Below are 229,971 nucleotides of genomic sequence, written 5' to 3' on the forward strand. Positions count from 1 at the left end.
CGATTACATCGAGATGTTTTACAACCCAAAACGACGCCACAGTTTCAACAATCAGCTGTCACCGGTAGAGTTTGAAAAGCGTTACGCAGCGAGCCTGGAGAGTGTCTAGGAAACCCGGGGCGATTCATTGCTATGGTACTCTGGTGGGCACGTTAGAGTGATGATTACCCACTTCATCCCATGCTTTTGGGCTATGACATCCATAGCTTTGGCTTGAAGGTAGGATTTATTAAACGTAGCTTTCGTTGAATTTCTATATATATCAGCAAGATTTTTTCGCGGGCTAAGCTCTAAGCGCTTTTCAATCTCTTTTTCACGCGCTTTAAGGATTTCTATAGTAGCGTCCGAACAGTAGGGCATCTTCCCCTTCTCAACAGACCCTAGCAAACCTTGACGTCTGGCATCCTTCTCCCTTTCTGAGTCCAAGATGCGGTTCAGGTTGGTTAACCAAAATCGTTCACTGCTTAGTCGCTTGAGACGTCCCAGAGTAGTAGACTTTTTGATAGCCCCTACCCCCACCCCATACTCGTGCACATGCAAGGAATGGAATTCTTTGATCTCATCAGGCGCACTAGCTAAGAAAACCCAATGCCGGCGGGCAATATTAGAAGCAACCTTGCTGACGGCTTTAGATGGAAATCTCTTTAGCTCCTCTAATGCAGGAGCCGAGTAACTGAAGGAGGGCTGAATACCAGGCACGACGACGCTCTAACAAATGCGTCGTGCATGCGTGGATTGAGTTTTTGCTTCACAGCAACTTGACTATCTCAAAGCCAAAAGGATATTAACAATATATAAAATCTAACGACTTATCCCTGACAATAGATCGCAGCTATTGACAGAAAGTCAAAGATAGTTGATCTCGTGTTAAGAGCGGAGACACCTACCTGGTTGACAGGCTCGTTAGGTATCACAAAACGACCCTTAAATGATGCTCTCTACCCACTCCCTTAAAGGCATCATTTAAATAGGGTTTACTTGTTTTCGATACCTTGTTAAAGTGATCCCACGTTTAATGATCCGCTCCCGGAGTTGTCTGATGTCCCGTACCTTTTTGTATGCACGTGTCTCAACGTCAGGCCAGTTCACTGAAAACCAAGTGCAGGAAGTGAAGTCCGTTGGCTTTGATGTACAGCCAGGCAGGGTAGTCGAGGAAACCATCTCGGGTAGTGTGGCGGCTAAGGAACGTCCAGGCTTTCAAAAGCTATTGGAACGCATGGAGAGTGGCGACGTGCTAATCGTTACCAAGCTTGATCGTCTAGGACGTAACGCAATGGACGTGCGGCAGTCAGTTGAACATCTGGCTTCTACAGGCATACGCGTTCACTGTCTCGCCCTTGGCGGTGTAGACCTGACATCGGCTGCGGGCAAGATGACTATGCAAGTCCTAGGCGCTGTAGCTGAGTTTGAGCGTGACTTACTGATCGAACGTACCCAGCAAGGTTTGATTCGCGCAAAGGCTGCGGGCAAGAAGCTGGGTAGGCCGCAGGCTTCTAGCACTACAACAGCAGTACAACGACTCAAAGCTAAGGGCATGACACAGACCCAGGCATCCGAAGAGCTGGGCGTAGGCATTGCCACAATCAAACGGCATTGGAATAAGGCTTCAGTGAACCTGTGACACCCTAGGAGCCCGCTCTAGAACGAGCTCTTTGGCACCAAGCGTTGACAGGAACCTAATGTAGAGCCCTGCCAACCATTGCAATTACTCACTCAGCAATTACAACTGGATATGCTGCGCATGTATTTTATTTGAGATAAACGCGAGCGGTACGGAAAACAGAGAACTTATAATCCGTACCGTTCTGCCTAAAGGCTAATAATATCCGGTCGACTCTCAACATCTATAGGGGGTGGCGAAGGAACAACAGGCGGTATAGCCAGGATACTTGCAAGATTAGTCTTTTCAACATCCAAGACAAACTCCAACCCGAGAATAGAAGCTTTATTCTTAGCATTACCTAAACTGACACCCCATCTCTTCTCTAAAAAGTCTAGCAAGTATATACCGCGACGAAGAATTTCTTTTGCAGTCCAATTTTCGTTTGTAGCAACTTGAATCTCAGACAAGCAACCATATCTAAACCCTACTTTTTGGATTTCATCACCTTTCTTCAAGTCGAAACTTTTGTTGCTTAGCGACGCATTCTTCCCGTGTGACACGGGCAGCAAGTTTCCCAGGGAGTTCTTTAAAACATTTCTTTGTTTGACCGTATAGCTAGCAAAAGGATTTTTCCAAGAGGAACCTTCCGCCTTCTGGGGGTAAATATGCTCTATTGTTTTATGATCCTTTTCGAAATTTTCCCTACCAACATCTTCCGACCAGGTTAACAGTTGACGACTCGTTTTTGATTGTACTCGAAGCTCTTGCTCGTACTCATACATAAAGTAGCGCAGTTGCTTCCAAGCGTAGTACCCGCTACCAGAAGGTTTCCCGATTGAGGTCATAGCATCTTTGAAATCTTTAGATTTTGCGAAAGCATCACCGGATTCCGTTAAACGTTTTGTTAACGCGTCAACCTGGAGCTTCCCGGCAAATAACTTGCCAGCAGTATCCACCATATCGAATTCAAAGAAATATCTTTTTAACTTAAATAAAAACCCAAATCGCTCTATAGCTGTAAGCGCAGCTTCCCTGGACTCGGACTTAACGGTTTTATGCATGATAGCCGTACAAACCATGAAAATACCCGTATCATCGAGTCGGTTTATTTGGCTGAGTTTAAGCTTTTCGAAATCCGTCCACCCCCCGTCTTCCGGATGGGCAATTTGATAATAGGTTCTTACTAGGCTCTTTATACTCTGTGAATAATCATAAACTTCTGATATATCTAGAGTTTTTGATTTAATGTCTGAGGACTCGTCGTCACCATTAGCGACTTCAGAACTATCATCCGACGTTAATTCATCCGCGCCCACCTGGCCGGGAGCATGGGCTACAAGCCTTTTTGGAGTGAACACCTCATCCAAAAGATAGTCTTTGTATTCATGAGTGTAATTCAAATATCGCCTAATATCAGTAGGATCTCCTGACTCAGATGACATGTACGACCCGAAATAACTTATGAAGTGAGTTCTTAGAAAATCGTCATCATCCAGTTTTCGCCGATTAGTCTTTCCTAGAAAATGATATATTGATTTCCAGCTCTCATTAATTGCTTTGCGCAACTGATTACTTTCACTTTTTTCCACATCAAATTTTGTGGAAAGATAAATCAGCCTGTTTTTCATGAGTTCTAGATGGGAAAGCGGTTTCCCTCTGTTATTCATGGTTTCGAAGGTGACAAAAACATCAAGGTCTTTTTCAATATAAAATATGTTGAATTGCAGATGCTGAGTTAGAGTAGTGAAGATATACTCTAAATCTTCAACCGTTAAATCTGTCAACTTTTCATTGAAAAAGTCTTTTGCAGCTACAAGATTCTTCGTGTAAATGGTCTCTTCAGAAAGGCCATGCAGTACGGACTCATCGCCAAATATTTTTTGCTTAAGAAATTCGTGACTTGGGTTGTCTTTCTCATATCCAAACATGTAAGACTTAGATATACCTTTGCCTTTTGCTTCGCAGATATACTTTTTCCTAATGTCACTTTTTTCCGTAAAGTTCAGAAGCTGATCTTCGGGTATTTTATCGAGTATGCACTGAAGCAATATTATTGCCGTAGTTAGCCGCTGTTGTCCGTCCACAACATACATGGGACTGTAACGCTTAGACTCAATTATCCACAGATCATCTTCCCAGGTCTTATAGTTTTCTTCTGAAACAGGCTCAAGTGTTAAAACGCCTGTATAATGGCTCTTAGCGTCTGGAAGCTGCTCAATATCATTCCAAAAATCCTTGAGATGTTTCGCCTCCCAAGAGTAACCGCGCTGGTAATCAGGTATTCTGAAAATCACTTCTGCAAATATTTTTGAAAGAGACTTTAGTTCTGATTGCATTGTTGGCTCGAATTATAGTGATGTCATACCGCTAGCCTAGCTCACTGGGCGCTCTTTTTACAGACCATGCGCCACAACGGTGTCGAATTGAGCCACCTATGTGATACGGACATCTGGTCACGCTCTACGGTTTCTGACCTATGTAACCGATACCTGATGGAATGCGGGAGGGTTGATTGGATACCCTTGGGCATCGAGTTATCGACGGGGGGGGTGTCGCTTGCTGAGCCATGGGCTGACACAACTTAACAGGAGGGCTGACGGTGTAGGTTGCCTTCGATGTATTAGCGGACTTCGCGCGACCCAGTATTGATGGACGCACCAGTGGTGGCTGAGCTGCGAAAGCTGAAGGAATTCAGTCGGGTCAAACCCGATTAAGCTCCGAAAGCACACAGACCACGCGCCACGCAGATCGACTAGGGCAGTCAGTGTCTGAGGACGTACTAGCCCAGATATGAGACGAACGGCATCTGACTGGCAGCCCTACTAGCAACAAGGATGCGTTTGCCCCCTTATTGCCCCCTTCAAAAACGTATATAGCCGTTCGGACAAACCGAAATGCCGAATAATATGGTGTCCCAGGGCCGGTTCGAACGGCCAACCTTCCCCTTAGGAGGGGGATGCTCTATCCAATTGAGCTACTGAGACAAACGTTTGCGCCACACGCTGATGGCGTGACGCAGAGGACGGCGTGCATGTTAACGGGCATGCCTTTGTTTGTCATGTCGTCCGTGGGCTTTTTGCGTGTGGGTGGGTGCGCTACAGGGTGGTGGGTGGTTGGGTATCGCAGCCTCGCTGCGCGAGTCAGCGACTACGGGGTGGTTGGGGTGGCGGGATTTTTGTGGGGATCAAAAGATCGCGAGGCAAGCTCGCTCCTACAGTTTGATTGGGGATGGTGGCGGGGGTTGGCGCAAAATAAGGCTTTTCGTACGACGCTTCGCTTTCCATCTGGTGAAACTTCCGAGAAAATCCCATTCGCTTGCGCCTGTTCAGTCCGGGGAATAGTCTCGGCCCATCGCTGTCTTTCAGCGGTCGGGTTTAGTAGCCCGACTTGCAAACTTGGCGCAAGTCGCCACCTCCGCAAGGCGCTTTTTTTCGGCCTGCGTTTTATGGTGGCCGTGCGCAGGGCACTTTCGAGTGCGCCGGTTTCCAAGTTTGCCGGTCTACTAACCTGCGTACGGCTGCCTCCCCCTCGTTTAGTAGCGATTAAGGGCAGCTCCCTAAACTTGGAGAGACCTATGAAGAAGATTGTTCCCGATCCACCTACCCTCCCCTTGCACGAGGCTGCTCAGTGCAGTGATGTGTCGTTGGACCGTGCCGCCGCTGAGCGTGCACTGGACTTTTATTTGCTCGACCCTAAGCCTCCACGACACGTGGATCAGGCCACGTATGTCATCCCCGACGGTGTCAATTTAGAAGCGGCTTTGGCCCAGGCGTCAGACTTGTTGCGCTGCGCGGGCGCTTCGGCGAGTGAGGCGGGGAATGGTTTGAGCGGCCATACACGCAGTTTGGTGTTGTCGAGCATGCACTTGGTGGAGCTGGCCAAGGCGTATGTCGATAAGTCGCTGGATGGTTTGACGACGCACTAGAGCAGTACGTGCCTGGGTGCAAGCAGGCACGGTTTTCAAGATTAAGAGCTCGCGAGGCAAGCTCGCTCCTACAGTTAAAAATCGTATACAGGTTGTCACATAACGGTGCACTCATTGGGTGCGACGCGGGGGGCGTGCATCAAAAAGTAACAGCCTTTTTGGGGTGCACACTTTTGGGCGTTTGCTGATTTTTCCTGCCTTGCGCATTTCACGCTTTTTTATACTTTTTAAATTCATCTTATTTTTCAAACTATTACAGAAATATTCGAAGTTTCTGAGTACACGCACGCTGCAACGACGCTGTTGGCTGGCATGAATATCGCTATGAGCTAAACGACATTTGTATACAAAGATACACAAAACTAAGTACACGTTGTTTAGTAGCTTGCACTCTAAATGCAGGCATAACGCGGACTTCATCACCAGTGATTCCACCCTGTCATGACGCAGGTACGGGGTCAGGAGCTTGCCCAGAATGCGCACAAGACTCTCCAGCACTATCGCTCTGGATTTACCCTCTTCCGTTTCTACCCCGCAGCCGCTGGCGGACAGTTCGTCTGCCACGCTGGCGCTCAGCCCACGCTTGCATAACAACGATCTGGCACCGACCAAAGCTGAAGGTCGGCGCTGGGGGCGTTACAGCATTTTTGCGCTGTGGACCAATGATGTGCACAACATTGCCAATTACTCGTTCGCCATCGGTTTGTATGCACTGGGGCTGAATGGTTGGCAGATTCTGCTCTCTCTGGGCATCGGCGCAGGGCTGGTGTTTATGTTTATGAACCTGTCCGGCTATATGGGCCAGCGCACCGGGGTGCCGTTTCCGGTGATCAGCCGTATCAGTTTCGGTGTGCATGGGGCGCAGATTCCCGCGTTGATTCGTGCAGTTATCGCGATTGCCTGGTTCGGGATTCAGACGTATTTGGCGTCGGTGGTACTGCGCGTGCTGCTGGTGGCGGTGCACCCCGGTTTTGCGGCGTATGACCATGACTCGATCTTGGGGCTGTCGAGCCTGGGTTGGGTGTGTTTTGTGGCTATTTGGCTGGTGCAGTTGGTCATCCTGGCGTATGGCATGGAGATGGTGCGCCGTTATGAGGCCTTTGCCGGGCCGGTGATTTTGCTGACGGTGATCAGCCTGGCGGCGTGGATGTATTTTCAGGCCAACGGCACCATCGCCTGGTCTAACCGCGTGCCGCTGAGCACCGCCGAGGTGTGGCGCAATGTGTTTGCTGGCGGGGCGTTGTGGCTGGCGATTTATGGCACGTTGATTTTGAATTTCAGCGACTTTTCCCGTTCTTCGCCGTGCTGCAAAACCATCAAGGTCGGTAACTTCTGGGGCCTGCCGGTGAATATTCTGGTGTTCGCCGGGATCACCGTGCTGCTGTGCGGCGCGCAGTTTCAAATCAATGGGCAAATTATCGAAAGCCCGACGCAAATTATCGCGTCCATCCCTAATACGTTTTTCCTGGTGTTGGGCTGCCTGGCGTTTCTGATTGTGACGGTGGCGGTGAATATCATGGCCAACTTTGTCGCCCCGGCGTTTGTGCTGAGCAACCTGGCGCCCCGGCATTTGACGTTCCGCCGCGCCGGGATGATCAGCGCAACCATCGCGGTGCTGATTTTGCCGTGGAACCTCTACAACAGCCCGTTGGTGATTGTGTACTTCCTGTCGGGCCTGGGCGCCCTGCTCGGCCCGCTTTACGGGGTGATCATGGTCGATTACTGGCTGCTGCGAAAAGGCCAGATCGATGTGCCCGCGCTGTACAGCGAAGACCCACGCGGCGCTTATTTTTACTCACGCGGGGTCAATATGCGCGCCGTGGCGGCCTTTATTCCGGCAGCGCTGATCGCCATCGTGCTGGCGCTGGTGCCGGGGTTTCATGAGGTGTCGCCGTTCTCCTGGTTGATTGGTGCGGGCATCGCGGCGCTGTTGTATCTGATTTTTGCCAAGCGCCAGGCGCATTACGCCAGTGTCAGCGGCGAGTCGATTGCGGTTGATAACGTCAGCCACTGAGTGTTGTGCGGCCCGCGGATGGCGGGCCGTGTTTTTACTTTTTTGTTGCAGGAGCTTGCATGCGAATTCTCGTGGTCAACGTCAATACGACTGACAGCATCACCCAGGCCATTGCGCGACAAGCGCAGGCGGCCGCGGCGCCCGGGACTGAGATTATCGGCCTGACCCCGGATTTTGGGGCTGATTCGGTTGAAGGCAATTTTGAGAGTTATCTGGCCGCCATTGCGGTGATGGACAAGGTCATGTCCTACGACCAGCCGTTTGATGCGGTGATTCAGGCGGGTTATGGCGAGCATGGGCGCGAAGGTTTGCAGGAGTTGCTCAACGTGCCGGTGGTGGACATTACCGATGCGGCGGCCAGCACGGCGATGTATGTGGGCCGTGCGTATTCGGTGGTGACCACGCTGGATCGCACAGTGCCGTTGATTGAAGATCGCCTGCGCCTGTCGGGGTTGTGGGATCGCTGTGCGTCAGTGCGGGCCAGCGGCCTGGCGGTGCTGGAATTGGAGGAGTCACCCGAGCGCGCACTGGAGGCCATTGTGCGCCAGGCCGAGCTGGCGGTGAGTGAGGATCGCGCCGAGGTGATTTGCCTGGGCTGTGGCGGTATGGCCGGGCTGGATGAGCAGATTCGTCAGCGCACCGGGGTGCCGGTGATTGATGGCGTGAGCGCGGCGGTGACGGTTGCTGAGTCGCTGGTGCGTCTTGGGTTGTCGACGTCCAAGGTGCGCACGTATGCGCAGCCGCGCCCCAAGGTGATTTCGGGGTGGGCGGCGAAGTTTATGCGGTAGTTTCAGGTTAGATTTTTAGAGCAAAAGCCCCTCACCCTAGCCCTCTCCCGCTGGAGAGGGAACTGATTGGGGGATGCTGAACATAATTGGCCATTAACACCTTGCGTTGAACCCAACGCCGCAAGAGCGTTTGCGTCAGGCTTTTAGTCACTTCCCCGCCTGGTTTTCCAGCATCGTGCATTTTGCATTGCGCCAAAAAGCCATCATTGCAATTTGCAATCGATCGGCCCTCGAAACCACCAGCAAACCGTTGATTTATAAGGGTTTTATAAACAAAAAGAGTTGGCATGATGCCTGCTCTATTCATGGCATCACCTAATTCTAAGAGATGACTGCCATGACCATGAACAGAACCCTTTTCTTGTTGAATGTTCTTGCCCTGGCGGTTTTGACTGGCTTTCACTTTTACGCCGACCCGGTTGCCGCCGAGCCCGGCATAGATGTGGCCGGCACGTACAGCAAACCTCATACGCCGATGCCACAACGGGCCGTGATGATGGGTAGCAGCCACGTTACCCCGCATTTGGCCACCGAGCGCTCAACCACTCCTGCCGCCTTCGAGAACACCCAGGGCGATCGCTGGGTTTTCTGAAAAAAGAGATGCTTAATCCATGTCCAAAATTGCTTTCGGCTTGTTGATGCTCGCCCTGCTGAGCCTAGCTCTGGGTCTGTTCTCTCAGGACGAGTTGGGGAATACGCCGTTGATTGCGGCCATCGTGTTTTTTGCTGGCTGGCTGGTAGCCTGCGCACTGGGTCGCCGCTTCAAGTTTGACCCTCAGTTGCGCTGAGGCGTCGCGATGGCGGCATCTATGAGCGCGAGTAAGCGCTGAACGCCAATCTGCAAGGCGGCCGAGTTGTCCAGCAGGTGCACGCCGTCTGCGACTAACGCTTCTACAGACTCCAAAAAGAGTTCATTGCGCGCCAAGCGGGCGTTTATTTCTGACGGGGTTTCTCGACCACGGGTCAGCAAGCGCTGACGCAAGACGTCGGTATCAACCCGCAACATAATCGCCAGCAAGTCCGGGTAGCGTTCGCGGGCCTGTTTGAGGTGCCCTCTCGATCCGTTGACCAGCACGTGACGCCCGGCCGCTAGCCAATGATCCAGCTGCACGGGTATGCCGTATTTCAGACCATTGGCTTGCCAGTCCAGAGCAAAGGCGCCGCTGGCCTTGAGTGCCTGGAACGCTTCGCGGCTAACGCCAATCGCCTCTTCACCTGCCGACTCTGCCGAACGGGTAATCACCCGCTGGATCACTTCACACCCGCGCGCCGCCAAATCAGGGCGTGCAGCTTCGATCAGGCTGTCTTTGCCTGAGCCTGAAGGCCCCATCAAATAGATCAATTTACCTGGCACTCGGTGGATCTCCGGGACGCGGCTGCGTAAGGCTGGGTTCACCCGCACAGGGTGAGGAGGCAACAAGATGGGGGCTGCTAAGAAGCATTCAAGTCAGTCAATGATGGCCTTTACACATAATGGTTCCTTTTAGAAAAGCCGATAGCCTGTAAACTACGTAGGACAACGCACATTTTTGACAATAGGTGCTGGCTTATAGCCTTTATCCCGTTCAATATTTGTCACAGAATTGACGCCAGGGAAGTGGCAGATATGAGGCATGATGCGCGCCTCTTTGCAATTCAGGTTGAACATTTGGCCACAAGCCTGGTCTGAAACCATATCTTGCGGCCAATTTCCGAGAACCGCTCCCCTGAACTAACCGGTTAACTATAATGCGCCCATTGAAACAGGCAATTTACTCAAGCCGTACGGCTGACAAGTTCGTCGTTCGCCTGCCAGACGGAATGCGTGAACGCATTGCCGAAGTGGCTCGCAATCACCACCGCAGCATGAACTCCGAGATTATTGCTCGCCTTGAGCAAAGCCTCATTCAGGAAGGCGCACTGGGCGATGAACCCAGCCTGCGTCTGGACAGCCCCGAGCTTTCCCTGAATGAACGCGAGTTACTGCAACGCTTCCGCCAACTGTCTCACCGCCAACAAAACGCTTTGGTTTCCTTGATTGCTCACGATGTTGAAGCTACATCCGACGCGTCTTGATTTAACCCAGGCAACAAAAAAGCCAGCGCTCTGCTGGCTTTTTTATGGGCGCCTTTCAGGCACCAATAAAAAAGGCCTGACGGGCTAGTTGCCGGTCAGGCCTTTTTGGTCAGAGCAAGAACAACGTTGCCAGCCCCAGGAAGATAAAGAACCCGCCGCTGTCGGTCATGGCGGTGATCATTACACTCGCGCCCATGGCCGGGTCACGCCCGAAGCGGGCCAGTGTCATGGGGATCAACACGCCCATGAGCGCCGCCAGCAGCAAGTTGAGCGTCATGGCGGCTGTCATCACCACCCCCAGCGACCAACTGCCGTATAGCAGGTAGGCGACCACACCGATCACCCCGCCCCATACCACGCCATTGATCAAGGCCACGGCCAGCTCTTTGCGCATGAGGCGCTTGGTGCTGCCGGTGTTCACCTGGTCCAGCGCCATGGCGCGCACGATCATGGTGATGGTTTGGTTACCGGAGTTACCGCCGATACCGGCCACGATGGGCATCAGGGCCGCCAGGGCCACCAGTTTTTCAATCGAGCCTTCAAACAGGCCGATCACCCGTGAAGCAATAAAGGCGGTGATCAGGTTGATCGCCAGCCAGGCCCAACGGTTACGCAGAGATTTCCACACCGAAGCAAAGATATCTTCTTCTTCGCGCAGACCGGCCATGTTGAGGACTTCGCTTTCGCTTTCCTCACGGATCAGGTCGACCATTTCGTCGATGGTCAAACGGCCAATCAACTTGCCGTTTTTGTCGACCACCGGCGCCGAGATCAAGTCGTAACGCTCAAACGCTTGGGCGGCATCGTAGGCGTCTTCGTCCGGATGAAAACTCACCGGGTCGCTGGCCATCACATCAGCCACTTGTTTTTCAGGGTCGTTGACCAGCAGACGCTTGATCGGCAGCACGCCCTTGAGCACGCCGTCGTAATCGACCACAAACAGTTTGTCGGTGTGGCCAGGCAATTCTTTGAGGCGACGCAGGTAACGCAAGACGACTTCAAGGCTGACGTCTTCACGGATCGTCACCATCTCGAAGTCCATCAGGGCGCCGACCTGGTCCTCGTTATAGGACAACGCGGAGCGAACGCGCTCACGCTGTTGCGCATCGAGGGTTTCCATCAGCTCATGGATGACGTCTCGCGGCAGCTCGGGGGCCAGGTCAGCAAGTTCGTCGGCGTCCATCTCCTTGGCGGCAGCCAGGAGCTCGTGATCGTCCATGTCGGCGATCAGGGTTTCACGCACAGAGTCAGACACTTCAAGCAGGATGTCGCCATCACGGTCAGCCTTGACCAACTGCCAGACGGTCAGACGATCGTCCAGGGGCAAGGCTTCCAGAATGTAGGCAACGTCTGCGGAGTGCAGGTCTTCCAGCTTGCGCTGGAGCTCAACAAGGTTTTGGCGATGAACCAGGGTCTCGACGCGATCCTGGTGCTGGCCTTCCTGACGGTGTGTCAGGCCCTCAACCACGCGCTGGCGGTTGAGCAGCTCAATCACTTGAGCCAGGCGGCTTTGCAGGCTGTCTTGCGCTTTCTTTACTTCAACTTCGGTCATAGGCGAACTCCACTCCCAGCAGCAGGGCACGCCGGAAGGATCAATCAGTCAATTCATGATTGGAAAAACGGGATGCTGAGTTACTACTGGGTAAGTCCATGGAGGTATTCCACAAGCCCCGGCGGGGCTGACGGGCGCAATCATACACGGCTTAAAAATTAATGACGCTATAAATCTGTGGAGATAACAAACGTTTACGGCTGCGTCTGGGCCGCTGAATCTGCGACGCTAAAAGCGCCTGGCAGAGCACACCTTTTTTATGAATCTTCGTGCGGTCTGGCATTTTTTAGAAGATCAACAGATCGCGAGGCGAGCTCGTTCCTACAGACAGACCTCGCCCGGCCCGGTTAATTCCTGGAGGCGGGTTCACGATAAACAGAAGATAAGTCGGGGACGTGACAAAAAAGGCTGCCTGCCGGGGCGATTCGATATTTCATAAATCGCAGACAGCAAAAAGCCCGCATAAAATGCGGGCTTCTTGGTGTATGGTGCACTCGACAGGATTCGAACCTGTGACCGCTCGGTTCGTAGCCGAGTACTCTATCCAGCTGAGCTACGAGTGCAAGTTGTGTTTGTTAAACCAGACCACCCTGGTTGAAGCAAAGTTAACTACCGGAGCAACTAACTTATAAATGGTGCACTCGACAGGATTCGAACCTGTGACCGCTCGGTTCGTAGCCGAGTACTCTATCCAGCTGAGCTACGAGTGCAAGTTGTGTTTGTTAAACCAGCCCACCCTGGTTGAAGCAAAGTTAACTACCGAAGCAACTAACTCTTAAATGGTGCACTCGACAGGATTCGAACCTGTGACCGCTCGGTTCGTAGCCGAGTACTCTATCCAGCTGAGCTACGAGTGCATTTGAAGCTGCGTATTATAGACCGTTGAATCTCTCTGCCAAGTGTTTTTTTCAATAAATTCAACAACTTACTGAAGTGGCTAGATTCTAACGTGCTACATGAATAATGGCGGAGAAGGGGGGATTCGAACCCCCGACACCCTTTTGAGGTGTACTCCCTTAGCAGGGGAGCGCCTTCGGCCACTCGGCCACCTCTCCGCAACACGGGGCGTATAATAACCAGCCTTTTCCCCGTATGCAACTAAAAACTTAAATAAAATTAAAGACTTGGTTCCTCGTCCTTTTCTTTCTTGATCCGCAGGTAGATTTCCTCGCGGTGCACGGCCACTTCCTTGGGCGCATTCACACCAATTCGCACTTGGTTTCCTTTGACGCCGAGCACGGTCACAGTAATTTCACCATCGCCTATGATCAGGCTTTCTGCGCACCGGCGAGTCAGAATCAGCATACGTTTCTCCTCACACTTACATTCAGGGACAACAGTCTGCAAAAAAAAAGGGCTTGGGCTTGCGGCTATATAGCGACAAAACCCTGCGCCCTTAGTATTGACCAACATGGCAAAAGATAAAGCCCTGTGCCATATCCATCAAAAAAACAAAGGGCGCGGGTTCACCGCGCCCTCTGGGCAACGCTTACTCGCCCTGCCGGGCAGGTGCGTCCAAATCAAAAGCCGTGTGCAGGGAACGCACTGCGAGCTCCAGGTACTTCTCTTCGATCACCACCGACACTTTGATCTCGGAGGTCGAGATCATCAGGATGTTGATGTTCTCTTTGGCCAGCGATTCGAACATGCGGCTGGCAACGCCTGCGTGCGAGCGCATGCCCACGCCGACAATCGACACCTTGGCAATGTTGGTATCGCCGACCACTTCACGGGCACCGATCTCGCGAGAGGTGTTTTCCAGGACCTCAAAGGCGGCCTGGTAGTCGTTGCGGTGCACCGTAAAGGTGAAGTCGGTGGTGTTATCGTGCGCAACGTTCTGCACGATCATGTCGACTTCAATGTTGGCCGCGCTGATCGGGCCGAGGATTTTGAATGCAACACCCGGGGTATCTGGCACGCCACGGATGGTCAGCTTGGCTTCGTCGCGGTTGAAAGCGATGCCAGAAATGATCGGCTGTTCCATGGATTCCTCTTCATCGATAGTAATGAGGGTGCCCGGACCCTCTTTAAAGCTGTGCAATACGCGCAGCGGAACGTTGTACTTGCCGGCGAACTCAACGGCACGGATCTGCAACACCTTGGAGCCCAGGCTGGCCATTTCCAGCATTTCTTCGAAGGTGATCTTTTCCAGGCGCTGAGCCTTGGCCACAACCCGTGGGTCGGTGGTGTAGACGCCGTCAACATCGGTGTAGATCTGGCATTCGTCAGCCTTCAGGGCTGCCGCCAGCGCCACGCCGGTCGTGTCCGAGCCACCACGGCCCAAGGTGGTAATGTTGCCGTTTTCATCCACGCCCTGGAAACCAGCAACCACCACTACGCGCCCTTCCTTCAGGTCGGCGCGAATTTTCTGGTCGTCAATTTTCAGAATGCGGGCTTTGGTGTGCGAACTGTCTGTCAGGATGCGCACCTGGCTACCGGTGTAAGACACCGCTGGGACGCCGCGCTTGTTCAGCGCCATGGCCAGCAAGCCAATGGTGACTTGCTCGCCGGTGGAGACAATCACGTCCAGCTCACGAGGCAACGGCTGATCGCTGATCTGTTTGGCCAGATCAATCAAACGGTTGGTCTCGCCGCTCATCGCAGACAGCACAATAACCAGGTCGTTGCCGGCTTCGCGAAACTTCTTAACTTTATCGGCGACCTGCTCGATTCTCTCGACAGTGCCGACCGAGGTGCCTCCAAATTTTTGTACGATCAAAGCCATTTCAAAGCAGCCTCAGCCCATAAAGGGCGCCCATTTATCATTCAAACGACGCGCCGCCACTAGACGACGGCGCGTACTGGACCTCAGATACCCTGCTCGACAAATGGCACAGTCAGGGCCAGCGCGGCGTCCAGGGCTGCGGCATCAACACCGCCGCCTTGCGCCATGTCCGGACGACCACCGCCCTTCCCGCCCACTGCTGCAGCGGCCTGCTTCATCAAATCACCGGCTTTGAGTTGGCCAGTCAGGTCTTTGGTCACGCCTGCAACCAGTACGACCTTATCTTCATGAACACTGCCGAGCAGGATCACTGCGCGGCCGAGCTTGTTCTTCAGCTGATCTACCAGCGCCAACAGCGCCTTGCCATCTTGACCGTCCAGGCGGGCGGCCAACACGTTCACGCCTTTTACATCGACTGCCGAGGATGACAGATCATCGCCCGCAGCGCTTGCGGCCTTGGCCTGCAATTGTTCCAGTTGTTTTTCCAGCTGGCGGTTACGCTCCAGCACGGCCGACAGTTTGTCGACCAGGTTGTCACGCGAGCCTTTGACCAGGCTTGCGGCTTCTTTGAGCTGCTCTTCGGCAGCGTTCAAGTAAGCCAGCGCCGCAGCGCCGGTGACCGCTTCAATACGACGAACGCCCGAGGCCACACCGCCTTCGCTGGTGATTTTCATCAGGCCGATGTCGCCGGTACGCTGAGCGTGGATACCACCGCACAGCTCTACCGAGAAATCGCCACCCATGCTCAGCACGCGCACGCTGTCGCCGTATTTCTCGCCAAACAGCGCCATGGCGCCTTTTTGCTTGGCGGTTTCGATGTCGGTTTCTTCTGTCTCAACCGGGGTGTTCTTGCGAATCTCGGCGTTGACGATGTCTTCCAGTGCCTTGATCTGCTCAGGCTTGATGGCTTCAAAGTGGCTGAAGTCAAAACGCATGCGCTGACTGTCGACCAGCGAGCCCTTCTGCTGAACGTGCTCGCCCAGCACTTGGCGCAAGGCGGCGTGCAGCAAGTGAGTGGCCGAGTGGTTCAGCGACGTGGCGTGACGCACATCGGCATCTACGTGCGCTTCAACGGTTTCACCGACCTTCAGGCCACCTGCTGCCACAACGCCGTGGTGCAGGAACGCGCCGCCGGTTTTGGTGGTGTCACGCACGTCAAAACGCGCAGCACCGGCTTGCAGGTAACCGCAATCGCCAACCTGGCCACCGGATTCAGCGTAGAAAGGCGTGCGGTCGAGTACGACCACGCCCTCGTCGCCTTCATTGAGGCTGGTAACTGACTGGCCTTCTTTATAGAGGGCAATCACTTTGGCCGAGCTGTGGGTCGCGCCGTAGCCGATAAACTCGGTAGGCACGTCAACTTTAACCAGAGTGTTGTAGTCCAGACCGAACGAGCTGGCCGAACGCGCACGCACACGCTGGGCTTCCATTTCGCGTTCGAAGCCTTCTTCGTCCACGGTCAGGTTGCGCTCGCGGGCGATGTCGGCGGTCAGGTCCATCGGGAAGCCGTAGGTGTCATACAGCTTGAACACTACGTCGCCCGGCACCACGGTGCCTTTAAGCTCAGCCAGATCCTGCTCAAGGATTTTCAGGCCCTGCTCCAGGGTCTTGGAGAATTGCTCTTCTTCGGCTTTAAGTACGCGCTCGATGTTGGCCTGCTCGCGCACCAGCTCCGGGAAGCTCTCGCCCATCTCGGCCACCAGGGCCGCGACGATCTTGTAAAAGAAGTTACCGGTTGCGCCCAGCTTGTTGCCGTGGCGGCAAGCGCGACGAATGATGCGACGCAGCACGTAGCCACGGCCCTCATTGGAAGGCAGCACGCCATCAGCAATCAGGAAGCTGCACGAACGGATGTGGTCAGCCACGACTTTGAGCGACGCCTGGCCTTCGTTGGCGCAGCCGATCGCTTGGGCGGCGGCTTTCAACAGGCTCTGGAACAGGTCGATGTCGTAGTTGGAGTTCACGTGCTGCATCACCGCACTGATCCGCTCCAGGCCCATGCCGGTGTCTACCGACGGCGCTGGCAACGGATGCAACACGCCGTCGGCGGTGCGGTTGAACTGCATGAAAACGTTGTTCCAGATCTCGATGTAACGGTCGCCGTCTTCTTCTGGCGAGCCCGGTGGGCCACCCCAGATCTCAGGGCCGTGATCGTAGAAAATCTCGGTGCACGGGCCGCACGGGCCGGTATCGCCCATGGTCCAGAAGTTATCGGACGCGTACGGCGCGCCTTTGTTGTCGCCAATGCGGATCATGCGCTCGGCCGGCACGCCCACGTCTTGGGTCCAGATGTCGTAGGCTTCGTCATCGCTGGCGTAAACCGTAACCCAGAGTTTTTCTTTAGGCAGCTTCAATACGCCGGTCAAAAAGGTCCAGGCGAAGTTGATCGCGTCTTTCTTGAAATAATCGCCAAAGCTGAAGTTGCCGAGCATTTCAAAGAAGGTGTGGTGACGTGCGGTGTAACCGACGTTTTCCAGGTCGCTGTTCTTACCACCGGCACGCACGCACTTCTGGCTGCTGGTTGCACGGGTGTAAGCACGTTTTTCTTGACCCAGGAAGCAGTCCTTGAACTGGTTCATCCCCGCGTTAGTGAACAGCAGGGTTGGGTCGTTATTCGGGACCAAGGAGCTCGAAGGGACACGGGTGTGACCTTGCTCCTCGAAGAAGCGAAGGAAGGCTTCACGGATTTCTGCGCTTTTCATAGGTTCTTCCACGGAGGCTGCGGCCAGAGGCAAATCATTGCTGTCAATTGATGGCTATTGCTCAGAAGCGGGACGGATCGGAACCCTTCCTGCCCAGGCAAACAATTCTCATCAATTGACAAATGACTCGCAAAGGGCCGCATTATATCGGCCCTTCGCCTTGGGTACAGTGTGTTTATACGATAGCTGCAAGCAATTGGACAGATTGCAAGCTTATTGACGGATAAAGTCGCGGAAAACCTCGATGGTTTGCTCGATTTGGCTGCGGCTGACGTCCATGTGGGTCACCATGCGCAAGCGCGGCGCGGCACTGAGCTTGATGCCCCGCTCCCCCGCAAAGGCTTTAAGTGCTGCCGCCTGCCCATCAACTTGCACGTAAACCATGTTGGTCTGTACCGGCTCAACGCGATAACCGGCCTCACGCAGGCCATCGGCCAGCCGTTGCGCATTGGCATGGTCATCTGCCAGGCGCGCCACCTGATGGTCCAGCGCATACAAGCCCGCCGCGGCCAGTTGCCCGGCCTGACGCATGCCGCCACCGACCATTTTGCGCAGGCGCCGGGCCTTGCCGATCAATTCAACGGTGCCGCACAACACAGAGCCCACCGGCGCGCCCAAACCCTTGGACAAACACACCGACACCGAATCGAAATGCCGGGCAATTTCGCTCGCGTCCACCCCCAGCTTCACCGCCGCGTTGTACAGCCGCGCGCCGTCCAGGTGCAGCGCCAGGCCGTGTTCGCGGGTCAAGCGGCTGGCCTGCGCCAGATACTCGACCGGCAGCACCTTGCCCTGCATGGTGTTTTCCAGGGCCAGCAAGCGGGTGCGGGCGAAGTGAAAGTCGTCAGGCTTGATTGCCGCCGCCACCTGTTGCAAATCCAGCGAGCCGTCGGCCTGCACCTCCAGCGGTTGGGGCTGAATAGAGCCCAACACGGCCGCACCGCCGCCTTCGTATTTATAGGTGTGCGCCTGCTGCCCCACGATGTATTCGTCACCACGCCCGCAATGCGCCATCAGCGCCAGCAAGTTGCTCATGGTGCCGGTGGGCACAAACAGTGCTTGTGCAAACCCCAAGCGCGAGGCGAGCTCAGACTCCAGCTTGTTTACCGTCGGGTCTTCACCGTATACATCGTCGCCCAGCGGCGCGCTCGCCATGGCGTCACGCATGCCTGTGCTGGGTTGGGTTACGGTGTCGCTGCGCAGATCGATAACACTCATGCAAAAGTCCTCGGCCGTCGGCTCATCAAAGAAATCCTTGTGGCGCAAGAATAGCCTTATACAGGCATCAGAAAATACGATGGCTATTAGCAAAAAGCAGCGATGCATCTTTGAAACATTTGTGATACAAAATGCCCGCTGCCCTGAAACACGGGCGGCAACGTTCTCAGGGCGGGGTGTAACTCCCCACCGGCGGTAATTACGCGCAATGCGTATAGCCCGCGAGCGCTTGGCGCATCAGACAGCTTTTTGGCTGATGATGGGGCAAGGTCAGCAGACCCGGTGTGATCCCGGGGCCGACGGTCATAGTCCGGATGAAGAGAGAACGGGATTGGCGCCAAAGGGCCGTTAACCAGAGGGGGACTCCCCGTCTGCACGTACCCTTAAATCCCATTCGATTCATATGCCCTGTTTTTCACACAAACAGGAGTCAGAACATGCAACCTACCGCTATTCACCACAACGAACGCGTCGCTTTCATCCAGGCCAGCTGGCACAAAGAGATCGTCGATCAGAGCCGTAAAGGCTTCCTGGCCGAGATGCTCGAGCAGGGCTATCAGGAAAGTGACATCGACTTCTTTGAAGTCGGCGGTGCGTTCGAAATCCCGCTGCACGCCAAACTGCTGGCCAAGACTGGCCGCTACGCCGGTATCGTCGGTGCCGCACTGGTGGTCGACGGTGGCATTTATCGTCACGATTTCGTGGCTCAGTCCGTGGTCAGCGGCCTGATGCAAGTGCAGTTGGAAACTGAAGTGCCGGTGTTCTCGGTCAGCCTGACCCCGCACCACTTCCACGCGGGCGAAGAGCACCAGAAGTTTTTCTTCGATCACTTCGTACACAAAGGTCAGGAAGCGGCGAAAACCTGCGTAGACACCCTGCAGAAAATCCGCGCTATCAAGCGTCTGGACAGCCAGCAAAAGCGCGCGGTGTAAGCGCTGAAACCTCCTGTAGGAGCGAGCTTGCCTCGCGATCTTTTGATCTTCAAAAAGATCGCGAGGCAAGCTCGCTCCTACAGCTTCAAGCGAACGCTGTTGCTTTCACCGGCTTGATGATGATCCCCGCCCGCAGGCCGTTCTTGACCTTGGGGTTGGGAAAGATGATCCGTGCGCCCTCTTCCTCGATGACCCAGCGGGTTTTTGGCGTGTCTTGCGCCAACAAATAACCTTTAGGCAACTCAGAAAAATTCTCGATTTCCGGCGGCAAGTGCAGCAGGAACGCGTCGCTGTGCTTGATCACTTCTCGCGCCACGCTGAATATCTGCAAGCCGTCCAGCGACGCGCCTTCCAGCGACGGCTCAGTGCCTTCGATGATCTGCTGCAAGCGTAACTCCAGACGCTCGACGTTAACCCCGTCGTTGTGCCCAAACGGCCGGGCCTTGCCCAGCTCCAGGGTAAACGCCTCGGCACCCAGTTGATCGTAGGTGTAAGCGCTGAACACAATGGAAGGTTTGTTCTGCAACAGCACCGCTTCCATGCCAGCGGCCCGCAGGCGCGCCAGTTGATCGCGGGAATGTTTGCGCCCCTCTTTGTAGGGGTACAAGGCGAATTGCTCAATCTTGGAACCGCGAATGGCCGTGTGCAGGTCGAAATGCAAACGGGTACGCTCGGGGGCATTGAAAAACGTCTCGGCCAGGTGTTCAAGCTCGCAGGCACGCAGGGCTTCTGGCCCGCTGCTGCTTTCATGGCGGCCGTTAAACAGACGATTGAGGTCTTCTTCGACAAACCGTGCGCCCGTGCGCATGGCGCCCGGGTTGCCGAACAAAAACAGAATACGTGCGCGCGGCTTGATCTCACCGCGAGCAATGGCATGGATCAGGCGATCGAGCAATTCGATCGGCGCTGTTTCATTACCGTGGATACCGGCCGACAGCAGCAAGTCCATGCCGTTGTCGCGCGCCTCAGGGGGGCGCACCTCAAGCGCGCCCTCGGCCAGCCAGCGCAAACGCACGCCATCGACAGTCAGTTGAGTTTTCTGGGCCGGTTCACGTCCGGTCAAGGTCAGTTCAAGCAGTTTGCCGAGAGCGAGCATAGGGCATCCTTAATCAGTGATTGCAGTCCGGGCCGTGCACGTGACCGTCTTCGCCATCTTCGTCACTCATGTCAGCCGGTTCCATTTCCAGCTGCAGACTAACAAGGTTAGTGGCCAATGGGCGCAACAACAGGTTGGCGTATTCAGCGTCGCCCTCTTCTACGTCTACACCAATCAGCAACTGGCCACGGCCGTCTTGCTGGATCCACAGCTCTTTACCCTGCCACAGGACCGCGACGCGGGTGCAGGAGGTTTGCAGTTGCGTGCCGTCGGTGTCTTCAAGGATCAGCTGCAGGGAATCGCTCATAATTTCGCTCTCATTGGAAAATCAGGTGGCGCGTGCGCAACAGGCAAACACGCGCAGGGTCAATTGATCTGAAACGGATAAACCGAGCCCAGTTTAAGGATTTGCGTCAGTTCATCCAGTGCCGTCCGGCATTCAAGCAGCAATTGCGGGTCTGCCAGGTCGCTTTCGCGCAAGGCATCGCGGTAGTGCTTGTTCACCCAGCCGGTCAGCGTGTCGTACAGCGGGGCCGACATGATAACCCCAGGGTTGACCGCCGCCAGCTCTGTTTCGTTAAGCGCCACACGCAAGCGCAGGCACGCCGGACCGCCGCCGTTCTGCATGCTCTGTTTGAGATCAAACACCTTCACTTCGCGAATCGGCCCGCCAGCGCTGGTCAGGCCTTGCAGGTAGCTCCAGACACGCGGGTTGGCGCGGCACTCTTCGGGCACGATCAGCAGCATCGAGCCGTCGGCACGGCTGAGCAGTTGGCTGTTGAACAGGTAAGAGCGCACTGCGTCATCGACGGTCACTTGATCGCGCGGCACGCTGATGGACTCAAATGCAGCCCCGCGCGCGGCCAGCTTGCGACGCAACTCGTCGAGCATGGCTTCGGTATTGAGGAAGGCATCCTGGTGATGGAACAGCAGCTCGCCATTACCCACCGCGATCACGTCGTTATGGAACACGCCCTGGTCGATCACCGCCGGGTTTTGCTGGGCAAACACCACGCCCTCCTCGCTCAAACCATGCAGACGCGCCACGGCTTGTGAGGCTTCGAGGGTTTGGCGTGCCGGGTACTTTTGCGGCGCGGGATAACGGCTGTCGAACGCACTGCGCCCGTAGACAAAAAACTCGACCCCGGCCTCGCCGTAGTCACGGCAAAAGCGTGTGTGATTGGCGGCGCCTTCATCACCAAACTGCGCCACTGCCGGCAAGGCCGCGTGGTGCGCGAAGTGCTGCTGATCGGCAAACATCGCGCCCAGCACGCGGCTGGTGGTCGGGTGCTCGATGCTGCGGTGGAACTTGCAATTGAGGTTGGCAGCGGTGAAATGCACACGGCCATCGGCGGTGTCTGCGCTTGGGCTGACCGTGGCGGCGTTGGCCACCCACATGCTGGAGGCCGAGCAACTGGCAACCAGCAACGGCATGGCGTCTTTGGCAGCACGCTCAATCACTTGTGCGTCAGTACCGCTAAAGCCCAGGCTGCGCAAGGCGGCGACATCCGGACGCTCTTGCGGGGCCAGCACGCCCTGGACAAAGCCCATGTCCATCAGCGCTTTCATTTTTTCCAGGCCTTGCAGCGCGGCTTCCTTGGGGTTGGACGCCTGCTGGCTGTTGCTCTGGGACGCGACATTGCCAAACGACAAACCGCCGTAGTTATGGGTCGGCCCCACTAGACCGTCAAAGTTGACTTCAAAGGATTTCATCGGTGAGGCTCCGGCAAACGGTGGTAATAGACAAGGTAGAGCACTTGACCTGTGGGAGCGGGCTTGCTCGCGATGGCATCAACGCGGCTTAACCGTAAAACCGCGCAGCCTGCATCGCGAGCAAGCCCGCTCCCACAGTGACGACATGAGGCCTTAAGACAATCGCACGCCCGGGGTCAGGGCGGCGGGCAGCGCCAGGGTCGGGGTTTCCAGCGACGCGACCGGGTAAGCGCAGTAATCAGCGGCGTAATACGCGCTGGCGCGGTGGTTGCCGGACGCGCCGACACCGCCAAACGGTGCGCTGCTGGCGGCGCCCGTGAGTTGCTTGTTCCAGTTCACAATCCCGGCCCGACTCTCAAGCCAGAACTGCTGGTAGCGCGCTTCGGAGTCCGAGAGCAAACCTGCGGCCAAACCGAACGCGGTGTTGTTGGCCTCGGCAATCGCGGCGTCAAAATCGCTGTAACGAAACACTTGCAGCAACGGCCCGAACAGCTCTTCGTCCGAGCGCTCACTCACGTCCGTCACATCAATAATGCCCGGTGTGAGCAACGCCGCCGTGGTGCTTGGCTGGGTCATGCGCAGCAAGACCTGCGCGCCGCTGTCGATCAGCAGCGTCTGTGCGGCCAGAAGATCTCGCGCCGCTGACAGCGAAATCACCGAGCCCATGAACGGTGCCGGTTGCTGGTCAAACGCGCCCACTTCAATGTCTTTGCTGACCTCGACCAGACGCTCAAGCAGGCGGTCGCCCCACGCGCCTTGCGGCACCAGCAAACGCCGCGCACAGGTGCAACGTTGGCCAGCCGAAATAAAGGCCGACTGAATAATCGTGTACACCGCGGCGTCCAGGTCTGCCACCTGATCGACCACCAGCGCGTTATTGCCGCCCATTTCCAGGGCCAAAATTTTGTCCGGGCGCCCGGCGAACTGTTGATGCAGGCTATTACCGGTACGGCTGGAGCCGGTGAAGAACAACCCGTCGATGCCCGCATGAGCGGCCAACGCGACACCGGTCTTGCGCGCACCTTGCAACAGGTTCAGCACGCCCGCCGGCAAACCGGCTTCGATCCAGCATTTGACCGTCAGCTCAGCGACTTTAGGGGTCAGCTCGCTCGGCTTGAATACCACGCTGTTACCCGCCAGCAACGCCGGGACGATATGCCCGTTAGGCAAGTGGCCCGGGAGGTTGTACGGGCCGAACACCGCAACTACGCCGTGGGGTTTGTGGCGCAGCACCGCCGTGGCATCGCCCAGCGGGCCGCTTTTTTCACCGGTGCGCTCGCGGTAGCTTTGTACCGAGATCGCCACCTTGTTGATCATGCTGGTGACTTCGGTGGCCGACTCCCACAGCGGTTTGCCGGTTTCTTCACCGATGCAGCGGGCCAGTTCATCAGCGTGATTTTTCAGGCTCGCGGCGAAGGCTTCGAGCACGCTCAGGCGCTCTTCGAAAGACCGCTTGGCCCAGGCCGCAAATGCCTGACGCGCAGCTTTGACCGCTTCGCTCACCTGCTCGGCATTGGCCGCGTGGCCCGTCCACAGCACCTGCTGGGTGACCGGATTCAGCGACTCGATAATTTCGCCCTGACCGTTCTGCCAGGCGCCTGCGATATACAACGTGCTCATTATTTGGACTCCCGCGAAGCGGCTGGCTGGGCAGATAACGGGACGGCGCGCACTTGATCGCCTGCACTCAGTTGCAGACGCTTGGCGGTCAGTTTGTCGACCACCAACGTGCCGGCCGCCAAACGTGCCGGGGCAGCGGTGATGCGGCACTCTTCGCGTTTGCGGTTATGAATCAGATACGCCGGGGCGTCATCGCCCGGTGTGCCGATGGCCAGCACCAGCGCTTCACTGTCACGCACCGCGCGAATCTTGGTGGTTTCGCATTCCACCGCCGGGCCCGCGTCGAAAATATCGACGTACCCCTGATAACTGAAGCCTTCGCTTTTGAGCATGTTCAGGGCAGGCTCGGTGTCGGTATGCACCTTGCCGATCACCGCGCGGGCGCTTTCGGACAAGAAGCACGTATACACCGGAAACTTGGGCATCAGCTCGGCGATAAAGGCTTTGTTGCCCACGCCGGTCAGGTAATCGGCCTGGCTGAATTCCATTTTGAAAAAGTGCCGCCCCAGGCTTTCCCAGAAAGGCGAGCGGCCGTTCTCATCTGACATGCCGCGCATTTCGGCAATGATCTTGTTGCCAAACAGCTCGGGGAATTCAGCGATAAACAGCATCCGCGCCTTGGCCAGCATGCGGCCGTTAAGGCCATTGCGGTGATCGGCACTGAGAAACAACGAGCACAGCTCAGAGTTGCCCGTCAGGTCGTTGGCCAGGAACAGGGTCGGGATTTCGCGGTATATGTTCAGTTCCTGGGAGGCGCTGACGGTCAGGCCAACCCGGAAGTTGTACCAAGGCTCACGCAGGCCGACGGCACCGGCAATGGCCGAAATCCCCACCACTTTGCCGTCGTCGTTTTCGAGCACGAACAGGTAGTCGGCATCGGCGCGTTCAGCTTCGCCACGAAAGGTTTTTTCAGCCCAACTGACACGGTGCAACAGGCGCTGTTCATTGGCCGGCAAGGTGGTCAGGCCGGTGCCCGTGCTGCGGGCCAGTTCAATCAGGGCCGGTAAATCACTACTGCGTACAGGACGAACGATCATGCTATCTCCTTAAACAGGGCTCGCGGGCGAACCCCGTGACACTCGCTCAAACGCGTTAAACCGCAACCACTCGTACGCTGACGCCTTCGCCAACGCCGAGCGCTTCGGCCGCTTCCAGATCCAGCGTGACCGGCTTGCCCGGCGCCCAGTCGAGCTCCAGCAAGACGGCGCGGTAGTCCTGCAACTGGGCATTGGCCACCAGATACGGGCGACCGCCACCGCGAATCGGCTCACCGATCTTGACCGGCACCACGCGGCTTTGAGCAATCGAGCGGATGCCCGAGACCCGCGCATGCAGGGTCGGGCCGCCGTCGAAAATGTCGATGTAATGATCGGTTTCAAAACCTTCACGCATCAAAATGTCGAAGGTGATTTGCGCACGCGGGTGCACCTGGCCCATGGCTTCCTGGGCAGTGTCAGGCAACAGCGGCACGTAAATCGGGTAATGCGGCATCAGCTCGGCGAGGAAGGTGCGGCTTTTCAGCCCGCACAGGCGCTCGGCGGCGGCGTAGTTCAAGTCGAAAAAGTTGCGGCCGATGGCGTCCCAAAACGGCGAGTCGCCGTTTTCATCGCTGTAACCGACGATCTCGGTGACCACCGAATCGGCAAAGCGCTCCGGGTGGTTGGCCACAAACAGCAGGCGGCCTCGGGAGTTGAGTTCGGACCAGGCCGTGCCCACCAGATCCGGGACCACATAAAAACTGGTCAGCAGGCTGTTGCCGGTCAAGTCGTGACACTGCGACAGCACGTGGATCTTGTTGTGGATCTTCAGTTCGCGTGAGGCGTGAACGAAGGTCTCGTTACGAAAACTATAAAAAGGCTCGGAGTACCCGGCCGACGCGACGATGGCCGAACAGCCCACCAGCTTGCCTGCGGTGGTGTCTTCAAGGACGAAGAAGTAACTTTCTTCGCCATTGAAGCTGACTTCAGCGGCAAACGAGGCTTCGGAGGCGGCGATCTTGTCGCGCAGACGGTCGAGGTCGTCCGGCAATGAAGTGACACCAATCGGGCTGTCCGCAGCCAGACGCTGTACCTCGCTCAGGTCAGCCATTTGCGCGGGGCGCATCACCAGCATGGTGTCACTCCTTAATCCAGAAAATAAAAAATGGGGCCCTGTGGGGGCGAGCCTGTCTCACAGTCTTTTAAAAGATTAAAAGATCGCGAGGCGAGCTCGCTCCTACAGGGTTATGGCGTGGATCAGGCGGTCAGGTGTTTGATGGCACGCTCAAAACGATCCAGGCCTTCGGTGATGTCTGCTTCTTCAACCACCAGGCTTGGGGCGAAACGCACCACGTCCGGGCCGGCTTGCAGGATCATCAGGTTTTCTTTTTCAGCCGCATTGAATATGTCTTTGGCGCGGCCTTTCCAGGCATCGCTCAAGACGCAGCCCAGCAACAGGCCCAAACCACGCACTTGGGTGAATACGCCGTACTGCTGGCCGATTTGTTCAAGGCGGGTTTTGAACAGTTGATGCTTGGCCTCAACGCCCTGCAATACGTCCGGGGTGTTGATCACGTCGAACACGGCATTGCCCACCGCGCACGCCAGCGGGTTGCCGCCGTAGGTGGTGCCGTGAGTGCCGACGACGAGGTGCTTGGCCAGGTCTTCGGTGGTCAACATGGCCGCGATCGGGAAACCGCCGCCCAGGCTTTTGGCGCTGGTGAGGATGTCCGGGGTCACGCCGTAGTGCTGGTAGGCAAACAGGTGGCCGGTACGGCCCATGCCCGTTTGCACTTCGTCAAACACCAGCAAGGCATTGTGCTGGTCGCACAGTTCGCGCGCGCCTTGCAGGTAAGCCTGCTCGGCTGGCAATACGCCGCCTTCGCCCTGGATGGGCTCCAGTACCACGGCACAGGTTTTGTCGGAGATCGCCGCTTTGAGCGCGTCGAGGTCGTTGAACGGGATGTGCGTGATGCCGGTGATTTTTGGACCGAAACCGTCCGAGTACTTCGACTGCCCGCCCACGTTGACGGTGAACAGCGTACGGCCGTGGAAGCTGTTGAGGGCCGCGATGATTTCGTATTTCTCATCACCGAAACGGTCGAACGCCACGCGACGGGCCAGCTTGAAGGCAGCCTCGTTGGCTTCGGCGCCGGAGTTACAGAAGAACACGCGCTCAGCGAAGGTGGCGTCTACCAGCTTTTTAGCCAGGCGCAAGGCAGGCTCGTTGGTGAACACGTTAGACACGTGCCACAGGTTGTTGGCCTGCTCGGTCAGTGCGCCTACGAGCGCCGGGTGGGCGTGGCCCAACACGTTAACCGCGATGCCGCCTGCGAAGTCGATGAGTTCGCGCCCCGACTGATCCCAGACTCGGGAACCGGCGCCACGCACAGGAATGAAAGCAGCAGGTGCGTAGTTCGGAACCATGACCTGATCGAAATCGGCGCGTTGCACCGGGGCTTGCTCAACGGACATCGGAGTCTCCTGATGAGAAACGCCTGCCTAAAATGGCGAGCGATGGGGGGATTGTAAGGACAGATGGTGATGCGGCCTTGCCGCCAAGCGACAACTTCTTATAGCGCCAAACCCCGGCTTAACCGGGTTTACAGCAATGCGACATATTGCGTCGCAAAGACGCAGTTTAAACGCTGAGCGCGCCAAACGGCAGCACGACAACAGGTTGATTTATGCCGTGCCTGGCAGGGCGAGCCGGCACCTGCGGCTAAACCCTTGAGCGGGGGCTATTTATTTATTGCGACGGGGCATATTTACGATACGTCGGCCCCCTCTTCTAGCAGGTATTTGCGCTTTTTAAAAACGTCATCGCGGCTGATCTTAATCGCTCTAATTCCTTGATTAATCAGGTGCTTTCATGCCCAACAGCGATCTTGAAGGTCTGCCCCCACAGTCACCGCTCACACAAAACACACCTCATAGAGAGGCACATTTTCTGCCCCATCATGCCCAGATCACCCACACCCTACCTCAGTGGTTAACACGGGCGCCCTCTCACAAACAGCAAGCACTCAAGGCTCTCAGGCCTAACCCGATGCACTGGCCGAAAGGGCTTTCGATTTCACAGCAAAACGCCCTTGATCACGCGCACATTAATAGCTGGAAAACCCACCAGGATGCTGAGCAGGAACTTGAAAACCTCAAAGATGTTTACGCCTTCGCCGAACCTTTGCTCTTACAAGCATTGGTCGAGCGCTTTCAGGTGGACTCTGCGCTCAATCTGAAAAACACCTTCATCAACCTCTACCTCCCCCTGACAACGCCGCTGTTGGGCCTTAAAACCGGGGCATTTAAAAACTGGCGCGTGTCCATGCTGGATGCCGCCCTGCATAACTTTGAGGCTTTTGAAGCACAGCCAGACGCTCACTCACCTGATTCCGGATTTATTACTCGCCCAAGCGCAGGCGGGCAATACCAGATTTTGGAGACGCTGACCCGACAAGTGCCGATCCCGGCTTTCATTACGCTGTGCCGTCAGCTGGATATCGGCAAACTGTACAAGGCTCATCTGGACAATGAGCTGATCCTTTGTGAGCCTGACAAAGCATTGCGTATCAAAACAGCTGTTCGCCAGCACTTGAGAACGGCGCTTGTCGCGGCATCGCATCATGCGCTCGCACACAAACAGATCACGCAAAACATCCATGATGCGCTTTGCAATCCGGCCCAAGCGCCGGGCTGGACGAACCAGACACCACCGACACTCTATCCTCACAGCATGACGCTACTGGGCAGCGCGCTGACCGGGGTGTTGGTTTTTTCTACCCAAACGGCTCCAGCGTCACTGCAAGGGGAAGTCATCGCCTACCTCCCTGATGACCCGCAGCAGCCTGTAAAGCGTCACGCTTCAATGACCGCTTTCGTCAGTGACCTGGCAATAAAATTACGCGATGACAGCTACCAGCAATACTTCAGCCGTTTTATTGACCACAAGGAACTAGAGCCGTTTTTAACGACCCTCAGGAGCAAACTTTTCATTACCCAGATCGACCCGGCACACGTGCCTAAAGGGGAAGGACGGCCTGAAGACTTCCCTCTTGTTATTCGATCAAGCCTTGTTGAGCACCCTGTTCTCAATTTCACGCTGCTCAACATCTATCAGGACTACAGCGAATACCTGTTCATCCAAAAACGACGAAAGCTGCTTGAAGATGCCCCCTTGCTGGCTGTCAGTACCGACACGGAAGATCAGAAAACACGCCATGATCGCCAGCAACGCCTGAAAAAAATCGGTGAGTGGGCCGTCAACGCGATTGAGATTGCGGGCTCTTTTTTCATCCCGGGTCTGGGTGAGTTGATGATGCTGCAAATGGCATATCAGATCCTTGATGACACCTATGAGGGCATCAGGGACTGGACCCAGGGTAAAACCATTGAGGCCTGGGACCATTTATTCAACGTTCTGTCCAGCACCGTCCAAATTGCAACCCTGAGCATTGGCAGCAAAATAATCGCTGATGTCCTGAAACCCACGCCCTCTTTCGTCAAGGGTTTAAAACCCGTCACACGCCATACGGGTGAAAAGCGCCTGTGGGATCCGGCCCTGACGCCTTACCAACATCCGACAGACCTGCCCTCCAACACGCCCGCCAACGACCTCGGGTTAATGCTGCATGAAGACGCACAGTTTCTATCTCTCGAAGACCGCACTTACCGCGTTGAACAAGAACCCCAAACACTGCGATACCGCATCAAGCATCCTTCTCGAACACAGGCCTACTCGCCGCGATTGCGGCATAACGGGTCAGGTGCCTGGACAGTCGAAACAGAGCAACCGCTCAATTGGGATGATTTGAGACTCTTCAAACGCTTGAACCGAACCGCAGCCTCTTTCTCTGACATCACCGCCTCACGCCTTTTGGCCATCACTCAGACCGATACGGCTGCGCTGCGCAGCCTGCATGTCGATGCGCTGCCCACACCCGGCTTGCTTGCCGACAGCATCCAACGCTTCAAAATTGACCAGGACCTGCAGTATTTCATCGAGCACATGCAAAGCCGTGACCCTTTGGTTCAGCAACTGGCAGACCCTCAAACCCAGTTGCAACTGTTGATCAGTGATGAGATGTGGAGCGCGTCCAAAAACTTACGGGTCGTCAATGAACACGGTGAAACCGTGGTGCACTATCCTTCCGAGTTCTCTACAGCCGAGCACATTGAAATCACAGATGAGCAGGTACGAGGGGGCCAATTACTGAAAACCGTCCTCCAGGCACTGGATGAAAAAGACATAAAGCACCTGCTCGGCGTTAGTCCAGCGATGGCCGACCCGCTACCTAATCCCACCGAACAAATGACCCTGCTCTGCAACCGACTGGCACGCCTGGCACACAAAAAGCGCAACGACTTGTTCGCATCACGTTATGCCTCGTTGCAAAACAGCGCTAATGCAGAGGTCAAATTGCTGCAGACGAGCTTTGCGCAACTGCCGACACCGGCAGCGCAAGAACTGATCTGGAATGCCCAGGGCGATGAAATCCTGCAACTGCTTAATGAGCGAATCATCCCCGAACGCCTGCAAGAGCTCGCACTCGAACAGGTCTACGAATCAAGGGTCAACCGCGCCTTCGAAGGCCTTTTTCTCGACTCTACGCATAGCGCAGACAGCGAGTGGCTCACGCTGAAAACGATTGAATCGCTACCTGGCTGGTCAGACAACCTGCGCCTTGAAATTCGCGACGCCAGCTTTGACGGTCCACTGCTCAACAGCCTTGGAGGCGAGCATGCCCCGATACGCAAAGTGTTGATCAAGTCACAAAACCTCTATAGCGCACGGGATGCGCAGGGCCTGGAGCTGCATGGGCCAGATGATCTGTATGCGGCTTTATTGCACGCACTGCCGGATGCAGAGCGTGCTCAATTGGGATTTCCCCATACTTACCAGGGTAAAGCCCTGAAAGCCGCTGTACGCGAGCATCCTCTGCTGCAACGTCAACTCGTCAGAGCACGCGTAGAACCCTCGCGCACTGCGCTAGATATAAACCCAGAGGCCCGCCCACGACTCAAAGCCACCGCTTACCCTTTATTAGGTGCCGACGCCCCAGGCCAGCCACCCAGCGCACTCGAGCGCCGCGTGAACGAGCTTTACCCCAGCCTGAATCGGCAAGAGCGGCTAAGAGTCATTCGTCACCTGCCCGCTGACCCGGCCGCGGCAGATCAAACCTTGACCGATCTGGGACAATCACTGGAAAGGCTGCGTGATGATTTGGAAGTGTGGACTGTCGACGCACCCGCAACTAACCAGCGAACCGGCGAGTTAATACCGCCAGTTGCAAGAATGGCGATTGTTCAAGACCGACGTGCATTCAGCAGAGAACTCGAAAGATGCTGGCGCAGACAAACAGCGTTCGACAATCACTACGCAGACCCTACCCGAGATGGTTTTGAGCTGACGTTTACACGAACAATATTAGATAACATGCCGAGTATTGATGCCGACTTCAGCCACGTAACTTACCTGTCCTTGAGAGGATCCGGCCCCGTTACTGGCGTTAACGAGTTCTTGCAAAACTTCCCAAGATTACGCGTATTGAAACTTCAAGGCTTTGCTCTTGATGCAGTGCCAGAGTCGCTGCCCTCAATGCAGAACTTAACTGAGTTGTATCTCGAAGACAGCAACATCACGCTCACCCCCACAGCAGCCCAGGCCTTATCCGGACTGGAAAACCTGGAACACATCGATCTTGATGGCAACCCGCTTAACCTCACGCCTGACTTCAGCAATATGCAACACTTGAATTCAGTGTTCCTGAGCAACACTGAACTCAGCGAGTTCCCCACATCCCTTTTGGGGTTGCCCGAAATTGAAACGATAGATCTGAGTGACAATCTCATCATTGATTTACCGTCAGAACTTTTCGAGGCCCCGGCATTTATCACCGAAGCGCTCGATTTGGCAGGAAACCCCTTGTCCGAAGCGAGCCTGAACCAGGCGCACCTATATTTCAGTCAGACCGGTATTGATATGAATATTTCATTCGACGATCTGGAGCCCATCGCTGTCGATGTCGTCGAACCTGAACAGTAGTTTCAGCCTCGCTCAGCAGGCACCGAGGACAATTCAAACGGGCTGCTGCTGCGGCGCTGGTTGCGGTCTTCGCGTGGCGTGGCACCGAAGAAGTTGCGGTAGGCACTGGAGAAATGCGGCCCCGAGGAGAACCCGCACGACAAGCCGATCTGGATGATCGATTTGCTGGTTTGCATCAACATCTGACGCGCCTTGTTCAAGCGCAGCTCCAGGTAGTACTGGCTAGGGACGCGATTGAGGTACTGCTTGAAGATGCGCTCCAGTTGACGACGGGAGACGCACACATGCTGAGCGATTTCGTCCGTGGTCAGCGGTTCTTCAATGTTGGCTTCCATCAGCAAAACGGCTTGGGTCAGTTTCGGGTGGCTGGAACCTAAACGGTTTTGCAAGGGAATACGCTGGCGTTCACCGCCTTCACGAATGCGCTCAACCACAAGTTCTTCAGACACCGCACCCGCCAATTCAGCACCGTGGTCGCGGGCCAGCAAGGCGAGCAACAGGTCCAGTACCGACATGCCGCCACAGGCGCTCAAGCGATCACGGTCCCAGTCAAACAAGTGGCTGGTGGCAATCACCTTGGGGAAGCGCTCAGCGAAGTCATCCTGCCAGCGCCAGTGCACGGCTGCACGGTAGCCATCGAGCAAGCCCAGTTGTGCCAGCGGGTAAACCCCGGCCGACAACCCGCCAATCACGCACCCGGCACGCACCAATTGCTTGAGCGCACTGCTGAGTGCCGGGGCAATGGCGGCGGGTGGCTCATCGGCCACCAGAAAGAGCTTCTGGCACCCTTCAAGCTTCCCGGCCCATGGCTCACCGGGTAATTGCCAACCCCCTGCCACGACGTCGGTCGGTGCTTCTGCTTGCAGAAACACCAGCTCGTAAGCCACTTCGGGATGCACCCGTTGGGCGACCCGCAAGGCCTCCTCGGCCAGCGCAAGCGTCAATGCTTTGGTGCTGGGCCAAATCAGGAAACCTATTCGATGGGCAGTCATGGCATGCAATCCGAAACGAAAACAGTGTTAATGCCGAAGGTGGCAACAACCAAGCTAGATCCGCCACCGCGTTTTCCGGGAAGCATGCACTAAGTTGGTGCAAAAAGCAGTCTCACAATCCATTAAATTACTTGAGGCTGCCCGACAAGAACTGCTGCAAACGCTCGCACTGCGGGTTCACCAGCACTTCACGCGGGTTACCGCTTTCTTCAACCACGCCTTTGTGCAGGAACACCAACTGGTTGGACACTTCGCGGGCAAATCCCATTTCGTGAGTCACCACCACCATGGTCCGGCCTTCCAGGGCGAGGTCTTGCATGACCTTCAATACGTCGCCGACCAGCTCCGGGTCCAGCGCCGAGGTCGGCTCGTCAAACAGCATGACCTCTGGCTCCACCGCCAACGCACGGGCAATCGCCACACGCTGCTGCTCACCCCCGGACATATGCCCGGGGTAGGCGTCTTTACGATGGGACACGCCGACCTGGTTGAGGTAATGCTCGGCTTTTTCCCGCGCTTCGACCTTGGACATGCCCAGTACGTGCACGGGCGCTTCCATGATGTTTTCCAGCGCGGTCATGTGCGACCACAGGTTGAAATGCTGGAACACCATCGACAGGCGCGAACGCATGCGCTGCAACTGTTTAGGGTCTGCCGCTACCAGGGCGCCGTCCTTTTTCGCGACCAGTTTGAGCTCTTCGTTGTTGAGCAAAATCTTGCCGGCATGCGGCTGCTCAAGCAGGTTGATGCAACGCAAAAAGGTACTTTTGCCTGAACCGCTGGAACCGATGATGCTGATCACATCACCTGCCTTTGCAGCCAGAGATACGCCTTTCAGCACCTCGTGACTGCCGTAGCGCTTATGCAGGTCTTGGACTTCAAGTTTGTACATGCTGTCGGTTCTCACAAAAACAGTGGGTCAGACGTTGAGCGCGGCTCAACACTCAGGCCTTGCGCGGGGCCATGTAGCCCAGCCAGCGGCGTTCTGCCAATTTGAACAGGCGTACCAGAATGAAGGTCAGGCACAGGTAGAACGCACCTGCGGTGATGTAGGCTTCAAACGGCAAGTAATACTGCGCGTTAACGGTACGCGCAGCGCCGGTGATGTCGATCAGGGTCACGATGGACGCCAGACTGGTGGTCTGCAGCATCATGATCACTTCGTTGCTGTATTGCGGCAGCGCCCGGCGCATGGCCGACGGCAGCAAAATACGGCGATACATTTTGCTCGGGGACATGCCCATCGCCTTGGCGGCTTCGATCTCGCCATGGGGCGTGGCCTTGAGGCTGCCCGCAATGATTTCGGCGGTATAGGCGCTGGTGTTGATCGCAAACGCCAGGCACGCACAAAAGGTTGCACTGGACAGCAAAGGCCACATAAAGCTTTCGCGCACGACTTCAAACTGGGCCAGGCCGTAGTAGATCAAAAACAGCTGCACCAGCATCGGCGTGCCGCGAATCACGTAGGTGTAGAGCCACGCCGGGAAATTGACCCACGGGCGCTTGGACACCCGCATCAGGCCCAGCGGCAGCGCCACCAGCAAACCAAAGAACAGTGAAATGCCCAGCAGCTTGAGGGTTTCAACCATGCCGCTGAGGTACAGCGGCATGCTGTCCCAAATGACGTTGTAGTCGAAGATCATAGCTCAGCCACCTTTACGCCGACCGAGTAGCGCTTTTCAAGTTGTCGCAACGCCAGCAGCGACACACTGGTCATTACCAGGTACAGCGCGGCCACCGCGAGGAAGAACGTAAAAGGCTCGCGGGTGGCATCTGCCGCCTGCTTGGCCTTGAACATCATGTCTTGCAAGCCGACCACCGAAATCAGGGCCGTGGCTTTGGTCAACACCAGCCAGTTGTTGGTAAAGCCCGGAATCGCCAGACGGATCATCTGCGGCACCAACACCCGGAAAAACACCTGGAAACGGCTCATGCCGTAGGCCACACCCGCTTCTGCCTGACCTTTGGGGATCGCCATAAAGGCACCGCGAAAGGTTTCGGACAGGTACGCACCAAAGATGAAGCCCAAGGTGAACACGCCAGCCGAGAAGGGGTTGAGGTCGATGTAGTCGTCGTAGCCCACCAGCGGGGCGACGTTGTTGAGCAGGTTCTGACCGCCGTAGAAAATCAGCAAGATCAGCACCAGATCGGGAATCCCACGAATGACCGTAGAGTACAGATCGCCCAGCCAAGCCAGCCAGCGCACTGGCGACAGGCGCATTGAAACACCAATCAGACCTAGAACAATGGCCAGGGCCATGGACGACAAGGCGAGCTGTAGCGTCAGCCAAGCGCCATCGAGGATGACAGCCCCGTAGCCTTTCAACATGATTCAGGCCCTCGAAAAAAAGCGTGAAAATTAGGATGAAAAAATGGCGCAAACTTCAGGGACTCTGTCGCTTGCGCCATTTCAGACTTACAGCCGCGATGATTTACTTGGCTTCTGGGCCGTAAATATCGAAGTTGAAGTATTTTTTCTGGATTTCGTCGTACTTGCCGTTTGCACGGATATCGGTGATTGCACGGTCGATTTTGTCTTTCAGCTCTTTGTCGCCTTTACGCACGGCGATACCGATGCCGTCACCGAAGTACTTGGCGTCAGTGAACGAAGGACCTACAAACGCGTAGCCTTTGCCAGCCGGGGTATCGAGGAAGCCTTCCTGCAACAGGGTGGCGTCAGCCACGGTGCCGTCCAGACGACCGGCTTCGATGTCCAGGTAGATTTCGTTCTGCGAGCTGTAAGGCACAACAGTGGCGCCTTTAGGAGCAAAGACTTCTTTGGCGAAACGGTCGTGAATCGAACCGCGCTGCACGCCGATCTTCTTGCCTTTGAGCTCTTCCAGCGAATCAGAAACGGTTGTGCCGTCCTTCAGCACCAGGCGAGCCGGGGTCAGGTAGTAACGGTTGGTGAAGTCCACCGACTTCTTGCGGTCGTCGGTGATCGACATTGAGGACAGGATGGCGTCGATCTTGCGCACTTTAAGTGCCGGGATCAGACCGTCGAACTCTTGCTCGACCCACACACACTTGACCTGCATCTGCTCACACAGAGCGTTACCGATGTCATAGTCAAAGCCCACAATGCTGCCGTCCGGTGCCTTGGAGGCAAACGGAGGGTAAGCGGCTTCAATGCCAATTTTGAGCGGCTTTGCATCAGCAAACGCCTGCAAGGACAGCACGGACAGTGCCAGGGCGCCAAGAAGCACGAGTTTCTTCATCTTAGGACTCCATCGGTAAAGGGCAATAAATGCAGAGTGAGCCTGAGCCCAATATGCGGAGGTTAAACCGGGAATGCGGCGCCACGTCCTGTTGGTGTTGAAACGAGTTCAGCACTACGACAACGAGCGAGTGATCGGCATTCTAACGACAGGCTTCAAGCCGTTATTTCTTCAATGCGACAACATATTACAAATGCACCGAGAAAGGCGGCTACAAGCATTGACAGCTCTTCGAATTCGTGCAAGAGCAAAAGATATAGAACCTATATGAGTTGCAAATAGCGGGCCTATTATTCGCAAACCCTTCTATTCCGGCAAGTGTAGCCTTTAATCTAATTTTTTAAGGGTCGCCCGAGCGCTCTAAAACGGTGCCTTTGGTGTCACATAGCCCCGTTTTTGGGCGCACGGTTACACATGGGGTAACACCTGAATAAACCCCGGACCCCGCAGGAGTGGCCGCCCCGTCTTCGACGCCGCGCTGTCGCGCAGCAAACAGGCCGCCGATAATCGTCAGCATCCCCCAATCAGCTCCCTCTCCTACGGGAGAGGCGTGGTGAGGGGGCTCTTAGATCAAGATCAACAGATCGCGAGGCAAGCTCGCTCCTACAGGGCCTTAGGAATCAATCACTTATTTGTGTTTGATAGGAGCCGCCGATGGTTGGGCGGGGATTTGATCGGCCAAATAAAAAGCCCCGCCTGACAGCGTCAGGCGGGGCTTTGTTACAACGAAGGAGGCGTCAGGCGACCTTCATGCTCTTGTGGGTGTCGATCAGGTGTTGCACCACGCCCGGATCCGCCAGGGTCGAGATATCGCCCAGGCCGTCATATTCACCCGTGGCAATTTTGCGCAGGATACGGCGCATGATTTTGCCCGAGCGGGTTTTCGGCAAGCCCGGCGCCCACTGGATGACATCGGGCGAGGCAATCGGGCCGATCTCCTTGCGCACCCAGTTTTTCAGCTCCTGACGCAGCGCCTCGCTCGGCTCTTCGCCACCATTAAGGGTGACGTAGACATAGATGCCCTGCCCTTTAATGTCATGGGGCACGCCGACAACAGCCGCCTCAGCCACTTTGGAGTGGGCAACCATCGCGCTCTCGATTTCTGCTGTGCCCATACGGTGGCCAGACACATTGAGCACGTCGTCCACACGACCGGTGATCCAGTAGTAGCCGTCTTCATCGCGGCGCGCACCGTCGCCAGTGAAGTACATGCCGCGGAAGGTCTTGAAGTAGGTGTCGACGAAACGGTCGTGATCGCCGTACAGGGTACGTGCCTGGCCCGGCCACGAATCCAGAATCACCAGATTGCCTTCGGCCGCACCTTCGATCAGGTTGCCCAGGTTGTCCACCAGCCCCGGCACCACACCAAAGAACGGACGCGCAGCAGACCCCGGCTTGAGCGCATGGGCGCCCGGCAGCGGGCTCATCATGCACGCGCCGGTTTCGGTCTGCCACCAGGTATCCACAATCGGGCAGCGCTCTTTGCCGACCGTGGTGTAGTACCAGTTCCAGGCCTCAGGGTTGATCGGCTCACCCACCGAACCCAGCAAGCGCAAGCTTGAGCCGTCTGCATCTTTAACCGCCGCCTGCCCTTCGGCCATCATGGCGCGAATGGCGGTGGGCGCGGTGTAGAGGATATTGACCTTGTGCTTGTCGACGATTTTCGACACGCGGGTAATGTCCGGGTAGTTCGGCACCCCTTCAAACAACACGGTGGTCGCGCCGTTGGCCAGCGGGCCGTAGACGATGTAGGTGTGGCCGGTGACCCAGCCCACGTCTGCCGTGCACCAGTAGACTTCGCCCGGACGGTAATCGAACACGCGCTCGTGGGTCAGCGCGGCATACAGCAGGTAGCCACCGGTGGTGTGCTGCACACCCTTTGGCTTGCCCGTGGAGCCCGAGGTATAAAGGATGAACAGGGCTTCTTCGGCGCCCATTTCTTTGGGTGCGCAGTGGGTCGAAGCCACGGCCATCAAATCGTGGTACCAGATATCGCGGTGCTTATACCAGGCGATGTCGCCGCCGGTACGCTTGAACACGATAATTTTCTGCACGCTGGAGGTGTCAGGGTTGGTCAGCGCCACGTCGACATTGGCTTTCAATGCCGTGCGTTTGCCGCCACGCACACCTTCGTCAGCGGTGATCACCACTTTCGATTTGCAGTCGATAATCCGCCCGGCCAGCGCTTCGGGCGAGAAGCCGCCGAACACCACCGAGTGGATCGCGCCAATGCGAGTACAGGCCAGCATGGCGACAACCGCCTCTGGCACCATCGGCATATAGATAGTCACAACGTCGCCACGGTGAACGTCCTGGCCGCGCAAGGCGTTGGCCAGCTTGCACACTTCTTCGTGCAGTTCACGGTAGGTAATGTTGCGCTGTTCGGAAGGATCGTCGCCTTCCCAGATAATCGCGACCTGATCACCGCGCTCGGCAAGGTGGCGGTCCAGACAGTTGTAGGAAACGTTGAGAGTGCCGTCGGCAAACCATTTGATATCGACATGGTGGTCGTCAAAAGAGGTTTGCTTCACGGTGGTGAACGGCTTGATCCAGTCCAGACGCTTGGCCTGATCACGCCAGAAGCCATCCGGGTTGATGACCGATTGCTGGTACATCGCCTTGTAGGTCGCCTCGTCAGTCAGCGTATTGGCTGCAACTTCAGGGCGTACGGGATACAGGGAAGCGGCACTCATGTTTCATACCTCTATATTTGTAGTTGTTGTTTTATGACCCTGTTTTAGCCGGGCCTTGGCGTGAGATCCATTCGACGTTGGTAGTAAGAAACACCCAGAAAAACCATGGTTTTTCCGTGCAAGGCTCAAGACCGATGCTTACAGCGCTTTACCCCGCGCCGACGGATTTGAAATACCTGTAAACACCGTCTGTTTTCGACGATTGTTGCAGAATCTGTCAACAGTCTTTATCAAAAGCCCCTCTATATGCCCGCCCGGCAGCGGCCTAAAATTCACCTCGCCAACCAAGGCACCGCGATTAACGCAAGTTACAGCCCCCACGAAGGCATGTTTAATCGCTCTTACTTAAACCAAGTTTCACACGCAGCCTCACAAAGGCCGCGTGACCCCATTCGACCCTAGACAGGTAAATACGAAATGAAAGCGTTGTTAGTTCTGGCCCTCAGCAGTGTGTGTGTTAGCGCGTTTGCTGATGAAGCAAGTACTCAGGTCTCGCACCAGCAACCGGTTGTAGAACACTATTCCTACTCTTCCGAACTTGATATTGCCAAAGTGATTTCCATGAGCGAAATCCCTAATGTTTGCGAAGTAGTACCGGCCCGCATGGTTTACGAAGACTCGCAAGGCATCAAGCACACTCTCGAATACCGTGTCATGGGTAACGGTTGCTCCAACGGTTAAAGAACATATTATCCCCCAGCGATATGCGGCAGGGCGCACATTGAATACAGTGCAGCCCGCCGCGGCTTTTTGTTCAGCGAGAGATACTAAGGCACAAGCCCGATCACGCTATAGTTTTCCCGCCCCCCGCCCAATCGACTGATGATCAGCGCCAACGAGTCGGCATTCGAAAGAATGACTTCTGCGCGCATTAACTCATCATTGATGAATATGTCCCGCGCATTATCCAGCGTCAGTGCGCCCGTCAATTTCATAATATGTTCAGACACTCGCAAGCCGACATCCTGCCTGGGCATAAGTTGTGAATCTTGCATCTTGAACAACTCATGACGGGGAGTCAGTGCAGACAAGGCCCGGGCCTGCATGATCCTGTTTCTGCTTGCCGAACTGAACGTTACTGGCACAACATCCTTCAACAGTTCAACAAACGGAAGAGCCGAGTTCATGTAAGCAATATCTTCTGAACCCGCGACTTGATGGCTTAATTCGTGAATCATCGTAACCGCTCTGAAGTGACCATTGAAATCAAAGGGCGGCACAGTCGTTTTAAGCTCGTCCATCGTCCCGGCCAGACGGGTATCCAATGGGGTATTAAAAAAAGCGTCTGATAAATAAATATATTTACGTTTATCCAGCATATTCACAAAAGCAATGCGCTCAGCGCCATAAATATGGCCACGCCCTACTACGTACCGTTTTGAACTTATCGGGCTCATGGAGGGTTTGATCAAGCGGTTAAAAATAAGACCGATTACTGAATCTATTTTTCGGGTTTGGACCAAGCTCAAGCGAGAAACGCCGAGAAAATCTCTCAACCACGCAGCATGCGCCAGCGAAGTCACGTCATTCTCAAAAATATGCCTGAGCACATCGCGCCCCTCATTCAGATAAGCAATCGCCCGTTGATGGGCCTCCTGGAGGGCCGTTGCCTTGCCTGGATAAAGCGCTCTAATCTGGGCCATGCCAACAGCATCTTTAATGAAGCCATACCCACCACGCGGTGGTGCATGCCTGCTGAGTATCGGACCGCCGCCAGCCAGCGGCTCCCTGACGTCGACATCCCAACGGCCAGATGCGCTGTCGCGACGCAAGGCAGGTCCGTCCTGATCAGCACCGATGTAAATCCGCCAGCGCCTTTCCAAAAGCTGTGTTTGAAATACTCTGCCGAGAACGACCGCGTAATATTTTTCAGTCAATACACTCTGATAGATATCGGTTAGCGGGTCATGCTTTAACTCTGATAATGAAACGGCATGCTCTATGTAGGGCTCAAGTGCTGATTCATACTGTGCCGTCCACCGTGATTGCCCACCCGCCCCCTCGGATACGGCAGGTGCTCCATAAACTGAGTCTAAGGACTTGACTTCAGTAGTGCCCGCATTGCGCTCTGATGCTCTGGGCTGTCTTGACGTCAAAAGCATCGACAGGCTGGTCACAAATTCGGTCACGGCCTCCCCCCAGTGGGCCTGGGACGCAGCACTGGCTGCCGCTTTCAAGGTGTCTCGGGTTTGCCATATTGTCAAAGGGATAGCCAACCGCGCGGGCATAAACTGGATCGCAGTTGCCATAACCAATGACAGCAGCTCCTTGAAAGAAGCCCAATCTTTCTCAGCTGTGGTGACCGATTGAGATTTCGCCATGCCCAGTAACTGCTGGCAATTATCCTTATACATTTTTGAGAGTAAATTCCCCGTGTAGTCAGCCTGCGAAATCGTCACGGGTGCCGGCGTCACGAACAGATCAACACTGAAAAAATCTTGGCTAATATAATTAATATGCGGCTCTTTAAAACCGCCATTCGCGTATATTTTGCGTTGCCACGGTTTCAGGCGACCTAATAGTTGAGTTTGCAGAACTTCCCGATTGATGATATCCGCTATAAAGCTCGCCTCATCAGGGTACTCTTTAATTGAATATTCACGACTGTACATGACGACCACAATCAGTGGGCCAACCGCCTTGGCATCAGGCCCGACCAGGTATACCCCACTGACCTCATCAGGCACTGCATCGGGACTGGACCGGATAGCAAGTGGGCGCATAACGATACGATGACCTTCAAACAATTCCCGCGCCATTGCATCAGGCATATTGAGAACATGCTCCAGGTAGCAGTAAGCCTTTTCACTGAGCACCCCTTTTAACTTATCCCGAAATGCTATTTCCAGCATCTGTGGCGGTAACTGAGCACAAAATAACTTAAAGCGACCGCTAGACTCCTCCGCATCCACTATTAACTTATTCTCAAGCAAGGTGCGATATTCTTCACCTACGTTTAATTTTCGGACTAACGATTTTACATAGTGTTCATTAAAGCCATTTGGCAGTGAAACGTTCCCCGACACCGAAAAAGTCAGATGGCCTGTCAATTGCCCGAACCCGCGCAAGGCATACGCGCTTAATGTTTGACTTGTACTGGACACTGCACTACCCAGCGATGCAATTTCTCCTGACCAGCCAGGCGAACTCATTTGAGTGATAATGACATTAACGGCCTCCGGGTCCAACGACTGCATTGGAAAGTCCAGAGCCAGTTGCTTTTTAAGCGCTTTGAACGTGTACTCGTCAATGCCCACAATGCCATGCAAATAATCGCGATCATCAACCACCGCATTACGATAACGTTGCAAAATACGCGAATAGTCATATTTTTCTTTCATTGTGGCGTGGGCCAGCACCTCAGGCAGGGCGGATTCAAACAGCACAGTATCGGCTTGCAGCAGTAACGATGCCACGTTAAAACCGGCCTCAACGGCGACAATATAGTTGTCGACACGGTCTTGAAGTTCTTGACTTGAAACCTTCGCAACAACGCCCTGATGATAAGCACGTCGCGCGTCATCAAGATGGTGTTGCAGACGGCTACTCTCCAGTTCAAGCAAGTAGTCCCCCTCAACAACAGAAAAATAAAACAAATCATCGGTCGTACTCAACAACGCTTTGCTTTCAAGAATAGCGGCGCGCTGAAGACTATTAATAGTGCCTGTCAACTCTACATAATCAACAGGATCCAGAATACGTTGTCGTAATACAGCGCGACATTCATCAACTGAATTAAATGCTTCATACTGTCGTGCAGGGGACCAAAAAATAGCATGTCCCGCGCAGGCTGGCTGGAGCCCGCCCCTCTCGGTAATCAAAAAACAGTTTTCTAGAAACGCCGTAAAATTGGTGCTCTTAACATTCACCGATATCCGGTAGACATCAGGCACAAAATAATAATAGGACGGTCGGTTCGATCGGACTCTATACGTCTGCAGCGCTGTCAAACAACCAACGTCCTGCTGACCAAGCCGTTTGTCATGACCAAAAAAGTAGTATCCACCCGCCCATAACAGCTGAGACTTCAGTTGCACCAGATCATCCAGCAACGTATTACCCGCTGGTAACTGATCTTTAAAGACGGACCGCTCAAGGTACAGTTCAAATTGGCTGGCAAAATCACCGGCCAACTTAAGCAAGACACCATGAAGAACAAGATTTTCATCCGCAGCAAAATACGCGACCTGCCCTGCCGCCCCTGCTGCCCGCTCAAACCGGACTCGCGCGGGTTCGGCAGGTAAAGGTTGTTTTCCCGTCACATGCTCTAAAAATGCATCAACCAACGGCATGGCAGGCACGTCTGCTGAGGATGCGTTAGATTCTGGACCCATAATGCTTACCGAAACATTGCCAGGGTCAAGTAAGTCTCGCCCACTAAGCTGCCAAAGCTCAGCCAACTTTTTTTTGCAGAAGTCGCTCACGGTGGGAAACATTGATAGCTTTGTTGTTACCGCCTGCTCCAACGTCTCAATACGCAGCCGAATGAGATCAATCGGAACGTTAAGCTGATCAAGCAATTCACCGGTTGTTTCAGCCATGGTTTCACCCAGTGAAAATCGGGAACTCCAACGATAACTGTCAAAGGGGATGGATTGATCAGGATTCAGCAATGTCTTTATATTGAGCGCATCGTCCAGCACGGCCAATGCGGTACTTGCATAATCCGCAGATGTTAAAGAGTCTACATAAATACGCTTAACTTCTAACCACTCAATTAAGTACTCCATATCGGATAGCACTTTTTTATAAATCTGAGATTCCAGTGCTGCGTACAAATCGTCATGCAACACGGTATACCCCATGCTGATAGGGTTTGAAGCGCTCCACCGAACACTGTCCGCTCGCGCTACATACCGACTCAGATAATCATCAGGCAACGGCGGGCCGCTCTCGGCTTCCTTGGGGAGCAACACGTTGAAGCGAGGGGATGTGACACGCTGAAAATGCGACCAATTGTTAAATACTTCCAGCCCCCGGTCCCCCATCACAACGAATCGACCATCGACACCGCCAATAAAAAGACCGTACCAAGCTACCAACTCAACGGGGGCATCCGCTGCTTGCTTAAGGTGTATCAACGCAAGCTCTACGTGTGACACATCAACGCCTTGCATACGTTCTTGCAACTGTTTTACGTCCAGGGCAGAGAGTGTTCCATCATGCTGCGCCTGCATAAGACTGCTATATAGACGCTCACTCAAAGTGTCATGCACACATACCTTTAAGCTGGGGAAAAATCCTCGTGACTCATTCCAGTATTGGCCTATGGCCTTACTAAACGTGCTCACCAGATCATGGGTAGAGTCGTGGAGAAAACTGACAAACTCTAACTCTATCTCAGCACTGCTTTTGCCACGTTCACTGCCGCAGGGCAAACGGGGCGCATAGCTAAAGCCCTCATGCTTGGGCAGCGCTTTTTTCAAATAATATTCGAACGCCCAATCCACCAAAGAGCTATTAATTGTCATTTCACTCGTAATAACACTCCCTGCACAGTCTGCCGGAGTGGCCTGCCTTCTTTCTTCCTGCTTAAACTTCAGTCTGTCAAATAGAACAGATCGAATTGAAGGTATGTACGACACCACTTGATGGACGACAAACTGATCATTTCCCAATGAGCGTTCAAAGAGTTGGCTGAGAGTCTTGAAAATGGGTAGCTCCAGCGGCAACAACGTTACATTTATCACATCGTCGCCCAATAAAGCATTCCGACTGGCCAAAGGAACACAGTGTAAAAGAGGGGATTTATCATTCACGATAAACTGTTTATTTATAGCCCTGACTAAATCAGCCCAGCTCAGAAACTTATGAAGCCCCGTCATTAAAGTATAAAAATAATAAGTGTCCGAAGGTAGCACCCCGGTAGCAAGTACAAATGCCCCGCGTAAATATTCCGGCTGGTCATCTGCTCGCGCTAACGCTACTTGACTCACATACAGCGGGGCAATCGCAGGCACTGTATTGACCGCATAAGTCCCCAAGGCCTGTTGAAGCCAGATTTTTTCAACGCCGGTGATCAGTCCATCAGCAAGCGCCGAATTCGTACATCGCTCAAAGTCCGATTTTATAAAATTTTCCGAGTAATACTTTAACGGTACTGTTTGACTCATCTTGGCGACCTTCTCATGGATGGGCAGTTACGCGTTATCCACGTCACGCGCCCTGATGAAAAAGACCTTACGAGTCTTACCGCCTGGACAGGCACTACATAGATCTATACAGATATCGGCTGCCCCCTCCCACGCTTACGCACATGCTCATGAAAAAAACGGGCGACCGGTCCTCAGCCGGGAAAGCCGTGCCCGGCCGCCACTGCATTGAAGTCCAGGCCAAATTTAGGTCATTTCGTCGCATCGGCCGAAAAAAAACTGGCTGAAATACCCTGTACAAACCCCGTATACTTCGGCCCTCCAAAGGGTGCTAACACCCTGAGCGGGCTGACCACCAAGCTGCTCCGGCTTTAAAGGCCAGGGCGAGATGCTATCGTTACTGCATCCCCCGAGCGACAGCGGGTCGGCCCCGAGCACATTCATGTTTATGCGTGCGTAAACCGCTACTGCAGCAACATTTCTTAGATCCAAGTGGCCTATGGGCCGTGTGCAAACCAAACCATCAGTGTTACCACACGGGCACAAGGCCCTCACGCAGGAGACGACACGTCATGCTGAGCTGGGACGAATTCGACAAAGAAGACGAAGGCGAAGTCGCTGTTAAAGGCGCCAACGCAGGCCACGCAACCGAAGCCAACATGGACCGCCTGGACGCTGCTGGCGGCGTTGCGGCCCAGGAAGCCCGTGCTGTCACCGCTACCGACTCGGCAGCGATCAAGCGCGCCAAAGCAGCCCTGGACAAGCTCGACATCGCTGAAGGCCTGGCAGAACTCGAAGGCGCCAGCGCTCGCGTTGCCGTTGACGAAAAAATGATGATCAACTGCCGTGCCGACCTTAACCAGCTCGTACCGTTCAAGTACGACTGGGCCTGGCAGAAGTATCTGGACGGTTGCGCAAACCACTGGATGCCGCAAGAAGTCAACATGACCGCCGACATCGCCCTCTGGAAAAACCCGGAAGGCCTGACTGACGACGAGCGTCGCATCGTGATGCGCAACCTGGGCTTCTTCTCTACTGCTGACTCCCTGGTTGCCAACAACCTGGTGCTGGCCGTGTACCGCCTGATCACCAACCCGGAATGCCGCCAGTACATCCTGCGCCAGGCGTTCGAAGAGGCGATCCACACCCACGCCTACCAGTACTGCATTGAATCGCTGGCCATGGATGAAGGCGAGATCTTCAACATGTACCACGAGATCCCGTCGGTCGCTAAAAAGGCAACCTGGGGCCTGAAGTACACCCGTTCGATCTCCGATCCGAAGTTCGAAACCGGCACCGTTGAAACCGACAAAGAACTGCTGCGCAACCTGATCGCCTACTACTGCGTTCTGGAAGGCATCTTCTTCTATTGCGGCTTCACCCAGATCCTGTCGATGGGTCGCCGCAACAAGATGACCGGCGTTGCCGAGCAGTTCCAGTACATCTTGCGTGACGAATCCATGCACCTGAACTTCGGCATCGATGTGATCAACCAGATCAAAATCGAAAACCCGCACCTGTGGGACGCTGAAATGAAGGAAGAAGCGACCCAGATGATCTTGCAGGGCACTCAGCTCGAGATCGAATACGCGCGTGACACCATGCCACGCGGCGTACTGGGCATGAACGCGGCCATGATGGAGGACTACCTCAAGTTCATCGCTAACCGCCGCCTGTCGCAGATCGGCCTGAAAGAAGAATACCCGGGCACCACCAACCCATTCCCATGGATGAGTGAAATCATGGACTTGAAGAAAGAGAAAAACTTCTTTGAGACGCGGGTTATCGAGTACCAAACTGGCGGCGCGTTGAGCTGGGATTGATCCCTGGCTTGAACTGACTGCTGATAAAAGGGGCTGCCGCGAGGTGGCCCTTTTTTGTTTTCAAGATGTCGCCCCCTGTAGCAGTTGACGAGCCTGCGAGGCTACGTCCGACTGCGCAGCAGTCGTAAAACCTCAAGGCCAGATCAAAAGATCGCGAGGCAAGCTCGCTCCTACAAAAACATCGCCCGCCCTGTCGTTGTTGAAGAGCCTTGCGAGGCAACGCTGGCTGCGCAGAATGGTTTATATCGAAGTTTTCGACCGTTGCTTACCGCGCAAACGGGCTTGAATCACGGGTTCTCTGCGACCGCACTGATTCAAAAAATGAGTTTGATCGACCTCGAAAACAACTGTATAAAAACACAGTATATTTTCAAGCACTGACTCAGCCCTGGAGATCTCCCCATGCCCAACTCAGCCATGCGCAACACGTTTGAACGCATCATCATCAACCAATTCACCCCGCTGCACTGTGCGCAAGCCCGGGAACTGCTCGGCTGGAGCCTTGAGCAACTGAGCGACAAGTCAAAGGTCTCGGTGCCGGCCATTCAACGGTTTGAAGCCTCCGAACGGGTGCGCGATGTCACTCTCCTGGCCCTGGCTTACTCCCTTGAAGCCGAAGGCCTGGTGTTTTTCCCGGGCTTTGCGCCAAGTTGGGCCAGTAACTTTCGCGGCACCACGCCCGACCCAATGGGCCGGGAGGACTTTGCCCTGATCGAGTAAACCGCGCGCACCTCAGAGGCTGGCCTGTTTGGCCGCCACCTCGCCGGTGGCTTGCACGCCAAGCCACCAGGCGCGGCCTTTGTGGGGTTGCATCAGGTTAAAGGCTTCACCCATGGCAGGCGTCGAGATAAGCACATTACGTTCTGCTGCCAACGCCACAATGCGCTCAAACGGTTCGTACCAGGCATGAAAGGCCAAATCAAAGGTGCCGTTGTGAATAGGCAGCAACCATCGGCCTTTCAAGTCGATATGGGCTTGCAGGCTGTGTTCAGGCTGCATATGCACATCGGGCCAGTCAACGTTGTAGGCCCCCGTTTCCATGAGGGTCAGGTCAAAGGGGCCAAACTGCTCACCGATCAGTTTAAAACCGTCGAAGTAACCTGAGTCGCCACTGAAGAAAATCCGCACGTCATCAATAATCATGACCCACGACACCCACAGGGTCTCGTTGTGGTCAAACAACCCTCGACCCGAAAAATGCTGGCACGGCGTGGCGATAAATCGAATGCCGTCACGTTGTGTTTCTTGCCACCAATCCAGTTGCTGTACTTTGTTTGCAGGCACGCCCCACTTGATCAGCAGGTCGCCCACCCCTAGCGGGGCCAAAAATTGCTCGGTCTTGGCCGCCAGTTGCAGCACGGTTTTCTGGTCAAGGTGATCGTAGTGGTTATGCGACAGGATTACGCCTTGCAACGGTGGCAGTTCATCCAGGGTGATCGGCGGTGCATGAAAACGCTTGGGCCCCGCCCACTGAAACGGCGAAGCACGCTCGGCATACACAGGGTCGGTCAGCCAGAATTTGCCCTTGAGCTTGAGCAACAAGGTGGAGTGCCCCAGCCGGAACACACTGAAGTCAGGCGCTTTATCCAACGCTTCGCGGCTCAACGGGGTGACCGGGATCGCTGCGGCGGGCCGAGTGTTTGAAGGTTTTTGGAACAGCATCTTCCAAAAAATGCCCAAGGTTTTGCCCAGGCTTGCGGCGGGCCTGACACCCTGATTTCGAAACTTACCTTGATGCTGCTCGGCAGGCTTAAGCTCAGCCTTTGTCGAAGACTCGATTGGCATGCTTCAAAGACTCCAGAAGACAAAGTGCAATTATTACGCTGGTTTTTTGGGCGGTAGAAGGTCAATCGTCATTTTCTAACATCCAAGTGTTAGTTTTAAGGTTATTCCCCTTAAAGCTCAGGCAGAATGCCAGCATCGATGATCGACATTACCTGCACGTTAAACCGACACGTCTGTGTTTAACGAGCGGGTGTGGCATTCCGTGCCTCAACACCTTGCGCAGATACCTATGAACACTCAAAGAGGTAAAGGTTTGTCATTTTCACGGCGCATTTATGTGCCGCGAACCTTTGGCCTGGGAATTGGTTGCCTGTGCGTGATGCCTGCTCTGTACCCATTGAACATGCCCACCTGGGTCTGGGTATTGTTCTTCGCCTCGGGTTTTGCCTGGCCACAACTGGCCTACTTGCGCTCTTCCCGCTCGCCATACCCGTATCGTGCTGAACGCCGCAACATATTGATGGATTCTGTGTTGGGCGGCTTTTGGGCTGCCACCCTGCAGTTCAATCCTCTGCCGGCCATCATTATTGTGTCGATGATGACCATGAACAACGTGGCGGTCGGCGGTGCAAAAATGCTGCTCCGCGGGCTCGTAGCGCAATGCGTGGGCATTGTCATCTCATGGCTGATGTTCGGGATTGCCTTCAACCCTGAGACCACATCGATACAACTCTATGCGTGCCTGCCCATTCTGATCCTCTACCCGTTTACCGTGGGCATGATCAGTTATCGAATGGCTACCACCCTGGCCGCGCACAAGCGCGCCTTCAGCGCCCTCAGCCGTACCGACAGCCTGACCGGCCTGCTCAATCACGGCTCCTGGAAAGACCTGCTGCAACTCAGCTTCCATACCTGCAAGCACACTCACGCAGACGCCACGCTGGCGCTGATTGATATCGACCACTTCAAGCGTATCAATGACACCTACGGGCACATTGTCGGCGACAGCGTGCTGCGCCAGTTCAGCATTGCACTCAAGGAAAACCTGCGCGCAGAAGATCTGGCCGGACGTTATGGCGGCGATGAGTTTTGCGTGATTTTGCCCAACCGCTCGCTGGCGCAGACGCAAGAAATCATGGAGCGTCTGCGCCACCGCTGCTGCGACTTTCGCTACCCCGATGCACCCGAGCTGCGCTTTAGCCTGAGCATCGGGCTGGCCTCATGCCAGGCGGCCTTCACCGACGCCTCGATGTGGCTCAACGAGGCCGACAAGGCGCTGTACATCGCCAAGAACACGGGCCGCAATAAAATCAGCATTGGCTCTGGCGACCTGCTGGCAAACACCGTGCTGGGCGAGCCTTAGCTGAGGCAGCGACGCACCGCTGAAATTTCCGGTACATCTTCGCGCCGCATGTACACCCGCAAGGGTTCTGTGATGTTCAGGCGATCGTCGATATTTTGATCCAGCAACAACTGAATCAACTCGCGCTTGAGGGTCATGGTGTCGGCCCCGACGGCTTGCCAGACAAACTCGCTGGTGGGGGTGATGGCGTCGTCGGCAACATCCATCCCGAATGAGTCCTCGCTAAAACGTACGATGTACTGCTGCGTCTTGCGATTGAATCCGACAAAACCGTGGAGATCGTCGGCGGCCTGGCAGATGAGTTGCGAAGTGATGCGCATGGTAAACCTCTCTCTGGAAACGATGGTTTACACACAAGGTGAATGCTCATCCCTCTGACGGGGACGCTAATGACTCAAAGGGTACGTCACACCTTTGGTTTCAGGCAAAGGGCAAAATTAAGGATGAGTTAAGTTGCCATGGTTACTCTGATCCCACCTAAACAGATCACCCCAGAGGGATTAACCATGAAAGCACTTAACGTCATCTTCGCCGCTACCGCCCTGACCCTGACTGCCGGCCTGGCTCAAGCCGATGTGCGCCCTGACCATATTCCGGGCTTGCTCAAGTCGGGCGAAATTGCCGCTTTTGAGAAACTCAACCAGACGGCAATGGACAAACATCCTGGCGCGACCATCCTCGACACCGAGCTGGACCATTCCTACGGCAAGCTGGTGTATGAAGTTGAATTGCGCGACACCAAAGGCGTGAAGTGGGATGTAGACATGGACGCCAAAACAGCCGAAGTCCTGCAAGACAAACAAGACACCTGATTCCCGCTGTCCATCGCCTGTAGGAGCGAGCTTGTCTCGCGATCTTTTGACCTTCTAAAAGATCGCGAGGCAAGCTCGCTCCTACAGGGGTCAGGCGAGCAAATGCATACAATATTTATACAAATTTGTACCGGTATTCCCAGACTGGCTAGAATCACCTTTTTATAACATTCAAGCCGAGATTCTCTTCTATGAGGCCAAGTGCCGCTGCGGATATCGCCACGATTAACCGGATCAGCGCAGTCCCGGCAATCCTTCAGGTAGTTACTGAAATGACCGGCATGCGCTTTGCTGCCGTTGCCCGGGTGACGCCTAACAGCTGGACAGCCTGCGCCGTGCTCGACAACTTGGGGTTTGGCTTGAAACCCGGTGGCGAACTGGATCTGGTCACGACGCTGTGCTTTGAAAGCATGAATTCGCAGCAGCCCATTCTCATCGACAAAGCCAGCGAAGACCCGCTGTACCACGACCACCCAACACCCAGAACCTACCGGTTCGAGAGCTACTTCACGATACCGGTGTACCGCACTGACGGCCGCTTCTTTGGCTCGCTGTGCGCCTTGGACCCTGAACCCGCGCGCCTCAAAAACACCTCAATTCAGGCCACGCTGGAGTCTTTTTCGCGCCTGCTCTCGCTGCAGATCGAAGCCGAAGAAAACCTGGAACAGGCGCAATCAGAGCTGGCTCTGGCCCGTGAGCACGCAGAGCTGCGCGAGCAGTTTATTGCAGTGCTCGGCCATGACCTGCGCAACCCTTTGTTTGCCATGACGACTGCGGCTGATCGCTTGCTCTGCAAGTACCCGAACCCTCAAACCCATGATCTCGTGCAACACATCAAGACCTGTGGCCTGCGCGCCTCGCAGTTGGTCGAAGATGTCCTAGATTTCGCCCGTGGAAGGCTCGGCAGCGGAATCCCGGTGCTACTGAGCCCGTGCCCGGACCTCACGCAAGTGCTCGAACATGTGATCTCGGAAGTCCGCCATATTTACCCTGAGCGGCAGATCGACTCGGCAATCGGCTCGCTAAAAAGCATTGAATGTGACAGCAGCCGCCTGGCTCAGTTGCTTTCCAATCTGCTTGCAAACGCCATCGCCCATGGTTCTGCCACAGGGCCGGTGCACATCACCGGGACGACGCAAAACGCACTGTTTGCGCTAAGCGTGACCAACCAGGGCCAGCCGATTCCAGCTAAAGCGCTGCAGCATTTATTTCAGCCTTACTCGCGCCCTGCCAGCAACACGCCGCAAGCCGGTCTTGGCCTGGGTTTGTACATTGCCAGCCAGATTGCCCTGTCTCACAATGGCCACTTGAGTGTGATGTCGGACGAACTGCACGGCACCACGTTCACCTTTACCATGCCGCTTTCCCTGCCCCCTGAGGCCTAGCATGACCCGCCTCTGCCCCTACGAAGACCTAAACGCTGAGCAGCGCGAGCAACTGCTCGGCATTGAGGTTCTGCCAGAACAGTTACCGTTCAGTGGTGACATCGCGTGCGCCTTGCACTCATTGCCCGCGCAATGCCATCCGGGGATCAGAGGCTTTGCCCTGTTAATCGATGAACGCCCCGTGGCCTTTATGCTGCTTAAGCGGCATCCGCTGTTGGCGCACTGGGCTGACGCCGGCAGCGCCACGCTGCACGCCTTGCAGGTACACAGGCAAGTGCAAGGCCAAGGGCTGGGCAAAATCTGTTTGCGCTTGCTCACGCAGGACATCCAGTACTACTGGCCCGACGTCAGTCAGTTGATGTTGTCGGTGAGCCCCGATAACACGTCAGCCCTGGCTTTTTACTTAGGTCAGGGCTGGTCTGAGCGCGGCGAAGCCTACCGGGGTGAGCGGCGATTAGTGTTGCCTCTCACGCCCTTGCAGGCTAAACCCGCCGCTTGACCGGCCCCGTTGAAACGAGCCGTTAGCAAAACGCGGAGTGGGAAATAGGAAAAACGCCTAAATAAACCTTATTTTTCAGAAAATTCTCTCGCCAGACATCTAGACAAAAGGCCATTACGCCGTTTATTGTCTCGCCGCAGACCACCGCAGTGGTCAACGTCGCTCGGACGGTTCCGGGCGCTTACGTATCAGAGGCATACATGGCAGACCAAGGTTCGCCGCGCCGCTTTGCGCGCATAGATCGACTCCCCCCTTACGTGTTCAACATCACTGCTGAGCTGAAGATGGCCGCCCGACGTCGTGGCGAAGACATCATCGACTTCAGCATGGGCAACCCCGACGGCCCTACGCCGCCCCATATCGTTGAAAAACTCTGCACTGTCGCACAGCGTGAGGACACTCACGGCTACTCGACTTCGCGTGGCATCCCACGACTGCGCAGGGCTATTTCTCGCTGGTACGCCGATCGCTACAACGTGGAGATCGACCCGGAAAGCGAAGCCATCGTCACCATTGGTTCCAAAGAAGGCCTGGCGCACTTGATGCTCGCCACCCTCGACCAGGGCGACACCGTACTAGTGCCGAACCCCAGCTACCCGATTCACATCTACGGCGCCGTGATTGCTGGCGCACAGGTGCGCTCGGTGCCTTTGATTCCGGGCGTGGACTTTTTTGCAGAGCTGGAAAAAGCTATCCGCGGCTCGATCCCGAAACCCAAAATGATGATTCTGGGCTTTCCGTCGAACCCGACGGCGCAGTGCGTCGAACTGGACTTCTTTGAGCGCGTGATGGCCCTGGCCAAGCAGTATGACGTGCTGGTGGTTCACGACCTGGCCTACGCCGACATCGTCTATGACGGCTGGAAAGCGCCTTCGATCATGCAGGTGCCTGGCGCCAAAGACGTCGCCGTCGAGTTCTTCACTCTGTCAAAAAGCTACAACATGGCGGGCTGGCGCATCGGCTTTATGGTCGGCAACCCGGAACTGGTCAGCGCCCTGGCGCGGATCAAGAGCTACCACGACTACGGCACCTTCACCCCGCTGCAAGTGGCGGCCATTGCCGCGCTTGAAGGCGACCAGCAATGCGTCAAAGACATTGCCGAGCAATACCGCCAGCGTCGTAACGTGTTGGTCAAAGGGCTGCACGAGTTGGGCTGGATGGTCGAAAACCCGAAAGCCTCGATGTACGTCTGGGCCAAGATCCCCAAGGCTTACGCCGAGATGGGTTCGCTGGAGTTTGCCAAGAAACTGCTGGCCGATGCCAAGGTGTGTGTCTCACCGGGCGTAGGCTTTGGTGAGTATGGTGACGACCATGTGCGCTTCGCCCTGATTGAAAACCAGGACCGTATTCGCCAAGCCTTGCGCGGTATCCGCGCGATGTTCCGCGCGGACGGTTTGAGCGCCAGCTAAACATATACCTGTAGTCGCTGCCGCAGGCTGCGATAAGGGCCGAAGGACCTTCTGCTTTTGAGGGTTGCTACGCAACCCATCGCAGCCTTCGGCAGCGACTACAAAGTTTCACAACGCTTAAACCACCAACGACAGCAGCATGATGAAGATCAGGCCGACAACCGAAAGGATGGTTTCCATCGCGGTCCAGGTCTTGAAGGTCTCAACCACGGTCATGTTGAAGTACTGCTTGACCAGCCAGAAACCCGCATCGTTGACGTGCGACAGGATCAACGAGCCTGCGCCCGTTGCCAGCACCAGCAGTTCGCGGTTCACGCCCGGAATCATATCCACCACCGGCAACACAATCCCCGCCCCGGTAATGGTCGCCACGGTTGCCGAACCGGTTGCGATACGAATCACCGCCGCCACCAGCCACGCCAGCAAAATAGGCGAGATGTTGGCGTGCACCGCCATGTGACCGATCACGTCACCCACGCCGCTGGCCACCAGCATTTGCTTGAAGCCACCGCCCGCGCCAATGATGAACACGATCGCAGCCGTCGGCGCCAGGCTCGCGTCGAGCAGTTTGAGCACGCGCTTGGAGTCGATCCCCTGTCGCGCACCAAAGGTGTATAGCGACAACAGCAACGCCAGCAACAGCGCGCTGATCGGGTGGCCGATCATGTCCATCCAGCCGCGGAAGAAGTTGCCCGTGGGCAATGCCACGTCGGCAAATGTCTTCAGCAACATCAGGAACACCGGCAACAGCACCGTGGCCAGGGTGATGCCAAAACTCGGCAGGCTGCTGGACTCCGGCTCGCTGGCCAGTTGGTCGACGAGTTCCTGAGACGGGTTGCCGGGGATGTATTTGGAGATGAACGTGCCGTAAATCGGACCGGCAATAATCGCTGTGGGCAGTGCCACGATCAGACCGTACAGGATGGTTTTACCGATATCCGCCCCGAACACGCCAATCGCCAGCAACGGGCCAGGGTGCGGCGGAACCAGACCGTGCACCGCCGACAAACCGGCCAGCAACGGAATACCAATCTTGATCAGCGACACGCCGGTACGCCGCGCCACGATAAAGACCAGCGGAATCAGCAAAACAAAACCAATCTCGAAAAACAGCGGAATACCGACCAGGAACGCGGCAAACATCATCGCCCACTGCACCCGCTCCTTGCCGAAGGCACGGATCAAAGTGCGGGCAATCTGATCGGCGCCGCCCGAGTCAGCCATCATTTTGCCGAGCATCGTGCCCAGCGCCAAAATGATCCCGACAAAGCCCAGTACCCCACCAAAACCTTCCTGGAACGACTTGAGGATCTGGTCGGTCGGCATACCGGTGGTCAGGCCCAAAAAGGCCGACGCGATAATCAGGGCAATAAAGGGATGTATTTTGAACCGAGTGATCAGCACGATCAGCCCGATGATCGTCACCACTGCATCAAGCAGCAGAAAGGTGTGTTGGGACATGCCTAGCATGGGGCGTCTCCTGCCTTGTTTTTGTTATCAACGACGAATGAACAGCCTGGGGTCAAACAGACAGCGCTGTCTTTTTGAAACAAAATCATGACGTTGCCAGTAAAGAATGTTCACGCCACCACTCATGAGAAGCGAGCGCCAACTGGTCAATGTTCAGGGCCGCCGCATTCAGCGTCAGCACCAAGGGTTCCTTGCTCGGCGATTCGAGAGCCGCGAACTGGCTGTCGATGAGCGTCTTGGGCATAAAGTGCCCCGGACGATGCGCCACCCGGTCAGCGGCCACTTGCGGCGTCAGTTCCAGAAACACGAAACCCAGGCCATCAACGGCGGCACGCAAACGCTCGCGGTAACGCAATTTAAGCGCCGAACAGGTCAGCACCGGGCGCTGGCCACGGGCAATCGCCGTGCGCAGTTCATCGCACAAGCTGTCCAGCCAGCCAGAGCGGTCTTCATCGGTCAGGGGAATGCCGGCGCTCATTTTTTCAATGTTGGCCGCCGGGTGAAAGGCATCGCCTTCAATCGGCGTTGCACCATTAAGATGGCACAACGCCTGGCTCACACTGGATTTGCCGCAGCCGGCAACACCCATGATGACCAGGGCAGTGATAGGTTGGTTCATGAAACACCTCAGTCCGTAGACAGCGCTGTCTGAGTCAAAGCGTTCACTAGCTGAAAGCAAAGCACAAAGACCAGGCTACCGACGTCTATTTCTCATTTTTATGGGGAGACGCCGTGACGCTCTCGACATACAAAGATCTTGAATAATCCCACAGACAATTAGGCAATTGCCGACAGACAAGGACAGCGCTACCTTAGTGACTTGTTTTTTGTTTGGCAAGCCGCCCCGATGACCTCCTCTAAAAACGATAAAAACCCCCGTACCACGGGCCGCCCGACCCTTAATGAAGTCGCCCGACTGGCGGGTGTCAGCCCGATTACCGCCTCCCGCGCCTTGCGCGGTATCAGCAGCGTGGCCACAGAGCTGGCCGAAAAAGTACGCCAGGCTGCCGACGAACTGAACTACGTGGTCAACCCTGCCGCTCGGGCACTGGCCTCGGCGCAAAGCCACTCGGTAGTGGTGCTGGTGCCCTCGTTATCCAACTTGCTGTTTATCGACACACTAGAAGCCATCCACGAGGTCTTGCGCCCCAAAGGTTTTGAAGTGCTGATCGGTAACTATCACTACTCCCGCGAGGAAGAAGAAAACCTGCTGCGCAACTACATGGCGTACCAGCCCCGCGGCCTGTTGCTGACCGGCTTTGACCGCACTGAAAGCTCACGGCGCATGCTTGAAGCGAGCAATACACCTTGTGTGTACATGATGGAACTGGATGCCGGTGCAGGCCTTAATTGCGTTGGGTTCTCGCAGTTAAAAGCCGGTGAAACAGCAGCCCAGCACTTGATCTCACGCGGGCGTCGACACCTTGCCTACATCGGTGCACAACTCGACCAGCGCACGCTCTTACGCGGCGAAGGTTATCGTCGCGCCTTGCAGGAGGCCGGGCTGTACAACCCGGACCTGGAAGTGCTGACACCACGCCCTTCTTCCGTGGGCCTGGGCGGCGAGCTGTTCTTACAGCTGCTGGCCACTCACCCTCACGTAGACGCGATCTTTTTTGGTAACGACGACCTTGCCCACGGCGCCTTGCTCGAAGCCGCCCGCATCGGGATTAAAATCCCGGAGCGAATTTCCATTCTGGGTTTCAACGACCTGCCTTCTTCCGAGTTCATGGTGCCGCGCCTGAGCAGCATTCGTACGCCTCGAGAAGCCATTGGCCGTCGCGCCGCCGAGCAGATGCTCACATTGATGGCCGGCAACAAGGTGCAACAGCCGGTGCAAGACATGGGCTTTGAGTTGATGCTGCGCGAAAGCACCTGAGTTCGCCGCCGAGCGGCAAGAATTGTCCGCTCGCCCTGCCCCACTCCACCCTCGCCCAGCCTGCGGCCCTTTAAAAATGGGTGTTTGCGACTGGGCACGGTTATTGCCCTGCTAATAGTCATCACCTTTTAGAGGGGCACATTCATGTTGATCAACACGCAGCATACGTCTGCAATTCAAAAGACCCAGCGCACCGACCTCGACCCGGCGAACGCTGCCGCCAGCGCGTTGTACAGCGCGGCCCAGCAGAATGCTCAGCCACTGACCAACCTCCAGGCAACCCCGGCATCCGTGGCCGGCAATGCGCAAGCGGATAACGTCAACGCGGCCTTCGCCAAAACCCGAGTCATGTTGCAGGCCAGCGCTTCAAGCACAGGCACGGCGACCAAGACCTCGGCCACCGACGAGTTCAAGGACTACATGAGCAAGTCACCGGCGCAACGGATTCGCGAGCAATTGCTCAAGGAAATGGGCCTGACGGAAGACGACTTTAAAGCCATGCCGCCAGAGAAGCAGCAAGCGATTACAGACCAGATCACCGCGCTCATGCAGCAAAAAGAAGCGATCAAACAGGCTGCCACCCAGCAGCAGGTTGCTGAGAAGCGCTCAACCGACTTGGTGTGACCGCACATCTCGAATCATAAGCCCGGTAACAGAAGGGCATCGTGGGAGCGAGCTTGCTCGCGATGCTGTCGACGCGGTCTTACCGTTAAACCACGCCGATTCAATCACGAGCAAGCCCGTTCCCACGGGCACGCGCCTCAACTGATCTGCAACGTTGAATTGAACTGGCTGATGGCGTCGACCACATGCCGGGAGCCCTGCTGGATCTCCAGAATCGCCTCCCCCGCCTCATTGGCCAGTGAAACCCCTAGCCCGGTTCGGCTCAAGCTCGATTGCATGCTGTTTACCGCGCTCAACGACAGGTCATGGTTTTTACGCACCACCTCGACAATCTCAATGGTCGCCGCACTGGTGCGTGCCGCCAGGCTCCTGACTTCGTCAGCCACCACCGCAAAGCCACGCCCGTGCTCACCGGCCCTGGCCGCTTCAATGGCCGCATTGAGTGCCAACAGGTTGGTTTGATCGGCAATGCCGCGAATGGTCTGGACGATCTTGCCGATGATTTCCGACTGCTTGCTCACCGCATCGATACTGCTAGCGGCCTCGTTGAGGTCTTTGGAAATAGCCTCGATGGTTTGCACCGTTTGTTGAACCACTTGCGAACCTTTCTGCGCACAGGCGTCGTTTTGCACTGATGTCGCGTGGGCCGATTCAGCGGCGGTTTGCAGGTTGCTGACTTGTGCGGTGATGTCGCTGGCAAACTTCACCACTTTATACAGGCGGCCTTTGGCATCGAATATCGGGTTGTAGGAAGCCTCCAGAAAAACCGTGTGGCCATATTTATCGACCCGTTCGAAACGTCTGGAATGGTATTCACCGCGATTAAGCGACTCCCAAAAGGCTTTGTACTCCGCGGACTCGGCTTCGCTGCGGCGGCAGAACATGCTGTGGTGCTGGCCTACGATCTCTTGCAACGAATAATGCACGGTGTTGAGAAAGTTCTGATTGGCATTGATAACCCGGCCATCAGGGGAAAACTCGATCATGGCCATGGAGCGGCTCAAGGCGTTCACGATGCTCTGGTTTTCGTGCTCTTTATTGACCCGGTCGGTGATGTCGGCCGCCACTTTCATCACACTGAGCACCTGCCCGCTGGCGTCGGTGATCGGCATGTAGCTGGCCTCTAGCCAGATTTCACGCCCTGCTTTGTCGAGCCGGGTGAACGTCCCGCTCAGCGGCGCACCACTGGCCAGGCTCTTCCAGAATTGCGCGTATTCAATGCCGCGCTGGTAAGCGTCTTCGCAAAAAATCCGGTGATGCTTGCCGCGAATCTCGTCGACGGTATAACCCATCGCCCGGCAAAAATTGTCATTGGCCTCAAGAATGATCCCTTCAGGGGTGAACTCGATGATGGCCATTGAACGACTGACGGCCAATGCCTTGGCCTTCATGTCCTCCAAAGAACAACTTAAGCGCTGATTCTCGAGCAGGTCGGCTTTACGACGCGAATTAAACATGACTCAACCCCTGATGATGCTTTCTTGTGATGATGTGTAATTTTCAAGGCACAACAAAACCTCAGCCCATGTAACGCTTGCTGTTTGCATTACAACGAATCAGGGGAAAAGCCACTTCATATTCGGGCCCCTATGGTCCCAAGCATAGACAGGCCTAAACAGGGTGCAAGCAAATTGCCAGCAAGGGGCGACGAAACGCACAGCACGGGCTGCAGGCATCTGCTCGATTCAGTTAGCTGGCTAACTTATGTTTAAAGGTGAATATTCAAAAAAGCTCGCAAAGTGCACTTTCCAATAACCAATAAACACTCAAACGAATACAAATCGAGAGACTTAAATGATTCAGCGCTGTGTATATACTGCGCGCTTATTTTTAACGCCCGTGGACGACATGACCGCCATTGTTTACGCCCCGCTCGAAGCGCCATTGTGGCCATTAATGAACAAGTTTTACCGCGCGCATCAGTCGTCGATGAAGGCCAGTAAAGACGCACAACTGTGGGTTGCACGTCAGCAAGACATCATTGGCGGGTTGTGCCTGCGCTCAATGGCTCATGGTTATTGGCTGACCGGGTTATTTGTTGCGCCCGCGCTGCGTGGGCAAGGGGTTGCCGGGACATTGGTGAAGGCGTCGGTGGCCGCCTGCGAGGGACCGGTGTGGCTGTTCTGCGACCCCGAGTTGCAAGGCTTTTATGAAGGGCTGGGGTTTAGCGTGGAAGTCGACTTGCCCTATGTGTTGCATGAGCGGCTGGTTCGCTATCAACGCAATAAAGCGATGATAGCGATGGGCCTTGAGCCTACTCTTGCGTGCCCGGCGCCAGCTCCGGGAACAACACCTCAATAAAGCCGAACTTGCTGAAGTCCTTGATGCGTGACGGGTACAGACGGCCGATCAGGTGATCACACTCGTGCTGCACCACGCGCGCATGAAAGCCATCAGCAACGCGTACGACGGGATCACCCTTGGGGTCAAAACCTTCGTAACGGATCTTCTCGAAGCGCTCGACTACACCGCGCAGCCCTGGCACTGACAAGCAGCCTTCCCAGTCTTCTTCAACTGCAGGGCTCAAGGGCGTGATCAGCGGGTTGATCAAGATGGTTTGCGGCACGGGTTCGGCGTCCGGGTAACGCTCACTGTGTTCAAAGCCAAAGATCACCAGTTGCAAATCAACGCCAATTTGCGGAGCCGCCAGACCAACGCCACCGGCGTGCTCCATGGTCTGCAGCATGTCGTCGATCAGTTGCCACAGCTCTGGCGTGTCAAACATCTCGGGAGGGACTGGCTTGGCAACTCGAAGCAGGCGCTCATCACCCATTTTCAAAATTTCACGAATCATAATCAGGCTTCATCTGAAGTGGATTTAAGGGAGTGGTCGCGCCCAAGCCCGGACACATGCGGTGTGTCGTCGGACTCTTCGAAGGTTTTCTCACCCGGATCTTTGCCTTCAGCTGACATGTGCTCGATAACAGCGTTCATTTCAGCCCCCAACAACAATACGGCTGACGAAATATAGAAATACAGCAACAGCACAATGATCGCCCCGATGCTGCCATACATCGCGTTGTAATCGGCGAAGGTTTTCACATAAAACGCAAAACCCAACGACGCAGCGATCCACACCACCACGGCCAACACCGAGCCTGGCGTAATAAAACGAAACTTCTGCTCAACGTCTGGCATCACGTAGTAGATGACCGCCACGGCCACCATCATCAGCAGGATAATCACCGGCCAGCGCAGGATGGTCCACAACGTGACCACGAACTCCTCAAGCCCCACCTGCCCCGCCAGCCAGCCCATCACTTGCGGCCCAAGCACCATCAACGCGGCAGCAGCCAGGAGCATCCCGGCAATGCCGATGGTGTAAAAAATCGACAGCGGAAAACGCTTCCAGATCGGTCGCCCTTCCACCACGTCGTAGGCGGCGTTCATGGCACTCATCATCAAGCGCACGCCCGCCGAAGCGGTCCACAGCGCGACGACAATACCGAAAGACAGCAAGCCACCCTTCGATTGCTCCAACTGGTCAATCACCGGGTTTACCTGCTCCAGCGCTTGTGGCGGCAGAACCAGTTCGGACTGCAAACGCAGCCAGCTGAAAAAGTCGGGTAAATGCAAAAAGCCGATCAGTGCAATCAGAAACAGGATGAACGGGAACAGCGAGAAGAGCATTTGATAGGCCAAAGCCGAAGCATAGGTCGACATTTCATCGTCGATAAATTCTTTGACCGTACGCACCAATACTTTGCCTAACGGCAGGCCATTCAAGACCGGAAAAATCATAGCGTCTCCTTTCGCCGCTTATAAATTGAGTTCGACACACCCTCTGCAACGGGTTCAGTACGGGGGTTTTACCTCAAAAGTAGTTCAAATGGCGACTTTGGAAATACTTAACCGCAAAACCCATAAAAACGGCCACCTCAAGGATGGCCGTTTTCAGGGCTAGTGACGAAGTACCCGATTACGCTTTATCGACGGTGTTCTTCACTGCATCTTTGGCTTTACCGACAGTCTGTTGCGCTTCGCCCTTCAGTTCCTGGGCTTTGCCTTCTGCGCGCAGCTTGTCGTTGTCGGTGGCTTTACCCACCGCTTGTTTGACATTGCCTACTGCTTCGTTCGCCATGCCTTTGATCTTATCGCCAGTGCTGCTCATGGGATTTCTCCTAGTGAAAGTTCGGATGTCATTCTCGACATCTAGGTTGACCCGCAGACGTCGAGCAGAGTTTCATTTATTTTCTGTGGCTCATTTCGTCGCGCAGCGCAGGTTGAGCTTTATGTTTGCCCGCTAACCCCTGAGAATGCGCAACGTATTCAGGCTATGGCGCTGAAGATCCGCAATTGTAGGAAGGTTATGAAACTCGATAAAAAGCAGGCCATCGCCCGCAGAAACCAGGAACTTGGCGGCGCGGTACTGGGCGTCAACAACTGCCATCTCGCTACGTTGAACACCAACAAGAACATCTGGTGGTTCGATATTCCTCTGGCCCGCCTGGCCATTGGTCAATACGAATGGGTGCACCTGCTGTTGCACACCCCGAGCACCGATGAGTTGCTGCATTTGAAGGTCACTACCGCTTTCCTGCGTGAAAAACGCGAAGGCATGGTGGTCCGCGCGACGCACAAGCGCACGCCGACCATGAGCCTTGAACTGAGCGCAGACAAAGACTCCTTCCTGCAGGACGTGCGTCCAGCAGGCACCGGCGTCAATTTCGCGCAGTTCCTGCAGAAGTAATTGTTAGACCCTCTGTAGGAGCGAGCTTGCCTCGCGATCTTTTGATCTTTTAAACAGATCGCGAGGCAAGCTCGCTCCTACAGAGGGTGTGCAGCCGCTGCAAAAACAACAAAGCCCCGCAATGCGGGGCTTTTTTGTGTCTGGGCGAGGTTACTTTTTGAGGCCCAGTTTTTTCAGTTCTTCATCGCGCAATTCGCGACGCAAGATTTTGCCCACGTTGGTCGTTGGCAGGCTCTCACGGAACTCAATGATCTTGGGTGCTTTGTAAGCCGTCAGGTTGGCCCGCATGTGCGCCATGACCTGTTCTTTGGTCAGGGTCATGCCCGGCTTGACCACGATGAAGACCTTGATCAGTTCACCGGTTTTTTCATCCGGAATACCAATCGCCGCCGACTGCAAAACACCTGGCAACGAGGCCATGACGTCTTCCAGCTCGTTCGGGTACACGTTGAAGCCCGACACCAGGATCATGTCTTTTTTGCGATCAACGATGCGCATGTAGCCATCTGGCTGAATCACCGCAATGTCACCGGACTTCAACCAGCCATCGCTGTCCATGATTTCGGCGGTGGCGTCAGGGCGCTCCCAGTAGCCTTTCATGACCTGCGGGCCTTTGATGCACAGCTCGCCAATTTCACCCAACGGCAACTCTTCGCCCGCATCGTTGATGACTTTGCACAAGGTAGAAGGCATCGGGATCCCGATGGTGCCCACCTGGATGTTCTGGATCGGGTTGACCGACGCCACCGGGCTGGTTTCGGTCATGCCGTAGCCTTCGCAGATAGGCGAACCGGTCACGGTCTTCCAGCGCTCAGCCACTGACAATTGCAACGCCATACCGCCCGACAAGGTGACCTTGAGGTGCGAAAAGTCCAGCTTGCGGAAAGCCTCGCTGTTACACAGCGCAATAAACAAGGTGTTTAGCCCGACAAAGCCGGAGAACTTCCACTTCGACAGCTCTTTGACCATCGCCGGCAGATCGCGCGGGTTGCTGATCAGGATGTTGTGGTTGCCCAGCAACATCATCGCCATGCAATGGAAGGTAAACGCGTAGATGTGGTACAGCGGCAATGGGGTGATGAGGATCTCGCTGCCTTCATTGAGGTTGGAGCCCATCAGCGCCTTGCACTGCAACATGTTGGCGATCAGGTTGCGGTGGGACAGCATCGCGCCCTTGGCCACGCCGGTGGTACCGCCGGTGTATTGAAGCACCGCGACATCACTGCTGATCGGGTTGGCTTCCTTGACGGGCTGGCCATGACCTTTGCTCAGGATGTCGTTGAACTTGATGGCGTTCGGCAAGTGGTACGCCGGGACCATTTTCTTCACGTACTTGATGACGCTGTTGATCAGCACACGCTTGAACGGCGACAGCATGTCGGCCACTTCGGTGACGATCACATATTTGACCGAGGTCTGCGGCACGACCTTTTCGGCCAGGTGCGCCATGTTGGCCAGACACACCAGCGCCTTGGCGCCGGAGTCATTGAACTGGTGTTCCATTTCCCGCGCGGTGTACAGCGGGTTGGTGTTGACCACGATCAAACCGGCGCGGATGGCTCCGAACACAGCAATCGGGTATTGCAACAGGTTGGGCAGTTGTACGGCGATACGGTCGCCAGGTTGCAGGTCGGTGTGCTGTTGCAACCAGGCAGCAAAGGCGCCTGACAGCTCGTAAAGCTCACCGTAGGTGATGGTTTTGCCGAGGTTAGTGAAGGCCGGCTTATCGGCGAAACGTTGGCAAGATTGGCGCAATACCGTCTGAATATTTGGGTATTCGTCAGGATTGATTTCAGCAGCAATCCCAGCTGGGTACTTATCCTTCCAAAAGTCTTCAATCATGGAAGCCCACTCCTCAGCGTCGCGAATTCTTCACCGCATTTGATGCGGTTATTATTTGTTTGATTTTTGTAATGGTAATTCTGGCTTTTTTACTTACCGAGAAGTCACAAAGCGCGCCGAGAGTAGCAGCTTTGCCAGAGGCCGCCTAGAGCCAAAAAAGGCCCTTAGCGTCACTTTTCTGACTGTCCTACAATCCTAAGTCACCATTAGAGCCATAACTCTATTTTTATCAAAACCCGTCTAAACAAGGGCTTACAGCGCCATCAACGGCCTTTTTAAGACGCGACCCGGTTGATTTAACACTCAATAAAAAAGCCCGCGTGCCAAAGGCACACGGGCATTTGTCGCCTGACTGAACGAATCAGACGGTATCTCGTAACTCGCGGCGCAGGATCTTGCCCACCGGCGTCACGGGCAATGAATCCCGAACCACAATCTGCTTGGGCACTTTGTAGCCGGTGAAATTGTCTTTGCAGTACGCCTTGAGCTCTTCAACACTCACCCCGCCGGCACGCGGCACCACGAACAATTTGACGGCTTCGCCTGTCCGTTCGTCGGGTACTCCGATAACGGCACAGTTCGCCACCTTGGGATGAGCCATCACGATGTCTTCGATTTCGTTGGGGTACACATTGAAACCCGAGACGATGATCAGGTCTTTTTTACGGTCGACGATGCGCACATACCCATCGGGATCAATCACCGCGATATCGCCGGTTTTGAACCAGCCCTCGGCATCCAGCACCTCGGCCGTGGCCTCGGGGTTTTTCCAGTAGCCTTTCATGACCTGCGGGCCTTTGACACACAGTTCGCCGCGCTCCCCTAGCCCCAGTTCAGCCCCGTCATCGCTGATGACTTTCATGAGCGTGCCCGGCACCGGCATGCCCACCGTGCCCAGCCGGGCAAACCCGCCGTAGGGGTTAGCACTGGCAACCGGCGAGGTTTCGGTCAGGCCATAGCCCTCGACGATGCGGCAACCGGTGAGTTTTTCCCAACGCTCAGCCGTGGCCTTGACCAGCGCCGTGCCGCCCGAGTTGGTGAGTTTGAGTGAGGAGAAATCCAGGGTCTTGAATTCCGGGTGATCCATGAGTGCCACAAACAGGGTGTTCAGGCCCAAAAATGCAGTGAACCGCCAGTTTTTAAGCTCCTTGATAAAACCTGCGATGTCACGCGGGTTGGTGATCAGGATGTTGTGGTTGCCGGTCACCATCATGCACATGCAATTCGCGGTAAACGCATAGATATGGTAGAGCGGCAACGGCGCCACCATGATTTCCTGGCCTTCCTTGAGCAGCGGCAACCCATCTTCGGCATGCTGGGACAAGCAGCCACGAATCTGCTGCATATTGGCTACCAGATTGCCATGGGTGAGCATGGCGCCTTTGGGCAAACCTGTGGTGCCGCCGGTGTATTGCAGCACAGCTATGTCGTCCAGCCTGACTTGCAGCGACCGCAACGGATGCCCTGCTCCCTGCTGCAACACCTGCTTGAAAGGAATGGCCTGCGGCAACCGGTAAGACGGCACGAGCTTTTTAACCTTGTCGACCACCAAGTTGGTGACCCAGCCTTTGACGGTGGGCATCAGGTCGCCCATTTTTGCTTCGATCAGGTATTCGATTTCAGTGTCTTCGAGCACCTCCTGCACGCGCTTGCCAAACATGTTCAGGTAGACCAATGCACGTATGCCCGCACTCTTGAACTGATGGCGCATTTCACGCGAGGTGTACAACGGGTTGGTGTTGACCACCACCAGGCCCGCACGCAATGCACCAAACACCGCAATCGGGTACTGCAGGATATTGGGCATTTGTACCGCGATGCGATCACCGGGCACCAGGTTGGTGTGCTGCTGCAAATAACCGGCAAACGCCGCGCTATGGCGATCAAGCTCGGCATAGGTCAGGGTGACCCCGAGGTTACTGAAGGCAGGCCGGTCTGCAAATTTTTTGCAGGAGCGCTCAAAGACATCCACCACTGAGGTGAAGGCAGTCATATCAATGTCCAGCGGTACGCCTGCGGGACGTTTGTCGTTCCAGAAATCAGGATGCATTGTTTTTATCCTCTTACCTGAGCATGTCTGGCTGCATCGTGATGCAGTAAAAGCACAGCATCCGGACGTTAACAGTTATCAAGTAGTAGGCAAATAAGGCGATCTTCGCCATTTACATCTTGAATCTTATTACTGTGATTTCGCCTGTGGTGCCGTTAATGCGCTATACAGTGCTACGACACCGTGTAAAGGAACTGCCATGAACCCACACACCTTTTGGCTGGAGACGAATGACCGTACAGGGCTTTTCGTGCACCAGTGGCTGCCTGAAGGTAAGCCCAAGGCGATTGTCTTGCTGGCCCATGGCATGGCCGAGCACAGTGGGCGCTATTCACGTTTGGGCCAGGCCTTGAGTGAGGCCGGTTTCGGGCTGTATGCCCACGACCAGCGTGGGCATGGCAAGACGGCAGAACGTGGCACACTGGGCTATTACGCCGATGAAGACGGCTGGTGCGCCGTAGTCAGCGATGTGGCGACCCTTAACCGCCACATTGGCCAGACTCACCCCGGCACACCCGTGTTTATTCTCGGTCACAGCATGGGCAGCTACATCGCCCAGGCGTACTTGCTGCATCACAGTGCCAGCGTGCAGGGTGCGATTCTCAGCGCTTCGAATTCTCAGCCGGTGGCGCTGTATCGCAGCGCCAGCCTGATTGCCCGTTTCGAACGCTGGCGCCAAGGGCCTAAAGGTCGCAGCGCGCTGATCGAGTGGCTGTCGTTCGGTTCATTCAATAAAGCCTTCAAGCCCAATCGCACACGTTATGACTGGCTTAGCCGCGATCCGGTCGAGGTCGACGCCTACGCCAATGACCCGTTGTGCGGTTTTAGGTGCACCAATCAGTTGTGGGTCGACCTGCTCGGTGGCTTGCAGCAAATCAGCAAAGCGTCCAATCTCGTCCAGATTGACTCTTCACTTCCGGTTTTGGTTATCGGCGGCACCTGTGACCCGGTCAGTGAAGGCAAGCGTCTGGTAGATCTGAGCGACGCTTTGCGCAAGGCGGGTATTCAACAGGTGCAACTCAACCTGTACCCCCACGCGCGTCATGAGCTATTTAATGAAACCAACCGCGACGATGTGACGGCTGATGTCATCGCATGGCTGAATCAGGCGCTAAGCTGTTCACGCCCGCCGCGCAGCGAATAATCGAACCATATTTTAGAAAAAAGACTTTAAAATCAAAATCTTGAAACTAATCACCCGTCACAGGACATGCGCTAGATGACCCAGGTTACCAACACCCCGTACGAAGCCCTCGAAGTCGGCCAGACTGCCAGCTACAGCAAAACCGTCGAAGAGCGTGATATTCAGCTTTTTGCGGCCATGTCTGGTGACCATAACCCGGTGCACCTCGACCCTGAATTTGCCGCAGCCACCATGTTCAAAGAGCGCATTGCCCACGGCATGTTCAGTGGTGCACTGATCAGCGCTGCCGTAGCGTGCGAGCTGCCTGGCCCAGGCACTATTTATGTTGGCCAGCAAATGAGCTTTCAGAAGCCGGTCAAAATCGGCGACACCCTGACCGTGCGTCTGGAGATTCTGGAAAAGCTGCCAAAGTTTCGCGTGCGCATTGCCACTCGTGTATTCAACCAACGCGAAGAAATCGTGGTCGACGGCGAAGCCGAGATCATTGCGCCACGCAAGCAACAAACCGTGAACCTGCCGGTGTTGCCAGCCATCAGCATTGGCTGATTGAGCGCCAAAAAAAGTGGGAGCGGGCTTGCTCGCGATACAAACAACGCGGTCCTGTTAGAGACCGCGTTGCTGCTATCGCGGGCAAGCCCGCTCCCACATTGGCTTAAGGGCTGAGGTTAAGCCCGGGCACGCGCCTGATTACGCAGTGCTTTAACCTGGTCGTGGTTGCGCTGTACGTTCAAGTACTGACGCTCAACCACATCACGGATGCCGACCAGATTGTGCTTGGAGATTTTCTCCAGCGCTTCTTTATAAGCTTTCAGCGCATGGTCTTCACCGCGCTCGGCTTCGTTGAGCACAGCCTCTTCACCTTTGCCGGTAAAGATCGACTTAACGTCGACCCAACGACGGTGCAGGTCACCGGCTACGCTGGTGCTGGTTTCCGGGTCACCGCCAAGCTTGCGCACTTCAGCCTGAAGCTCAGCTGCGGCCGTGCCGCAATCTGCTGAACGCTTTACAAACAGCGCTTTGAGCTCAGGGTTCTTGATATCTTCGGCACAGGTCTTGAAGCCTTCCTGGCCATCTTTGCTGGTTTCGATCAGGTCGTTCAGGACAGAGATGGCTTCTTTATTAAGGTCAGTCATTTTTCAATTCCTTGCTGAGTTGAGGATCGTGCAATAGAGATTGCAGTCCTCGTGCCAGCTTTTTAATAAAAATAAAACCTTATAAATCAAGAAGTTAACTAATTATAGAAAATCAGCTTCCGGCTATTTTGCATGATCTGTCAATTGGCCTGCATGCAAAATGCCTGTATTTTCCACCCTGTTGCTGCACGCACTGAAGGCCCAGGAATGAACCCCGAAAAACTCGAACTGCTGATTACCCACGAAATGCCCTTCGGCAAATACAAAGGCCGAATCATTGCCGACCTGCCGGGGCAGTACCTGAACTGGTTTGCCCGCGAAGGCTTCCCCAAAGGAGAGTTGGGTGGTTTGCTGGCGTTGATGCAAGAGATCGATCACAACGGCCTCTCGGACCTGCTGGACCCGTTGCGGGCCAAACATGGCAAGCCCAAGCCACGTCATTGAACGTTGAGAGGGATATACGGCCGCTGCGCGCCCGGACGTAGCCTCGCAAAGCTCGTCAACTGCTACAGGAGCAAGCTTGCTTCGCGATCTGCAGGCAAAAAAAAGGTGCGCCGACCAAGCGCACCAAAAACCGTAGAACACACAACAATTCGTTACTAGGTCATCAATCCAGCAGTGCCAGTGCCTCGGCGGTGCATTCTTGAATGCGCGCCCAATCACCGTTTTTGATCCACTCGCTGTCGAGCATCCAGCTACCGCCCACGCACATAACGTTTTTCAATGCCATGTAATTGCGGATGTTCGCCGGGCCTACGCCGCCGGTCGGGCAGAATTTCACTTCGCCAAACGGGCCGCCCAACGCCTTGATGGCGGCGACGCCACCGCTGACTTCAGCCGGGAACAGTTTGAATCGGCGATAGCCCAGGCCATAGCCTTCCATGATGCCGGAGGCGTTGCTGATGCCCGGCAGCAGCGGAATATCGCTGGCCACGCTGGCTTCGAGCAGGTCACGGGTAATGCCCGGCGTGACGATAAATTGCGAACCGGCTTCTTCGGCAGCCGCCAGCATGTGGCGATCCAGAATGGTGCCAGCACCGGTCACCAGCTCAGGGCGCTGATCACGCAGTACGCGGATGGCTTCCAGGCCGAACTCTGAACGCAGGGTGACTTCCAGGGCTGTCAGGCCACCAGCCGCCAGCGCATCGGCCAACGGCAAAATGTCCTGCTTACGCGCAATGGTAATCACCGGCAAAATGCGCGCCTTGGCGCACAAATCGTCGATCAGGGCGACTTTATCCGCCATCGAGACGTTGGCAATGCGTGTTGTCATGGCAGCTGATCCTTGGCTCATGGGCACCAGTAAATCTCTAACGTAGGTTGCAGAAAGGCACGAATCGGCAAGGCGGCAATGTCGGTGCCTCCCAGCGCATCGTTGAGGGTGTTCAATTTGCCCTGCCCGCTAATCGACAGGACCTTGTTTTTTGCGCTCGCCAACAGACTGCGGCTCATGCTCAAACGCTGATGCGGCACGGTCGGCGCCAGCATCGGCCAGCAGCGACGCGGGTTATCCAGCGTCAACGCTTCGGCTAGGTTCGGGCTGTTCGGGAACAACGACGCGGTATGCCCGTCATCGCCCATGCCCAGAATCAGCACGTCAATCGGCGGCAGCTCGGCCAAGGCTCGATCGGCCTGTTCTGCGGCGTCTTCAAGATTGGCAGCAACGTTGTACAAGCCCACAAAGCGCGCTTTGGCAGCCGGGCCCTGAAGCAAATGTTTTTTCAGCAAACCGGCATTGCTGTCGGCGTGCTCTACCGGCACCCAGCGCTCGTCAGCCAGGCTGACGACCACTTTCGACCAGTCGAGCGGTTGTTTGATCAAGCTCTGGAAAAACGCCACCGGGCTGCGACCGCCGGAAACCACCAGCGTTGCAGTGCCTTGCGCCTGAATGGCGTCATTCAGTTGCCCGGCCACCTTAATGGCCAGCCCTTCGGCCAGTACCGCCGGGTTTTTGAAGGTGTGCGCAGTGACACCTTCGGGCAGTTTCAAATCAGATATCGCCATACCAAGACCTCCCGTCTCGTGTAATCAGTGCAATGGAGCTCATCGGCCCCCAGGAGCCCGCCGCGTAAGGCTTGGGCACATCACCGGACTTTTTCCAGCCGGCGATCAACTGGTCGCACCACTTCCACGCCGCTTCGATTTCATCTTTGCGTACGAACAGGTTCTGGTTGCCGCGCATCACTTCGAGCAACAAACGCTCGTAAGCGTCCGGTACCCGCGCGCTGTGATACGTGTCGGAGAAATTCAATTGCAACGGGCCGCTGCGCAGGTGCATGCCTTTGTCCAGGCCTTGATCCTTGGTCATCACCCGCAGGGAAATGCCTTCGTCCGGCTGCAAGCGAATGATCAGCTTGTTGCCGATTTGCAGGCGCTGCTCAGGAGCGAAGATGTAGTGCGACGGCTCCTTGAAGTGGATCACGATCTGCGACAGCTTTTGCGGCATGCGCTTGCCGGTACGCAGGTAAAACGGCACACCGGCCCAACGCCAGTTACGAATGTCTGCCCGCAGGGCGACGAAAGTTTCGGTGTCGCTCTGGGTGTTGGAGTTCTCTTCTTCCAGGTAGCCCGGCACCGACTGGCCTTCGCTGTAGCCGGCGATGTACTGACCGCGTACCACCTGGGTGGTCAGGCCTTCGGCGCTGATCGGCGCCAGGGCCTTGAGCACTTTGACTTTCTCGTCACGGATGCTGTCTGCCGACAAGTCCGCAGGCGGGTCCATGGCGATCAGGCAGAGCAACTGCAACAAGTGGTTTTGAATCATGTCGCGCAGTTGGCCAGCCTTGTCGAAGTAACCCCAACGGCCCTCAATGCCGACCTTCTCGGCCACGGTGATTTCCACGTGGGAGATGTAGCGCTGGTTCCACTGGGTTTCGAACAGGCTGTTGGCAAAGCGCAGGGCAATCAGGTTTTGAACCGTTTCTTTGCCCAGGTAGTGGTCGATGCGGTACACGCGGTTCTCGGGGAAGAACTGCGCCACGGCGTCGTTAACCTTGCGCGACGACTCAAGGTCCGAACCGATCGGCTTTTCCAGCACCACACGGGCGTTGTCAGCCAGACCGACTTTGGACAGGTTTTCGCAAATGGCGCCGTAGACCGCTGCCGGGGTGGCGAAGTAAGCGATGACTCGCTGTTCGGTCCCCGCCAGTTCGGCCAGCGGCACGTAATCTTCGGTCTTGAGAAAATCCACATGCAGGTAGCTCAGGCGCGCCAAAAAGCGCGTGAGCACGTCATCTTCGATTTCCTTGGCACCAACATACTGACGTAACTGACTGTCGATATGCGCCAGGTGGCTCAATGCATCGCCGGGCTCACGGGCCAGCGCCAGAATGCGCGTGTCGGCATGCAGCAAGCCGGCACGGTCCAGTTGATATAAGGCAGGGAACAGTTTGCGCAAGGCCAGATCGCCCAGGGCGCCGAACAAGGCAAAGGTGCACGGTTCAACCGTAATCGAAGGCATGATGTTTGTTCTTTTATCAAGTTAAGCTACAAATACCTTTTTTCAAGGCATCACTCAAGGAAAAATGTAGTAATAAACACAACATTTTCTCTAAATACAGATTCCCGCTAGTGGTCATCTCGGGCCACCAGTAGGATAGGCCACCTCACGAACCGCTTTAGCACGGTTGATTGCATCGCCGACCCAAGGAACACAAATGGACCGCGTGCGAAATTTACTCGAACAGATCAAAGGCCGCCTCGAAGAGCTGAACAAGGCTGAGCGCAAGGTAGCTGAAATTATTCTCCAGAACCCGCAACAAGCGACCCGGTTCAGCATTGCTGCCCTGGCGCAGGCGGCGTCGGTCAGTGAGCCGACGGTCAATCGTTTTTGCCGCTCGTTTGGTGTCAGCGGTTATCCGGAATTAAAACTGCAACTGGCACAAAGCCTGGCCAGTGGCGCAGCTTACGTGAGTCGGGCGGTTGAGGCCGATGACAATCCGGCGGCGTACACGCAAAAGATTTTCGGCAGTGCGATTGCCTCGCTGGACAGCGCCTGCCAGGCCCTGGACCCGAACCTCATCAGCCGCGCCGTTGATTTGTTGATTCAGGCGCGCCAGATCCACTTTTTCGGGCTGGGCGCTTCGGCCCCGGTGGCGCTGGATGCGCAGCATAAGTTCTTCCGTTTCAACCTGGCGGTCACGGCCCATGCTGACGTGCTGATGCAACGCATGATCGCCTCGGTGGCCCACACCGGCGAGTTGTTCGTGATCATTTCGTACACCGGGCGTACCCGCGAGCTGGTTGAAGTGGCGCGCATTGCCCGCGCCAACGGGGCTTCGGTGCTGGGTCTGACGGCCGAGAACTCACCGCTGGCCAAAGCCAGTACCTTGAGCCTGAACATCCCGTTGCCCGAAGACACGGACATTTACATGCCCATGACCTCGCGCATCATCCAGCTGACGGTACTGGACGTGCTGGCCACCGGCATGACCCTGCGCCGGGGCGTGGATTTCCAGCCGCATTTGCGCAAGATCAAAGAAAGCCTGAATGCCAGCCGTTATCCGGTGGGGGATGAGTTCAACTGATCACCCTCCTGTAGGAGTGAGCTTGCCTCGCGATCTTTTAAAAGATCAAAAGATCGCGAGGCAAGCTCGCTCCTACAGTTTTTTGTGGGGTCAGGCGTTACACAGCCCTGCCCGCGCCTGCAAGCTCAGGTGCGCTTGTTCGCCGGGGGCCAGGCTTTGGGTCTGGGCGCCAGTGCTGGCGGATTCGACACAGACAAACCCCATCACTTCATTCCAGCTCACGCCCAGCAACGGCCGCTTGCCCGGGTGCCAGACCACGGTGTTGGCATGATCGCCGGTGTCGATGCTTAAAGCGCGCTGCCAAGCGTGGTCGTTTAGCTGCATTTCGCCTTCGTGCTGGAACACGCGCTGGCATCCACCCACCACCCGCAGTTCACCTTTTTGCTGGCACGCCTCGCGATTGAGCTGGTCGTATCCGCGCACACCATCAAGCCCAGACAGCGCTACCTCAGCCACGTCTCCAATCCGCCAATAAGCCCGCAACGCCTGGCTGACCTGGCAGGGTTCGTCGTCCTGGTGCTCGGTGCTCAGGCGCAGTTCCATGCTTTCACCCAACCGGGCGTGCAGATCAACCTGCCAGTCGCACAACTGCAAACGCCAGTGCAGCGAAACACCCTCTTCATCGGTGCTGCTGTCCAGCAGTTTCCAGTCGATCAGCCGCGCCCAGCCATGGGACGGCCAGGCATTTTCGCTGGGATGACGCCCGTACCACGGCCAAAAGATCGGCACGCCACCACGGATCGCCCCCACTTGAGGCCATTTAGCCGCGCACCACAACCAGGGCTTTTGCCCGGTCGGCTTGAAGTGCAGCAACTGCGCACCTTGACGACTGAACACGGCCTGACAGTGCGGATGGTCGATTACCAGCACGTCGCGTTGCTGAAAACGCTCCCACTGGAAAATCGGCTGCTCACGCTTTGATTTGAAAAAACGGTGAAGCGGATGCTCATGCATGTCCCACAGTCCTGAAAATCATGTCGTCCAACCCTTTGGAAACGGCCTCGTCTGCATCAAAGCGCCCTCCCCAAAAAAAACCGGATAGCAAAGGCTATCCGGAAAATACGCATAACGAAAAGGAGCTTATCGCAACAACCGTTAGAAGACCGACTGAATTTTCAAACCGGCCACCAATGCGTTATCCACTTTGTCCACGCCACCGGGGTGGGTGATGTACTGCAAGTTGGGACGCACGGTCAGCCAATTGGTCACGTGGATACCGTAGTTGAGCTCGTAGTTGTACTCGGTGTCGCGCAGCGGTGAGTACGACAGGCTGTCGTAGTTGGTGACATCATTGGCGACGTTGGCCAGCTCAGCGTTTTTCTTCACCTGGTCGTTAACGTGGATGCGGGCAAAGCCAATGCCGATGTCATCTTTTGGACGCGCATCGAACGGGCCTTTGTACACGAACATCAACGACTGGTAGTTGTCGACGATGTTGGTGGCCTTGTCATGGAAGGTTGCGTTGGCGGCAACGTTCAGGCCGCGCGACGCATCACCGTTGTGGCTGGTGAGTTGTTGCTGCACAACCAGCCAGTAACCGTGCTTGCTGTCATGCATGCGGTACGGTTGGCCGGTGGTGGCTGCGTCCTGGCCGTTGATGTCTTCACGCAGGTCAGGCGCAGGGGCCGAGCTTTTGTAGTAACCGATGCGGTATTCGCCCGGCAGGTTGTTGACTTTGGGCGACCAGACCAGCTCGACCGGTAAGACCGTACCTTTGGTGCCACTGCCGTTGAGTTTGAAGCCGTTGCCGTGCTCCAGTTGCGACGGATTCTGGTTGTAGGCACCGATCTGCGCGTAAAACTCAGGCGTGATGTTGTACTTCACGCGCAGAGCCGCCTGGCTGACCGGCCAGTTGTACCAGATGTTGGTTGCCCAGTTACCCACCTGAGACCCGCAGAACGCCAGGTTCTGGAACTCGCACGGGAAGGTGTTGAAGTCTTCGCCTTCACCGAAGTAACCGGCTTTGACGTCGAGCTTGCCGTCGAGGAACTGATGCTGGATGTACAACTGGGTCAGTCGCACCATGTGCCCACGGCCGTAGACTTCTTGCGACGAACTCAAGGTGCCGGCACGCGGATCGCCGATACGGTCGTTGGAGATGTTCTCACCGTTACGGTTGGTGAGCTGGATCTTGGCCTGGGTGTTATCCCAGCCCCAGAGCTTTTGCAGGTCCAGCGCCACGCCCAGACCAAACTGGTCGCTGTAACGCGCAGTTTTATTGTTGTTGTAGCCGCCATGCAGGTTGGCGCCTACTTCACCGACATAATCAGCCTTGATGTCGATGCCCTGTTCGATGAGCTTGGTCCGCTCGCCCCCCCAATCCCCGGTCATCCATTTTGAATCGGCACTGAACGCTTCGTCTGCCATCGCATTGGCAGACATAACCAGCACGGCGGCCGCTGACAGCTGGCAGAACAACCGGGTATTGCCGTGTTGCTTTTTCATCCCAAAATCCTCGTCTTTTGTTATTAACTGTTTTTATCTAACGCGGTTTACAACATCTTCAGCCAGAAACAACACGCGTCCTTGTGTGCAGCTTTAGCGTCCTTTGAATTGGGCGACGTTATCGCCCCTGCTGTCCTGGGCGGATAACGCAGCGCCAACCCCTAAACGCTCACCTGTCTGGGCATCAAACAGCAGTACCTTGGCCGGATCGAACTGCAAGTTCAGGCTCTCGCCCACTTGCGGTGCGACATCAGGTGCCAGGCGGCAGCACACCTTGACGTCATTGAGCTGGACGAACACCAGCGTGTCCGGCCCGGTCGGCTCGGTCACTTTGACTTCGGCGCGAAGCGTTGGCAGGCCATTGGCCTCGTGCGGTGCCAGCATGATCTGCTCGGGACGAATCCCCACGATGACATCCCGCTCTTCAAGCCCTGCGTCCTGCACCCCCAGCGGCAACTCACAACGTGCCTGCCCGCTGTCTAGCACGGCCATCAAGCGGCCGTCTTGACGCTTCAAGCGTAGACCAATGAAATTCATTGGCGGCGAACCGATGAAACTGGCGACGAACAGGTTGGCCGGGTCGTTGTAGATCTGCTTGGGGGTGCCGAACTGCTGAATGATGCCGTCCTTCATGACCGCGACCTTGTCGCCCAGGGTCATGGCTTCGATCTGGTCGTGGGTCACGTAGACGGTGGTGGTCTTCAGACGCTGGTGCATCAGTTTCATTTCAGTGCGCATCTCGACCCGCAACTTGGCGTCGAGGTTGGACAGCGGTTCGTCGAACAGGTAGATCTTGGGCCGACGCGCCAGCGCACGCCCCATCGCCACCCGCTGCTGCTGACCACCGGACAACTGGCCGGGCTTGCGATTGAGCAAGTGCTCAATCTGCAACAGCTTGGCGACCCGCGCCACTTCTTCGTCAATGGCCGACTGGGCCATCTTGCGGATCTTGAGGCCGAACTCGATGTTCTCGCGCACGCTCATGGTCGGGTACAGCGCGTAAGACTGGAACACCATGGCGATGTCACGATCCTTGGGGCTCATGCCGCTGACGTCCTGATCGTCAATCATGATCGCGCCGCCAGTGATGTTCTCAAGGCCCGCGATGCAGTTCATCAGCGTCGACTTGCCGCAGCCCGAGGGCCCAACCAGGATCAAAAACTCGCCGTCCTTGATCGACAGTTCAATGTTCTTGAGGGTGTCTGGCAGGCCAGCACCATAGGTCTTGTTTACGTTACGAAGCTCGAGCGTTGCCATGATTACCCCTTGACCGCGCCGGCCGTCAGCCCGCGCACGAAATACTTGCCTGCGACCACATAGACCAGCAGGGTCGGCAGCCCGGCGATCATCGCCGCCGCCATGTCCACGTTGTATTCCTTGACCCCGGTGCTGGTGTTGACCAGGTTGTTCAGCGCCACAGTAATGGGCTGGGAGTCACCGCTGGAAAACACCACACCGAACAGGAAGTCGTTCCAGATCTGGGTGAACTGCCAAATCAGGCAGACCATGATGATCGGAGTCGACATCGGCAGGATGATCCGCCGAAAGATCGTGAAGAAACCTGCGCCATCCAGACGTGCAGCCTTCACCAGTGCGTCGGGAATGCTGACGTAGTAGTTACGGAAAAACAGGGTGGTGAACGCCAGCCCGTACACGATGTGCACGATCACCAGGCCCGTGGTGGTGCTGGCCAGGCCCATCTTGCCGAGGGTGAACGAGGCTGGCAGCAGCACCGTTTGAAACGGCAAGAAGCAGCCAAACAGCAGCAAGCCGAAAAACAACTGCGAACCGCGAAAGCGCCACATCGACAGCACGTAGCCGTTCAACGCGCCGATGGCGGTCGAGGCCAGCACCGCCGGAACGGTGATCTTGATCGAGTTCCAGAAGTAACCGTCAACGGTGGCCCAGGCCTTGACCCAGCCAATGCCGGTAACCACGCTCGGCCAGCTCAGCAAGTTGCCGGTGCTGATGTCTTCCGGGGTTTTGAAACTGGTCAGCAGCATCACCACCAAAGGCACCAAATACAGCAATACCGCGACAATCAGCACCGCGTAGATCGCGATGCGGCTCAGGCTTAGTGAGCGTTTGCCGGTCAGACTAGTCATTTCGCTTGGCCCTCAGCTCGGAATACAGGTAAGGCACGATGATCGCGAGAATCGCCCCGAGCATCAGAATCGCACTGGCCGAGCCCATGCCCATCTGGCCGCGACTGAAGGTGAAGGAGTACATGAACATGGCCGGTAAATCTGACGAGTAGCCCGGGCCACCGGCAGTCATCGCCGCCACCAGGTCAAAGCTCTTGATCGCGATATGCGCCAGGATCATCACCGCACTGAAAAACACCGGACGCAGGCTCGGCAGCACCACTTTCCAGTAAATGCGCGGCAAGCTTGCGCCATCGATCTGGGCGGCACGGATGATCGATTGGTCCACCCCGCGCAGGCCCGCAAGAAACATGGCCATGATAAAACCCGAGGCTTGCCAGACAGCGGCGATGACCAGGCAATACACCACGCGGTCAGGGTCGATCAGCCAGTCGAGGCGAAAGCCTTCCCAACCCCAGTCACGCAGCAGCTTGTCCAGGCCCATGCCGGGGTTCAGCAACCATTTCCAGGCGGTACCGGTGACGATCATCGACAGCGCCATCGGGTACAGATAAATCGTGCGGATAAACCCTTCCCGGCGAATGCGCTGGTCGAGAAACACCGCCAGGGTCACGCCGATCACCAGGGTGATGCCGATAAACATGCCGCCAAACACCACCAGGTTCTTGCTGGCGACCCACCAGCGGTCGTTGTCGTACAAACGCTGGTATTGCGCCAAGCCAGCCCACTTGTAGGTCGGCAGAAAGGTCGACGTGGTGAACGACAGAACGAACGTCCACAGGATGTAGCCATAGAAGCCCACCAACACGATGATCATGCTCGGCGCCAGCACCAGTTTGGGTAGCCAGCGTTGCAACACATCGAAGGGCGAGACTTTCCTGAACGCAGCAACAGAACTCATGGTGGAAATCCGTGCGAGGAAAAAGTAGAGACTGCTCCGGGTAGGAGCGAGCTTGTCTCGCGATCTTTTAGAACCTCAAAAGATCGCGAGGCGAGCTCGCTCCTACAGGAGGGGGTTACTTGGCGGACTTGATCGCTGCGCCAAGTTTTTTGGCGGTGTCGGCCGGATCGGCTTTAGGGTCGTTGATGTAATTGGTGATTACGTCAAAGAACGCCCCCTGCACGGCCAGCGTGGTCGCCATGTTGTGCGCCATGCTTGGCTGCAGGCCGCCGGACTTGGCGTCAGCCAGGAAGTCCTTGGCCGAGGTCTGGGCACAGGCGTCAAAGCCGAGCTTTTCCATGTTGTTCAACATGTCGTTGCGAACCGGAATTGAGCCCTTGTTGATGCTGAAAACTTTCTGGAAGTCTTCACCCAGCGCCACCTTGGCAATGTCTTGTTGACCGGCCTTGGTGCCCTCGTCTTTCACCTTGAACACCGCCAAAGAGTCGATGTTGTAGGTGAAGGCTTTGTCGGTGCCCGGGAAGGCTACGCACTCATAGTCCTTGCCGGCGATTTTCTTGGCCGCGGTCCATTCACTCTTGGCCCAGTCACCCATGATCTGCATGCCGGCCTTGCCGTTGATGACTTTGGCCGCTTCCAGGTTCCAGTCCTGGCCTTTGCCATCGGCGTCCATGTAGGTCGCGACTTTCTTCAGCTCGGTCAGCGCCTTGACCATTTGCGGGCCGGTCAGGGCATCGTTGTCGAGGTCAACCAGGGCTTTTTTGTAGCCATCGACGCCCATGACCGAGAGCACCACCGCTTCAAACACGGTGCTGTCCTGCCAAGGCTGGCCGCCGTGGGCAAGCGCAATAAAGCCCGCGGCCTTGAGCTTGTCACCGGCTGCGTAGAATTCTTCGAGGGTGGTCGGTGGTTTTTCGATACCGGCTTTTTTGAAGACTTCAGGGTTGATCCACAGCCAGTTCACGCGGTGGATATTCACCGGCACGGCCACGTAATCACCGTCGTACTTCACGGTGTCGGAGACTTTCTTGTCGAGCAGGCTGTCCCACTTTTCGTCTTTGGCGACCGTCTTCAATACGTCAGTGTCGAGCAGCCCGGTAGACGCCCACTCTTGAATGTCCGGCCCTTTGATCTGTGCCATACCCGGCGGGTTACCGGCCACAGCGCGGCTTTTCAGTACGGTCATCGCGGTGGCACCGCCACCCCCGGCGACAGCGCCGTCCTTCCAGGTGAAACCGTCTTTTTCAACTTGAGCCTTCAGCACATCGACAGCAGCTTTTTCGCCACCTGACGTCCACCAGTGCACCACTTCAACCGAACCTTTGGAGTCGGCGGCATAGCTGCTCAGAGGGAATAGTGTGGCGAGTGAGATAACGACGGCGAGGCGATTGAATGAATTCATGAGATGCCCTTTCTTGTTGTTATAGCTGTGCAAGTCTTTTGCTTGCGCTACGAATGAGTGTATCCACGCGCCACCCGCCTCAAGTAACGAAGAGACGTCTGTTTGTCACCGTCTGGTGACATTCAAGAACGCGGCCACGGGGCTGTTTGAGATCTTTCAGTATGAGCAACGTCAGCCTTCTTGTAGGCCAGAACCGTTGAAATCCCCACGAGATACAGTTTTTTCCGCATTGCCTGTAGGACGCATCCCGAAGTCGTTTTCCCACGTTGTACCCGCAAATAACATCAGCGAGTCTGCTACTCATCGTCGTAGAAAAAGAACGGATGCCGACCCCCTCAGGAGATTTTAGCCATGACAGAACGTAACTTAACGTCCCGGAATCATTGCTTCATTTACCCCATCAAAGATCAGGAAGGTCGCCCCTACGCCTGGAAAATCGATATTCAACGCGCGGGCAAAGTGCATGTGCATCACTTTGCTTTCGACCAATATGGCGGCGAGATTCCCGCCCTGGAGGCCGCCGAAAACTTGCGCAACCAACTGGTCCTGAAAATGCCGCAGTCTTTTACTTATGAAGACCGCCAGCGCCTGATGCCGCATAACACCAGCGGCCACCCCGGCGTGTACCGCGTGCAGTCCAATCAGATTGATTACTGGCGTGCCACCACGCGCATTCACGGCTACAACCTGAGCAAGAGTTTTCGCATTGACAAGTATGGCGATGACCAGGCCAAACAGCTGGCGCTTGAGGAGCGTGAACGGCAGTTAACCCTGTGCAGCGACCCCTACGATGTCGCCATGGAGAAGCTCCAGCATCACTTCAGCCAGACCAGCCGGCGCGTGCGCGAAAACCGTATCAAGGCGGCGATGCACAAGCCCCGCGAGCCAAAACCCACCGCCCAGGAGGTCTCTGGCACGCAGATGGAACGCATACTGCCGATCAGCGCCGAGCAGGCCAGCCTGTCCATCAGTCGGCATTTCGCGGCAAGTACAAAGTGACCCGCAAGCCGCCCACGCGCAGGTTTTGCAAGCTCACTTCACCGCCATGGCTATGGGCGATGCTGCGCGCAATCCCCAGCCCCAGACCGTAGCCTTGCTGCTGCCCGGCCAGTCGAAAGTGTGGCTCGAACACCTGCTCAAGGCGCTGTTCGGGCACGCCCGGTCCCTCGTCGTCGACGGTCAGCACAAACGCTTGCTCGTTGTCGTCTATGCGCAAGTGCGCGTTGGTGCCGTACTTGAGTGCGTTATCAATCAGGTTGCCCATGCAGCGGCGCAGGGCCAAGGGTTTGCCGTGATAAGGGCTGGTCGCTCGCCCCTGCAGCGTTACCCGGCCATTACCCTGCGGCAGCACATAGGGTTCTATCAGACAGTCGAGCAAGGTGTTGACGTCCACCGGCTCGATATTCTCGTGAATGTCGGTGTCTTTCACGCACTGCAGCGCGCCTTTGACCAGCATTTCCAGCTCGTCCAGATCGCGGCCAAACTTGTATTGCAGTTGCTCGTCATCCAGCAGTTCTACGCGCAAGCGCAGCCGGGTGATGGGCGTGCGCAGGTCATGGGAGATGGCGCTGAATAACTGACCCCGCTCGGTCAGGTACCGGCTGATACGCGCGCGCATGGTGTTAAAGGCCCGCCCCACTTCAACCACTTCGCTGCCACCGCCCACTTCGACAGGCTGGACCTCGTCTTCGCCCAGTGACATGTCACGGGCCGCCCTCGCCAAGCGTTTGAGCGGGCGGCTTTGCCAATGCACCAGCACGCCGATAAAGAACAGCAAAAAGATACTGCTCAGCACGATAAACCACAGTTGCAGCGCCGGCAGCCCTTCTTCTTCAAGGCTGGTGTAGGGCTGGGGCAGCAAAGAGGCGATGTACAGCCACTCGCCCTGAGCCATCTGGATCTGCGTCACCAGCACCGGCGGGTCAACCGGTTCCAGGGTCAGGGCAAAGTGCGCCCACGAACGCGGCAACTCGTCGAGCTTCAGGCCCGCGTTGAAAATGCGTAAGTCCTGAGGGCTGACGAACTTCACCGACAGGTCGACATCCGGCCCCAGCGACTGGCGCAGCACTTGGTCCACGGCGTCCAGCACCGCCTGTTTGCGCTGGGTTGGCGGTAGCACCTGCATGTCCAGCGGCCGGTCATTGAGGCTGACGACAAAGCGCGTGCCGCCCATGCTGCGCATTTGGTCCAGCACCAGCGGGCGATAGGCCAGCGGCAGGGAGCGCAAGTACGTCACTGTGGCGTTCATCGAGTGCGCCATGCTGCGGGCACTGTTGACCAGGCCTTCAAGCTGGGTGGTGCGCAATTGTGAGAGCCAGATGGCACTCGACAACGTCTGCGCCAGCAAAATGGCCAGCAGCGTCAGCAGCAACATGCGGCCCAGCAGCGAACGGGGGAGATGCAGGCGGGATAGAAACTTAATGGCCATTTCCGACGGTGACCTCAGCTGCCAACTGGTAACCGCTGCCACGGATCGTGCGGATAAGCCGTGGCGGCTTCTCGGTGTCGCGCAGGCGCTGGCGCAAACGGCTGACCGCCATGTCGACAATGCGGTCCAGCGGCATCAGATCGCGGCCACGGGTGGCGTTGCCGATCATGTCGCGATCCAGGATCTGCTGCGGGTTGTCCAGAAACAGCTTGAGCAAGGCGAAATCCGCCCCGGACAAAATCACCTCTTCGCCATCGGTATGAAACAGCCGATGGGTCACGGTGTTGAGCCGCCACTCGTCAAACGCCATAACTTCATGACCGGCGCTCGCACTGGAAAACTGCGCACGGCGCAACAAGGCCTTGATACGCGCCTGGAGTTCACGGGGGCTAAAAGGCTTGCCCAGATAATCATCAGCGCCCAGTTCCAGGCCGATGACCCGGTCGGCTTCGTCGGAACTGGCGGTGAGCATGATGATCGGAATTTGCGCAAAACGCGGGTGTTGGCGCACCCAGCGGCACAGGCTGAAACCGTCTTCGTCGGGCAGCATCACGTCCAGGATCAATAAATCGCTGGCCTGCTCATCAAGCGCCCGCCTGAAGCCCGCACCGTCCGCCACGGTGCGCACCTGAAAGCCGGCACGGGTGAGGTAGATATCAAGGAGCTCGCGAATTTCCTGGTCATCATCGACCAGCAAAATGGATTTGCCGGATGTGCTCACAGGCGCTGATCCTTATTGTTGTTATGGACGAAAGATCACTCGGTAGGAGCGAGCTTGCCTCGCGATCTTTTCAACGGTCAAAAGATCGCGAGACAAGCTCGCTCCTACAGTCAACCGAACGCTTGTTGCAGTGCCACGCCGGCGCCGATCAGGCCCGAGTACGGTGCGGTCACCAACCAGACCGGGATGCCTTTGAGATAGTCGCTCATGCAGCCTTTGTCGGCAAAGCTTCGGGCAAAGCCGCTGCTCACAAAAATATCGGCAAAGCGCGGGATCACACCGCCAACAATGTACACCCCGCCACGCCCGCCGACTGTCAGCACGTTGTTACCGGCCACACGGCCCAGCCAGCAACTGAAGTGCTCCAGCACCTGCAACGCCACCGGATCACCCGCCAACGCCGCCGCAGTGATCGCCCGGTCACTGTCCAGCACCGGCTCATGCCCGTCGACCGCACAGATCGCCCGATACACACGCGGCAAACCGCTGCCGCTCAAGATGCTTTCGGCACTGACGTGGTCGATTTCGTTGTAGATGTGCTGCCACAACTGCACTTCACGCGGGTTGCTCATGGGCAGGTCGACGTGGCCGCCCTCCCCCGGCAAGGCCATCCATTGCTCGTCGCCCAGGTTGAGCAACGTGCCTACGCCCAACCCCGTGCCTGGCCCGATGACCACCGCCGGGCGCGCCGGATCGGCAATGCCGGGGCACACCTGGCGCACGTCTTCGGGTTGCAAGCGCGTCATGCCCAGGGCCATGGCGCTGAAGTCATTGATCAGCAGCAAGTGATCGACTTGCAAGGTTTCGCAAAACGCCGACCGGCTCAAGCGCCAATGGTTGTTGGTAAAGCGAAACTCGTCGCCGCTCACCGGCCCGGCCACCGACAGGCACACCGAACCCACCGCTCCGGGCGCCAGGTTCAACTCATTGAGGTAAACCTTGATTGCGTCTTCCGGGCAGGCGTAATCGGCCGTGGCCAACACGCTGACTGAACGCAACTGTTCGTCTTCCCAGAGGGCAAAACGGGCGTTGGTGCCACCAATATCACCGACGAGGGCGAGTTTCATTTCAGGGATTCCAGAGACGAGGTAAAGGTACTCGCGCCCTGCTCGGCCGAACTGAAGGCCTGACGCATAAACGCAAACAACTCGCGCCCGGTACCGACGGCATTGCTCAAGGTGCCGACAGCCGGGGTGCGTGCGGCGAATTCTGCCTCATCCACCAACAGTTGCAACGTGCCTTTTACGCCATCGACGCGAATCAGGTCACCGTCCTGGACCCGCGCCAGCGCGCCGCCCACTTCCGCCTCGGGGCTGACGTGAATCGCCGCCGGGATTTTGCCCGATGCCCCGGACATGCGCCCGTCGGTGATCAGCGCCACTTTGAAGCCGCGATCCTGCAGCACGCCCAAGAACGGCGTCATCTTGTGCAGCTCTGGCATGCCATTGGAGCGCGGGCCTTGAAAACGCATCACGGCAACAAAGTCGCGTTCCAGTTCACCGGCCTTGAAGGCATCGGCCAGTTGCTGCTGGTCCTGGAATACCCGCGCCGGAGCTTCGACAATCTGATGTTCGGGCGCAACCGCCGAGACCTTCATGACCCCGCGCCCCAAATTGCCTTCCATCACCCGCAGGCCGCCCTCGGCCGAGAACGCACGGGCAACCGGGCGCAAAATAGTCTCGTCGAGGCTTTCGATCGGGCCATCACGCCAGACCAGTTGGCCATCCACGAGGAACGGCTCGCGGGTGTAGCGGCTCAAGCCGTAACCGGCCACGGTGTTGACGTTTTCGTGCAACAACCCGGCTTCGAGCAGCTCACGAATCAGGAACGCCATGCCGCCCGCGGCCTGGAAGTGGTTGATGTCGGCTTTGCCGTTTGGATACACATGGGACAGGGTTGGCACCACCTCGGACAGGTCGGCCATGTCTTGCCAGGTCAACTGAATACCCGCTGCCATGGCAATCGCCGGCATGTGCAGGGTGTGGTTGGTGGAGCCGCCAGTCGCGTGCAGGGCAACGATGGAGTTGACCAGAGAACGCTCGTCCACGATCTCGCCCAGCGGTGTGAAGTTACCGTTTTGCTGGGTCAGACGGGTGACTTGATGCGCCGCTTCGCGAGTCAGGGCATCGCGCAATGGCGTGTAAGGATTGACGAAAGAAGCACCCGGCAAATGCAGGCCCATCACTTCCATCAGCAACTGGTTGGTGTTGGCGGTGCCGTAAAAGGTGCAGGTGCCGGGGCTGTGATAGGACTTCATCTCGGATTCCAGCAGCTCTTCACGGCTGGCTTTGCCTTCAGCGTAGCGCTGACGTACGTCGGCTTTTTCTTTGTTGGAAATGCCCGACGGCATCGGCCCGCCCGGCACAAAGATGGTCGGCAGATGACCGAAGCGCAGCGCGCCCATCAGCAGGCCCGGCACGATTTTGTCGCAAATGCCCAGCATCAGCGCCGCGTCGAACATGTTGTGCGACAGCGCCACCGCGGTCGACAGCGCGATCACTTCGCGGCTCAACAGACTCAGTTCCATGCCGGCCTCGCCTTGGGTCACGCCGTCGCACATTGCCGGGGTGCCGCCCGCGAACTGGCCCACAGAACCCATTTCACGCAGGGCTTGCTTGATTTGTTCCGGGAAGTGCTCGTATGGCTGATGCGCCGAGAGCATGTCGTTATATGACGAAACAATTGCCACGTTGGCGGCGTTCATCAGCTTGAGGGTGTTTTTGTCTTCTGTGCCACATCCGGCCACGCCATGGGCAAAGTTGGCACATTGCAGCTTGCCGCGTTGCGGTCCGTCACTGGCCGCATCACGAATAAGCGTCAGGTACGCCTCGCGGGTAGCTCGACTGCGGGCAATAAGACGCTCGGTGACTTCAAGAACGCGGGGATGCATGTGTTGAACTCCAGGCTAACGGATGTGGCGACCTGTGCGTGTCCTATGCTGACTGAGGCTCGCAGACGCGTGCTCAGTCGTTCGGACCCGTTGATTCAGGTCACTCGTTGTAGATAAAACAAAATATTGCCACTTAAATGGCTTGTTTTCTATTTTTATGAGAATAATCTTGTAATTCCAACAACAAATTGATGACAGGTGCTGTCCATGACATTACGAATCGCAATCAATGGTTTTGGCCGGATCGGCCGTAACGTCCTGCGAGCACTGTATACCCAAGGCTACCGACAGGACTTGCAGATCGTCGCCATTAACGACTTGGGCGACAGTTCAATCAACGCTCACCTGCTCAAGTACGACACCGTTCACGGCACGTTCGATGCCACTGTTGAGCATGATCAGGAAAGTCTGACGGTTAATGGTGACCGAATTGCGGTGAGCGCTATCCGTAATCCGGCTGAACTGCCTTGGGCCGACCTGAAGGTTGATGTGGTGTTTGAGTGCACCGGTTTCTTCACCGAGCGCAGTAAAGCAGAAGCGCACATTACGGCCGGTGCGCGTAAGGTGATTATCTCGGCGCCGGGTAAAAATGCCGATGCGACGGTGGTCTATGGCGTTAACCACGACATTCTGCGCCAATCGCATCAAATCATTTCCAACGCGTCGTGCACCACCAACTGCCTGGCGCCTGTGGCGCAAATCCTCAACCGCGAATTCGGCATTGCCAACGGCCTGATGACCACCATCCACGCCTACACCAATGACCAGAACCTCACCGACGTTTATCACACCGACCCGTACCGCGCGCGTTCGGCCACGCAGAACATGATCCCGAGCAAAACCGGCGCCGCCGAAGCCGTGGGTCTGGTGTTGCCAGAGCTAGCCGGCAAGCTGACCGGCATGGCGGTACGCGTGCCGGTGATCAACGTGTCGCTGGTCGACCTGACGGTTGAACTGACACGCGAAGTCACGGCGGCAGAAGTTAACGCGGTGTTTAAAGAAGCCAGCCAGCACTCCAAAGTGCTGGGCTACAACAGCCTGCCGCTGGTTTCCAGCGACTTCAACCACAACCCGCTGTCGTCGATCTTCGACGCCAACCACACCAAGGTCAGCGGCAAGCTGCTCAAAGTGCTGGCGTGGTACGACAACGAGTGGGGCTTCTCCAACCGTATGCTCGACAACTGCCTGGCGCTGCACAACGCGGAGTAACGCGATGATCGGTATCAGCTTCACCACGGCCACCTTGGCGGCGCGCAAGCGCATCGCCCTGGTGGCGCATGATCACTGCAAAGGGTTTTTGCTGGACTGGGCAGAACGCCACAAGGCCGCGCTCAGCCAGCATGACTTGTGCGCAACGGGCACCACCGGTCTGTTATTGAGCAAGCGCCTGGGATTGCCGATCGAAAGCATGATCAGCGGCCCGTTGGGCGGTGATCAACAGGTGGGGGCGCAGATCGCCGAGCAGAAAATCGACATGCTGGTGTTTTTCTGGGACCCGTTCGAGCCACAGCCCCACGACCCGGACATCAAGGCCCTGCTGCGCGTGGCGGCAGTGTGGAACATTCCGGTGGCGAGCAATGAATGCACCGCTGACTATTTGCTCAGCAGCCCCCTGATGAACCAGCCGCACGAACACCGCATTCCCGATTACGCCGCGTATTTGAAAGGCCGGGCATAACCTGGGATAGAACACATATCTTGTGGGAGCGGGCTTGCTCGCGAAGAGGATCGACTCGGTCAACCCTCAGACCGCGTCGCCCCAATCGCGAGCAAGCCCGCTCCCACAGACTGAACTGCCCAAGCAACAAACTCAAAACATCACTTGACCAAACACACAGATGATAAGCATTATCATTCGCTAAAAATCGGTCGGGTAGCGCTGTGAGTCAGTCCCAGTTCAATCAAGTCTTCCTTACTCAGCGGGTGACCTTGCTGCGCACGTTACAGCGGATGGTGAATAACCCCAGTACCGCCGAAGACTTGCTGCAAGAGACTTACCTGCGGGTTACCCGCGCCTTGAACGAGCGTTCGGTCGAGCACCTGGAACCGTTTGTCTACCAGACCGCGCGCAATCTGGCGCTCGATCACCTGCGCTCGCGGCGCATCCAGGCGCGCACAGTGGTTGAAGATGTCCCGATCGAAGTGCTTGAGGGCATTGCCTCTACCCACAGCACCCCGGAAGAAGCCCACCAAGCAGCGCAATTACTGGAGCGTTTGAGTGTGAGCCTGAGCCAGTTGAGCGCACGTCAGCAGCGGATTTTTATCCTCAGCCGGCTGCATGGCTGCAGTTATCAAGAGATCGCCGAAGAACTTGACGTGTCATTGAGTACCGTTCAAAAGGAACTCAAATTGATCATGGCAATCTGCATCGGGGTAGCCGACAGGCTGAATCGGCCTTAACCTTGCCCTTCAATGCCACGCGAACGCCCTGAAACTGCCAAGGAACCTCTGTGACGGACACTCACAAATCTGCTGCGCCCGACCCGGCGCACGAGGTGCTGCACGACAGCGCCATGGATCAGGCACTGGATTGGCTGATCACCCTTGAGTGTGCGAGCGACGAACAGAAAATCGTGTTTGAGCAGTGGCTGAATGCCGACCCGGCGCACGCCAGGGCGTTTGCCAAGGCCAACGCCATCTGGAACGGGCAACCCGTGCTAGACGCTGCACAAACCCTGCAAACCCGACGCAAACCCAGCGTACTGCGGCGTATCAGCCGGCATTGGAAGCACGTGGCTGCGGCGGCAGTGCTGGTACTGACAGTTGGTAGCTATACCAACGTGCCGCTACGCCTTCAGGCCGATCACCTGACCGTGGTGGGTGAACGCCAGCGCCTGCAACTCGAAGACGGCTCCAAAGTGCTGCTCAATACCAATTCGGCATTTTCCAGCAAAGTGGTGAATACCCAGGCCCGCGCCCGGCTGTTACAGGGCGAAGCCTTTTTTGAAGTCCCGGCCAACCTTGAACTGCCCATGGTGCTGGATGCCGGCCCGGTGCGCGTCAGCGTGCGTGACACCGCGTTTGCAGTGAGCTACTTCAATGGCGAAGCGCAAGTGCGGGTACAGCGCGGGGATGTGGACTTGCGGGTGAACAGTGTCGGCACACAAATGCGCCTGTCGGCGGGCAACAGCGTCAGCATTGGCCCGAACGGCTTCGGCCGCCCCACCACCCTCAACCCCCAAACCGACCTTGCCTGGGTGCAAGGCCGATTGGTGTTTGAAAACTGCCCGATGAGCAAAGTGCTCGATGAAGTGCGCCGCTACTACCCCGGCTGGATCGTCAACAACAACGAAAAGCTTGCCAACGTGGCCGTCACCGGCAACTACCGGCTCGATCAGCCACTGGATATCGTGCGCTCGCTGGCCCACATCACCTCCAGCCGCCTCTCGGAATACCCGGCGCTGGTCATCCTCAATTAAAAAAATTCGATTAATCGATTTTTTTTTACTCGATAGCCCAAGGTCATTCGTCTCGTTGTGATCAATGCAACTGATTCGCATTTTGAGTCAGCTTCGCAACTACAAGACTTGTCACCTCTGGAGCGCTATCAATGCCCACACGTTTCAACAGCCGGTCCACTTCCAACGCTCGCACTGGCGGCTTGCACCAGTGCACATTGTCGTTGTTGACCGTCGCCATGCTGATGGCTGGCGTACAGGCCGCACCGGCCCTGGCCGCAACTGATCCGCAGCCAGCCAGCCGCTCCGTGGGCAGTTATAAGTTTGCGATCGCTCAGCAGCCACTCACCTCTGCGTTGAATGACTTCAGCAGCGTGACCGGCTGGCAAGTCGGCCTGCCAGCAGAACTGGCGCAGGATGTGGCCTCGCCCGGCGTACGTGGCTCCCTGACCCCGGAAAAAGCCCTGGAACGCCTGCTCACCGGCACCAACCTGACGTACCGCAAGCTGAGCACTAACAACATCGTGCTGGAAAAACGCAGCGCGACCTCCGGCACCCTGGCCTTGCAGCAAGTGACCATCAGTGCCACGCGTAACGCACAAGACGTCAGCGCCGTACCCAGCACCGTCACCGTTCATGACCGCCTGGACCTGGACCGCGAAAACGTTAACACCATCAAAGACCTGGTTCGTTATGAGCCGGGTGTTTCGGTAGGCGGCGCCGGTCAGCGCGGCGGCATCACCGGCTACAACATTCGCGGCATCGACGGCGACCGGATCCTCACCCAGATCGATGGCGTTGAGATCCCGGACTCGTTCTTCAACGGCCCTTACGCCCAGACCCAACGTAACTACGTTGACCCTGAAATCATCAAAAGCGTAGAAATCCTCCGCGGCCCGGCGTCCGTGCTGTACGGCAGCAACGCCATTGGCGGTGCCGTCAGCTACTTCACCCTGGACCCGGATGACATCATCAAGCCGGGCCAGGACGTTGGCGCCCGCCTCAAAACCGGTTACAGCTCGGCTGATCGCAGCTGGCTCAAGTCGGGCACCGTGGCCGGTCGCTCGGGTGATTTCGACGGTTTGCTGCACTTTAGCCAGCGCGATGGCCATGACACCGAATCTTACGGCGACCGTGGCGGCAACGGCCTGGCCCGTACCGCAGCCAACCCTGAAGACGTGAGAACCACCAGCGTGCTGGCCAAGGCCGGCTGGAACTACAACGATGACGACCGTCTGGCCTTCACCTACGAGAAGTACAAAAACCACGACGACGTCAATGTGAAGAGCGCCGTCGGCGGGCCGTTCACCAATGGCCAGCCATTGGGCATGTACCGCTCGCGTACCGGCACCGACACGGTGAGCCGTGAACGCTTCGGCCTGGTCAACACCATGACGGTCGACAGCCTGGTTGCTGATCACATCAAGACCAGCTTGAACTACCAAATCGCCAAAACCGACGAGACCACGCTGGAAGATTATTTCCCGTTCACCCGCAATGTCATGCGCTCTCGCGACACCACGTATCAAGAGAAGCAATGGGTCCTCGACGCACAAGCAGACAAGGCCTTTAGCATCGGTGAAACCGATCATTTGCTGACCTACGGCGCCACCCTGAAAAACCAGAAAGTCACCAGCTCGCGCAGTGGCTCGGGTACGTGCCTGGCAGTAGGCCGCGGCTGTACGGCAATCGGCGCTGACAGCCCGTCAGATTATCTGGTCAAGTCCAGCGACTTCCCGGACCCGACCATCAACACCTACAGCCTGTTCGCCCAAGACCAGATCAGCTGGAACGACTGGACGTTCTCACCGAGCTTGCGTTACGACTACACGCGCCTGACGCCGCACATTACCCAAGAGTTTCTCAACACGATCCCGGCCGATGAACGCGCCAACGTGAGTGACGAGAAGAAAATCTGGCACCGCGTATCGCCAAAATTCGGCCTGACGTACGCCCTGACTGAGCAATACACCTGGTACGGCCAGTACGCGGAAGGTTTCCGTACGCCGACGGCCAAAGCGCTGTACGGCACCTTCGAAAACCTGGCGGCCGGTTACAAAGTAGCGGCCAACCCGAACCTGGAACCGGAAAAAAGCAAAAGCTTCGAAACTGGCCTGCGTGGCAAGTTTGATGCGGGTTCATTCGATGTAGCGGTGTTCTACAACAAATACCGCGACTTCATTAACGAAGACGCCATCACCCCCGGCTACAGCGAGACCACGTTCCAGAGCAACAACATCAAACACGCCACCATCAAGGGTGCCGAGGTTAAGGGTCAGTTGAACCTGGATGCGTTCGGTGCACCAAAAGGTCTGTACACCCGCGGTTCGGTGGCTTATGCCCACGGCAAAAACGACGACAACGGCGAGCCGATCAACAGCGTCAACCCGCTCAAAGCCGTTATGGGCTTGGGCTACGACCAGGAAACCTACGGCGCTCTGGTTAGCTGGACACTGGTCAAGCGCAAGGACCAGGTGGATAACACCAGCTTCTTTGCCCCGGACGGCACCAGCAAGCAATTCAAGTCGCCAGGTTATGGCGTAGTGGACCTCACCGGTTTCTACAAAGTCACCAAGGACGTCACCGTCAACGCCGGCCTGTACAACCTGACCGACAAGAAATACTGGAACTGGGATGACGTGCGCGGCTACGACAGCGTGGGTGAAGCCGGTGTGCTCAACCCCGCCAACATGGACCGCCTGACCGCTCCAGGTCGCAACTTCTCGGTCAATTTGGTGTGGGACATCTGATAGACACATCCACTGCGTAGTCTTTTCAGGCTACGCAGTGAGGAATTTTTACTGTGATGCGTCTTCTTGATCGTCTAGTTACAAAGCGCATCTCATTCTCAAGGATATTTGCATGACCACTCCTGATACCGCACAGCGTCCAGCCTTGCGTTCTCAACGCCTGAACCAGATCACCAACGAGCCGCATCAAAAGCTCGATGCACTGGTAAAAGCTCACAAGCCTTTCGACACCCGCGAAAACTTCGCCCGTTTTGTTGTGGCTCAATACCTGTTCCAATCCGAACTGCAAGCGCTGTACACCGACGCGGCCTTGAAAGAGATCGTGCCGGACCTGCCAGAGCGTTGCCGTGCAGAACAAGCCAAGGCTGACCTGGCTGACCTGAACACCCAGGTGCCTGCTCCAGTCGCTGGCGCAGTCAATGCTCCGAGCAAAGCTGAAGCCTTGGGCTGGATCTTTGTGTCGGAAGGCTCCAAGCTTGGCGCTGCGTTTTTGATCAAGCGTGCTGTGGCACTGGAACTGAGCGAAACTTTCGGTGCGCGCCACTTGGGCGAACCGGCCGGTGGTCGTGCTGAAGGCTGGAAGAGCTTCGTTAAAACCCTCGACGGCCTGGAACTGAGCGCCGAAGAAGAAGCTGACCTGGACAAAGGTGCAGTCGCCGCGTTTGAACGTTTTACCGTATTGCTGGAACATGCTTACGCTGCTGAGCCAGAACTGGCCTAAGCAGGATCTGCTCGGTCAGCGAGCGCTGACCGAGTATCTTTTTCTGCGCCTTGAGCCTATGACACACCCAACTCAATCCTCATCCAAAATCGCCCGCTTCCTGTTTGGCGTGCTGGCGTACGTCAGCTTGGGCATCGGCCTGATCGCCATCGTGATCCCTGGCTTACCCACCACCGAATTTATTTTGCTCGCCGCCTGGGCTGCGACCAAAAGCTCCCCTCGCCTGAGTGCCTGGCTCGAAAACCACCGTTTGTTTGGCCCGATTTTGTTCAATTGGCGCAACGGCAAAATCATCCAGCGCAAAGCTAAAGTCAGCGCCACCATCAGCATGCTGCTGTGTGCCGGGTTGATGCTTTACGTGCTTGATCACGACTGGCCGGTGTTTCTGGCCATTGCCGGCATGAGCATGGGCAACCTGTGGATCTGGTCCCGCCCGGAACGCTTGCCGCTGGCGAGCGAGTAACTGAACCACATAACTGTAGGAGCGAGCTTGCCTCGCGATCTTTTGATTTTTTAAAAGATCGCGAGGCAAGCTCGCTCCTACAGTTTTATTGGGGTTAGAGCGTTAACGCCCCGCTGTACAGCCCATACGCCGCGCCCAGCGCGGTAATCACGACTGCCGCGAATATCAGCGGCTCTATGCCCTTGAACAACGCCTGCCCTTGCTCACGCTTGGCCTTGGCGAACAGAAATATCCCCGGCGCATAGAGCAACGCGGACAACAGCAAGTATTTGGGCCCCGCCGCATACAGCAACCACATCGCGTAGATCAATGCGATGGCACCTATCAGCAGATCCTTGACCCGGCTACGACTGGCCTTGGCGTAGGTTTCACCGCGCACGCACAACAACACCGAATACGCCGCCGACCAGAAGTACGGCACCAAAATCATCGATGAGGCGAGGTAGATCAGGGTGGTGTAGGTGCCCGATGACACCAGCGTGATGACCAGAAACAGCTGAATCATGATATTGGTCAGCCACAGGGCGTTGACCGGCACATGGTTGGCGTTTTCCTTTTTCAGGAACGCCGGCATGGTTTTATCCCGGGACGTCGCGTACAAAATCTCGGCGCACAACAACGCCCATGACAGCAGCGCACCGAGCAATGAAACCGCCAGGCCGATGCTGATCAGAATCGCGCCCCAATCCCCCACCACATGCTTAAGTACCCCGGCCATCGACGGGTTTTGCAGTTGCGCCAGTTCGGGCTGAGTCATGATGCCCATCGACAGCACGTTCACCAGCACCAGCAACGCCAGCACGCCGAGAAACCCGATCACGGTGGCCTTGCCCACATCGGAACGCTTTTCGGCGCGCCCCGAGTAAACACTCGCGCCTTCGATACCGATAAACACAAACACGGTGACCAGCATCATGTTGCGCACCTGGTCCATCACGCTACCGACGCTGGGCATTTCTGAGCCCCACAGGTCACGGGTAAAGATGTCGGCTTTAAACGCCACGGCGGCCAACACGATAAACATCACGATCGGTACGATTTTCGCGACGGTGGTCAGTTGGTTGATAAACGCGGCCTCTTTGATGCCGCGCATCACCAAAAAATGCACGCCCCACAGCAACAGCGATGCGCAGCCGATGGCAATGGGCGTATTGCCTTGGCCAAACGCGGGAACGAAAAAACCCAAGGTGCTGAACAGCAACACGAAGTAACCCACGTTGCCCATCCAGGCACTGATCCAGTAGCCCCAGGCCGACGAAAAGCCCATGTAGTCGCCAAATCCGGCCTTGGCGTAGGCGTACACCCCCGAATCCAGCTCCGGCTTGCGATTGGCCAAGGTCTGGAACACAAAGGCCAGCGCCAGCATGCCCACCGCCGTGATTGCCCAACCAATCAATACCGCAGCGCCAGCGGCTCGTTCGGCAATATTTTGTGGCAATGAAAAAATACCGCCGCCAATCATCGACCCGACCACTAACGCAATCAAGGCATTGAGCCGAAGCTTCTGGGTCTGCTGAGACATCGCTACCTCTTTGTTGGGTGTTTTATTAATGCTGCTGATCTAGCGACAGACACTTGCGAGTAAATAAATGTTCGACCCACACGTTTAATAAAGTTGCGCTATAAGCCTGATTTTTTTAACAGCAAGATTTTCTATTAAAGACCAAAAACTAGCGCAGATGCAGATGACGTTTTCATTTCACAGGCCGTTAAATGAAACATCCGGCCCACATTTGCAAATTCTCAAATAGTGTCTAGCTTCATTCCCCACGACGAATCAATTAAAGCCGCTGTATTACCTGAAAGCCCTCTGGAGCCGGGTTTCCAGCGCGCGTCATAAAAATGCGCAATAGCGACCTCCTCGCTCTTCTGACAATGGAATGTAGTCATGACCTGACCTAAGTCAACAGGGTAAGCAAACAACGCAATAACCTCTTAGACATCACTTCACATGGATTGGAGTCACTCTAAATGTCTGACACTCCTGGAAAACTTCGACTGGGTGCATTGGTTGCTCTGGTAGTCGGCTCAATGATTGGCGGCGGGATCTTTTCGCTGCCGCAAAACATGGCGGCAAGTGCGGATGTCGGGGCGATTTTAATCGGCTGGGCGATCACCGCCGTGGGCATGCTGACCCTCGCATTTGTGTTCCAGACCCTGGCCAATCGAAAACCCGACCTGGACGGCGGCGTGTACGCCTACGCCAAGGCCGGATTTGGCGATTACATGGGTTTCTCATCGGCCTGGGGGTACTGGATCAGTGCCTGGCTGGGCAACGTGGGTTACTTCGTGCTGCTGTTCAGCACACTCGGTTACTTCTTCCCGATCTTCGGTGAAGGCAACACGGTCGCCGCCATCGTCGGCGCGTCAATCCTGCTCTGGGCCGTGCACTTTCTGGTCTTGCGAGGCATCAAGGAAGCAGCGTTCATCAACCTGGTGACCACCGTCGCCAAGGTCGTACCGCTGATTCTGTTCATTCTGATTGCACTGTTCGCCTTCAAACTGGACATCTTCACCAGTGACATCTGGGGCCTGAAAAACCCGTCGCTGGGCAGCGTGATGGACCAGGTGCGCAACATGATGCTGGTCACCGTGTGGGTGTTCATCGGTATTGAAGGCGCGAGCATCTTCTCGTCCCGTGCCGAAAAACGCTCAGACGTCGGTCGCGCCACCGTGATCGGTTTTATCACCGTGCTGCTCTTGCTGGTGCTGGTAAACGTGCTGTCGCTGGGCATCATGACTCAACCAGAACTGGCAAAACTGCAAAACCCTTCGATGGCGGCCGTGCTTGAACACGTGGTCGGCCACTGGGGTGCGGTGCTGATCAGCGTCGGCTTGATCGTGTCCTTGCTGGGTGCCCTGCTGTCGTGGGTGCTGCTGTGTGCAGAGATCATGTTCTCGGCCGCCAAAGACCACACCATGCCGGCGTTCCTGAAGAAGGAAAACGCCAACCACGTACCGGTCAACGCCCTGTGGCTGACCAACGTAATGGTGCAGATCTTCCTGATCATCACCCTGTTCTCGGAAAGCACCTACCTGTCGCTGATCTATCTGGCGACCTCGATGATCCTCGTGCCTTACCTCTGGTCGGCGGCCTACGGCCTGCTGCTGGCGGTGCGCGGCGAGACTTACGAGAACGCCCTGGCTGAGCGCAAAAAAGACCTGATCATCGGTTCTGTCGCGCTGATCTACGCGATCTGGCTGATCTATGCCGGTGGTCTGAAGTACCTGCTGCTCTCGGCCCTGCTGTATGCACCTGGCGCCATCTTGTTCGCCAAGGCCAAACGCGAAAGCGGCCAACAAGTGTTTACCAACATCGAGAAAGTGATTTTTGCCGCAGTGATTATCGGTGCCCTGGTGGCAGCGTATGGCCTCTACGACGGCTTTCTAACCCTGTAATACCCTGTTTTATGTACTTTGGAGGATGACTGTAATGACCACGGAAAAAGTGAAGTACGGCGTGCATTCCGAAGCCGGCAAGCTGCATAAGGTTATGGTGTGTTCCCCAGGCCTGGCTCACCAGCGTCTGACCCCGAGCAACTGCGACGAGCTGTTGTTTGATGACGTGCTCTGGGTCAACCAGGCCAAGCGTGACCACTTCGATTTCGTCACCAAAATGCGCGATCGCGGGATTGATGTGCTGGAGATGCACAACCTGCTGACCGATATTGTTGGCATTCCAGAAGCGCTGGACTGGATCCTTGACCACAAGGTCACGCCAAATCAAGTGGGCGTGGGCCTGGTCAATGAAGTCAAAGCCTGGCTCAAGAGCCTTGAGCCGCGCCACATTGCCGAGTACCTGATTGGCGGTGTCTCTGCTGACGACCTGCCCAATAGCTTCGGTGGCAAAACCATCCAGATGTTCCGTGATTTCCTGGGCCACACCAGCTTTATCCTGCCGCCCCTGCCGAACACTCAGTTCACCCGTGACACCACCTGCTGGATCTACGGTGGCGTAACGCTGAACCCGATGTACTGGCCAGCCCGTCGTCAGGAAACCCTGCTGACCACGGCGATTTACAAGTTCCACCCTGAGTTCACCCAGGCTGAATTCAAAGTCTGGTACGGCGATCCGACCGTTGACCACGGCAATGCCAGCCTCGAAGGCGGCGACGTGATGCCAATCGGCAAGGGCGTGGTGCTGATCGGCATGGGCGAGCGCTCGTCACGTCAGGCCATCGGCCAACTGGCACAGAACCTGTTCAAGAACAAAGCGGTTGAGCGTGTGATTGTTGCCGGGCTGCCCAAGTCTCGCGCGGCGATGCACCTGGACACCGTGTTCAGCTTCTGCGATCACGACCTGGTGACCATCTTCCCGGAAGTGGTCAATCAAATTGTCGCCTTCTCCCTGTACCCGGATGAAAGCAAAGCCGGTGGCATTGACGTTCGCCGTGAGGAAGCCAGCTTCCTCGATGTGGTCGCCAAGGCTCTGGGCCTGAAAGCCCTGCGCGTTGTCGAAACCGGCGGTAACAGCTTCGCCGCCGAACGCGAGCAGTGGGATGACGGCAACAACGTCGTGGCACTGGAGCCTGGCGTGGTCATCGGCTACGACCGCAACACCTACACCAACACCCTGCTGCGCAAGGCCGGTGTCGAAGTGATCACCATCAGCGCCTCTGAACTGGGACGCGGCCGTGGCGGCGGTCACTGCATGACCTGCCCGATCGTACGCGACCCAATCGATTACTAAGTCACCCATTGATTGCTTGCGCTGACCCCACAAGGGGCGGCGCAAGCCGGTTAACCAGAAACCCAGGAGATCCCCATGGCGTTTAACATGAAAAACCGCAGCTTGCTGAGCTTGGTTCATCACACCCCTCGTGAGCTGCACTTCTTGCTGGATCTGTCCCGTGACCTCAAGCGCGCCAAGTACACCGGTACTGAAGAGCCGCACTTGAAAGGCAAGAACATCGCGCTGATTTTTGAAAAAACCTCGACCCGTACCCGTTGCGCATTCGAAGTCGCGGCCCACGACCAGGGCGCGCACGTGACTTACATCGACCCGGTTTCTTCGCAAATCGGCCACAAAGAAAGCATGAAAGACACCGCCCGCGTTCTTGGCCGCATGTTTGACGCCATCGAATACCGTGGCTTTGAGCAAGTGGTTGTCGAAGAGCTGGCCAAGTACGCCGGCGTACCGGTGTTCAACGGCCTGACCGCTGAGTTCCACCCGACGCAAATGATCGCTGACGTGCTGACCATGCGCGAACACAGCGACAAGCCGCTGCACAACATCAGCTACGCCTACCTGGGCGATGCGCGCAACAACATGGGTAACTCGCTGCTGCTAATCGGCGCCAAGCTGGGCATGGACGTGCGCATCGCTGCACCAAAAAGCCTGTGGCCAGAAGAAGCCTTCGTCAAACAGTGCGAGGAATTCGCCAAGGAAAGCGGTGCCAAAATCACCCTTACCGAAGACCCGAAAGCGGCGGTCAAAGGCGTGGATTTCATCCACACCGACGTATGGGTATCGATGGGCGAGCCGGTTGAAACCTGGAACGAACGCATCAAGCTGCTGCTGCCTTACCAGGTCAACACCGACATCATCAAGGCGGCAGAAAACCCGCGCGTGAAGTTCATGCACTGCTTGCCAGCGTTCCATAACAGCGAAACCAAAGTCGGCAAGGACGTGGCTGAGCATCACCCGAACCTGAAAAACGGCATTGAAGTGACCGAAGAAGTGTTCGAGTCGCCGGTCAACATTGCCTTTGAACAGGCTGAAAACCGCATGCACACCATCAAGGCCATTCTGGTGGCGGCGCTGGCTGATATCTAAGCCCTGACGCCCTCCTGTAGGAGCGAGCTTGCCTCGCGATCTTTTAAAAGATCAAAAGATCGCGAGACAAGCTCGCTCCTACAGACCCGGCCCTCCCCTTTAAATAAGGACATTTTCTATGCGTATCGTCGTTGCACTGGGCGGTAACGCCCTTCTTCGTCGCGGCCAGCCCATGACCGCTGACAACCAACGCGAAAACATCCGTACGGCCACCGCCCAAATCGCCCGCGTCGCCCCTGGCAACGAACTGGTGGTGGCACACGGTAACGGCCCGCAAGTGGGCCTGCTGTCGCTGCAAGCCGCTGCCTACACTGACGTTGCACCCTACCCGCTGGACGTACTCGGGGCTGAAACCGAAGGCATGATCGGTTACATGATCGAGCAAGAACTGGGCAACCTGTTGCCCAAAGACGTGCCTTTCGCCACCTTGCTGACCCAGGTAGAAGTCGACCCCAAAGACCCGGCCTTCAAGAACCCGACCAAGCCGATCGGCCCGGTGTACAGCGAAGCTGACGCCAAGCGCCTGGCCGCTGAAAAGGGCTGGGACATTGCCCCGGACGGCGACAAGTTCCGCCGCGTGGTGCCAAGCCCCAAACCTAAACACATTTTTGAAATCCGCCCGATCAAATGGCTGCTGGAAAAAGGCACCGTGGTGATCTGCGCGGGCGGTGGCGGTATTCCGACCATGTACGGCGAAGATGGCAACCTCAAGGGCATTGAGGCGGTGATCGATAAAGACCTGGCCTCTTCCCTGTTGGCCCAACAACTCAACAGTGACCTGCTGGTGATCGCCACAGACGTCAATGCCGCCTTTATCAACTGGGGCAAACCTGACCAGAAAGGCATTGCTCACGCGCACCCGGACGAACTGGAAAAACTCGGCTTTGCCGCCGGTTCCATGGGCCCGAAAGTCGAAGCGGCCTGCGAATTTGCCCGCAAGACTGGCAAGACTGCTGTTATCGGCGCACTGGCAGACATTGAAGCAATCGTTCAAGGTAAGGCAGGTACTCGAGTGAGCACCGAGAAATCGGGTATTACCTACTTTTGAACCCAAGGGCAGACCTGGCGGTCTGCCCTTGATTACTTAGCCTCAAGGAGCAGCTCTATGGCCTCGTTCGACCCCGGTCACCTGCATATCCGTCGCGCACCGCTGCAGCCGGGCGACTTTGGTTATGACATCACAATCGATTACCAGGTCGTTCAGGACCCCAAAGAAGGCAAGTCGATGCAGTTCGACATGCACGGCCAGATCAATGGCAAGGATTTCAAGGAATCGTTCACGCTGCCCAAGGACATGGCGTTCGACTTTGCCCGGGTAGGCTTCAAGATTGCCGTGAAAAACGGCATGCCAAAGAGTGCGACTATTTGGTCGATGCACAAAGAATACGACGAGATGTTCGAGGACGTCAGAAAACAACTTGGCCACGAATTGGGCGACCCGGTAAAACCCGAGCATCTGGAATAACCCCCTCCTGTAGGAGCGAGCTTGTCTCGCGATCTTTTAAACGATCAAAAGATCGCGAGACAAGCTCGCTCCTGCAGAGCCGATGTGCGGCTCACATTTCACCAATCCTCCCCGCCAAGGCATACTGGCCATCCCCTGGCTTAAGTTTTCTCGTTCCCATGCGTATCCATGTCAGTTTTATCGACCGTGTCGGCATCACCCAGGAAGTTCTGGCGTTGCTCGGCGGGCGTAATCTCAACCTGGATGCCGTGGAGATGGTGCCGCCCAACGTCTACATCGACGCCCCGACCCTCAGCCCGCAAGTACTCGACGAGCTGCGCGAAGCGCTGTTTCGGGTCAACGGCGTGCAGTCGGTGCGGGTGGTCGATATCCTTCCCGGCCAACGCCGCCACTTGCAACTCGACGCCCTGCTCGCCGCCATGACCGACCCGGTACTGGCGCTGGACAGCGGTGGCCACGTGCTGCTGGCCAACCCGGCGCTGGTCACGCTGTACGGCCGTGACCCTACCGGTGAAAGCATCGGCGAGCTGTTTAGCGATCCCGGCCTGCTCAATGTGTTGCTGGAAAACGGCTTTCGCCTGCCGTTGCGCGAAGTGACGCTCAACGGCCAGCCGCTGATGCTCGACGCCACGCCGATTACCGACGCCGGTGCCTTGCTCACGCTGTACCAGCCCAGCCGTATTGGTGAGCGGCTGGCCGCCCTGCATCACGACCACGCAGAAGGCTTTGACGCGCTACTCGGTGACTCCCCGGCGATCCGCACCCTGAAGGCCCGTGCCCAGCGCGTGGCGGCGCTGGATGCGCCCTTGCTGATTCAGGGCGAAACCGGCACCGGCAAAGAACTCGTGGCCCGCGCCTGTCATGCGATCAGCACCCGTTTTGCAGCGCCGTTTTTGGCTTTGAACTGCGCGGCGCTCCCGGAAAACCTGGCCGAAAGCGAGCTGTTCGGCTATGCCCCCGGCGCCTTCACTGGCGCCCAGCGCGGCGGCAAACCGGGGCTGATGGAGTTGGCCAACCACGGCACGGTGTTTCTCGATGAAATTGCTGAAATGTCGCCCTACCTGCAAGCCAAGCTGCTGCGCTTTTTGAATGACGGCAGCTTTCGTCGGGTAGGCGGCGAGCGCGAGGTCAAGGTCAATGTGCGGATCCTCAGCGCAACCCACCGCAACCTGGAAAAAATGGTCAATGAAGGGACGTTTCGCGAAGACCTTTTTTATCGCCTGAACGTGCTGAACCTTGAAGTGCCGCCGCTGCGCGAGCGTGGCCAGGATATTTTGCTGCTGGCACGCGCGTTTATGCAGCAGGCTTGCACGCAGATCCAGCGCCCGGTGTGCCGCCTGGCACCCGGCACTTATCCGGCGTTGCTGAGCAATCGCTGGCCGGGCAATGTACGGCAATTGCAGAACGTGATTTTCCGCGCGGCCGCGATCTGTGAAAGCACGCTGGTGGATATCGGTGACCTCGACATCGCAGGCACTTCGGTGGCCCGGCAAAGCGATGGCGAGATAGAAACCCTGGAGCTGGCGGTCGAAACGTTCGAAAAAGCCCTGCTGGAAAAACTCTACGTCAGCTACCCCTCAACTCGCCAATTGGCCAGCCGCCTGCAAACCTCGCACACCGCCATTGCGCACCGCCTGCGCAAGTACGGCATCCCGGGTAAAAATTAATCCAGAAAAGCCACATGTTCCGTATTGAATTCATTCCAGCGGAACGATTTCGATACAGGCACGCCAATCCTCAGTAACCCAAGGCTTTGATCCACTTGGATTTTTTAATTGCGCCAGCACTGTAGCGATTTCGCTACAGCGTGATGAGTCAGTCATCTGCGAAACCAACCTAAGCCACTGATAAATAAGCCTTTTTATAAACTGGCAACCATCTTGCAGTGATCATGGCAATTAGCTCGACCTGCACGAGCATTACACCTGTGACCACCAGACATGTCTGGCCCTGAGGAGTTTCGATGAGCGAATTGCGTTTTACTGAAGACCACGAATGGCTGCGTGCCGAAGCCGATGGCAGCGTGACCGTTGGCATTACGGCTTTTGCGCAAAACGCTCTGGGCGATGTGGTGTTTGTTCAGTTGCCAGAGTTGCAGGCTTACGACAAAGGCGCTGAAGCCGCCACGGTTGAGTCGGTCAAGGCCGCCAGCGGCGTGTACATGCCACTGGACGGTGAAGTCCTCGAACTGAACGCTAAACTCGAAGACAGCCCGGAACTGGTCAACGAGGATCCGCTGGGTGAAGGCTGGTTTTTTCGCTTTAAACCGGCTGATCCCGAGGCGCTCGGCAAACTGCTCACGCAGGACGCTTACGACCGCTTGATCAAAGCTCAAGACGACAACTGAGGAGCCGGCCATGACGATTAATCTCAGCACTGCCAATGAATTCATCGCGCGCCACATCGGCCCGCGTCAGGCCGACGAACAGGCCATGCTCACCACCCTGGGCTTTGACTCGCTGCAAGCGCTCAGCGCCAGCGTCATCCCGGAAGGCATCAAGGGCACCAGCGTACTCAACCTGCCCGCTGGCCAAAGTGAAGCCGATGCCTTGGCATCGATCAAAGCCATCGCGGCGAAAAACCAGCTGCATAAAACCTATATCGGCCAAGGCTATTACAACTGCCACACGCCTTCGCCGATCTTGCGCAACCTGCTGGAAAATCCGGCCTGGTACACCGCTTACACGCCGTATCAGCCGGAAATTTCCCAGGGTCGTCTTGAAGCCTTGCTGAATTTCCAGACGCTGATCAGCGACCTCACCGGCCTGCCGATTGCCAACGCTTCGCTGCTCGACGAAGCCACCGCGGCCGCCGAAGCCATGACCTTCTGCAAACGCCTGAGCAAGAACAAAACCAGCGAGCGCTTCTTCGCCTCCCGCCACTGCCACCCGCAAACCCTCGATGTGCTGCGCACCCGTGCCGAGCCGCTGGGTATTGAAGTGGTGGTGGGTGACGAACGTGAGTTGAGCGACCTGTCGCCGTTCTTCGGTGCCTTGCTGCAATACCCGGCAAGCAACGGCGATGTGTTTGATTATCGCGATCTGGTTGAACGCTTCCACGCCGCTAACGCGCTGGTGGCGGTGGCCGCTGACTTGTTGGCGCTGACCTTGCTGACGCCTCCCGGTGAATTCGGCGCCGACGTGGCCATCGGCAGCGCCCAGCGCTTTGGCGTACCACTGGGCTTTGGTGGCCCGCACGCGGCTTACTTTTCGACCCGCGATGCCTTCAAGCGCGACATGCCGGGGCGTCTGGTCGGCATGTCGGTAGACCGTCACGGTAAACCGGCGCTGCGTCTGGCGATGCAAACCCGCGAGCAACATATCCGCCGCGAGAAGGCCACCAGTAACATCTGTACCGCTCAAGTGTTGCTGGCCAACATCGCCAGCATGTACGCCGTGTACCACGGGCCTCAAGGCCTGACCCAGATTGCCCGGCGCATCCATCAGTTGACTGCAATCCTTGCCCAGGGCCTGAAGGGGCTGGGGCTGAACGTTGAGCAAAGCCAGTTTTTCGACACCCTGACCCTGCACACCGACAACCGCACCAGCGCGCTTCACGCCAAGGCTCAAGCCCGGCACATCAACCTGCGTGTGGTCGATGACGAGCGCCTTGGGCTGTCGCTGGACGAAACCAGCAGCCAGTCCGACGTGGTTGCCCTGTGGGCCTTGCTCGCAGTCGATGGCCAGACATTGCCTGACTTCGACGCTTTGGCCCAATCGGTAACAGGCACGCTGCCTGCGGCGTTGCTGCGCCAGTCGGCGATTCTGAGCCACCCGGTGTTCAACCGTTATCACTCCGAAACCGAGCTGATGCGTTACCTGCGCCGCCTGGCTGACAAAGACCTGGCGCTGGACCGCACCATGATCCCGCTGGGCTCGTGCACCATGAAGCTCAACGCCGCCAGCGAAATGATCCCGGTGACCTGGGCCGAGTTCGGCAACCTGCACCCGTTTGCCCCTGCCGAGCAAAGCCAGGGCTATCAGCAACTGACCCGCGAGCTGGAACTCATGCTCTGCGAGGCCACCGGCTACGACGCCGTGTCGCTGCAACCCAACGCAGGCTCCCAAGGTGAGTACGCAGGCTTGCTGGCCATTCGTGCTTACCACCAGAGCCGTGGCGAAGAGCGCCGCGACATCTGCCTGATCCCCTCCTCGGCCCACGGCACCAACCCGGCGACCGCACACATGGCCGGTATGCGCGTGGTGGTGACCGCCTGTGACGCGCGCGGCAACGTCGACATTGAAGACCTGCGCGCCAAGGCCATCGAGCACCGCGATCACCTTGCCGCGCTGATGATCACCTACCCGTCGACCCACGGCGTGTTCGAAGAAGGCATCCGCGAAATCTGCGGCATCATTCATGACAACGGCGGCCAGGTGTACATCGACGGCGCCAACATGAACGCAATGGTCGGCCTGTGCGCACCGGGCAAGTTTGGCGGCGACGTGTCGCACCTTAACTTGCACAAAACCTTCTGCATCCCCCACGGCGGTGGCGGCCCGGGCGTTGGCCCGATTGGCGTCAAGTCGCACCTGATCCCGTTCCTGCCGGGCCACAGCGCCCTGGAGCGCAAGGAAGGCGCCGTGTGTGCCGCCCCGTTCGGCAGCGCCAGCATTCTGCCGATCACTTGGATGTACATCCGCATGATGGGCGGCGAAGGCCTGAAACGCGCCTCGCAATTGGCCATTTTGAATGCCAACTACATTGCCCGCCGTCTCGAAGAGCATTACCCGGTGCTGTACTCGGGCGCCAACGGCCTGGTGGCGCACGAATGCATCCTCGACCTGCGCCCGCTCAAGGAAACCAGCGGCATCAGCGTTGATGACGTGGCCAAACGCCTGATCGACTTTGGCTTCCACGCCCCGACCATGTCGTTCCCGGTGGCGGGCACATTGATGATCGAGCCGACTGAGAGTGAATCCAAACAAGAGCTGGATCGCTTCTGCGAAGCCATGATCCGCATCCGCGAGGAGATTCGCGCGGTCGAAAACGGCAGCCTCGACAAAGACGACAACCCGCTGAAAAACGCCCCGCACACGGCCGCAGAAATCGTTGGCGAGTGGACCCACCCGTACAGCCGCGAACAAGCGGTGTATCCGGTCGCGTCGTTGATCGAAGGCAAATACTGGCCGCCGGTAGGCCGTGTCGACAACGTGTTCGGCGACCGCAACCTGGTCTGCGCATGCCCGTCGATCGAGAGCTATCAGGAGGCTTGATCCCGATCCGTAGGAGCGAGCTTGCCTCGCGATCTTTTGATCTTTTAAAAGATCGCGAGACGAGCTCGCTCCTACAGGTTTTGCTTGCCAATTCATCTATAAGAAACCGGAGAACCCTATGTCGTTAAGCGTGTTCGACCTGTTCAAAATTGGCATCGGCCCTTCCAGTTCCCACACCGTCGGCCCCATGCGGGCTGCCGCACGTTTTGTCGAAGGTTTGGCCCGCGAGGGTTTGCTGCCGAGCACGGCCTGCGTGAAAGTCGAGCTGTATGGTTCCCTCGGCGCCACCGGTAAAGGTCACGGCAGCGACAAAGCCGTGTTGCTGGGGCTTGAAGGCGAACTCCCGGACACCGTCAACACCGAAACCGTGGCTGAACGCCTGGCCCAGATCCGCAGCAGCGGGCGTTTGAACCTCAACGGCGAACACGCCATCGATTTCAACGAGAAACTGCACCTGGCGATGATTCGCAAACCCTTGGCCTTTCACCCCAACGGCATGATTTTTCGTGCCCTGGACGCCGCCGGAATACAGATTCGCAGCCGCGAGTATTACTCGGTCGGCGGCGGCTTTGTGGTGGATGAAGACGCTGCGGGCGCTGACCGCATCGTCGAAGACAGTACGCCACTGAAGTACCCGTTCAAAACCGCCAAAGAGCTGCTGAACCATTGCACTACGCAGCACTTGTCCATCAGCCAGGTGATGCTGGCCAACGAAAGCGCGTGGCGCCCGGAAGCCGAAACCCGCAGTGGCTTGCTGCACATCTGGCAAGTGATGCAGGACTGTGTGAGCGCGGGCTGTCGCAATGAAGGGATTTTACCCGGTGGCTTAAAGGTCAAACGCCGGGCCGCCGCGCTGCATCGTCAACTGTGCAGCCACCCGGAAGCCGCCCTGCGCGATGCGCTGTCCGTGCTCGACTGGGTCAATCTGTATGCACTGGCGGTAAACGAAGAAAACGCCAATGGCGGACGCGTGGTCACCGCACCCACCAATGGGGCTGCGGGGATTATCCCGGCCGTGCTGCATTACTACATGCGCTTTATCGGCGGTGCCAACGAAGACGGCGTGGTGCGGTTTCTGCTGACGGCAGCCGCCATCGGCATTTTGTACAAGGAAAACGCCTCGATCTCGGGCGCCGAAGTCGGCTGCCAGGGCGAAGTCGGTGTGGCCTGTTCCATGGCCGCTGGCGCGCTCTGCGAAGTGCTCGGCGGCAGCGTGCAACAAGTCGAGAACGCCGCCGAAATCGGCATGGAACACAACCTGGGGCTGACCTGCGATCCGATTGGTGGGCTGGTGCAAGTGCCGTGTATCGAGCGCAACGCCATGGGCTCGGTCAAGGCCATCAACGCCGTGCGCATGGCCTTGCGCGGCGACGGCCAGCACTTTGTCTCGCTCGACAAGGTGATCCGCACCATGCGCCAGACCGGCGCCGACATGAAAAGCAAATACAAAGAGACCGCCCGCGGCGGTCTGGCTGTCAACATTATTGAGTGCTGATTTTCAAGGAGTCACGAATGTCCACCGAACACTTGCTCATCACCCCGCTGCACGCACTGCACCTTGAACTCGGCGCCCGCATGGTGCCTTTTGCCGGCTATGACATGCCCGTGCAATACCCGCTGGGCGTGATGAAAGAGCACCAGCACACCCGTGAACAGGCCGGGTTGTTTGATGTTTCGCACATGGGGCAGATCCTGCTGACCGGCGCCGGTGCCGCCAAAGCACTGGAAACATTGGTGCCCGTCGACATCATCGACCTGCCGGTGGGCATGCAGCGTTACGCCATGTTCACCAACGAGCAAGGCGGCATTCTGGATGACCTGATGGTTGCCAATCTGGGCAATGATCAATTGTTTTTGGTGGTTAACGCCGCCTGCAAGGCGCAGGACCTGGCGCACCTGCGCAAACACCTGGGCGCCCACTGCGAGATCCAGCCGCTGTTTGAAGAGCGCGCCCTGCTGGCCCTGCAAGGCCCGGCAGCGGTGAACGTGTTGCAGCGCTTGGCACCTGACGTGGCCAAAATGACCTTTATGCAATTTGAGCCTGTGACGCTGCTGGACGTGGCGTGCTATGTCAGCCGCTCGGGTTATACCGGTGAAGACGGCTTTGAGATCTCGGTACCGACAGCACACGCAGAAAAACTCGCCCGCGCGCTTTTGGCTGAACCTGAGGTTCAGGCCATTGGTTTGGGCGCACGTGATTCTTTGCGCCTTGAAGCCGGTCTGTGCTTGTACGGCCACGACATGAACGAAAAAACCACGCCGATTGAAGCCAGCCTGTTGTGGGCGATCTCTAAAGCGCGCCGTGCCGACGGCCCGCGTGCGGGTGGCTTCCCAGGTGCTGACACCATTTTTACCCAGCAACAACAAGGGGTTGCACGAAAAAGGGTCGGCCTGCTGCCCCAGGAACGCACACCGGTGCGTGAAGGCGCCGAGGTGGTCGATGCACAGGGTAACGTCATCGGCACAGTGTGTAGCGGCGGCTTTGGCCCTACCCTGGGCGCACCGCTGGCCATGGCGTATCTGGACAGTGCATTCACCCCGATAGACACCGAGGTCTGGGCGATTGTTCGGGGTAAACGTGTGCCGATGAAAGTGTCTAAACTGCCGTTTGTAGCGCAACGTTATTATCGGGGCTAAACCCCGGGCTTTTTATACAGTTGTATGACACTTGCGTGCCATACAACTGCCACAAAACAGTGCGAAGTTTCGATAGTGAAAAAAGCACTTTAAACATGAAAACAATTGAACACCTCTATGAACACACTTTCTTTAACGCTGCCCACACCCCACTGTAGGAGCGAGCTTGCTCGCGATCTTTTGATCTTTTAAATGCGTTGCTATAAGTGAACTACATGAGGTTATAAAGGGGTGTATTTAAGGGGCTTGTTTTTTTAATCCTGTTTTCGTAGAGTTTGACCACTGTGTTTGCATGGGTCGCTGGAATCGTGACCTGGGCAGTAGCTCTATGTTTGCTACAACCCGTTCTGCGTCTCTTACTTTCCTGCAACCCAGCACCAGTCCTCTTTCAACGTAAGGAGGCTGCCATTAATTGTTAGCGTCAAGGAATTAAGAAATGTCTCAACGTCAGAGCGGTACCGTCAAGTGGTTTAACGACGAGAAAGGTTTTGGTTTCATCACTCCGGAAAGCGGTCCGGATCTGTTCGTACACTTCCGTGCCATTCAAGGCAACGGTTTCAAAAGCTTGAAAGAAGGCCAGAAAGTGACCTTCATCGCTGTTCAGGGCCAAAAAGGCATGCAGGCTGACGAAGTTCAAGCCGAAGCCTAAGCTTCTGTTCCACAAAAGCCTCTGATGCTGACATCAGAGGCTTTTTTATGGGCGCAATTTCGTAAGATGGGTTTTTCCTTCACGAGAGCCTGCCATGTCGAAACCACCACTTAGCCCCCAAGGCGACTTTCCCGCCGCCGGCCTGGGGCGCCGTCTGGCAGCCATGTTCTATGACTTTCTGCTGTGTACGGCCCTGCTGATTGTGACCACGTTTATCTACAAGCTGATCATGATGGGCTTTATCGGTGAAGCCAAAATGCGCGAGCTGACCGAAGCCGGGGCGCTGGATGGCGACCCGTTGCTCTCGACCATTTTGTTGTTTGTCCTGTTCGCGTTCTTTGCCAAGTTCTGGACCCACAGCGGCCAAACCCTGGGCATGCAAGTGTGGGGCGTGCGCGTGCAAAACGCCGATGGATCGGCGATCAGCCTGTGGCAAGCGCTGTTGCGCTTTATGGTGTCGATTGGTTCGTGGCTGTGTTTAGGGCTGGGGTTTATCTGGTCTGTGTTCGATAAACGCAAGCGCACCTGGCACGACATATACTCCGACAGCCAGTTGGTTCGCATCCCTAAACAGAAGAAATAAAAAAAGCCCGTATCTCGCGATACGGGCTTTTTATTTTTGCTGTGTCTCTGTGGTCACTGCCGTTTGCTGGAGAAACGGGTTGCTGCGCAACCCTTCGCAGCCTTCGGCAGCGACTACAAGGGTTGGTTACTCTGCCAGCTTGAAGGTAATGAAGCTGGCGCGGCCCTGACGCAGTACACGCATTGAGACCGAACGATTTTTTGGCAATGCCTTGGCAATTTCAGTGAATTGCTTGGCATCGGTAATCGCCTGGTTGTTCAGATGAGTGATCACGTCACCCGGTTGCAGACCAATCAACGCCGCAGGACCGTCCTGTACGTCTTTGATGATCACGCCACCTTTGATGTCGTTGGCTTTCTTCTGCTCGTCGGTCAAGTCAGCGACAGCGACGCCCAGACGGTTGCTGCTTTGCTCAGCACCGGTCAGGCCAGCCATCTCCTTGCCTTCATCCGGGATAGCGCCCACGGTGAGGTCCAGGGTTTTGCGCTTGCCGTCACGCACCACTTCAAGGGTGGCTTTGCTACCGGCTTTCAGCGCGCCTACCAGGTGCGGCAGGTCGGCCGACATGACGATCGGCTGGCCATTCATGCTCAGGATCACGTCACCTACTTGCAGACCGCCTTTGGCAGCCGGGCCGTTGTCCAGTACTTGAGCAACCAGCGCACCGGCAGGTTTTTCCAGACCGAAGGATTCCGCCAGGTCTTTATTGACCTCTTGAATCACCACGCCCAACCAGCCACGGCTAACCTTGCCGCCGGCTTTGAGTTGGTTGGAAACGTCCATGGCCACATCGATAGGGATCGCGAACGACACGCCCATAAAGCCACCGGAACGGGTGTAGATCTGTGAGTTGATGCCGACCACCTCACCTGCCAGGTTGAACAGCGGGCCACCGGAGTTACCCGGGTTGATTGGCACGTCAGTCTGGATGAACGGCACATAGCTTTCATTCGGCAGGCTGCGGCCGATGGCGCTGATGATGCCTTGGGTGACGGTGTGGTCAAAGCCGAACGGCGAGCCGATCGCTACCACCCATTGACCGGCCTTGAGGTCCTGAGACTTGCCCAACTTCAGCACCGGCAGGTTTTTGCCATCAATTTTCAGCAGGGCCACATCGGAACGCGGGTCGGTACCGACCAGCTTGGCTTTCATTTCGCTGCGGTCAGACAGACGCACGATGATTTCGTCAGCGTCAGCCACTACGTGGTTGTTGGTCAGGATGTAGCCGTCCGGGGAGATGATAAAACCCGATCCCAGCGATTGAGCTTCGCGCTGACGCCCACCTTGGCCACCGCCCATGCCTGGCGGCATGCCGCGTTCAAAGAAATCACGCAATCCCGGCGGCAAGCCTTCGAGGTCTGGCATGTTCGAGACTTTGCGGTCCGGCAGCTTTTGCGTCGTACTGATGTTGACGACGGCGGGTGATGCCTGCTCGACCAACTGCGTGAAGTCGGGCAACTGCGCTTCAGCCAGCGCGGGCACTGCCTGGCCGAGCATCAGCACGGCAGCAAAAATGGGTAAGTAAGACTTCAATCGAGGCATTGGTTTACAGCTCCCGTTAATAGCCAGCAGGGTTGTGCAATGAGTCCCAAAAACTTAAGCCAGCATAGACCGGTTTTTGGGCGGACCAGAAACAAACAAGGTCAGAGCCCATTAGGCACTGACCTTTGTAAAAAAAATGAAAAAAACAATTTGAAATGTTCACCGCTCATTTCAGTGTTCCATCAAGGTTTGACCGTCGTCGAGGGTTCGGCCTGCCCTGCCCGCATCGAGAGTGCAATACGCTCTGCGGTTCCCATCGGGATCTCGCCCACCACGGTTGCGAGGATCTCTGCGTCAGGGGTCGAGAGGTGCCTTGAGACCGCAACAGTCGGACCCAGCTGCAGGCGCATGTCGGGCACAGCGTCGCCTTTCAGGGGTTCGAGGAACACCGAGAAACGCGTCAAGCCGTCGTCATACATGAGGCTGGTGACTTCTGTTTTGGTTTTGGGATCACGACGCACGTTGCTGCTCAAGAGTTCAAACCCTGGCGGCAACCAGTCGGAATGCCAGCTGTGCACAGGTTTGCTCACAGGTGCAGCCGCTTGAGAGGTGGCCACGGCCTGACAACGGTCACCGGGGGTGAGCTGGCTGTCGTTGGGCGGCGTCGTTTCAAGGTGGGTGAACTGAAAACGTTCCAGCAACTGCCCTTTGTCATTGACCAGCAATGACTTCAAAGGCAAGCCGGTTTCACGGTCCAGGTACAGTTCAACGCCATAGCGATGCTGGTCACGCGGGGTTAGCACAATGACCGCCACAGGGCGACCGGCTACCCGCGAATCACCCGCGCGAGTCACGGCATACCAGTTTTCAAGGCGTTGCAAATCCAGCTGTCGCGCGGTGGTGTCGGCGACATCTGCAAGGCCGTTGATCAGTTTGCCAGTGACGCACTCGGTGCGCCCATCGGCACGAACCACCTCATAAGGTGCACCATCAAGCTGCACCAGTCGTTCACGCACTTTGCCGTCTTGCACGCGGTGCCAGATGCGATGGGTCGAAAAACTCCCATTGCGCTCGTAAACAAACGTGCCTTGATAGCTTTGCTGCTGCTCAGCCGCGCCTAAGCGTTTTAGCCAGTCTTGGGCGTCATCGGCATGAGCAGGTACAACAAAAAAACCACTGAGCAGAAGCGGTAACAGAGGTAGGACGCGCATGATGGCCCTTAACGGTTTTCCAGGCTTGCAGCTCGTGCGTAAGGCAGAGGGCTTTCAGTTCCTTTCATGGCCGCTTGTTCAGCGTGCTGGCGCAAATAGCCCGGCAAACGCTGATTCTGCCAACCAGCCTGGCCTTGCAGTACACCATTGGCCATTGGCCCGGTGCCCTGATCAGAGCTCTCACTGTAGTTGGCCAGTACCGCCGGGCCTTTAACTGTCGGCGCACTCAGGCTCGGCTGATTGCCTTGCTGGGCCAGTTGGGCGCCCACGATGTCATCCTGGTTGTACAGTCTGACACCCGCCAGAACAGCCACCGTCACCGAGGCAGCAACTGCCAGGCGGCCAATGCTTTGCCAGTGACTGCGCTTGGCTTTGGCGGGTGTTTGTTCTTCGGCCAGTGCGGCCGATACTGCAGATGCGATGTCCAGGCGAGGGATCAGCAGATCTTTGTGCATCACAGCACGGGCAACCTGATAGCGATTCCAGGTGGCACGTGTTTGTGCATCGTCAAAGGCATTCAATACCCGACGTAATTCCAGTTCGTCCGCTTCGTTATCCATCACTGCGGACAGCGATTCCTGCAGGGCTTCACGACTCATGGCGGTTCCTCTCTTGGCTGTCGCCGCTGTCTCAGTTTTCCTGCAACAACGGCTGCAGGGCTTTATCGATGGCTTCCCGAGCACGGAATATCCGGGATCGTACGGTACCCACCGGACATTGCATGACGCTCGCAATATCTTCGTAACTCAGACCATCAAACTCACGTAAAGTTAATGCCGTACGTAAATCTTCTGGCAGTAGCTGAATGGTGCGGTGAACCGTGCCTTCGATCTCATCGCGAAGCAAAGAACGCTCCGGCGATTCCAGATCTTTCAGACCGTGATCACCATCATAAAATTCAGCATCTTCAGAACTCACATCGCTATCGGGTGGACGACGACCGCGTGACACCAGATAGTTTTTCGCCGTGTTAATGGCGATGCGGTACAGCCACGTATAAAAGGCGCTGTCTCCGCGAAAATTGCCAAGTGCACGGTAAGCCTTGATAAAGGCTTCTTGTGCCACGTCCTGGGCTTCATGGGTGTCGTGCACAAAACGCACGATCAACCCGAGAATTTTGTGCTGGTATTTCAGCACTAGCAGATCAAATGCACGCTTGTCGCCGCGCTGCACGCGCTCGACCAGCTGCTGATCCTCTTCCTGGGTTAGCATGAATACTCCTCATAAGACCGGGAGGAAGAGTGTTTTGCTAATTGATCAGGCTTGCAAACATAGACTCGGGCTTTTCGCAAAAGTTCTCTCCCCCCTGGCAAGTTTCCTGCGCACTCGGATTTGGCACGCACGAAAACGCAGCTCGGGCCTGGCCGGCTGCGTCAATAATCTTGTCGTCAAAGTCACCTGCGCGGGCCGTAAAATCAACCCCGTATGGCATTGACGCAACTCCCCTTTATGGCGGGCAACCTGCTATTGAACCCTGAGCTGTCGGAAAAGTTCCAAAATTCAGATCAGGTGTAACGTCTATAGCAGGATAAAATACAGTTCGTGCGCAGGTTGTGCCCGACGCGCAGCCTCTGGTTTGCCGATTTATTCTGCAAAACGGCATGCAGATCGCCACACTCTGAGGCACACTTCTCGCCCGCTGTAATGACCCAACGCCACAAAGGCCCGGCTATTGTGCCGATCCCCCCCTCTATATACTAGTGGGCGCTTTTTTTGCGGACATAAGAAGAATGAGCCAACATTTTCAACACGATGTGCTGGTGATTGGCAGCGGGGCTGCCGGTCTGAGCCTGGCGCTGTCACTGCCAGGCCATCTGCGCATTGCAGTTTTGAGCAAGGGCGACCTGGCCAACGGCTCGACATTTTGGGCACAAGGCGGCGTCGCTGCCGTGCTGGATGACACCGACACGGTCCAGTCCCACGTCGAAGACACCCTCAATGCCGGGGGCGGCCTGTGTCATGAAGATGCCGTGCGTTTTACGGTCGAACACAGTCGCGAAGCCATTCAGTGGCTGATCGACCAGGGCGTGCCCTTCACCCGCGATGAGGACGCCGACCCTGAGCACCCAGGGTTTGAGTTCCATCTCACCCGTGAAGGCGGCCACAGCCATCGGCGCATCATTCACGCCGCCGATGCCACCGGCGCGGCTATCTTCAAGACTCTGCTCGAACAAGCCCGCCAGCGCCCCAATATTGAATTGCTCGAACAACGCGTGGCCGTTGATCTGATTACCGCCCGTCGCCTGGGCCTGGAAGGTGACCGCTGCCTGGGAGCCTACGTGCTCAACCGCGCCACCGGCGAAGTCGACACCTACGGCTCGCGCTTCACCATTCTGGCCTCAGGCGGCGCAGCCAAGGTATACCTCTATACCAGCAACCCCGATGGCGCCTGCGGTGATGGCATTGCCATGGCCTGGCGCTCGGGATGCCGGGTCGCGAATCTGGAATTCAACCAGTTCCACCCCACTTGCCTGTATCACCCGCAAGCCAAGAGCTTTTTGATCACCGAAGCCCTGCGTGGCGAAGGTGCACACCTCAAGCTGCCGAATGGCGAGCGCTTTATGCACCGTTTTGACCCGCGTGGTGAACTGGCCCCGCGGGACATCGTGGCCCGCGCCATCGACCACGAAATGAAACGCCTGGGCATTGACTGCGTGTACCTGGATATCAGCCATGAATCCGACACGTTCATCAAGACCCATTTCCCGACGGTCTATGAACGCTGCCTGGAATTTTCCATCGACATCACCAAACAGGCGATTCCGGTGGTGCCTGCGGCGCACTACACCTGTGGCGGGGTCATGGTGGATGGTCACGGGCGCACCGACGTCCCCGGCCTGTATGCCATTGGCGAAACCAGCTTCACCGGCCTGCACGGCGCCAATCGCATGGCCAGCAACTCTTTGCTGGAATGCTTCGTGTACGCCCGCTCTGCGGCAGACGACATCCTCACGCAACTCGAACACATCGACATTCCAGATTCGCTGCCCAGCTGGGATGCCAGCCAGGTGACCGATTCGGACGAAGACGTGATCATCGCCCACAACTGGGATGAGCTGCGGCGCTTTATGTGGGACTACGTGGGTATTGTCCGCACCAACAAGCGCCTGCAACGGGCCGAGCACCGCGTGCGCCTGCTGCTGGACGAGATCGATGAGTTTTACAGTAACTATAAAGTCAGCCGCGACCTGATTGAGCTGCGCAACCTGGCGCAAGTGGCCGAGTTGATGATCCGCAGTGCAATGGCGAGAAAGGAGTCACGGGGGCTGCATTACACCCTCGACTACCCGGACATGCTGCCTGAAGCGCTGGACACTATTCTGGTGCCAACCACCTACGCCGACTGAACTTGAGTCGCACGCGCAAGCGCCGGTGCTGATCCGGCGCCAGCGCGTCACGCGGGATGCACACCGCCCTCACCCACCGTTCGCCCGGCACGCTGAACCGCAGCAGCACCATCATTGGCAACGCCAGGCTGTCGCGCTGCAACTGCACGGCCTGCCAGCCCTTTGCCCGACTCCATAACTGCCAACCCTCGGCGTTTCGTCGCACACCACTGAAGGCCTTGGCGTGGGTCAACCGAATATGCCGGGGCACTGCCCAAACGCCATGCATCAGGCACAACAACAGCCCAAGCAGGCGAGCCCACACGGGTATCGAAAGAAGGCAGATTGAGATCAGTGCCAGCGATTGCGCTGCCAGATACGCCGCCAGCAATTGCCCGGAGGCGTGCCAGCGGCATTCAAAGAAATCACTTGGGCTGGACACGGTCCAGAATCATGCGGACCATGCGCTGCAGCTCGGGGTCTTGAGACTCGCTGCGCTCCATGAACCAGCCGAACATGTCCTGGTCTTCGCACTCCAGGAGCTTGCGATAGACTTCGCGATCAACGTCATTGAGGTGCTGGTAAACCTCCTTGACGAACGGTACCAGCAGTACGTCCAGCTCAAGCATGCCGCGGCGGCTGTGCCAGTAGAGACGATTGAGTTCAACATCTTCGACCATGGAGCGCTCCTCAAATAGAGCGCAAGTATACAGACCGATCCAAGAGAGAACAGTCGGCTTTGGTCGGTTGTCGAGAACCTTTGCGAACTACCCATTTACAGGTCACCCCTCTATGATGTGTCCCAGACTTTACAACCTGCGATGACTCATGGCCGACTCTGCTTTTTTCTGCACCTTGTCTCACGAAGGCGTTCTTGCTGTTATTGGCAACGACGCCAGCAAGTTCCTGCAGGGACAACTCACCTGTAACCTCAATTATCTGAGCGACACGCGCTCAAGCCTCGGTGCGCGTTGCACGCAGAAAGGCCGGATGCAGTCGAGTTTCCGTATCCTCCTCGAACCGCAGGGCTGCTTTCTGGCCATGGCGCGTGAACTGGTCGAGCCACAATTGGCTGACTTGAAAAAGTACGCGGTGTTCTCCAAATCAAAATTGACCGATGACAGCGATCACTGGGTGCGCTTTGGCCTGAGCCAGGGCGACGCAGTGTTGCAAGGCCTGGGCATCGACCTGCCTGCCGACACCGACAGCGTCGCCCGGGCGAATGGCCTCATCGCCATTCGTGTGTCAGACGGCCGAGCAGAACTGTGGGCTCCGGCCGAGCAAGCCGAACACTTGCACCAGCAGTTGAAAGCCCAGTTGCCTGAAGCTGATATCAACCAATGGACACTCGGCCAGATCCGCGCTGGCATTGGTCAGGTCATGCCGCAAACGCGCGAACTGTTCATCCCGCAAATGATCAACCTGCAAGCGGTAGGCGGTGTCAGCTTCAAAAAGGGCTGCTACACCGGGCAAGAAATCGTTGCGCGCATGCAATACCTCGGCAAGCTCAAACGCCGTCTTTATCGCCTGTCGCTTGAGGCAGGCAATGCGCAGCCAGAGCCTGGCACGCCGCTGTTTTCACCGACACACAGCAGCGCTGTGGGCGAAGTCGTGATTGCTGCTCATACTCCGGAGCGTATTGAACTGCTGGCCGTGTTGACAGCTGACGCGGTGGAAGCGGGAGACATTCACGTGGGCGATCTGCAAGGCCCTGCGCTGACCTTGCTTGATCTGCCTTATCAACTCGACCGTGATCGTGAGATACAGCGTTAATTCTCGAGAATAGAAATGAGCATGTTGGCGAGCAAAGTCCAGATGGACTTGGTAAAGGCCATCGTTCGAGATGACCTGGTTTTGCCCACGCTACCGGAAGTGGCGTTAAATATTCGCAAGGCAGCGGAAAACCCGGAAATCAGCGTCAGCAACCTCAGCAAAGTCATCGGTCGCGATACCGCGCTGGCGGCGCGGCTGATTAAAGTCGTTAACAGCCCGCTCCTGCGCGCGTTGTATGAAGTGACAGACTTGCACACCGCCATCACCCGGCTGGGCGTGAATTACAGCAGCAACCTGGCCATTGGGTTGGTCATGGAACAGATCTTCCACGCCCGCTCGCCTGTCGTCGAAAGCAAAATGCGCGACGTCTGGCGACAAAGCCTGGAGGTGGCCGGTGTGTGCTATGCGTTTTGTCGGCGGTATACCTCGCTCAAACCCGATCAGGCAGCGCTTGGCGGGTTGGTGCATCAAATTGGCGTATTGCCGATCCTGATTTATGCCGAGGAACATAACGAACTGCTCGCAGACCCGGTGTCGCTGAACCATGTGATCGAGCGCATTCACCCGGTGATTGGCGACAAATTGCTCGCGGTCTGGGAGTTTCCGGAAATGCTGCTCAAGCTGCCGGGGCAGTATCAGGACGTTGGCCGCGAGTCCAAGGCCATCGACTACATCGACCTGGTGCAAATCGCCACGGTGTTCTGCGAACAGCGCGACACCCCGACACTCAGCCACAACTTGAATGCGCTGCACGCATTCAAACGTCTGAAGCTGGATGCTGACAGCGAGGTGTTTCAGCAACAAATGAACGATGCGCGCGGGATGTTCATGTAACGCCACACCTGTAGCCGTGACGAGCCTTGCGAAGCGGCCGCAAGATCAAAAGATCGCGAGGCAAGCTCGCTCCTACAGCACGCTAAATCTGTAGCAGTTGACGAGCTTTGCGAGGCTACGTCTGGCTGCGAAGCGGCCGTAAAATCATCCAACCCTGTACTGGCCGGTGCGACGCAAGATCAAAAGCTCGCTCCTACAGCACGCTAAACCTGTAGCAGTTGACGAGCTTTGCGAGGCTACGTCCGGCTGCGAAGCGGCCGTAAAATCATCCAACCCTGTACCGGCCGGTGCGACGCAAGATCAAAAGATCGCGAGGCAAGCTCGCTCCTACAGAACCCGTAGTCGCTGCCGAGGCACGAAGGCTGCGATAACTCGCGCCTACAGCGAACGATTGTCGGCTGCCGATACGAAGCTCACCCGCACTTTCAACCCGCGCTCGGCGCCGTCATGCAGGCTGATGTGGGCCAGATGCGCGCGGCAGATTTCGCCAACAATGGCCAGCCCCAAACCACTCCCAGCCACTTGCTGGTTACGTCGATAAAACCGCTCAAACACTCGCTCACGGTCTTCATACGGGATACCCGGACCGTCGTCTTCAACTTCCAGTACCGCTGGCAAGGACACCCGCAAGATCACGTTACCCCCAGTACAGGTGTGCGCCAGTGCGTTGTCGATCAGGTTGCTCAATAGCTCATTGAGCAAGGTCGGTTCGCCGCGCAGCCAGACCGGCTGGTCGGCTTCCAGCGCCAGGGCCACGCCTCGGGAATGCGCCAGGGGCGCCATGGCCATGCCCAGCTCTCGGGCCAGTTGGCTGAGATCGAGCAATTGCGCCCCGCCCTCAGCAATCGCCCTGGCACCATTTTCAATGCGTGCCAGCGACAACAACTGGTTCGCCAAATGCGTCAGCCGGTCGGTGTCTTTAACCGTTTGTTCCAACGTGTGACGCAAAACCTGCGGGTCATGTGCGCGCAAGCCCAATTCAATGCGGGCCTTGAGCACGGCCAGCGGGGTGCGTAACTCATGGGCCGCGTCGGCAATAAACTGCGCCTGGCGCTCAAACTGCCAGCGCAGGCGTTCGGTGAAGTGGTTCAACGTCTGCACCAGCGGCCTTAGCTCACGTTGTACAGGCACCAGCGGCAACGGCCGCAGATCATCCGGCTCGCGCTCTTCAACGGCGGTACGCAAACGCTCCAGCGGGCGTAAAGCGGCGCTTACAGCAAACCACACCACTAACAATGCGCCCAGCCCCAGCATACCCAGACGCAGCAAGGTGTCGGCCATCAGGCTGCGCGCCATGGCCACGCGCGCCTCGTCAGTTTCTGCCACGCGAATCTCGGCCATGCCATTCATGTTCGGTTCGCTAACGGCCTTGAGCAGGCTCACCACACGGACGTTTTGCCCGCGGTATTCAGCGTTGTAAAAACGCGCCAGCGCCGGGTAGTCGTCAGTTCGTGGCGTGCCGGGTGGCGGTGCCGGCAAGTGTTCATAGCCCGAAATCAGCCGCCGCTGAATATCGTAAACCTGGTAATAGATGCGTCCGGCACTGTCGTAGGCAAAGGTATCGAGTGCCACGTAAGGTACGTCGGCACTCAGGCTGCCATCACGCTGTGACAAGCCTGCGGCAATGGTGCGGGCGGATGCCAGCAAAGTGCGGTCGTAAGCCGTATCGGCGGCTTCGCGACCATTGAAGTAAGCACTCAGGCTGCTGGCGAGCATCAGCACCACCAGCAACAGGGTCAGGGTCCACAGCAACCGCCAACGCAGGCTGTCGACCTTAAACATCACGGCCTTCCAGCAAGTAGCCCAGGCCCCGGAACGTCACAATTGCCACCGCATGGCCGTCGAGTTTTTTGCGCAAGCGGTGCACGTAGATTTCAATCGCGTCCGGGCTTGCTTCTTCGTCGAGGCCAAACACTTGAGCCGCCAGTTGTTCCTTGCTCATGACCCGCCCCGGCCTTGCGATCAACGCTTCCAGTACGGCCTGCTCGCGTGAGGTCAGGGTCAGCAATTCGTCTTTTAGCGTGAAGCGCCGGGTCTCCAGATCGTAAACCAGCGGGCCGCAGCGCTGCTGACGCTCGCCACCCAACACGCTACGGCGCAACAACGCTTTGACCCGCGCTTCGAGTTCAGCCAGCTCAAACGGTTTGGCCAGGTAATCATCGGCGCCCAGGTTGAGCCCATGCACCCGGTCCTTAACGTCACTGCGTGCAGTCAGCATCAACACCGGCAGGGTTTTGCCACGCGCGCGCAAACGCGCCAGCACCTCAAAGCCATCCATTCGCGGCAGGCCCACGTCCAGAATGGCCATCGCATAGTCTTCGCTGCTCAGTGCCAAGTCAGCGGCCACACCATCGTGCAGGACGTCCACGGTCAGGCCGGTACTTTTCAACGCTTGAGCAACACTCTCGGCCAACTGCAACTGATCCTCGACCAAAAGAACACGCATCGGATTTACCTCATTATTTTTGTTCAGGCCTGTGGCTCTGTGCGCGAAGTGTACAGACGCAAACGGGGCTGTGAACCCCAAATAAACACTGAAAGAAAACTGAAAGGTTCACGAAAGGTTGGCGGATTAGGATTCGCCAACAAACAGTTACATCTGTTGCGCAAATGTTTTTTTAGCGCTGCGCAAAACACCTCGACGTGTTTTCGCCAATAAGAACAATAATGGAGCACACCGTATGCTGACGCCTCAGCCTATCGCCCTTTGCCTTCCTGCTTGCCCCGTCTTCGCTCACCGCCACACAGGCCTGCGAACGACATTCTGTTGCCCCTCGCTGTACCCATGACGCTGACGATGCACGGCACTTGCCCTGCGTAAACGTTGGCGATGGCCACGACTGATAACAGCACTTTTCTGCTCATTTAAAACAATAACTCCTGCGGAGACATTATGAATTTCTCACTGCGCTCTTTGGCTCTTGCTGCCGGCTGCATGTTGTTCGCTGGCCAATTGATGGCTGAACCTAAACGCCCTGAATGTATCGCCCCGGCCTCCCCTGGCGGCGGTTTTGACCTGACCTGCAAGCTGGTGCAAAGCGCACTGGTAAACGAAAAACTGCTCAGCAAACCGATGCGCGTGACCTACATGCCGGGTGGCGTGGGCGCGGTGGCATATAACGCGGTAGTCGCGCAGCGCCCGGCAGACGCCGGCACGTTGGTGGCATGGTCCAGCGGTTCACTGCTGAACCTGGCACAAGGCAAGTTCGGGCGTTTCGATGAAGGCGCTGTTCGCTGGCTCGCGGCCGTCGGCACCAGCTACGGCGCGCTCGCCGTGAAAAAAGACTCGCCCTACAAGAATCTCGACGATCTCGTTCAAGCACTGAAAAAAGATCCGGGCAGTGTGGTAATTGGTTCTGGCGGCACAGTGGGTAGCCAGGACTGGATGCAGACAGCACTGGTCGCCAAAGCAGCAGGTATCAACCCGCGTGAATTGCGATACGTAGCGCTGGAAGGCGGCGGCGAAATCGCCACGGCCTTGCTAGGCGGCCATATCCAGGTCGGCAGCACCGATATTTCCGACTCCATGCCTCACATCCAGAGCGGTGACATGCGCCTGCTGGCGGTCTTCGCCAATGAGCGTCTCGACGACCCGCAAATGAAAGACATCCCGACCGCCAAAGAGCAGGGCTACGACATCGTCTGGCCGGTGGTGCGCGGCTTCTACCTGGGGCCAAAAGTCAGCGACGCCGACTATGAGTGGTGGAAAGAGACCTTCGACAAACTGCTGGTGTCCGAAGACTTCGCCACCTTGCGTGATCAGCGCGAACTGTTTCCGTTCTCGATGACCGGCCCGGAGCTGGACGCCTACGTGAAGAAACAAGTGACTGATTACAAAGTCCTGGCCAAGGAATTTGGTCTCATTCAGTAACCGTCGCTGATCGCTGACCGTGCCCTTGACCGCGGGGGCACAGCCCTGGAGTGAACCATGCTCTTACAACGTATTTTTGCCTCGGCGCTGCTCATCGTCTGCCTCTGTCTGGCGGCGATGGCCTGGCCCTATCAGGCGTCTTTTTCTTACGAACCGGTCGGCCCACGCGCCTTCCCGCTGTTGATGCTCGGCCTGATGAGTCTGGGTTTGATCTACATGATCTTTCGCCCTTCGCCGGTGGTGCACAGCGAGGATGACCCGCAACTGGATCGCGAAACCCTGATCAAAATCGGCCTGTGTGTCGTGCTGTTGCTGATCTTTGCCGGCACCTTCGAAACCCTCGGTTTTGTCCTCAGCGCCATCTTGGTCGGCATCCCGATGGCACGCCTGTATGGCGGCCGCTGGTTGCCGAGCATTGTGATCATCAGCCTGATGAGCGTCGGTCTTTATCTGCTGTTTGATAAAGCGATGGACGTTCCGCTGCCGCTTGGCCTGCTCGAAGTTCTGGAGAACTGATATGGATACTTTTAGCTATTTGGGCCAGGGCTTCGGCGTCGCGCTCAGCCCTTACAACCTGGTTACCGCACTGTGCGGGACCTTGATCGGCACCGTAGTCGGCCTGCTGCCCGGCCTTGGCCCGATCAACGGCGTGGCCCTGCTCATCCCGATTGCCTTCGCCCTCGGCCTGCCGCCAGAGTCCGCGCTTATCTTGTTGGCCGCGGTATACCTGGGCTGTGAATACGGCGGGCGTATCAGCTCGATTTTGCTGAACATCCCCGGCGAAGCATCGACGGTCATGACCACCCTGGACGGCTACCCAATGGCACGTAAAGGCCTGGCCGGCGTGGCGTTGTCGCTATCGGCCTGGAGCTCGTTCATCGGCGCATTCATTGCCACCTGCGGCATGGTGCTGTTTGCCCCGCTGCTGGCCAAATGGGCGATTGCCTTCGGCCCGGCTGAATACTTTGTGCTCATGGTGTTCGCGATTGTCTGCCTGGGCGGCATGGCTGGCGACCGACCACTCAAGACGTTTATCGCAGCACTGATCGGCCTGTTTCTGTCGTGCGTCGGGATCGATGCCAACAGCGGTGTGTATCGCTTCACCGGCGATAACATCCACCTGACTGACGGCATCCAGTTTGTCGTGTTGGTGCTCGGGCTGTTTTCCATCAGCGAGATTCTGCTGTTGCTGGAAAAAACCCATCGCGGCCAGGAAGCCGTGAAAGCCACCGGCCGTATGATGTTCAACCTCAAAGAAGCCTCCGCGGTGTTCGTAGTGAATATCCGCTGCGGTTTGCTGGGCTTCATCATGGGCGTGCTGCCGGGTGCCGGTGCAACCTTGGCCAGTGCGGTGGCCTACATGACGGAGAAACGTCTGGCCGGTGCCACAGGCACATTCGGTCAAGGTGACTCACGTGGTCTGGCGGCACCCGAAACCGCTATCGGCGCTTCGGCGTGCGGTGCCCTGGTCCCGATGCTGACACTCGGCGTACCGGGTTCCGGCACCACGGCGGTGATGATCGGCGCCTTGTCGCTGTACAACATCACCCCGGGCCCACTGCTGTTTGAACAGCAACCGGACATTGTCTGGGGCCTGATCGCTTCGTTGTTCATCGCCAACATCATGCTGGTGATCCTCAACATTCCGATGATCCGCATCTTCACGCGCATTCTGGCCGTGCCTAACTGGGCACTGGTGCCGGTGATTGCCATCATCACGGCGATTGGCGTGTATGCCGTGCATGCAACCACCTTTGACTTGTTCCTGATGATCGCCATCGGCATCTTCGGCTATATCCTGCGCAAGCTCGACTTCCCGCTGTCGCCGGTCCTGCTGGGGTTCATTCTGGGCGGGCTGATGGAGCAGAACCTGCGTCGTGCGTTGTCGATTTCCAATGGTGCACTGGAGATCTTGTGGGCCAGCCCGATCACCATGAGTGTCTGGGGCCTGACCGCCGTGATGCTGCTGTTCCCTATCGTGCGTATCTGGCGCAAGCGCAGCGCCAAACGCCACACCACAGCCAATGCCTGAATCAGGCGTTAAAGGCTGCGAGTAACACCGCCGCCAGTCGCCCTGACTGGCGGTTGCCTTTATGGCAACCCAGTAAAACGCCTGGCGGGCGCCCTGCTCGCCAGGTAACGAGTTGATCACCAACTTGTGTGCAATCAACTTAAACACCCACGCAAGCGCACGTATAAAGCACTCGAATCCATGTAGGAATATTCCATTACTGTCATGGACATTCCTACAACCCTGCCACGTTGTTGAGTCGTCAGCAGACCGATTATTTTTAGCACATCAAGAATGATCTTCTCGTCCGGCACACTCCTCAATGCAAGGGCAACATATGAAAAAGTGCAGTTTTTCCAGGCGACCACTCTCGCCGGATACACCCTCTACATCGCCTGATTTCATACCCTCTCTAACGCCAAAAGAGCATGAAGTCCTCAGTTGGTGTGCCCAAGGAAAAACCAGTGCCGAGGTGGCGCTCATTCTGAACAGATCAGAAACAACGATCAATTTTCATATCGCCAATGTACGAATGAAATTCGGCGTCACGTCGCGTCACGCCGCCGTCATCAAAGCCATTAAGCTCGGCATGCCGCTGCTGCCTTAGCGGGCAATAAAAAGGCGTGCCAAGGACTATAAGCATGAGCCTATCAACAGCCTCTCTCTCACTATCAGACTGCACCAGCGATGATGCGTTTTGGCCCCCCATCAACTTGACATCGCTCAGGAAGGCACTGTCCTTGAGTTCAAGTATCAGTGAAGGGCGGCTTAGAACAGCAGCGCACGGTGCAACTGCCACCGTCAATAAAGCACTGACCGTGTGGCAGCAGCATGTTCAACAACAAGGTTATGGGTATTTAGAAGAAGTACCCGCCCCCACTATCAATAACTGTTCCGTGTTGGTGGCTCAGTACCTCAGCGCTGTTGAAGCCACTGCAGCCATTGAGCTTTATCAGCACTTTAAAATTGAAAAGTGCGGACGCCGCTGTTCTATGAATGAACCGCCTGCCGCCCATTTGTTCACGCATGAGTACCGACATCATGACGAATGAAATGATTAGATTTGCTTCGTACTGGTATCTGGAAATCGGGCTTGCGATGATCGCGATGATCGACCGTGATGCAGTGTTTGGTGCCTGCCTGGGGGCGTGGGTGGTCACCAGTGCACGCAGGTCTCTCAAGGGCTGGCAACATGCAGGCTCCTTCCTGCTGAGCGCCTGCGTCGGTTATTTATTCACCCCTGTTGCCCTGCCACACTTAAACGGTTTATCCGTGGGAGTCACTGCATTTATTTGCGCACTGGTGGTCATACCCATCAGCATAAAACTCATGATTTGGGTGAACTCTGCAGATATTTTCGATGTACTGCGACGTTTTAAAGGGCCTAAATAAACTAACAGCGAGCGGCATCATACTCAAGACGGGCTGACAGCTCTTCAACTTGACGAAGCAACAGATAAAGCTGTTGTTTTTCTTCGGCCACTTTATACACAACGCGTTGATCGGAGCGTTTTAATGTTCGAAACATCAATACCATTTTTCGTTCATGTTCCGACAGCCTGCCTACGGATTCGACCACCGTCGCCGTCGACTGCAATAACATTGGACCCTGACCACCAAATAGCCAGTCAAGCGAGACACCATGTGCGCTGGCAAGTTCCATACACACCGAATAAGGAATGCGATCACGCCCTTTCCAACTACTGAGTGTTTGCGGACTTACTCCCAGAATCTCAGAAAGCCCGGAGTCTGTTTTGACGCGGGTTATTTTTTTCAACCGTCCAAGTATTTCAATAGATTTACTGCTACTCAATTTGAATTTTTCCAATTTGACATTGTTGTGTTTTTTGGCAGAATTTACGCGTATTGAGTATTTTTTAGTTATAGATATGTAACATTTCCCATCAAAACAAAAGACTATTGAAACAGCCCATTAGGAAAAAACAAACACATAAAGAAAACTAGAAAAAAAGATTACTTATCCGGAGTCATAATTCTTACAAGAACAGTTAAAAAGGATTACTCATCATCAAAAAACTGACTAACCCCGACATAAGGTGTCAGCCTGCATGATCAACGGATTGATCTTTCTTTGAAATTAACGTGCTTATTCAAACGAGCACACAACAATAGTTCAATTGGAGTCAGTCATGAGCACCTATAAAATGGTTTGTCCGCATTGCTTAAGCAGAATGCGTATTCGCACCAGCGAAGGTCGACATATCTTCTTACGCGTCGCTTATTTGCAATGCACAACCGAAGCCTGCGGCTGGTCAGTCAGGGCAGAATTTGAAATGACCCATGAGCTGTCTCCCAGTGGTATGCCGAACCCGGACGTGCGCCTGCCGGGTGTCAATCAGGAGTTGCGCCAAGCGGCGCTACCCTCCGAAAAAATCACTGCCGAGGGCGCCCGCGCATGACTCTTATTTATTCGCAAATCGAAGACCACCCCTACCTTCAGCAAGCTGCGCTGGTGTTCTTGCAACGTTATCAGGCTCAGCACCCCGGTAACGATCAGGTGCTTTTTTGCAAGGCAGTTCGGTATTTGGTCACGACGTTTGAATTAAGCACAGCGCTTGCGGAAAAGCTGGTCAGTCATGCCTATGGCGATTTAAAAACCATTCATGAACGACGACGTCTGGACGTCAGTGCCAGCAGCGACACGCTCGCTGTGATTACCGACCCGGCCAACGGCATGACCTGGGCTGTGCCTGTCGCAGCAATAGTCGGCAGAGTGATTGAGGCGCCCGATAACTGTCGCTTGCGCCTGGTCTGACCCGCACAGGCTCAGATCATTGCGCCTCAGCACACCAGGCGCCTTACCTGGTGTGCCAACGGCGTATGAGCCCTGATCAAACAGGCGGTAACTTCCAGTCGATCGGGGTCAGGCCATTTTGCTCAAGGAACTTGTTGGCACGGCTGAAATGCCCATTGCCGATAAACCCACGGTAAGCCGACAACGGCGACGGGTGCACCGAGGTCAGCACCAGATGTTTAGTCGCATCGATCAGCTTTTGCTTACTCTGCGCATGGGCGCCCCAAAGCAAAAAGACCAGCTGAGGTTGCTGCTCACTGACGATTTGAATAATGCGATCGGTAAAACGCTCCCAGCCTTTTTTGGCATGGGAGGCGGCAATCCCCCGCTCCACGGTCATCGTCGTGTTAAGCAACAACACGCCCTGATCCGCCCAGGACTGCAAACAGCCGTGAGGCGCGATATCAATATTCAAGTCACGCTTGAGTTCTTTATAGATATTGACCAGCGAAGGCGGCACTGCGACACCCGGCTGAACCGAGAAACACAAACCATGAGCCTGGCCAGGCCCGTGATAGGGGTCCTGCCCCAAAATGACCACTTTGATGTTGTTCAGCGGCGTTGAGTTCAACGCATTGAAAATCAACGGCCCGGGCGGGTAGATTTCTTTTCCGGCGGCATGTTCCTGGCGCAAAAACTCGCGCAATTCGCCCATGTAGGGTTCATCGAACTCCTCACGCAAAGCCTGCTTCCAGGCAGCTTCAAGTTTTATACGATCATCCGACGTCATGGCTACACCCTTAAAAACAATGCCGCGGACACTAGAAAAGCTCGCTCCCATTGTCAATTGATCAATACCCGCAGCGCAGACTGACGATACGCACGCCAGCCTGCGACGCAGGGATTAGTCGCGTTACGTGCTCTGTGTTTTATCGACCTCCCCAGCCTCGGCCGTACCCTCCCCCATAACCATAGTGATACCCAGGTCCTGGGCCCCAGTAGTGTGGCGACGGGGCGTAGTAAGGGTGCGGGTAGACGTAATAAGGTCGGTAAACACCGTAGTAATAAGGTGCTGGCACCGTATAAACATCAGAGCGATAAACGCTGTAACCCGAGTTATAAGGCACACACGCAGACACAGCCAAACCCAATACAACAATAGTGAGTAGACGTCGGAACATGGCGGCCTCCTGGACCGCGAAGGGGCACGATCCAGCGGCGCTGGACGGCGCCAAACAGCAATGCTGCCTGACGATTTATATGACCGCAAAAAGCAGACTCAGTGCCATGCAACACTAACCCTCAGACCAGTGGCCAGGCCAGTACGCGACAAGGTGTATAGCGCAGCGCCATTGCACAAGGCTTACACTGGCGCCACCGATGCCAGCCACTCCACGGACACCCGACATGACAGCCCCCGACCTTTGCCCCGCCTGTGGTGCGCGTAATGACTGCTCTATGGCCAGTGCACAGACCGAGCATCTGCCCTGCTGGTGTTACAGCGTCAGCATTGATCCTGAGATCCTGCGGGCTTTGGCGCCCGAGCAACGCAACAGAGCTTGCCTGTGCCCCCGCTGCGCCGACGTACTCAGCCAATTACCTCCAGCGCCCCCAGAACACCTCGCGTAAGATGCACACCTGTATCTCTTGTGATTGATCGCTATGCGCGTAGACCGTTTTCTGAGCAACCTGCCCCAGTTCAACCGCCAGCAGGCTCGCTTGTTGCTGATTGAAAAGCGCGTGCGGGTTGATGGTCAGATCGTATCTGACCCGCACCATGACATCCGCGAGTTCAGCCGGGTTGAACTGGATGAACAGGTGTTGCAAGCCGGCAAACCCGCACGTTATTTCATGCTGCACAAACCGCCTGGCTGCGTCAGCGCCACCCAAGACCCCGAGCACCCGACCGTGCTCGATCTGCTGAACGAAGACGACAAGCACGACTTGCACATCGCGGGTCGACTGGACTTCAACACCAGCGGCTTGATGCTCATCACCAATGACGGTCATTGGTCTCGCCACCTGACGCAACCACAAACCAAACTGCCCAAGGTGTACTACGTCGAGACTGAACAAGACATCACTGACGCTTACATCACCCGGTTCGAACAGGGCGTGTATTTCGCCTACGAAGACCTGACCACCTTGCCTGCCACACTTGAACTGCTCGGCCCACGCTCGGCACGCTTAAGCATTGTGGAAGGTCGCTATCATCAGGTTAAACGCATGTTTGGCTACTTCGACAATAAGGTCGTGCGCCTGCACCGTGAAAGCATTGGCCCGTTGATGCTCGACAGCCGACTCGCCCCGGGCGAATACCGCGCGTTGACGTCAGAGGAAATCCAGCAGTGCTGCCCTGCGATGCAACCGCTGTAGGAGCGAGCTTGCCTCGCGATCTTTTGATCGTTGAAAAGATCGCGAGGCAAGCTCGCTCCTACAGATGTGAACTGCGCTCAAGGCCACGCCTGCCTGTCACAATCGCGGCGCATTATCAGTCTGACAGACGCTCGATTCACTGGAGTCAGACCCATGATGAAGCCCGAAATCGCTGTGCTCGACATTCAGGGGCAGTATCGAATTCACACTGAGTTCTACCGCTCTGATACCGCGCAAAACACCATCATTCTGGTCAACGGGTCGATGTCCACCACGGCCTCGTTCACCCAAACCGTCAAAAACCTGCACCCGCACCTCAACGTCGTCCTTTACGATCAGCCCTACGCAGGTCAGTCAAAACCCCATAACCGGCATCAGAATCCTCTGACCCAAGAACTGGAAGCCGACGTGCTTCTGGAGTTGATTGAGCACTTCGACGCCCGGTACGTGCTGTCATTTTCATGGGGAGGCACCGCCGCGCTGACCGCCCTGGCCAGTTCACCCCGGCGTATCGAAAAAGCCGTCATCAGCTCATTTTCGCCCCTCATCAATGTCCCCATGCGCAACTACCTGGAGCGCGGCCGCCGCTGCCTGGCGGACTGCAACCGCACGCAGGTCGGCAACCTGGTCAACGACACATTGGGCAAACACCTACCTTCCCTGTTCAAGCGCTTCAACTACCGGCACGTCAGCACCTTGGCCGAACACGAGTACGCGCAGATGCACTTTCACATCAACCAGGTGCTGAGCGGCGACCCTCAGTGCTATCTCAAGGCCACACAACGCATTGAAATACCGGTGCTGTTCATCAATGGCGAATGGGACGAATACACCGCCGCCAATGACGCACGGCAATTTGCACACGCGATCCGCGACAGCCAATTTGTTAGCGTAGAAAACACCGGACACTTTCTGGACATGGAACACAAACAGGCCAGCCACATCAGCAAGATTGCCTTGCTCGACTTTTTAAAACCGCCAGAGCCTGTCATCACAAGGCCCGCACAGCGACTGTCAGTAGCGCTGTAACGGTGTTTGAAACACGAAAAGGTTTTAACCAACGCCCTGAAATGCCCGTTTCAAGAATAAAAAACTTCTCATCTAGGCCGACTTCTGGTACAAAGTTAGCCGCTTTGAGCGGGTATAGTTTAGTGGCAAAACGAAAGCTTCCCAAGCTTTAGTTGAGGGTTCGATTCCCTCTACCCGCTCCACTTCTGCTTCTCCCTCGTTGTTCAGTATTCTCCCCTCCAGCTATCCACGCCCACCCTCAGCCTCCAAACATCTCTTCCGACAAGCCACTCATACTCCTCATACGCAATGGATCGTCGTTTGCGTACTGAAATTCGTTGGCTACCCCTTCAAGATTGGACCGGATCATCCTGTATCCACAGCGCCAGACTTGGAGAAATACCTTGCTGACTGACGGTCTTTACAACGGCTTTTTTATGCATAGAAAATATGCATAATGAGAGCATTCAGGATTCAATACGACAGGGCCAAAAACCTCGCCAATCAGCAAAAGCACAAAGGCATTAGTTTGGCTGATGCGGAGCAAGTGTTTTACGACGAGGCTGGCGTAACTATTCAGGACCATGACCACGACGAAGAACGCTGGGTCACCATGGGGCTGGATGCAAAGGGCCGTGTACTGGTTGTCGCCTATACGTATCGAGATCCGCATTTTGTGCGTGTTATCAGTGCCAGACTGGCAACCAAACATGAACGTCGCCAGTACCAGGAGGCTTGAACCATGAAAGACGAATACGATTTCAGTACTGGCAAACGCGGCGCGGTTGCCAGCAGCAAAGGCAAGACACGTATCACCATCATGCTCGACGATGTTGTGATTGAAGCTGCCCGCAAGCGCGCGGAAAGTGCGGGAACAGGCTATCAGACGTTGATCAATAACCTTCTCCGACAAGCATTGGTCTCTGAAGACGCGCACAACCTGGCCCCTGCTCCGAAAAAACGAGCCAGTACGTTGCAGGTGATTAACGATGGGATCAGCCAGTCCGATGTCGAAGCGTTGGAGCAACAACTCATCGCTGTCGCCGGCGAATTAAATCGAGTTTTAGGCACGCCAAAACCGAGCAAATCCAAGGCTAATGAATACCTTTAAAAAGGTACGCAGTTGCCTCACTAGCATTAGGCTGTAGTAGCGAGCCTGTCTCGCGATCTTTTAAAGATCAAAAGATCGCGAGACAAGCTCGCTCCTACAGCTGGATTTACAACACGCTCTCACGCAGTTGCGGGAAGACCTTCGACACTTTGTTCAGCAGGTAGTCGCCATATTCCCCGTTGAAGGCGTGTACGTTGGCCTGGTCCCAGCGTTGGGCGCTATCGTCTTGTTGTTCAACCGCAGGCAAGCCTGCAATTGGCTGGACCCGGGCGCGGTAGTTAGGGTCGAAGAACAGCGGGAATGACAGGCGGTCAGAACCCGAGGTGTTACGCGCCACGCGATGCGGTGTCGAGCGGTACAGGCCGCCGGTCATACGGTCGAGCATGTCGCCGATGTTGCACAGAAACGCGCCGGGAATCGGTGTCGCTTCAATCCAGCCTTGTGGGGTGCGCACTTGCAGGCCGCCTATGCTGTCCTGATGAAGGATGGTCAGCAGCCCGTAATCGGTGTGTTCGCCCACGCCCCATTGCACATCCAGCCCTTCTGGCACGGGTTGCGAGGGGTAGTTGAACAGCCGGAACAGTATCAGCGGGTCGGCGGTGTAGCGGTCGTTGAAATACTGCGCGTCCAGCCCCAAGCTCAGGGCGACGCCTTCGAGCAGCCGATGCCCAAGCTGAGTCACCGCCTCCATGTAGGCAAGAATGGTCTCGCGAAAACCAACGACATCCGGGAACAGGTTTGCACCATGCACCGGGGTCCTGGCCACGACTTCGGGTGCTGTGTCGTCCAGCTCAGTGCCCAGATACAGGCCCTCTTTCCAGTCGGGGCGGTTTGAGGTCAGTTCGCCGCCCAGCGGAAAGTAACCCCGCCAGGCACGTCCGCCGAGTTCCATGCGCCAGCGCAGTTTGGTGGCTTCGTCCAGCGCAAAAAACTCATGGCTCAAGGCTTCAAGGCGCTCTACCAGTGTCGGGTCAATGCCATGCCCGACGACATAGAAAAACCCCTGCTCGCGGCAGGCGCGGCTGATCTGCTCGGCGACTTCACTGCGCCCGCTTGCAGTGAACAATGGCGCCACATCAATGATGGGTAACTCTCGGATCGCAGTGCTCATGGCCACTCAGCCCTCAAACGGCAGACGAAAAAGGTGTACGGATATCCGCTAAAAATTTCTGCGTGCGCGGATGTTCCGGGTTCTGGAAAAAGCTTTCGGCAGGCGCTCGTTCGAGTACCCGGCCCTGATCCATAAATAAAACCCGGTCGGCCACTTCACGAGCAAAGCCCATCTCGTGGGTCACCACGACCATGGTCATGCCATCGCGGGCCAAGTCGCGCATCACCAGCAACACTTCACCGACCATCTCCGGGTCGAGCGCACTGGTGGGCTCATCAAACAGCATCAGCGGTGGGCGCATCGCCAGAGCCCGGGCAATGGCCACGCGCTGCTGCTGACCACCGGACAAGTTGATCGGGAAGGCACTCGCCTTGTGCGCAAGGCCCACGCGGTCGAGTAACGCCATGGCTTCTTTTTCAGCGTCTGCCCGGCTCAGGCCGCGCAGACGAATCGGCGCCAGCGTGCAGTTTTCCAGCACGGTGAGGTGCGGGAACAGGTTGAACTGCTGAAACACAAAGCCGATGTGTGAGCGGAACTGGTTAAGGTCCAGGTCCTTGGCGTGGATGTCCTGGCCATCTATCAGAATGCGTCCGGACTTGATCGGCTCCAGGCGATTGAGGGTGCGGATCAAGGTCGATTTACCCGACCCCGACGGCCCGCAAATCACCACCACTTCACCCTTGGCAATGTGCTCATCGACATCCACCAGTGCCTGATAGGTGCCGTACCACTTGTTAACTTTTTCCAGGCGAATCATCAGGTCACCTTGCTGTTGTCAGTTAAGGAAACACGTTGCGTCTGACGACGCTCCAGCCAGAAGGCGAAACGTGACAGGCCAAAGCACAACACAAAATACGTGACCCCCAGAATCAGGTAGACCTGAGCCGGCATGGTGAACACTTGGGTGTTGATCTGCGAGGCGATAAAGGAGATTTCCGTGAGGCCAATGATGTAGCCCAATGAGGTTTCCTTGATCGTCGAGACAAACTGGTTAACCAGCGACGGCAACATGGTGCGCAGCGCCTGTGGCAGGACCACCCAGCGCATCGTGCGCCAATAGCCAAACCCCAGCGAACGCGATGCTTCCACCTGCCCGCGATCCAGCCCCTGCACCCCGGCGCGAACGATCTCGGACAGGTACGCCGCGTCGAAGATCACCAACGCAATCAACATGGTGGTGAATTGGTCGGTCTTGAAGCCGGTGAGGCTGGGCAGAAAAAAGTACGCCCAAAAAATCACCATCAATAACGGGGTGCCGCGCACCACAAACACCAGCGCCGTGACCGGCCAACGCAGCCAGCGCCACGGGCTGAGCCGCGCCAGGCCGAACAGCACACCCAGCGGCATCGCCAAGACCAGCGCGGCAGACGCCAGGATCAAGGTCAGCGCCAACCCGCCAAGCGGCCCGTTGGGGTATTGACCGACCAGGAAGTACACCCAGTACGAATCGATCAACTCTAATGTGGTCATCGTGATTTCGCCTGCACGTAGCGGTGTTGATACCACGCCGCAGCACCGGTAATCAGCAGCGACACGCTGAGATAGGCCGATGTGGCAAAGGCAAAGGATTCAAGGCTGCGGAATGTTGCGGTTTCAACCTGCCCGGCCTGATACATCAACTCGGCCACACCGACCACCGTGGCGATGCTGGTGTTTTTCCACAGATTGAGGGTTTGCGAGATCAGCGGCGCAACGGTCACCCGCAAGGCTTGCGGCAAGACCACCAGACGCATGCTTGCAAGGTAACCAAAGCCCAGGGCACGCCCGGCCTCCAGTTGCACAATGGGGATCGCACGGATACCGCTGCGAATGTCTTCGCTCATAAAGGCTGCGGTGTACAGCGTCAGTGCGACGATGGCGCTGATGGCCTCAATGTTGCCGGCGTAGAGCCACTCGCGAAAGGACTCAGGCAAAAACTCGGGCGCCGCGAAATACCAGAACAGCATGTGCGCCAGCAGCGGAATATTGCGGATGGACTCGACGTAGGCAAAACCCAGCCATTGCAGCGGCCGCACAGGTGACAGGCGCAGCAAGGCAATGAACAGGGCCAACGGAAGTGCGCACACTAACGTGACACAGGCGAGCTTGATGGACAGCATCAAGCCACTGAGCAGCATGTCGTGGTATTGACCGCTCAGGAGTAACGAATAATCAAAATCCAGCATCTCGCGCAAAACTCTTGGAGACCGGCCGGCCATTCATTGGCGTTGCCTGGGGTTACCAGACCAGCAATGTCATGACCGGCCCGCCTAATGGCAGCGGTTACTCAACCTGATCGGAGTCGATCTTGAAATGGCGCTCGGCCTGGTTCGATTTGGTGCCCGGGCCGTACCATTTCAGGTACAGCTTCTCGGCTTCACCCGAGCTTTCAAGACGCGCGAGAGTCTTGTCGACGGCCACTTTCAAGTCGCCGCTGTCTTTGGGCAATGCCAGCGCCAGCGCTTCGGTGCTGAGGTTTTCAGGAAGAATTGCGTAACCTTTGGCGCCTGCCCCGATCTTCGCAAAATCGTTGGTCAGCGCAGATTCATCATCGACAAACGCCTTGCCTTTACCTTGCTGCAACGCCAACAGTGCCTGTTGCGAAGTATCGAAGGTCACGACTTTAGCGGTCGGCAACGCCTTGAGGATGTTGGGTTCCTGAGTACCGCCTTTGACGGTGAGGATTTTTTCCCCGGCCAGTTGATCAAGTGCCGTCACGCCGCTGGATTTCTTCACCATGGCTTTTTGCCCGGTGATCAACACTGAATACGAGAAATCGACCAGCGCCTCACGTTCTTTGTTGTGGGTCAGCGAGGCGGCCAGCAGATCGACGCGGCCCTGCTGCAACTCTGGAATCCGCGCGGCTACGGCGATCTGTTTGTAGACCGGCTTGACGCCCAGATCCTTGGCAATTTCATTGCCCAGATCGATCTCATAGCCAATGATCTGACGGGTCTTGGGGTCAACGAAACTGTTGGGCTCATCAGTACCCAAGGTACCGATCACAATCTCGCCCTTGTTTTTGATGGCGGCGACATCGGCAAAAACGCCTGCGCTCACGAGAGACAAAGCAACTGCAACGGCCGAACTCAGAAGGCTAATTCTCATCTCAGGATCTCAGAAGAAAAACTTAAGAACGTGACCCCGCCACTGATCAGCAGTGCAGGCCATTAGCCTTGAAGTTTAACAACCCGAACCATTGGCAATAAAAGAACTATTTAATATATCTATATCGCATTAATGATTGTCGGACAGCTGTGACGAGCGCCATTCCTCCCTGTGGGAGCGGGCTTGCTCGCGATGCAAGCGACTCGGTCTATCTGTTACACCTTGTCGATCCAATCGCGAGCAAGCCCGCTCCCACAGAGTACAGACGCTTTAATTGCCCTTCATCGCCGCCGTCAGCTTGTCGACGTTGTAGCGGAACATTTGCGCATACGTCGGCGCCGGGCCATCGGCAGGTGACAACGATTCAACGTAAAGCTCGCCACCCGGCTGCGCGCCGCTGGCATCAGCGATTTGCTTGACCAGCCGCGGGTCGCTGGAGTTTTCGAAGAAGTAAGTGCTGACGTGTTCTTGCTTGATCTGTTTGATCAGCTTGCCCACGTCCGCAGCCGACGCTTCGGTTTCTGTCGAGAAGCCCAGCGGCGACAGGAAAGTCACGCCATAAGCATCGCCGAAGTATCCAAACGCATCGTGCGAGGTCAGGACCTTGCGTTTGTCACTGGGGATTGCCTGGACCTGCGCACGGGCATAAGCATCCAGTTGCTCCAACTGCTGGATGTACTGATCGCCCTTGGCCTGATAATCGCTGGCATTGGCCGGGTCAGCCTTTTGCAAGGCGCTGATGATATTACGCACATACACCACACCGTTCGCCGCACTGTTCCAGGCATGCGGGTCGGTGATGCGCTTGCCGTCTTCTTCCATGCTGCGGGTCTTGATGCCATTGGACAGCACCACCGGCTGGCCCTGGTAACCCGACGCCTTGATCAAGCGGTCAAGCCAGCCTTCCAGGTGCAAGCCGCTGACAAACACCAGATCGGCCCGCTTCAACGCCTGCGCGTCATTAGGCGTTGGCTCGTAGGCATGCGGGTCGCCGTTAGGGCCGATCAGCGAGGTCACGTGCACATGGTCACCGCCCACGTTTTGCACCATGTCGGCAAGCACGGTGAATGAAGCCACCGCTTCGATGGGTTTTGCCTGGGCAAGACCGGCCATACTCGACAATGCAAAAACAGCAGCCAGCAGCATTTTTGGCTTCATGCGAATCCCCTTTGGGTGAGTGTCGGAAATCAGTGGGTGAGATGCGTTTTCGGGAGCAAGCGACGGACAATTCCACTGCGGCCAAACAGCAGCGAAATCACATAAAAAGCACTGGCGGTCAGCACAATCGCCGGGCCGGAGGCGACGCCGGCATGAAACGAAACGATCAAGCCAATAAAGCCCGAGAGCGTGGCGACCACGGTCGAAATGATCATCAGCGCGCTCAATGACGTAGCCCAGAACCGCGACACGGTGGCCGGGATAATCATCATGCCCACCGCCATCAACGTGCCCAGCGCTTGAAAGCCGGCCACCAGATTGAGCACCACCAGCAGCAAAAACAGCACGTGATACAGCGAGCCTTTACCGCCCACGGCGCGCAGGAAGCCGGGGTCGAAACACTCCAGTATCAGCGGTCGATAAATCAGGGCGAGGACGATCAAGGTGAATGAGGCGATGCCGCCGACCATGAAAATGGCCTGGCTGTCGATGGCCAGAATGGTGCCGAACAGCACGTGCAGCAGGTCCACGCTGGAGCCATGCAACGAGACAATCAACACACCGGCAGCCAGCGATGTGAGGTAAAAACTCGCGAAACTGGCGTCTTCGCGCAAAGTCGTAAAGCGGCTGACCAACCCGGCCAGCAACGCCACCAACAGTCCGGCGATCAGCCCGCCAAAGCCCATGGCGGGCAATGACAAACCGGCGAACAAAAAGCCGACGGCCGCACCGGGCAATACCGCGTGGCTCATCGCATCACCGACCAGGCTCATGCGTCGCAACATCAACAACACACCCACCGGACCGGAGCCGATACCCAGCGCCAGGCAAGCCACCAAGGCGCGGCGCATAAAACCAAATTCAACAAACGGTTGCACGACCATCTGATACAGCATCATGAAGGCTGCTCCTCGTTCATATCGCAGGCCGTGGCATCGTCACTCCAGTACTCGGCCATGTTGCGCGCCCGGCGCAAATTGTCGGTGTGCAACACGGTCGCGGTGTCGCCCCAGGCAATCGCCTCACGCGCCATCAGCAGCGTATTGGGGAAATGTTTGCGCACCTGTTCGATGTCATGCAGCACCGCGATCACGGTGCGGCCCTGACCGTGCCAGTCGCGGATCAGTTTGAGCAGGTCTTGAGTGGTGCGGGCATCAATGGCGGTAAAGGGTTCGTCCAGCAAAATCACCGAGGCGTTCTGCATCAACAAGCGTGCAAACAGCACCCGCTGAAACTGCCCGGACGACAACGAGCCGACACTGCGATCTTCAAACCCTTCAAGCCCGACGGCGATCAAGGCCTCTTGGGCCTGCCGGGCTTGCTCACGGCTGACGCCACGAAAGGCACCGATACTGCGCCATGCGCCCATCAGCACCGTATCGACAACATTCAGGGGGAAACTGCGATCGATCTCGGCCGCTTGCGGCAAATAACCAAGATTGCGCAGTGCCAGATTGCCGCGATCGACCCGCCCGGCGGCGGGCTTTAGCGTGCCGGCAATGGTTTTGATCAGCGTCGATTTGCCGGCACCGTTAGGGCCGACAATCGCCGTCAGGCTGCCTGCATCGAAGCAACCGCTAATGTGATGCACCGCCGGTCGGCGCTCATAGGTGACGGTCAGGTCATCCAGGCTAATGCTCGCTGCACTCATGGAATCGCCACCGCCCAGGCGATGCCCAGCCACAACACCACCAACACACACAACGAGGTTAACAGTCGCTTACCCGCAGACTGGGCCAGCGCAGAACTGACAATGCCTGCAACAAGGGGGGATCGGAGAGTCTTCACGCGGGTCGCTCGAAATATAATGTAATGATATTACATCCCAGCAAACTGTTATGCCTAGTGAATACATGCTACTGGCCAGCGAAATCTGTACAGCCTGCACCCGCAGCAAATCCGCACTCAGCAGAAAATGCGGCTGTATCAAGCACTTGCCTGAGGCGCGTGCCATTTTGTCGCACCACCCTTGATCGCTTGATTGACGCGGCGTGGCGCCTCGCCAGCGCGCAGGCTCGGTACACATCGCTGTGAGTCGAGAAAAAGCAGTGGTAGATTCCCGCCCCATGAGACTTGCCCGTGACCACCGTTCGCTCGTTGCCTGGATGCTGCTGGCTTTCATCCTGTTCAACGGCCTCGCCTGCAGTATCTGCCACGGGCAGATGCTCGGTGCGTTTTCGCGGGCACCTACACGGATGGAGTGCGGCATGAGCCACACCCCCAGCCATGCCATGAAAGACATGTCGAAGATCAGCGACATGTCACCAACGTCCATGAAAGCCATGGAAGACACCTGCTCATTTGCCGCCTCGGTCGCTCAGGCGTTGATCTTCTTTATCGCACTGGGCTGGCTGATCCGCCGTGCACGCCCCACTCGAGCCCAGCCCCGTGGCCCGCTCAAACCCCCGCCCCGCTACGTAATCCCCAGGCTTCAACCACAAGCCCCGTAACTGCGCGTTCGTTCACGGCGCGCACCTGCGTCGCTCACTGATTCGACAACGTTATGCCGGCGCGCAGTGCGTGTGCGCGCGGCTTTGTGGTGAAAACATGTCTGAACACATTGTAAAAATGGCGCCTGTGGCGTCAGGGCACTTGCTCGCCCTGTTGAAACGTACCGGCTTGCCGATCAAACCGTTGCTGCTGGCCAGCGCCAGCATTTGGCAACTCCCGGCCCTGGCCGACGCCCCCACACCCGTGGTCCTCGAGGCGTTACAGGTCAACGCCACCGCGCTCTCCCCGCTGCAGGACCCGCTGCACCTGGATGAGCAGAACACCACCGGCAGCCGACTGGGCCTCACCGCCCGCGAAACCCCGGCCACGGTCGAGGTCAAAACTCAGCAAGACATGCAGGTCAAAGGCCTACGCACCACCAAAGAGGTGTTTTCCGACATCAACGGCGCCACGGTCGGCAACGTCCCGGGCAACCCGGCCGTACTGACAATGCGCGGCTTCAGTGGCAGTGCAATTAATGTGATGCAAGACGGAGTGCGCGTGGCTTCCTCGACCCTTGTCACCCGTGATGTCGATACCTGGAACTACGAGCGTGTCGAAGTGCTCAAGGGCCCGTCTTCGGTGTTGTCTGGCGAAGGCGCGCTGGGCGGCGCGGTGAACATGATTACGCGCAAGGCCAGCCTGGATGGCCAGCACGTGGACGGCATGTTCAGTGCTGGCAGTTTCAACACTCGGCGTGCCGCGATCGGGGTCAACCAGCCGCTGTCCGACACCGTGGCCGTGCGGGCGGACATCAGTTCGCTGAGTTCCGACAGCCTGTACGACATCGATCATCAGAACACCAGCGCTTTGGGCCTGACGGGCAGCCTGCTCTACACCCCCAATGACGACCTGTCGATGCTGTTTGCCATCGACCATTTCGACGATTCCTACGACTCGGCCTACCAAGGCTCGCCCTTGGTGGCCGCTTCCGCGGCGGGCCACGCCAGCGGTATCGTCAAAAACCCTTATGGCCTGGTCATCGACAAATCGGCCCGCTACCTGAACTACAGCCCGGACGGCGCGCACTCAGGGGCCCGCAGTACTGCGTTGCGCTGGACCACGGATTACCGCCTCAACGATGACTGGTCGCTCAACAACCTGGCCAGTTACTACACCGCAAGGCGAGATTTCTTCCTCTCGGGCGAGCAAACCTACAACCGCAGCACCGGACTGCTGGACCGCACCGACCAGCGCATCAGCCACGATCATCAGTTCTGGAGCGAACGCTTGAGCGCGACTAACGACACGCTGCTGGGCGATTTCCGTAACCGGTTTACGGTCGGTGGCGAATTTAACTACACCCGCTTCAGCAACCCCCGACAAAACGGCACCACTACTTCGGTTGACCCGCACAACCCGGATGTCGGCAGCTTCCCGTCCAGCGACAGCAACAACTGGCCCGGCGCCGGTAACAATGTGGTGTATCAGTCCAATATGGACACCACCGCGCTGTTTGCCGAAGACGCCTTCAACCTGACACCCGACTGGTTATGGGTCGGCGGCGTGCGCTACGAAGACATCGACCTGCGTCGTGCCATCACCGATCTCAACCTGGGCACCCGGCAGTCATTCACCCCGACCTACCGGCCGTTTTCATGGCGCATGGGCACGGTGTATAACCTGACGCCTGACGTGCAGCTTTACGCTCAGTACTCAACGGCCGTGACACCGGTGTCGTCCTTGCTGCTGATCTCGACCGCCAATGGCGGCTTCGACCTGTCCAAAGGGCGTTCAGTGGAAGTCGGCTTCAAGGCCAGTGCCTTTGACGGGCGTACCACGGTGCTGGGCTCGCTGTACTGGATTCGTCTCAATGACATTCTGACCCGCGACCCCAACGACGCGACGCTGACCATTCAAGGGGGCAGCCAGGTTTCCAAGGGCATTGAGCTGAGCACATCGACCCAATTGACCTCGCAACTGCAGCTCGATCTGGGGGTTTCGCTGGTGGATGCGCGCTACGACGAACTGATCGAAGCGGGCGGCGCGGATCGCTCCGGCAACCACCCGGTCAACGTCCCGCACACCACCGCCAATGCCGCCGTGCTGTACCGTTTGAACACCTTGCCAGTGACGCTTGGGGCTTTCGTCAAGCACGCCAGCGGGTTCTACACCGACACGGCCAACACCTATTTTGTGGAGGGCCACACCACGCTGGATGCATCGATCAGTTATGAGCTGAAAAACGCCACCGTGACCTTGCGCGGCCGCAACCTCACCAACGCGTTCTATGGTGAGTATTCCGGCTATTCATCGACGCAGGTGTTTCTGGGAGCACCCCGCAGTGCCGAGTTGGGCGTAACGTTCAAGTTCTAACCGGGAGTGGCGTGTGAACGTCACCCACGTTCACACGCCAGTGTTGGAGGATTAATGGCCTTGCGCTTCACCCTTGATCCACTCAATGAACTGACGGGTCATTTCGCTGACGCCTTTTTGCCGCTGCGTCAGCAAGTAATAAGCGAGCTTGTGCCGCATGCTCAGGTGAGGAAACGGAATCACCAACTCTCCATTGCGCACGGCCCGCTCGCACAGTTCGATGGCACACAAAGCCACGCCATGCCCCTCGATCGCCAGTTGCGCCAGCACGTTGGAGTCCGTCACCACATGCCCGGTGCGCACCTGCAAATCCGCCTGCGGGTAAAGCGCCAGCCAGCTCTCCCAATCGTGGTAATGCCGGTCGTGCAACAACGGCTGACTTGCCAGGTCGGCCGGTGTATGGATGGCTTGCGCCAGCGTAGGTGAACACACAGGTACATAGTTAAGCCCCATCAAGTACTCGGCCTCAAAACCAGGCCAATCAGCGGTCCCCCACTTGATGGCCAACTCGACTTCGTCGGGAAATTCGACCCGCTGAGTACTAAGCAACTGCTGAATATGCAGCGCCGGAAAACGCCGAGTGAAGTGTTTAAGCCGAGGCGTCAGCCAAAACGCACTCATCACCGGCTCCGCCTCGATGTACAACACCGGAGGTGCTGCTTGCCGGGCACACTTTTCGAACGCGCCAACCAATTGCTCAAAAGGCCCGCGAATATCACTCAGCAATGCTGCCCCCGCCTTGGTCAGCGTGACGGTGCGCGTGGAGCGCACAAACAAGGGCACCCCCAAAACCTCTTCCAGCTTCACAACCTGCTGGCTGACCGCCGATTGCGACAAATGCAGCAGATTCGCCGCGCGCGTAAAGCTGCCCTGCTCGGCCACTGTTTTAAAGGCCAGCAATAACGTGAGATGGGGTAAACGCTCTGTGAACTTATTCATAAGAGGTCGTTATCAGTCCATTACTAAATCGCGATTCTCTCTGCGCGAGAGCCTGCCTACATTAGCCGCAGACCCCGAAAATAAAGGGGGCCTATCCAATAATTACAATAGTTGGGACTCAATATGCTGCAAAACACGCAGAAAGACCTAACCCTGATTTTCACCAGTATTGCGGTGATTTCGCTGACGGTTATCGGCCTGATGATGTTTCCCGATCAGGCCAAAGTGCTGGCCGATCATCTGTTCACTTCCGCCACCATGACCTTCGGCACACTGGTGCAAGTGCTGGGGTTTGTCTGCGTCATCCTGATCGTCGGTCTGGCCTTCAGCAAGTACGGCAACATCCGCTTGGGCGAAGGCAAACCGGAGTACAAAAACACCAGTTGGATCTTCATGTTCATTTGCGCAGGGCTCGGCTCGGCAACCATGTACTGGGCCTTTATGGAGTGGGCGTATTACTACCTCACACCGGGCCTGGACATTGCCTCCGCCAGTAAGCAAGCGCTGGAAATGAGCATCGCGTACTCGTTCTTTCACTGGGGCATCACCCCCTGGGCGATCTACGGCATTGCCTCGCTGGCGATGGCGTACCACTTCCATGTCCGCAAAAACAAAGGCCTGAGCCTGGCGGGCATTATTGAGGCGATTACCGGCTTCAAGGCCCACGGCCCGGTGGGACGAATCATCGACCTGATCTTCCTGTTTGCCACCTTCGGCGGGCTGGTCCTGACCACCACCCTCACCGCGTCGACCGTGGCTAAAGGGCTGTCCGATCTGACCGGCCTGACTGACGGCTTTTTGCTCAAGGCCTGTCTGGTGATGTTAGTCACCGTGGTGTTCTCGCTCAGTTCCTGGATCGGCATCAGCTCCGGCATGCAGCGCCTGGCCAAGCTGGCCTGCGGCATGACCATGCTTTTCGCTCTGGTTGTATTGCTGCTTGGGCCAACCCTGTTCAGCATCAATAACACCGCCAACGCTATTGGCCTGACACTGCAAAATTTCATCCACATGAGCCTGGCCACGGATCCAACCGGTAACGGCGAATTTGCTCGCGGCTGGACGGTGTTTTATTGGCTGTACTGGATCACTTATGCGCCGGGCGTGGCCATTTTCGTCACCCGTGTGTCCAAGGGCCGCACAATCAAGGAAGTGGTCATGGCCATGATCCTCGGGGGCTGCGGCGGGTGCTGGTTCTTCTTCGGCAGCCTGCAGAGTTTTGCCATTCACCAGTTCATCACCGATGTGGTCAACGCGCCCGCCATGCTCAGCGGTGCCGGTGGCGAAGCGGCAGTCTCGCTACTGTTGAACAGCCTGCCTTTTGGCAAAGTACTGTCGGTCATCTACTTCGTGTTGATGCTGGTTTTCCTGGCCTCGCACCTCGACGCCGTGGCCTACACCGTTGCCGCAACCAGCACCCGCAATCTGCGCGAAGGCCAGGACCCGGCGCCGTCACTGCGTTTGTTCTGGTGCCTGCTGCTGGCCGCGTTGCCACTGGCGATGCTGTACATCAACGCCTCACTCAACACCTTGAAAACAGCGGTGATCCTGACCGCCATCCCGTTCATTTTTATCCTGTTCGTAAAAATCTGGGGCCTGTTGAAATGGCTGCGTGAAGACTATGCCGCCATGCCCGCCAGTCTGATCGAAGAACAGAGCCAACGCCTGTCCACCATGGATGCCGCCCAAGCAAGCGCCGCCCGTGCCCACCAACGCCACGGTGCTGTACCGACTCTGGAAATACAGCCATGAAAATCATAGATGTAGAAGCCATCTGGTTGCGCGTGCCTGCGCTCGATCAACCCTGCGAATGGGGTGAGGATGCGTTGATCGTACGCATCCATACCGACACCGGGCTGATCGGTGTCGGGGAAACCGACAGTTCCCCGGCGGTGGTCAAAGCCTTGATCGAAACCCCGGCCTCCCACGAAACCTGTCAGGGTTTGCGCGACATACTGCTGGGCGAAAACCCGCTGGAAATCGACCGCTTGTGGAAGAAGATGTACCGCCAATCCGAATACATGGGCCGCCGCGGGGCAGCGATTCATGCGATCAGTGCACTGGACATCGCACTCTGGGACCTTGCCGGGCAGCATTACGGCGTGCCGGTGCACACGTTGCTGGGCGGAAAATACCGTGAGCACATCCCGGCTTACGGCACGTTTATTCCAAGGCCCGACGAAGCCGGTAACCGTGAACTTGTGCGGGGGTTGCTGGCCCAGGGTTTGCGCAGCATCAAGTTGGGTGGCGCCGGGTTTGGCGAGGACCTGCGCAAAGACCAGGCATTGCTGCGAGTCATCCGGGAAGAAATCGGTGACGATGTGCAACTGCAAATCGACCTGGTGGGCCGTTGGCGAAACTACCCGCACGCACTGGCGCAATGTGATGCATTGCGTGAGTTCAATCTGAACTGGATCGAAGAGCCCCTGCCCTCCGACGATACGCGCGGCTTGGCGTATCTGGCTGAGCGCTCGGGCATGCGCATATCCGGCGGCGAAGGCCTGGCCACACGCCATGAATTCCGTCACTTCCTCGAAGCATCAAGGCCCGCGATCATTCAGCCCGACATTACCCGCTGCGGCGGTATCAGCGAGATGCGCCACATCTACGAGCTGGCACAACTGCATGGCGCGCAATTGGTCCCTCACGGTTTCAGCACCGGAATTTTGCTGGCGGCCACGGTGCACTTTCTCGCCGCCAGCGAATTCGGTGAACTGATCGAGTACTCACAAAGTGACAGCCCGCTGTTCCGGGGGTTGGTGAAAAACCTGTTGCCACTGCATGACGGCCAGGTCCCTGTGCCCGATACACCTGGACTGGGCGTGGTGCTGGACGAGGCCATGATTGAGCGCTACCGCGTTCACCGCTGAATCCAGGAGATGAGACATGACGAATCTGATCATTGAACACGTTGAAGTCTTTGCCTGCACGCCGCCGGTACGCGGCTCTACCTGGACCCCGGAACAACCCGAGCCGTGCACCACGCATACGTTTATTCGTATCACCACCCGTGATGGCGTGGTGGGCAGCGCGGCCACGGATGCTTACACCTCGCATCATCGCGATGCTGTACTGGCTGAAACGCTGCGCGACATGATCCCGGACCTGATCGGCCGCTCAGCACTGGATCGCGAAGCACTGTGGCTGCACTTTCATCCCAAGGCGTATGCGCGTTCGGCGCAAGCTCAAGCCCTGATTGATGTTGCGTTGTGGGATATTGCCGCACAAGCGGCCGGGCAGCCCTTGTTCAAGCTGCTCGGCGGTTACCGCGAGCATATTGACGCTTATGCCAGCACTCCGGTGCTGGCGACGCCGCACGCTTATGTCGAGGCCGTGCAACAACTGGCCGAGCGAGGCTATCGGGCAATCAAGTTTCACTGCTGGTGCGACCCGGCACGGGACCTGGAGATGATTGAACAGGTGCAGCGTGCACATGCCGATAAAGGCCTGGCGCTGATGCTGGATGTAGAACAGCGTTATGACCTGAACGCGGCGCTGAGAGTGGGCCGGGTACTGGGTGAGCTGGGTTACGCCTGGTTTGAAGCGCCGCTGGATGACTATGACCTCGCCGGCTATCAGCAACTGACGGCGCGGCTGAATGTGCCGGTGCTGGCGGCCGGCAATGCCATTACCGACTATCGATTGGTGGCCTTTGCCGTTCGGCAACACTGCTGGAGCCGGGTACGGGTTGACGTGATGACCTGCGGCGGCATTACACCCGCGCTTAAAATCATCCATAACGCCGCCGCCAATGGCATTCAGGTCGAACTGCAAAGCTGGGGCCATGCGCTTGCACAAGCTGCCAACCTGCACCTGATGCTCGGGCAGCCAACCAGCAGCTACTTCGAGCAGGCGTGCGAATATGAGCTGTTCGAATTTGCCACAGCCAACCCGATCCGCACCAATCCACGCGGGAAAGTCACCGCACCGGGCAATGCGGGTTTAGGCCTTGAAATCGACTGGGCCCAGATCGAGTGGTGTGCAGACATACACCTCAAGCAATAAAGCAATGTGCAGGAGCGAGCTTCGCGATCTTTGGGTGTTTAAAAAGATCGCGAGGCGCAGGGGTTAACGGCTGCTTTTTTTCACGCTGTACATGGCCGTGTCGGCCTGGTGCAGCAGTTGCCGGGCGTCGTCGCCATGTTCGGGGTAAACGGCGATGCCGATGCTGGGGAGGGTGTTGAGTGTTTGCCCTTCAATCAAGAGGGGCTGGCTCAATTCAGTGCGGATGTTCTCGACCACGATCGACCCGTCTTCTGGCCGCTTGAGGTTTTCAAGCACCACTACAAACTCGTCGCCACTCATTCTGGCCACGGTGTCGCTTTCGCGCACACAGGCTTTTAAGCGCAGCGCCACGTGTTGCAGCAACACGTCGCCAACGCCATGTCCGTAACTGTCATTGATCCGTTTGAAGTCATCCAGATCGACATACAGCACTGCCAGATATTGCTGCTCGCGTTTGGCCCGGGCCAGCGCGCTGTTTAAACGTTCGTACAGAAACTCGCGATTGGGCAAGCCGGTCAGCGCATCGTGCTGCGCCAAAAACTGCAGGTGAGCGTGGAGTTTTTTTCTTTCAATGGCCGCTGCAATCTGGGCGGATACGAACTGCAGCAGCTCTTTGTGCGCCTCGGTATAGGGCTCACTGCCCAATGAGCTCTTGACCAGCACCGCACCGATAATGCCGTTTTGCGCTACCAACGGGGCGCCCAGCCACGACGCCGAACCCTGCTCGGCGTGCAGTAGCATCTGCTCACTGCGGGTGACGTTCTGGCTCAGCCGCGTCACCTCGGCCAGCGGCCAATCACCGTGCTCTGCAACCCGATAAGGAAAACTCAATAAACCATCCGGCTGATCACACAGTGCGACCGAAAAGTTTATCGCTGGCAGCCACTGACCGATCAACGCGTGTACGCGCTTGAATAATTCCAGCAAATCCCCTGCCCCATGGGCGGCTTCGGAGATGGCAAACAGTGCCAACTGACGGGACTCGGCCAGTTTGCGTTCGGTAATGTCACGGGCCACCGCGATGTGCAGTCGATAGTCTTCTGACCAGCGCGCAGACCACAAAATATGGATGACACTGCCGTCTTTGCGTAGATAACGGTTCTCGAAATTCGGCAGGGGGTCGCCCTCCCTGACGTCATTGGCAGCATGCACGGTGCGTTCACGGTCAACCGGGTGAACCAGATCGATAATGCAACGGCCGATCAGTTCGTCCTGCTCATAGCCAAAAATACGCAGGCAGGCCGCGCTGACATAAACAATGTGGTACTTGCGGTCCACGACGCAGACCGCATCCAGCAACTGATCAATAAAACTGGCTTGAGACAGGTATCTTTTGATGTCCATAAAGCCCTCGATGCCTCGAGATTAAACGTGAACATCCATCCCTATCCCTGTGTTGCCCCATGACTGCACTCCCGGCAGATCACTTTACTTGTTGCTGCCCACCAGCCCTGGCAAGGCATGCGCCAGCGCGCTGATGGCAAAGCCGATAAACATCACGCCACACAAACGTGTAATCAGCAATTGATGGCGTTGATACAGCGCACGTACATGACCCGCACCTACGATACCGATCAAGATCACATACGCCAGTGCGCCGCCGACAAAGCTCAGGGCGATGAGCCAGGGCAGCATGCTCCAGGTAAGCAGTTCGGCACGCCCGGACAGCAGCGCGGTGAAAGTCGCCACGGCCACCGGGTAGGCTTTGGGGTTGGTCAGGCCGAAGAAAATACCGTGGGCAAACGGCTTACGGGCCGGGCCTTCCTCGGCCACGCTGCTGCGCTTGGCACGCACGGCGCGCAGGCCCAGCCAGAACAGGTAAAGGCCGCTGATCAAGCCCAATACGTTGAATGCAGTGCTGCCAAACTCCCGCGCGCCGACAATCGCAATCAACGCCGTGCTGCACCAAATCACATCACCCAGCAAATGCCCGCACAGGAAGCCGGCCCCCGCACGACGCCCACGGGCTGCGCCAATGCCGAACACAGCCAGGACACCCGGGCCCGGAGTGATGCCATAGATAAAGCCCGACGCCAGTACGGCCAGCCACAATGAAGAAGTCATGCGCAACGCTCCAAAAAATTCAGACTTCACGCTGTCCATTCGCCCGTGAAGTCGTTCGATTTTGCACGTTCTGCAACGTTATGTAACCGCGCGTTCAACAAAATGCCATGCTTTCTTCAAACAGCCCCGGTGTTCAGGCGGCAACCCTTAACGGCGGCGCCCCAAAAGGTTGACCACCACCCGGTCAACCCAGCCCCAGATACGCTGCTTGACCCGCCCCCACAATGGCCGGGACTGCCAGGCTTGCAAGGTGATCGGCAGGCTCTGCGCGAAGTCGTTCATAAAGCTGGCCGCCACGGCTTTAGTCAGCGTCGGGTCGATGGCTTCCAGGTTGGCCTCAAGGTTAAAACGTAGATTCCAGTGGTCAAAGTTGCACGAGCCAATGCTCACCCAATCGTCGACCAGGACCATTTTCAGGTGCAGAAAGCACGGCTGATATTCAAATATCTGCACCCCGGACTTGAGCAACCGCGGGTAGTAACGATGCCCGGCGTAACGCACGGACGGGTGATCGGTGCGGGGGCCGGTCAATAGCAACCGCACATCGACCCCGCGATTGGCCGCGCGACGCAGCGAGCGCCGCACACTCCAGGTAGGTAGAAAGTAAGGCGTGGCCAGCCAGATGTTGTGCTGGGCGCTGTTAATGGCCCGCACCAGCGATTGCAGAATGTCGCGGTGCTGATGGGCATCGGCATAGGCCACTCGGCCCAGGCCCTCGCCCTGCTGAGGCGCCTTGGGCAATCGCGCGAGGCCAAAGTGGGTGGCAGGCTTCCAGGCTTTGCGGCTGATGTTGGCACGCCATTGGCGCTCAAACAGCATCTGCCAGTCCTGCACCAGCGGCCCCTCAATCTGCACCATCACCTCGTGCCAGTCGCACACGTTTTGCGCAGGCTGCCAGAACTCATCAGTAATGCCCGTCCCGCCTACGACCGCCAATTGCTGGTCCACCAGCAACAGCTTGCGGTGATCGCGGTACAAATTGTTCAGCCCCCGACGCCAGCTCAGCGGGTTGTAAAAGCGAAGCTCCACGCCCGCTGCCAGCAACCTGAGGCGCAAGGCTTCGGTAAACGCCAGGCTGCCATAGGCATCGAACAGGCAGCGCACCCGTACCTCACGCAACACAGCACGCTCCAGCGCCTGGACCGTGACTTCAGCGCACTGCCCGGCCTCGACCAGATAAAACTCCAGATCAATGTGGTCCTGTGCCTGATCGATAGCCGCCAGCATCTGCGGGAAAAACTGCGGGCCATCGATCAGTAACTTGAATTGGTTGGCGCCGTGCCAAGGGAACACCGCGCCCGCCATCTTAGCGAGCCGTGAAAATCAGCACCGCGTTCACCGGTACTGAAAAGCTGATAGCCGACAAGCCGGCGGATTTACGCAAGGTTTCGAGTTCTGGCTGCAAGCCAAAATCTTCAGCCTGAAGCATCAACGGTTCGAGGGTTACAACCTGGAAGCGCTGCTCATCCAGCCGCGTCGCCAGCAACTCGGCCTCATAGGTGTGCTGTTTGCCACGCAGGCTCACGGTGACCGGCAGGCGCAATTCCACTTGAGCACCCGGCGCCAGCTCGTTGATGGGCTGCAGATTGATTTGCGCGGTGATTTGCGCCTCGGGGAAATGCTTGAAATCGAACAACTGGTCACGCATGCGCTCATCGCGCAAAGGCACCGCGCTGTTGACCGAATCCATTTCTATCCGCAATTGCGCGTGGCCCTTGCGGTCGACTTTGCCGTGCAACACCAGAAAGCGGTGCTTGTTCGCAACATTGGCATTTTGCGTGGTGATAAATGAAAGCCGTGATGACTCACCGTCCAGGTACCAACTGGCCTGAGCCGACAGGCTTACCCCGAGGGTTAATAGCAACGCACCAGCGGCGGATAAAAACGTCTTGAACATAAAAACTCATCGGCAGGTAAACGGCCTCTAGTGTGAGTGCTTTAGCGCCGTCCGGGCATATTTTTTTACTCCGCTTTAGAGCACTCGTCCATCGCGCCAGTTCCTTGGCCGGACGCTGTCATACAAGCATCACTCAATTGTCATGGTCATGACACTGGCGCTCCCTAGCCTGAGATTGCACACCTCAGTCGACAAGGCGGGCTTGATGCCTGCACGGAGATTCGCAATGGCCCAGATCGCCCGTATCCGCGACACCGCTCAAGAACGCCGACTGCAGGCTGAACGCTTGCTTGGCCCAGAGGCCTTGCGTGAGGCACAAGCCTTGCGCTTCCGGGTTTTCAGTGGCGAACTGAACGCCAAACTGAAAAGCGCCGACTGTGGCCTGGACATCGACGACTACGATGCGCATTGCGAACACATCGGGGTTCGCGACCTCAACACCGGTTTGCTGGTGGCGACCACTCGCTTGCTGGACCACAGCGCAGCGCGAAACATCGGTCATTTTTACAGCGAAGAAGAATTCAGCCTTCACGGCCTGGCGCACCTGCAAGGCCCGATTCTTGAAATCGGCCGTACCTGTGTCGATCCGGCCTACCGCAATGGCGGCACCATCGCCGTGCTGTGGGGCGAGTTGGCTGAAGTCCTTAACCAGGGTGATTACCACTACCTGATGGGCTGCGCGAGCATCCCGATGCAAGACGGTGGCATTCAGGCCCAGGCGATCATGCAGCGTCTGCGCGAGCGTTACTTGTGCACTGAACATTTGCGCGCCGAACCGAAAAAACCGCTGCCCGCGCTGGACGTTCCGGCGAACGTCATCACCGAAATGCCCCCGCTGCTCAAAGCCTACATGCGCCTGGGCGCGAAGATTTGTGGTGAGCCGTGCTGGGACGAAGACTTCCAGGTCGCTGACGTCTTTATCCTGCTCAAGCGCGACGAACTGTGCCCGCGCTATGCACGCCACTTCAAGGCAGCCATGTAATGAACCGCCTGCGCCTGTATGGGCGAGTGGTTCGGGTGTTGGCGGTGGTCAGCCTGGGATTGGGCATGGCGAGTATTTTCGCCCTGCTCCATCGGTTGCACCTGAACAGCGCCATGGATCGGCGCCAACGCTGGACACAGTTCTTCATGAAGCGGCTGAGCAATGCCCTGCCGTTTCAGGTCACTGTGGTTGGCGAGCGACCTGTTACGCCGATGTTGTGGGTCAGTAATCATGTGTCGTGGACCGACATTGCCTTGCTCGGGCAACTGACGCCGCTGTCCTTTCTGTCCAAGGCCGAAGTGCGCAGTTGGCCTGTGGCGGGTTGGCTGGCGGACCAGGCCGGTAGCCTGTTTATCCGCAGGGGCGCGGGTGACAGCCAGACCATTCGCGAGCAGATGAGTCGTCATTTGCAGCAACAGCATCCGTTATTGATGTTCCCGGAAGGCACGACCACCGACGGGCGTTCAGTGCGCACCTTCCATGGCCGTTTGTTGTCAGCGGCGATAGACAGTGACGTGGCGTTGCAACCGGTGGCGATTCGTTATTTGCGCAATGGCGAGAGCGATCCGATCGCACCGTTTATTGGCGATGACGACTTGCTCTCGCATTTGCTGCGTTTGTTTGCTCACGAGCAGGCACAGGTTGAGATACACCTGCTGGAGCCGATTGCATGTGAGCAGCAAGAACGCGCAATGCTGGCGTTCAAGGCGCAGGAAGCGATTCGCCAAGTGGTCAGCGGAGCACCGCAAACCCGTCCGCAGACTGAGTGCGAGCCGGCGGCGGCTTAGCCGACTCTCGCTCCTAAAGGTGTATTGCGTACAACCTGTAGTCGCTGACGAGGGACGAAGGCTGCGAAAGATCAAAAGATCGCGAGGCAAGCTCGCTCCTACAGATGTATTGCGAAACCTCGTAGCAGTTGACGAGCTTTGCGAGGCTACGTCCGGGCGCGCAGCGGCCGTAAGAAGAGCCAAAATCAAAAGATCGCGAGCAAGCTCGCTCCTACAGGTTTTATGGCGTCTGGCTGAGTTTTTCGCGGGCGGCAAACGCCTGCAGTTGCGGGTAGAAGGCGCTGAAGTCTTCACTCAGCGGCTCATACAAGGCACGCAGGTCGCGCATGGCGCCGCTCAGTTCTTGTGGGTGCGAAAGACGCCGGGCGATGCCATTGAACACTTGCTCCAGCACGCCAAAGTCTCGATAGGACCCCAACCAGTCGTGCGCAGCCATGTGCGGGGCGATGCTGGCCAGACGCTTGGGCAACTGGGGTTGCGCAACCAGCAGCGCATAGAACGTTGAGGTGAAGCGCTCAAGCGGCCCTTCGGCGTATTGCGCCCAATCCCGCGCCAGGCAATGGTCGAAGAAAACGTCCAGTACAATGCCGGCATAGCGCCGCCGGGTCTGGGTGAAACGCGACAACGACTGATCAACCAACGGGTGCGCGTCGGTGAAGACGTCGATGCTGCGGTGCAACTGGATCGCCGACTCTATCGCCGGGCTGTATTGGCCCTGCAGGCGCCCTTTCACGAAGTCGCCATAGAGACTGCCGAGCAATTCTTCTGGCCGCTGGCCGCCAAGGTGCAGATGTGCGAGATAATTCATGCCGCGCAGTTTAGCACCGCGCTATTACGCACGACCAAAACATATCGTTATAACTCGATATACCGATTTGAGCTGACGTCAGATCAAATACATATTTGTATATCGCGATATTCCGATTTAAAGTTCGCCTCATCGCGATATAACGCTACACCTCATGAGCACTGCCACTATGCCGATCGACCTCGACGAAATAATAAAAGCGCTGGCACACCCAGTACGCCGAGAAATCATTCGCCTGCTTAAAGACCCGCAGGTCGAGTTTCCTGACCAGCATCACAGCACTGAGCACGGTGTGTGCGCAGGCCAGTTCGACCAACGCTTCGGGTTGTCGCAATCCACTGTTTCCGCCCACCTCGCCACTTTGCAGCGCGCTGGCTTGATCAGCAGCCAAAAAGTCGGCCAGTGGCACTTTTTTAAACGCAATGAGGAAACCATTCAGGCCTTCCTCGCAACACTGAGCCAAGAGCTTTAACAAGGAATTCCATGCCTCTCTCGCTACTTATCCTGGCGCTTAGCGCCTTCGCCATCGGGACCACCGAGTTTGTGATCATGGGCTTGCTGCCCGATGTCGCAGCCGACCTGGGGGTTTCCATTCCGGGCGCTGGCTGGCTGGTAACGGGCTATGCCCTGGGCGTGGCCATTGGCGCGCCGTTTATGGCGCTGGCCACCGCCAAGTTGCCGCGCAAGGCCGCGCTAGTGGCGTTGATGGGCATCTTTATTGTTGGCAATCTGCTTTGCGCCCTGGCCAGTGATTACGAGGTGCTGATGCTGGCCCGCGTGATTACCGCCCTGTGCCATGGCGCGTTCTTCGGTATCGGCTCGGTGGTGGCTGCCGGCCTGGTGCCTGCCAACAAGCGCGCTTCTGCGGTCGCACTGATGTTTACCGGCCTGACCCTGGCAAACGTCTTGGGTGTACCGCTGGGCACCGCCTTGGGCCAGGTTGCAGGATGGCGCTCGACATTTTTTGCCGTGACGGTGATTGGTGTGGTGGCGTTGATCGGCTTGATCCGCTTTTTGCCCACCAAGCGCGACGAAGAAAAACTCGACATGCGCGCCGAGCTGGCCGCCCTCAAAGGCGCCGGGATCTGGCTGTCGTTGAGCATGACGGCATTGTTTTCGGCCTCCATGTTCACCCTCTTCACCTACGTCGCGCCGCTGCTCGGTGACGTGACAGGCGTATCGCCTACCGGCGTGACCTGGACCCTGCTGCTGATCGGCCTGGGCCTGACTGTCGGCAACATTATTGGCGGCAAGCTGGCGGACAAGCGCTTGGGCGCGACGTTGATCGGCGTGTTTATCGCAATGGCCGTGGTCTCGACCGTATTGACCTGGACCAGCGTGGCCCTGATTCCAACCGAGATCACCCTGTTCTTGTGGGCCACCGCTTCGTTTGCCGCGGTGCCCGCTTTGCAAGTCAACGTGGTGACCTTCGGCAAAGCCGCACCCAACCTGGTGTCGACCCTGAATATTGGCGCCTTTAACGTTGGCAACGCCCTGGGCGCCTGGGTAGGCGGCAGCGTGATTGCCCACGGTTTCGGCCTCACCAGCGTACCGCTGGCCGCCGCAGCGCTGGCGATACTGGCGCTGCTGGTCACCCTGATTACTTTTCGCCAGAACGGTAACCCCGAACTGGCCTCTGCCACACACTGATCCTTGAGAGGGCTGCATTAATGACCACGATTTTTGATCCGATCAAGCTGGGCGACCTTGAGCTGCCTAACCGCATCATCATGGCGCCGCTGACCCGCTGCCGTGCCGAAGAAGACCGTGTGCCAGGCGCTCTGATCGCGGAGTACTACGTACAGCGCGCTTCAGCAGGCTTGATCCTCAGCGAAGCCACTTCGGTTACCCCGCTGGGCGTTGGCTATCCGGACACCCCAGGCATCTGGTCCGACGAACAGGTTCGCGGCTGGACCAACGTCACCAAGGCCATCCATGACGCCGGTGGGCGCATCTTCCTGCAACTGTGGCACGTTGGGCGGATTTCCCACTCGCTGTACCTGAACGGCGAACTGCCCGTCGCACCGAGCGCCATCGCCGCCAAAGGCCATGTCAGCCTGGTTCGTCCAAAGAAAGACTTCGAAGTACCACGCGCTCTGGAAACGGCTGAGATCGCCGACATCGTTGAGGCTTACCGTACCGGTGCCGAAAACGCCAAAGCCGCAGGTTTTGACGGCGTTGAGATCCATGGCGCCAACGGTTACCTGCTCGATCAGTTCCTGCAAAGCAGCACCAACCAGCGCACCGACCAATACGGTGGTTCGTTGGAAAACCGTGCCCGCCTGATGCTGGAAGTCACCGACGCGGTAGTCGAAGTCTGGGGTGCTGGCCGCGTTGGCATGCACTTGTCGCCTCGCGCAGACCTGCACGACATGGGCGATGACAACCGGGCTGAAACTTTCGGGTATGTGGCTAAGGAACTGGGCAAGCGCGGTATCGCGTTTATCTGCGCCCGTGAGCGTGAAGCAGAAGACAGCCTGGGCCCACAGCTCAAAGAAGCGTTTGGCGGCCCTTACATCGTTAACGAAGGCTTCACTAAAGACAGCGCCAATGCCTTGATCGCTGCCGGCAAAGCAGACGCTGTTGCGTTTGGCGTGCCTTTTATCGCCAACCCTGACCTGCCAGCCCGCCTGAAGGCCGATGCACCGCTCAATGAACCTCATCCGGAGACCTTCTACTCCAAAGGCCCTGTCGGCTTCATTGACTACCCGACACTGTAAGCCCGCGCTTAAACACCGGCTTGCTTGCGGCCGGTCTTTAAACACATAAAAAAACGCCCAAGGCCATTCAAGCCCTGGGCGTTTTGTTTTAAATGCAGGTAACGGCTTAAACGCTTAAGTGGCGCGCCAGAGCACTTTTTAACGGGCAAAAAAAAGGGGCGGTTTGACCCGCCCACATTTTTTCCCTAATCCCTTTTGTTCCTTCTCATCATCCTGATGAATTGCATCCTGCAATGTCCTTAACGTTCCTCCTTGAACGCCGTGTCTATCCGTCGACACAGTTAAGATACTAGAGCCTTCTAAAATTGCTGCAAGCGCACCAGTTATAGATTTTTATTACAAAGCAGAGCTATAAAAAAACATAAAACCTATTATTTTCAACGAGTTAAAAAACTTATCGAGTAAGAAAAAGTCATTCATTCCTACGTCTTTCGCCGTTGGCTTACAGAAAACGTAAGTAAAGGCTTACATCCGATCGCAGATAAAGCTCAACTTCGTACGTGTCATCCCATTTCAAGCCCACACATTTTTAAGAACAGGCCTGAATTGACTTGGCGCAAAAAATGTCAGCCCATAAAAAAACCCCGAAAGCTCGGGGTTTTAGTCAGCACACTTCGTTTACTGAAACAGTGATTCGCTCGACAAACCATTACGTTCAAGAATCTCACGCAGGCGCTTGAGCCCTTCAACCTGGATTTGTCTTACACGTTCACGGGTCAAGCCAATTTCCAGCCCGACATCTTCAAGGGTGCTGCTTTCATGCCCACGCAAGCCGAAGCGGCGAATCACCACCTCGCGCTGTTTGTCGGTGAGCTCGGATAGCCACTCATCAATACTCTGCGACAAATCATCGTCCTGCAGCAGCTCACAAGGGTCTGTAGGGCGATCGTCGGTGAGGGTATCAAGCAGTGTTTTATCGGAGTCCGGACCTAAAGAAACGTCTACCGAAGACACACGCTCGTTAAGTCCAAGCATGCGCTTGACCTCCGAGACGGGTTTTTCGAGCAGATTGGCGATTTCTTCAGGGGAGGGTTCGTGATCGAGCTTTTGCGTCAGTTCGCGCGCAGCTCGCAGGTAGACATTGAGCTCTTTTACAACGTGGATCGGCAAACGGATGGTTCGGGTCTGGTTCATGATTGCCCGTTCAATCGTCTGACGGATCCACCAGGTGGCGTAGGTCGAGAAGCGAAACCCGCGTTCCGGGTCAAATTTCTCGACTGCCCGAATCAGGCCCAGGTTGCCCTCTTCGATCAGGTCTAGCAGTGAAAGCCCACGATTGACGTAGCGTCGGGCGATTTTCACCACCAGTCGCAAGTTACTTTCAATCATGCGTTTGCGCCCAGCGGGATCGCCACTTTGCGATAAACGCGCAAAATGGACTTCTTCTGCTGGTGAGAGCAACGGGGAGAAGCCAATTTCATTGAGGTACAGCTGAGTCGCATCGAGCGCCCGGGTGTAATCAATGTACTTGTGCTGCTTTGAGGCAGCTGCTTTTTTCGACTTGGTGCGAGCTGTAGGGGTTGAGTCGTTTTCTTCTGACATCAAGTCACTATCGATGCTGGCGTCCATAAGGAGCACCTCATCGTCGATGTCAAACCCCGGCGCTTCTTTGCTGAGAGCCATTGTTCTAGTCCTTTGGTGAGTTCGACCTCAAGCTCAAGCATCGCCTTTATCCTTGGCAACGCTGGAGCCTGTTCCTTTCATCTACATCAGGAACAGGCTGGTAACTGATCAACGGCGTGGAAGGAATTGCAATGGATCTACAGGTTTACCCTGGCGGCGAATTTCAAAGTGAAGTTTCACCCGGTCTGTACCAGTTGACCCCATTTCGGCAATTTTCTGCCCGACCTTGACCTGCTGCCCCTCCCGTACCAAAAGCCTGCGGTTGTGGCCGTAGGCACTAACATAGGTGTCACTGTGTTTGATGATGACTAATTCGCCGTAGCCCCTCAATCCACTGCCGGCGTATACAACTGAGCCATCAGACGCAGCTAAAACAGGCTGTCCCAAATCTCCGGCAATATCAATACCTTTATTCAAACTACCGTTTGAAGAAAATTTTCCGATCAAAATACCGTCTGCGGGCCATCCCCAGCCTTTGGGTGCAGGGCCTGCAGGCAAAGGCTGCGTGTTGACCGGTGTCGCCGTCGTAGCGACCGGGCGCTTGGTGACAGTGGTTTTACTGCCTGATGAAGACGAAACTACGGTGGTTGTCGTGCCCCCTGAAGGGACAGTTCCTGCACGTCCATCGAAACGGATTGATTGCCCCGGAACGATCGTATACGGCGCCGCAATGTTGTTTTTTGCCGCCAGCGCTTTCCAGTCCCAACCGTAGCGAAAGGCAATCGAGAACAACGTATCGCCACGCTTGACCACATACTGACCGGTGGTCACAGCCGGGCGCTGAGCCACACCGTTAACGCCACTTGTACCGCTTTTGGACGCGCTGGAACACGCCGCCAACATCGCCAGGGAGACACTTAACACCAGACCCGCCACTACTCTCTGATAGCTTATGGTCCCCATACGCTGCGTAATGACTGTGAGACTCACCCGCCGCTCCCTTTGAAGATGGCTAAAAATTAGAACGCCAGTCGCGGCCCTCATTGGGCGCAAGTATAACTGGCTGTACAGCTTTGCAGACGGCAAAGCCCATTCATAAACGTATTGTTTAAACCCTAAACAGGCACCGGACGGGCCTGACCACTGCGCTGTATGACCCGTACCCGGCTTGATAATTCAGCCGGGCAGCGCTAAAGAATCAGGCCAGCGGCCCATTAAGCAGCGGTACAAACCGCACATTGCCGATTACGCGCCTGGCAAAGCCGTGCTCTTCACGCACGATCAGCATCAGTTGCTGAACGTCACCGGCACCGACCGGAATCACCAGGCGCCCGCCCGGAGCCAGTTGGTCGAGCAAGGCTTGCGGTACATCCGTGGCCACGGCGGTGACGATAATGCCGTTGTAAGGTGCAAGCGCCGGCCACCCTTCCCAACCATCGCCCCAGCGAAAGACCACGTTACGCAAGTTAAGCTCAAGCAGACGTTCTTTGGCGCGATCCTGCAGCACCTTGATGCGTTCGACCGAGAAAATCCGCTCAACCAACTGCGACAACACTGCCGTCTGGTAACCCGAACCGGTGCCGATCTCCATGACTTTGTCCAGCGGGCCGTCTTCGAGCAGCAGCTCGCTCATGCGCGCCACCATATACGGCTGGGAGATGGTCTGGTTGTTGCCAATCGGCAGCGCCGTGTCTTCGTAGGCACGGTGGGCCAGGGCTTCATCAACAAACAGGTGACGAGGTGTACGCCGAATGACCTCAAGCACTTTCTGGTTAACGATGCCCTCTTCACGCAGGCGCTGAATCAGCCGCTCACGTGTCCGCTCCGAGGTCATGCCAATGCCGCGATGCATCAGGCCATCCTGCTCACGCCCCATCAGCCCAACCCCTCCAGCCAGCCATCGAGGCTTTTGAAGGCATCTCCAAAGGTGCGATCCAGCTGTAACGGGGTAATCGACACATAACCCTGCATCACAGCGTGGAAGTCGGTGCCGGGGCCGCCGTCTTCCGCGTTGCCCGCGGCGGCAATCCAGTAACCCGCCTTGCCACGCGGATCGACCATGCGAACCGGCGCCGCTGCACGGGCGCGATGGCCCAGGCGGGTGAGCTGGATGCCGCGGATCTTGTCCAGCGGCAAATTGGGAATGTTGACGTTCAGCACGGTGCGCGGCGGCAGTTCAAGCAGGTGATGAGCATCCACCAGCTTGCGCGCGAAATAGGCCGCGGTCGGCAGGTTGTCGACCTGGCGCGAGACCAGCGAGAACGCAAACGAAGGGCGCTCCAGAAAGCGCCCTTCAAGGGCTGCTGCCACGGTGCCCGAATACAACACGTCATCACCCAGGTTGGCACCCAGATTGATCCCCGATACCACCATGTCCGGCTGCGGCTCCAACAGGCCATTGAGGCCCAGGTGCACGCAGTCGGTCGGCGTCCCGTTGATGCTGATAAAGCCATTGGTCAGGGTATGCGGATGTAACGGGCGATCGAGCGTCAGCGAGCTGCTCGCGCCACTTTTGTCTTGATCGGGGGCAATCACCACGCACTCGCAATAATCCGCCAAGGCGTCATAAAGCGCAGCTATCCCCGGGGCGCTGACCCCATCATCGTTTGAAATCAGAATACGCATAGGCTGTCCGTTTGCCCCAAAGACACCAGATCAACAAGTTCGCGCACCAGGACAGTGGCGAAGCATCCGGCCGGCAGTACAAATTCCAGTTGCAGAATATCTGGTTGCGGATAATGCCACGTCAGTCGGCCAATGGGCAGCCGCAGAATACGTCGCTCGTGGCTCATGCCAGCGCGAACCAGCCAGTCACGCAAATCGGCTTCACGCTCGGTAATGGCTTGCTCCAGTACCTGGGTCGCACCTGTGGTCGGTGAATCACCTTCGCCCCACTGCGGGCCGGTCGGGTGCAGATCAAGGATAGCCAATCGCGGGTCATTGCACTCCGCTTCGCCCGCCGGGAAAAAGCTCCGGCTGTCGGTGAAGGCCAGCAGATCCCCTACCTGTGCACGCTGCCAGCTGCCATCGGCGACGCGGGCGGCCAGCACCTGATTGAACAGATAGCTGCGCGCGGTAGAGAGTAGACGCGAACGGACATTGCGCTGCTCCGGCAAGGCTTTGCGCGCAGCGTAATCGCGCGCCTCGCCCAGATTGCCGCCTTCCCAGCCAAAACGCTGGGTGCCGAAATAATTCGGCACACCCTCGCGGGTGATCAATTCCAGACGTTGTTGCAAGGCGTCTTTGTCGGCATTCAGTTGCGTCAGGCGCAACGTGAAACCGTTTGCCGCGTGGGCACCGCGTTGCAGTTTACGTTTGTGCCGCGAGGTCTTGAGGATCTTCAGCGTGTCGTTTTCAGCACCTGACAGGTCAGGGTCCGCCTTGCCCGGCAACTGCACACTGAACCATTGGCGGGTCAGCGCCTGACGGTCCTTCAGACCGGCGTAGCTCACCGTGCGCAAAGGCACGCCTGCGGCCTTGGCAATGCGCCGCGCCGCTTCTTCGGTATTCAGACCACGCTTTTCTACCCACAACCACAGGTGCTCGCCATCCCCGGACAGCGGGATATCCAGCACTTCATCGACCTGAAAATCTTCAGCCGTGGCTTTTAGCACTGCGGTGCCCAACGGCACGCCGTGAGCTGTCGGCCCCAGCAGATCAAACTCGTTCATGCGCGAACCAACAAAGCGATGGAATGCACCGCGATGCCTTCTTCACGGCCCACGAAGCCGAGTTTTTCAGTGGTGGTGGCTTTTACGTTTACCTGGTCCAAATCAACCTCAAGATCCGCTGCAATCAACGCACGCATCGTTTCAATGTGCGGTGCCATTTTTGGCGCCTGAGCAATGATGGTGTTGTCGACATTACCGACTTTCCAGCCTTTGGCATGGATCAACCCGACGATATGGCGCAACAGGACACGGCTGTCCGCGCCCTTGAATTGCGGATCGGTGTCCGGAAAATGCTTGCCGATATCGCCCAGCGCCGCCGCCCCCAGCAATGCATCGCTGAGCGCGTGCAGCAGCACGTCGCCATCAGAGTGGGCCAAGAGCCCGAATTTATGAGCAATACGCACGCCGCCCAGGGTTATAAAATCGCCTTCAGCAAAACAGTGCACATCATAGCCGTGGCCAATACGCATAAAAAAACGCCCCGATTAAGTCAGGGCGTGATTCTACCTACTTTGCTCAACATTAGGCGCTTAGTGCACGCGCGTGATGCCGCAAGTGGTCGTCAATGAAGCTGGCGATAAAGAAATAGCTGTGATCGTAGCCCGGCTGCAGACGCAAAGTCAGCGGATGGTCCGCCAGTTTGGCTGCTTGTTGTAGCGCTTCAGGCTTGAGCTGGACAGCCAAAAAGTCATCCCGATCACCTTGGTCTACCAGCAACGGCAGCTTTTCAGTGGCCTCGCTGATCAACACACAGGCATCCCACTCGCGCCAGCGCGCACGCTCTTCACCCAGGTAATGGGTGAACGCCTTCTGCCCCCAAGGGCAGTCCATCGGATTGCTGATCGGCGCAAATGCCGACACCGATTGATAGCGCCCCGGATTGCGCAAGGCACATACCAGAGCCCCGTGACCGCCCATCGAATGCCCGCTGATGCCGCGTTGTTGCGACGCAGGGAAATGAGCCTCAACCAATGCAGGCAATTCCTGCACCACATAATCATGCATCCGGTAATGTTGGGCCCAAGGTTGCTGGGTGGCGTTGACATAAAAGCCCGCCCCCAGGCCGAAATCCCACGCACCTTCCGGATCGTCCGGCACACCTTCGCCACGCGGGCTGGTGTCCGGACAGACGATAATCAGGCCCAACTCGGCGGCCAGTTTCATGGCGCCAGCCTTGTGCATGAAGTTCTCATCGGTGCAGGTCAGCCCCGACAACCAGTACAGTACCGGCAGCTTGACGCCCTGCTCGGCCTGGGGTGGCAAATACACGGCAAACACCATGTTGCAGCCCAGAACTTCAGAGCGATGCTGGTAACGCTTGTGCCAGCCGCCAAAGCTTTTCTGGCAGGAAATATTTGTTAAGGGCATAGAAGCAGCTCCAGGCTTTTAGCTGCAAACCGCATGATAGGCCCACTGTAGGAGCGAGCTTGCCTCGCGATCTTTTGATCGTTAAAAAGATCGCGAGGCAAGCTCGCTCCTACAGAGTCAGTGATTGGGCTTACCCCGGCTTGTAGCTATTCGTCAGAATTTAATAACAGTACGAATGCTTTTGCCTTCGTGCATCAGGTCGAATGCCTTGTTGATGTCTTCCAGGCCCATGGTGTGGGTGATGAACGTGTCCAGCGGGATTTCGCCGGTTTGCGCCATGTCGACATAGCTTGGCAGCTCGGTACGACCGCGCACGCCACCGAACGCCGAACCACGCCATACGCGGCCTGTCACCAGTTGGAACGGACGGGTCGAAATTTCCTGGCCAGCACCGGCAACGCCGATGATCACCGACTCGCCCCAGCCTTTGTGACAGCATTCCAGCGCCGCACGCATCAGTTGCACATTGCCGATGCACTCAAAGGAGAAATCAACGCCGCCGTCGGTCATGTCGACGATCACTTCCTGGATCGGGCGATCAAAGTCTTTCGGGTTGACGCAATCCGTCGCGCCCAGCTGTTTGGCAATCTCAAACTTGGCCGGGTTGATGTCGATGGCGATGATCCGCGATGCCTTGGCTTTGACCGCGCCAATCACTGCCGACAGGCCGATGCCGCCCAAGCCGAAGATCGCCACGGTGTCGCCTGGCTGGACCTTGGCGGTGTTGAGCACTGCGCCAATCCCGGTGGTGACGCCGCAACCCAGCAGGCAGACTTTCTCCAGCGGAGCATCTTTTTGAATTTTAGCGACGGAAATTTCCGGGAGTACGGTGTACTCCGAGAACGTCGACGTGCCCATGTAATGGAAAATCGGCTCGCCTTTGTAGGAGAAACGCGTGGTGCCGTCGGGCATCAAGCCTTTGCCTTGGGTCGAACGAATGGCCTGGCAAAGGTTGGTCTTGCCCGACAGGCAGAATTTACATTGGCGGCATTCCGGGGTGTACAACGGGATCACGTGGTCGCCAACGGCCACCGACGTCACGCCCTCACCGATGGCTTCTACGATGGCGCCGCCTTCGTGGCCCAGGATCGACGGGAAGATGCCTTCCGGGTCCGCGCCCGACAAGGTGTAGGCATCAGTGTGGCAAACGCCCGACGCCACAACCCGCAGCAGCACTTCGCCAGCCTTGGGCATGGCGACATCCACTTCTACGATTTCCAGTGGCTTTTTGGCCTCGAACGCTACGGCAGCACGTGACTTGATCATCCATCGTCTCCAGCAAAGTAAAAACAAGGTGCCGAGTGTAAATCAGCTCTGAGTGATTAATAATCCAGGCAAAAAGCAAAACATTATTGCTCTACAGGGACAATCGACCGTGAACGAAAACCGCTGGGAAGGTATAGACGAATTTGTCGCAGTGGCCGAGTGCGGCCAATTCACAGCGGCGGCAGAGCGCCTGGGCGTATCGTCTTCGCACATCAGCCGCCAGGTGGCGCGCCTTGAAGAGCGCTTGCAGACCCGTCTGTTCTACCGCAGTACCCGACGGGTCACACTGACCGAAGCCGGGCAAACCTTTTTGCAGCACTGCCAGCGCCTGCAAGATGGCCGCGAAGAGGCACTGCGTGCCATCGGCGACCTGACCAGCGAGCCCAAAGGCATGCTGCGCATGACCTGTGCCGTAGCCTATGGCGAACGTTTTATCGTGCCCTTGGTGACGCGTTTTATGGGCTTGTACCCACAATTGCGGGTCGACATTGAACTGACCAACCGGCCACTGGACCTCGTACACGAAAGTCTCGACCTAGCGATCCGGCTGGGCCGACTGCATGACTCAAGCCTGGTCGCAGCCCGCCTGGCCCCCAGACGCATGTACGTGTGCGCGTCGCCGTCGTATCTGGAGCGATACGGGCGGCCCCATAGTTTGTCGGAATTGAGCCGCCACAACTGCCTGATTGGCAGTTCGGACATCTGGCAACTGGAGCAGGATGGGCGAGAATTCTCGCAGCGGGTGCAAGGCAATTGGCGCTGCAACAGTGGGCAGGCGGTATTGGACGCGGCGTTATTGGGGGTTGGCTTGTGTCAGCTACCGGACTACTACGTGCTGGAGCATTTGAAGACCGGGGCGCTGGTGTCGTTGCTCGATGCGCACCAGCCACCCAATACCGCGGTGTGGGCGCTGTACCCACAACAACGGCACTTGTCGCCCAAAGTCAGAAAGCTGGTGGATTACCTGAAGGCAGGCTTGGCCAAGCGGGAAGAGTATTCGGGATCATAGAAACCTGTGTAGGAGCGAGCTTGCCTCGCGATCTTTTAAACGATCAAAAGATCGCGAGGCAAGCTCGCTCCTACGCGGGGATCAGCGGTTAGCCCAGCGCAGCCGCAGCCATTCAAGGTCTTCGGGGCGGGTGACTTTGATGTTGTCTGAACGGCCTTCGATCAGGCGTGGCGCCTGCCCCGCCCATTCCATTGCCGAGGACTCGTCGGTAATGGTCGCATCCGACACCAGGCTGTCAGCCAAGGCGCGGTGCAGCGCACCCAACCGAAACATCTGCGGCGTGTAGGCCTGCCAGATCAAGCTGCGGTCGACGGTTTCGACTGCCCGGCCATTTTTGTCCACGCGCTTGAGCGTGTCCCGCGCCGGAACCGCCAGCAAACCACCGACCGGATCATCTGCCAGCTCGTAGAGCAGCTTGTCGAGGTCTTCGCGTGACAAATTAGGTCGCGCGGCATCGTGTACCAGCACCCAGTCATCATCACTGGCGCCCTGCGCATGCAGGTACAACAAGGCGTTCAACACCGAATCGGCACGCTCGCGGCCACCGTCAACCCGGGCAATACGCGGATCGGCAGCACATCGCAAAGAGGGCCAGAACGGATCATCAAACGCCAGACTGACCACCAAACCTTTAAGGCCAGGGTGATCAAGGAAACAGCCAAGGCTGTGTTCAAGAATACTGCGCCCGCCCAACTGCAAATATTGCTTGGGACGGTCTGCGGCCATACGGGCACCCACGCCCGCGGCAGGAATCACGGCCCAAAAGGCCGGTGAGGCGATTCTCATTGGGCCAACTGGTAGAGGGTTTCGCCCTCTTTAACCATTCCCAATTCATGGCGGGCCCGTTCTTCAACGGTCTCCATGCCTTTTTTCAACTCGAGGACTTCCGCATCCAGCACGCGGTTACGCTCCAATAGCACTTCGTTTTCAGCATGCTGATCAGCAATTTGCTGCGTCAGATCTGTCACCTGCGCCAAACTCCCATTCCCCACCCACAGGCGATACTGCAGGCCAGCCAGAAGCAAGAGCAAAATGAGGAACAACCAATTGGGACTGCGCATCGAATATCAGGTATCCAGTGAAAAGACAGCCATGCCGACAAACGTAAACAACCAACAGTACAAAGCCTGGAAGAACCAGGCTTGTACTTGATAAGCATCAGGTTAGTGTCAAAACACCCACGATGGCGAGTTTTCTGACGCAACCTGTTGTCTTTTTACCACCAACTGCTTAGCCGCGGAACTCGCCACGACCGTTGTACTTGGCTTTAGCACCCAATTGCTCTTCGATACGCAGCAATTGGTTGTACTTGGAAACGCGGTCCGAACGGCACAGGGAACCGGTTTTGATCTGGCCAGCCGAGGTGCCCACGGCCAGGTCGGCAATGGTGGAATCTTCGGTTTCACCGGAACGGTGCGAGATCACAGCGGTGTAACCCGCGGCCTTGGCCATCTGGATGGCTTCCAGGGTTTCGGTCAGGGTGCCGATCTGGTTGAACTTGATCAGGATCGAGTTGGCGATGTTTTTATCGATGCCCTCTTTCAGGATCTTGGTGTTGGTCACGAACAGGTCGTCACCTACCAGCTGAACTTTCTCACCGATTTTGTCGGTCAGGATTTTCCAGCCATCCCAGTCAGACTCGTCCAGACCGTCTTCGATGGAGATGATCGGGTAGCGCTGAGTCAGACCTTTGAGGTACTCGGCGAAACCTTCGGAGCTGAACACCTGACCTTCGCCGGACAGGTTGTATTTGCCGTCTTCGTAGAATTCGCTGGCCGCGCAGTCCAGTGCCAGGGTCACATCAGTGCCCAGGGTGTAACCGGCGTTGGCGATCGCTTCGGAGATCACTTTCAGTGCATCTTCGTTGGACGCCAGGTTAGGTGCGAAACCACCTTCGTCGCCCACTGCGGTGTTCAGGCCACGGGCTTTGAGCACAGCTTTGAGGTGATGGAAGATTTCGGTGCCCATGCGCAGTGCGTCGGAGAAGGTCTTGGCGCCAACTGGCTGAACCATGAACTCCTGGATATCGACGTTGTTATCAGCGTGTTCGCCACCGTTGATGATGTTCATCATCGGGACCGGCATCGAGTAAACACCCGGCGTGCCGTTCAGGTTGGCGATGTGCGCGTACAGCGGCAGGTCCTGGTCCTGAGCTGCAGCCTTGGCTGCTGCCAGAGACACCGCCAGGATTGCGTTAGCGCCCAGCGAGCCTTTGTTTTCAGTGCCGTCCAGCGCGATCATCGCGTGGTCCAGCGCTTTTTGATCAACTGGGTCTTTACCCAGCAGCAGGTCGCGAATCGGGCCGTTGATGTTGGCAACCGCTTTCAGCACGCCTTTGCCCAGATAACGGCTCTTGTCGCCATCACGCAGCTCCAACGCTTCGCGCGAGCCAGTGGAAGCACCGGAAGGCGCGCAAGCACTGCCGATGATGCCGTTGTCGAGAAGCACGTCGGCTTCCACAGTGGGATTGCCACGGGAGTCGAGAACTTCACGACCTTTGATGTCGACGATTTTTGCCATTGTTGTAAGCACTCCAAAGTTGACGAAAACGACGCAGCTGAGGGAAATCTGGTTATCGCCGGCAAGGATCGAAAAACGGGCAGCCTTGCGGACGATAAAGCTCGGGCCACAAGAGCCCGAGAAATCGTGCGGTACTTTACCGGAGAAAAGCGGATCAGGCCGTTTCTATTGTCGGAAAACTTTTAACCAACTCATCCAGCGACTTCAGTTGAGCCAGGAAGGGCTCAAGCTTGTCCAGACGCAAGGCGCAAGGGCCATCGCATTTGGCATTGTCAGGATCCGGGTGCGCCTCAAGGAACAGACCGGCCAGGCCCTGGCTGATGCCAGCCTTGGCGAGGTCGGTAACCTGGGCACGACGACCACCGGCAGAATCGGAGCGACCACCGGGCATTTGCAGCGCGTGGGTCACGTCGAAAAAGACCGGGTATTCAAATTGCTTCATGATGCCGAAGCCCAGCATGTCGACCACAAGGTTGTTGTAGCCAAAGCTTGAGCCACGCTCACAGAGGATCAACTGATCGTTGCCCGCTTCTTCGCACTTGCTCAGGATGTGCTTCATTTCCTGAGGAGCAAGGAATTGGGCTTTTTTGATGTTGATCACGGCACCGGTCTTGGCCATGGCCACAACCAGATCAGTCTGGCGCGACAGGAAAGCCGGCAACTGGATGATGTCGCAGACCTCGGCGACCACGGCTGCTTGCGCAGGCTCGTGGACGTCGGTGATCACCGGCACACCAAACGCTTGCTTGATGTCCTGAAAAATCCGCATGCCCTCTTCGAGGCCGGGGCCACGGTAAGAGTTGATCGATGAACGGTTAGCCTTGTCGAAACTGGCCTTGAAGACGTAAGGGATACCGAGCTTTTCGGTAACACGTACGTATTCTTCGCACACCTGCATGGCCATATCACGGCTTTCCAGCACGTTCATGCCACCGAACAAGACCATTGGCTTGTCGTTGGCAATGTCGATATTGCCTACGCGGATAATTTTTTGCGCCATGCTGATTAAGCCTTCTTCTCGTGTTGCGCCAATGCTGCTTTAACGAAACCGCTGAACAGAGGGTGACCATCACGTGGAGTCGAGGTGAACTCCGGGTGGAACTGGCACGCCACGAACCAAGGATGATCCGGTGCTTCAACCACTTCTACCAGCGCGCCGTCACCGGAACGACCGGTCACTTTCAGGCCCGCTTCGATCAGTTGCGGCAGCAGGTTGTTGTTCACTTCATAGCGATGACGATGACGTTCAACAATCACGTCCTTGGCATAGCAATCATGAACCTTGGAGCCGGCTGCCAGTTGGCAGTCCTGCGCGCCCAGACGCATGGTGCCGCCCAGATCAGAGGTTTCGGTACGGGTTTCGACTGCACCGGTGGCGTCTTCCCACTCAGTGATCAAGCCCACAACCGGGTGGCCGCTGCTGCGATCGAACTCGGTGGAGTTGGCGTCTTTCCAGCCCAGCACGTTACGCGCGAACTCGATAACGGCCACTTGCATGCCCAGGCAGATACCCAGGTAAGGCACCTTGTTCTCGCGAGCATATTGAACCGCGGTGATCTTGCCTTCTACGCCGCGCAGACCGAAGCCGCCCGGAACCAGAATGGCGTCAGCGCCTTCGAGCAGTTCAGTGCCTTTGTTTTCGATGTCTTCGGAGTCGATATAACGCAGGTTGACCTTGGTACGGTTGGAAATACCGGCGTGGCTCATCGCTTCGATCAGCGACTTGTACGCGTCCAGCAGTTCCATGTACTTGCCAACCATGGCGATAGTGACTTCGCGCTCAGGGTTGAGCTTGGCGTCGACCACTTTGTCCCATTCGGACAGGTCGGCGCTGTTGCACTGCAAGCCAAAACGCTCAACGACGAAATCATCCAGGCCCTGAGCGTGCAGCATGCCCGGGATCTTGTAGATGGTGTCGGCGTCTTCCAGAGAGATGACCGCACGCTCTTCAACGTTGGTGAACAGCGCGATCTTGCGACGCGAAGACACATCAACGTGGTGATCGGAACGGCAGATCAGCACGTCTGGCTGCAGGCCGATGGAGCGCAATTCTTTAACCGAGTGTTGCGTTGGTTTGGTTTTCGTTTCGCCAGCAGTGGCGATGTACGGAACCAGAGTCAGGTGCATCAGCATGGCGCGCTTGGCGCCCACTTCGATGCGCAACTGACGGATAGCCTCGAGGAACGGTTGGGACTCAATGTCACCCACAGTGCCGCCAATCTCGACCATCGCTACGTCGGCATCGCCGGCGCCCTTGATGATCCGACGCTTGATTTCGTCAGTGATGTGCGGAATCACCTGGATGGTCGCCCCCAGGTAATCACCACGGCGCTCCTTGCGCAGGACGTGTTCGTAAACGCGGCCCGTGGTGAAGTTGTTGTTCTGGGTCATGGTCGTGCGGATGAACCGCTCGTAGTGGCCCAAGTCCAGGTCGGTCTCGGCGCCGTCATGAGTGACGAACACTTCACCGTGCTGGAACGGGCTCATGGTGCCCGGATCAACGTTGATGTAGGGGTCCAGCTTCAGCATGGTGACCTTAAGTCCCCGCGCCTCCAGGATGGCTGCCAATGAAGCCGAGGCAATGCCTTTCCCCAATGAAGAAACAACACCGCCCGTGACGAAGATGTAGCGCGTCATGAAAAACCCTAGAAGTCTGCGTTAAAGCGGTCAGAGCCGCCGGGGAGAGCGAAGGAAGGCCGAAGCCCCCAATCACCAGCATTAGTCACAGTGCACCTTTCGAAAAACTGCTGCGTTGAAACAGACCGATGGAGACCAACGGTTCGATACAAGCCACACATTTTTTTAAAATCGCCCAGCAAAGACTGCTTGGTAATCGGCAACATCTGCAATTCCGGTGAATTTACAGAAGTTGTATCAAGAAGGGAGCGTAGTCTACCGGAAAGCCCCTTTCAGCTCAAACCTTGATCGCTGGAAGTTGGCAACCACTGCAATTGCCAACGCCCACAGGGGTCGCAAGCCAGTCCCTGAAGGTTTGCCACCGCCAATAACTGCTCACTGCGGTACAACAGCGGCAATCTGCCACGCACAAAGCCGGGTACGCCGTGCTCGTTGAGCAAACGCTTGAGATCCCGATGCCCGCGTTGCGCCAGCTGCATCACCTCACCACCTTGACGATAGCTCACGTGCAAAGGACCTGCGGGAATCTCGCCGAGCAAACGTAACTGACCATTACCCGGCAGGCTCAATGGTAAATCCGCCTGCTCCCACGCCAACGGCGCAACAGGCTGACGCAACGAGTCGCCGCTTAACCACCAGAGGTGACCGCCAGCCCGGTGCAACTGGCCCTCGGCCAGTGTCCAGATCGGCTGCGCATCTTCGCGGGCATCGCGCAGGGTTTCCCAGCCGGCCCAATGATCGGTGTCCGGCAGTTGAGTGAAGCCGGCCAGCCAATGGCGCAACGCGTTGCGTTGACGGGCCGCTGAAAGCCCGGCAATCGGTGCCAGCGCCAAGGACGGCAGGCCAAGCCAGGAGAACTCGGTGTGCGGGGTTGCGGCGGCGATATCCTGTTGCGCCAACTCGTCGAGCAAGCCTTGCGCCTCGGCACAATGGGCAGCCGTGCGCGCCAGGCTCGCAGCAGCTTGCGGCCAGCGCTTGGTCAGGGTTGGAAAAACCTCATGGCGTAGATAGTTACGCGAAAAATCGGTTTGGGTGTTCGAAGGGTCTTCGACCCAGCTCAAGCCGTGCGCGCGCGCGTAGGTTTCCAGCTCGGCGCGAGAGACATCCAGCAAGGGACGGCACAAATGGCCCTGCCCCAGCGCCCGCTCACGGGGCATGGCGGCCACCCCGCTCACCCCTGCCCCGCGCAAAAGGCGAAACAACACGGTTTCTGCCTGATCATCACGGTGCTGGCCCGTCAGCAAGACTTCGCCCGCCTGCGTGACGGCTTCAAAAGCCTGATAGCGCGCTTCTCGTGCAGCGCGCTCAAGGCTTGCGCCAGGGCGGACCTGCACCTGGAACACCTGCAACGGCACAGCCAGCGAATCACACAGCACCTGACAATGCGCCGGCCAGGAATCAGCAGCCGCCTGCAAGCCATGATGCACATGGACGGCGGACAGAGCAGGAAGCGAGTGGGTTTGACGCAGATGGGCGAGCAGGTGCAGCAGAACGGTTGAATCAAGGCCGCCAGAGAGTGCGACGTGCCAGGAATTGGCGTTGCGCCAGGGGGTCAGGGCTTGAAGCAGTTGCGTTGAGAGGTTGGGCATGTCGAGCACCGTCCAGATCAAAAGCCCCTCACCCTAACCCTCTCCCGGAGGGAGAGGGAACTGACCGGATGCGAACTCTAGAACACCGCTAATCAGCGCCTCCCCCAGAGGGAGGGGAACTGACCGGGTGCGAACTCTAGAACACCGCTAATCAGCGCCCTCTCCCCCCGGGAGAGGGTTGGGGTGAGGGCAAGCTTCGATCAGAGACCGTAGCTCATCAGGCGGTCATAACGACGCTTGAGCAAGGTTTCGGTGTCCAGCTTTTTCAGCATGTCCAATTGCGACAGCAGCTCACCACGGATGGTCGCAGAGGCTGCGGCCGGATCACGGTGGGCACCGCCCAATGGCTCGGTGATGATCTTGTCAACAATACCCAGGCCCTTGAGGCGCTCAGCGGTAATGCCCATGGCTTCTGCTGCGTCCGGCGCTTTCTCGGCGGTTTTCCACAGAATCGAGGCGCAACCTTCTGGCGAGATCACCGCGTACGTCGAGTACTGCAGCATGTTCAACTGGTCGCAAACACCAATCGCCAATGCACCGCCCGAACCGCCTTCACCGATAACGGTAGAGATGATCGGTGTTTTCAGGCGAGCCATCACCCGCAGGTTCCAGGCAATCGCTTCGCTCTGGTTACGCTCTTCAGCGTCGATCCCAGGGTATGCACCCGGTGTGTCGATGAACGTCAGGATCGGCATTTTGAAACGCTCGGCCATTTCCATCAGGCGGCACGCCTTGCGGTAGCCTTCTGGACGCGGCATACCGAAGTTACGGCGAACCTTCTCGCGCACTTCGCGGCCTTTCTGGTGACCGATCACCATCACGGGCTGGTCATCCAGGCGCGCAATACCGCCCACGATGGCGGCGTCATCCGAGAAGTGACGGTCGCCGTGCAACTCGTCGAACTCGGTGAAGATGTGATCGATGTAGTCCAGGGTGTAAGGACGACGCGGGTGACGGGCCAGACGAGCAATTTGCCAACTGGTCAGCTTGCCGAAAATATCTTCAGTCAGCGTTTTGCTTTTGTCTTGCAGGCGAGAGATTTCATCGCTGATGTTCAGCGAGTTGTCATTACCGACCAAGCGCAACTCTTCGATTTTGGCTTGCAGGTCAGCAATCGGCTGTTCGAAATCAAGAAAATTCGGGTTCATAAGCATCCGTCTTGGGTCGGCGGCAAAGCATGCCAGCGGGTTTGAAGCCCAGCATTTGCTGGTGAATCCAACCCGACTGGGGCAGCCGGTTGATCTGTATCGCGCCTACCTTAAGGGAGAGGCGCTCTCAGGTCGAGATTAAAAATTCAGGTCGAGGTCAGGGCGCGTGTATCGCCCCTGACCGTCAACGGTATTGGAGGAAGACGTTGTCTCGCCCAAACTGGTCACGCAACGCTTGAATCAAGCTGTCTGCCGGATCAATTCGCCAGCTTTCGCCAAACTGCAGCAAAGCCTTGGCGTCTGCGCCGGTGTAGTCCAGGGTGATCGGGCACGCCCCACGGTGTTTTTTGAACAACTCGCCCAAAAAGCGTAATTGATCGCCTTTGAGCGCCGCTTGCGTCACTTTCAGACGCAAACTTTCAGCCAGGCTGGTGCGCGCTTCTTCCATGCTCATCACGCGCTTGACCCGCAAACGCAGGCCGCCGGAGAAGTCATCATTGCTGACCTCACCTTCGACCACCACCATTGCATCAGTCTGCAACAGCGATTGCGCCGAATGGAAGGCCTCGGCAAACAGCGAGGCTTCGATGCGCCCTGAACGGTCGTCCAGGGTGATAAAGCCCATCTTGTCGCCCTTTTTGTTCTTCATCACGCGCAAGGCAATGATCATCCCCGCGACGGTCTGGGTGTCCCGCGCCGGTTTCAGATCAATGATGCGCTGACGGGCAAAGCGGCGGATCTCACCTTCATATTCATCAATCGGGTGACCGGTCAGGTACAGCCCAAGGGTGTCTTTCTCACCTTTGAGACGTTCCTTGAGGGTCAGTTCCTTGGCCTTGCGGTGGTTGGCATAGACATCCGCGTCTTCTTCGACAAACAAACCGCCAAACAAGTCGGCATGCCCGCTGTCGTGGGTGCGCGCAGTCTGTTCAGCCGACTTGATGGCCTCTTCCATCGCCGTCAGCAACACCGCGCGATTCAGGTCGATATGCGCCTGATAAGCCTTCGGCTCGTCATAGAAGTACGGTCCAAGACGGTCCAGCGCACCACTGCGGATCAAACCGTCGAGGGTACGCTTGTTGATCCGCTTGAGGTCAACACGGGCACAGAAATCGAACAGATCAGTAAACGGTCCGTCTTTGCGTGCTTCGGTGATGGCCTCAACCGGCCCCTCACCCACCCCTTTGATCGCGCCCAGGCCGTAAATAATGCGGCCTTCGTCGTTCACCGTGAACTTGAACTCCGAGGCATTCACATCCGGCGCATCAAGACGCAGCTTCATGCTGCGAATTTCTTCGATCAGGGTCACAACTTTGTCGGTGTTGTGCATATCCGCCGACAACACCGCGGCCATGAACGGTGCCGGGTAGTGAGTTTTCAGCCAGGCCGTCTGGTACGACACCAGACCGTAAGCAGCGGAGTGAGACTTGTTGAAACCATAACCGGCAAATTTCTCTACCAGGTCGAAAATGTTACCGGCAAGGTCGGCATCAATATTGTTGTTGCCACAGCCTTCGATGAAACCGCCGCGCTGCTTGGCCATTTCTTCGGGTTTTTTCTTACCCATGGCTCGACGCAGCATGTCAGCGCCGCCAAGGGTGTAACCGGCCATGACCTGAGCAATCTGCATCACCTGTTCCTGATACAGGATGATGCCGTAGGTCGGCGCCAATACCGGCTTGAGGCCTTCGTACTGGTAGTCGGAGTGCGGGTACGCCAGTTCGGCGCGACCGTGCTTACGGTTGATAAAGTCATCAACCATGCCTGATTGCAGCGGGCCCGGACGGAACAGGGCCACCAGTGCGATCAAGTCTTCAAGGCAGTCGGGCTTAAGCTTTTTGATCAGCTCTTTCATGCCGCGCGACTCAAGCTGGAACACCGCAGTGGTCTCGGCTTTTTGCAGCAATTGGTACGTGGGCTTGTCGTCCAGCGGGATAAAGGCGATGTCCAGCGGCGCTTCATTGACCTTGGCGCGGTCACGGTTGATGGTTTTCAGCGCCCAGTCGATGACTGTCAGGGTCCGCAGACCGAGGAAATCGAACTTCACCAGACCTGCCGACTCAACGTCATCCTTGTCGAACTGGGTGACCAGACCGCCACCCTCTTCATCGCAGTAAATCGGCGAGAAGTCCGTGAGTTTGGTCGGGGCGATAACCACACCACCGGCGTGCTTACCGACGTTACGCACAACGCCTTCAAGCTTGCGCGCCATTTCCCAGATTTCGGCAGCCTCTTCATCGACCTTGATGAAGTCGCGCAGGATCTCTTCCTGTTCAAAGGCCTTTTCGAGGGTCATGCCCACTTCGAACGGGATCATCTTCGACAGGCGGTCAGCCAGGCCGTAGGACTTGCCCTGAACCCGCGCCACGTCGCGGATTACCGCCTTCGCAGCCATCGAACCAAAGGTGATGATCTGGCTTACGGCGTTACGCCCGTATTTTTCGGCCACGTACTCAATAACCCGGTCGCGACCATCCATGCAGAAGTCGACGTCGAAGTCGGGCATCGATACCCGCTCCGGGTTAAGGAATCGTTCGAACAGGAGGTCGTATTCCAGCGGATCAAGGTCGGTGATCTTCTGCACATACGCCACCAGCGAGCCGGCACCCGACCCCCGGCCAGGCCCCACCGGCACGCCGTTGCTTTTGGCCCACTGGATAAAGTCCATTACGATCAGGAAGTAACCGGGGAAGCCCATCTGGATGATGATATCCAGCTCGAAATTCAGCCGGTCGACGTACACCTGACGCTTGGCGTCGTAGTCTTCGGTGGTGTCTTTGGGCAGCAGAACGGCCAAGCGCTCTTCAAGGCCTTCAAAGGACACTTTGCGGAAATATTCATCGATGGTCATGCCATCGGGAATCGGGAAGTTAGGCAGGAAGTGAGTGCCCAGCTTCACGTCAATATTGCAGCGCTTGGCAATTTCGACCGTATTGGCCAGCGCCTCCGGCAGGTCACTGAACAGCTCGGCCATTTCTTCGGCGCTTTTCAGGTACTGCTGGTCGCTGTAGTTCTTGGAGCGGCGCGGATCATCCAGCGCCCGGCCTTCACCAATGCATACGCGAGTTTCGTGGGCCTCGAAATCTTGCTGCTTGATGAAGCGCACATCGTTGGTCGCCACCAATGGCGCACCGATCTCATCGGCCAGCGCAACGGCGGCGTGCAGGTGCTCTTCATCATTGGGGCGGCTGGTGCGCTGAACTTCGAGATAAAAGCGCTCGGGGAACACCGTCATCCACTCAAGCGCCAGGGTGCGCGCCTCTTCGGCGTTACCGCTGAGCAGCGCCAGGCCGATCTCGCCCTCTTTGGCAGCCGACAGCATGATCAAACCGTCGGCCGCTTCAGCGACCCACTCACGCTCAATGATCACCTGGCCATTGCGCTGACCGTCGATAAAGCCCCGCGAGATCAGCTCGGTCAGGTTGCGGTAACCCACGGCATTCATCGCCAACAGGCTGATACGGCTCAGCGGGTTATCCGGGTCTTTGTTCGACAGCCACAGGTCGGCACCACAAATCGGCTTGATACCGCCGCCCATGGCGGTTTTATAAAATTTGACGAGAGAACACATGTTGTTCTGATCGGTCACCGCAACGGCGGGCATGTTCATGCCGGCCAGGGTTTTGATCAGCGGTTTGATCCGCACCAGGCCATCGACCAGGGAGTATTCAGTGTGCAGGCGCAGGTGAACGAATGAAGCCGGCATGGTGATCCTGTCTATCAGCTTTGGAAAACAACAAGGCCCGGATTGTACCGGGCCTTGGCAAAAACATCAGCCTCGCGACTAAACCTTGGCAAGGCCTTCACGCGCTTCGTACGCACGGCGAACCGGGCCGAACGAGCGTCGATGAATAGGCGTCGGGCCCAAACGCTCAAGGGCTTCCAGATGGACGGAGGTCGGGTAACCCTTGTGCCCACCGATACCATAACCGGGGTATTGCAGCTCAAAGGCCGCCATCTCGCGGTCACGGCTGACCTTGGCCAAAATCGAAGCGGCAGCAATGGCCGGGACCTTGCTATCGCCCTTGACCACCGCTTCAGCCGGCATGGCCAGCTTGGGGCAGCGGTTGCCGTCAATCATCGCCAGCTTAGGGGTGATGCTCAGCCCCTCTACCGCCCGCTGCATGGCCAGCATGGTGGCGTGCAAAATGTTCAGTTCGTCGATTTCTTCGACTTCAGCCCGCGCAATGCACCAGCTCAAGGCTTTTTCGCGAATCTCATCGAAAAGCTTTTCACGACGCGCTTCAGTCAGTTTTTTCGAGTCGTTGAGGCCCGCAATCGGGCGCTTCGGGTCAAGAATGACCGCTGCCGTGACCACGGCACCGCACAACGGGCCACGACCGACTTCATCAACACCGGCAACCAGGTCTTCAACCTGATTGACCAGATTGAAGTCCAATCCGATTTGCATAGTCACTGTACTCATTAAGATTTTGCGATCAGGCCCAGCACCGCGTCTGCGGCCTGATTGGAAGCGTCGAGACGCAATGTGCGATGGATCTCGTCAAAGCCGCGTGTTTGTTCCTCACCGCCATCCAGCAAAGGCAAGACGGTATCAGCCAGCGCATCTGGCGTTGCAGCATCCTGCAACAGTTCAGGCACCAACAGGCGTTGAGCCAGCAGGTTGGGCAGTGACACGTACGGGCTTTTGACCAGACGCTTGAGGATCCAGAACGTCAGCGATGACAAGCGATACGCAACCACCATCGGCCGTTTGTACAGCAGCGCCTCAAGGGTCGCGGTACCGGAGGCGATCAACACCGCATCACAGGCGGCCAGCGCCAGGTGTGACCGGCCATCGAGCAAGGTCAAAGGCAAGTCACGACCGACCAGCGATTGCTCAATCTGAATACGACGCGCGTTATTGGCGCAAGGCAATACAAAACGGACCTCAGGACGTGCCTGATAGACCTTCTGCGCAGCATCCAGAAACAAACCGCCCAGCTTGCCGACTTCCCCGCCACGGCTGCCGGGCATCAAGGCGATCAGCGGGCCATCGGGCAGGCCCAGCTCAGCACGCGCAGCAGCACGATCAGCTTGAAGCGGGATGGCATCAGCCAACGGGTGGCCGACAAAACGCACCGGCACGCCCTTCTCTTCGTAGAATTTGGCTTCAAATGGGAACAGCGTGAGCATCAAGTCGCAGCCTTCGCGAATTTTCAGCACTCGCTTTTGACGCCATGCCCACACCGACGGGCTCACGTAGTGCACGGTCTTGATCCCGGCACGGCGCAATTGCAGCTCGATATTGAGGGTGAAATCAGGCGCGTCGATACCGATAAACACGTCAGGCTTTTCAGCAATCAGCGTTTTAACCAGCTCTTTGCGGCGCTTGAGCAGCTCACGCAGGCGGCCAAGCACTTCCACCAGGCCCATGACCGACAAGCGCTCCATCGGGAAGTAAGAGCTCATGCCCTCTGCTTCCATCAATGGACCGCCGACGCCAATGAACTCGATATCCCCATGACGGGCCTTGAGCGCACGCATCAGCCCGGAGCCGAGAATGTCACCGGAGGCTTCACCAGCCACCAGAGCAATACGCAATCTGGCCATGATTAGCGCGTAATGCCGCGAGTAGAGGAACGGATCGACTCGACGAACATCGCCACTTCAGGGAACTGCACAGCCGGTTCGGCCAGTTCAGCCAGCGCCTGGTCGACGGTAAGGCCCTGTCGATAGACCACTTTGTAAGCTCGGCGCAGGGCGTGAATGGCTTCATCGCTGAAACCACGGCGGCGCATGCCTTCAAAGTTCATGCTGCGCGCTTCGGCCGGGCTACCGAACACGGTGACAAACGCCGGAACGTCTTTACCGATGGCAGTGCCCATGCCCGAAAAACTGTGCGCACCGATATGGCAGAACTGGTGAACCAGCGTGAAGCCGGACAGGATCGCCCAGTCACCCATGTGCACATGGCCCGCCAGGGCGGCGTTGTTAACCAGAATGCAGTGGTTGCCAATCACGCTGTCATGCCCGATGTGGGCATAGGCCATGATCAAGTTGTGATCACCCAGCGTTGTTTCAGCACGGTCCTGCACGGTGCCGCGGTGAATGGTGACGCCTTCACGAATAACGTTGTGGTCACCAATCACCAGGCGCGTTTCTTCGCCTTTGTACTTCAGATCAGGTGTGTCCTCGCCTACCGAAGAAAACTGGTAGATGCGATTGTGTTTACCGATCCTGGTTGGGCCTTTAAGAATCACATGCGGCCCAATCACAGTCCCCTCGCCGATTTCCACACCTGCGCCGATGATCGACCAAGGGCCGACCTCGACGTCGTCGGCCAAAATGGCCGTCGGATCGATGATTGCGCGAGGGTCAATCAAACTCATAGTTTGCGTTCCGCACAGATGATCTCAGCCGAGCACACTGGCTTGCCGTCAACCGTGGCCTGGCATTCAAATTTCCAGATGGAGCGCTTGCAGCTCAGGAACTTGGCTTCAAGGATCAGTTGATCCCCTGGCAGTACAGGCTGACGAAAGCGCAGCTTGTCGGAGCCGACGAAATAATAGAGCGTGCCGTCAGAAGGCTTCAGATCCATCATCTTGAAACCCAGGATGCCAGCGGCCTGAGCCATGGCTTCAATGATCAGGACGCCCGGCATGATCGGGTGCGCCGGGAAGTGACCATTGAAGAAAGGTTCATTGATGCTGACATTCTTGTAGGCACGAATGCGCTTGTTCTCGACATCCAGATCCACCACTCGGTCCACCAGCAGGAACGGGTAACGGTGGGGCAGATATTCGCGAATCTCGTTGATGTCCATCATTTCGTGGGGAAGCCTGTAATAAAGATTGGGCGCGCGCGACTAAGGCGCGCTCCTCTAGCAAATCAAGGAAGCAAACCAGTGGCTATGCACTCTTGATATGGAAAATGTACTAGCCCTCTGAAGAAGCTTTACCGTCCGGGGTCACTTCCCCGACGCGCTTTTCCAGATGTTTTAGCCGTCTTGCAATGTCATCCAGCTGGCGTATGCGTGCCGCACTTTTGCGCCACTCCGCAGCCGGCTGCATGGCAGTACCGGAAGAATAGGCTCCTGGCTCGGTGATCGAATGCGTCACCATCGTCATGCCAGTCAAGAACACGTTGTCACAAATTTCAATGTGACCGACCAAACCAACTCCGCCTGCGAGCATGCAGTGCTTACCGATTTTAGTACTACCGGAAATGCCTACACACGCGGCCATCGCCGTATGGTCACCCACCTGAACGTTGTGCGCGATCTGGATCTGGTTATCCAGTTTGACGCCATTGCCGATCAACGTATCGGCCAAAGCACCCCGATCAATGGCCGTGTTGACGCCAATTTCGACATCATCACCGAGGGTCACACCGCCAATTTGAGCGATTTTCTGCCAAATACCTTTTTCGTTGGCGAAACCAAAACCTTCGCCACCCAACACGGCACCCGACTGAATCACCACACGCTTGCCGATATGCACATCGTGGTACAGGGTCACACGAGGTGCCAGCCAGCCGTCTTCACCAATGGTGCAACGCGCACCGATAAAGCAATGCGCACCGATGGTGACGCCGGCAGCGATTCGCGCACCGCTCTCAATGACCGCAAACGCACCGATGCTCGCCATTGGATCAACCACCGCATCGTCCGCAATCACGGCCGAAGGGTGAACCCCGGCAGTGGCTTTGGGCTTGGGGTCGAACAAATGGGAAATTCGGGCATACGCCAGGTAAGGATCGGGCACAACCAGCGCATCCCCCGCGTACTCCTCGGCATCCGCCGCCTTGAGCAGTACCGCTCCAGCGTGGCAGTCAACGAGGTATTTACGGTATTGGGGATTAGCCAGAAAGCTCAACTGAGCTGGGCCGGCCTCTTGCAAAGTGGCCAGCCCAGTAATTTCTTTCTCCGCGGAGCCACGCAAGGTGGCCCCGAGGAACTCGGCCAATCGGCCGAGTTTTATAGTCGCGGTCATAATTACTTCAGCTGATTCATGCGCTCAATCACTTGGCGAGTGATGTCGTACTGAGGTTTTACATCAATCACAGCACCACGCTCGAACACCAGGTCAAAGGCGCCTTTCTTGATGACTTCTTCAACAGCGCTGTCCAGTTTTGGCTTCAGCTGTTTCAGCATTTCACGGTCAGCAACGGCCTTGGCTTCGTTCAGCTCCTTGGACTGGAACTGGAAGTCACGGGCCTTTTGCTTGAATTCAAGCTCCAGACGCTCACGCTCGCCTTGCTGCATTTTGTCGCCGCCGCTAACCAGACGGTCCTGGATGCCCTTGGCGCTGCTTTCCAGGTTTTTCAGTTTAGTCAGTTGTGGGCCAAATTTTTTCTCGGCATCCACGGCATAACGCTTGGCAGCGTCGGATTCAAGCAGTGCCATTTGATAGTTCAGCACAGCAATTTTCATGTCGGCAAAAGCCGGGCCCGCTGCCAAGAGCGAAGCCAGGAGAACCAATTGAGTCAACTTACGCACGATGCACTCCTAAAAAATCCGTTGTCTGTATCTATAGTCAGGCTTTTAGAAAGTCTGGCCGAGGGAGAATTGGAACACTTGAGTGTCTGCGTCATCCGGTTTCTTGATCGGCATGGCCAAGCTGAAGCTCAGCGGGCCAAGCGCAGTTACCCATGTCACACCTACACCCACAGAACTGGCCATATTGCTAAAGCTGATATCGCAATTCTTGGTTTCGCCCTTGCAGTTGGTGTCGAACACGTTACCCACATCCCAGAAGACGGAAGTGCGCAGGGAACGTTGATCCTTCACAAACGGCATCGGGAACAGAACTTCTACACCACCCTGGATCAGCACGTTACCACCGAACGGCAGCGGGTCTTGATCCGGGTCGGCAATCGTACCCGGGTTCTTACCGGTACTCGGCGTACTGCGTGGGCCCAGTGCGCTGTCTTTAAAGCCACGTACCGAGTTGAAACCACCCGCGTAGTAGTTCTCGTAGAACGGCAGACCTTCAGTCGAACCGTAACCATCACCATAGCCCAACTCTGTGTGCAGGCGAGCAGTGAAGGTATCGCTCAACGGCTGGAACAACTGTGCACGATAGTCCAGTTTGTAGAACTGCAGGTCGCTGCCAGGAATGGTGGTTTCCAGCACCAAGCTCTGCGACGTACCACGGGTTGGCAACACGCCTTTGTTCAGGGTCGACTCGGACCAGCCAACCGACGCCTTGAAGTTGAGGTACTTGTCACCTTCACGGTTTACGAAGTCGAAGATCTCGTCAACGGTGTAACGACCGGTGCTGATTTCATCCTGCTGAACGGTCAGGCCGTAGGTCAGACGGGAGGTATCGCTGATCGGGTAGCCCATGGTAACGCCAGCACCCAGGCTGTCGACCGAGTAGTTGGCAACGTCAACGTCCAGCTCTTTGTAGTCAGTGGTGCGGTAGAAAACGTTGTAGCCCAGGCTCACACCGTCCGGCGTCCAGTACGGGTCAACGTAGCTGAAGTTGTAACGGCTCTGGTATTCGCTGCGGGTCAGGCCGATGCTGACCTTGTTACCCGTACCCAGGAAGTTGTTCTGGGTAATCGAGCCACCCAGGATCAAACCGGCGCTCTGAGCAAAACCGACGCTGGCGGTGATCGAACCCGACGCTTGTTCTTCAACAGCGTAGTTCACGTCAACCATGTCGTCAGTGCCTGGCACTGCCGGAGTTTCAACGTTCACTTCCTTGAAGAAGCCCAGACGCTCAAGGCGAACCTTGGACTGGTCGATCAGGTAAGTAGAAGCCCAACCGCCTTCCATCTGGCGCATTTCACGACGCAGCACTTCGTCTTCCGACTTGGTGTTGCCGCGGTAGTTGATACGGTTCACGTAAGCACGCTTGCCCGGATCGACCACAAAGGTGATGGCGACGGTGTGGTTTTCAGGGTCTGGCTGAGGCACGCCGTTCACGTTGGCGAAGGTGTAGCCTTCGTTACCCAGACGACGGGTGATCAGCTCGGAAGTGGTGGTCATCAGCTTGCGCGAGAACACCTGGCCTGGCTGAACCAGCAGCAGCGACTTGATCTGATCTTCCGGGACCTTGAGGTCACCGCTCAGTTTGACCGAGCCGACATTGTATTTTTCGCCTTCGTTCACGTTGACCGTGATGTAGACGTTCTTTTTGTCAGGGGTGATCGATACCTGGGTCGAGGCGATATCCATGTTGATATAGCCGCGATCGAGGTAGTAGGAACGCAGACGCTCCAGGTCACCCGACAGTTTTTCACGCGCATACTTGTCGTCGTTCTTGAAGAACGACAACCAGTTGGTGGTTTTCAGTTCGAACAGATCAACCAGGTCAGATTCCGGGAAGACCGTGTTACCCACCACGTTGATGTGCTGGATAGAGGCAACGGTGCCTTCGTTGATGTTGACCTTCAAGGCAACGCGGTTGCGCGGCTCAGGCACCACTTCGGTGTCTACCGTCGCCGAGTAGCGGCCTTGGGCAACATACTGACGTTGCAACTCGTTACGAACACCTTCAAGGGTCGCACGCTGGAAGATTTCGCCTTCAGCCAGGCCCGATTGTTTCAGGCCTTTCATCAGGTCATCAGTGGAGATCGCCTTGTTACCGTCAATGGTGATGCTGGAGACGGAAGGACGTTCGACAACCGTAATGACGAGCACATTGCCATCACGACCCAGTTGGATATCCTGAAAGAACCCGGTTTTGAACAACGCACGAGTGGATTCCACCAAACGGCGGTCATCCGCTACCTCACCCACGTTCAGCGGTAACGCGCCAAACACGCTGCCGGCGGAAACCCGCTGGAGCCCGTTGACACGGATATCAGAGATAGTGAAGGACTCGGCGTGAACTTCGGCGATCATCAGTACGGCGAGAACCGCAGTTAGCAGCAGACGTTTCATGAAGTCCTTTCTTATTCCAACTGGCAATAAACAAACTGCCGCAAAATGCGGCAGATTCGCAATTCAGCGAAGTGTTTACAGTCGTCCCAAGTCGTTGACCAGAGCAAGCAACATCACTCCGACCACCAAACTGATACCGATCTGCATCCCCCAACCCTGTACCCGATCCGACAAGGGACGACCACGCGCCCACTCGATCAGATAAAACAACAAGTGCCCACCGTCCAGGACGGGAATAGGCAACAAGTTCAGAACCCCCAGGCTAATACTCAGATAAGCCAGGAAATTCAGGAAATCAGCAACGCCCGACTGGGCAGAAGCGCCCGCCACTTTAGCAATGGTTATCGGTCCACTCAAGTTTTTTACCGAGAGCTCGCCGAACAACATTTTCTTCAGTGAATCGAGCGTCAATACGCTCATGGTCCACGTACGCTTGACCCCTTCGCCGATGGCGGCGACCGGGCCATAGCTGACTTCGCGAATCATCGCAGGTGGCCAATCGACACCTTTGACCCCTGCCCCCAGATAACCGGTCGCCGCATCACCTTCACCGCGAGCGGCCAGAACCACCGGCACCTCAAGCGCAACACCGTCGCGCTCGACGCGCAAATCTACGCGGGCCGCGGGCCGCAGACGAACCCAGTCCACGACTTGTTGCCAGTCATTGATGGCCTGACCGTTCATGGACAGCAGTTTGTCACCGGTCTTGAGGCCAGCCGCCTGGGCCGGGCCTTTAGGGTCGAGTTCTGCCAAAACGGCTGGCAGCTCAGGGCGCCATGGCCGAATACCCAACGATTTGATCGGATCCGGCTCATCAGCCCCTTTTAGCCAGTCATGCAAAACAAGCTGGTGGGAGCTTTCAACATCGGAATCGGGGCCGCGCACCGCAACCTGAATGGAACCGCTTTCGCCGAGGCGACGCACCAGTTGCAGGTTGACGTTCGACCAGCCCACCGTTGGCTGGCCATCAATTGAAACAATTTCCTGACCGGCTACCAGGCCGGCTTGTGCCGCCAGGCTGCCGCTTTCGACCGCGCCGATCACCGGGCGCACCTGCTGGCTGCCCATCATTGCCAGCACCCAGAAGAACGCAATGGCCAGCAAGAAGTTGGCCACAGGCCCGGCCGCAACGATGGCAATGCGCTGCCCGACGGTTTTACGGTTGAAGGATTGATCGAGCTGGTCGGCCGGAACATCGCCTTCACGCTCGTCGAGCATTTTTACGTAGCCGCCCAGCGGAATCGCTGCAACGACAAACTCAGTGCCCTGACGGTCATGCCAGCGTAAGAGAGGCGTACCGAAGCCCACAGAAAAGCGCAGAACCTTGACGCCGCAACGGCGCGCCACCCAAAAGTGACCGAATTCATGAAATGTGACCAGCACCCCCAATGCCACCAGGGTGCCAACAATCATATAGAGCGCACTCATCTACTTTCTCCGCGATTCTGTCCGGCTCCGACATGTACCACTTGTCAGTTGTTACGGCTCAACCACTGCTCAGCTCGCAGTCGCGCTTGGGTATCTACCGCAAATACAGCATCCAGCTCATCGACTGCAATCACAGGCTCATTGCTTAACACATCTTCAATAAGGTTGGCGATTTGCGGGTAACGAATCTTGCCGTCAAGAAACGCCGCCACCGCCACTTCGTTTGCTGCATTGAGGGTCGCGGGTGCGCTGTTACCCGCCTCGGCTGCTTCCCGACACAGACGCAAACAAGGGAAACGCTGTTCGTCCGGACGCTCAAAGTCCAGCCGCGCAACCGCAAACAGATCCAGCGGCGCAACACCCGAGTCGATACGTTCAGGCCACGCCAGGGCATTGGCAATGGGTGTGCGCATGTCCGGATTACCAAGCTGTGCCAAGACCGAGCCATCCACGTAATCGACCAGCGAGTGAATCACGCTTTGCGGGTGGATCACCACTTCAACCTGGCTTGGCTTGGCATCGAACAACCAGCAGGCCTCGATCAGTTCCAGGCCCTTGTTCATCATGCTCGCCGAATCAACGGAGATCTTGCGCCCCATCGACCAATTGGGATGAGCACACGCCTGATCCGGGGTGACATGTTGCAACAACTCTAAAGGCGTCTCGCGGAACGGTCCGCCCGACGCCGTCAGCAATATCCGCCGCACACCGACCGAACCCAGGCCGCGTGCGTAGTCCTGTGGCAAACACTGGAAAATCGCGTTGTGCTCACTGTCGACAGGCAGCAATACCGAACCGCTGCGACGAACGGCCTGCATAAACAGATCGCCGGTCATGACCAGCGCTTCTTTATTGGCCAAGAGAATTTTTTTGCCAGCGTTAACCGCAGCCAACGTAGGACGCAAACCAGCCGCACCCACGATTGCTGCCATGACCGTGTCAACTTCTGGAGCAGAAGCCACCTGACACAAGCCTTGCTCACCCACCCACACTTCAGTGCCGAGCTTTGCCGCCTGCAAACCGGCCCGCAGTTGGCTGGCTGCACGCTCGTGCGGCACTACAACTACTCGCGGCTTGTGTTCGAGACACAAGGCCAGTAGCTCCGGGATACGGCTAAAACCGCTCAGACCAAAGACCTGATAGCGGTCAGGGTGACGCGCAATAACATCCAGGGTGCTCAGGCCAATCGAGCCTGTAGCCCCCAGCACCGTAATCTGTTGAGGTCGACTCATGATCCGGCAATCCAAAGCAGTACAGCAAACAACGGAACCGCCGCCGTCAGACTGTCGATACGGTCCAGCACCCCGCCGTGACCAGGCAGCAGGTTACTGCTGTCCTTGATACCGGCCTGACGCTTGAACATGCTTTCGGTGAGGTCGCCCACCACAGACACCAGCACAATCATCGCTGCACCCAACAGTGCTGCGATGATTTCGCCAACGCTCCAGCCACGCACCAGACCGACAGCAGCCGTGATCACCAGACTGAGGATCAAACCGCCATACACGCCTTCCCAGCTCTTGCCCGGGCTGACTTTAGGGGCCAGCTTGCGTTTCCCGAACTTGCGCCCGGAAAAGTAAGCGCCGATGTCAGCGCCCCACACCAGCACCATGACCGCCATGATCAGCCAGTTGCCCAGCGCCATCGCCTTGATCAGCACCAGCCCTTGCCAGGCCGGCAGCAAAATCAGCAGGCCAATCACCAGCTTGGTCAAGGTTGCCGACCAGCGCTCGGCCGACTCAGGAAACGTCAGCACCAGCCAGGTTGCAGCGCCCCACCACAAAATTGCGGCGCCCAGCACCCAGGGCGCCAGATCCGGGAAAACGTACAAACCAAACAGCAGCAGAGCCACGAGTACTGCAAAAGCCACCCGCGCCAACTGAGCTTCAAAGCCCGCCAGACGCGCCCATTCCCAGGCACCCAAGGTCACGACCAGGCCTATGAACAGCGCAAAGCCAGACCCTTCGAGCAGGAAAAACCCGCACAAAGCGATGGGCAGCAATATGAGTGCAGTAATGATGCGTTGTTTAAGCATTAAACCCGGGCTCCAGCTTCAACCTGCTCACTCGTTTTACCGAAGCGACGCTGGCGAGAAGCGAAATCAGCCAGCGCATTGCGCATGGCTTCGTGTTTGAAGTCCGGCCAGAACAGGTCGGAGAAGTACAGTTCGGCATACGCCAACTGCCACAGCAGGAAATTGCTGATGCGGTGCTCGCCGCCTGTGCGGATGCACAGGTCAGGCAAAGGCAGATCGCCAGTCACCAGACAGTTTTGCAACAGGCCCGGGGTGATGTCTTCAGGCTGCAGATGCCCCGCCTGAACTTCACGCGCCAGGCGCTGTGCGGCCTGTGCAATGTCCCACTGGCCGCCGTAGTTAGCGGCAACCTGCAGTACAAAGCGATCAGGCCCTGCCGTCATCTGCTCCGCCTCACGCATCGCCGCCTGTAATTCAGGGTGGAAGCGCGAACGGTCGCCGATGATCCGCAAGCTGATGTTGTTGTCGTTGAGGCGCCGGGCCTCACGCCGTAGCGCCTTGAAGAACAAGTCCATCAAGGCGCTGACCTCAGCGGCGGGGCGCTGCCAGTTTTCACTGGAGAACGCGAACAAGGTGAGCACCTCGACCTTGGCCTCGACGCACACCTCAATCACTGCGCGAACTGCATCCACTCCCGCTTTATGCCCGGCAACACCTGGCAGAAAGCGTTTTTTCGCCCAGCGATTATTACCATCCATGATGATCGCGACGTGGCGCGGCACCGATGATGGCTCTGTCTGCTTGGTCTTTTCCATAAAACGCCCAGACCCTTATACGGCCATCAGGTCCGCTTCTTTCGCCTTGGTAGCCGCATCAATGTCTGCCTCGGCCTTGTCGGTCAGCTTCTGAATATCAGCAGCGGCGCGACGCTCTTCGTCTTCGCTGATTTCTTTGTCTTTAACCAGTTTTTTCAGGTCGCTCAACGCATCGCGACGGATGTTGCGAACAGCAACACGCGCGTCTTCAGCGGCGCTACGAGCTTGCTTGGTGAAACCTTTACGGGTTTCTTCAGTCAAGGCCGGCATGGAGATCAGCAGCAGCTCACCCAGGTTGGTCGGGTTGAGGTTCAGGCCAGCGCTCTGGATAGCCTTGTCGACCGCGGCCAGCATGTTGCGCTCAAACGCCACAACTTGCAGGGTACGCGAGTCTTTTACCGTTACGTTGGCAACGCTGCTCAACGGGGTATCGGCGCCGTAGTAAGGCACCATCACGCTGCCCAGGATGCTTGGGTGCGCTTTGCCGGTGCGGATCTGGCCAAAAGCATGGGCCAAGGATTCCAGCGACTTCTGCATGCGCGTTTGAGCGTCTTTTTTGATTTCATTGATCATTGTTGAACTTCCTCGATCAGAGTCCCTTCAGCGCCGCCATGGACAATATTCAGCAAGGCGCCGGGCTTGTTCATATTAAATACACGCAATGGCATTTTATGGTCACGGCACAGACAAATGGCCGTAAGGTCCATAACACCCAGTTTGCGATCCAGTACTTCATCGTAAGTCAGATGATCGAACTTCTCGGCATGCGGGTCTTTAAATGGATCTGCGGTGTACACGCCGTCAACCTTGGTTGCTTTAAGCACCACGTCAGCGTCGATTTCAATAGCACGCAAGCAAGCAGCAGAATCCGTTGTAAAGAACGGATTACCGGTGCCTGCAGCGAAAATCACCACATCTTTAGCGTTCAAATGACGCATTGCCTTGCGACGATCGTAATGATCAGTCACACCAACCATCGAAATAGCCGACATTACGATGGCAGAGATATTCGCACGTTCCAGCGCATCGCGCATGGCCAAGGCGTTCATCACGGTTGCCAGCATGCCCATATGGTCGCCAGTCACTCGATCCATACCGGCCGCGCTCAGGGCAGCACCGCGGAACAGGTTGCCACCACCGATCACCAAACCTACCTGGACGCCGATGCCGACCAGTTGGCCCACTTCCAGCGCCATGCGGTCGAGTACTTTGGGATCGATCCCGAACTCTTCAGAGCCCATCAGGGCTTCACCGCTTAGCTTGAGTAGGATGCGTTTATAGCGAGTTTGATAACCAGCGCCCTGCTGAGCCATTGCGAATCTCTCCTGCCGCGTTTTAAAAAATCTGTGCGAGGCCACTTTCAGCCCGCGCTTACTCTAGCGTGGCGCTGCACAGCAGCACCATCGGAACACGACTTATGCAATCGGTTCCGCAAGAAAAGGGAAAACCCTCTCCCATTTGAAAAGAGGCTGCGCGCGTGAGCGGGCAGCCTCTTCGGGTCGACAGTGTAAAACTGTCTTATTGCTTGGCTGCAGCCAGCTGAGCAGCAACTTCTTCAGCGAAGTTGTCGACTGGCTTCTCGATGCCTTCGCCTACTTTGAAGTAAGTGAAGGAAACGATTTCAGCGCCGGCTTTCTTGGCCAGCTCGCCAACTTTGATCTCTGGGTTCTTAACGAAAGCTTGCTCAACCAGGCTAGCTTCGGCCAGGAACTTGCTGATGCGGCCTTTGATCATGTTTTCAACGATGTTTTCTGGCTTGCCGGCAATCTTGTCAGCATTGAGGCTCAGGAACACCGCTTTTTCACGCTCGATCGCGTCTTCAGAAACTTCCGAAGGCAGCAGGAACTCTGGGTTGCTTGCAGCAACGTGCATAGCGATGTCTTTGGCCAGCTCAACGTTGCCGCCTTTCAGAACAACCGCTACACCGATTTTGTTGCCGTGCAGGTAACCACCGACAACATCACCCTCAACGCGAACCAGGCGACGGATGTTAACGTTTTCGCCAACTTTGCCGACCAGTACCAGGCGATCAGCTTCTTGAGCTTCGATCAGAGGCTCAACAGTCGTCAGCTTGTCAGCGAATGCTTTTTCAACGCTGGCAGCAACGAATGCTTTGAAGTCGTCCTGCAGGGCCAGGAAGTCAGTCTGCGAGTTCACTTCCAGCAGAACTGCGGATTTACCGTCTTCCTTCAGAGCGATTGCACCTTCAGCAGCAACGTTGCCTGCTTTTTTGGCAGCCTTGATGGCGCCGGAAGCACGCATGTCGTCGATGGCTTTTTCGATGTCGCCGCCAGCCTTGGTCAAGGCTTTCTTGCAATCCATCATGCCTTCGCCAGTACGCTCACGCAGTTCTTTAACCAACGCTGCAGTAATCTCTGCCATTTCAAAATTCCTCTTGGATAGGTTTTCAACCATTCCACCCGACCGAACGGGCGTTCAATTCGTATGAAGCCTGCCTCGAGGCTCCCAGCCAGCCGCATTCTGATACAGCAATGACGAGAGCATGTCCAATAAATGGATTTCGAGGTGGCAAAAAGGGGGCCAAGCCCCCTTTTTGCGCACTGAGTAAACGCTAGGCGTTAGTTACTCAGCCTTCAACTACCGCTGCAGCTGGAGCTTCTTCGACGAAAACGTCGGTGCCGCCAGCAACGTGGTTGCGACCACGGATAACAGCATCAGCCATCGCACCCATGTACAGCTGGATAGCGCGGATTGCGTCATCGTTGCCCGGGATGATGTAGTCAACGCCTTCTGGGCTGCTGTTGGTATCGACAACGCCGATTACCGGAATGCCCAACTTGTTAGCTTCGGTGATCGCGATGCGCTCGTGGTCAACGTCGATAACGAACAGTGCGTCTGGCAGACCGCCCATGTCCTTGATACCACCCAGGCTACGATCCAGCTTTTCCAGATCGCGAGTGCGCATCAGCGCCTCTTTCTTGGTCAGCTTGGCGAAAGTACCGTCTTCTGCTTGAACTTCAAGGTCACGCAGACGCTTGATGGAAGCACGGATGGTTTTGAAGTTGGTGAGCATGCCGCCCAACCAGCGGTGATCGACGTACGGCGAGCCGCAACGTGCTGCTTCTTCAGCAACGATCTTGCCAGCGGAACGCTTGGTGCCGACGAACAGAATCTTGTTTTTGCCCTGGGCCAGACGCTCTACGAAAGTCAGAGCTTCGTTGAACATTGGCAGGGTTTTTTCAAGGTTGATGATGTGGATCTTGTTACGCGCGCCAAAGATGTATTTACCCATCTTCGGGTTCCAGTAACGGGTTTGGTGACCGAAGTGCACACCGGCCTTCAGCATATCGCGCATGTTGACTTGGGACATGGTAGTTCCTTAATAAGTCGGGTTAGGCCTCCACGTATCCCAACGACCAACCAGCAGCTTCGAGCTGAAGGCACCCAGGTCATCGTGTCGATACGTGTGTGGGTTTGTGCTCTGCGGGCTATACCCGCAAAGCGGCGCATTTTATATCACAAGACACCTAAAAAACGAAGCGCGAATTCAGACTTTATTGCTAAGCCGTTGTCGCACAAGGATTTGCGCCCTGTAGGAGCGAGCTTGCCTCGCGATCTTTTGATCGGTGGTGTGCCCTTTAACTGCACAACGGCATTTCACCGATTTAGCCCCTACAACGAACCAAGCAGATCAAAAACCCTGATCAAAAGCAGCCCCTTCCTTTTGCTAGAGCCTTGGAATAGGGCCAGAATGCCCCACTCTATTAATAGAAGCGATGGCGCAAGGCTCATGTTTACAGCCGACCGTCTGGTAGAATCGCGTTTTTATGGCGGTGTGTAGCTGAAATAACTCGTCACACACCCGCAACCCCGTTGATGAGCGCTTACGCGCGAAGAGAGCCTGTATGACCGTCACCCTCAAAACTCCCGAGGACATCGCAAAAATGCGTATCGCCGGCAAACTGGCCGCCGACGTACTGGAAATGATCGCTGAACACGTAAAACCCGGCGTCACCACCGAAGAGCTGGACCGCATTTGCCATGACTATATCGTCAATGTGCAACAGGCCATCCCTGCGCCGCTCAACTATAAAGGCTTCCCCAAGTCGATCTGCACCTCGATCAACCACGTGGTCTGCCACGGCATTCCGGGTGACAAGGCGCTGAAGGAAGGCGACACCCTGAACATCGACGTGACCGTCATCAAAGATGGCTACCACGGCGACACCAGCCGCATGTTCCATGTCGGTAAAGTGCCGGTCTGGGCTGAGCGCCTGTCGCAAGTGACCCAGGAATGCATGTACAAGGCCATCGAACTGGTCAAGCCTGGCTGCCGCCTGGGCGATATCGGTGAAGTGATTCAGAAGCACGCCGAAAAGAACGGCTTCTCGGTGGTTCGCGAGTTCTGCGGCCATGGCATTGGCAAGGTGTTCCACGAAGAGCCGCAAATCCTGCACTACGGCCGCGCGGGCACCGGCATGGAACTCAAGGCGGGCATGACGTTCACCATCGAGCCGATGATCAACCAGGGCAAAGCCGACACTAAAGTGCTGGGCGATGGCTGGACGGCGATCACCAAGGACCGCAAGCTGTCTGCGCAGTGGGAACACACCCTGCTGGTGACCGACACCGGTTACGAAATCTTCACCCTGCGCAGCGATGACACCATCCCGCGGGTTTCGGCCTGATAGTAACCCCCACACATCCCACGACAGGAAAGCCAATCGATGCCGCAGGTGGATCCCGAACTTTTTGACCGCGGCCAGTTCCAGGCCGAATTGGCATTAAAGGCAAGCCCGATTGCCGCTTTCAAAAAGGCAATCCGCCAGGCACGCGAAGTGCTCGACGAACGCTTTCGCAAAGGCCGCGATATTCGACGATTGATCGAGGACCGCGCCTGGTTCGTCGATAACATCCTGCAACAAGCGTGGGACCAGTTCAGCTGGAGCGACCAGGCCGATATCGCCCTGGTCGCGGTGGGCGGTTATGGCCGGGGTGAATTGCACCCCTACTCCGACATCGACCTGCTGATCCTGCTCGACAACGCAGACCATGAAATCTTCCGCGATTCCATCGAGCGGTTTCTGACCCTGCTGTGGGACATCGGCCTGGAAGTCGGCCAGAGCGTACGCTCTATCGACGAATGTGCAGAGCAAGCCCGCGCCGACCTGACCGTCATCACCAACCTGATCGAAAGCCGCACCATTGCTGGCCCCGAGCGCTTGCGTCAACGCATGCTCGAAGTCACCAGCACCGACCACATGTGGCCCAGCAAGGAATTCTTTCTGGCCAAGCGTGCCGAGCAAAAAGCCCGGCACCACAAGTACAACGACACCGAATACAACCTTGAGCCCAACGTCAAAGGCTCGCCCGGCGGCCTGCGCGACATTCAGACCATCTTGTGGGTAGCCCGTCGCCAGTACGGGACCCTGAATTTGCGCGCCCTCGCTGGTGAAGGCTTCCTGGTCGAAAGCGAACACGACCTGCTCTCTTCCTCCCAGGAGTTTCTCTGGAAGGTCCGTTACGCCCTGCACATGCTCGCTGGCCGCGCTGAAGACCGTCTGCTGTTTGACCATCAACGCAGCATCGCCGAGTTGCTCGGCTTTACCGGCGAAGACACCAAGCAGACCATCGAAAACTTCATGCAGCAGTACTACCGGGTGGTCATGAGCATTGCCCAGCTCAGCGACCTGATCATCCAGCATTTCGAAGAAGTGATCCTGGCCCCGGAAGACGAAGCGCCACCGACGCCGATCAACTCGCGCTTTCAACTGCACGACGGCTATATCGAAGCCACCAGCAACAACGTATTCAAGCGCACGCCGTTCGCCATGCTCGAAATCTTCCTGCTGATGGCGCAGCACCCCGACATCAAAGGCGTGCGGGCTGACACCATCCGCTTGCTGCGCGAACACCGCTACCTGATCGACGATGATTTTCGCAGCGACATCCGCAACACCAGCCTGTTTATCGAGTTGTTCAAATGCAAAATCGGCATCCATCGCAACCTGCGCCGGATGAACCGCTACGGCATTCTCGGACGTTACCTGCCGGAATTCGGCTTTATCGTCGGGCAAATGCAGCACGACCTGTTCCACATCTATACGGTCGATGCGCACACCCTGAACCTGATCAAGCACCTGCGCAAATTGCAGTACACCCAGGTATCGGAGAAATTCCCGCTGGCCAGCAAACTCATGGCCAAACTGCCCAAGCCTGAGCTGATTTACCTCGCCGGGCTGTACCACGATATCGGCAAAGGCCGCCACGGCGACCACTCGGAGATTGGCGCAGTGGACGCAGAAGCCTTCTGCATTCGTCATCACCTGCCCGCCTGGGATACACGGCTGATCGTATGGCTGGTGCAAAACCACCTGGTGATGTCGACCACCGCCCAGCGCAAAGACCTGTCAGACCCGCAAGTCATCCATGACTTTGCCCAGACTGTGATCGACGAAACCCACCTCGACTACTTATATGTACTGACCGTGGCCGACATCAACGCCACCAACCCGACGCTGTGGAACTCCTGGCGCGCCAGCCTGTTGCGCCAGCTCTACACCGAGACCAAGCGCGCCCTGCGTCGCGGCCTGGAAAACCCGGTCGATCGCGAAGAGCAAATTCGTCAGACGCAAAGCGCTGCGCTGGACGTGCTGGTGCGCAACGGCAACGATCAGGACGATGTCGAGCAGCTCTGGTCGCAGTTGGGCGATGACTACTTCCTGCGCCACACCTCGGCCGATGTGGCCTGGCACACCGAAGCCATCCTGCAGCAACCTGTAGATGGCGGCCCGCTGGTGCTGATCAAGGAAACCACCCAGCGCGATTTCGAGGGCGGCACGCAGATCTTCATTTACGCGCCCGACCAGCACGACTTCTTCGCCGTGACCGTGGCGGCCATGGACCAGCTCAACCTCAACATTCATGACGCGCGCATCATTACCTCCAGCAGCCAGTTCACCCTCGACACCTACATCGTGCTCGACAACGACGGCGATTCGATCGGCAATAACCCGGAGCGCATCGAAAAAATCCGCAAAGGCCTGACCGAAGCCCTGCGCAACCCGGACGACTACCCGAACATCATCCAGCGCCGGGTACCGCGCCAGCTCAAACACTTTGCTTTCCCGCCGCAAGTGACGATCCACAACGACGCCCAGCGCCCGGTCACCGTACTGGAACTCAGCGCCCCGGACCGTCCCGGCCTGCTGGCACGCATCGGGATGATCTTCCTGGAGTTCGACCTGTCGCTGCAGAACGCCAAGATCGCCACCTTGGGCGAGCGCGTCGAAGACGTCTTCTTCATTACCGACGAAAACAATCAGCCATTGTCTGACCCACAACTGTGCATACGTTTGCAGGAAGCCATCGTGGAGCAACTAACGGTCAACAAAGACTCAACCCCAACCTGGCGCCTGAGCATCTAGCCGCCGAGTGAGACCCGCATCCAATGAACAACGCTCTAAACCAGTTGCAGCCTTACCCGTTCGAAAAACTGCGTGCCCTGCTGGGTAGCGTGCAGCCCAACGCCGACAAGCGCCCGATTGCGCTGTCGATTGGCGAACCGAAACACCGCTCGCCCGATTTCGTGGCCAAGGCCCTGGCGGACAACCTCGACCAGATGGCGGTCTACCCGACCACCCTCGGCATCCCTGCCCTGCGCGAAGCGATTGGTCGCTGGGCCGAGCGCCGTTTTAACGTGCCGGCTGGCTGGCTGGACCCGGCGCGCAACATCCTGCCCGTCAACGGCACCCGTGAAGCGCTGTTCGCCTTCACCCAGACCGTGGTCAACCGCAGCGACGACGGCTTGGTGATCAGCCCGAACCCGTTCTACCAGATCTACGAAGGGGCCGCGTTTTTGGCCGGCGCCAAGCCGCACTACCTGCCGTGCCTGGCTGAACAAGGCTTCAACCCGGACTTCGACGCGGTGTCGGTCGACACCTGGAAGCGCTGCCAGATCCTGTTCCTGTGCTCGCCGGGCAACCCGACCGGCGCCTTGATCCCGCTGGCAACCCTGAAAAAACTGATTGCACTGGCTGACGAACACGACTTCGTGATCGCCGCCGACGAATGCTACAGCGAGCTGTATTTCGACGAGCAGACCCCGCCAGAAGGCTTGCTCAGCGCGTGCGTGGCCTTGGGCCGTGAAGACTTCAAGCGCTGCGTGGTCTTCCACAGCCTGTCCAAGCGTTCGAACTTGCCGGGGCTGCGCTCGGGCTTTGTCGCCGGTGATGCCGAGATCCTCAAAGCGTTCCTGCTGTACCGCACCTACCACGGCTGCGCCATGCCGGTGCAAACCCAGCTGGCGAGCATTGCTGCCTGGAACGACGAAGAACACGTGCGCGCCAACCGCGACCTGTACCGCGCCAAGTTCGATGCCGTGCTGGAGATTCTGACGCCGGTACTGGATGTACAGCGCCCGGATGGCGGGTTTTATCTGTGGGCGAATGTCGAAGGGGATGACACAGAATTCTCCCGCGACCTGTTCGCAGAAGAACACGTGACCGTGGTGCCGGGTTCTTACCTGTCACGCGAAGTCGACGGCTTTAACCCGGGTGCAGGCCGCGTGCGCATGGCCCTGGTCGCGCCATTGGCTGAATGCGTAGAAGCCGCCGAGCGGATCCGCGACTTCATCCAGCGCCGCCGCTAAACCCGGCCTACCCGCCCACTGTAGGAGCGAGCTTGCTCGCGATCTTTTGATCTTTTAAAAGCTCGCGAGCAAGCTCGCTCCTACAGGGGATCGGTGTATTCGCTGCCTTACTTCACCGTCCCCAGATTCGCTTCGCTCAAATCCAGATCACGCAAAATCTCGCTGAGCACGTCATCGCCGATCTCATGGTGGCGACGCAAGCTGTAAAGCTCCAGACGCTGTGCCCTGAGCGCCTTGAGGCGCAAGCGGCTTTCCAGCAGGTCCATCTGCGAGGCCAACGCCTGCGCTTCAGCCGAGTCATTAAACACTTCGAGCTGATGACGGTATTCAGACATGATCCGCGCCTTCAATTCAGCCGCCAGTGCTGCTTGGGCCGCGTCTTGCGGGCTATCGGCCGGCTCAACCACGTCTTCGGCTTCCAGTGCATGAATCGCCGCTTCAGCCGTGCGCCGCCAGGCTTCGCGCACTTCTTTGCGCATGGCGTCGTCCGGGCTCTTGGGGATGCCGCGCAACAACAAAGGCAAGGCGATACACGCCGCCACCAGCGACAGCAAAATCACCCCCGCCGCAATAAAGATCAGCAGGTCACGCTCAGGGAAGTCCACCCCTGCGCTGATCAACAACGGCACCGACATCACACCGGCCAAGGTCACCGCACCGCGCACACCACCGACCGTCAGCAACCAGCATGAACGCGCCGTCGGCACCAGGGTCAGGTCGCCCTTGCCGCGCCAGCGACGCAAGAGGCCAAACAGGCGCCAAATGCTCTGCACCCAGATAAAACGCAGCGCCAGCAGCACCAGAAAAATCGCCACCACGTCCAGGCAGCGATAAAACAGGGTCGGCCACAAGGTGGTTTCGTGGCTGACCACCGCCTTGATGATGTCTGGCAGTTGCAAGCCCAATAGCAAGAAGATCAGGCCATTGAAGGCAAACTCCAGCAGCCCCCACACACTGCGATTAAGCAGGCGCGTACTGGTTTGACGCGGCAACAGATCCAGCCAGCTTTGCATCATCCCCGCCGCCACCGCCGACAAAATGCCCGAGGCGCCCAAGCGCTCAGCCAGTACGTAAGCGGCAAACGGCAGCAGCAACATAAACACGACGTGGGTCGCCGGGTCATCCCAGCCGCGACCGATCATCCAGGCCCGCAGGCGCCCCACCAGCCAACTCAGCGCCACACCGATGGCCAGGCCACCACAGGCCACCAGTACAAAGGTCAGGCTGGCATTGGTCAGCGAGAACACCCCGGTGATGGCTGCAACCAGGGCAAATTTGAACGTCACCAGGCCCGAAGCGTCGTTCATCAGGGCTTCGCCCTGAAGCATATGCATCAGCGGGCCGGGCAGGCGGTTCTGGGAAATGGCCGACACCGCCACGGCATCCGTCGGTGACAGTACAGCAGCCAGGGCAAACGCCACCGGCAAGGGAATCGTCGGCAAGAGCCAATGAATGAAGTAACCCGCCCCGACCACGGTGAACAGCACCAAACCCACTGCCAACGTCAGAATCGGCCCACGCAAACGCCAGAATTCACGTTTGGGCATGCGCCAGCCATCCGAGAACAGCAACGGCGGCAAGAACAGAAACAGGAACAGCTCCGGGTCCAGTGCAACGTGCAAGCCCAGGGTTGGCCAGGCCAACACGGCACCCGCAGCAATTTGCACCAACGGCAGAGGTAAAGGGATCACACGCCCCAATAAACGCGAGACTCCTACTAACATCAGCAGGATGAGTACGGTATAGGCGGTTTGCATATCAACAAAATTCCCGAACAATCAGCGTTAACTGAATTCAAACACAGCTAGCAACAATTTTAGATCCAGCCTCATAGTAGCTTCAAATGGCTGACGTCGACCTTGAACATAAGTCTCAATGCGACTACCTGTCACAAGATCCTGCCAAGGTTGCAGGCAGCCTGCGCTCAAGCGCCTCGCCCATGGCATAATCCGCCACCGCTTATTTCCACGCATCTCCAAAGGAGGGGCAATTCAGTGACCGATTCGAGCAAGACGTTGCACCTTTTCGGCATCAAGGCCTGCGACACCATGAAAAAGGCTCGCACCTGGCTGGATGAACATGACGTGCGTTATGACTTCCATGATTACAAAAGCAGCGGTATCGACCGTGAACACCTGACTCAATGGTGCGACGAGCACGGTTGGCAAGTTGTGCTCAACCGCGCAGGCACTACCTTTCGCAAACTCGAAGACGAACAGAAAGCCGATCTCGACCAAGCGAAAGCCATTGAGCTGATGCTCGCCCAACCCTCGATGATCAAGCGCCCGGTGCTCGATCTCGGTAATAAAACCCTGATTGGCTTCAAGCCTGATCTTTATGCGGCGGCCCTTCTCTGAGCCAACTGGCTAAAGCCCGCCCCTTCTTTTTTGTACGAGGTAATTGCATGTCTACTACCCTATTCAGCGCGGCCTTCGGTGTCGGCACTCAAAACCGTCAAGGCGCCTGGCTGGAAGTGTTCTACGCACAACCGCTGATCAACCCGTCGGCCGAACTGATCGCAGCTGTCGCGCCGATCCTGGGCTACACCGGTGGCAATCAGGCAATCACCTTTACCACCGCTCAAGCCGCGCAACTGGCTGAAGCCGTCAAGCCGGTTGACGCTGCCCAGGCCGCGCTGCTGACCCGCCTGGCCGAAAGCCACAAACCACTGGTTGCCACCCTGCTGGCCGAAGACGCTGCCCTGACCTCCACCCCGGAGGCTTACCTGAAGCTTCACCTGCTGTCCCACCGTCTGGTCAAGCCGCACGGCCTGAGCCTGGCGGGCGTGTTCCCGCTGCTGCCGAACGTGGCCTGGACCAGCCAGGGCGCCATCGACCTGGGCGAGCTGGCTGAGCGCCAACTCGAAGCCCGCCTGCGTGGCGAACTGCTGGAAGTGTTCTCGGTCGACAAGTTCCCGAAAATGACCGACTACGTGGTACCGGCTGGCGTGCGTATCGCTGACAGCGCGCGTATCCGTCTGGGCGCCTACATCGGCGAAGGCACCACCGTGATGCACGAAGGTTTCGTCAACTTCAACGCCGGCACCGAAGGCCCGGGCATGATCGAAGGCCGTGTTTCGGCGGGCGTCTTCGTCGGCAAGGGTTCGGACCTGGGTGGCGGTTGCTCGACCATGGGCACTCTGTCGGGCGGTGGCAACATCGTGATCAAAGTGGGCGAAGGCTGCCTGATCGGCGCCAACGCCGGTATCGGCATACCATTGGGCGACCGCAACACTGTTGAGTCGGGTCTGTACGTGACCGCAGGCACCAAAGTCGCGCTGCTGGACGAAAACAACCAACTGGTTAAAGTCGTCAAAGCCCGTGAACTGGCCGGTCAACCAGACCTGTTGTTCCGTCGCAACTCAGAAACCGGCGCTGTGGAATGCAAAACCCACAAGTCGGCCATCGAGCTGAACGAAGCGCTGCACGCTCACAACTAAGCGTTTGTCTGCCACTGACGGGGCTGGCTGCTTGCAGCCTCGTCAACAGAGCCTTGAACACCATGCTTTTGCCTTCTCCCTGGCGCGCTGACTTTCCGGCCATCGCCGCCCTGCAACGTCAGGACCAGACTTATCTGGACAACGCTGCCACCACGCAAAAACCTCAAGCCCTGCTCGACGCACTGACGCACTACTACGCCAGTGGCGCCGCCAATGTGCACCGGGCCCAGCACCTGCCGGGCGCGCATGCCACCCAGGCGTTTGAGAACTCGCGCTGCAAAGTCGCCCAATGGCTCAACGCGGCTGACTGCGGGCAAATAGTCTTTACCCACGGTGCCACTTCGGCACTGAACCTTCTGGCTTACGGGCTGGAACACCTTTTCAATCCGGGCGATGAGATTGTCATCAGCGCCCTGGAGCACCACGCCAACCTGCTGCCCTGGCAGCAGCTTGCCCAGCGTCAACAGTTAACCCTGGTGGTGTTGCCGCTGGATGCCGACGGCGTAATCGACCTTGACGCCGCCACCCGCCTGATTACCCCGCGCACCCGCCTGCTGGCTGTCAGCCAGTTGTCTAACGTGCTCGGCGTATGGCAGCCCTTGCCTGAGTTGCTGGCCCTGGCCAAAGCGCAGAACGCCTTGACTGTGGTCGATGGGGCCCAAGGCGTGGTCCATGGCCGTCAGGACGTGAATGCGCTGGGCTGCGACTTCTATGTGTTTTCCAGCCACAAACTGTACGGCCCGGACGGGCTGGGCGTGCTGTTTGGCCGCCATGGCGCACTGGCCAGCCTCAAGCACTGGCAGTTTGGCGGCGAGATGGTCCAGGACGCCGACTACCAGCACGCCACCTTCCGCCCCGCCCCGCTGGGCTTTGAAGCCGGTACACCGCCGATTGCCAGCGTGATTGGCTTGGGCGCGACCCTGAGCTACCTGAGCAGCCTCGACCAGAGCGCCGTCGACGCTCACGAAGCCGCGTTGCACGCGCTGCTGATTGAAGGCCTGCAACAGCGCCCCGGCATTCGCCTGCTGGGCTCGCCGCAACTGGCACTGGTGAGTTTTGTGGTCGAGGGCGTGCACAACGCCGACCTTGCCCACTTGTTGACCGAGCAAGGCATTGCCGTGCGGGCCGGGCATCATTGCGCCATGCCCCTGCTGAAAAGCCTTGGCTTGGCAGGCGCCATCCGCGTGTCGCTGGCGCTGTACAACGACTCAGATGACCTGCAACGCTTTTTCGATGCCCTCGACCAGGCCCTGGAGTTGCTGCAATGACCCTGCCCGCTGAGGCTCAGGCCGCCCTCGACAGCTTTGAACACTGCGCCAGTTGGGAACAACGCGCCCGCCTGCTGATGCAATGGGGCCAACGCTTGCCCGAGTTGGCCGAGGCCGACAAAACCGAGGCCAACCGCGTGCACGGCTGTGAAAGCCAGGTGTGGTTGGTGGGTGAATTAAAAGACGGCCACTGGCAATTTGCTGCCAGCAGCGATGCACGCTTGATTCGCGGGTTGGTGGCGTTGCTGCTGGCGCGGGTCAATGGCTTGTCCAGCGAGGCGCTGCACCACGTAGACCTGCCCGACTGGTTCAACCAGCTTGGCCTGAGCCGCCAGTTGTCGCCATCGCGCAGCAACGGGCTGAATGCGGTGTTGCAGCGGATGCGCGAGTTGTCTGCTTAACACTGACCCTGTAGGAGCGAGCTTGCCTCGCGATCTTTTGATCGTTTAAAAAGATCGCGAGGCAAGCTCGCTCCTACAACTCAGGGTTTGGCCTTGACCTTCTCTGAAGGTCGGCGCACGCCCGCCACGATCTTGTCCACGGCCTTGGTGGCCGCGACCATGCCGAAGGTCGCGGTAACCATCATCACGGCACCAAAACCGCCAGCGCAATCGAGCTTCACGCCATCGCCGACAAAACTCTTCTGCAGGCAAATGCTGCCGTCAGGCTTGGGATAGCGCAGTTGCTCGGTCGAAAACACGCACGGCACGCTGTAATGACGGGTCACTGTGCGCGAAAAGCCGTAATCGCGGCGCAAGGTAGAACGCACTTTCGAGGCCAGCGGATCATTAAAGGTCCGGTTCAAGTCGCAGACCTGAATCAGGGTCGGGTCAATTTGCCCGCCCGCACCGCCCGTGGTGATGATCTGGATCTTGCGCCGCTTGCACCAGGCAATCAGCGCCGCCTTGGCATTGACGCTGTCGATACAGTCGATCACGCAGTCAATGTTCGGGGTGATGTATTCAGCCATGGTTTCGCGGGTCACGAAATCCGCCACCGCATGCACGGTGCACTCCGGGTTGATCTCGCGCAGGCGCTCCGCCATCACTTCGACTTTGTCCCGACCAATGGTCGAGCTCAGCGCGTGCAACTGGCGGTTGCTGTTGCTGACGCACACGTCATCGAGGTCGAACAACGAGATTTCGCCGACGCCGCAGCGGGCAATGGCCTCGGCCGCCCACGAGCCGACACCGCCCACGCCCACAATTGCCACGTGCGCTGCACGCAGTCGTTCCAGGCCTTGCAGCCCATATAACCGGGCGACGCCGGCAAACCGTGGATCTTCTGTACTCATCACCAACACCCCAAAAACCGGCGCGCATTATAGGGGGCATGCGGGCCGTTGAGTATCTTTACCAAGCTCTATGCGACCAACACTGCTTTAATGACCCACTAGTTAACAAGACAAGAGCTACAAGCAACAAAGAAAGAACTTAAGAGTGCTCTAGCTGCCCAATGCGCGACCTGATTCCGTGCGCTGTACGGTAGGTCAGAGCGCAGTGTAGGATGCGCGCCGTTTGGCACCTGCCGATCGATCTTCGTTCCACTCCTTTTGGAACCCGAAAACGTTATGTCATCGCGTAAATTTGGACTCAACCTGGTGGTCGTGCTGGCCATCGCTGCCCTCTTCACAGGCTTCTGGGCGCTGATTAACCGCCCGGTATCCGCCCCCAACTGGCCTGATCAGATCTCCGGTTTTTCGTACTCGCCGTTTCAACAAGGCCAGTACCCGCAAAAGGACCAGTACCCGACCGACGATGAAATGCGTCGCGACCTGGAGATCATGAGCAAACTGACCGACAACATTCGTACCTACTCGGTCGACGGCACCTTGGGCGACATCCCCAAGCTGGCGGAAGAGTTCGGTCTGCGGGTGACCCTCGGCATCTGGATCAGCCCTGATCTGGAGCGCAACGAGCGCGAAATTCAAAAAGCCATCGAACTGGCCAATAACTCGCGCAGCGTCGTACGGGTCGTGGTCGGTAACGAAGCGCTGTTTCGCGAAGAGATCACCCCCGAAGACCTCGCCGTGCTGCTGGACCGGGTGCGGGCCGCAGTTAAAGTCCCGGTGACAACGTCTGAGCAATGGCACATTTGGGAGAAATACCCGCAACTGGCCAAGCACGTTGACCTGATCGCCGCGCACATCCTGCCGTACTGGGAATTTATCCCGGTCGACAAAGCTGGCCAGTTTGTTCTGGACCGCGCCCGCGACCTGAAAAAGCTCTTCCCGAAAAAACCGCTACTGCTCTCCGAGGTCGGCTGGCCGAGCAACGGCCGCATGCGCGGTGGCGCCGACGCGTCACCGGCTGACCAGGCGATTTACCTGCGTACGCTGGTCAACAACCTGAACCGTCGCGGCTACAACTACTTCGTGATCGAAGCCTTCGACCAGCCGTGGAAGGCCAGCGATGAAGGTTCGGTAGGCGCGTACTGGGGTGTATTCAACGCGGCCCGCCAGCAAAAATTCAACTTTGAAGGCCCGGTGGTTGCCATCCCGCAGTGGCGCGTACTGGCCATTGGCTCGGTGGTGATGGGCTTGCTGTCGCTGGCCTTGCTGCTGATCGACGGCTCGGCCTTGCGTCAACGTGGCCGCACCTTCCTGACCTTCACTGCGTTCCTGTGTGGTTCGGCGCTGGTATGGATCGGCTACGACTACAGCCAGCAATACAGCACCTGGTTCAGCCTGACGGTGGGCTTCCTGCTCGGGCTGGGCGCGCTCGGGGTGTTTATTGTGCTGCTCACCGAGGCCCATGAACTGGCTGAAGCGGTCTGGATTCGCAAGCGTCGCCGGGAGTTTTTACCGGTCGAAAGCGACGATGCCTACCGCCCGAAAGTCTCGATTCATGTGCCGTGTTACAACGAGCCGCCAGAGATGGTCAAACAGACGCTTAACGCGCTGGCCAACCTCGACTACCCGGACTTCGAAGTGTTGCTGATCGACAACAACACCAAAGACCCGGCGGTGTGGGAACCGGTGCGTGACTACTGCGCCACCCTGGGCCCGCGCTTCAAGTTTTTCCATGTGGCACCGCTGGCCGGCTTCAAGGGCGGCGCGCTGAACTACTTGATCCCGCACACCGCGCCAGACGCCGAAGTGATCGCGGTCATCGACTCCGATTACTGCGTCGATCGCAACTGGCTCAAGCACATGGTGCCGCACTTTGCCGACCCTAAAATCGCCATCGTGCAGTCGCCACAAGACTACCGCGATCACAGCGAAAGCACCTTCAAGAAGCTCTGCTACTCGGAATACAAAGGCTTCTTCCACATTGGCATGGTGACCCGCAACGACCGTGACGCGATCATTCAGCACGGCACCATGACCATGACCCGTCGCTCGGTGCTCGAAGAACTGGGCTGGGCTGACTGGTGCATCTGTGAAGACGCCGAGCTGGGCCTGCGCGTGTTCGAAAAAGGCTATTCCGCAGCCTATTCCCACAACAGCTACGGCAAGGGGCTGATGCCCGATACCTTTATCGACTTCAAGAAACAGCGCTTCCGCTGGGCCTATGGGGCGATTCAGATCATCAAGCGTCACGCGTCGAGCCTGCTGCTGGGCAAAAACACCGAGTTGACCCGCGGCCAGCGTTATCACTTCCTCGCGGGCTGGTTGCCGTGGGTGGCTGACGGCATGAATATTTTCTTCACCGTGGGCGCCCTGCTGTGGTCGGCGGCGATGATTATTGTGCCGACGCGGGTTGACCCGCCGTTGCTGATTTTCGCCATCCCGCCGTTGGCGCTGTTTGTGTTCAAGGTCGGCAAGATCATCTTCCTGTACCGCCGCGCCGTGGGGGTTAACCTCAAGGACGCGTTTGCCGCAGCCCTGGCAGGCCTGGCGTTGTCACACACCATTGCCAAAGCGGTGCTGTACGGCTTCTTCACCACCAGCATTCCGTTCTTCCGTACGCCTAAAAACGCCGACAACCACGGCTTTTGGGTGGCCATTTCGGAAGCCCGCGAAGAAGTCTTCATCATGCTGTTGCTGTGGGGTGCAGCGCTCGGGATCTTCCTGGTCCAGGGCCTGCCGAGCAACGACATGCGCTTCTGGGTGGTGATGCTGATGGTGCAATCGCTGCCGTATCTGGCGGCGCTGATCATGGCCTTCACCTCGTCCCTGCCCAAGCCTGTTGAAGCCGAGCAGGAGCAACCCGCGGCATAAATTGCACGCAACCTCTAAACGGCGGCCTCTGGCCGCCGTTTTGCTTTAAGATAACCGCCCTTTTGTGCCGTGCCGCCCGCACTTGTCCCGCTTCGGAGTCCCTATCATGACGGCCCATGCCGACCTTTCGCCGACCCTGCAACTTGCCTGCGATCTGATCCGTCGCCCTTCTGTGACGCCGATCGACGCCGACTGCCAGAAGCTGATGATGCAACGCCTGGGTGATGCCGGCTTCAAGCTGGAACCGATGCGCATCGAAGACGTTGATAACTTCTGGGCCACCCACGGCAAACACGAAGGCCCGGTGCTGTGCTTCGCCGGCCACACCGACGTGGTGCCGACCGGCCCGGTGCACGCCTGGCAGAACGACCCGTTTGACGCAGTGATCGACGAACACGGCATGCTCTGCGGACGCGGCGCCGCCGACATGAAGGGCAGCCTCGCGGCCATGCTGGTCGCCGCTGAGCGCTTTGTTACGGACTACCCGGACCACAAGGGTTCGGTTGCGTTTCTGATCACCAGCGACGAAGAAGGCCCGGCCCACCACGGCACCAAGGCGGTAGTCGAGCGTTTTGCCGCGCGCAACGAGCGTCTGGACTGGTGCATCGTTGGCGAACCATCGAGCACCACCCTGGTCGGTGACGTGGTGAAAAACGGCCGTCGCGGCTCGCTGGGCGCCAAGCTCACCGTTCGCGGTGTTCAGGGTCACGTTGCCTACCCGCATCTGGCCAAGAACCCGATCCACCTGGCGGCACCGGCGCTGGCTGAACTGGCCGCCGAGCACTGGGATGACGGCAACGCGTTCTTCCCGCCGACCAGCTTCCAGATCTCCAACCTCAACTCGGGCACCGGCGCGACCAACGTGATCCCCGGTGATCTGGTGGCGGTTTTCAACTTCCGCTTCTCTACCGAGTCCACCGTTGAAGGCTTGCAGCAGCGCGTCGCTGACATCCTCGACAAGTACGGCCTGGACTGGCACATCGAGTGGGCGCTGTCCGGCCTGCCGTTCCTGACCGAGCCGGGCGCCCTGCTGGACGCCGTATCGTCGAGCATCAAACAGGTCACCGGCCGCGAAACCAAAGCCTCCACCAGCGGCGGCACCTCGGACGGGCGTTTTATCGCCACCTTGGGCACGCAAGTGGTTGAACTGGGCCCGGTCAACGCGACGATCCACCAGGTCAACGAGCGGGTACTGGCCAGCGATCTCGACGTGCTGACCGAGATCTACTACCACACCCTGATCAAGTTGCTCGCCTGATGCTCGCTTGCCCTATTTGCGCAGCGCCGCTGGCGGCGCTCGACAATGGCGTGGCCTGCCCCGCGGGCCATCGCTTTGACCGTGCCCGCCAGGGTTATTTGAACCTGTTGCCGGTGCAGCACAAAAACAGCCGCGACCCTGGTGACAACCAGGCCATGGTTGAAGCCCGCCGCGATTTCCTCAACGCAGGCCACTATGCACCGGTTGCCAAGCGTCTGGCCGAACTGGCCGCCGAGCGCGCCCCGCAGCGCTGGCTCGACATCGGCTGTGGCGAGGGCTACTACACCGCGCAAATCGCCGACGCCTTGCCCAATGCCGACGGTTACGCCCTGGACATCTCCCGTGAAGCGGTCAAGCGCGCCTGCAAGCGCAACCCGAACCTGAACTGGCTGGTCGCCAGCATGGCGCGGGTGCCGATGGCTGATGCCAGCTGCCAGTTCCTTGCCAGCGTATTCAGCCCGCTCGACTGGCTTGAAGCCAAGCGTTTGCTCAGCCCCGGCGGCGGTTTGATGCGCGTAGGGCCGACCCGTGGCCACCTGATGGAGCTGCGTGAGCGGCTCTATGACGAGGTACGCGACTACAGCGACGACAAACACTTGGCCCTGGTGCCGGACGGCATGCAGTTGCAACACAGTGAAACACTGGAGTTCACCTTAAGCCTGAGCGAGCCCCAGGACCGCGCCAACTTGTTGGCCATGACCCCGCACGGCTGGCGCGCCAGTGCCGAACGCCGGGCACAGGTCATCGAAGACCCGGAGCCTTTAAAGGTGACCGTGTCCATGCGTTACGATTATTTCGTGCTTCAATAACCCTTTTACGGCCTGCCACCCCAGCGGCAGGCCCGACGAATCCGCGAATGGATTTTTCAGACACGAGTGAGGACCATCCATGCGCCAGCCCGATATTGAGATTTACCTGAAGGAACCGCTCACCCACAAAGAAATCGTCGACTGGTTATCCAAGGCGCTAGGCGGATGCACGGAGTGGAAGCAAAAAGGCCAGCTATGGAAATGCACCGCTGGCAAAGTCCCGGTGACCTGGACGCCAAAGGCCGTGGGCAAATGGCACAGTTTGTACTTGGAAAGCGACCAAACACCGTGGGACGACGACATCGCCTGCGCCCGTGACGCCTTCACGGCATTGAACGTAGAAGTCCGTTGCGCGCCGGGCACCTGGATTGAAGAAGAAGGCGAAGAAGACGCCGACCGCTGGATCCGCGTCAGCGCAGACGGCGAAGAAGAAATCATCTGGCGCACGTCCTGATCCATACAGCAATACCCTGCAGGAGCGAGCTTGCCTCCCGATCTTTTTAAAGGATCAAAAGATCGCGAGGCAAGCTCGCTCCTACACGTTTTGTGGGGTTACAGCCCTACCACGTCTTCTGCCTGAAACCCTTTGTTACCGGACACGCGGGTGTATTCAACCTGCTGGCCTTCGGTCAAGGAACGATGGCCTTCACCGCGAATCGCGCGGTAATGCACAAACACATCACCCTCGCTTTCACTCTGGATAAAACCGTAGCCTTTGGCGTCGTTGAACCATTTCACATTGCCAGTCAAACGTGTGCTCATAGATCCTTCCCCCTTTTTATTTTTTGAATGGGCGCATTGGTTGGCCCGCCAAGAACTTTTACTCGAACTTAACTTTCCAAGACCTTGTCTTACGCCATAAGGCGAAAGAGGGTCGAGTATATGTCAGCGCGAAGAACACTCAATCAATATTAGTTCGCTGCTTTTTTGCCGATTTTCCAGAGATACGGCACACTACCAACCCGAGTAAACACTCGTTTTAATCCACTAACGCAGAAGCCGTATGACCCGCTCCCCATTCCACCGTCTCGTCTTTGGCGCCCTGCGTCGCTTGCTGTACCTGTGGGTACGTTCGGAGACTATTAACCAGTCCTCCCTGGCGCTGAGCCTGGACCGCAGCCGACCGGTGTTCTACGTCCTGCAATCGCCGTCGATCACCGAACTGGCGGTGGTCGATGCCGAGTGCACCAAAGTGGGTCTGCCACGCCCGGTGTTGCCCGTTGCCGTCGGGGCCATGACCGAACCCGCTGCGTTCTTTTACCTGACCCCCGAGCCCGATTGGCTCGGCCGTCAGGACAAACGCGGCGCGCCGCCCACGTTGACCCGTCTGGTCGATGGCTTGACCCACAACCCGACTGAGGATGCACAAATCATTCCGGTCAGCGTGTTCTGGGGCCAATCACCCGACAGCGAGTCCAGCCCATGGAAGCTGCTGTTTGCCGACAGCTGGGCGGTTACCGGGCGTCTACGCCGGCTGTTACGCATTCTGATTCTGGGTCGAAAAACCCGTGTGCAGTTCTCTGCGCCGATCCATTTACGCGAGCTGATCGACCTCAACAAAGGTCACGAGCGTACGGTGCGCATGGCCCAACGCATTTTGCGTGTGCATTTTCGTAACCTTAAAATCTCCACCATCGGCCCCGACCTCTCGCACCGGCGCACGCTGGTCAAAGGCCTGGTCAATGAGCCCGCGGTTCGTCAGGCCATCCTCGATGAGGCCCAGCGCGAGAATATTTCCCCGGAAAAAGCCAAGGCCCAGGCCCTGCGCTACGCCAATGAAATAGCCTCGGACTACACCTACACCGCCATCCGCTTCTTTGAAGTGATCCTGAGCTGGTTCTGGAACAAGATTTACGACGGCGTCAAAGTCAACGACATCAAGGGCGTGCAAGACGTCGCCCAAGGCCACGAGATCATCTACGTACCGTGTCACCGCAGCCACATTGACTACCTGCTGCTGTCCTACTTGCTGTTTCGCAACGGCCTGACCCCGCCGCACATTGCCGCCGGGATCAACCTCAACATGCCGGTGATCGGCCCGCTGCTACGGCGCGGCGGGGCGTTTTTCATGCGCCGCACGTTCAAGGGCAACCCGCTGTACACCTCGGTGTTTAATGAGTACATGCACACCCTGTTCACCAAAGGCTTCCCGGTGGAGTACTTCGTGGAAGGCGGGCGTTCGCGCACCGGGCGCATGCTGCAACCGAAAACCGGGATGCTGGCCATCACCCTGCGCAGCTTCTTGCGTTCTTCACGCACCCCCATCGTCTTTGTCCCGGTGTACATCGGCTACGAGCGCGTACTCGAAGGCCGCACGTACCTGGGCGAACTGCGCGGCGCGAGCAAGAAAAAAGAATCGATTTTCGACATCTTCAAAGTCATCGGCGCTCTGAAACAGAAGTTTGGCCAGGTGGCAGTCAACTTTGGCGAGCCGATCAAACTGGCGGAGTTTCTCGACCAGGAACAACCCGACTGGCGCAAGCAAGAGCTGGCACCGCTGTACCGGCCTGACTGGTTGAATGCCACCACCAACCGCCTGGGCGAGAAAGTCGCCCGGCACCTCAACGAAGCGGCGGCGATCAATCCGGTCAACCTGGTGGCGCTGGCCTTGTTGTCGACCAGCAAACTGGCACTCGACGACCGGGCGATGGCGCGGGTGCTGGACCTGTACCTGGCGTTGCTGCGGCGTGTGCCTTACTCGCCGCACACCACCCTGCCCGACGGCGATGGCCAGGCCTTGATCGAACACGTCAAAGCCATGGATTTGCTGTCTGAGCAAAGTGACGCGCTGGGCAAAATCCTCTATCTGGATGAGCAGAACGCGGTATTGATGACGTACTACCGCAACAACGTGCTGCACATCTTTGCCCTGCCCGCCTTGCTGGCCAGTTTCTTCCAAAGCTCGTCACGCATGACCCGCGAGCAAATCCTGCGCTACACCCGCGCACTCTACCCGTACCTGCAATCGGAGCTGTTTATCCGCTGGTCACTGGACGAGCTCGACGGTGTGGTTGATCAATGGCTTGAAGCCTTTGTCGAGCAAGGGTTGCTGCGCTTCGAAAACGACATTTACCTGCGCCCGGCCCCCAGCTCACGGCACTTTGTGCTGCTGACGCTGCTGTCCAAGAGCATTGCGCAAACCTTGCAGCGCTTCTACATGGCCATCTCGCTGCTGCTTAACAGCGGCCAGAACACATTGAGCAGTGAAGAACTGGAAGACCTGTGCACGATGATGGCCCAGCGCCTGTCGATCCTGCACGGGCTCAACGCCCCCGAGTTTTTCGACAAGAGCCTGTTCCGTCACTTTATCGAGACATTGCTGGAGCAAGACGTGTTGCGCCGCGATGCCAACGGCAAGCTGAGCTATCGTGAAGTGCTGGGTGAACTGGCCGAAGGCGCGGCTAAACGCGTGCTGCCGCCTGAGATTCGCCTGTCGATCCGCCAGGTGGCACTGCATCGCAGTGAAGATGCACAAGACCAACCACCACCGCCGCTCGAAAAAACGCCTTAACCAAGAACACCCGGCCACTCATGCAGTGATTGGCCGGGTGTACACATCGGCGACTTTATTCTGTTAATCCTTTGGAAACTGCCATGAAAAAAATCCTTTTACTCAGCCTCACGGCCTTGCTCGGAGCCTGCAGCTCGATGAACTCCACCCCGCAAGCCACCCTCGACGGCGAAGTGTTTTACCTGCAACGCATCGCCCTGCCGCCCACCGCCACCCTTGAAGTGAGCCTGCAAGACGTGTCGCTGGCCGACGCCCCGGCCGTGACCCTGGCCAAGCAAAGCGGCACCATCAAAGGCCAGGTGCCACTGCCGTTCCACCTCACCTATGATCCCGCAGACGTCAAACCAGGGCACACCTATGCGGTGAGCGCGCGGATCGAAGAAGACGGCAAACTGCTGTTTATCAGCACCGAACGCAACAGCGTTGACCTGAACGCCAAATCACTGCAACCGATTCGCTTGCGCGTCGATCAGGTGCGTTAAGCCAACATCACCTGCTGACTCCTCTGTGGGAGCGGGCTTGCTCGCGATGGCAGCAACGCGGACATGCAGAACCACCGCACCGCCAGCATCGCGAGCAAGCCCGCTCCCACAGGTTCTTTAGCCCTCACTCAGGCTTTTTCACCCTGAACCACGCGGCATACAGCGCTGGCAAGAACAGCAGCGTCAAAGCCGTGGCCACGATCAGGCCGCCCATAATCGCCACCGCCATCGGGCCGAAGAACACGCTGCGTGACAGCGGAATCATCGCCAGCACCGCCGCCAGAGCGGTCAGCACAATCGGTCGGAACCGCCGCACTGTCGCCTCAATAATCGCCTGCCACGGGGCCAGCCCCGCCGCCTTGTCCTGCTCGATCTGGTCCACGAGGATCACCGAGTTACGCATGATCATCCCCGACAAAGCGATGGTGCCGAGCATCGCCACAAAGCCAAATGGCTTGTTGAACACCAGCAAAAACAGGGTCACACCGATCAACCCCAGCGGCGCGGTCAAAAACACCATCGCCATGCGCGAGAAGCTGCGCAGTTGCACCATCAGCAACGTCAGCACCACCACGATAAACAGCGGCACGCCGGCTTTCACCGAATCCTGGCCGCGGGTGGAGTCTTCCACGGTGCCGCCCACTTCAAGCAAATAGCCATCCGGCAGTTCAGCGCGAACCCCTTCCAGGGTCGGCAAAATCTGCTGTACCAAAGTGGCCGGTTGCTCCTTGCCGTAGATGTCAGCGCGCACGGTGACTGTCGGCAAGCGGTTGCGGTGCCAGATGATGCCTTCTTCAAAGCCATATTCCAGCGTCGCGATTTGCGACAAGGCAACGCTCTGACCGTTGTCGGTGGGCACCGACAAACTCGGCAGCAACGACAACTCGGTCCGCTCCTGAGGGGTGCCGCGCAGCAGGATCTCGATCAACTCGTTGTCTTCGCGGTACTGGCTGACGGTCGAGCCCAGCAAGGTGCTTTGCAGAAACCGCGACAGGTTGGCGGTGCTCACGCCCAGCGCCCGCGCCCGGTCCTGATCGACATTGAGGTACACCACCTTGCTCGGTTCTTCCCAGTCCAGGTGCACGTTTACCACGTGCGGATTTTCGCGCACCTTGGCCGCCGCTTTACGCGCCAGCGCCCGGACTTCTTCGATGTGTTCGCCGGTCACCCGGAACTGCACCGGATACCCCACAGGCGGGCCGTTTTCCAGACGGGTGACCCGCGCCCGCACCGTGGGGAACTGCTCGTTCAGGGTATCGATCAGCCAGGTGCGCAGGCTTTCGCGGTCTTCAATGGTCTTGGCCAGCACCACAAACTGGGCAAAGCTGGCGGCCGGCAACTGCTGGTCCAGCGGCAAGTAAAAGCGCGGCGAACCGGTACCCGCGTAGGCCACGTAGTTCTCGATGCCGGGGTGATCCTTGAGCAGGTTTTCCAGGCGTTTGACCTGTTCCGTGGTGTTGCTCAGCGAAGCCCCTTCGGCCAGCTTCAGATCGACCATCAGTTCAAAGCGGCTGGAGGCCGGAAAGAACTGCTGCGGGACAAACTTGAACAGCACCACCGAGCCCAAAAACAGCAGCACGGTCAGCGCGATCACGGTTTTGCGGCGGCGTACGCACCACTCCACCAAACGTCGAATGCGCTGATAAAACGGTGTGCCATACGGGTCCGGAGCGCCCGCGCCGGTGCCGTGTTTGGCGGCATGCAGCTTGGCCAGATCCGGCAACAGCAACGCGCCCAGATACGGCACGAACACCACGGCAGCAATCCACGATGCCAAGAGTGCGATGGTGACCACCTGGAAAATCGAGCGGGTGTACTCACCGGTGCTCGACTGCGCCATGGCAATCGGCAAAAAGCCCGCCGCTGTGATCAGCGTGCCGGTGAGCATGGGGAACGCGGTACTGGTCCAGGCAAAACTCGCCGCCTTGAGCCGGTCGTAGCCCTGCTCCATCTTGATCGCCATCATTTCAACGGCAATGATCGCGTCGTCCACTAGCAGGCCCAGCGCCAGCACCAGCGCACCCAGCGAGATCTTGTGCAGGCCAATGCCGAAGTAATGCATGGCGGCGAATGTCATCGCCAGCACCAGCGGGATGGTCAGGGCCACCACCATGCCGGTGCGCACGCCCAGCGAGAAGAAACTCACCAGCAACACGATCGCCAAAGCCTCCACCAGCACCTGAACGAACTCACCGACGCTGGTTTTTACCGCAGCCGGCTGATCCGACACCTTGGCCAGTTTCATGCCGGCCGGTAGGTTGCGTTGTAGACGCTCAAATTCGACTTCGAGGGCTTTGCCCAGCACCAGAATGTCGCCGCCGTCTTTCATCGCCACGGCCAGGCCAATAGCGTCCTGACCCATAAAGCGCATGCGCGGTGCTGGTGGATCATTGAACCCACGGCGCACATCGGCCACGTCGCTGATGCGCAACGTGCGCTCACCCACCCGAATCGGGAAGCGTTCGATCTCTTCAACGGTTTTGAAATTACCGCTAACGCGCAATTGCACGCGCTCGGTCGGGGTCTCAAAAAAACCTGCGGTCGATACCGCGTTCTGTTCTTGAAGCGCTTGTTGCACCGCCGCCAACGGCAAGCCCAAGGTCGCCAGTTTCAGGTTGGACAGTTCGATCCAGATCTTTTCATCTTGCAGGCCGAGCAACTCCACCTTGCCCACATCCTTGACCCGTTGCAGCTGAATCTGGATGCGGTCGGCGTAGTCTTTGAGCACCGCGTAGTCGTAACCTTCGCCACTCAGGCTGTAGATATTGCCGAAGGTGGTGCCGAATTCATCGTTGAAAAACGGCCCCTGCACGTCAGGCGGCAAGGTATGGCGAATGTCGCTGATTTTTTTGCGCACCTGATACCACAGGTCCGGGATGTGCGAAGAGTCCATCGAGTCGCGGGCCATAAAGGTCACTTGCGATTCGCCAGGCCGGGAAAACGAAACAATGCGCTCGTATTCGCCGGTCTCCATCAGCTTCTTTTCGATGCGCTCGGTGACCTGACGCGACACTTCTTCGGCGGTCGCACCCGGCCACAACGTACGAATGACCATGGCCTTGAAGGTGAACGGCGGGTCTTCGCTTTGTCCCAACTTGGTATAAGAAAGCGCACCAACCACAGCCAGCAACAGCATCAAAAACAGCACGATCTGGCGGTTGCGCAGCGCCCAGGCGGAAAGGTTGAAACCCATCTGGATTACTCCTTCACCGCGACATTGATCGTTCGGTTGGAACGATCAATAGGTCGTACCTCCTGCCCCTGATGCAGCACGTGCACGCCAGCCGAGACAATCCAGTCATTGGCCTTGAGCCCTTCGAGCACCGGCACGCTGTTCTCGCCAAACGGTCCGACCCGCACAGGCACCTGCTCCAGTTTGTTGCCCTGGCCAACGCGCCACACATAGGTCGCGCCGTTTTCTGCGGTCAGGGCCGAGAGCGGCACCGACAAGGGGCTCACCCCTTCGCTCGGGATAAAAACCCGGGCACTTTGGCCCAGCTCGGCAGGGACTTTGCCTTCGGTGAAAGCGATTCGGGCGGCGAAAGTGCGCGATTTTGGATCAGCAGACGGCGACAGCTCACGAATCCGCCCGCTGAAGCGCTGGCCCGGCTGCGACCACAGTTCAACCTCAACCGGCAGGCCGATCTTGAAACGGCCAAAGGCTTGTTCCGGCAAGCTGATGAGCACCTCACGCTCGCCATCGGCGGCCAGGGTAAACACGGTTTGACCGGCGGCCACCACTTGCCCCACTTCTACCTGACGCTGAGCGATCACGCCGTCTTGTGGCGCGCGCAACACGGCATAACTGGCCTGATTGCTGGCCACGTCCTGCTCGGCCTTAAGCTGCTGGAGCTTGGCTTCACCGGCGCGGTAGAGGTTTTCGGCATTGTCGAACTGCGAACGGCTGACCATCTGGCGGTCGAGCAAGGTTTTGTAGCGATCACGCTCGGCACGCACCAGATTCAAATTGGCCTGCCCCGCCGTGACTTGCGCGCGGGTGGCATCCAGTTGTAGCCGTACGTCTTGCGGGTCGAGTTCTGCCAGCGGCTGATTCGCCTTGACCCGCTCGCCTTCATCCACCAGGCGCTTGGTCACTTTGCCGCCGATGCGGAACGCCAGTTGCGGGTCAAACCGTGCCCGCACCTCGCCCGGATAACTTTGCATCGCCAACGCCGAAGGCTGCGGCTGAACCACCAGCGCCGGGCTAACAGTGACTTTGACGGGCTGCTCCTGCCCACACGCAGACAGCAAAAACACCAGACAGACAGGCAAAGCGCGGGGCAAGGCATGGCGCAACATGGGGATGACCTTTCGCTAATGAGGCTTGGAATATTTATACTGGACGGCATGTTATTAATACTAAACTCACCAGTCCAGTAATAAACGGATATGTCTGACGATCATTTACCCCCCACTGCACTCGGACGCCCCAAGGACATGGCAAAACGCCAGGCCATCCTTGATGCGGCGAAATCCCTGTTTCTGACCCATGGCTATGCCAACACCAGCATGGATGCGGTCGCGACCCTGGCGGGGGTCTCAAAACTGACGGTCTACAGCCATTTCACCGACAAAGAGACGCTGTTCTCCTCGGCGATCCTCGCCAAGTGCTCTGAACAGTTACCGGATTTGTTTTTTGAACTGCCCGACGGCGTACCGATTGAAACGGTCTTGCTCGCCATTGGCCGGGGGTTTGTGGCGCTGATCAACAGCGAAGAGTCGCTCAACCTGCATCGATTGATGGTGACCCTGGGCACCCAGGACCCGAAGCTGTCGCAGATCTTTTTTGAGGCGGGGCCGGAGCGGGTGGTGCTGGAAATGGAGCGCCTGCTGAACAAGATTCACAACACCGGTACCCTGCGCATTGAGCGTGCGCATTACGCGGCGGAGCACTTCTTCTGCATGCTCAAGGGCTCGCCCAACTTTCGCCTGCTGTATGGCTACGGCGGCGTGCTGACCGACGAAGAAACCGAGGCGCATATACAGGAAGTGGTCGAAGTGTTTATGCGGGCTTATCGGGCGAACTGAAAGGCCCACACCCCCTGTAGGAGCGAGCTTGCCTCGCGATCTTTTTAACGATCAAAAGATCGCGAGGCAAGCTCGCTCCTACAGCGGGATTTATAGCGCTTAAGGCTTCAACGCCTTCTTCGGGTAGATGTCGTAACGGCTCGATTTGCCGTCCAGCGCGTGGCTCGGCTTGGGGCCGGCAATGCACGGGGCCTTGCGCGGGCGTTTGACCACCACGCGGTGGGTGGCCAGCGCCAACGCCGCCTCAAGCAAGGCCGGTGCGTCGTTGTCATCCCCTACTAACGGGCGGAACAGGCGCATTTCTTTCTTCACCAGGGCGGTTTTCTCTCGGTGCGGGAACATCGGGTCGAGGTAGATCACCTGCGGCGGCTCGCCTTCCCAGTTGCGCATCACTTCAATCGAGTTGCCTTTGAGCAAGTGCATGCGCGACACAATCGGCGCCACCTCAAAGTCGTCCAGGCCACGGGCCAAACCGTCTTCCAGCAAGGCGCCGATCAAGGGCTGGCGTTCGATCAGGCTCATCTCGCAGCCCAGGCTCGCCAGCACGAATGCGTCCTTGCCCAGCCCCGCCGTGGCATCCAGCACGCGCGGGCGTACGCCCTGTTGAATTCCCACAGCCTTGGCAATCATTTGCCCGGTGCCGCCACCAAACAAGCGCCGGTGAGCTGCGCCGCCTTCCACAAAATCAACCCGCACCGGGCCGGGGGCATCCGGGCCCAGCTGTTGCAACTGCAACCCCTGGTCGCCGATCTGCAAGGCAAAGTCAGCCTGCGGCTCGTCCAACGGCAGCCCCAGGCGCTCAGCCCATTGCTCGGCCAGGGCCTGATAAGCCTCGTCCAACGCTTCGACTTTGATACGACTGCCCGCTGCTTGCTCAATCATTTAAAACACGCTCAAAAATTTAATGATCGGCAAACGCTGCCGATAAATGAAATATCCGGCATTTTGCCAGAGCTGGGCGTCGACCGAGAGCTATGTCAGACATTCATTCCGCATCCATCGGCTTTATCGCCCCCATTGGCGACTTTGGCCGACACAATTCGCAAGTCACAGGCAGCGTCAATCACCTGTGGAAGGACTTCTATGCCCAGGCCATGGCAGAGCAGTCGGCGACGGATGAATTCCCGGCCATCGAGATGCCCCTCGCGGCGGCGCACGAGAATGCCGAGCCCAGCGGCGGCAATGATGTCCTGAGCGCCATCGTGACCCAGCGCCATTGCAACGTGCAGGACACCGAGATCAAACCGCCCGAAGCGTTGTTCTTGCCAATTGCTGAGTTCGAGCTGGATTTGCTGCCGCCTACCGCGCTGCCCTTCCCGCCGGATGTCATCGCCGAACAACAGCACCTGCAGGCGTTCAACGACGCCTGGGTTCGTCCATTGGTCATGGCCCAAGGTCAGCCGTTGCCCGAGCCGGGTCCGGCGCCTGAGCCTCGGCCTTTGCACTTACCGATTGCCGAATTTGAAATGGACCTGCTGGATAAACCCGCCGAGCCATTCGACGTCGCCACCTTGATTGAACAGCAGAACGCGATGGACTTTGACCTCGCCTGGGCGCGCCCATTGATCGTCAATAACCTGCGCCTGGCGGCTTAAAGCAGCCCCAGTTGCTCGGTGGTTTGCGGCGTGTGCAAGTGGGCCAGTGCGGGCAGCCCCGGCAAGCGCTCAGTCAACTGCTGATGAAAACGCCGCGCCAGCTCCGGTGCCCGGTGGTTGTCCGGGGTGTGCAAAAAGACATAAGGCTTGCGGCCTTCTTCGATCCAGCCAGCGACTTTCTCCACCCAGGGTTTCAAGTAAGGGTCATTGGCCTGCAGTTCCGGGCGCCCGATAAAGCGCACTTGCGGGCATTGGGTAAACGCCGCCGGTCGTGGCGGTACCTTGGGCTTTTTCGACTGGGCATGCAGCACCGCCGGGTCGCTGGAGTCGCAACTGAACAGCGCCCGCGGATCAAGGCAAATACGCTCGCCCCCGCGCTCCATCAACACGCGATTGAGCAAGCGCTCGGCATCGCCCTTGGCAAAAAATTCCGGGTGACGCACCTCAACGGCCAATGGACGCTGCAAGTCATCGATGAAGCTCACCAGCTCGGCCAGCCGCTGCGGCCCGAAGCTTGCGGGCAGTTGCAGCCAGAACGGCGCCACGCGCGGCCCCAGTGGCTTTAACAACTGCAGGAAGCTTTCGATTGCCTGCCCTTGCTCACGCAAATCGCCGCCGTGGCTGATCTCACGGGGGAACTTGGCCGTAAAGCGAAAATGTTCGGGCATGCTGCTTGCCCAACGCGCCACCGTGGCGGGCTTGGGGCTGGCATAGAACGTGGTGTTGCCTTCAACGGTATTGAACACCTGCGCGTACAGGCTCAAAAACTCGGTGGGTTGGGCATTTTGGGGGTATAGGCCTTCGCGCCAGGCGTTTTCACTCCAGGACGGGCAGCCGAGGTAATAAGGCAGTTGGGCATCAGTCATGCCGTCAAATGTACAGGTCCAGCCCCATCACTTCTATTTCCCAATCAACAAAGCCTTGGGTGGTCAGGTAACTGGCGAGGGCGCTGGCGGCGTTTTTGCTCATGCCGCGCTGGAAAATCATGTCCTGGGAACGCACCGGCAGTTGGCTGATGCGCTCACCCGACGAGGCCTGGCGAGTGACTTGCGGCAGGTTTTCAAGTTCAGCCGGGCTGTCTTCTACCGACTCATCAACCTGCACCTTGCCTTTACGCGGCTTGCGCTTGATGGGGTAAGACTGGGAGGAAAAGCCGTCAATACGCATAAGTGCAAGCTCGGTAGCGGTATTGGCAATTTAGCGGCGTTGGCCCGACTAAGCAAATAGTCCTGTGGGAGCGGGCTTGCTCGCGATGCAGGCAACGCGGTATGCCTGTTACAACTTGCCGATTCAATCGCGAGCAAGCCCGCTCCCACAACCCGATCCAATAATAGCTGGGCTAGATAAGACCACGCTCAGCGCGGGTTGCCGCCACTTTGTCGCGCAGGTACACCGGCTGCGCATCGTCGGCGCGGATGGCTTCGCCGCGTGCCCAGGCAAAACGCGCCAGGGTCAGCAAGTCTTCAGCATGGGGCAACATGCCAGCGTCCAGCGCTGTTGGTTTGACGTTCAAGCGCTCGGCATAGCCCCAGCCGGTGCCAGCACCAAACCAGTCACCGCTGGCGCCGTCCGGCAACGCGGCGGCTTCAGGTGGCAACACCGCTTCGACGCCTTGCAGGCGCATTTCACCGGCCTGCTCGCGGTAGCAACCCCAATAAACTTCGTCCATGCGCGCATCAATGGCCGATGCCACCTGGGTCGCGCCGTGCTCGCGATAGGCACGCTGGGCCAACGCTGCCAAGTTGGAGATCGGCAATACCGGGCGCTCCAGGGCAAAGGCCAGGCCTTGCACCACGCCGATGGCGATGCGCACACCGGTAAACGCACCCGGCCCGCGACCAAAGGCAATCGCCTCGACCGCCGACAGCTCAACGCCAGCCTGCGCCAGCAGCTCTTTAATCATCGGCAACAGCTTTTGCGCATGCAGGCGCGGGATCACCTCGTAGTGGCTTGTGACCTTGCCATCGTGCAGCAAGGCAACAGAGCAAGCTTCAGTCGCGGTATCCAGGGCCAGCAAGGTGCTCATCGGTGTTCCCGTCAGAATCAAAATTGAAAAAAGTGCAGCAGTATAAACAACAACAGCCCGCAAGCGGGCTGTTGTCTCCAAGCAAAATCGACTTATCAGCTCAGGGCTGCAAGCACCTTGGCGGTGATCGATTCTACCGAGCCAACACCGGCGATGTGGCTGTACTTGGGCTTGCCTTGGGCAGACTCAAGCTTCTGGTAGAAATCCACCAGCGGCTTGGTTTGCGAATGGTAAACCGACAGGCGGTGACGAACGGTTTCTTCGGTGTCGTCTTTACGCTGAACCAGGTCTTCACCGGTCACGTCGTCTTTACCTTCAACCTTTGGCGGGTTGTGCGCGATGTGGTAAACGCGGCCCGACGCTTCGTGAACGCGACGACCGGCGATGCGCTGAACGATTTCTTCGTCTTCTACGGCGATTTCAACCACGTGATCCAGCTCTACACCGTTGTCGACCAGTGCTTGAGCTTGTGGGATGGTGCGCGGGAAACCGTCAAACAGGAAACCGTTGACGCAATCTGGCTGAGCAATGCGCTCTTTGACCAAGTTGATGATCAGATCGTCAGAAACCAGACCGCCGCTGTCCATGATGCTTTTAGCTTTCTGGCCCAGTTCGGTGCCAGCCTTGACCGCAGCACGCAACATATCGCCAGTGGAGATTTGCGGGATGCCAAATTTTTCAGTGATGAACTTCGCCTGAGTACCTTTACCGGCCCCGGGAGCTCCCAGCAGAATTACGCGCATCGATGTGCTCCTCAATTTTTTATTTAAATGACAACAGACTCGCCTCTTGGGGCCAATCTCAAAATCGGGTAATGGCCGCAAAACAGGCCAAAGGGCTGACCAAGATACACAGCCGTTCCGGACCACACAAGCGGGCCAAAGTAGGAATAATCACTGCTAAAGCAGCCCTTGCGACCGGGTGTCACAGGTCGCAACCCTGGCAAAAAGTGTCGCGCCGGGGCCGGATCAGGCCATGAAAAGCCCCGATGTTTGGCACCACGGCGCGACTTTTGACTAGCGAACGAGCTTAGCCGGTGTTGCGCAAACCCGCCGCGATCCCCGCCACAGTCACCAGCAGCGCTTGTTCCAGAGGGCTGTCCTGATCGGTTTGCTGGCGTCGCGAACGCGCCAGCAGCTCAGCCTGCAACAAGTGCAGCGGGTCAAGGTAGGTGTTGCGCAAGCGGATGAACTCCAGCGTGTCCGGGCTGTGCGCCATCAGTTGAGACTGCCCGGTCAAACCCAGCACCACCTCGCACGCCTGCGACAATAAGTCGCGTAAGTGAGCACCCAAAGGCAGCAATTCAGGGGCCACCAGACGTTCGTCATAGAGCCGGGCGATGTCGGCATCCGCTTTGGCCAGGACCATTTCCAGCATGTCGATGCGGGTGCGGAAGAACGGCCACTGCTCGCGCATTTGCGCCAGTTGCTCTCCTTCGCCGCGCGCCAGCGCCTGGCTGAGCGCGGTTTCCCAGCCGAGCCAGGCGGGCAGCATCAGGCGGGTTTGAGTCCAGCCGAAAATCCACGGAATGGCGCGCAAGCTTTCAATCCCGCCTGCACGGCGCTTGGCCGGGCGACTGCCCAAGGGCAAGCGGCCCAATTCCTGTTCCGGGGTGGACTGGCGGAAATACTCGACAAATTGCGGGTTGTCGCGCACCACCGAGCGGTAGGCCTTGACCCCGTCGTCGGCCAGTTCGTCCATCAGTACTCGCCACCCCGGCTCAGGCAGCGGCGGTGGCAGTAACGTGGCTTCGAGTACCGCCGACAGGTACAGGTTGAGGTTTTGCTCGGCGATGTCAGGCAGGCCAAATTTGAAGCGGATCATTTCGCCCTGTTCGGTGGTACGGAAACGCCCCGCCACCGACCCCGGCGGTTGCGACAGAATCGCCGCATGCGCCGGGCCGCCGCCACGCCCCACTGTGCCGCCACGGCCATGAAACAGCAGCAAATCGACGTGTTGCTCGCGGCAAATATTCACCAGATTTTCTTGCGCCCGGTACTGCGCCCACGCCGCTGCCGTGGTGCCGGCATCCTTGGCCGAGTCGGAGTAGCCGATCATCACTTCCTGCGGCCCGTGCAGGCGTGCGCGGTAACCCGGCAACAGCAACAGGCGCTCAATCACCGGCCCGGCATTGTCCAGGTCGGCCAGGGTTTCAAACAGTGGCACCACGCGCATCGGGCGCTCAAGCCCGGCCTCTTTGAGCAGCAGTTGCACCGCCAGCACGTCAGAAGCGGCACCCGCCATGGAGATCACGTATGAGCCCAGCGAAGCCCCCGGCGCAGCTGCCACCTCACGGCACGTGGCCAACACTTCGGCCGTCTCGGCGGCGGGTTTGAAGTAACCCGGCAACAGCGGGCGACGGTTGTTCAATTCGCGCATCAGGAAGATCAGGCGCGCATCTTCATCCCAGTCTTCATAGCGGCCAAGGCCCAGGTAATCGGTGATTTCAGTCATGGCCGAGGTGTGTCGGGCTGCGTCCTGACGCACATCCAGGCGCACCAGGAACAGGCCAAAGGTCACCGCCCGACGCAGGCAATCGAGCAGTGGCCCGTCAGCAATCACGCCCATGCCACAGGCGTGCAGAGACGTGTAACACAGCTTCAAGGGTGCCAGCAGGTCCTGGTTGTCGCTCAACACACCTTCGGGCGCAGGTTGTGCGCTGTGCAAGGCGCTCTGCGCCCAGGCCCGGGTGATGCGCAAGCGTTCACGCAATTGTTTGAGCACTGCGCGGTACGGTTCGGCGCTCTCTCCCGCCACCGCGAGCAATTCATCAGTGGCCTGCTGCATGGACAGGTCGGCGGCGAGCTTATCGATGTCACGCAGGTACAAATCGGCGGCCATCCAGCGCGCCAGCAAGAGCACTTCGCGGGTGACCGTGGCGGTCACGTTGGGGTTGCCATCACGGTCGCCGCCCATCCACGAGGCGAAGCGAATGGGCGCTGAATCGAGCGGTAAATGCAGCCCGGTGGCCTCGTGCAACGCCGCGTCGGCGGTGCGCAGCATGTTGGGCAGCGCCTGCCACAACGAGTGTTCAATAACGGCAAAACCCCACTTGGCCTCATCCACGGGTGTAGGGCGGGTGCGGCGGATTTCTTCGGTATGCCAGGCTTCGGCGATCAAGCGCTGCAAGCGCTCTTCGATTCGCGACTTCTCGGCCAGGGTCAGATCCCGGTGATCTTGAGCCGCCAGTTGCTCGGCAATCGCGTCGTATTTTTGGATCAAGGTGCGGCGCGTGACTTCGGTCGGGTGGGCCGTGAGCACCAGCTCAATCTCAAGGCTGCTGAGTTGTTGCGCCAGCGAGTTCGCGTCATGCCCTTCGGCCAGCAAGCGGTTCAACAACGTGGGCAGCACCTGCGACTCAAACGGTTGCGGCTGGTCATCGCCACGCCGGTGAATCAACTGGTATTGCTCGGCGATATTAGCCAGGTTCAAAAACTGGTTGAACGCCCGCGCTACCGGCAGCACTTCGTTATCGCTGAGCGCATCGAGAATGGCGCTCAATTCTTCGCCCGGAGTGCCGTGCCGGTCGTCTTTGGCACCCTGGCGGATGCGTTCGATCTTGGCGAGAAACGCGTCGCCGTATTGGTCACGAATCGTATTACCCAACAGCTCACCCAGCAGGTGAACATCATCGCGCAAGCGTGCATCAATATCGGTCATCAGCCATTTCTCCAGCAGATTCTGGGCGAGTTCGTGACCCAAGAGTGCGTCGCAATGGGCGTCGCTGGCAAGCCATGCGCGCGCTAAACAGCTAATTAGCCTATGACCCATCAGTCAGAAAAATTTTAGGCAAACTGCCATCTTTTTTTTTGAACTATTCAAATTTCGTTCAGGTCACAGCTTTTAACCATCACTGCAGGAACCTGCGTCCAACTGCTCCAGGTCACCCGACAGTTGTGATGGAGATGATGTTTTTAAGGAGTTTCCTAATGGAGTTGAAGACCATGATGACCCGCACTGTCAAAACCACCTCTCCTCGCCTGCGCGGGCTGAAACTGGCTGCATTGGCGATCGGTGCCAGCTTCGTTTTAGCCGGTTGCGCTGGTAACCCGCCAACCGAGCAATACGCTGTGACGCAGTCGGCCGTGAACAACGCCGTCAGCGCTGGCGGTACCGAATACGCTCCAGTGGAAATGAAGTCGGCACAAGACAAGCTCAAACAAGCTGAGCTGGCCATGCACGACAAAAAATATGACGAAGCCCGTCGCCTGTCCGAACAAGCTGAATGGGACGCTCGCGTAGCAGAACGTAAAGCCCAGGCCGCAAAAGCCGAGAAGGCCGTTCAGGATGCTCAGAAAGCCGTCCAGCAACTGCGTCAGGAAGGCATGCGCGGCCTGCAATAACAGCCGCCCCTCTTTGATCGCAACTGGCGATACAGCATTCCTAATAGATAGAAAGGACAACTATTATGCGCAATACAGTAATGATCCCTGCCCTGCTGGCCCTGAGCGTTGGTTTGGCCGCGTGCTCGCACCAGCCGAACGTTAACTTGGAAAACGCCAAGAGCAACTACTCGGCCCTGCAAACCAACCCGGAAGCGACCAAGGTTGCAGCCCTTGAAACCAAAGACGCTGGCGAGTGGCTGGACAAGGCTGAAAAGGCATACCTGGACAAGGAAAAAGAGTCCAAGGTTGACCAACTGGCTTACCTGACCAACCAGCGTGTTGAACTGGCCAAGCAAACCATCGCCCTGCGTACCGCTGAAAACCAGCTGAAAAACGCCGGTTCCGATCGTGCCCAGGCCCTGCTGGACGCCCGTGATGCGCAAATCAAAAAGCTGCAAAGCCTGAACGCCAAGCAAACGGATCGCGGCACCCTGGTGACCTTTGGTGACGTGCTGTTTGACTTCGACAAGGCCAACCTCAAGCCTAACAGCCGCGAAAGCATCGCGACCCTGTCCAACTACCTGATCCAGAACCCGGATCGCAAGGTGATTGTTGAGGGTTACACCGACAGCAAAGGCAGCGCTTCTTACAACCAGAACCTGTCTGAGCGTCGCGCCAATGCGGTTAAAGCGGCACTGGTACGTGCCGGTGTAGACCCATCGCGTATCGTTGCCCAAGGCTATGGCAAGGAATACCCGGTTGCTGACAACAGCAGCAACTCGGGCCGCGCTCAAAACCGCCGCGTTGAAGTGACCATCTCCAACGACAACCAGCCGGTTGCGCCACGCTCGTCGATCCAGTAAATCGATAAGCGTTAAATGAAAGCCCCGCCTGAGTGATCAGGCGGGGCTTTTTGTTGAATGGCTTTTGCCGTGAGGGCGCTTTTGCTTTTAAGGTTGCAGCTTCGGCGTGTCCTGCCCCATGCAATGCACGGCCTGTTTTTTGTTGTTGACCAACACCCCGGTCAGGCCTTTCTGTTCGGTATCAAACAGCACCACGATGCCGTCAATGCACTGCGCCACCTGGTTGGCCGGGGTCAGGGAAACTTTGTAGTCCTCGCCCGGCAAGGTCTTGAGCATGGTGAAGTCGTTGAGCAGCAACGCATCCTCAGGCTTGGCGAAGTGCAGGTAACCGTAGTACCACAGGCAGCCCACCGTACCGATGATGGTGCCGATGCCAGTGAGGATCAGGGGGATGGCGTTACGCTCTTCACTCATTGCGGGGTCTCTGTTTCGGGAGCTTTAGTCGGCGGGTAATTGGGGATCTCCCCCAGTCGCCGCACACCGTTGAAATGTTGCGGGTCTTCAAGATAACGCAGCATCACTTGGCGCCAGGTCGGGTCACCAAACGTTTGCACATGACCGCCCCGGGTCAGTTGCAACACCTTGGGCGGCGGCGCGGCCTGGTACAGGCGGATGCCGTTGGACAGCGGGACGATCGGGTCGTCCATGCTATGAAAAATCAACACAGGCACGTCTTTGATGTCCGGCATGGCGTACACCGCACTGTCTGCGTCAGGCACCAACCACGACAGCGGCACTTGCAAGGGCCAGGTCAGCCAGGACGTGCTCAGGGCAAATTGCCCCACTTCGCGGTAACTGGCCGGTACACCATCAAGCACCACGGCCTTGAGCCGGGCGCGCTGCTGCGGGTGCTGGCTCAGGTAATGAACGCCCATGGCCCCGCCCAGGCTTTGCCCCAGCACAATCAGCGGCTGCCCCTGCACGGACGGTTGTTGCTCTAACCAGTCAAAGGCGGCGTCGATGTCCTGATACACCGCTGGCAAGCCCGGCTTGCCCTGCGACAGGCCATAACCGCGATAGTCGAGCATCAGCACTTGATAGCCCTGCCCGGGCAACCAGGCCACGGCGCCCAGGTGGTACGCCAGATTGCCGCCATTGCCATGCAGGTGCAGCACGGTGCCCTTGAGCGGCACACCGGGCTTGGCCGGTAGCCACCAACCATGCAGTTGCGTGCCATCGGCGGCAGTGAGGTTGACGTCTTTGTAGGCAAGGCCCGCCGCCGTCGGGGTAATCGGCTGGCCAGGTTCGGGGTAAAACAACAATGAGCTGCATCCGCTGAGGGCGAGCAGCAGGCAGAGTGCAGCCAGGGTTTTCATTGAGAGGATCGCCTTGTCACAAAATATTGGAGTAGTCGGCTTCGATCCGGTCCAGGCTCAAGTGGTTGAGGAAGTTGGAGAAGCACATCCATGCCGACAAGGCGTTCATGTCGCGGAACTGGTCCGGCAGGTATTTAGGCGCAACCACTAATCCTTCATCGACCAACTGGCGCAAGGTGCGCATGTCTTCCAGCGTGGTCTTGCCACAGAACAGCAGCGGCACTTGTTCGAGCTTGCCCTTACGCACGGCCAACTGAATGTAGTTGTAAACCATGATGAAGCCTTTGAGGTAGGACAAGTCTTTGGTGAATGGCAGTCCATTTGGCACCGAGCCACGGAAAACCCGACTCGCGTTGCCGTAGCTTTCTGGCATCTCGAACCCCTGATCACGGAAGAACTGATACACCTGCATAAAGTCCGCGCCCTCCTCCACCATGTGGATGGCGCGGGTGCGGTTGGTCAGTTTGCGCAGGCGGCTCGGGTAAGAGGCAAAGGTGATGACTTCCATCAAAATCGCCAGCCCTTCCTGGGTCACTGTCGATGAGGGCGGGCCTTTGGACAGGAAGGTGCAAATCGGCTGGTTCTGGCCATTGAGCGTGGTGCCCACGTGAACCAGCCCTTCGTGTACTTCGAGGGCGCGCACGTCACGCTCGTTGAACATCGCATCGCTGCGGATCTTGATGTAGTCGGCGCCGGCTGCTGCGTCCGCGACGATACCGTCCGACTCAAACACCCGAATGGTTTCTTCGCACTCGCCAAAGACCTTGTTGAGCCGGCTTTGCAGCAGGTTGACCGCGTCTTTGGCGGTCAGGTTTTTGGCTTCGTCCTTAAGGTCGCCACGCCCGTCGATGTTGTCCAGGTAATCGGACATCATCAGGCCCAAATCGGCCAGCGTTGGATCACCGGCATGGAACGCGTCGGAAGCAGCGCCGTACAACTCTTGGGAAATCAGCCCGAAGTCTTCAGTGCCGCGTGCTTCGAGCATGCGCACCACCATTCGGTACTCTTTGCACATGCGCCGCATGATCTGCCCGACCGGGTTGAACTGCCCCAGTTGCCGGGTAATGTCGCGCTCAATGTGCTGGAACTCTGACTTGACCGCACTGGAGTCAAAAGACAGCGGCCGGGACAAGTAATAGTCACGGCTGACCGCTGGCATCTCTTTGCCTTTGGCCTTTAAAAAACCCTGGCGGATGCTGTCATCCCACTTCACCGCATCCAGCACGCGGATCGGCGCCTGGGCCAGCACAATGCGGTCTGACAACGTGCGTATGGTGCGCTGGTAATCGTCCACCCGCGGCTCCTTGATTAAATGCGGTTACTTGATCGCACGCTGATAGCGGGCCACTTCGACAAAGACGTCCGAATTGGCAGGATCATCGAGGTATGCAAAAACTGTAGCTGATGGGCTCTGGATCTGTACGCCTGAGCCTTCAGACGTTTCGACCGGCTCACCGTTCAAGGCCGACTGGCCTATCGCCTGCTTGATCTGGTCAAGGTCCAGGTCGTACACCACCAACTCGCCTTTATCGTTCACCTCAAAACCATTGAGGGTGTAGCCACCGCCCAGCTTGGCTGGCAAATTGGCCGAGGCGTACCAGCGGCTGCCGTGGCGGGCAACGATAAAGGTGTAACGATCACGCGCCTTGGGTTCGCCCTTGGGGTAGATCACGGCTTGGTAGCGAGTCTTGTCGACGGCGCGGATATTCAGGTTGCGCGCCTCGCCCCAGGCATCCTTGCTGGTCCATTTTCCGAGCAGTTGTTTTGGCGCTGGCTGGGCCGCGATCGGTGCGTCTTTAAACGTCACCAGGCACCCGCTCAACATCAAAAATGACAATGCCACCAGCAATACGCGCCACACTTTCATGCCTGCATCCTTCTATAGAGCGGCCAGGGCTCATTGAGTAGGGCCTGATATTCCATCCGACTGACAATCGCCGTCAACCGTTGGTATGCCTTATGACTGACTGTGGGAGCGGGCTTGCTCGCGATGCAAGCGCCCTGATCTACCTGCGACAACGCGTTGATGCTATCGCGAGCAAGCCCGCTCCCACACAAAGATCCAGCTCAGCGTTCTGCAGGCAATAAAAAACCGCCTTGAATCGGCGGTTTTTTATTCAGCATCGTTACGCTTGTGGGCGCATGTGCGGGAACAGGATCACGTCGCGAATCGACGGGGAGTTGGTCAGCAGCATCACCAGACGGTCGATACCGATACCTTCACCCGCCGTTGGCGGCATGCCGTATTCCAGCGCACGTACGAAGTCGGCGTCGTAGTGCATGGCTTCGTCGTCACCGGCGTCCTTGTCCGCCACCTGCGCCATGAAACGCTCGGCCTGGTCTTCCGCGTCGTTCAACTCGGAGTAGGCGTTGGCGATTTCACGGCCACCGATAAACAGCTCAAAGCGGTCGGTCACGTTCGGGTTGTCGTCGTTACGACGGGCCAGCGGCGACACTTCAAACGGGTACTGGGTGATGAAGTGCGGTTGCTCCAGCTTGTGCTCGACCAGCTCTTCGAAAATCATCACTTGCAGCTTGCCCAGACCTTCGAAGCCCAGCACCTTGGCACCGGCTTTTTTGGCGATTTCACGCGCCTTGTCGATGTCGTTCAGGTCTGCAGCGGTCAGCTCAGGGTTGTACTTGAGGATCGAGTCGAAGACCGACAGACGCACAAACGGCTCGCCGAAGTGGAACACCTTGTCGCCGTACGGCACGTCGGTGCTGCCCAGCACCAGCTGTGCCAGTTCACGGAACAGCTCTTCGGTGAGGTCCATGTTGTCTTCGTAGTCGGCGTACGCCTGGTAGAACTCAAGCATGGTGAATTCTGGGTTGTGACGGGTCGACACGCCTTCGTTACGGAAGTTACGGTTGATCTCGAACACTTTTTCGAAGCCGCCCACCACCAGACGCTTGAGGTACAGCTCAGGCGCGATACGCAGGAACATTTCCATGTCCAGCGCGTTGTGGTGAGTTTCGAAAGGCTTGGCTGCCGCGCCGCCCGGAATGGTTTGCAGCATCGGCGTTTCAACTTCAAGGAAGTCACGCGCCATCAGGAAGCTGCGGATGTGCGCGATCACTTGCGAACGCACACGGAAGGTGTGGCGCACGTCTTCGTTAACGATCAGGTCAACGTAACGCTGGCGATAGCGCTGCTCGGTGTCAGTCAGACCGTGGTGCTTGTCTGGCAGCGGGCGCAGGGATTTGGTCAGCAGACGCACGTTGGTCATTTCAACGTACAGGTCGCCTTTGCCGGAGCGGGCCAGGGTGCCTTCAGCGGCGATGATGTCGCCCAGGTCCCAGGTTTTCACGGCGGCCAGGGTTTCTTCTGGCAGGGTTTTACGGTTGACGTAGACCTGGATGCGACCAGTCATGTCCTGGATCACCATGAACGCGCCACGGTTAAGCATGATGCGACCCGCAACCTTGACCGGAATAGCTGCTTCAGCCAGCTCTT

The 229,971-nt window shown here is 57.3% G+C and carries 208 protein-coding genes, 6 tRNA genes, 3 pseudogenes and 1 riboswitch (1 of these 218 only partly in view); of the genes and pseudogenes, 90 read left to right on the forward strand and 127 right to left on the reverse strand.

From position 1 onward, the window contains the following. Positions 1–109 (forward strand): IS3 family transposase (locus tag TU84_RS26010; RefSeq protein WP_138762977.1); only part of this gene is annotated, 109 nt, incomplete at its 5' end. Here the strand turns inward: TU84_RS26010 and TU84_RS05465 are convergent. Continuing rightward, positions 106–699, reverse strand: a complete 594-nt coding sequence (locus TU84_RS05465) for a replication endonuclease (RefSeq protein WP_048367843.1) — start codon at positions 697–699, stop codon at positions 106–108. The two genes, TU84_RS26010 and TU84_RS05465, sit on opposite strands and share 4 nt — an antisense overlap. Before the next feature lie 340 nt (positions 700–1,039). Between TU84_RS05465 and TU84_RS05470 the strand changes: the two genes are divergently transcribed. After that, complete coding sequence (locus TU84_RS05470; RefSeq protein ID WP_048367845.1) at positions 1,040–1,621, forward strand: recombinase family protein; 582 nt, start codon at positions 1,040–1,042, stop codon at positions 1,619–1,621. Between the two features lie 188 nt (positions 1,622–1,809). Here TU84_RS05470 and TU84_RS05475 read toward each other — a convergent pair whose 3' ends face one another. Continuing rightward, on the reverse strand, positions 1,810–3,939 hold the full coding sequence (locus tag TU84_RS05475; RefSeq protein ID WP_053225194.1) for a DUF262 domain-containing protein: 2,130 nt from the start codon (positions 3,937–3,939) through the stop codon (positions 1,810–1,812). A gap of 571 nt (positions 3,940–4,510) precedes the next feature. After that, positions 4,511–4,587: transfer RNA gene (locus TU84_RS05480), tRNA-Arg, on the reverse strand. 590 nt (positions 4,588–5,177) lie between these two features. Between TU84_RS05480 and TU84_RS05485 the strand changes: the two genes are divergently transcribed. Further along, positions 5,178–5,528, forward strand: a complete 351-nt coding sequence (locus TU84_RS05485; RefSeq protein ID WP_048367847.1) for a DUF6124 family protein — start codon at positions 5,178–5,180, stop codon at positions 5,526–5,528. 111 nt (positions 5,529–5,639) lie between these two features. Here TU84_RS05485 and TU84_RS26015 read toward each other — a convergent pair whose 3' ends face one another. Next, positions 5,640–6,011 carry a hypothetical protein gene (locus tag TU84_RS26015; protein ID WP_157403787.1) on the reverse strand — a complete coding sequence of 124 codons (372 nt, stop codon included), beginning with the start codon at positions 6,009–6,011 and terminating at the stop codon, positions 5,640–5,642. Here TU84_RS26015 and TU84_RS05490 point away from each other — a divergent pair. Continuing rightward, complete coding sequence (locus TU84_RS05490) at positions 6,004–7,542, forward strand: NCS1 family nucleobase:cation symporter-1 (RefSeq protein ID WP_048367849.1); 1,539 nt, start codon at positions 6,004–6,006, stop codon at positions 7,540–7,542. The genes TU84_RS26015 and TU84_RS05490 overlap by 8 nt on opposite strands. 59 nt (positions 7,543–7,601) lie before the next feature. Next, positions 7,602–8,330, forward strand: a complete 729-nt coding sequence (locus tag TU84_RS05495) for an aspartate/glutamate racemase family protein (protein ID WP_048367851.1) — start codon at positions 7,602–7,604, stop codon at positions 8,328–8,330. 31 nt (positions 8,331–8,361) lie between these two features. Here the strand turns inward: TU84_RS05495 and TU84_RS26020 are convergent, their stop codons facing one another. Further along, the gene (locus tag TU84_RS26020; RefSeq protein WP_153390986.1) at positions 8,362–8,841 is read right to left on the reverse strand and encodes a hypothetical protein; all 480 of its coding nucleotides are present in this window, start codon (positions 8,839–8,841) and stop codon (positions 8,362–8,364) included. A gap of 100 nt (positions 8,842–8,941) precedes the next feature. On the opposite strand from TU84_RS26020, the gene TU84_RS26260 reads away from it, so the two are divergent. Further along, positions 8,942–9,118: a PA3371 family protein gene (locus TU84_RS26260; RefSeq protein WP_164488136.1), complete on the forward strand. Its 177-nt coding sequence runs from the start codon at positions 8,942–8,944 to the stop codon at positions 9,116–9,118. Here TU84_RS26260 and phnN read toward each other — a convergent pair. Further along, entirely contained in the window at positions 9,106–9,684 is a 579-nt protein-coding gene (gene phnN, locus TU84_RS05510; protein WP_048367854.1) for a phosphonate metabolism protein/1,5-bisphosphokinase (PRPP-forming) PhnN, read from the reverse strand. The genes TU84_RS26260 and phnN overlap by 13 nt on opposite strands. A 374-nt stretch (positions 9,685–10,058) precedes the next feature. Between phnN and TU84_RS05515 the strand changes: the two genes are divergently transcribed. Next, entirely contained in the window at positions 10,059–10,385 is a 327-nt protein-coding gene (locus TU84_RS05515; RefSeq protein WP_048367856.1) for an Arc family DNA-binding protein, read from the forward strand. A 109-nt stretch (positions 10,386–10,494) separates the two neighbouring features. On the opposite strand, the gene mgtE is transcribed toward TU84_RS05515, so the two are convergent. The 9 genes from mgtE to ltaE all read right to left on the reverse strand — a co-directional run bounded on the left by mgtE (position 10,495) and on the right by ltaE (position 18,582). After that, complete coding sequence (gene mgtE / locus TU84_RS05520) at positions 10,495–11,937, reverse strand: magnesium transporter (protein ID WP_048367858.1); 1,443 nt, start codon at positions 11,935–11,937, stop codon at positions 10,495–10,497. A gap of 486 nt (positions 11,938–12,423) precedes the next feature. Then, positions 12,424–12,500 (reverse strand) — tRNA-Arg (locus tag TU84_RS05525). 70 nt (positions 12,501–12,570) lie between these two features. After that, positions 12,571–12,647: transfer RNA gene (locus TU84_RS05530), tRNA-Arg, on the reverse strand. A 70-nt stretch (positions 12,648–12,717) separates the two neighbouring features. Beyond that, positions 12,718–12,794, reverse strand: a tRNA-Arg gene (locus tag TU84_RS05535). A gap of 107 nt (positions 12,795–12,901) precedes the next feature. Then, a tRNA-Ser gene (locus tag TU84_RS05540) sits at positions 12,902–12,992 on the reverse strand. 61 nt (positions 12,993–13,053) lie between these two features. Continuing rightward, positions 13,054–13,242: a carbon storage regulator CsrA gene (csrA, locus tag TU84_RS05545; RefSeq protein WP_003175645.1), complete on the reverse strand. Its 189-nt coding sequence runs from the start codon at positions 13,240–13,242 to the stop codon at positions 13,054–13,056. A gap of 184 nt (positions 13,243–13,426) precedes the next feature. After that, positions 13,427–14,662, reverse strand: coding sequence for an aspartate kinase (locus tag TU84_RS05550; protein ID WP_048367860.1), 1,236 nt, complete (start codon positions 14,660–14,662; stop codon positions 13,427–13,429). 83 nt (positions 14,663–14,745) lie between these two features. Next, positions 14,746–17,364, reverse strand: coding sequence for an alanine--tRNA ligase (gene alaS, locus TU84_RS05555; protein ID WP_048367862.1), 2,619 nt, complete (start codon positions 17,362–17,364; stop codon positions 14,746–14,748). A 213-nt stretch (positions 17,365–17,577) separates the two neighbouring features. After that, positions 17,578–18,582 (reverse strand): low-specificity L-threonine aldolase, encoded by a 1,005-nt coding sequence (gene ltaE / locus TU84_RS05560; RefSeq protein WP_048367864.1) that lies wholly within the window; start codon positions 18,580–18,582, stop codon positions 17,578–17,580. 158 nt (positions 18,583–18,740) lie between these two features. Next, positions 18,741–18,913: riboswitch (FMN riboswitch) on the forward strand. 106 nt (positions 18,914–19,019) lie between these two features. Between ltaE and TU84_RS05565 the strand changes: the two genes are divergently transcribed. Further along, positions 19,020–19,514 (forward strand): 6,7-dimethyl-8-ribityllumazine synthase, encoded by a 495-nt coding sequence (locus tag TU84_RS05565; RefSeq protein WP_048367866.1) that lies wholly within the window; start codon positions 19,020–19,022, stop codon positions 19,512–19,514. An 85-nt stretch (positions 19,515–19,599) separates the two neighbouring features. Here the strand turns inward: TU84_RS05565 and astE are convergent, their stop codons facing one another. The 7 genes from astE to TU84_RS05600 form a co-directional block, all read right to left on the reverse strand. Next, the gene (gene astE, locus TU84_RS05570) at positions 19,600–20,610 is read right to left on the reverse strand and encodes a succinylglutamate desuccinylase (RefSeq protein ID WP_048367868.1); all 1,011 of its coding nucleotides are present in this window, start codon (positions 20,608–20,610) and stop codon (positions 19,600–19,602) included. A 13-nt stretch (positions 20,611–20,623) separates the two neighbouring features. Continuing rightward, entirely contained in the window at positions 20,624–20,917 is a 294-nt protein-coding gene (locus TU84_RS05575) for a hypothetical protein (protein WP_048367870.1), read from the reverse strand. A gap of 59 nt (positions 20,918–20,976) precedes the next feature. Next, positions 20,977–22,323 carry an N-succinylarginine dihydrolase gene (astB, locus tag TU84_RS05580; protein WP_048367871.1) on the reverse strand — a complete coding sequence of 449 codons (1,347 nt, stop codon included), beginning with the start codon at positions 22,321–22,323 and terminating at the stop codon, positions 20,977–20,979. A 153-nt stretch (positions 22,324–22,476) separates the two neighbouring features. Further along, positions 22,477–23,946 (reverse strand): succinylglutamate-semialdehyde dehydrogenase, encoded by a 1,470-nt coding sequence (gene astD, locus TU84_RS05585; RefSeq protein WP_174479318.1) that lies wholly within the window; start codon positions 23,944–23,946, stop codon positions 22,477–22,479. Further along, positions 23,943–24,980 carry an arginine N-succinyltransferase gene (gene astA, locus TU84_RS05590; protein ID WP_048367873.1) on the reverse strand — a complete coding sequence of 346 codons (1,038 nt, stop codon included), beginning with the start codon at positions 24,978–24,980 and terminating at the stop codon, positions 23,943–23,945. Before astA ends, astD begins: the two co-directional genes overlap by 4 nt. 55 nt (positions 24,981–25,035) lie before the next feature. After that, on the reverse strand, positions 25,036–26,055 hold the full coding sequence (aruF, locus tag TU84_RS05595; RefSeq protein ID WP_048367875.1) for an arginine/ornithine succinyltransferase subunit alpha: 1,020 nt from the start codon (positions 26,053–26,055) through the stop codon (positions 25,036–25,038). 122 nt (positions 26,056–26,177) lie between these two features. Continuing rightward, positions 26,178–27,395, reverse strand: a complete 1,218-nt coding sequence (locus TU84_RS05600) for an aspartate aminotransferase family protein (RefSeq protein WP_048367876.1) — start codon at positions 27,393–27,395, stop codon at positions 26,178–26,180. Positions 27,396–27,792: 397 nt separating this feature from the next. Here TU84_RS05600 and TU84_RS05605 point away from each other — a divergent pair, with 397 nt between their 5' ends. Further along, complete coding sequence (locus TU84_RS05605) at positions 27,793–31,962, forward strand: leucine-rich repeat domain-containing protein (RefSeq protein WP_157403788.1); 4,170 nt, start codon at positions 27,793–27,795, stop codon at positions 31,960–31,962. A 2-nt stretch (positions 31,963–31,964) separates the two neighbouring features. Here TU84_RS05605 and argR read toward each other — a convergent pair whose 3' ends face one another. From argR to acs, 6 genes are all read right to left on the reverse strand, one after another. Beyond that, positions 31,965–32,954 carry a transcriptional regulator ArgR gene (argR, locus tag TU84_RS05610; RefSeq protein ID WP_048367880.1) on the reverse strand — a complete coding sequence of 330 codons (990 nt, stop codon included), beginning with the start codon at positions 32,952–32,954 and terminating at the stop codon, positions 31,965–31,967. A 127-nt stretch (positions 32,955–33,081) separates the two neighbouring features. Further along, a complete protein-coding gene (locus tag TU84_RS05615) occupies positions 33,082–33,846 on the reverse strand; it encodes an ABC transporter ATP-binding protein (protein WP_048367881.1) in 765 nt (254 codons plus the stop codon). A 52-nt stretch (positions 33,847–33,898) separates the two neighbouring features. Next, entirely contained in the window at positions 33,899–34,597 is a 699-nt protein-coding gene (locus TU84_RS05620; protein WP_048367882.1) for an ABC transporter permease, read from the reverse strand. Continuing rightward, a complete protein-coding gene (locus TU84_RS05625; protein WP_048367884.1) occupies positions 34,594–35,283 on the reverse strand; it encodes an ABC transporter permease in 690 nt (229 codons plus the stop codon). Before TU84_RS05625 ends, TU84_RS05620 begins: the two co-directional genes overlap by 4 nt. A gap of 103 nt (positions 35,284–35,386) precedes the next feature. Continuing rightward, positions 35,387–36,172 (reverse strand): ABC transporter substrate-binding protein, encoded by a 786-nt coding sequence (locus TU84_RS05630; RefSeq protein WP_048367886.1) that lies wholly within the window; start codon positions 36,170–36,172, stop codon positions 35,387–35,389. 737 nt (positions 36,173–36,909) lie between these two features. Beyond that, complete coding sequence (gene acs, locus TU84_RS05635) at positions 36,910–38,865, reverse strand: acetate--CoA ligase (protein ID WP_048367888.1); 1,956 nt, start codon at positions 38,863–38,865, stop codon at positions 36,910–36,912. A 417-nt stretch (positions 38,866–39,282) separates the two neighbouring features. On the opposite strand from acs, the gene TU84_RS05640 reads away from it, so the two are divergent. Further along, entirely contained in the window at positions 39,283–39,546 is a 264-nt protein-coding gene (locus tag TU84_RS05640) for a DUF2790 domain-containing protein (protein WP_048367889.1), read from the forward strand. Between the two features lie 86 nt (positions 39,547–39,632). Here TU84_RS05640 and TU84_RS05645 read toward each other — a convergent pair whose 3' ends face one another. Then, complete coding sequence (locus tag TU84_RS05645; RefSeq protein ID WP_048367890.1) at positions 39,633–44,978, reverse strand: dermonecrotic toxin domain-containing protein; 5,346 nt, start codon at positions 44,976–44,978, stop codon at positions 39,633–39,635. A gap of 551 nt (positions 44,979–45,529) precedes the next feature. Here TU84_RS05645 and TU84_RS05650 point away from each other — a divergent pair. Then, positions 45,530–46,780 (forward strand): ribonucleotide-diphosphate reductase subunit beta, encoded by a 1,251-nt coding sequence (locus tag TU84_RS05650; RefSeq protein ID WP_048367891.1) that lies wholly within the window; start codon positions 45,530–45,532, stop codon positions 46,778–46,780. Between the two features lie 402 nt (positions 46,781–47,182). Continuing rightward, a complete protein-coding gene (locus TU84_RS05655) occupies positions 47,183–47,500 on the forward strand; it encodes a helix-turn-helix domain-containing protein (protein ID WP_048367892.1) in 318 nt (105 codons plus the stop codon). Between the two features lie 12 nt (positions 47,501–47,512). On the opposite strand, the gene TU84_RS05660 is transcribed toward TU84_RS05655, so the two are convergent. After that, a complete protein-coding gene (locus tag TU84_RS05660; RefSeq protein WP_048367893.1) occupies positions 47,513–48,565 on the reverse strand; it encodes an MBL fold metallo-hydrolase in 1,053 nt (350 codons plus the stop codon). A gap of 229 nt (positions 48,566–48,794) precedes the next feature. On the opposite strand from TU84_RS05660, the gene TU84_RS05665 reads away from it, so the two are divergent. Beyond that, a complete protein-coding gene (locus tag TU84_RS05665) occupies positions 48,795–49,868 on the forward strand; it encodes a diguanylate cyclase (protein WP_048367894.1) in 1,074 nt (357 codons plus the stop codon). Here TU84_RS05665 and TU84_RS05670 read toward each other — a convergent pair. Continuing rightward, on the reverse strand, positions 49,865–50,188 hold the full coding sequence (locus tag TU84_RS05670) for a DUF2025 family protein (protein WP_048367896.1): 324 nt from the start codon (positions 50,186–50,188) through the stop codon (positions 49,865–49,867). The genes TU84_RS05665 and TU84_RS05670 overlap by 4 nt on opposite strands. Positions 50,189–50,374: 186 nt before the next feature. Between TU84_RS05670 and TU84_RS05675 the strand changes: the two genes are divergently transcribed. The 4 genes from TU84_RS05675 to alaC all read left to right on the forward strand — a co-directional run bounded on the left by TU84_RS05675 (position 50,375) and on the right by alaC (position 53,973). Beyond that, positions 50,375–50,680, forward strand: coding sequence for a PepSY domain-containing protein (locus tag TU84_RS05675; protein WP_048367899.1), 306 nt, complete (start codon positions 50,375–50,377; stop codon positions 50,678–50,680). 191 nt (positions 50,681–50,871) lie between these two features. Beyond that, positions 50,872–52,065 (forward strand): GAF domain-containing sensor histidine kinase, encoded by a 1,194-nt coding sequence (locus TU84_RS05680; RefSeq protein ID WP_048367901.1) that lies wholly within the window; start codon positions 50,872–50,874, stop codon positions 52,063–52,065. 1 nt (position 52,066) lies between these two features. After that, positions 52,067–52,564 (forward strand): GNAT family N-acetyltransferase, encoded by a 498-nt coding sequence (locus tag TU84_RS05685; RefSeq protein ID WP_048367903.1) that lies wholly within the window; start codon positions 52,067–52,069, stop codon positions 52,562–52,564. 200 nt (positions 52,565–52,764) lie between these two features. Further along, a complete protein-coding gene (gene alaC / locus TU84_RS05690) occupies positions 52,765–53,973 on the forward strand; it encodes an alanine transaminase (RefSeq protein WP_048367904.1) in 1,209 nt (402 codons plus the stop codon). Positions 53,974–54,090: 117 nt separating this feature from the next. On the opposite strand, the gene TU84_RS05695 is transcribed toward alaC, so the two are convergent. Both TU84_RS05695 and TU84_RS05700 read right to left on the reverse strand, forming a co-directional pair. Next, a complete protein-coding gene (locus TU84_RS05695; protein WP_048367906.1) occupies positions 54,091–55,443 on the reverse strand; it encodes a GntP family permease in 1,353 nt (450 codons plus the stop codon). Positions 55,444–55,528: 85 nt separating this feature from the next. Further along, the gene (locus tag TU84_RS05700) at positions 55,529–56,062 is read right to left on the reverse strand and encodes a gluconokinase (protein WP_048367908.1); all 534 of its coding nucleotides are present in this window, start codon (positions 56,060–56,062) and stop codon (positions 55,529–55,531) included. Positions 56,063–56,290: 228 nt separating this feature from the next. Here TU84_RS05700 and gntR point away from each other — a divergent pair, with 228 nt between their 5' ends. Then, positions 56,291–57,322, forward strand: coding sequence for an HTH-type transcriptional regulator GntR (gene gntR / locus TU84_RS05705; protein WP_048368456.1), 1,032 nt, complete (start codon positions 56,291–56,293; stop codon positions 57,320–57,322). Between the two features lie 144 nt (positions 57,323–57,466). After that, positions 57,467–57,946 carry a hypothetical protein gene (locus TU84_RS05710; RefSeq protein ID WP_048367909.1) on the forward strand — a complete coding sequence of 160 codons (480 nt, stop codon included), beginning with the start codon at positions 57,467–57,469 and terminating at the stop codon, positions 57,944–57,946. A gap of 137 nt (positions 57,947–58,083) precedes the next feature. Here the strand turns inward: TU84_RS05710 and TU84_RS26725 are convergent, their stop codons facing one another. Next, positions 58,084–58,656, reverse strand: a complete 573-nt coding sequence (locus TU84_RS26725; RefSeq protein ID WP_241486389.1) for a methyl-accepting chemotaxis protein — start codon at positions 58,654–58,656, stop codon at positions 58,084–58,086. Continuing rightward, a pseudogene (locus TU84_RS26730) lies at positions 58,636–59,403 on the reverse strand (PAS domain-containing protein); the annotation flags it as partial. The pseudogene TU84_RS26730 and the gene TU84_RS26725, both read right to left, overlap by 21 nt. 391 nt (positions 59,404–59,794) lie before the next feature. Between TU84_RS26730 and TU84_RS05720 the strand changes: the two are divergent. Beyond that, positions 59,795–60,247 (forward strand): GNAT family N-acetyltransferase, encoded by a 453-nt coding sequence (locus tag TU84_RS05720; protein ID WP_048368457.1) that lies wholly within the window; start codon positions 59,795–59,797, stop codon positions 60,245–60,247. Here TU84_RS05720 and def read toward each other — a convergent pair. The 3 genes from def to TU84_RS05735 all read right to left on the reverse strand — a co-directional run bounded on the left by def (position 60,201) and on the right by TU84_RS05735 (position 62,057). Further along, positions 60,201–60,740: a peptide deformylase gene (def, locus tag TU84_RS05725; protein ID WP_048367913.1), complete on the reverse strand. Its 540-nt coding sequence runs from the start codon at positions 60,738–60,740 to the stop codon at positions 60,201–60,203. The two genes, TU84_RS05720 and def, sit on opposite strands and share 47 nt — an antisense overlap. A gap of 2 nt (positions 60,741–60,742) precedes the next feature. Then, the gene (locus TU84_RS05730) at positions 60,743–61,687 is read right to left on the reverse strand and encodes a YihY/virulence factor BrkB family protein (RefSeq protein WP_048367914.1); all 945 of its coding nucleotides are present in this window, start codon (positions 61,685–61,687) and stop codon (positions 60,743–60,745) included. Between the two features lie 178 nt (positions 61,688–61,865). Then, positions 61,866–62,057 (reverse strand): CsbD family protein, encoded by a 192-nt coding sequence (locus TU84_RS05735; protein ID WP_048367915.1) that lies wholly within the window; start codon positions 62,055–62,057, stop codon positions 61,866–61,868. 198 nt (positions 62,058–62,255) lie between these two features. Here TU84_RS05735 and TU84_RS05740 point away from each other — a divergent pair, with 198 nt between their 5' ends. Next, entirely contained in the window at positions 62,256–62,636 is a 381-nt protein-coding gene (locus tag TU84_RS05740; protein WP_048367916.1) for a hypothetical protein, read from the forward strand. 150 nt (positions 62,637–62,786) lie between these two features. On the opposite strand, the gene fadD1 is transcribed toward TU84_RS05740, so the two are convergent. After that, positions 62,787–64,478: a long-chain-fatty-acid--CoA ligase FadD1 gene (gene fadD1 / locus TU84_RS05745; protein WP_048367918.1), complete on the reverse strand. Its 1,692-nt coding sequence runs from the start codon at positions 64,476–64,478 to the stop codon at positions 62,787–62,789. A 361-nt stretch (positions 64,479–64,839) separates the two neighbouring features. Then, a complete protein-coding gene (fadD2, locus tag TU84_RS05750; protein ID WP_048367920.1) occupies positions 64,840–66,528 on the reverse strand; it encodes a long-chain-fatty-acid--CoA ligase FadD2 in 1,689 nt (562 codons plus the stop codon). A gap of 199 nt (positions 66,529–66,727) precedes the next feature. Here fadD2 and TU84_RS05755 point away from each other — a divergent pair, with 199 nt between their 5' ends. After that, positions 66,728–67,672, forward strand: a complete 945-nt coding sequence (locus tag TU84_RS05755; RefSeq protein WP_048367922.1) for an alpha/beta hydrolase — start codon at positions 66,728–66,730, stop codon at positions 67,670–67,672. Between the two features lie 75 nt (positions 67,673–67,747). Next, entirely contained in the window at positions 67,748–68,218 is a 471-nt protein-coding gene (locus tag TU84_RS05760; protein WP_048367923.1) for a MaoC family dehydratase, read from the forward strand. A 119-nt stretch (positions 68,219–68,337) separates the two neighbouring features. On the opposite strand, the gene TU84_RS05765 is transcribed toward TU84_RS05760, so the two are convergent. Continuing rightward, positions 68,338–68,805 carry a ferritin-like domain-containing protein gene (locus tag TU84_RS05765; RefSeq protein WP_048367924.1) on the reverse strand — a complete coding sequence of 156 codons (468 nt, stop codon included), beginning with the start codon at positions 68,803–68,805 and terminating at the stop codon, positions 68,338–68,340. A 207-nt stretch (positions 68,806–69,012) separates the two neighbouring features. Here TU84_RS05765 and TU84_RS05770 point away from each other — a divergent pair, with 207 nt between their 5' ends. Next, positions 69,013–69,249 carry a DUF3820 family protein gene (locus tag TU84_RS05770; RefSeq protein WP_048367925.1) on the forward strand — a complete coding sequence of 79 codons (237 nt, stop codon included), beginning with the start codon at positions 69,013–69,015 and terminating at the stop codon, positions 69,247–69,249. Positions 69,250–69,412: 163 nt separating this feature from the next. Here the strand turns inward: TU84_RS05770 and TU84_RS05775 are convergent, their stop codons facing one another. Genes TU84_RS05775 through zwf form a run of 3 tightly spaced genes read right to left on the reverse strand, consistent with a single transcriptional unit; the run spans position 69,413 to position 72,265 of the window. Then, the gene (locus TU84_RS05775; protein ID WP_048367926.1) at positions 69,413–70,078 is read right to left on the reverse strand and encodes a bifunctional 4-hydroxy-2-oxoglutarate aldolase/2-dehydro-3-deoxy-phosphogluconate aldolase; all 666 of its coding nucleotides are present in this window, start codon (positions 70,076–70,078) and stop codon (positions 69,413–69,415) included. Between the two features lie 17 nt (positions 70,079–70,095). After that, on the reverse strand, positions 70,096–70,809 hold the full coding sequence (gene pgl, locus TU84_RS05780) for a 6-phosphogluconolactonase (protein WP_048367927.1): 714 nt from the start codon (positions 70,807–70,809) through the stop codon (positions 70,096–70,098). Further along, positions 70,796–72,265 (reverse strand): glucose-6-phosphate dehydrogenase, encoded by a 1,470-nt coding sequence (zwf, locus tag TU84_RS05785; RefSeq protein WP_048367930.1) that lies wholly within the window; start codon positions 72,263–72,265, stop codon positions 70,796–70,798. The genes pgl and zwf overlap by 14 nt, the downstream gene beginning before the upstream one ends. 205 nt (positions 72,266–72,470) lie before the next feature. On the opposite strand from zwf, the gene TU84_RS05790 reads away from it, so the two are divergent. Further along, positions 72,471–73,331, forward strand: a complete 861-nt coding sequence (locus TU84_RS05790) for a MurR/RpiR family transcriptional regulator (protein ID WP_173430580.1) — start codon at positions 72,471–72,473, stop codon at positions 73,329–73,331. A gap of 90 nt (positions 73,332–73,421) precedes the next feature. On the opposite strand, the gene TU84_RS05795 is transcribed toward TU84_RS05790, so the two are convergent. From TU84_RS05795 to TU84_RS05820, 6 genes are all read right to left on the reverse strand, one after another. Then, positions 73,422–74,285 carry a D-hexose-6-phosphate mutarotase gene (locus TU84_RS05795; RefSeq protein WP_048367934.1) on the reverse strand — a complete coding sequence of 288 codons (864 nt, stop codon included), beginning with the start codon at positions 74,283–74,285 and terminating at the stop codon, positions 73,422–73,424. Between the two features lie 141 nt (positions 74,286–74,426). After that, positions 74,427–75,776 carry a carbohydrate porin gene (locus TU84_RS05800; RefSeq protein ID WP_048367935.1) on the reverse strand — a complete coding sequence of 450 codons (1,350 nt, stop codon included), beginning with the start codon at positions 75,774–75,776 and terminating at the stop codon, positions 74,427–74,429. A 93-nt stretch (positions 75,777–75,869) separates the two neighbouring features. Continuing rightward, positions 75,870–77,033, reverse strand: a complete 1,164-nt coding sequence (locus tag TU84_RS05805) for an ABC transporter ATP-binding protein (RefSeq protein ID WP_048367937.1) — start codon at positions 77,031–77,033, stop codon at positions 75,870–75,872. A 2-nt stretch (positions 77,034–77,035) separates the two neighbouring features. After that, the gene (locus TU84_RS05810) at positions 77,036–77,881 is read right to left on the reverse strand and encodes a carbohydrate ABC transporter permease (protein WP_048367940.1); all 846 of its coding nucleotides are present in this window, start codon (positions 77,879–77,881) and stop codon (positions 77,036–77,038) included. Beyond that, on the reverse strand, positions 77,874–78,782 hold the full coding sequence (locus TU84_RS05815) for a carbohydrate ABC transporter permease (protein WP_048367941.1): 909 nt from the start codon (positions 78,780–78,782) through the stop codon (positions 77,874–77,876). Before TU84_RS05815 ends, TU84_RS05810 begins: the two co-directional genes overlap by 8 nt. Positions 78,783–78,897: 115 nt before the next feature. Further along, positions 78,898–80,184 carry an ABC transporter substrate-binding protein gene (locus TU84_RS05820; RefSeq protein ID WP_048367943.1) on the reverse strand — a complete coding sequence of 429 codons (1,287 nt, stop codon included), beginning with the start codon at positions 80,182–80,184 and terminating at the stop codon, positions 78,898–78,900. Between the two features lie 351 nt (positions 80,185–80,535). On the opposite strand from TU84_RS05820, the gene TU84_RS05825 reads away from it, so the two are divergent. Beyond that, positions 80,536–81,183, forward strand: a complete 648-nt coding sequence (locus TU84_RS05825) for an AP2 domain-containing protein (protein ID WP_048367945.1) — start codon at positions 80,536–80,538, stop codon at positions 81,181–81,183. Here TU84_RS05825 and TU84_RS26735 read toward each other — a convergent pair. The 5 genes and pseudogenes from TU84_RS26735 to edd form a co-directional block, all read right to left on the reverse strand. Then, positions 81,152–81,430: pseudogene (locus TU84_RS26735) on the reverse strand (ATP-binding protein); the annotation flags it as partial. The gene TU84_RS05825 and the pseudogene TU84_RS26735 overlap by 32 nt on opposite strands. Positions 81,431–81,625: 195 nt before the next feature. After that, a pseudogene (locus tag TU84_RS05830) lies at positions 81,626–82,612 on the reverse strand (HAMP domain-containing protein); the annotation flags it as partial. After that, positions 82,602–83,333 (reverse strand): response regulator, encoded by a 732-nt coding sequence (locus tag TU84_RS05835; protein WP_048367950.1) that lies wholly within the window; start codon positions 83,331–83,333, stop codon positions 82,602–82,604. The pseudogene TU84_RS05830 and the gene TU84_RS05835, both read right to left, overlap by 11 nt. A gap of 110 nt (positions 83,334–83,443) precedes the next feature. Then, positions 83,444–84,400 carry a glucokinase gene (locus tag TU84_RS05840; protein WP_048367951.1) on the reverse strand — a complete coding sequence of 319 codons (957 nt, stop codon included), beginning with the start codon at positions 84,398–84,400 and terminating at the stop codon, positions 83,444–83,446. Beyond that, the gene (gene edd / locus TU84_RS05845) at positions 84,397–86,223 is read right to left on the reverse strand and encodes a phosphogluconate dehydratase (RefSeq protein ID WP_048367953.1); all 1,827 of its coding nucleotides are present in this window, start codon (positions 86,221–86,223) and stop codon (positions 84,397–84,399) included. Before edd ends, TU84_RS05840 begins: the two co-directional genes overlap by 4 nt. 207 nt (positions 86,224–86,430) lie before the next feature. Here edd and gap point away from each other — a divergent pair, with 207 nt between their 5' ends. The 7 genes from gap (at position 86,431) to TU84_RS05880 (ending at position 93,555) form a co-directional block, all read left to right on the forward strand. Continuing rightward, complete coding sequence (gene gap / locus TU84_RS05850) at positions 86,431–87,432, forward strand: type I glyceraldehyde-3-phosphate dehydrogenase (RefSeq protein WP_048367955.1); 1,002 nt, start codon at positions 86,431–86,433, stop codon at positions 87,430–87,432. Between the two features lie 4 nt (positions 87,433–87,436). After that, positions 87,437–87,901 (forward strand): methylglyoxal synthase, encoded by a 465-nt coding sequence (locus TU84_RS05855; protein WP_048367957.1) that lies wholly within the window; start codon positions 87,437–87,439, stop codon positions 87,899–87,901. Between the two features lie 203 nt (positions 87,902–88,104). Next, positions 88,105–88,623 carry an RNA polymerase sigma factor gene (locus tag TU84_RS05860; RefSeq protein ID WP_048367959.1) on the forward strand — a complete coding sequence of 173 codons (519 nt, stop codon included), beginning with the start codon at positions 88,105–88,107 and terminating at the stop codon, positions 88,621–88,623. Between the two features lie 50 nt (positions 88,624–88,673). Then, positions 88,674–89,642 (forward strand): FecR family protein, encoded by a 969-nt coding sequence (locus TU84_RS05865; protein ID WP_048367961.1) that lies wholly within the window; start codon positions 88,674–88,676, stop codon positions 89,640–89,642. Between the two features lie 131 nt (positions 89,643–89,773). Further along, positions 89,774–92,371, forward strand: coding sequence for a TonB-dependent receptor (locus tag TU84_RS05870; RefSeq protein ID WP_048367963.1), 2,598 nt, complete (start codon positions 89,774–89,776; stop codon positions 92,369–92,371). A gap of 112 nt (positions 92,372–92,483) precedes the next feature. Beyond that, positions 92,484–93,092 (forward strand): biliverdin-producing heme oxygenase, encoded by a 609-nt coding sequence (locus TU84_RS05875; RefSeq protein WP_048367964.1) that lies wholly within the window; start codon positions 92,484–92,486, stop codon positions 93,090–93,092. A gap of 58 nt (positions 93,093–93,150) precedes the next feature. After that, positions 93,151–93,555: a YbaN family protein gene (locus TU84_RS05880; RefSeq protein ID WP_048368458.1), complete on the forward strand. Its 405-nt coding sequence runs from the start codon at positions 93,151–93,153 to the stop codon at positions 93,553–93,555. Between the two features lie 94 nt (positions 93,556–93,649). Here TU84_RS05880 and arcD (TU84_RS05885) read toward each other — a convergent pair whose 3' ends face one another. After that, positions 93,650–95,077: an arginine-ornithine antiporter gene (arcD, locus tag TU84_RS05885; RefSeq protein ID WP_048367966.1), complete on the reverse strand. Its 1,428-nt coding sequence runs from the start codon at positions 95,075–95,077 to the stop codon at positions 93,650–93,652. A gap of 449 nt (positions 95,078–95,526) precedes the next feature. Between arcD (TU84_RS05885) and arcD (TU84_RS05890) the strand changes: the two genes are divergently transcribed. The 12 genes from arcD (TU84_RS05890) (at position 95,527) to TU84_RS05945 (ending at position 109,881) form a co-directional block, all read left to right on the forward strand. Beyond that, positions 95,527–96,954: an arginine-ornithine antiporter gene (gene arcD / locus TU84_RS05890; protein WP_048367967.1), complete on the forward strand. Its 1,428-nt coding sequence runs from the start codon at positions 95,527–95,529 to the stop codon at positions 96,952–96,954. 34 nt (positions 96,955–96,988) lie between these two features. Next, on the forward strand, positions 96,989–98,245 hold the full coding sequence (arcA, locus tag TU84_RS05895; protein ID WP_048367968.1) for an arginine deiminase: 1,257 nt from the start codon (positions 96,989–96,991) through the stop codon (positions 98,243–98,245). A 75-nt stretch (positions 98,246–98,320) separates the two neighbouring features. Continuing rightward, positions 98,321–99,331, forward strand: coding sequence for an ornithine carbamoyltransferase (locus TU84_RS05900; protein WP_048367970.1), 1,011 nt, complete (start codon positions 98,321–98,323; stop codon positions 99,329–99,331). Between the two features lie 118 nt (positions 99,332–99,449). Continuing rightward, complete coding sequence (gene arcC, locus TU84_RS05905; RefSeq protein WP_048367971.1) at positions 99,450–100,379, forward strand: carbamate kinase; 930 nt, start codon at positions 99,450–99,452, stop codon at positions 100,377–100,379. A gap of 57 nt (positions 100,380–100,436) precedes the next feature. Further along, the gene (locus TU84_RS05910; RefSeq protein WP_048367973.1) at positions 100,437–100,796 is read left to right on the forward strand and encodes a DUF5064 family protein; all 360 of its coding nucleotides are present in this window, start codon (positions 100,437–100,439) and stop codon (positions 100,794–100,796) included. A gap of 158 nt (positions 100,797–100,954) precedes the next feature. Next, positions 100,955–102,463: a sigma-54-dependent transcriptional regulator gene (locus tag TU84_RS05915; protein ID WP_048367975.1), complete on the forward strand. Its 1,509-nt coding sequence runs from the start codon at positions 100,955–100,957 to the stop codon at positions 102,461–102,463. Positions 102,464–102,759: 296 nt separating this feature from the next. Further along, positions 102,760–103,143, forward strand: a complete 384-nt coding sequence (gene gcvH, locus TU84_RS05920) for a glycine cleavage system protein GcvH (protein WP_048367977.1) — start codon at positions 102,760–102,762, stop codon at positions 103,141–103,143. Positions 103,144–103,153: 10 nt separating this feature from the next. Further along, positions 103,154–106,012 (forward strand): aminomethyl-transferring glycine dehydrogenase, encoded by a 2,859-nt coding sequence (gene gcvP / locus TU84_RS05925; RefSeq protein ID WP_048367979.1) that lies wholly within the window; start codon positions 103,154–103,156, stop codon positions 106,010–106,012. A gap of 118 nt (positions 106,013–106,130) precedes the next feature. Next, positions 106,131–107,507, forward strand: a complete 1,377-nt coding sequence (locus TU84_RS05930; RefSeq protein WP_048367981.1) for an L-serine ammonia-lyase — start codon at positions 106,131–106,133, stop codon at positions 107,505–107,507. 17 nt (positions 107,508–107,524) lie between these two features. After that, positions 107,525–108,649 (forward strand): glycine cleavage system aminomethyltransferase GcvT, encoded by a 1,125-nt coding sequence (gcvT, locus tag TU84_RS05935; RefSeq protein ID WP_048367983.1) that lies wholly within the window; start codon positions 107,525–107,527, stop codon positions 108,647–108,649. Positions 108,650–109,085: 436 nt separating this feature from the next. Then, positions 109,086–109,298, forward strand: a complete 213-nt coding sequence (locus TU84_RS05940; RefSeq protein WP_007977299.1) for a cold-shock protein — start codon at positions 109,086–109,088, stop codon at positions 109,296–109,298. A 94-nt stretch (positions 109,299–109,392) separates the two neighbouring features. Continuing rightward, positions 109,393–109,881: an RDD family protein gene (locus TU84_RS05945; RefSeq protein ID WP_048367986.1), complete on the forward strand. Its 489-nt coding sequence runs from the start codon at positions 109,393–109,395 to the stop codon at positions 109,879–109,881. Positions 109,882–110,007: 126 nt separating this feature from the next. On the opposite strand, the gene TU84_RS05950 is transcribed toward TU84_RS05945, so the two are convergent. The 4 genes from TU84_RS05950 to rpoE form a co-directional block, all read right to left on the reverse strand. Then, positions 110,008–111,423, reverse strand: a complete 1,416-nt coding sequence (locus TU84_RS05950) for a DegQ family serine endoprotease (RefSeq protein WP_048367988.1) — start codon at positions 111,421–111,423, stop codon at positions 110,008–110,010. Positions 111,424–111,605: 182 nt separating this feature from the next. After that, positions 111,606–112,574, reverse strand: a complete 969-nt coding sequence (locus TU84_RS05955) for a MucB/RseB C-terminal domain-containing protein (protein ID WP_048367989.1) — start codon at positions 112,572–112,574, stop codon at positions 111,606–111,608. A gap of 8 nt (positions 112,575–112,582) precedes the next feature. Beyond that, positions 112,583–113,173 (reverse strand): sigma-E factor negative regulatory protein, encoded by a 591-nt coding sequence (locus TU84_RS05960; RefSeq protein ID WP_048367991.1) that lies wholly within the window; start codon positions 113,171–113,173, stop codon positions 112,583–112,585. Positions 113,174–113,204: 31 nt separating this feature from the next. Then, entirely contained in the window at positions 113,205–113,786 is a 582-nt protein-coding gene (gene rpoE / locus TU84_RS05965) for an RNA polymerase sigma factor RpoE (RefSeq protein ID WP_048367992.1), read from the reverse strand. Between the two features lie 518 nt (positions 113,787–114,304). Here rpoE and nadB point away from each other — a divergent pair. After that, on the forward strand, positions 114,305–115,921 hold the full coding sequence (gene nadB / locus TU84_RS05975; RefSeq protein WP_048367995.1) for an L-aspartate oxidase: 1,617 nt from the start codon (positions 114,305–114,307) through the stop codon (positions 115,919–115,921). On the opposite strand, the gene TU84_RS05980 is transcribed toward nadB, so the two are convergent. Together TU84_RS05980 and TU84_RS05985 are read right to left on the reverse strand one after the other, a co-directional pair. Beyond that, positions 115,890–116,342, reverse strand: a complete 453-nt coding sequence (locus tag TU84_RS05980) for a protein YgfX (protein WP_048367996.1) — start codon at positions 116,340–116,342, stop codon at positions 115,890–115,892. The genes nadB and TU84_RS05980 overlap by 32 nt on opposite strands. Next, on the reverse strand, positions 116,326–116,580 hold the full coding sequence (locus TU84_RS05985) for an FAD assembly factor SdhE (RefSeq protein WP_048367997.1): 255 nt from the start codon (positions 116,578–116,580) through the stop codon (positions 116,326–116,328). Before TU84_RS05985 ends, TU84_RS05980 begins: the two co-directional genes overlap by 17 nt. 148 nt (positions 116,581–116,728) lie before the next feature. Here TU84_RS05985 and ygfZ point away from each other — a divergent pair, with 148 nt between their 5' ends. Both ygfZ and TU84_RS05995 read left to right on the forward strand, forming a co-directional pair. After that, positions 116,729–117,673: a CAF17-like 4Fe-4S cluster assembly/insertion protein YgfZ gene (gene ygfZ, locus TU84_RS05990; protein ID WP_048367999.1), complete on the forward strand. Its 945-nt coding sequence runs from the start codon at positions 116,729–116,731 to the stop codon at positions 117,671–117,673. 15 nt (positions 117,674–117,688) lie between these two features. Next, positions 117,689–118,507 carry an HDOD domain-containing protein gene (locus TU84_RS05995; protein ID WP_048368000.1) on the forward strand — a complete coding sequence of 273 codons (819 nt, stop codon included), beginning with the start codon at positions 117,689–117,691 and terminating at the stop codon, positions 118,505–118,507. Positions 118,508–118,885: 378 nt separating this feature from the next. On the opposite strand, the gene TU84_RS06000 is transcribed toward TU84_RS05995, so the two are convergent. Together TU84_RS06000 and TU84_RS06005 are read right to left on the reverse strand one after the other, a co-directional pair. Next, positions 118,886–120,289 (reverse strand): sensor histidine kinase, encoded by a 1,404-nt coding sequence (locus TU84_RS06000; RefSeq protein WP_048368001.1) that lies wholly within the window; start codon positions 120,287–120,289, stop codon positions 118,886–118,888. Continuing rightward, the gene (locus tag TU84_RS06005) at positions 120,282–120,953 is read right to left on the reverse strand and encodes a response regulator (RefSeq protein ID WP_048368003.1); all 672 of its coding nucleotides are present in this window, start codon (positions 120,951–120,953) and stop codon (positions 120,282–120,284) included. Before TU84_RS06005 ends, TU84_RS06000 begins: the two co-directional genes overlap by 8 nt. A gap of 447 nt (positions 120,954–121,400) precedes the next feature. Between TU84_RS06005 and TU84_RS06010 the strand changes: the two genes are divergently transcribed. From TU84_RS06010 to TU84_RS06030, 6 genes are all read left to right on the forward strand, one after another. Next, a complete protein-coding gene (locus TU84_RS06010) occupies positions 121,401–122,378 on the forward strand; it encodes a Bug family tripartite tricarboxylate transporter substrate binding protein (protein ID WP_048368004.1) in 978 nt (325 codons plus the stop codon). 57 nt (positions 122,379–122,435) lie between these two features. Further along, positions 122,436–122,894 carry a tripartite tricarboxylate transporter TctB family protein gene (locus tag TU84_RS06015; protein ID WP_048368006.1) on the forward strand — a complete coding sequence of 153 codons (459 nt, stop codon included), beginning with the start codon at positions 122,436–122,438 and terminating at the stop codon, positions 122,892–122,894. A gap of 1 nt (position 122,895) precedes the next feature. Next, the gene (locus TU84_RS06020) at positions 122,896–124,410 is read left to right on the forward strand and encodes a tripartite tricarboxylate transporter permease (RefSeq protein ID WP_048368007.1); all 1,515 of its coding nucleotides are present in this window, start codon (positions 122,896–122,898) and stop codon (positions 124,408–124,410) included. A 316-nt stretch (positions 124,411–124,726) separates the two neighbouring features. Next, the gene (locus TU84_RS06025) at positions 124,727–124,996 is read left to right on the forward strand and encodes a helix-turn-helix transcriptional regulator (RefSeq protein ID WP_082148640.1); all 270 of its coding nucleotides are present in this window, start codon (positions 124,727–124,729) and stop codon (positions 124,994–124,996) included. 34 nt (positions 124,997–125,030) lie between these two features. Next, positions 125,031–125,441 (forward strand): head completion/stabilization protein, encoded by a 411-nt coding sequence (locus tag TU84_RS25430; protein ID WP_082148630.1) that lies wholly within the window; start codon positions 125,031–125,033, stop codon positions 125,439–125,441. Continuing rightward, complete coding sequence (locus TU84_RS06030) at positions 125,431–125,781, forward strand: putative holin (RefSeq protein WP_053225199.1); 351 nt, start codon at positions 125,431–125,433, stop codon at positions 125,779–125,781. The genes TU84_RS25430 and TU84_RS06030 overlap by 11 nt, the downstream gene beginning before the upstream one ends. Before the next feature lies 1 nt (position 125,782). Here the strand turns inward: TU84_RS06030 and TU84_RS25435 are convergent, their stop codons facing one another. Beyond that, a complete protein-coding gene (locus TU84_RS25435; protein ID WP_157403789.1) occupies positions 125,783–126,202 on the reverse strand; it encodes a helix-turn-helix domain-containing protein in 420 nt (139 codons plus the stop codon). 337 nt (positions 126,203–126,539) lie between these two features. On the opposite strand from TU84_RS25435, the gene TU84_RS25440 reads away from it, so the two are divergent. Next, on the forward strand, positions 126,540–126,809 hold the full coding sequence (locus TU84_RS25440; RefSeq protein ID WP_048385491.1) for an Ogr/Delta-like zinc finger protein: 270 nt from the start codon (positions 126,540–126,542) through the stop codon (positions 126,807–126,809). Continuing rightward, positions 126,806–127,165 carry a hypothetical protein gene (locus TU84_RS06035; protein ID WP_048368010.1) on the forward strand — a complete coding sequence of 120 codons (360 nt, stop codon included), beginning with the start codon at positions 126,806–126,808 and terminating at the stop codon, positions 127,163–127,165. Before TU84_RS25440 ends, TU84_RS06035 begins: the two co-directional genes overlap by 4 nt. A gap of 76 nt (positions 127,166–127,241) precedes the next feature. Here the strand turns inward: TU84_RS06035 and ung are convergent, their stop codons facing one another. After that, the gene (gene ung / locus TU84_RS06040) at positions 127,242–127,934 is read right to left on the reverse strand and encodes a uracil-DNA glycosylase (RefSeq protein ID WP_048368012.1); all 693 of its coding nucleotides are present in this window, start codon (positions 127,932–127,934) and stop codon (positions 127,242–127,244) included. Between the two features lie 617 nt (positions 127,935–128,551). Between ung and TU84_RS25445 the strand changes: the two genes are divergently transcribed. The 6 genes from TU84_RS25445 to TU84_RS06070 all read left to right on the forward strand — a co-directional run bounded on the left by TU84_RS25445 (position 128,552) and on the right by TU84_RS06070 (position 131,639). Continuing rightward, positions 128,552–128,773 (forward strand): cysteine-rich CWC family protein, encoded by a 222-nt coding sequence (locus tag TU84_RS25445; RefSeq protein ID WP_082148633.1) that lies wholly within the window; start codon positions 128,552–128,554, stop codon positions 128,771–128,773. 33 nt (positions 128,774–128,806) lie between these two features. Beyond that, complete coding sequence (locus tag TU84_RS06050; protein WP_048368016.1) at positions 128,807–129,520, forward strand: pseudouridine synthase; 714 nt, start codon at positions 128,807–128,809, stop codon at positions 129,518–129,520. A 156-nt stretch (positions 129,521–129,676) separates the two neighbouring features. Continuing rightward, entirely contained in the window at positions 129,677–130,549 is an 873-nt protein-coding gene (locus TU84_RS06055) for an alpha/beta fold hydrolase (protein WP_048368460.1), read from the forward strand. Between the two features lie 108 nt (positions 130,550–130,657). Beyond that, positions 130,658–130,731: transfer RNA gene (locus TU84_RS06060), tRNA-Gly, on the forward strand. Between the two features lie 254 nt (positions 130,732–130,985). Next, on the forward strand, positions 130,986–131,267 hold the full coding sequence (locus tag TU84_RS06065) for a BrnT family toxin (protein ID WP_048368018.1): 282 nt from the start codon (positions 130,986–130,988) through the stop codon (positions 131,265–131,267). A gap of 3 nt (positions 131,268–131,270) precedes the next feature. Continuing rightward, positions 131,271–131,639, forward strand: a complete 369-nt coding sequence (locus tag TU84_RS06070; RefSeq protein ID WP_048368020.1) for a BrnA antitoxin family protein — start codon at positions 131,271–131,273, stop codon at positions 131,637–131,639. Positions 131,640–131,745: 106 nt separating this feature from the next. Here the strand turns inward: TU84_RS06070 and TU84_RS06075 are convergent, their stop codons facing one another. The 8 genes from TU84_RS06075 to TU84_RS06110 all read right to left on the reverse strand — a co-directional run bounded on the left by TU84_RS06075 (position 131,746) and on the right by TU84_RS06110 (position 138,646). Continuing rightward, positions 131,746–132,750: an isopenicillin N synthase family dioxygenase gene (locus tag TU84_RS06075; protein WP_048368021.1), complete on the reverse strand. Its 1,005-nt coding sequence runs from the start codon at positions 132,748–132,750 to the stop codon at positions 131,746–131,748. Between the two features lie 13 nt (positions 132,751–132,763). After that, entirely contained in the window at positions 132,764–133,507 is a 744-nt protein-coding gene (locus tag TU84_RS06080) for an amino acid ABC transporter ATP-binding protein (protein ID WP_048368023.1), read from the reverse strand. Next, the gene (locus TU84_RS06085; protein WP_048368024.1) at positions 133,507–134,220 is read right to left on the reverse strand and encodes an amino acid ABC transporter permease; all 714 of its coding nucleotides are present in this window, start codon (positions 134,218–134,220) and stop codon (positions 133,507–133,509) included. Before TU84_RS06085 ends, TU84_RS06080 begins: the two co-directional genes overlap by 1 nt. Continuing rightward, a complete protein-coding gene (locus TU84_RS06090) occupies positions 134,217–134,915 on the reverse strand; it encodes an amino acid ABC transporter permease (protein WP_048368027.1) in 699 nt (232 codons plus the stop codon). The genes TU84_RS06085 and TU84_RS06090 overlap by 4 nt, the downstream gene beginning before the upstream one ends. A gap of 97 nt (positions 134,916–135,012) precedes the next feature. Next, a complete protein-coding gene (locus tag TU84_RS06095; RefSeq protein WP_048368029.1) occupies positions 135,013–135,837 on the reverse strand; it encodes an ABC transporter substrate-binding protein in 825 nt (274 codons plus the stop codon). A gap of 270 nt (positions 135,838–136,107) precedes the next feature. Next, positions 136,108–136,995 carry a metal ABC transporter substrate-binding protein gene (locus TU84_RS06100; RefSeq protein WP_048368031.1) on the reverse strand — a complete coding sequence of 296 codons (888 nt, stop codon included), beginning with the start codon at positions 136,993–136,995 and terminating at the stop codon, positions 136,108–136,110. 29 nt (positions 136,996–137,024) lie between these two features. Continuing rightward, on the reverse strand, positions 137,025–137,894 hold the full coding sequence (locus tag TU84_RS06105) for a metal ABC transporter permease (protein WP_048368033.1): 870 nt from the start codon (positions 137,892–137,894) through the stop codon (positions 137,025–137,027). After that, positions 137,891–138,646 (reverse strand): metal ABC transporter ATP-binding protein, encoded by a 756-nt coding sequence (locus TU84_RS06110; protein ID WP_048368034.1) that lies wholly within the window; start codon positions 138,644–138,646, stop codon positions 137,891–137,893. Before TU84_RS06110 ends, TU84_RS06105 begins: the two co-directional genes overlap by 4 nt. A gap of 415 nt (positions 138,647–139,061) precedes the next feature. On the opposite strand from TU84_RS06110, the gene TU84_RS06115 reads away from it, so the two are divergent. After that, positions 139,062–139,445: a hypothetical protein gene (locus TU84_RS06115; protein ID WP_048368035.1), complete on the forward strand. Its 384-nt coding sequence runs from the start codon at positions 139,062–139,064 to the stop codon at positions 139,443–139,445. A 97-nt stretch (positions 139,446–139,542) separates the two neighbouring features. Then, positions 139,543–141,801, forward strand: coding sequence for a TonB-dependent receptor (locus TU84_RS06120; RefSeq protein WP_206541190.1), 2,259 nt, complete (start codon positions 139,543–139,545; stop codon positions 141,799–141,801). Between the two features lie 51 nt (positions 141,802–141,852). On the opposite strand, the gene TU84_RS06125 is transcribed toward TU84_RS06120, so the two are convergent. Beyond that, a complete protein-coding gene (locus TU84_RS06125; protein ID WP_048368037.1) occupies positions 141,853–142,740 on the reverse strand; it encodes a LysR substrate-binding domain-containing protein in 888 nt (295 codons plus the stop codon). Positions 142,741–142,863: 123 nt separating this feature from the next. Between TU84_RS06125 and TU84_RS06130 the strand changes: the two genes are divergently transcribed. Genes TU84_RS06130 through TU84_RS06140 form a run of 3 tightly spaced genes read left to right on the forward strand, consistent with a single transcriptional unit; the run spans position 142,864 to position 146,742 of the window. After that, a complete protein-coding gene (locus tag TU84_RS06130; RefSeq protein WP_048368039.1) occupies positions 142,864–144,489 on the forward strand; it encodes a BCCT family transporter in 1,626 nt (541 codons plus the stop codon). After that, positions 144,486–145,607: a mandelate racemase/muconate lactonizing enzyme family protein gene (locus TU84_RS06135; RefSeq protein WP_048368040.1), complete on the forward strand. Its 1,122-nt coding sequence runs from the start codon at positions 144,486–144,488 to the stop codon at positions 145,605–145,607. The genes TU84_RS06130 and TU84_RS06135 overlap by 4 nt, the downstream gene beginning before the upstream one ends. A gap of 16 nt (positions 145,608–145,623) precedes the next feature. After that, positions 145,624–146,742 carry a mandelate racemase/muconate lactonizing enzyme family protein gene (locus tag TU84_RS06140; RefSeq protein WP_048368042.1) on the forward strand — a complete coding sequence of 373 codons (1,119 nt, stop codon included), beginning with the start codon at positions 145,624–145,626 and terminating at the stop codon, positions 146,740–146,742. Positions 146,743–146,805: 63 nt separating this feature from the next. Here the strand turns inward: TU84_RS06140 and TU84_RS06145 are convergent, their stop codons facing one another. The 4 genes from TU84_RS06145 to TU84_RS06160 all read right to left on the reverse strand — a co-directional run bounded on the left by TU84_RS06145 (position 146,806) and on the right by TU84_RS06160 (position 150,703). Continuing rightward, on the reverse strand, positions 146,806–148,086 hold the full coding sequence (locus TU84_RS06145) for a GGDEF domain-containing protein (RefSeq protein WP_048368044.1): 1,281 nt from the start codon (positions 148,084–148,086) through the stop codon (positions 146,806–146,808). A gap of 84 nt (positions 148,087–148,170) precedes the next feature. Next, positions 148,171–148,806, reverse strand: a complete 636-nt coding sequence (locus tag TU84_RS06150; RefSeq protein WP_048368046.1) for a LysE family translocator — start codon at positions 148,804–148,806, stop codon at positions 148,171–148,173. Positions 148,807–148,953: 147 nt separating this feature from the next. Then, positions 148,954–150,111, reverse strand: a complete 1,158-nt coding sequence (locus tag TU84_RS06155) for a phospholipase D-like domain-containing protein (RefSeq protein ID WP_048368047.1) — start codon at positions 150,109–150,111, stop codon at positions 148,954–148,956. A 1-nt stretch (position 150,112) separates the two neighbouring features. After that, a complete protein-coding gene (locus TU84_RS06160; protein ID WP_048368049.1) occupies positions 150,113–150,703 on the reverse strand; it encodes a YceI family protein in 591 nt (196 codons plus the stop codon). Between the two features lie 226 nt (positions 150,704–150,929). Between TU84_RS06160 and olsB the strand changes: the two genes are divergently transcribed. Next, on the forward strand, positions 150,930–151,685 hold the full coding sequence (gene olsB / locus TU84_RS06165) for an L-ornithine N(alpha)-acyltransferase (RefSeq protein WP_048368051.1): 756 nt from the start codon (positions 150,930–150,932) through the stop codon (positions 151,683–151,685). After that, entirely contained in the window at positions 151,685–152,473 is a 789-nt protein-coding gene (locus TU84_RS06170; RefSeq protein WP_048368052.1) for a lysophospholipid acyltransferase family protein, read from the forward strand. Before olsB ends, TU84_RS06170 begins: the two co-directional genes overlap by 1 nt. Positions 152,474–152,693: 220 nt before the next feature. On the opposite strand, the gene TU84_RS06175 is transcribed toward TU84_RS06170, so the two are convergent. Further along, positions 152,694–153,281 (reverse strand): acyl carrier protein phosphodiesterase, encoded by a 588-nt coding sequence (locus TU84_RS06175; RefSeq protein ID WP_048368053.1) that lies wholly within the window; start codon positions 153,279–153,281, stop codon positions 152,694–152,696. Positions 153,282–153,450: 169 nt separating this feature from the next. On the opposite strand from TU84_RS06175, the gene TU84_RS06180 reads away from it, so the two are divergent. Genes TU84_RS06180 through TU84_RS06190 form a run of 3 tightly spaced genes read left to right on the forward strand, consistent with a single transcriptional unit; the run spans position 153,451 to position 156,001 of the window. After that, positions 153,451–153,753 carry an ArsR/SmtB family transcription factor gene (locus TU84_RS06180; RefSeq protein ID WP_048368055.1) on the forward strand — a complete coding sequence of 101 codons (303 nt, stop codon included), beginning with the start codon at positions 153,451–153,453 and terminating at the stop codon, positions 153,751–153,753. A gap of 11 nt (positions 153,754–153,764) precedes the next feature. Continuing rightward, positions 153,765–154,931: an MFS transporter gene (locus tag TU84_RS06185; protein WP_048368057.1), complete on the forward strand. Its 1,167-nt coding sequence runs from the start codon at positions 153,765–153,767 to the stop codon at positions 154,929–154,931. Positions 154,932–154,951: 20 nt separating this feature from the next. After that, on the forward strand, positions 154,952–156,001 hold the full coding sequence (locus TU84_RS06190) for an alkene reductase (protein ID WP_048368059.1): 1,050 nt from the start codon (positions 154,952–154,954) through the stop codon (positions 155,999–156,001). Between the two features lie 618 nt (positions 156,002–156,619). Here TU84_RS06190 and rpoS read toward each other — a convergent pair. From rpoS to TU84_RS06230, 8 genes are all read right to left on the reverse strand, one after another. Next, the gene (gene rpoS, locus TU84_RS06195; protein WP_048368060.1) at positions 156,620–157,624 is read right to left on the reverse strand and encodes an RNA polymerase sigma factor RpoS; all 1,005 of its coding nucleotides are present in this window, start codon (positions 157,622–157,624) and stop codon (positions 156,620–156,622) included. Positions 157,625–157,732: 108 nt separating this feature from the next. Then, positions 157,733–158,554 carry a peptidoglycan DD-metalloendopeptidase family protein gene (locus tag TU84_RS06200; RefSeq protein WP_048368462.1) on the reverse strand — a complete coding sequence of 274 codons (822 nt, stop codon included), beginning with the start codon at positions 158,552–158,554 and terminating at the stop codon, positions 157,733–157,735. 208 nt (positions 158,555–158,762) lie between these two features. Continuing rightward, on the reverse strand, positions 158,763–159,398 hold the full coding sequence (locus tag TU84_RS06205) for a protein-L-isoaspartate(D-aspartate) O-methyltransferase (RefSeq protein ID WP_164488137.1): 636 nt from the start codon (positions 159,396–159,398) through the stop codon (positions 158,763–158,765). A 41-nt stretch (positions 159,399–159,439) separates the two neighbouring features. Then, complete coding sequence (gene surE / locus TU84_RS06210) at positions 159,440–160,189, reverse strand: 5'/3'-nucleotidase SurE (protein ID WP_048368063.1); 750 nt, start codon at positions 160,187–160,189, stop codon at positions 159,440–159,442. Then, a complete protein-coding gene (truD, locus tag TU84_RS06215) occupies positions 160,177–161,235 on the reverse strand; it encodes a tRNA pseudouridine(13) synthase TruD (protein WP_048368065.1) in 1,059 nt (352 codons plus the stop codon). The genes surE and truD overlap by 13 nt, the downstream gene beginning before the upstream one ends. Beyond that, the gene (ispF, locus tag TU84_RS06220) at positions 161,232–161,705 is read right to left on the reverse strand and encodes a 2-C-methyl-D-erythritol 2,4-cyclodiphosphate synthase (RefSeq protein WP_048368067.1); all 474 of its coding nucleotides are present in this window, start codon (positions 161,703–161,705) and stop codon (positions 161,232–161,234) included. The genes truD and ispF overlap by 4 nt, the downstream gene beginning before the upstream one ends. Before the next feature lie 52 nt (positions 161,706–161,757). Next, entirely contained in the window at positions 161,758–162,603 is an 846-nt protein-coding gene (fghA, locus tag TU84_RS06225; protein ID WP_048368069.1) for an S-formylglutathione hydrolase, read from the reverse strand. Positions 162,604–162,756: 153 nt separating this feature from the next. Further along, a complete protein-coding gene (locus TU84_RS06230; protein WP_048368070.1) occupies positions 162,757–163,869 on the reverse strand; it encodes an S-(hydroxymethyl)glutathione dehydrogenase/class III alcohol dehydrogenase in 1,113 nt (370 codons plus the stop codon). Positions 163,870–163,978: 109 nt separating this feature from the next. Between TU84_RS06230 and TU84_RS06235 the strand changes: the two genes are divergently transcribed. Then, positions 163,979–164,878, forward strand: a complete 900-nt coding sequence (locus tag TU84_RS06235; RefSeq protein WP_048368071.1) for a LysR substrate-binding domain-containing protein — start codon at positions 163,979–163,981, stop codon at positions 164,876–164,878. An 81-nt stretch (positions 164,879–164,959) separates the two neighbouring features. Here the strand turns inward: TU84_RS06235 and ispD are convergent, their stop codons facing one another. From ispD to rpsB, 23 genes are all read right to left on the reverse strand, one after another. Further along, positions 164,960–165,664, reverse strand: a complete 705-nt coding sequence (ispD, locus tag TU84_RS06240; protein WP_048368073.1) for a 2-C-methyl-D-erythritol 4-phosphate cytidylyltransferase — start codon at positions 165,662–165,664, stop codon at positions 164,960–164,962. Continuing rightward, complete coding sequence (ftsB, locus tag TU84_RS06245; RefSeq protein WP_003440483.1) at positions 165,661–165,939, reverse strand: cell division protein FtsB; 279 nt, start codon at positions 165,937–165,939, stop codon at positions 165,661–165,663. Before ftsB ends, ispD begins: the two co-directional genes overlap by 4 nt. Positions 165,940–166,108: 169 nt before the next feature. After that, positions 166,109–167,398: a phosphopyruvate hydratase gene (gene eno, locus TU84_RS06250; protein ID WP_048368076.1), complete on the reverse strand. Its 1,290-nt coding sequence runs from the start codon at positions 167,396–167,398 to the stop codon at positions 166,109–166,111. Between the two features lie 154 nt (positions 167,399–167,552). Continuing rightward, on the reverse strand, positions 167,553–168,398 hold the full coding sequence (kdsA, locus tag TU84_RS06255; protein ID WP_048368078.1) for a 3-deoxy-8-phosphooctulonate synthase: 846 nt from the start codon (positions 168,396–168,398) through the stop codon (positions 167,553–167,555). Between the two features lie 5 nt (positions 168,399–168,403). Then, positions 168,404–170,035 (reverse strand): CTP synthase, encoded by a 1,632-nt coding sequence (locus tag TU84_RS06260; protein ID WP_048368080.1) that lies wholly within the window; start codon positions 170,033–170,035, stop codon positions 168,404–168,406. 272 nt (positions 170,036–170,307) lie between these two features. Then, positions 170,308–171,624, reverse strand: coding sequence for a tRNA lysidine(34) synthetase TilS (tilS, locus tag TU84_RS06265; RefSeq protein WP_048368081.1), 1,317 nt, complete (start codon positions 171,622–171,624; stop codon positions 170,308–170,310). A gap of 200 nt (positions 171,625–171,824) precedes the next feature. Then, positions 171,825–172,772 (reverse strand): acetyl-CoA carboxylase carboxyl transferase subunit alpha, encoded by a 948-nt coding sequence (accA, locus tag TU84_RS06270; protein ID WP_048368083.1) that lies wholly within the window; start codon positions 172,770–172,772, stop codon positions 171,825–171,827. A 184-nt stretch (positions 172,773–172,956) separates the two neighbouring features. Continuing rightward, positions 172,957–176,478, reverse strand: coding sequence for a DNA polymerase III subunit alpha (gene dnaE, locus TU84_RS06275; RefSeq protein WP_048368084.1), 3,522 nt, complete (start codon positions 176,476–176,478; stop codon positions 172,957–172,959). Positions 176,479–176,556: 78 nt separating this feature from the next. Beyond that, complete coding sequence (gene rnhB, locus TU84_RS06280) at positions 176,557–177,183, reverse strand: ribonuclease HII (RefSeq protein WP_048368085.1); 627 nt, start codon at positions 177,181–177,183, stop codon at positions 176,557–176,559. A gap of 14 nt (positions 177,184–177,197) precedes the next feature. Beyond that, on the reverse strand, positions 177,198–178,325 hold the full coding sequence (gene lpxB / locus TU84_RS06285) for a lipid-A-disaccharide synthase (protein ID WP_048368086.1): 1,128 nt from the start codon (positions 178,323–178,325) through the stop codon (positions 177,198–177,200). 2 nt (positions 178,326–178,327) lie between these two features. Next, complete coding sequence (lpxA, locus tag TU84_RS06290; RefSeq protein ID WP_048368087.1) at positions 178,328–179,104, reverse strand: acyl-ACP--UDP-N-acetylglucosamine O-acyltransferase; 777 nt, start codon at positions 179,102–179,104, stop codon at positions 178,328–178,330. Next, positions 179,101–179,541, reverse strand: a complete 441-nt coding sequence (fabZ, locus tag TU84_RS06295) for a 3-hydroxyacyl-ACP dehydratase FabZ (RefSeq protein WP_048368088.1) — start codon at positions 179,539–179,541, stop codon at positions 179,101–179,103. The genes lpxA and fabZ overlap by 4 nt, the downstream gene beginning before the upstream one ends. A gap of 109 nt (positions 179,542–179,650) precedes the next feature. Next, positions 179,651–180,706, reverse strand: coding sequence for a UDP-3-O-(3-hydroxymyristoyl)glucosamine N-acyltransferase (lpxD, locus tag TU84_RS06300; RefSeq protein WP_048368090.1), 1,056 nt, complete (start codon positions 180,704–180,706; stop codon positions 179,651–179,653). A 2-nt stretch (positions 180,707–180,708) separates the two neighbouring features. Beyond that, positions 180,709–181,212 (reverse strand): OmpH family outer membrane protein, encoded by a 504-nt coding sequence (locus tag TU84_RS06305; RefSeq protein ID WP_048368091.1) that lies wholly within the window; start codon positions 181,210–181,212, stop codon positions 180,709–180,711. A 45-nt stretch (positions 181,213–181,257) separates the two neighbouring features. Next, entirely contained in the window at positions 181,258–183,606 is a 2,349-nt protein-coding gene (gene bamA, locus TU84_RS06310; RefSeq protein WP_048368092.1) for an outer membrane protein assembly factor BamA, read from the reverse strand. Between the two features lie 75 nt (positions 183,607–183,681). Next, positions 183,682–185,034 (reverse strand): RIP metalloprotease RseP, encoded by a 1,353-nt coding sequence (rseP, locus tag TU84_RS06315; RefSeq protein ID WP_048368093.1) that lies wholly within the window; start codon positions 185,032–185,034, stop codon positions 183,682–183,684. Between the two features lie 44 nt (positions 185,035–185,078). Next, positions 185,079–186,266, reverse strand: a complete 1,188-nt coding sequence (gene ispC / locus TU84_RS06320; protein ID WP_048368094.1) for a 1-deoxy-D-xylulose-5-phosphate reductoisomerase — start codon at positions 186,264–186,266, stop codon at positions 185,079–185,081. Next, positions 186,263–187,069, reverse strand: coding sequence for a phosphatidate cytidylyltransferase (locus TU84_RS06325; protein WP_048368095.1), 807 nt, complete (start codon positions 187,067–187,069; stop codon positions 186,263–186,265). The genes ispC and TU84_RS06325 overlap by 4 nt, the downstream gene beginning before the upstream one ends. Beyond that, the gene (uppS, locus tag TU84_RS06330; RefSeq protein WP_048368096.1) at positions 187,069–187,824 is read right to left on the reverse strand and encodes a polyprenyl diphosphate synthase; all 756 of its coding nucleotides are present in this window, start codon (positions 187,822–187,824) and stop codon (positions 187,069–187,071) included. The genes TU84_RS06325 and uppS overlap by 1 nt, the downstream gene beginning before the upstream one ends. Positions 187,825–187,839: 15 nt before the next feature. Continuing rightward, entirely contained in the window at positions 187,840–188,397 is a 558-nt protein-coding gene (gene frr / locus TU84_RS06335; RefSeq protein WP_048368097.1) for a ribosome recycling factor, read from the reverse strand. Continuing rightward, the gene (gene pyrH, locus TU84_RS06340) at positions 188,394–189,137 is read right to left on the reverse strand and encodes a UMP kinase (protein ID WP_048368099.1); all 744 of its coding nucleotides are present in this window, start codon (positions 189,135–189,137) and stop codon (positions 188,394–188,396) included. Before pyrH ends, frr begins: the two co-directional genes overlap by 4 nt. A gap of 205 nt (positions 189,138–189,342) precedes the next feature. Beyond that, positions 189,343–190,206, reverse strand: coding sequence for a translation elongation factor Ts (gene tsf / locus TU84_RS06345; RefSeq protein ID WP_048368100.1), 864 nt, complete (start codon positions 190,204–190,206; stop codon positions 189,343–189,345). 205 nt (positions 190,207–190,411) lie between these two features. Beyond that, positions 190,412–191,155: a 30S ribosomal protein S2 gene (gene rpsB / locus TU84_RS06350; RefSeq protein WP_019411593.1), complete on the reverse strand. Its 744-nt coding sequence runs from the start codon at positions 191,153–191,155 to the stop codon at positions 190,412–190,414. Positions 191,156–191,690: 535 nt separating this feature from the next. On the opposite strand from rpsB, the gene map reads away from it, so the two are divergent. From map to dapC, 3 genes are read left to right on the forward strand one after another with little or no spacing between them, the layout of a single operon-like run. Next, positions 191,691–192,473 carry a type I methionyl aminopeptidase gene (gene map / locus TU84_RS06355; RefSeq protein WP_048368102.1) on the forward strand — a complete coding sequence of 261 codons (783 nt, stop codon included), beginning with the start codon at positions 191,691–191,693 and terminating at the stop codon, positions 192,471–192,473. Between the two features lie 39 nt (positions 192,474–192,512). Further along, on the forward strand, positions 192,513–195,212 hold the full coding sequence (locus TU84_RS06360) for a [protein-PII] uridylyltransferase (protein WP_048368103.1): 2,700 nt from the start codon (positions 192,513–192,515) through the stop codon (positions 195,210–195,212). 23 nt (positions 195,213–195,235) lie between these two features. Continuing rightward, positions 195,236–196,435 (forward strand): succinyldiaminopimelate transaminase, encoded by a 1,200-nt coding sequence (gene dapC, locus TU84_RS06365; protein WP_048368104.1) that lies wholly within the window; start codon positions 195,236–195,238, stop codon positions 196,433–196,435. Between the two features lie 107 nt (positions 196,436–196,542). Here the strand turns inward: dapC and TU84_RS06370 are convergent, their stop codons facing one another. Next, positions 196,543–198,192 carry a Na+/H+ antiporter gene (locus tag TU84_RS06370; RefSeq protein ID WP_048368106.1) on the reverse strand — a complete coding sequence of 550 codons (1,650 nt, stop codon included), beginning with the start codon at positions 198,190–198,192 and terminating at the stop codon, positions 196,543–196,545. Positions 198,193–198,429: 237 nt separating this feature from the next. Between TU84_RS06370 and TU84_RS06375 the strand changes: the two genes are divergently transcribed. The 4 genes from TU84_RS06375 (at position 198,430) to TU84_RS06390 (ending at position 201,543) form a co-directional block, all read left to right on the forward strand. Beyond that, positions 198,430–198,792, forward strand: a complete 363-nt coding sequence (locus tag TU84_RS06375) for an ArsC family reductase (protein WP_048368107.1) — start codon at positions 198,430–198,432, stop codon at positions 198,790–198,792. A gap of 47 nt (positions 198,793–198,839) precedes the next feature. Then, the gene (gene dapD / locus TU84_RS06380) at positions 198,840–199,874 is read left to right on the forward strand and encodes a 2,3,4,5-tetrahydropyridine-2,6-dicarboxylate N-succinyltransferase (protein WP_048368109.1); all 1,035 of its coding nucleotides are present in this window, start codon (positions 198,840–198,842) and stop codon (positions 199,872–199,874) included. Between the two features lie 62 nt (positions 199,875–199,936). Next, positions 199,937–201,142, forward strand: coding sequence for an aminotransferase class V-fold PLP-dependent enzyme (locus TU84_RS06385; protein WP_048368111.1), 1,206 nt, complete (start codon positions 199,937–199,939; stop codon positions 201,140–201,142). Beyond that, positions 201,139–201,543 carry a SufE family protein gene (locus tag TU84_RS06390; RefSeq protein ID WP_048368113.1) on the forward strand — a complete coding sequence of 135 codons (405 nt, stop codon included), beginning with the start codon at positions 201,139–201,141 and terminating at the stop codon, positions 201,541–201,543. Before TU84_RS06385 ends, TU84_RS06390 begins: the two co-directional genes overlap by 4 nt. A gap of 80 nt (positions 201,544–201,623) precedes the next feature. Here the strand turns inward: TU84_RS06390 and tcdA are convergent, their stop codons facing one another. Further along, on the reverse strand, positions 201,624–202,436 hold the full coding sequence (gene tcdA, locus TU84_RS06395; protein WP_048368114.1) for a tRNA cyclic N6-threonylcarbamoyladenosine(37) synthase TcdA: 813 nt from the start codon (positions 202,434–202,436) through the stop codon (positions 201,624–201,626). Positions 202,437–202,712: 276 nt separating this feature from the next. Between tcdA and TU84_RS06400 the strand changes: the two genes are divergently transcribed. The 4 genes from TU84_RS06400 to TU84_RS06415 all read left to right on the forward strand — a co-directional run bounded on the left by TU84_RS06400 (position 202,713) and on the right by TU84_RS06415 (position 207,825). Then, on the forward strand, positions 202,713–205,304 hold the full coding sequence (locus TU84_RS06400) for a glycosyltransferase (protein ID WP_048368115.1): 2,592 nt from the start codon (positions 202,713–202,715) through the stop codon (positions 205,302–205,304). 106 nt (positions 205,305–205,410) lie between these two features. Beyond that, a complete protein-coding gene (dapE, locus tag TU84_RS06405) occupies positions 205,411–206,562 on the forward strand; it encodes a succinyl-diaminopimelate desuccinylase (protein ID WP_048368117.1) in 1,152 nt (383 codons plus the stop codon). Then, positions 206,562–207,371, forward strand: a complete 810-nt coding sequence (locus TU84_RS06410; RefSeq protein WP_048368118.1) for a putative RNA methyltransferase — start codon at positions 206,562–206,564, stop codon at positions 207,369–207,371. Before dapE ends, TU84_RS06410 begins: the two co-directional genes overlap by 1 nt. 79 nt (positions 207,372–207,450) lie before the next feature. After that, positions 207,451–207,825 carry a hypothetical protein gene (locus TU84_RS06415; RefSeq protein ID WP_048368119.1) on the forward strand — a complete coding sequence of 125 codons (375 nt, stop codon included), beginning with the start codon at positions 207,451–207,453 and terminating at the stop codon, positions 207,823–207,825. Between the two features lie 98 nt (positions 207,826–207,923). On the opposite strand, the gene TU84_RS06420 is transcribed toward TU84_RS06415, so the two are convergent. Beyond that, positions 207,924–208,133, reverse strand: coding sequence for a cold-shock protein (locus TU84_RS06420; RefSeq protein WP_048368120.1), 210 nt, complete (start codon positions 208,131–208,133; stop codon positions 207,924–207,926). Between the two features lie 241 nt (positions 208,134–208,374). Between TU84_RS06420 and plsB the strand changes: the two genes are divergently transcribed. Continuing rightward, positions 208,375–210,882: a glycerol-3-phosphate 1-O-acyltransferase PlsB gene (plsB, locus tag TU84_RS06425; RefSeq protein WP_048368121.1), complete on the forward strand. Its 2,508-nt coding sequence runs from the start codon at positions 208,375–208,377 to the stop codon at positions 210,880–210,882. Between the two features lie 83 nt (positions 210,883–210,965). Beyond that, on the forward strand, positions 210,966–211,364 hold the full coding sequence (locus TU84_RS06430) for a YbaY family lipoprotein (RefSeq protein WP_048368123.1): 399 nt from the start codon (positions 210,966–210,968) through the stop codon (positions 211,362–211,364). A 124-nt stretch (positions 211,365–211,488) separates the two neighbouring features. On the opposite strand, the gene TU84_RS06435 is transcribed toward TU84_RS06430, so the two are convergent. Both TU84_RS06435 and TU84_RS06440 read right to left on the reverse strand, forming a co-directional pair. Further along, on the reverse strand, positions 211,489–214,557 hold the full coding sequence (locus TU84_RS06435; RefSeq protein ID WP_048368124.1) for an efflux RND transporter permease subunit: 3,069 nt from the start codon (positions 214,555–214,557) through the stop codon (positions 211,489–211,491). A gap of 5 nt (positions 214,558–214,562) precedes the next feature. Then, on the reverse strand, positions 214,563–215,663 hold the full coding sequence (locus TU84_RS06440) for an efflux RND transporter periplasmic adaptor subunit (protein WP_048368125.1): 1,101 nt from the start codon (positions 215,661–215,663) through the stop codon (positions 214,563–214,565). Positions 215,664–215,753: 90 nt separating this feature from the next. On the opposite strand from TU84_RS06440, the gene TU84_RS06445 reads away from it, so the two are divergent. Continuing rightward, a complete protein-coding gene (locus tag TU84_RS06445; RefSeq protein WP_048368127.1) occupies positions 215,754–216,392 on the forward strand; it encodes a TetR/AcrR family transcriptional regulator in 639 nt (212 codons plus the stop codon). A 99-nt stretch (positions 216,393–216,491) separates the two neighbouring features. On the opposite strand, the gene TU84_RS06450 is transcribed toward TU84_RS06445, so the two are convergent. After that, complete coding sequence (locus TU84_RS06450; RefSeq protein ID WP_048368128.1) at positions 216,492–217,274, reverse strand: class I SAM-dependent methyltransferase; 783 nt, start codon at positions 217,272–217,274, stop codon at positions 216,492–216,494. Positions 217,275–217,366: 92 nt separating this feature from the next. Between TU84_RS06450 and TU84_RS06455 the strand changes: the two genes are divergently transcribed. Then, entirely contained in the window at positions 217,367–217,987 is a 621-nt protein-coding gene (locus TU84_RS06455) for a hypothetical protein (protein WP_048368129.1), read from the forward strand. Here TU84_RS06455 and TU84_RS06460 read toward each other — a convergent pair. From TU84_RS06460 to ppc, 5 genes are all read right to left on the reverse strand, one after another. After that, the gene (locus TU84_RS06460; protein WP_048368131.1) at positions 217,984–218,853 is read right to left on the reverse strand and encodes a DUF72 domain-containing protein; all 870 of its coding nucleotides are present in this window, start codon (positions 218,851–218,853) and stop codon (positions 217,984–217,986) included. The genes TU84_RS06455 and TU84_RS06460 overlap by 4 nt on opposite strands. Positions 218,854–218,857: 4 nt before the next feature. Beyond that, positions 218,858–219,154 (reverse strand): hypothetical protein, encoded by a 297-nt coding sequence (locus tag TU84_RS06465; RefSeq protein WP_048368132.1) that lies wholly within the window; start codon positions 219,152–219,154, stop codon positions 218,858–218,860. Positions 219,155–219,326: 172 nt separating this feature from the next. Further along, the gene (tsaB, locus tag TU84_RS06470) at positions 219,327–220,013 is read right to left on the reverse strand and encodes a tRNA (adenosine(37)-N6)-threonylcarbamoyltransferase complex dimerization subunit type 1 TsaB (RefSeq protein WP_048368133.1); all 687 of its coding nucleotides are present in this window, start codon (positions 220,011–220,013) and stop codon (positions 219,327–219,329) included. A 95-nt stretch (positions 220,014–220,108) separates the two neighbouring features. Beyond that, positions 220,109–220,756, reverse strand: a complete 648-nt coding sequence (gene adk, locus TU84_RS06475) for an adenylate kinase (RefSeq protein WP_048368134.1) — start codon at positions 220,754–220,756, stop codon at positions 220,109–220,111. Between the two features lie 286 nt (positions 220,757–221,042). Further along, positions 221,043–223,673, reverse strand: a complete 2,631-nt coding sequence (ppc, locus tag TU84_RS06480) for a phosphoenolpyruvate carboxylase (protein ID WP_048368135.1) — start codon at positions 223,671–223,673, stop codon at positions 221,043–221,045. Positions 223,674–223,942: 269 nt separating this feature from the next. Here ppc and TU84_RS06485 point away from each other — a divergent pair, with 269 nt between their 5' ends. Both TU84_RS06485 and TU84_RS06490 read left to right on the forward strand, forming a co-directional pair. After that, complete coding sequence (locus tag TU84_RS06485; RefSeq protein ID WP_048368136.1) at positions 223,943–224,356, forward strand: DUF4398 domain-containing protein; 414 nt, start codon at positions 223,943–223,945, stop codon at positions 224,354–224,356. A 65-nt stretch (positions 224,357–224,421) separates the two neighbouring features. After that, entirely contained in the window at positions 224,422–225,201 is a 780-nt protein-coding gene (locus tag TU84_RS06490) for an OmpA family protein (protein ID WP_048368137.1), read from the forward strand. Positions 225,202–225,288: 87 nt separating this feature from the next. On the opposite strand, the gene TU84_RS06495 is transcribed toward TU84_RS06490, so the two are convergent. The 5 genes from TU84_RS06495 to lysS form a co-directional block, all read right to left on the reverse strand. Then, complete coding sequence (locus tag TU84_RS06495) at positions 225,289–225,615, reverse strand: hypothetical protein (protein WP_048368138.1); 327 nt, start codon at positions 225,613–225,615, stop codon at positions 225,289–225,291. Next, positions 225,612–226,517, reverse strand: coding sequence for an alpha/beta hydrolase (locus TU84_RS06500; RefSeq protein ID WP_048368140.1), 906 nt, complete (start codon positions 226,515–226,517; stop codon positions 225,612–225,614). The genes TU84_RS06495 and TU84_RS06500 overlap by 4 nt, the downstream gene beginning before the upstream one ends. 16 nt (positions 226,518–226,533) lie before the next feature. Then, positions 226,534–227,811: a flavohemoglobin expression-modulating QEGLA motif protein gene (locus TU84_RS06505; protein ID WP_048368141.1), complete on the reverse strand. Its 1,278-nt coding sequence runs from the start codon at positions 227,809–227,811 to the stop codon at positions 226,534–226,536. A gap of 24 nt (positions 227,812–227,835) precedes the next feature. Beyond that, complete coding sequence (locus TU84_RS06510) at positions 227,836–228,384, reverse strand: hypothetical protein (protein WP_048368142.1); 549 nt, start codon at positions 228,382–228,384, stop codon at positions 227,836–227,838. Between the two features lie 259 nt (positions 228,385–228,643). Continuing rightward, positions 228,644–229,971, reverse strand: partial view of a lysine--tRNA ligase gene (gene lysS, locus TU84_RS06515; protein ID WP_048368143.1) — the 3' portion only. It continues 175 nt past the right edge of the window; 1,328 of the gene's 1,503 nt are visible here — the last part of the coding sequence; its start codon lies off the right edge, out of view; the stop codon is at positions 228,644–228,646.

It is taken from the genome of Pseudomonas helleri (genome assembly GCF_001043025.1).
Classification (GTDB): Bacteria; Pseudomonadota; Gammaproteobacteria; order Pseudomonadales; family Pseudomonadaceae; genus Aquipseudomonas; species Aquipseudomonas helleri.

Bases quoted from the DNA above. Each gene is read 5' to 3' on its own strand.
- accA (WP_048368083.1), bottom strand. From the start codon at position 172,772: ATGAACCCGAATTTTCTTGATTTCGAACAGCCGATTGCTGACCTGCAA.
- TU84_RS06170 (WP_048368052.1), top strand. From the start codon at position 151,685: ATGAACCGCCTGCGCCTGTATGGGCGAGTGGTTCGGGTGTTGGCGGTG.
- rpoS (WP_048368060.1), bottom strand. From the start codon at position 157,624: ATGGCTCTCAGCAAAGAAGCGCCGGGGTTTGACATCGACGATGAGGTG.
- TU84_RS06010 (WP_048368004.1), top strand. From the start codon at position 121,401: ATGAATTTCTCACTGCGCTCTTTGGCTCTTGCTGCCGGCTGCATGTTG.
- TU84_RS06435 (WP_048368124.1), bottom strand. From the start codon at position 214,557: ATGGGTTTCAACCTTTCCGCCTGGGCGCTGCGCAACCGCCAGATCGTG.
- TU84_RS05615 (WP_048367881.1), bottom strand. From the start codon at position 33,846: ATGTACAAACTTGAAGTCCAAGACCTGCATAAGCGCTACGGCAGTCAC.
- TU84_RS06445 (WP_048368127.1), top strand. From the start codon at position 215,754: ATGTCTGACGATCATTTACCCCCCACTGCACTCGGACGCCCCAAGGAC.
- TU84_RS05685 (WP_048367903.1), top strand. From the start codon at position 52,067: ATGACCCGCCTCTGCCCCTACGAAGACCTAAACGCTGAGCAGCGCGAG.
- TU84_RS05815 (WP_048367941.1), bottom strand. From the start codon at position 78,782: ATGAGTTCTGTTGCTGCGTTCAGGAAAGTCTCGCCCTTCGATGTGTTG.
- TU84_RS06095 (WP_048368029.1), bottom strand. From the start codon at position 135,837: ATGAGAATTAGCCTTCTGAGTTCGGCCGTTGCAGTTGCTTTGTCTCTC.
- ispC (WP_048368094.1), bottom strand. From the start codon at position 186,266: ATGAGTCGACCTCAACAGATTACGGTGCTGGGGGCTACAGGCTCGATT.
- TU84_RS06430 (WP_048368123.1), top strand. From the start codon at position 210,966: ATGAAAAAAATCCTTTTACTCAGCCTCACGGCCTTGCTCGGAGCCTGC.
- TU84_RS05495 (WP_048367851.1), top strand. From the start codon at position 7,602: ATGCGAATTCTCGTGGTCAACGTCAATACGACTGACAGCATCACCCAG.
- ftsB (WP_003440483.1), bottom strand. From the start codon at position 165,939: ATGCGCAGTCCCAATTGGTTGTTCCTCATTTTGCTCTTGCTTCTGGCT.
- TU84_RS06500 (WP_048368140.1), bottom strand. From the start codon at position 226,517: ATGAAAACCCTGGCTGCACTCTGCCTGCTGCTCGCCCTCAGCGGATGC.
- TU84_RS06360 (WP_048368103.1), top strand. From the start codon at position 192,513: ATGCCGCAGGTGGATCCCGAACTTTTTGACCGCGGCCAGTTCCAGGCC.
- TU84_RS05840 (WP_048367951.1), bottom strand. From the start codon at position 84,400: ATGAAACTCGCCCTCGTCGGTGATATTGGTGGCACCAACGCCCGTTTT.
- TU84_RS05605 (WP_157403788.1), top strand. From the start codon at position 27,793: ATGCCCAACAGCGATCTTGAAGGTCTGCCCCCACAGTCACCGCTCACA.
- pyrH (WP_048368099.1), bottom strand. From the start codon at position 189,137: ATGGCTCAGCAGGGCGCTGGTTATCAAACTCGCTATAAACGCATCCTA.
- TU84_RS05640 (WP_048367889.1), top strand. From the start codon at position 39,283: ATGAAAGCGTTGTTAGTTCTGGCCCTCAGCAGTGTGTGTGTTAGCGCG.
- TU84_RS05620 (WP_048367882.1), bottom strand. From the start codon at position 34,597: ATGATCTTCGACTACAACGTCATTTGGGACAGCATGCCGCTGTACCTC.
- ppc (WP_048368135.1), bottom strand. From the start codon at position 223,673: ATGACCGATATTGATGCACGCTTGCGCGATGATGTTCACCTGCTGGGT.
- TU84_RS05665 (WP_048367894.1), top strand. From the start codon at position 48,795: ATGAACACTCAAAGAGGTAAAGGTTTGTCATTTTCACGGCGCATTTAT.
- TU84_RS06260 (WP_048368080.1), bottom strand. From the start codon at position 170,035: ATGACGCGCTACATCTTCGTCACGGGCGGTGTTGTTTCTTCATTGGGG.
- TU84_RS06130 (WP_048368039.1), top strand. From the start codon at position 142,864: ATGCTGCAAAACACGCAGAAAGACCTAACCCTGATTTTCACCAGTATT.
- TU84_RS06175 (WP_048368053.1), bottom strand. From the start codon at position 153,281: ATGAATTATCTCGCACATCTGCACCTTGGCGGCCAGCGGCCAGAAGAA.
- uppS (WP_048368096.1), bottom strand. From the start codon at position 187,824: ATGGAAAAGACCAAGCAGACAGAGCCATCATCGGTGCCGCGCCACGTC.
- TU84_RS05900 (WP_048367970.1), top strand. From the start codon at position 98,321: ATGGCGTTTAACATGAAAAACCGCAGCTTGCTGAGCTTGGTTCATCAC.
- argR (WP_048367880.1), bottom strand. From the start codon at position 32,954: ATGACTGCCCATCGAATAGGTTTCCTGATTTGGCCCAGCACCAAAGCA.
- TU84_RS06185 (WP_048368057.1), top strand. From the start codon at position 153,765: ATGCCTCTCTCGCTACTTATCCTGGCGCTTAGCGCCTTCGCCATCGGG.
- TU84_RS06020 (WP_048368007.1), top strand. From the start codon at position 122,896: ATGGATACTTTTAGCTATTTGGGCCAGGGCTTCGGCGTCGCGCTCAGC.
- TU84_RS05945 (WP_048367986.1), top strand. From the start codon at position 109,393: ATGTCGAAACCACCACTTAGCCCCCAAGGCGACTTTCCCGCCGCCGGC.
- TU84_RS06065 (WP_048368018.1), top strand. From the start codon at position 130,986: ATGAGAGCATTCAGGATTCAATACGACAGGGCCAAAAACCTCGCCAAT.
- rnhB (WP_048368085.1), bottom strand. From the start codon at position 177,183: ATGCAAATCGGATTGGACTTCAATCTGGTCAATCAGGTTGAAGACCTG.
- rseP (WP_048368093.1), bottom strand. From the start codon at position 185,034: ATGAGTGCGCTCTATATGATTGTTGGCACCCTGGTGGCATTGGGGGTG.
- TU84_RS05880 (WP_048368458.1), top strand. From the start codon at position 93,151: ATGACACACCCAACTCAATCCTCATCCAAAATCGCCCGCTTCCTGTTT.
- TU84_RS06000 (WP_048368001.1), bottom strand. From the start codon at position 120,289: ATGTTTAAGGTCGACAGCCTGCGTTGGCGGTTGCTGTGGACCCTGACC.
- ygfZ (WP_048367999.1), top strand. From the start codon at position 116,729: ATGGCCGACTCTGCTTTTTTCTGCACCTTGTCTCACGAAGGCGTTCTT.
- TU84_RS06160 (WP_048368049.1), bottom strand. From the start codon at position 150,703: ATGTTCAAGACGTTTTTATCCGCCGCTGGTGCGTTGCTATTAACCCTC.
- tilS (WP_048368081.1), bottom strand. From the start codon at position 171,624: ATGCCCAACCTCTCAACGCAACTGCTTCAAGCCCTGACCCCCTGGCGC.
- arcD (WP_048367966.1), bottom strand. From the start codon at position 95,077: ATGTCTCAGCAGACCCAGAAGCTTCGGCTCAATGCCTTGATTGCGTTA.
- truD (WP_048368065.1), bottom strand. From the start codon at position 161,235: ATGAACGAGTTTGATCTGCTGGGGCCGACAGCTCACGGCGTGCCGTTG.
- TU84_RS06135 (WP_048368040.1), top strand. From the start codon at position 144,486: ATGAAAATCATAGATGTAGAAGCCATCTGGTTGCGCGTGCCTGCGCTC.
- ltaE (WP_048367864.1), bottom strand. From the start codon at position 18,582: ATGAGTGTTATCGATCTGCGCAGCGACACCGTAACCCAACCCAGCACA.
- TU84_RS05820 (WP_048367943.1), bottom strand. From the start codon at position 80,184: ATGAATTCATTCAATCGCCTCGCCGTCGTTATCTCACTCGCCACACTA.
- dapC (WP_048368104.1), top strand. From the start codon at position 195,236: ATGAACAACGCTCTAAACCAGTTGCAGCCTTACCCGTTCGAAAAACTG.
- TU84_RS25445 (WP_082148633.1), top strand. From the start codon at position 128,552: ATGACAGCCCCCGACCTTTGCCCCGCCTGTGGTGCGCGTAATGACTGC.
- aruF (WP_048367875.1), bottom strand. From the start codon at position 26,055: ATGCTGGTGATGCGCCCCGCGCAAATGGCTGACCTGAGCGAGGTACAG.
- TU84_RS05755 (WP_048367922.1), top strand. From the start codon at position 66,728: ATGAACCCACACACCTTTTGGCTGGAGACGAATGACCGTACAGGGCTT.
- kdsA (WP_048368078.1), bottom strand. From the start codon at position 168,398: ATGGCGCAAAAAATTATCCGCGTAGGCAATATCGACATTGCCAACGAC.
- astB (WP_048367871.1), bottom strand. From the start codon at position 22,323: ATGAAATCCTTTGAAGTCAACTTTGACGGTCTAGTGGGGCCGACCCAT.
- plsB (WP_048368121.1), top strand. From the start codon at position 208,375: ATGACCCGCTCCCCATTCCACCGTCTCGTCTTTGGCGCCCTGCGTCGC.
- TU84_RS05805 (WP_048367937.1), bottom strand. From the start codon at position 77,033: ATGGCAACGCTCGAGCTTCGTAACGTAAACAAGACCTATGGTGCTGGC.
- TU84_RS05810 (WP_048367940.1), bottom strand. From the start codon at position 77,881: ATGACTAGTCTGACCGGCAAACGCTCACTAAGCCTGAGCCGCATCGCG.
- TU84_RS05675 (WP_048367899.1), top strand. From the start codon at position 50,375: ATGAAAGCACTTAACGTCATCTTCGCCGCTACCGCCCTGACCCTGACT.
- TU84_RS06510 (WP_048368142.1), bottom strand. From the start codon at position 228,384: ATGAAAGTGTGGCGCGTATTGCTGGTGGCATTGTCATTTTTGATGTTG.
- TU84_RS05770 (WP_048367925.1), top strand. From the start codon at position 69,013: ATGAACCCCGAAAAACTCGAACTGCTGATTACCCACGAAATGCCCTTC.
- TU84_RS06400 (WP_048368115.1), top strand. From the start codon at position 202,713: ATGTCATCGCGTAAATTTGGACTCAACCTGGTGGTCGTGCTGGCCATC.
- tsaB (WP_048368133.1), bottom strand. From the start codon at position 220,013: ATGAGCACCTTGCTGGCCCTGGATACCGCGACTGAAGCTTGCTCTGTT.
- tcdA (WP_048368114.1), bottom strand. From the start codon at position 202,436: ATGAGTACAGAAGATCCACGGTTTGCCGGCGTCGCCCGGTTATATGGG.
- nadB (WP_048367995.1), top strand. From the start codon at position 114,305: ATGAGCCAACATTTTCAACACGATGTGCTGGTGATTGGCAGCGGGGCT.
- TU84_RS06370 (WP_048368106.1), bottom strand. From the start codon at position 198,192: ATGCAAACCGCCTATACCGTACTCATCCTGCTGATGTTAGTAGGAGTC.
- TU84_RS05625 (WP_048367884.1), bottom strand. From the start codon at position 35,283: ATGTTGAAAGGCTACGGGGCTGTCATCCTCGATGGCGCTTGGCTGACG.
- TU84_RS06125 (WP_048368037.1), bottom strand. From the start codon at position 142,740: ATGAATAAGTTCACAGAGCGTTTACCCCATCTCACGTTATTGCTGGCC.
- TU84_RS05730 (WP_048367914.1), bottom strand. From the start codon at position 61,687: ATGATTTTTCCGGTCTTGAATGGCCTGCCGTTAGGCAAAGTATTGGTG.
- fghA (WP_048368069.1), bottom strand. From the start codon at position 162,603: ATGCCCTTAACAAATATTTCCTGCCAGAAAAGCTTTGGCGGCTGGCAC.
- TU84_RS05910 (WP_048367973.1), top strand. From the start codon at position 100,437: ATGGCCTCGTTCGACCCCGGTCACCTGCATATCCGTCGCGCACCGCTG.
- TU84_RS05660 (WP_048367893.1), bottom strand. From the start codon at position 48,565: ATGCCAATCGAGTCTTCGACAAAGGCTGAGCTTAAGCCTGCCGAGCAG.
- TU84_RS06450 (WP_048368128.1), bottom strand. From the start codon at position 217,274: ATGATTGAGCAAGCAGCGGGCAGTCGTATCAAAGTCGAAGCGTTGGAC.
- TU84_RS06075 (WP_048368021.1), bottom strand. From the start codon at position 132,750: ATGAGCACTGCGATCCGAGAGTTACCCATCATTGATGTGGCGCCATTG.
- arcD (WP_048367967.1), top strand. From the start codon at position 95,527: ATGTCTGACACTCCTGGAAAACTTCGACTGGGTGCATTGGTTGCTCTG.
- surE (WP_048368063.1), bottom strand. From the start codon at position 160,189: ATGCGTATTCTGATTTCAAACGATGATGGGGTCAGCGCCCCGGGGATA.
- TU84_RS05930 (WP_048367981.1), top strand. From the start codon at position 106,131: ATGTCGTTAAGCGTGTTCGACCTGTTCAAAATTGGCATCGGCCCTTCC.
- ispD (WP_048368073.1), bottom strand. From the start codon at position 165,664: ATGAGAATCGCCTCACCGGCCTTTTGGGCCGTGATTCCTGCCGCGGGC.
- TU84_RS05490 (WP_048367849.1), top strand. From the start codon at position 6,004: ATGCGCACAAGACTCTCCAGCACTATCGCTCTGGATTTACCCTCTTCC.
- alaC (WP_048367904.1), top strand. From the start codon at position 52,765: ATGGCAGACCAAGGTTCGCCGCGCCGCTTTGCGCGCATAGATCGACTC.
- TU84_RS06410 (WP_048368118.1), top strand. From the start codon at position 206,562: ATGCTCGCTTGCCCTATTTGCGCAGCGCCGCTGGCGGCGCTCGACAAT.
- edd (WP_048367953.1), bottom strand. From the start codon at position 86,223: ATGCATCCCCGCGTTCTTGAAGTCACCGAGCGTCTTATTGCCCGCAGT.
- TU84_RS06495 (WP_048368138.1), bottom strand. From the start codon at position 225,615: ATGAGTGAAGAGCGTAACGCCATCCCCCTGATCCTCACTGGCATCGGC.
- fabZ (WP_048368088.1), bottom strand. From the start codon at position 179,541: ATGATGGACATCAACGAGATTCGCGAATATCTGCCCCACCGTTACCCG.
- acs (WP_048367888.1), bottom strand. From the start codon at position 38,865: ATGAGTGCCGCTTCCCTGTATCCCGTACGCCCTGAAGTTGCAGCCAAT.
- TU84_RS05950 (WP_048367988.1), bottom strand. From the start codon at position 111,423: ATGCCTCGATTGAAGTCTTACTTACCCATTTTTGCTGCCGTGCTGATG.
- TU84_RS05955 (WP_048367989.1), bottom strand. From the start codon at position 112,574: ATGCGCGTCCTACCTCTGTTACCGCTTCTGCTCAGTGGTTTTTTTGTT.
- TU84_RS06080 (WP_048368023.1), bottom strand. From the start codon at position 133,507: ATGATTCGCCTGGAAAAAGTTAACAAGTGGTACGGCACCTATCAGGCA.
- TU84_RS05600 (WP_048367876.1), bottom strand. From the start codon at position 27,395: ATGTCCGTTGAGCAAGCCCCGGTGCAACGCGCCGATTTCGATCAGGTC.
- zwf (WP_048367930.1), bottom strand. From the start codon at position 72,265: ATGCCTTCGATTACGGTTGAACCGTGCACCTTTGCCTTGTTCGGCGCC.
- ispF (WP_048368067.1), bottom strand. From the start codon at position 161,705: ATGCGTATTGGCCACGGCTATGATGTGCACTGTTTTGCTGAAGGCGAT.
- TU84_RS06105 (WP_048368033.1), bottom strand. From the start codon at position 137,894: ATGATGCTGTATCAGATGGTCGTGCAACCGTTTGTTGAATTTGGTTTT.
- TU84_RS06085 (WP_048368024.1), bottom strand. From the start codon at position 134,220: ATGACCACATTAGAGTTGATCGATTCGTACTGGGTGTACTTCCTGGTC.
- gntR (WP_048368456.1), top strand. From the start codon at position 56,291: ATGACCTCCTCTAAAAACGATAAAAACCCCCGTACCACGGGCCGCCCG.
- dapE (WP_048368117.1), top strand. From the start codon at position 205,411: ATGACGGCCCATGCCGACCTTTCGCCGACCCTGCAACTTGCCTGCGAT.
- TU84_RS05995 (WP_048368000.1), top strand. From the start codon at position 117,689: ATGAGCATGTTGGCGAGCAAAGTCCAGATGGACTTGGTAAAGGCCATC.
- fadD2 (WP_048367920.1), bottom strand. From the start codon at position 66,528: ATGCATCCTGATTTCTGGAACGACAAACGTCCCGCAGGCGTACCGCTG.
- TU84_RS05800 (WP_048367935.1), bottom strand. From the start codon at position 75,776: ATGAAAAAGCAACACGGCAATACCCGGTTGTTCTGCCAGCTGTCAGCG.
- TU84_RS06455 (WP_048368129.1), top strand. From the start codon at position 217,367: ATGTCAGACATTCATTCCGCATCCATCGGCTTTATCGCCCCCATTGGC.
- TU84_RS06115 (WP_048368035.1), top strand. From the start codon at position 139,062: ATGAGACTTGCCCGTGACCACCGTTCGCTCGTTGCCTGGATGCTGCTG.
- TU84_RS05775 (WP_048367926.1), bottom strand. From the start codon at position 70,078: ATGACAACACGCATTGCCAACGTCTCGATGGCGGATAAAGTCGCCCTG.
- mgtE (WP_048367858.1), bottom strand. From the start codon at position 11,937: ATGACCGAAGTTGAAGTAAAGAAAGCGCAAGACAGCCTGCAAAGCCGC.
- TU84_RS06025 (WP_082148640.1), top strand. From the start codon at position 124,727: ATGAAAAAGTGCAGTTTTTCCAGGCGACCACTCTCGCCGGATACACCC.
- TU84_RS05870 (WP_048367963.1), top strand. From the start codon at position 89,774: ATGCCCACACGTTTCAACAGCCGGTCCACTTCCAACGCTCGCACTGGC.
- TU84_RS05720 (WP_048368457.1), top strand. From the start codon at position 59,795: ATGACCGCCATTGTTTACGCCCCGCTCGAAGCGCCATTGTGGCCATTA.
- alaS (WP_048367862.1), bottom strand. From the start codon at position 17,364: ATGAAAAGCGCAGAAATCCGTGAAGCCTTCCTTCGCTTCTTCGAGGAG.
- TU84_RS05760 (WP_048367923.1), top strand. From the start codon at position 67,748: ATGACCCAGGTTACCAACACCCCGTACGAAGCCCTCGAAGTCGGCCAG.
- TU84_RS05485 (WP_048367847.1), top strand. From the start codon at position 5,178: ATGAAGAAGATTGTTCCCGATCCACCTACCCTCCCCTTGCACGAGGCT.
- TU84_RS06050 (WP_048368016.1), top strand. From the start codon at position 128,807: ATGCGCGTAGACCGTTTTCTGAGCAACCTGCCCCAGTTCAACCGCCAG.
- TU84_RS06420 (WP_048368120.1), bottom strand. From the start codon at position 208,133: ATGAGCACACGTTTGACTGGCAATGTGAAATGGTTCAACGACGCCAAA.
- frr (WP_048368097.1), bottom strand. From the start codon at position 188,397: ATGATCAATGAAATCAAAAAAGACGCTCAAACGCGCATGCAGAAGTCG.
- gap (WP_048367955.1), top strand. From the start codon at position 86,431: ATGACATTACGAATCGCAATCAATGGTTTTGGCCGGATCGGCCGTAAC.
- TU84_RS05655 (WP_048367892.1), top strand. From the start codon at position 47,183: ATGCCCAACTCAGCCATGCGCAACACGTTTGAACGCATCATCATCAAC.
- TU84_RS05825 (WP_048367945.1), top strand. From the start codon at position 80,536: ATGACAGAACGTAACTTAACGTCCCGGAATCATTGCTTCATTTACCCC.
- TU84_RS06440 (WP_048368125.1), bottom strand. From the start codon at position 215,663: ATGTTGCGCCATGCCTTGCCCCGCGCTTTGCCTGTCTGTCTGGTGTTT.
- TU84_RS05515 (WP_048367856.1), top strand. From the start codon at position 10,059: ATGCGCCCATTGAAACAGGCAATTTACTCAAGCCGTACGGCTGACAAG.
- TU84_RS06180 (WP_048368055.1), top strand. From the start codon at position 153,451: ATGCCGATCGACCTCGACGAAATAATAAAAGCGCTGGCACACCCAGTA.
- pgl (WP_048367927.1), bottom strand. From the start codon at position 70,809: ATGGCGATATCTGATTTGAAACTGCCCGAAGGTGTCACTGCGCACACC.
- TU84_RS05670 (WP_048367896.1), bottom strand. From the start codon at position 50,188: ATGCGCATCACTTCGCAACTCATCTGCCAGGCCGCCGACGATCTCCAC.
- TU84_RS05795 (WP_048367934.1), bottom strand. From the start codon at position 74,285: ATGCATGAGCATCCGCTTCACCGTTTTTTCAAATCAAAGCGTGAGCAG.
- TU84_RS05645 (WP_048367890.1), bottom strand. From the start codon at position 44,978: ATGAGTCAAACAGTACCGTTAAAGTATTACTCGGAAAATTTTATAAAA.
- TU84_RS06120 (WP_206541190.1), top strand. From the start codon at position 139,543: ATGTCTGAACACATTGTAAAAATGGCGCCTGTGGCGTCAGGGCACTTG.
- TU84_RS05940 (WP_007977299.1), top strand. From the start codon at position 109,086: ATGTCTCAACGTCAGAGCGGTACCGTCAAGTGGTTTAACGACGAGAAA.
- TU84_RS06465 (WP_048368132.1), bottom strand. From the start codon at position 219,154: ATGCGTATTGACGGCTTTTCCTCCCAGTCTTACCCCATCAAGCGCAAG.
- TU84_RS05875 (WP_048367964.1), top strand. From the start codon at position 92,484: ATGACCACTCCTGATACCGCACAGCGTCCAGCCTTGCGTTCTCAACGC.
- TU84_RS06005 (WP_048368003.1), bottom strand. From the start codon at position 120,953: ATGCGTGTTCTTTTGGTCGAGGATCAGTTGCAGTTGGCCGAGAGTGTT.
- arcC (WP_048367971.1), top strand. From the start codon at position 99,450: ATGCGTATCGTCGTTGCACTGGGCGGTAACGCCCTTCTTCGTCGCGGC.
- dapD (WP_048368109.1), top strand. From the start codon at position 198,840: ATGTCTACTACCCTATTCAGCGCGGCCTTCGGTGTCGGCACTCAAAAC.
- TU84_RS06015 (WP_048368006.1), top strand. From the start codon at position 122,436: ATGCTCTTACAACGTATTTTTGCCTCGGCGCTGCTCATCGTCTGCCTC.
- TU84_RS06145 (WP_048368044.1), bottom strand. From the start codon at position 148,086: ATGGACATCAAAAGATACCTGTCTCAAGCCAGTTTTATTGATCAGTTG.
- TU84_RS05565 (WP_048367866.1), top strand. From the start codon at position 19,020: ATGCAACCTACCGCTATTCACCACAACGAACGCGTCGCTTTCATCCAG.
- rpsB (WP_019411593.1), bottom strand. From the start codon at position 191,155: ATGTCCCAAGTCAACATGCGCGATATGCTGAAGGCCGGTGTGCACTTC.
- TU84_RS06055 (WP_048368460.1), top strand. From the start codon at position 129,677: ATGAAGCCCGAAATCGCTGTGCTCGACATTCAGGGGCAGTATCGAATT.
- gcvH (WP_048367977.1), top strand. From the start codon at position 102,760: ATGAGCGAATTGCGTTTTACTGAAGACCACGAATGGCTGCGTGCCGAA.
- TU84_RS06415 (WP_048368119.1), top strand. From the start codon at position 207,451: ATGCGCCAGCCCGATATTGAGATTTACCTGAAGGAACCGCTCACCCAC.
- TU84_RS05740 (WP_048367916.1), top strand. From the start codon at position 62,256: ATGAAACTCGATAAAAAGCAGGCCATCGCCCGCAGAAACCAGGAACTT.
- TU84_RS06205 (WP_164488137.1), bottom strand. From the start codon at position 159,398: ATGACCTCGGAGCGGACACGTGAGCGGCTGATTCAGCGCCTGCGTGAA.
- TU84_RS06030 (WP_053225199.1), top strand. From the start codon at position 125,431: ATGACGAATGAAATGATTAGATTTGCTTCGTACTGGTATCTGGAAATC.
- gcvP (WP_048367979.1), top strand. From the start codon at position 103,154: ATGACGATTAATCTCAGCACTGCCAATGAATTCATCGCGCGCCACATC.
- adk (WP_048368134.1), bottom strand. From the start codon at position 220,756: ATGCGCGTAATTCTGCTGGGAGCTCCCGGGGCCGGTAAAGGTACTCAG.
- TU84_RS05710 (WP_048367909.1), top strand. From the start codon at position 57,467: ATGTTGATCAACACGCAGCATACGTCTGCAATTCAAAAGACCCAGCGC.
- TU84_RS06490 (WP_048368137.1), top strand. From the start codon at position 224,422: ATGCGCAATACAGTAATGATCCCTGCCCTGCTGGCCCTGAGCGTTGGT.
- TU84_RS06325 (WP_048368095.1), bottom strand. From the start codon at position 187,069: ATGCTTAAACAACGCATCATTACTGCACTCATATTGCTGCCCATCGCT.
- TU84_RS05470 (WP_048367845.1), top strand. From the start codon at position 1,040: ATGTCCCGTACCTTTTTGTATGCACGTGTCTCAACGTCAGGCCAGTTC.
- TU84_RS05765 (WP_048367924.1), bottom strand. From the start codon at position 68,805: ATGACTGACCTTAATAAAGAAGCCATCTCTGTCCTGAACGACCTGATC.
- TU84_RS05475 (WP_053225194.1), bottom strand. From the start codon at position 3,939: ATGCAATCAGAACTAAAGTCTCTTTCAAAAATATTTGCAGAAGTGATT.
- lpxA (WP_048368087.1), bottom strand. From the start codon at position 179,104: ATGAGTTTGATTGACCCTCGCGCAATCATCGATCCGACGGCCATTTTG.
- TU84_RS05575 (WP_048367870.1), bottom strand. From the start codon at position 20,917: ATGAGCGATTCCCTGCAGCTGATCCTTGAAGACACCGACGGCACGCAA.
- csrA (WP_003175645.1), bottom strand. From the start codon at position 13,242: ATGCTGATTCTGACTCGCCGGTGCGCAGAAAGCCTGATCATAGGCGAT.
- lpxD (WP_048368090.1), bottom strand. From the start codon at position 180,706: ATGACCGCGACTATAAAACTCGGCCGATTGGCCGAGTTCCTCGGGGCC.
- TU84_RS26260 (WP_164488136.1), top strand. From the start codon at position 8,942: ATGTCCAAAATTGCTTTCGGCTTGTTGATGCTCGCCCTGCTGAGCCTA.
- TU84_RS06190 (WP_048368059.1), top strand. From the start codon at position 154,952: ATGACCACGATTTTTGATCCGATCAAGCTGGGCGACCTTGAGCTGCCT.
- map (WP_048368102.1), top strand. From the start codon at position 191,691: ATGACCGTCACCCTCAAAACTCCCGAGGACATCGCAAAAATGCGTATC.
- ung (WP_048368012.1), bottom strand. From the start codon at position 127,934: ATGACGTCGGATGATCGTATAAAACTTGAAGCTGCCTGGAAGCAGGCT.
- arcA (WP_048367968.1), top strand. From the start codon at position 96,989: ATGACCACGGAAAAAGTGAAGTACGGCGTGCATTCCGAAGCCGGCAAG.
- TU84_RS06155 (WP_048368047.1), bottom strand. From the start codon at position 150,111: ATGGCGGGCGCGGTGTTCCCTTGGCACGGCGCCAACCAATTCAAGTTA.
- astE (WP_048367868.1), bottom strand. From the start codon at position 20,610: ATGCTCGCTCTCGGCAAACTGCTTGAACTGACCTTGACCGGACGTGAA.
- gcvT (WP_048367983.1), top strand. From the start codon at position 107,525: ATGTCCACCGAACACTTGCTCATCACCCCGCTGCACGCACTGCACCTT.
- def (WP_048367913.1), bottom strand. From the start codon at position 60,740: ATGATTCGTGAAATTTTGAAAATGGGTGATGAGCGCCTGCTTCGAGTT.
- TU84_RS06460 (WP_048368131.1), bottom strand. From the start codon at position 218,853: ATGACTGATGCCCAACTGCCTTATTACCTCGGCTGCCCGTCCTGGAGT.
- TU84_RS06485 (WP_048368136.1), top strand. From the start codon at position 223,943: ATGGAGTTGAAGACCATGATGACCCGCACTGTCAAAACCACCTCTCCT.
- lpxB (WP_048368086.1), bottom strand. From the start codon at position 178,325: ATGGCCAGATTGCGTATTGCTCTGGTGGCTGGTGAAGCCTCCGGTGAC.
- astA (WP_048367873.1), bottom strand. From the start codon at position 24,980: ATGATCGTTCGTCCTGTACGCAGTAGTGATTTACCGGCCCTGATTGAA.
- tsf (WP_048368100.1), bottom strand. From the start codon at position 190,206: ATGGCAGAGATTACTGCAGCGTTGGTTAAAGAACTGCGTGAGCGTACT.
- TU84_RS05680 (WP_048367901.1), top strand. From the start codon at position 50,872: ATGAGGCCAAGTGCCGCTGCGGATATCGCCACGATTAACCGGATCAGC.
- TU84_RS06230 (WP_048368070.1), bottom strand. From the start codon at position 163,869: ATGATCAAGTCACGTGCTGCCGTAGCGTTCGAGGCCAAAAAGCCACTG.
- dnaE (WP_048368084.1), bottom strand. From the start codon at position 176,478: ATGCCGGCTTCATTCGTTCACCTGCGCCTGCACACTGAATACTCCCTG.
- TU84_RS06035 (WP_048368010.1), top strand. From the start codon at position 126,806: ATGACTCTTATTTATTCGCAAATCGAAGACCACCCCTACCTTCAGCAA.
- TU84_RS25440 (WP_048385491.1), top strand. From the start codon at position 126,540: ATGAGCACCTATAAAATGGTTTGTCCGCATTGCTTAAGCAGAATGCGT.
- olsB (WP_048368051.1), top strand. From the start codon at position 150,930: ATGGCCCAGATCGCCCGTATCCGCGACACCGCTCAAGAACGCCGACTG.
- TU84_RS05650 (WP_048367891.1), top strand. From the start codon at position 45,530: ATGCTGAGCTGGGACGAATTCGACAAAGAAGACGAAGGCGAAGTCGCT.
- eno (WP_048368076.1), bottom strand. From the start codon at position 167,398: ATGGCAAAAATCGTCGACATCAAAGGTCGTGAAGTTCTCGACTCCCGT.
- TU84_RS06090 (WP_048368027.1), bottom strand. From the start codon at position 134,915: ATGCTGGATTTTGATTATTCGTTACTCCTGAGCGGTCAATACCACGAC.
- TU84_RS05985 (WP_048367997.1), bottom strand. From the start codon at position 116,580: ATGGTCGAAGATGTTGAACTCAATCGTCTCTACTGGCACAGCCGCCGC.
- TU84_RS05700 (WP_048367908.1), bottom strand. From the start codon at position 56,062: ATGAACCAACCTATCACTGCCCTGGTCATCATGGGTGTTGCCGGCTGC.
- TU84_RS05960 (WP_048367991.1), bottom strand. From the start codon at position 113,173: ATGAGTCGTGAAGCCCTGCAGGAATCGCTGTCCGCAGTGATGGATAAC.
- TU84_RS06140 (WP_048368042.1), top strand. From the start codon at position 145,624: ATGACGAATCTGATCATTGAACACGTTGAAGTCTTTGCCTGCACGCCG.
- TU84_RS06385 (WP_048368111.1), top strand. From the start codon at position 199,937: ATGCTTTTGCCTTCTCCCTGGCGCGCTGACTTTCCGGCCATCGCCGCC.
- TU84_RS05695 (WP_048367906.1), bottom strand. From the start codon at position 55,443: ATGCTAGGCATGTCCCAACACACCTTTCTGCTGCTTGATGCAGTGGTG.
- fadD1 (WP_048367918.1), bottom strand. From the start codon at position 64,478: ATGATTGAAGACTTTTGGAAGGATAAGTACCCAGCTGGGATTGCTGCT.
- TU84_RS25430 (WP_082148630.1), top strand. From the start codon at position 125,031: ATGAGCCTATCAACAGCCTCTCTCTCACTATCAGACTGCACCAGCGAT.
- TU84_RS06150 (WP_048368046.1), bottom strand. From the start codon at position 148,806: ATGACTTCTTCATTGTGGCTGGCCGTACTGGCGTCGGGCTTTATCTAT.
- TU84_RS05915 (WP_048367975.1), top strand. From the start codon at position 100,955: ATGCGTATCCATGTCAGTTTTATCGACCGTGTCGGCATCACCCAGGAA.
- TU84_RS05550 (WP_048367860.1), bottom strand. From the start codon at position 14,662: ATGGCTTTGATCGTACAAAAATTTGGAGGCACCTCGGTCGGCACTGTC.
- TU84_RS06390 (WP_048368113.1), top strand. From the start codon at position 201,139: ATGACCCTGCCCGCTGAGGCTCAGGCCGCCCTCGACAGCTTTGAACAC.
- TU84_RS05735 (WP_048367915.1), bottom strand. From the start codon at position 62,057: ATGAGCAGCACTGGCGATAAGATCAAAGGCATGGCGAACGAAGCAGTA.
- rpoE (WP_048367992.1), bottom strand. From the start codon at position 113,786: ATGCTAACCCAGGAAGAGGATCAGCAGCTGGTCGAGCGCGTGCAGCGC.
- TU84_RS05630 (WP_048367886.1), bottom strand. From the start codon at position 36,172: ATGAAGAAACTCGTGCTTCTTGGCGCCCTGGCACTGTCCGTGCTGTCC.
- TU84_RS06100 (WP_048368031.1), bottom strand. From the start codon at position 136,995: ATGAAGCCAAAAATGCTGCTGGCTGCTGTTTTTGCATTGTCGAGTATG.
- TU84_RS06070 (WP_048368020.1), top strand. From the start codon at position 131,271: ATGAAAGACGAATACGATTTCAGTACTGGCAAACGCGGCGCGGTTGCC.
- TU84_RS05855 (WP_048367957.1), top strand. From the start codon at position 87,437: ATGATCGGTATCAGCTTCACCACGGCCACCTTGGCGGCGCGCAAGCGC.
- TU84_RS06110 (WP_048368034.1), bottom strand. From the start codon at position 138,646: ATGAGTGCAGCGAGCATTAGCCTGGATGACCTGACCGTCACCTATGAG.
- bamA (WP_048368092.1), bottom strand. From the start codon at position 183,606: ATGAAACGTCTGCTGCTAACTGCGGTTCTCGCCGTACTGATGATCGCC.